This is a genomic window from Nonomuraea sp. NPDC046570, assembly GCF_040645915.1.
Taxonomy (GTDB): Bacteria; Actinomycetota; Actinomycetes; order Streptosporangiales; family Streptosporangiaceae; genus Nonomuraea.
This window is the reverse complement of sequence record NZ_JBEYZF010000013.1, coordinates 1-184712: the sequence shown is the minus strand read 5'-3', so window position 1 is coordinate 184712 and position 184712 is coordinate 1. Positions and strand designations below refer to the sequence as shown.

Sequence of the window (184712 nt, the reverse complement as noted above, 5' to 3'; positions counted from 1 at the left end):
ACACCCGGTTACATTCCGAACCCGGAAGTTAAGCTCTGCAGCGCCGATGGTACTGCACTCGGGAGGGTGTGGGAGAGTAGGTCGCCGCCGCACAATCTTTAAGAAAGGGCCACCCTTCTGGGGTGGCCCTTTCTCGTTTCCCTCCCGGTTTGTTTGGTATGTGAAGGGCCACCTCGGACGGGGGTGGCCCTTTCGTCGTTTGGGGCTATGTGACGCCGGCAGACGCCCTTCCGACGCCACTGCCCTTCCGACATCACCAGGTTCCCGACGGTAGAGCCGCTCATCAAGACACGCCCCCTGGCGGCCGGGGCAATGTCTGCCTGCCGAGGCTCGTCCTTCGGCGTTGGGGCGAGGCGATGACCGCCAGCCTGAGGGACGCGAGGTTCGGACAAGGTGAGGCGATCGCCCTCGCCCCAGCACTGAGGGATGCGTTGCTCGGGCGGTATAGGACACGTTGTTCGGGCGGTAGGGTCGACCGCACACCAGCACCTGGGGACGCGAGGGTCCAGTTCACCCTGTTGGGACCTCACCTCCCTTGGTGTCAGTGGAGATGCCTCGGCATGTCCGGCTCTTATCTCTCACGCCTTTTATCTCAGCTCTCCGTTGCCCTTCTATGAGCTCATTTCATCCTGAGTAGCGGCACTCTTCGACGAGTTGCAGAACGAGGATGGCCTGCACGAGTGCGGTCGCGCGTTGCGGGCAGCAGCGCAGCCTGGTCAGCACCCTCCAGGCCTTCGCGGTCGCGACGGAACGCTCACCGATGGCCCGGATGCGGGAGTGGGAGCGGTTGACGTCCATCTGCGCGCGTGACAGCCAGGGCGGTGGCGATGCCGCTTGAACTCCGTGTCGGCCGACCTCCGCGCCGTACGATGATCTATCCCGTACGCATGCCATGACCTCCGATGGGATAGGACGCTTTGAACGCGCACAAGACCAACTCCGCGCCCGTTCCGTAGCGCTCCGCTACAGGCACCGCCGGCGCCGTGGCGGCCGCTGGCGGTGCTGGCGGTCGGCGGCCTGACCGGGGGTCGGATTCGCTCTGAACCCGGACTCTGGTGAAGATCTGATCCTCGTGACGTCCCACCAGGGACGCGGTGTCGTCGACTGCGTCACCGGGGAGCGAGTGGCACGCGATCCCGACCCGGAACCGGCCTGGCCTGACGACTACGCTCTCACCTGCGCAGGAATAGGTCCTCTCGCAGGTATTGCCGTCCAGATTTCCGGGATCATGGGCGGTGGCCTGCACACGACCACCATGAACGGATGGACGCTCGATGTCGTCGCACCCGACTGGCCGAACGAAAGCATCTTGCTTTCCAAGGCCGGGGGACCCTACCGTGGCGAAGCCGGATCTACCTGGTGGCACATCCACCGAGAACTGAGCTGCGAGATCCGCGCAGCTGGCTTCTCGCCAACCGGTCGGACCCTGGAACATCCCGATGCGCCGCCCTGCCCGGCATGCGCCCTTCTCCCTCATGACCTCTGTGGAGAACGAACGCGGGAGGAGCCCACGTCCTCGAATTAGCGGGAGTTCCGCGGGCGGCCAAGCCCCCGAACGAACGCCGGAGTTTCGAGGCGCGAACCACATCCGGGGACGAACGCGCGAGCCGAGTGCACCTGAGCCGAGCGCACCCGTGCCAGGGTCAGCTAGATGTGGAGGTTGCCCGAGAGGATTGTGACCGCGTGCCCGGCCAGGTCGACTCTGTCGCCTCGGGTTGTGGTCTGGATGGTGCCGCCTCGGGCGGAGAGTTGGGTGCCAGTGAGGTGGGGGCGGCCGAGTCTGGCTGACCAGTAGGGGGCCAGGGCGCAGTGGGCGGAGCCGGTCACCGGGTCTTCGGGGACGCCGACTCTGGGAGCGAAGAAGCGGGAGACATAGTCGGCGTCGCGTTCCGCGTCGGCCTGGGCGGTGACGATGACGCCTCGTACGTCCACCTTCGACAAGGCTGGAATGTCAGGCGTGAGAGAGGCCACCGCGGCGTCGGATTCGAGCTCCAGCAGCAGGTCGAACTGGTTGCGGTGAGCGCTGAGGACCTTGGCGCCGAGTGCTTTTTCGAGGCCTTCGGGAACTGTGGCCGGGGTCACTTCTTTCGCCGGGAAATCCATGATGATCAGTCCGTCGGTGGCCTGATTCACGGTGAGGATTCCGCCCTTCGTCTCGAAATGGAGCGGGCCGGTCGCCGCGCCGGTCGAATAGAGGACGTGGGCGGTGGCCAGCGTCGCGTGCCCGCATAGGGATACTTCGACGGCGGGAGTGAACCAGCGCAGCGAATTGCCGATCAAGTACGCCGTCTCGGACAGACGCATCTCGGCCGCGACCGACTGCATCCACTCCTCCGGTGCGGCGGAGTCGAGGAGACACACCGCTGCGGGATTACCCTGGAATGCAGCGCCGGTGAAGGCATCGACAGTGAACAGACGCATGAGTCGATGCTATAGGGGCAGGTGATATCCAGTCGCAATCAGGATGCAAGCCGTACAAGATGAAATGAGTACTGGGCGTGTCGCATGGCGAACACCGAATCGTCGGTTACCGTCCAATGTGTAGGGACGTGCCGATTACGGTGAGTTCCTGAAGGAAAGGACATGCCGATGGGGGCAGTGCGCAAGGTGGCGAGCTACCTTGGCCTGGGCGGGATCGACCAGTACGACGACACTTACGACGACGAGCAGTACGACGAGGAGTACATGCCGGCGTCGGAGAGGGCGGCCAGGCGCTGGCGTTCGCCTCAGGAGTCGTCACGGATCGTGATGGTGCAGCCGTTGAAGTACAACGACGCACCGACGATCGGCCAGCATTTCCGTGAGGGCCAGACGGTCATCATGGACGTCACAGGCATGCCGATGCCCGAGGCCACCCGGATGGTGGACTTCGCGGCCGGTCTGGCCTATGGCTGTGAGGGTCGTATCGAGCGCATCGCGGATCGGGTCTTCCTGCTCGCGCCGTCACACGTGGAGATCGAGAACACCTGAGAGGTGCGCCTGCCACGTCTGCCAGGGTCTTCCCCAGAACCCTGGCGACGCCAGGCTGGGTCCGGGGGGGACCTGAATCCGGCGGGCGCGCCAGAATCTCAGGCCGCGCGTGGGCCTCTGCGCAGGAGCCGGGTCAGCTCGGCGGCGTCGATCGCCGCCGCTTCAGCGCGTCTGTCAGCCTCGCGGGCGTAGGCGTGCAGCGCCCAGACGGCGCCGTCGGCCAGTTCCTTGAGCTCGCTGAGCCGGGCCGCCACGTAGGTCGCGTCGGACTGCTCGGCCTGTCGCCGGCGCAGCAGCCGCCAGCCGCCGAAACCGGCCAGAGCCACCCCCGCCACGGCGAGCGGCCAGGCGAACAGCGCGCAGATCACGGCCACCACGCCGAGCGCGATCGGCAGGTAGGCATCCCATGGACGTCGCCGCGGCGGTACGCCGTCGGCGACGATCGCGCGTTCGGCCTCCGCCATGGAGTCGGGGTCGGGGCCTTCGGGCTGCAGGATCAGGGGATGGCCGAGCATGGGCACGGTCACCGAGTCGGGCGGCGTGAGCCGGGTCTCGGCGACGAGCTCGTCGGCGACCACGCGCAGGATCGGCGCGGCCACGTGCAGGGCGATGGCCGCCAGGTGGGGGTCGGCGCCCGGCCGCAGGTCGTCGAGCAGGTGGCCGGTGAGCGAGCCCAGGGGCCCGGAGTGGCCGCCGAGCCCGGAAAGCGCCCGGAGTACGGCGAGCGGCTCGTCCTCGGCCCAGGTGGTGGCCGGTGCGGCGGCGTTGTTGGTCAGCGGGGCCCGTGACTCCCGTTCGGCCTGCCGCGCCGAGGTGATCTCGGTGCAGCGGGCGCGCAGCCTGGCCAGCCGGGCGGCGGCCTGCGCGGGCCTGGCCAGCTCCGGGATCTCGGCCAGTTCGGGGAAGTCGACGAGCGAGGTCGGCACCACCACGGACGGCTCACCGGGCGCGAGGGCCTGCAGCCAGTCCGGTACCTCAGCCTGCTGGGGGACGGCGAGGGCGTCGAGCTTGCGGAGCACGAAGATCTTGCCCGCGGGGCCGTACGCGCCCCTGGCGGCGGCGAGCCACAGCGCACGCTGGCCGTGGGTGACGGGCCGTTCCAGGGACAGCTCGCCGAAGGCGGTACCGAGCCAGGAGGCGTGGATGCGGTCGCCCTGGCCGGCCACGGCCAGCGAGAGGCAGAGGAAGAGTGCGGTGTTCTGCTGGTCGCGTCCGGCCGCTCTGCTCAGCGGTTCGAGCGGGTCCTCGCCGGCGAGGATCGTGACCAGTGCTTCGACAGCCGCCGGCAGCCAGTGGCCGGGGATGTCCCGGAAGGCAGGCGGAGCAGGAGGTGCGGCGCCGCTCGCGGCCAGGTGGGACAGCAGCGCCTCGGTGTAGCGCTGCAGTTCCGCACCGGCCTGGGGGCTTGCCGTCAGGTCCGTGCTCAAGGCAGAGAACTCCCCCAATATCGGCCTGATTCATGACCGGGTAAAGCCTAGCCGGGGGGCGCGCCAACCATGTGGAGGCGCGCCCGTGCTTACATGCGGTCGGGGACGGGGACGCCCAGCAGCTCCAGGCCGGTCTCCAGCACTCGCAGGGTCAGCGCGCACAGCGCCAGCCTGGAGTCACGGGTGGCCGGGTCGACGCCTTCCTTGAGCACCGGGCACTCCTCGTAGAAGGTGCTGAAGAGGCTGGCGGTCTCGAACAGGTAGGCGCAGAGCCGGTGCGGCTCGGCCAGTGCGGCGACCTGCTCGACCAGCGCGCCGAAGCCGAGCAGTTGCAGGGCCAGGCCGCGCTCGGCGGACTCGCCCAGGGTGATCGGGCTGGAGGCCGTCTCGGGGTCGAAGCCGCCCTTGCGGAAGATCGAGCGGATGCGGGCCGTGGCGTACTGCATGTAGGGGCCGGTGTTGCCGGAGAAGCCCAGCATGCGGTCGAAGTCGAAGATGTACTCGCTGTCGTGGCTGATCGACAGGTCGGCGTACTTGACCGCGCCCATGCCGACGTCGTGGGCGATCTCGTCGCGGGTGGCCTCGTCGTAGCCTCGGTCGGCGATCGCGGTCTTCGCCCGGTCGACGGCCTCGGTGAGCAGATCCATGAGCTTGACCGACTCGCCGGAGCGGGTCTTGAAGCGCCGGCCGTCCTTGCCCAGCATCATGCCGATCTGGATGTGCTCGGCCGAGACGCTGTCGGGCAGCCAGCCCGCCTGCCTGGCCGCGGCGAAGACCATGCGGAAGTGCAGGGCCTGGTCGGCGCCCACGACGTAGAGGATGCGGTCGGCCTTGAGGTCTTCGACGCGGTGGCGGACGGCGGCCATGTCGGTGGTGCCGTAGCCGTACGCGCCGTCGGTCTTCCTGATGATCAGGGGGAGGGGCTTGTCGTCGGAGCCGGTGAAGCCGGGCGGGAACACGCAGAGCGCGCCCTCGCTGAGGACCGCCACGTCCATCGCCTGGAGGTCGTCGCAGGTCTTGTCGAGCATGTGGTTGTACATGCTCTCGCCGGCGATGTCGGCGTCGGTGAGGGTGACGCCGAGCATCGCGTAGATCTTGTCGAAGTAGCGGATGGTGGCGTCCATGAAGACGTGCCACAGCCGCATGGTCTCGGGGTCGCCGGACTGCAGCGTGGTCACCCGCTGGCGGGAGCGCTGCTTGAAGTCGGGGTCGCTGTCGAACTTGACGCGGGCGGCCTGGTAGTACTCCGTGCCCTGGCCGGCTTCGAGCTGGGCCACCGCGGCGTCCTCGCCGATGTCGAGCAGGTGCTCGATCAGCATGCCGAACGGGGTGCCCCAGTCGCCGAGGTGGTTCTGCCGGATGACGGTGTTGCCCAGGTGCTCCAGGGTGCGGGCCAGCGAGTCGCCGACGATCGTCGTGCGCAGGTGGCCGACGTGCATCTCCTTGGCGGCGTTCGGCGCCGAGTAGTCGATCACCACCCGCTGCGGGGGCGTGGTGGTGCCGACGCCGCTGCGCGGGTCCTGCAGCATCCGCGACGCCCCGGTGGCGATCCAGGAGTCGTCGAGCCTGATGTTGAGGAATCCGGGGCCGCTCACCTCCACGGTGCCGGGGAAGTCCTGGAGCTGCGCCGCGATGGCCTCTGCGACCTCCCGCGGCGCCCTTCGCAGTCGCTTGGCCAGGCTCATCGCGACGTTCGCCTGGAAGTCGGCGAACTGGGAGGGCCGGATCAGCGGGTCTGCGTCGGCGTGCTCGGGGCCGAACGCGGAGGCCAGCGCCTGCTGGACGCGCTCGGCGAGCACTATCTGCGGGTCGGTCATCTTCTAAGGGTACCGGTGAGCCTGATGGCCGCGCTGATCGCCACAGCGCCCACCACAGCGATCCCGACGGCGGTGAGATCGTTGCTGATGTCGCCCGCTTCCAGGGCGAAGAAGTCCCTGACGAACGGGAGGGCGATGGCCAGCGCGAACAGCGCCGCCATGGCGCCGACCAGGACGATCCGCCACATCGTCAGCGGCTTGGCGACCAGCACCAGCACCCACCAGGTGGTCAGGAACAGCGTGATCACCGCGGAGGTGCGGTCCTGGTTGAGGGTGGAGGTGCCCGTGTGCGCGGCCCAGAACGACAGGAAGACCGCCCCCGCGCAGACCAGCCCTGCGGGTACGGCGAAGCGCAGCACCCTGGGCACGAACCCTGGCTTCGAGCGTTCCAGGGTGGGCGCCAGCGCCAGGAAGAAGGCGGGGATGCCGATGGTCAGCGCGTTGACCAGCGTCGAGTGCCGGGGCGCGAACGGGAACATCAGCCCGAACACGCCGGTGAGCAGCGACAGCGCGATCGCGTAGAAGGTCTTGGTGAGGAACAGGGCGGACACGCGCTCGATGTTGGCCAGCACCCGGCGCCCCTCGCCGACCACCGACGGCAGCGACGCGAACTTGTTGTCGAGCAGTACGACCTGGGCGACGGCCTTGGTGGCGGGGCTGCCGGCGCCCATCGCGATGCCGAGGTCGGCGTCCTTGAGCGCGAGCACGTCGTTGACGCCGTCGCCGGTCATCGCCACGGTGTGGCCCCTGGACTGCAGCGCGCCGACGAACTCGCGCTTCTGCTGCGGGCTGACGCGGCCGAAGACGGTGTTGCCGTCGAGGATCTCGGCGAGCTTGGCGGGGTCGTCGGCGGGCAGGGTGCGCGCGTCCACGGCCCGCTCGGCGCCGGGGATGTCCAGGGAGACGGCGATCGCGGAGACCGCCTCCGGGTTGTCGCCGGAGATCACCTTGACGGTGACGCCCTGCTTGGCGAAGTACCGCAGGGTGTCGTGGGCGTCGGGTCTGATCCGCTGCTTGAGGGTGACGAGCGCGACGGGCGCGGGCTCGGCGCCGTTCCGGAGGTCCTCGGTACGGCAGAGCGCGAGCACCCGGGTGCCGGTGGAGGCGAGTTCGGCGGCTCTGCCGTACCCCTCGGTGCCGGGGGAGAGGAGGACGTCGGGGGCGCCGAGCAGCCATGCGCCGTGGCCGTCGAAGTCGGCGCCGCTCCACTTGCGGGCCGAGGAGAACGGCACGCTCTGGCGGCTGGTCCAGCCGTCGGGGGAGGCGGGGTAGCGGACCTGGATGGCTCTGGCGGTGGCGTTCGGGTGGGGGTCGACGTTGGCGAGGGCGGCGAGCGCGTCGTCGACGGGTTCGCCGTCGCGCAGGGCGAGCACCTGGTCCAGGTCCATGCCGCCCGCGGTGAGCGTGCCGGTCTTGTCCAGGCAGAGGACGTCGACCCGGGCCAGGCCCTCGATGGCGGGCAGCTCCTGGACCAGGGCGTTGCGCCGGCCCAGGCGGACCACGCCGACGGCGAAGGCGATGCTGGTCATCAGCACCAGACCTTCGGGGATCATGGTGACGATGCCGGCCACCGCGCCGGTGATGGCGGTGCCGAAGTCGGTGTCGTTGCGCACCTGGCTGTAGATGAGCAGGGCGCCGATCGGGATGACCAGCCAGGTGATGTACCTGATGAACCTGGCGACGCCGTCCCGCAGCTCGGAGTGGGCCAGGCCGAACTTGCTGGCCTCCTCGGCCAGGCGGGCGGCGTAGGCGTCGGCGCCGACCCTGGTCGCGGTGAACGCCCCGGACCCGGCGACCGCGAAGCTGCCGGACAGCACCTGGTCGCCGGGGTTCTTGTGCACCGGGTCGGCCTCGCCGGTGAGCAGCGACTCGTCGATCTCCAGGCAGTCGGAGGCGACCACCTCGCCGTCGACCAGCAGCCGGTCGCCCGGGCCGAGCAGGATCAGGTCGCCGAGCACGACCCGGCGGGGTGGGATCTCCCGCTCCTGGCCGTCCCTGCGCACCCTGACGGGGGCCTCGTTCACCACGGCGAGCCGGTCGAGGGTGCGTTTGGCGCGTAGCTCCTGGACGATGCCGATCAGCGCGTTGGCCACGATGACCAGGCCGAACAGGCCGTCCTGCCACTCCCCGAAGATCATGATCAGCACCCAGAGCACCGCGATCACCAGGTTGAACAGGGTGAAGACGTTGGCTCTGATGATGGTGCCGAGCGAACGGCTCGACCTGCGTGGGACGTCGTTGGTCTTGGCCACCGCCACTTGGGCGGATGTGAGTCCTTCCACGTGTTCCGAGATTAGGGGGTCACCAGAGCCGGTGTGGACGGTGTGTGGAGGCGACGCGTTCTCCGATCCTGGGCACGGTGCCGCGCCGCGACAGCGTGACGGCCAGTTCGCAGGCGGCGCTGACGGCGGGTGCCTTCGAGGCGCCGTGCGCGATGACGACGGTCCCGTTCAGCCCGAGGAGTACGGCGCCGCCGTACGCCTCGGAGTCGAGCCGCTGGGCGAGTTCGCGCAGCCTGGCCCGCTGCATGAGCGCGCCGAAGCGGGCCAGCCTGCTGTCGCTGACGGAGTCCTTGAGCTCGGCGAAGGCGTAGCGGACCGCGCCCTCCATGGTCTTCAGCGCGACGTTGCCGGTGAATCCGTCGGTCACGATGACGTCGGCCACGCCGGTGAGCAGGTCGTGGCCCTCGATGTTGCCGGTGAAGCGGATGCCGGGGGCGGCGACGAGCAGCTCGTGGGCGCGTTTGACGAGCTTGTTGCCCTTCTCTGCCTCCGACCCGATCGTGAGCAGGGCGACGCGGGGGGCCTCGATGCCGTGAGCGGTCTCGGCGTACGCGGTGCCGAGATGGGCGAACTGCACCATCATCTCGGGTTTGACCTCGGCGTTGGCGCCGGCGTCGAGGAGCACGGTGGGGGTGGGCAGGGTCGGGAGGGCGACCGCGATGGCGGGGCGCAGGACGCCGGGCAGGCCCTTGAGCCTGAGCCGTCCGGTGGTCACGATGGCGGCGGTGGAGCCGGCGGAGACGACGGCGGAGGCGTCGCCGCGCCGTACCAGGTGGCAGGCGACGGCGAGGCTGGAGCGGGGGCGGCGCAGGCTGGCCAGCGCGCCCTCGTCCATCGCGATGGCCTCCTCGGCCCGCACGATCGGGATCTCCTTGGCGGCGTCGTGGTCGGTGAGCGCCTCGTAGAGCACGCGCGGCGGGCCGACCAGGACGATCGGGATGCCCCGCTCCCTGACCGCGTGCACGGCTCCGGCCACGATCTCGTGGGGCGCGTGGTCTCCGCCCATGGCATCGAGCGCTATCGGCGGGTCGGAGTCAGGCAAGCGGTCACCTCGTGCGAGAACGTCTTCCCGCATCGTAGGCACGGTGAGGACCTGCCATGACCGGCGGGTGGTCCTTACTCGAGGTTCCAGTCGGTGACGCCGCGTGCCACGACGACCTTGCCGAAGGCGACCCGGCCGGTGACCCTGATCACGGGGCCGTCGCCGCCGTGGCCGCCGGAGACCTGGCGTTTGGCGAACAGGGCGCCGACCTCGTCGATCACCTGGGCGTTGTCGGGCACGCGGATGATCAGCTTCGCGGCGTAGGAGTTGACCGCCACAGTGATCTCCCGGCCGGGCAGGACCGCTTCGGAGAGGTCGACGATCAGGGCGGCGAAGGTCGCGCTCAGGTTGGTGTGCCGGGAGGCGACCCAGCGGCCCTTCCTGATGACCTTGCTGAAGACGGCGGTGACGGTCTGCTCGCCGATGGCGGCGGGGGCGGTGGCGCCCGTGGCCTGGGGGAGGTCGCGGGTGATGGGGGCGAGTTCGCCGACCGTCTTGGCCGAGTAGGCGGCCTCCAGGCGGTCGGCGTGCTCGAGGCTTGTGAGTCTGCCGGTGGCGAGTGCCTCGCCGAGCACCGCGGCGACGCGGTCGCGGTCGGCGTCTGAGGCCCGCAGAACGGGATCTTCGGTCACGATTGCCGAGTCTACGCCGAATCGCGATATGTCGCGAGTGGTGAACTGCGGCAGAAACTTTGGGCTCAGCGGAACCAGATGTAGGCCGGGGCGCGTCCGGGTATAAGAGCCCTAGACGCACGAGAGGGGCAACAGGTTTACCTCAGATCGAACAAAAAAGATGGGAAAGGCCTAGTGATCTTGAACCAGGCAGGAACGCGGCGCTTCAAGGCGTACACGTCCAAGCATCTCGACGAGTTGCTGCAGCGTGCGGGGCTGGACGACGCCGAGCGTCTGAAGGTGCGCGCTGTCGCGACGGTGTTGCCTTTTCGGACAAACGCCTACGTTGTGGACGAGCTCATCGACTGGTCTGCCGCGCCAGAGGATCCCATATACCGCCTTGTCTTCCCGCAGGCGGACATGCTGCCCGCTACGGATGTCGCCGGACTCGCCGACCTGCTGAAGGCCGAGGCGCCCAACGCCGAGGTGCAGGCCGCCGCCAACCAGGTGCGGAAGAAACTCAACCCGCACCCCGCCGGTCAGCTCGACCTGAACGTTCCGCGGATCGGCCAGGAGAGTGTGCCTGGCATGCAGCATAAATACCCGGAGACGGTGCTTTTCTTTCCCAAACAGGGGCAAACGTGTCATGCGTATTGCACCTACTGCTTCAGGTGGGCGCAGTTCGTCGGCGACGCCGACCTGAAGTTCGCCTCCGACGACGTCGAGCAGCTCATCACCTACGTACGCGCCCATCCCGAGGTCACCAGCGTGCTGCTGACCGGCGGCGACCCCATGATCATGGGGGAGACCGTGCTCAGGCGGTACGTGGAACCGCTGCTGGAGGTCGAGCAGCTCGAGTCCATCCGGATCGGCACCAAGTCGCTGGCCTACTGGCCGCAGCGCTTCACCACCGACCCCGACGCGGACGACACACTGCGCCTGTTCGAGCAGGTCAAGGCCGCGGGCAAGAACCTCGCGTTCATGGCCCACTTCTCGCACCCGCGCGAGCTGGAGTCTCCGCTGGTGGGTGAGGCGGTCGAGCGCATCATCGGGACGGGGGCGACCATCAGGACCCAGGCGCCGCTGATCAGGTCCATCAACGACGATTCCGCACTGTGGCGGGAGATGTGGCGGCGCCAGCACGCCATGGGGATGATCCCCTACTACATGTTCGTCGAACGCGACACCGGGCCGCAGGACTACTTCGCGGTACCGCTCGGTCGCGGGTACGAGATCTTCCGTGACGCCTACGCCGGGGTTTCCGGGCTGTGCCGTACCGTGCGTGGCCCGTCCATGTCCGCCACGCCCGGCAAGGTGTGCGTGGACGGCGTCACCGAGATCGCGGGGCAGAAGGTCTTCGTGCTCCACCTGATCCAGGCCCGCGACCCCGCACTGGTCGGCAAACCGTTCTTCGCCCGTTATGACGCGCGGGCCAGCTGGCTCACGGATCTGCGGCCCGCCTTCGCCGACAGATTCCCGTTCCAGCAGGCTGCGCAGGAGACTCGCCTGTCGGCCTGAGCGGTCAAGCGGATATCCAGCAAGCGGAAAATCTGCGTTCCCGGCCCGCGGCATTTGTTTCCCGGAGTGTTGTTATCGGGCCGGGTTCGCGTCGAGGAGACGTCTGCGGAATATCCGAAATAGACTCCGCTCTTCGTGTGGTTATTTCCGGATTTAGTGTTCGGCTCGCCGTACCGATGCTTGATCGTCATTAGTTGCGTCAGTTCCTTGACAGTCGCGGATCCCGCGCTTCGAGGAGTGATAGAACTGCGTCGGTAGCTGAGCCGGACGGCGCGCCAGGTGTGGTGCCCACAGCGTGTCCGCCGGCTTTCGGGGGAATGCGATTCGCGTTTCTGCAAGCGCGAATCGAAAACGAGCCGGAAGGCAAATCATGAATCGTGTGTTTCAGGTAGCGATAGCCGTGGCCACGCTGGGCCTGGCCGCGGTGACGGCCAGTCCCGCGCAGGCCGACAGCACCGACCTGCTGCGCGACGCGAACGTGGCGGGACTCGACCAGCTCTCCGTGGTGCGCGAGCTGGCCGCGCCCGTGACGGGCGCGCTGGGCGGCACCCTCGGACAGGTCTCCCGGGTCTCCGACGCCGGCGCGGTCGGCGGCAGGTCCGTCCAGGGCGCGAGCGGCACGCTGGCCCCGCTGTTCGAGGGAGAGGACGCGTTCGGCGGGCTGCTCGGCGCCGTCGACCTCCGCCAGGCCGAGGGCCTGACCAACTCACTGCCCAGCGGTTCGCCCGCCGAGATCGCCGGCAACCCGCTCGACGCGCTGGACGGACTGCTGTCCACCATCAAGGGCACCGGAGGCCCCTTCGGGAACCTCAGCGACCTCCTCGGGGCCACCGGCCTCACCGGCCTCACCGGTGCCGCCGGACTGGGCGGCCTGACCGAGTCGGCCGGCGTGTCCGGCCCCGCCAACAACGCGCCCGGACTGGTCGGCGTGACCGGCCTGCCCGGCATCTCCGACGTCACCGGGTCCGGGCGGGTCATCGGCGCGGTGGAGCGGGTCGCCATCATGGAGAGCGCGCCCGACCTGGTAAGCGACCTGGTGACCGCCCAGGTCAAGCCCGTGATGCCGGCGGCGCCGGCCGGTGCGGCCCAGAGCGCGCGCATCGACGAGATCGCCCCGCTCGTCGATTCCGCCGTCTCCACCGCGAAGGCGGGGACGTCGCGGGGGGCCATCACCGTCCACGAATCCCTTGACTCAGTCGCGGAAACGGCCGCGACCGTGACCGGCGCCATCGTGCGCTGACCACCCCACCTGAACCTCCCCCACAGACCCTCACGTCACCCCAAACCACCACCGATGGGCCCAGACCTTTCTGGGCCCATCGCGCGTTTCATCGCTGTTCTGTACGGATCCAGTGACACGTCCTCGGGTTGCGTATTCTGAGCACCCACCGGTCGAGATGATCAAGGACGTGAAGTAGGAATGGACCTGCCCGCGTACGTCTACGACCTGGCCGGACTTGAGTCGCACATCAAGTCCGTCCGGTCGGCCCTGGGCGAGACCGAGCTGTACTACGCCGTGAAGGCGAATCCCGACCCGCGCGTGCTACAGGTGCTCGCAGCTCATATCGACGGCTTCGAGGTCGCGTCCGGCGGTGAGCTCGCCCACGTCCGCCGCCACTTCCCCGACTTCCCGATCGCCCTCGGCGGGCCGGGCAAGACCGACGACGAGCTGTTCGCCGACGTCGCCCGCCTCCACATCGAAAGCCCCGGCGAGGTGCGCCGCCTTCTCGGCTCCGGCCGCTCCGCCGACGTGCTCCTCCGGGTCAACCTGGACATCCCCATCGAGGGCGCCTCCCTGGCGATGGGCGGTGGCGCGACCCCGTTCGGCATGGACCCCGCGGGTGTGGCCGAGGTCCTGGACATGCTGGCGGGCCAGGACGCCGTACGGCCGCGTGGCGTCCACGCGCACCTGGCCAGCGGACTCGGCGCCGACCAGATGCTGGAGGTCGCGGCCCAGGTGCTCTCCTTCGCGCGTGGGCTCGGCCTGGCGGAGATCAACCTCGGTGGCGGCATGGCGGTCTCCTACAGCGAGCCGGAGCTCCGGTTCGACTGGAAGACCTACGGTGACGGTCTGGCCGCGCTACGTCGGCCCGGCGAGACCCTCCGCGTCGAGCCCGGCCGCTCGCTGACCGTGTACTGCGGGCGGTACGTCACCCGGGTTATCGACGTCAAACGGGTCTACGGCGAGTTGTTCGCCGTCGTCGCGGGCGGCACCCACCACATGCGCACTCCGGCGACCAAGGGGCACGACCAGCCACTCGTCATCCGCGAGCAGGGCGAGCCCATCACCATCGTCGGACAACTGTGTACGCCGAAGGACATACTCGCTCGGCACGCACCGATCAGCCTCAAGCCGGGCGACATCGTGGAGTTCACCATGGCGGGCGCCTACGCCTGGAACATCTCCCACCACGACTTCCTGATGCACCCGAAGCCGAGCTTCCACTACTTGACGTGACGTCCTCCTCCGCTTGAAAGGGGACTCGCGCAGGCCCGGGAGGTCTGCGCGGAGTCTCGTCAGGGAAGGCGGACGCCGGTACGGCGGGCGATCTGGGCCTGGAGTCTGGCCATCTGCCAGTGGAGCTCGATGAGTTGTTCGGCGACCTTGGCCCGGGGGATCTCGGACGGGTCCTCGATGGCCAGGTGGTCAATCGCGGTCGACAGCTCAAGCATCGCGCGCCCCCACTCCATCACGTTCCTGGGATCGAATCTGCGTTCGAATCATAGCGGAACGCTCAGCGCGCTGTCAGGCGGTTACCCGGGGGTGTCGCTCACGTCTCGTACACGGGTGCGAGGTAGCCGCGGGCCAGCGTGTTCGCCGTGATGTTGAACCCCACCACGGCCGCGGGGCTGTCGCTGTCGACGCCGAGCGAGGCCACGCTCAGGGCGTGCACGGTGAACAGGTAGCGGTGCGGGTGGCCGGGCGGTGGAGCGGCGCCGCCGTACTGCTTGGTGCCGAAGTCGTTGCGGGCGTGGGTGCCGGTCTTGGTGTCGGGGGTGCCCGCGCCGGTGGGCAGTTCGGTGAGGTCGGCGGGGAGGTCGTAGAGCAGCCAGTGCCAGAAGCCGCTGCCGGTGGGGGCGTCGGGGTCGTAGCAGGTGACGGCGTAGCTTCTGGTGCCTTCGGGGGCGCCCGACCAGCGCAGGTGCGGGGAGAGGTTCCGGCCTTTCATGCCCCAGCCGTCGAAGACCTGGGCCTCGGACAGGCGTTCGCCGTCGCGGATGTCGTCGCTTTCGACGGTCAGCGCAGGGACCTGGGGCAGGAAGTCATACGGGATGGGCGGCCTTGCGGACAAGATGCACCTCCGGTGAATGCGTGGTGGCTTACGCCTCCATCATCCACCGAGGTGCTCAGCCCTTGTTGTAGGCGGCGATGACCGTTTGCGGGTCGCCGTCCATCTTGAGCTTGCCCTTGTGCAGCCAGATGACCCGGTTGCAGGTCTCCTCAATGATCTTGAGGTCGTGGGCGACGAGGAAGACGGTTCCGGCCGACTCCCTGATCTGCTTGATGCGGTCCTGGCTCTTGCGGCGGAACTCGCGGTCGCCGGTGGCCAGCGCCTCGTCGATCAGCAGGACGTCGTGCGTCTTGGCCGAGGAGATGGCGAAGCGCAGGCGGGCGCCCATGCCGGAGGAGTAGGTGGACATCGGCAGCTGGACGAACTCGTCGATGCCGGAGAAGTCGACGATCTCGTCGTACTTCGCCTTGACCTCGGCGGGGGTCATGCCCATCGCGTAGCAGCCGAGCACGATGTTGCGCTCGCCGGTGAGTTCGCGCATGAGCGCGGCGTTGACGCCCAGCAGGGAGGGCTGCCCGTCGGTGTAGACGGCGCCGGAGTGCGGGGGCAGCAGGCCGGCGATGGCGCGCAGCAGGGTGGACTTGCCCGACCCGTTGCGGCCCACGATGCCGATGGCGTCCCCGTGGTAGGCGACGAAGGTCACGCCCTTGACGGCGTGCACCTCCTTCATCTGCGGCCGTCCCTGGCGCTTGACGAGGCGCGTGAGGGCGTTGACCGCGTTGCCCTTCTCGTGGTCGGAGGCGGCCCCGTAGACGCGGTAGACGATGTGCAGGTCGTCGACGATGACGGTCGGGGTGCCCGTCGGGGCGTCCATGGGCTTCTTGCCCGCGGGCTCCGGGTTGGGGTGCACCCTGACGTCCGCCTTGGGGACGCCGGGCTCCTCGGCCTTCACTTTGGACAGCTCCTCGGTCAGCTCAGCCACGGCCGTACCTCTCCTCGGCTCGCCAGAAGTACCAGAAGCCGAAGATGAGGGCGAACACCGCCCAGAATACGCAGCTCCACACGATCCACCATCGCGGCGGGTGCGACTGGATCAGGATGTCGCGCATGAACTCGATGTAGGAGGCCGCGGGGTTGAGATACATGGCGTCCGCGACCCACTGGGGCAGTTCGGCGGCCTGGACGACCTTCTCCTGGATGGAGAAGAAGACGCCGGAGGCGTACAGCCAGGTGCGCATGATGAACGGCAGGAGCTGGTTCATGTCGCGCATGGTCGAGCCGACGCGGGCCATGACGAGGCTGGCGCCGATGTTGAACATCGTCTGCAGCAGCAGCACGACGGGGATCATCAGCCAGAGCAAAGTGATCGGCTCGCCGGTGACGAGCACGATGGCGAAGAGCACGCCCATGGAGATGGCGAGCTGCTGCAGCTCCTGGATCGTGTACGCCAGGGGGAGCGACGCGCGCGGGAAGTGCAGGGCCCGGATCATCGACAGATTGCCGGAGATCGACTTGGCGCCCGCAGTGACCGACCGCTGCGTGTAGGTGAAGACGAACATCCCGACGAGCAGGAAGGCCGGGTAGTTGTGGATGGTGCCCCTGCCGCCCAGGATGAGGCCGAACATCACGTAGTAGATGCCGGCGTTCAGCAGCGGGGTGAGCACCTGCCACAGTTGGCCCAGGGCTGAGTTGCTGTATTTGGAGACGTTTCGCGAGGTCGCGTACGTCATGATGAAGTGCCGACGTTCCCACAGCTGGCGCAGGTAGACGGGGAACCTCGGACGCGCGATGGCACGCCGAAGTCCGTAGCGCTGGGCGAGCTTGGCCAGCGGCTCTCCGCTTCGGCCGCCCGCCTGGGCGTCCGCGACGGCGGATTCCGGCTGGCTCATGGCATGGACTCTATTGGATCCAGGTAGGTGTGGTGCCTGACGCGACGGATCGCCGCAGGCACTTGGACGTGATCGGACCGGGAGTGGTTCCAAGGCCCCGGCAAGACTCGGTCAACCGTAGCCCAGCCGGGCGACGCGTGTCGGCAACGGCACGAGCACTATCGCTTCCGGGGTATTTTTCACTCGACTGTCCACGTCCTGCGTGTGCCCGTTTGAGTCGTATAGCCGTTGTTGGGTTGTTCAAGTTGTGTACGGATGGGCGTATGACGCCGGACATGCACACGTGTGACCGAACTGCAACGCGCCAGAGACTCGCTGGTGGCAAGTAGTGAGGGATAGTCGCGATCGACTGGCAGGGCGTCAGCTGGTTTGACCATGTCAGCCAAACCCGGGGGATTACAAGGACCCTCCGTCAGGCTGCTAAGGATCATTGCAGCTCAGCGCTTACGCCCACCTGTAGAGGGAGGAACTTCTCAACATGCGTGTTACTAAGGGCGCACAGATCGTCGCCGGTACCGCGCTTCTGGCCCTCGCGGTTGCCGCGTGTGGCGGGGGCGGCGGCGGAACGGAGCAGAAGGCAAGTGGTGGCGCCGCTGCCTCGCCGGTCCGCGTCTACATCGCCGAGCCGCAGCACGAGCTCAGCCCGATCAACACCAACGACACCAGCGGTGCCGAGGTGCTGAACGCCCTGTTCGTGGGTCTGGTCGACTACGACAAGGACAAGAACCCGATTCTCAAGGGTGCCGAGTCGATCGAGCCTGACGCCGAGTCCAAGGTGTGGACGATCAAGCTGAAGGACGGCTTCAAGTTCCACAACGGTGACCCCGTCACCGCGCAGAGCTACGTGGACGCCTGGAACGCCGCCGCCTATGGCCCCAACGCCTACGAGGGTGGCTACTTCTTCAGCTCGGTCGAGGGCTACGAAGACGTGGCGCCGGCGGACCCGGACGGTCCCGACGGACCGACGCCGGCCCCCGAGCCCAAGGCCAAGACCCTGTCGGGCCTGAAGGTCGTCGACGACAAGACGTTCGTCGTGACCCTGGCGCGCCCGTACTCCGGCTTCAAGACCATGCTGGGTTACACCACCTTCATGCCCATGCCCAAGGCGGCCTTCGGCCCCGACGGCAAGGTCACCAAGGAGTACGGCGAGAGCCCGATCGGCAACGGTCCCTTCAAGATGGCCAAGCCGTGGAAGCGTGGCAGCGAGCAGTCGATGTCGCTGGTCCGCTACGACGACTACGTCGAGAAGGCCAAGATCGACGCGGTTGAGTTCAAGATCTACACGGACGCCAACACCGCGTGGAACGACCTGCGGGCCGGCAACCTGGACATCATGGACCAGCTGCCGCCGGAGGCCATCGCCACCGCCAAGCAGGAGCTCGGCGACCGTTACATCGAGAAGCCCTCTTCGGGTATCGGCTTCCTGGGCTTCAACATCGTCTCCGGTGACAAGTACGCCACCAACCCTGAGCTTCGCAAGGCCATCGGCATGGCGATCGACAGGAAGACGATCACGGAGACCATCTTCTCCAACACCCGTGTCCCGGCCGACGACTTCATCAGCCCGGTCGTCGGTGGCTACCAGCAGGGTGGCTGTGGCGAGGCGTGCACCTACGACCCCGCCAAGGCCAAGGCCCTGTGGGAGAAGGCCGGCGGCGGCAAGGCGAACATCGAGATCGCCTACAACGCCGACGCCAGCCACAAGGAGTGGATCGAGGCCGTCGCCAACAACCTCCGCCAGAACCTTGGTGTCGAGGCGACGCCGAAGCCCTACGAGAAGTTCGCCCTCATCCAGGACGACCTGGACGTCGGCAAGGTCAAGGGCGCGTTCCGGATGGCGTGGATCATGGACTACCCGTCCATGGAGAACTACCTCCGCCCGATCTTCGGGACCGGCGGCAGCTCGAACTACGGCCGCTACTCCAACAAGGACTTCGACAAGGCGCTGACCGCGGGCGACTCGGCGAAGACCCAGGAAGAGGGCAACGCCGCGTACCGCAAGGGCGCGGACATGATCGCGAAGGACCTGCCGTACCTGCCGATCTACTTCTACCAGACGAACGGCGGCTACTCTCAGAACGTGAAGAGCGTCACGATCGACCCGTTCGAGCGTGTCGACCTGGCCAACGTCGAGCGGGCCTCCTGACAGTGATCCGCACCTTCGTGGCGGCGCCGTACCCCGGATGCCGCCGCGAAGGGCCCTGAACACCAAGAGGGCAGCCCGGTGGTTGCCGGGCTGCCCTTTTCAATGATCGGGAGACCGCATGGGCCGTTATGTGATCAGGCGCCTATTGCAGGCGATACCTGTTCTCCTGGGCTCTACATTCCTCATCTTCGCCATCGTCTACGCGCTCCCCGGCGATCCCGTGGCGGCGCTGGGCGGCGACAGAAAAATCGACCCCGTGATGGCCGCCGCGATCCGGGAGCAGTTCCACCTGAACGATCCGTTGATCGTTCAGTACGGCTACTACGTCCGTGACATCCTCACCGGCGACTTCGGCCAGACCTTCCGCGGCCTGCCCGTCTCGACCATCTTCGAGGGCAAGTTCCAGGTCACCTTCCAGCTCGCGATGACCGCGCTGACCATCGAGGCCGTCATCGGTCTCGGTCTCGGCCTGCTCGCCGCGCTGCGCAGGGGACGCTGGGAGGACCAGGGCATCCTCGCCATCACCCTGCTGCTGGTGTCGGTTCCGACGCTGGTCAGCGGATTCGTCCTGCAGCTCATCCTGGGCGTGAAGCTCAAGACCGGCGCGGGCATCGACTTCTTCCCGGTCGCCGGCATCGGTGACGGCTGGCGCAGCTACCTGGTGCCCGGCTTCGTGCTGGCCGGAACGTCGATCGCGTACCTCACCCGGTTGACCAGAACCAGCCTGATGGAAACACTCAGGGCCGACTACATCCGTACCGCGGTCGCCAAGGGCATGCCCAAGCGCCGGGTCCTCGGACGGCACGCCCTGCGCAACTCGCTGATCCCGCTGGTCACCTACCTGGGCGCCGACCTCGGTTCGCTCATGGGCGGCGCGGTCATCACCGAGACCATCTTCAACCTGCCGGGTATCGGTCAGCAGCTCTTCCAGTCGGTCTATCTCCGGGAGAACTCGGTGGTCGTCGGCATCGTCACGGTACTCGTGCTGATCTACTTGATCGCGAACCTCATCGTCGACCTGCTGTACGCCGTCTTGGACCCGAGGATCCGCTATGAGTGACCTGAACATGGCCCCGGGCCTTCCTGAGGCGCCGCAGAGCCCGCCGCAGAACCCGCCGAAGACCAGACGTCAGAAGGCCGGCAAGTCCAACAGCCTGTGGTCGGACGCCTGGTACGACCTGCGGCACAGCAAGGTGTTCATCGTCGGATCGGTGATCGCGGTCATCCTGATCCTCATGGCGATCGTGCCGGGTTTGTTCTCGCCCGTCAACGCCTTTGATTCGAGCACCTGCAACCTGGTGGACGCCCGCAAGGGCATCAGCTCCGCACACTGGTTCGGCACCGACAACCTGGGATGCGACACCTACTCCAGGGTCATCTACGGCGCCAGGGTCTCGATCATGGTGGGTATCCTCACCTCGGTCGTCACCGGTCTGGTGGGCGGCGTGCTGGGCCTGATCGCGGGCTTCTACGGCCGCTGGGTGGACGTCGTCCTGTCCAGGGCCGCGGAGATCTTCTTCGCGATCCCGTCGATCCTGGGCGCCCTGCTCATCCTCGCCGTGGTCGGCAGGTCGAACGCCGGTGTCGGGACCGTGGTCCTGGCCATGTCGGTGCTCGCCTGGCCGATGGTCCTGCGCATCATGCGCGCCTCGGTGATCAGCACGAAGAACCAGGACTACATCACCGCAGCCCGCGCGCTGGGCGCGAGCCCGATGCGGATCTCGATCAAGCACATCCTGCCGAACGCGATCGCGCCGGTCATCGTGGTCTGCACGATGAACCTGGGCGTGTTCATCGCCGGCGAGGCGGCGCTGTCGTTCCTGGGAGTCGGCATCCAGTCGCCGGGCATCTCCTGGGGTCTGATGATCGCCGACGCGCGCAACAGGTTCCTCATGGCCCCCGAGCCGCTGATCTTCCCGGCGGTCTTCCTGAGCATCACGGTCCTGTGCTTCGTCATGATCGGCGACGCCGTCCGCGACGCTCTCGACCCGAAGCTGCGATAGGAAGGGGGGAATCGTGAAGAAGACAGCGACGGAAGTGTTGCCGGCCGAGGGAGGGCTGGGCAACGAACCGCTGCTCGCGGTCGACAACCTGCACGTGGAATTCCACACCAGGGCCGGCGTCGTGCGCGCCGTCAACGGCGTCAGCTACTCGCTGGACGCCGGCGAGACGCTCGCCGTCCTCGGCGAGTCGGGGTCGGGCAAGTCCGTGACCGCTCAGGCGATCATGGGCATCCTCGACATGCCGCCCGCCAAGATCCCCCAGGGGGAGATCAGGTTCAAGGGCACCGACCTGCTGAAGTTGTCGGAGGAGGCTCGGACCCAGGTCCGCGGTGAGCGGATCGCGATGATCTTCCAGGACGCGCTCTCCGCGCTCAACCCGGTCTTCACCGTGGGCTGGCAGATCAGCGAGATGTTCCGCGTGCACCGCGGGATGGGCAAGCGCGAGGCCATGAAGAAGGCCGTCGAGCTGATGGACAAGGTCCGCATTCCCGCCGCCAAGCAGCGGGTCAACGACTACCCCCACCAGTTCTCCGGCGGTATGCGGCAGCGCATCATGATCGCGATGTCGATCGCGCTCGACCCCGAGGTGCTGATCGCCGACGAGCCGACCACCGCGCTCGACGTGACCGTGCAGGCCCAGATCATGGAGTTGCTCGCCGAACTCCAGCGGGAAAGCAACATGGGCCTGATCCTGATCACCCACGACCTCGGCGTGGTCGCCGACGTCGCGGACAAGATCGCGGTCATGTACGCGGGGCGGATCGTCGAGCACGCTCCGGTGTTCGACATCTACAAGAACCCGGCCCACCCCTACTCCAAGGGGCTGCTGGAGTCGATCCCCAGGGTCGACCACAAGGGCCAGGAGCTGTACGCCATCAAGGGCCTGCCGCCCAACCTGCTCGACATGCCCACCGGCTGCGCTTTCCACCCCCGGTGCCCGTACCGGCAGGACAACTGCGTGACCGAGGCCCCCCCGCTCTACGAGATCAGCGGTGTGCGCGGCAGCGCCTGCCACTACTGGAGGGAGGTCCTCGATGGCAGCCGTGGGTGAGCGCATCCTCGAGGTCCGTGACCTGGTCAAGCACTTCCCGCTGACCCAGGGCATCGTGCTGAGGCGGCAGGTCGGCGCGATCAAGGCCGTGGACGGCGTCTCCTTCGACCTGCACCGGGGCGAGACCCTGGGCATCGTGGGCGAGTCCGGCTGCGGCAAGTCCACGCTGGCCAAGGTGCTGATGGCGCTGGAGCGGCCGACCTCCGGCTCGGTGAAGATCAACGGCCGGGAGATCGCCCAGGCCAGGGGCGCCGAGCTCAAGCGGATGCGGCGCAACATCCAGATGGTGATGCAGGATCCGTACACCTCGCTGAACCCCCGGATGACCGTGGGCGACATCATCGGGGAGCCGTACGACATCCACACCGAGGTGGCGCCGAAGGGTGACCGGCGGCGCAAGGTGCAGGAGCTGCTGGAGGTCGTAGGTCTCAACCCCGACCATGTCAACCGCTACCCGCACCAGTTCTCCGGCGGTCAGCGGCAGCGCATCGGCATCGCCCGGGGGCTGGCGCTCCAGCCGGAGATCATCGTCTGTGACGAGCCGGTCTCGGCGCTGGACGTGTCGATCCAGGCGCAGGTCATCAACCTGCTGGAGCGGCTGCAGAACGAGTTCAACCTGGCCTACATCTTCATCGCCCACGACCTGTCGGTGGTCCGCCACATCTCCGACCGGGTCGGCGTGATGTACCTGGGCAAGATGGTCGAGCTCGGCAAGGACACCGAGATCTACGACAGGCCGGCGCATCCCTACACCCAGGCGCTGCTGTCGGCCGTACCGGTCCCGGACCCCGAAGGGCGCGAGCAGCGCGAGCGGATCATCCTGCAGGGAGACCCGCCCTCGCCGGCTAACCCGCCCTCCGGCTGCCGTTTCCGGACGCGCTGCTGGAAGGCGCAGGAGATCTGCGCCGAAGAGGAGCCCCTGCTGCAGATCAGGCCGGGTACGAGTCACGAGAGCGCGTGTCACTTCGCCGAGACGCACGACGTGGTGCACGCGGGCTGAACCCCCTCGAAGCCCTCCACAGGTCCGCTGTGGGGGGCTTCGTCATGTCAGCGGCGGTGCAGGACCACCACCCGGACGGCCATCGCGCCCGCCAGCAGGAGTAAGCCCGCGATGACCGCCAGCCGCGAGCCGGACGCGCCGTCTCCGGGCCCGTCGCCGAAGTACGGCGCGGGATGCCCGCTCGCCTTCAGCGGCGTGTTGCTGGCCAGCTTCCGGGCCGCCCGCAGCGCGAGTACGGCACTGGCCACGCCGTACCCGTAGGCCTTGCTGTGCCCGCCGGTGGGGCGGCGCCGGGTGCCGCGCTCGATCGCCCGGCGCACCTGGAGCGGGGTGAGCGCCGGATGCGCGCTCTTGACCAGCGCGGCGATGCCCGCCACCAGCGCGGCGGCCGAGCTGGTCCCGTCGCCGACCACGTAGGAGTCCTGGCCGTCGGCGCTGACGATCCCGCGGCCGGGGGCGAGGACGGACAGGTAGTCCTGCCGGTTGGAGAACTCGGTCACCTTGAGCTCCTCGTCGCACGCGCCGACCGCGATCACGCCGGGGTAGGCGGCGGGGAAGTTCTTCCGGTTCGGCCCGTCGCCGTCGTTGCCGGCGGAGGCGACGAGGACGGCACCGCTCTCCAGGGCGTACCGCACCGCCTCCTCCTCGGCCGCCGAGCCCTCCCAGGTGCCCGAACCGCCGCCGAGGGACATGCTGATGACGTCGGCGCCCTGGTCGGCCGCGTAGCGGATGCCCTTGGCCAGCGCGTCGTGGCCGCGGTCGCGGGCGCGCCGGTCGCCGCGGCGCGGATCGTCGTTCTCCAGCGTGACCCGGATCGACAGCACCCGCGCGGCGGGCGCGACGCCGACCACCCCGAGTGCGCGCCGCGGGCCGTGTCCGCGGCCGGCGATGAGGCTGGCCATGGCGGTGCCGTGCCGTCCCCAGCGGCCTTTGGCCCGTCGGGTGCCGGTCAGGTCGGGGCCTTCGACGAGCGCGCCGACCAGGTCGGGGTGCCGGGGGTCGGCGCCGGTGTCGAGGATCGCGACCAGCACCCCCTCGCCCCGGCTCACCTCCCAGGCCTCGGCCAGCCGCAGTGAGGCGAGCTGCCACTGCCGGGAGCGCGCGCCGGCCCCGACGCCGTCGTCCGCGGCCGGGGGCGTGGCCGAGCCCGCGGGCGGGGCGACGAGCAGCAGGACCGCCAGGCAGGCCGGAAGCAGGCCCGCCAGCACTTTCCTCATTGGGTGAGCTCGTGGTGCGGCGGGAGGAGGGCCAGGGAGAGTCGGATCACGTCGACCTCAGGGAAGTGGAGGGGTCGCTCTGGGTCGGTGCATTCTGGCATGCGGCCGATGGTTCAATCCGACGCTTCGGTAAACACGGCGATACGCGGAGTTACTGGCCTTCTGTAACTTCAGCCCCTTTTGTGGCTTTCAGCCGGTGGGCGCGAGCCGTACGTGCGCGCCCGGTGGGAGGCCGAGTCGCTGGGCGGCGTCACCCGAGTTGACGGCGATGGCGATCAGGCCCGCCGAGTCGGTGAAGGCGACCAGCTCCCCCGGCGGCACCGCGGCGAACGTCTCGCGGAACGGCATCGAGAGCTGCCTGCGGCCGAGCCAGACGCCCAGCGTGTCGCCCACCCGCACACCGAGCGCGGTCAGGTCGCCGAGGGCGATGGAGAGCTGGGTGTTGCCGAAGCGGTCGACGGAGACCACCTCGCCCTCCACCGAGCCCTCGCGCAGCAGCGAGGTCGGTGTCGGCAGCGAGACGAGCCGGTCGAGCGGCAGCTCGGGCCCCAGGTCGGCGGGCTTGCGGCCAGCGCACAGATGCGCGGCGACCGGGGCGAACACGTCGCGGCCGTGGAAGGTCGGCGCGACCGGCTTGAGGAACAGCTCGTCGTCGGTGATCTGGTAGGCAGCCCGCGCGCCCCCACAGGCGCGCACCGCCCAGGACAGCAGCCCGTTGTCGGGGCCGACGAACACCCGGCCGCCCGCCTCGACCGCGACCGCCCGCCGGGCCCCGCCCGCGCCCGGATCGACCACGCCCAGATGCACGCCCGCCGGAAGGTAGGGGATCGTCTGGGCGAGGATCGCCGCGCCCTTGCGCACGTCTCCGGCGGGCACCAGGTGGCACACGTCGATGATCCGGACGGCCGGGGCGATGCCCGCGATCACTCCGTGACAGGCCCCGACGTATCCGTCTTCCAGGCCGTAGTCCGTGAGAAGTGTGATGACTGGGGTCACACTTCGTGACTGTACGTCTCCGCAACCTTCGTGAACACCCGCCTATGGCACATTACGATGGCCACGGGCCGCGCGCCCGAGACGTGATCGTCCCGGGTCCCGACCAAGGAGGAGACCATGGACACCGCACCGACAGGCGGTGACAGTGCTGCCCAGGAACCGCCCGGCAAGCCCCTCTCCCCGCGCGAGATCGACCTGCTCGCCTTCGAGCGCCAGTGGTGGCGGCACGCCGGCGCGAAGGAGCAGGCCATCCGCGAGACGTTCGGCTTCTCCGCGACCCGCTACTACCAGTTGCTCGGCGAGCTGATCGACCGGGCGGAGGCGCTCGAACATGATCCGATGCTGGTCAAGCGCCTGCGCAGACTGCGCTCCACCCGCCAGCGTGAGCGCGCGGCCCGCCGCCTGGGCATGCGCCCCTGAATGCGTGGGTACGGCAGGCGCGTGATGAACAATCCAGGAATCCAAGCGATCGTACGGGACCCCGCGGGCGCCGTGATCGGGCTCGACTTCGACGGGACCCTGGCCCCGATCGTGCCCGACCCCGACGCCGCCCGCGCCCACCCCAGGGCTCCGGCCGTGCTGGCCAGGCTGGGGCGGTTGGTCAAGGCCGTGGTCGTGGTGACCGGCCGGCCCGCCGCCAAGGCCGTGGCCTACGGTCCCGGTCTGGCCGACGTGCCCGGACTGGTGGTGCTCGGCCACTACGGGTTCGAGCGCTGGGAGGCGGGCCGGGTGAGCGCGCCGCCGCCGCCGCCCGGCGTGCTGCAGGTCGAGGCCGAGCTGCCGCTGCTGCTGCGGGAGCTGGGCGTCGAGGGTGTCGTGGTGGAGGACAAACAGCGGGCGGTCGCCGTGCACACGCGGCGCAGCCCCGACCCGGAAGGCGCGCTCGCGGTCCTGCGCGAGCCGCTGGCCAGGCTGGCCAAGGCGCACGGGCTGGTCGTCGAGCCGGGCCGGATGGTGCTGGAGCTGCGCCCGCCGGGGATGGACAAGGGGCAGGCCCTCGCCCTGTTCCTGGCCGAGCGGGCCGCGAGGTCGGTGCTGTTCGCCGGGGACGACCTGGGCGACCTGCCGGCTTTCGCGGCGGTGCGGGCGTCGGGGCTGCCGGGGGCGACGGTGTGCAGCGGCTCGGCCGAGGTGTCCGAGCTGGCGGCACAGGCCGACCTCGTGGTCGACGGGCCCGAGGGGGTCGTCGCGCTGCTGGAGGAGCTGGCCGAGGCTGTCAGCCGATCGTGAGTCATCTGCAAGCGTGGCGTTCTACGGTCACGGCATGATCAAGAGAAGCCTGCTCCTCGCGGCCGTCGCGGCGGCCTCGGTGCTCCTCGCGCCGACGGCCGCCTCGGCCTCCGCCAGTGAGCCCCTGGTGCTGCGCAAGGGGCTGACGCTGTACCTGCCGAGCGCGTGGAAGGTGTACGGCTACGGCACCGACCGGGTGCACGTGGTGACGGGCAAGTGCGCCAACCCCCGAGGGGGGTACAACACGCCCAAGTGCGATGGTTTCTGGGTGTTCGGCCCGAAGGCGATCAAGACCGGCAACCAGCTCTTCCACCCGTACACCGCCGAGCAGCCGTACTATCCGGCGACCGACGTGCAGCAGTGCCCGTTCAACGGCAAGTGGGGTCAGGTTCTCGGCTCGGCGGCCGTGCGGGGGGTGCGCCAGGTCGGTCCCGGTCACAAGGCGCACTACCGCGAGTGGAAGGCCACCTGCATCAGCTATGGCAGCGGCGCGCAGCGGATGAGGTACACCCAGCGGGAGTGGTTCCTGCCCCAGACGAAGGTGCTCATCGTCGACCAGTGGAACACGCCGGGCCTGGGCTCCGTCGTCAAGAACGCGGTCTGGCGGTGAGCGCGCCCGCCACCGCGAACGCGATGATCACCGGGACCAGTAAGAACGCGGTGTGCGTGCCGAAGCCGTCGGCCAGGGCGCCCAGGACGAACGGCCCCGAGCCCATGGCGACGCCCGCCCAGACGGGCGCGGCGGCCGAGGCGCGGTCGGGGCGGTCGCCGGCCCGGTCGATCAGCCCGGCCAGCGCCATCGGGAAGTGCAGCGCGACGCCGAGACCGCTGATCGCCAGGCCCGCGTAGGAGAGCGCGGGCTGGGTGCTCTGCCAGAAGACCAGCCAGCCCGCGCCGGTCAGCGCGAGCGCCCCGACGAGCAGCGTGGTCGGCGGCAGGCGCAGCGCCAGCCACGTCCCGCCGAACCGGCCCGCGGTGACACCCGCCAGGAACGCGGTCAGGCCCGTGGCGGCCTGCGCCGCGCTCAGGCCGGTACGGGTGGCGAAGACCTCGGCCGCCCACAGGATGAAGCAGAACTCCAGCGCCACGCAGCAGCACAGCACGGCGCCCGCCAGATGGAAGCGCCAGGTGACGGGAACACGGGCGCGATCGGGGGCGCCGCCGGGCAGCGGCTCCCGCCAGGGGATCCACACCCGGCCCATCGTCGCCGCCAGCAGCGCGCTGGCGACGGGCGTGATCAGCAGCGCGGCGCGCCAGCCGAGCACGCTCTGGGCCGCCGCGCTGATCACGAAGGTGCAGACGACGCCGCTGGCCACGGCCACCGCGTTCGCCTCGTTGATGGACGCCGGTCCCGCCCGGCCGTGGTGGTCGCTGAGCGCGGCCATCGCGGCGTACAGCATGACCGAACCGAACAGGCCGGCCACGCCGTACCCGAGCAGGGTGGCGGGGAGGGCCGTGCCGGTGATCACCAGGGCCATGCCGGCGTTGACGCCCGCGAGGCCGATCCAGGTGACCGCGCGGCGGCCGAACCGGCGGGTGAGCATGGGGAGCGCGATCCCGGCCAGGATGGTGCCGGCGGCCATCGCGGTGCCGTGCAGGCCCGCGACGGCGTTCGGGACGCCCAGGTCCTGGCGGAGCAGCGGGAGCGCGGCGCTCAGGCCGTAGATGTAGGTGGAGAAGGTGGCGAGTTGCAGGTAGATCAGCAGGGTGGGGCGGTCACGGATCAACCGGATGGGCTCCGCGACCGATGTCACCCGGGTCCCCTGTCACAAGAGGTGGCCTATTACCCCAGATGCTAGTAGAGAGCGGCGAGTTGGTCTGCCAGCCATTTTTGCGGCGGAAGCGCTGTGGCGGCGGCCTTGAGGTTCGCGCCGCGCCGTACCCGCTCCTCGTGGGGCATCGTCAGGGCCTCGTGCAGGGCGTCGGCCGTCTCGGTGACGTCGTAGGGGTTGACCACCAGCGCGTCGGAGCCCAGTTCGGCCGCCGCGCCCGCCTCGCGGGAGAGCACCAGCGCGCAGGCCGGCGACAGGATCGGGCCCTCCTTGGCGACCAGGTTCATGCCGTCCCTGATCGGGTTGACCAGCAGCACGTCGGCCAGGCGGTAGGCGGCCAGCGAGCGCGGGTAGTCGTCGTTGACGTTGAGGATGAGCGGGTCCCAGTCCTCCGTGGCGTACTGGTTCTCGATCTCCTGGGCGCAGCGCTGCACCGCCGCGGTGTACTCGCGGTACTCCGGCAGGTCGTGCCTGCTCGGATAGGCGAACGCCAGGTGCGTCACCCGGCCGTGCCACTCCGGATGGGCGGCCAGGAACTCCTGGTACGCCATCAGGCCGCGGACGATGTTCTTCGACAGCTCGGTCCGGTCGATGCGGACGATCAGCCGCCGCTCGCCCACCTCCCGCCGGATCGCGGCCATGTGCGACTCCACGTCCGGCTCGCAGGCGCGCGCCCGCAACGCCTCGCCGTCCACCCCGAGCGCGTGCACCCCGACGCGCGTCGTCCGCCCCTCATAGGTGACGGTACGGCTCCCGCGGTCGACGTACGCCTTCAGCAGCGCCTCGCAGCAGTCCATGAACGCCTCGGCCCACCTCCAGGTCAGGAACCCCGCGTGGTCGGCGCCCAGAACGCCCTCCAGGACCTCGCGGGTCACCTCGTCGGGCAGCAGCGAGAAGTACTCGGGCGGCGCCCAGGGGGTATGGGAGAAGTGCGCCACGCGAAGGTCGGGGCGCTCCGCCCTGAGCATCGCGGGGGTCAGCGTCAGGTGGTAGTCCTGCACCAGCACCCGGGCCTGGTGCCCGGCCTCCTCGGCCAGCGCCCTCGCGAACGCGCCGTTGTAGTCGCGGTAGGACTCCCACTCGCGGCGGAACCTGGTGCCGAAGCAGGGCGCGTTCGGGATGTCGTAGAGCAGGTGGTTGACGAACCACAGGGTGGAGTTGGCCACGGCGTTGTAGGCGCGGTGGAAGGTGGCGGGCGCGATGTCGAGCATGCGCAGCGCGCCGGTGTCGTAGCCGGCCTGGTCGAGACGGCCGCCGGGGGCCAGCCGTACGGCGTCGCGGTCGGCGTCGGACAGGGCCGCGCAGACCCACAGCACGCCGTTGTCCTTGGCCACTCCGGACAGGCCGGAAACCAGGCCGCCGCCGCCTCTTTTCATCGTCAGCACACCGTCGTCGCTCACGGTGAAGGAGACTGGACCTCTGTTCGACGCCACAAGCACGCTGTTCATGGATTCACCCGCGCTCCGAGGAAGGTTAACCAAACATGCCCCCGACCATAGGATCCCGCTATGGCGCTTGATGAGCTAACCGAGGAACTGGCCCGCTCCGCCGCGTCCGGCGATCATCGCGCGCTGGGCGAGCTGCTGAAGCGGATCGAGCCGGACGTGCTGCGGCACTGCGGCCGGATCCTGCCCTACCACCAGGACGCCGAGGAGGCGTGCCAGGACACGCTGCTGGCGGTCGCGCGCAACATCGGGCGTTTCGAGGGCAGGGCCAGGTTCAGCACCTGGCTGCACATCGTGACCGCCAACTGCGCGCGCACCACCTACCGTACGTTGAAGCGCAGGTCGGCCGAGCAGACCTCCGATGAGTTGCCGATGCAGAAGCCGGACGCGCGGCGGGTCAGCGTCATCGCCGGATCGCGGCTCGACCTGCTCGACGCGATGGAGTCGCTGGAGGCCGACAAGCCGGATCTGGCGCAGGCTCTGGTGCTGCGCGACATCGTCCAGCTCGACTACAACGAGGTGGCCGAGCAGCTCGGAATCCCGCTCGGCACGGCGAAGTCGCGAATCCACCAGGCCCGTAAGTACGTCCAGGCGGCGCTGGGGGAGGACTATCGGTGAGACCCCTTGTCTCGCCCAATGAGACGCCTGGTCATCTCGCGCGGGACTCCGGGTAGAGTGCTGGGCAGTTCGACAACTTCATATTGCTCATCCAGAGGGGTGGAGGGACCGGCCCTGCGAAGCCCCGGCAACCCTCCCGGACTGTGCTCGTGACCTGACGAGGCCGACCGGGACGAGGTGCCAATTCCGGTCTGTGGCCAGGGTGGTCGCAGACGAAGATGAGGGAAGGCCTCGCTTCATGTCGCTCGACTTCGGTCCTGCCGTCGCACTCTCCTGCCGCGAGTGCGGTACCCGCTACGATCTGGGCCCCAGCTTCGCCTGCCTGGAGTGTTTCGGGCCACTAGAGGTGGCCTACTCCTTCGGCTCCGTCTCCCGCGCCGACATCGAGTCGGGGCCCACCAGCGTCTGGCGTTACCGCAAGCTCCTTCCCGTCCCCGCCGACGTGGCGTCCAAGCCGAACATCAACCCCGGCTGGACCAAGCTCGTCAAGGCCGAGAACCTCGGCCGCGCCCTGGGCGTCCGCTCCCTCCACGTGAAGGACGACTCGGGCAATCCCACCCACTCCTTCAAGGACCGGGTGGTCGCCATCGCCGTCGAGGCGGCCCGCAACTTCGGCTTCCACACGCTGTCCTGCTCCTCCACGGGCAACCTGGCCGGCGCCGTCACCGCCGCCGCGGCCCGCGCGGGCCTGGACGCCTGCGTGTTCATCCCCTCGGACCTCGAACAGGCCAAGATCGCGATGGCCCGGGTGTTCGGTGGCCGGCTGATCGGCATCGACGGCACCTACGACGAGGTGAACCGGTTCTGCTCCGAGCTGATCGGCGACTCGCTCGGGGACAAGTGGGGCTTCGTCAACGTGAACCTGCGGCCCTATTACGCCGAAGGGTCCAAGACGCTGGCCTACGAGATCGCCGAGCAGCTCGGCTGGCGCATTCCCGACCAGATCGTCATCCCGGTCGCCTCCGGCTCGCAGCTCACGAAGATCGACAAGGGTTTCAAGGAGCTGATCGCGCTGGGGCTGGTGGAGGATCGGCCCTACCGGATCTTCGCCGCGCAGGCCACGGGGTGCTCGCCGGTGTCGGCGGCCTACAAGGCGGGGCACGACGTGGTCCAGCCGGTGAAGCCGGACACCATCGCCAAGTCGCTGGCGATCGGGAACCCCGCCGACGGGCCGTACGTGCTGGACATCGCCCGCCGTACCGGGGGTGCGGTGGAGGATGTCAGTGACGCCGAGGTGGTCGCGGCCATCAAGCTGCTGGCGAGTACGGAGGGCATCTTCGCCGAGACCGCGGGCGGGGTCACGGTGGGCGTGTTGAAGAAACTCGTCGAGGCGGGCACGCTCGATCCTGACGCCGAGACGGTCGTGCTCAACACCGGCGACGGGCTCAAGACGCTCGACGCCGTGGCCGCCGACGCGCAGCCCACCGCCGTGATCAAGCCCTCCCTCGACGCGTTCCGCGCGACCCTCTAGAAAGGCTGAAAAATGAGTGTTTCGGTGCGGATTCCCACCATTCTGCGGACTTATACCGACGGTAACGCCGAAGTGAGTGGCGACGGCGCTACGCTGCGCGAGGTTCTGCAGAAGCTCGACGCCGACTACCCCGGCATCGGCGCGCGCATTCTGGATGAGTCCGGAAAGCTGCGGCGCTTCGTCAACGTCTATGTCGGCGATGAGGATGTGCGATTCGTCGGAGGGCTCGACTGCTCGACTCCGGCGGGCGCGCAGATCTCCATCATCCCGGCGGTCGCGGGCGGCTGAGCCGTCCCGTCACTCCAGGCGCTCCCTTCGGGGGGCGCCTTTGTGTGTTTATGCGCGTTGCTCATGTTCCGCGCGGAGCGAAAGTAGATTTATGTTTCGTTGTGTGGCGGAGGAAAAACGGCGAAGCGGATATTCGGCTGCGGATTGACTCTGTTGCCCACCGGCATGCCACAGGTATGGTCGAGGGCGATCGTGCGGCTGATTTCACTATAAGTCGTGATGATCTCGGATCTCGCGAGTGAATGGGCGGATCCGGAGCCCAGTAAGAGGAGTCGGAAAGTGGCGCAGGGCACCGTCAAATGGTTCAACGCGGACAAGGGCTACGGCTTCATCGCGGTAGACGGTGGTAAGGATGTCTTCGTCCATTACTCAGCGATCATGATGGACGGCTACCGTGCTCTTGAGCAGGGACAGCGCGTCGAGTTCGAGATCACCCAGGGCCAGAAGGGCCCGCAGGCGGAGTCCGTCAGGGCGGTCTGATCCATGTAGCGGGTATGCACCGGCAGCTCACACGGCAACGCAGTACGTGCGGATCTGCCACTCGCGTTTTCGTCGACTCGCGGCGCGCGGGCCCGTCCTCTGGCGGCCGGGCCCGCGCGCTCATGGCTGCTGACCTGGGCCAGGGAGCGTCTGGCTTGCACTCGACGGGGTAGAGTGCTAAACAGTTCGTTGGCACTCTCTCATCGAGAGTGCCAACTACCGGGGATCGAGGCGATGGGGTTCGCCGAATGGAGTCGGACCCTCATGCCGTCGCGGGCGTCGACTCGATCTGCTTGCAAGCCACCCTGCATCTGGGAGGTCTAGCCTTATGGCAGCCAAGATGATCGCGTTTAACGAGGACGCCCGGCGCGGTCTCGAGCGCGGCATGAACCAGCTCGCCGACGCGGTCAAGGTGACCCTCGGCCCCAAGGGCCGTAACGTCGTGCTGGAGAAGAAGTGGGGCGCTCCCACGATCACCAACGATGGTGTGTCCATCGCCAAGGAGATCGAGCTCGAGGACCCGTGGGAGAAGATCGGCGCCGAGCTGGTCAAGGAAGTCGCCAAGAAGACGGACGACGTCGCTGGTGACGGCACCACCACCGCCACCGTGCTCGCCCAGGCGCTGGTCCGCGAGGGCCTCCGCAACGTCGCCGCCGGCGCCAACCCGATGTCCCTGAAGAAGGGCATCGAGGCGGCCGTCGAGCGCGTCAGCGAGGAGCTCTCCAAGCTGGCCAAGGATGTGGAGACCAAGGAGCAGATCGCCTCCACCGCCTCCATCTCCGCCGGTGACGTCGAGATCGGCAACCTCATCGCCGAGGCGATGGACAAGGTTGGCAAGGAAGGTGTCATCACCGTCGAGGAGAGCAACACCTTCGGCCTCGAGCTTGAGCTCACCGAGGGCATGCGCTTCGACAAGGGCTACAACTCGGGCTACTTCGTCACCGACCCCGAGCGCATGGAAGCGGTCCTCGAGGACCCTTACATCCTCATGGTCAACTCGAAGATCTCGGCCAACAAGGACCTGCTGCCGCTGCTCGACAAGGTCGTGCAGGCCGGCAAGCCGCTCCTGATCATCGCTGAGGACGTCGAGGGCGAGGCCCTGGCGACCCTGGTGGTCAACAAGATCCGCGGCCTGTTCCGCTCCGTGGCCGTCAAGGCCCCGGGCTTCGGCGACCGCCGCAAGGCCATGCTCAACGACATCGCCATCCTCACCGGTGGTCAGGTCATCGCCGAGGAGGTCGGCCTCAAGCTCGAGACCGCCACCCTCGACCTGCTGGGCCGCGCGCGCAAGGTCGTCGTCACCAAGGACGAGACGACCATCGTCGACGGCGCCGGTGACGCCGAGCAGATCGCCGGCCGGGTCAACGAGATCCGCGCCGAGATCGACCGCACCGACTCCGACTACGACCGCGAGAAGCTCCAGGAGCGTCTCGCCAAGCTGGCCGGCGGCGTCGCCGTCATCAAGGCCGGCGCGGCGACCGAGGTCGAGCTCAAGGAGCGCAAGCACCGCATCGAGGACGCCGTTCGCAACGCGAAGGCGGCCGTCGAGGAGGGCATCGTCCCCGGCGGCGGCGTGGCGCTGCTGCAGGCCGGCACCAAGGCGTTCGACAAGCTCGAGCTCCAGGGTGACGAGGCCACGGGCGCGGCGATCGTTCGCAAGGCGCTCGAGGAGCCGCTGAAGCAGATCGCCGTCAACGCCGGCCTCGAGGGCGGCGTCGTGGTCGAGCGCGTGCGCAACCTCACCCCGGGTGAGGGCCTCAACGCGGCCACCGGCGAGTACGTCAACATGTTCGAGGCGGGCATTCTCGACCCGGCCAAGGTGACGCGCTCGGCGCTGCAGAACGCCGCTTCGATCGCGGCGCTCTTCCTCACCACCGAGGCCGTCATCGCCGAGAAGCCGGAGAAGGCTTCGGCCGCCCCTGCCGGGATGCCCGGCGGCGGCGACATGGACTTCTGAGTCCGACCGCACCACCGGAATCGCACTCCCCGGCACCGGGAACCCGCGACTCCACGCACCACCACCTAGGGCGGCTCCACGGAGCCGCCCTTCGTGTTCCCGGGATCTCTACGGTCTGCCTCAGGCTGTGAGCTGGGCGGGGAGGGGCTTGCGGTGGAGGACGGTCAGGGTGGTGACCGCTCGGGTCAGCACCACGTACAGCCTGGCCAGGCCCCTGGGTTCGGCTTCGACGATGTCCGTGGGTTCGAGGACGATCACGTGGTCGTACTCCAGGCCCTTCGCCAGCGTGGCCGGGACGATCAGCAGGCGGTGGTCGTCGGTGGAGTCGGGGTCCAGGACGGCGTGGGCGATGCCGGACAGGGACTGGGAGACCTCGTCCACCGTCGCGTCGGGGACGATCAGGCCGATCGAGCCCTCCCGGGCGAGTGCCTCGTGGACGGCCTCGGTGAGCGGGCCGTCCTGCCGTACCGACAGGGAGCCCGCGCCGGGGCGCAGGGAGCGGGGGGCCGCGAGGTCGGGGGCGATGGAGGGGAGGAGGCGGGCCGCGTAGTCGAGGACCTCGCGGGGGACGCGGAAGCCGAGGGTCAGCTCGGTGACCTCGCCGGCGTCCTGGCCGAGGTGTTCGAGCACGGTGGTCCACGAGCGGGTCGACCACGGCGTGGTGCCCTGGGCGAGGTCGCCGAGCACGGTCGCCGAGCCGTTGCGGCAGCGGCGGCCGAGCGCGCGCAGCTGCATCTCCGACAGGTCCTGCGCCTCGTCCACGACCAGATGGCCGATGGAGGGGGTGCGCTCGATCAGGTCGCCGAGCTCGTCCAGCAGCGCGGCGTCGGCGGCCGACCACTTCGCGGACTTCCACGACCGGTACGGCTTCCGCCACCTCAGCGTCTCCTGCTCGTCGGCCGAGAGATCGTACTTGGCGGCCCGCAGCAGGAACTCCTCGTCCGACAGCAGGCGGAACAGCACCTGCTCGGGCGTCAGCTTCGGCCACACCTGGTCGACGAGCTGCTTGACCGGCTTGGACCTGGCCACCGCGTCCTGGACCCGGTCGTCCGGCGAGTCGCCGCGCTGCTCCATCCGGACCAGCACCGCGTGGGCGAGCCGCTGCGCCAGCGCCGCGCGGCCCGGCCCGTAGCGGGTGGTGCCGCGCAGGGAGGCGACGATCTCGCGCACCTCGTAGTCGGGCACCCGGAACCGGTGGGCGCCCTTGGAGAACACCACGCCCTCCTCCGGCTTCACGATGTGCAGCCACAGCGCCCGCTTCAGCACCGCGGCCATCCGGGCGTCGCCCTTCAGCGCCGACACGTGCGGGTCCTCGGACGCGGCGTGCTCGCCCAGCAGCCCGGCCACGGTCGTCTGGTCGACCTTCACCTCGCCGAGCGCGGGAAGGACGGAGGAGATGTACGACAGGAAGGCGCGGTTCGGGCCGACGATCATCACGCCCGACCTGGCCAGCCGCTCGCGGTGGGTGAACAGCAGGTAGGCGGCGCGGTGCAGGCCCACGGCGGTCTTCCCGGTGCCGGGGGCGCCCTGCACGCACACGGTCTGGGACAGCGCCGAGCGGACGATCTCGTCCTGGTCGGGCTGGATGGTGGCGACGATGTCGCGCATGGGGCCGGTGCGGGGGCGCTCGATCTCCTCGGTGAGGATCTTCGAGGGGCCGATCTCACCGCCCTCGCCGAGCGGCTCGTCCTCGAACGCGGTCAGCGCGCCGCCGTGGTAACCGAACCTGCGCCGCCGCGCGACACCCATCGGGTCGGCGGGGCTGGCCTGGTAGAAGGCGCGGGAGACGGGGGCGCGCCAGTCGATCACGAGCGGCCTGCTGGTGCCGTCGTGGACATGGCGGCGGCCGACGTAGATGACGCCGGGCAGGTCGTCGTCGGCGGAGCGGTCGAGGCGGCCGAAGAAGAGCGGGGTGTCGGGGTGGTCGGCCAGGGCGGCCACCCGCTGGTCGAGCAGAGACTGCAGGATCTGCTGGGAGACCCAGTCGCCGGCGGCGTCGGCGGACAGCGACTGGGCGTGCTTGCGCATCGCCACGAGCGCGGCCCTGGACTGGGCCAGGTGGGCCTGTTCGGCGGACAGGACGTCGGTGGGTATGTCGGGGGCCGGCGGATGTGCGGGCACGCGAAAGCGCCTCCTTCTGGGAAAACGGAGGTGGTGGTCAAAGGCAGCGAATCAACCAGGCTACCGGCGCCGTCGCCAGGCTTCCAACGCATTTGGCCGGGGTAGAGGGGGAGCGTGACGCGTGCACCGTTGGGAATTTCCCCGCTGCTCCCAACTGTCGCCAGCCTGCTCCTGGCGGCGCTCTGGGGATTCTCCGTCTTCGCGGGCTGGGGCCTGGAGGCGTTCTGCGCCACCGGCGAAGTCACCGCCGCGTGCGCCGAACGCCTCGGCACGGTCTCAGCGGTTTCGGGCCTGTTCGCGGTGACAGCGGCCATCTGTACGGCGGGCGCCTGGATACTGCGGGCCCGATTCGGGCCGTTGATGAGTGCCGCGATCGCGTCATGGGTGGCCGCTGAGGCCGTCCTGTTCGTGGGAGGAATGCTCGTGGCGTAACGACGCGACCACTACTCGTCAATGTCACGAAAAACCGCGAAATGGGAGCGCATTTCCAGTGAATTGACGGATCATGAGGGGTATGTCGCCAGTGGCCACCAGCCAGGCTCGGTGCGACCGGAAACCGGAACCGGAGCGATGCGAAGGACACCGGGAGACGATTCTCACCGACTGGCGACAACGAGGCAGGAACGGCCAATCGGCCACCCGCGGCGCGACACGTCGCGGGATGTAGGTGAGGGGGGTGGTTCGATTGTCGACGGCCCGCGGAGTTTCGTGGACCTGACAGGGAACAGCCGGGTCCGGGTGACCTGACCCGGCGACCGAGAGGTCAGGTCCGGGTTCCACGGACTTGACGGCAGCACACCGGGAACGCGGGAAGGCGGGCCCGGTGGAGGCGAAGCCGGGCTCGCGCGATCGGGGAGGTCCTCTCGCGCGAGCAGGCCGTCAAACCCCGTCGTGCACGTCGTCCGCGTCGATGATCTGGTACGCGTAGCCCTGCTCGGCCAGGAAGCGCTGCCGGTGCGCCGCGAACTCCTGGTCCACCGTGTCCCGGCTGACCACCGTGTAGAACCGGGCGCCCCCGCCGTCGGCCTTGGGCCGCAGCACCCGGCCGAGCCGCTGCGCCTCCTCCTGCCGCGACCCGAACGTCCCCGACACCTGGATGGCGATCGCCGCCTCCGGCAGGTCGATGGAGAAGTTGGCGACCTTCGAGACCACCAGGACCTGCAACTCCTTGTCGCGGAACGCCTGGAACAGCCGCTCCCGCTCCTTGATCCGCGTCTCGCCCTTGATGACCGGCGCGTTCAGGTGCTCGCCCAGCTCGTCGAGCTGGTCGATGTACTGGCCGATGACCAGCACCTGCTCGCCCAGATGCCGCCGGACCAGCGCCTCGGTCACCCGGGTCTTCGACGGGGTGGTGGCGCAGAAGCGGTAGCGCTCCTCGGACTCGGCCATCGCGTAGGCGAGCCGCTCCTCGTTGGTCAGCGTGACGCGCACCTCGACGCAGTCGGCCGGCGCGATCCAGCCCTGGTTCTCCATCTCCTTCCAGGGCGCGTCATAGCGCTTGGGGCCGATCAGGGAGAACACGTCGCCCTCGCGGCCGTCCTCGCGCACCAGCGTCGCCGTCAGGCCGACCCGCCTGCGCGCCTGCAGGTCGGCGGTCATCCGGAAGATGGGCGCGGGCAGCAGGTGCACCTCGTCGTAGACGATCAGGCCCCAGTCGCGCGCGTCGAACAGCTCCAGATGGCTGTAGACGCCCTTCCGCCTGGTCGTCATCACCTGGTAGGTGGCGATGGTGACCGGGCGGATCTCCTTCTTGCTGCCGGAGTACTCGCCGATCTCGTCCTCGGTCAGCGAGGTGCGCTTGAGCAGCTCCTGCTTCCACTGGTGGGCGCTGACCGTGTTGGTGACCAGGATCAGCGTGGTGGCCTGGGCGTGCGCCATCGCGGCCGCGCCGACGATGGTCTTGCCCGCGCCGCAGGGCAGCACCACCACGCCGGAGCCGCCGTGCCAGAAGGCGTCGGCCGCGTCCTGCTGGTAGGGGCGCAGCGCCCAGCCGTCCTCGGCGAGGGAGATCGGGTGCCGCTCGCCGTCGACGTAGCCGGCCAGGTCCTCGGCGGGCCAGCCGAGCTTCAGCAGTGCCTGCTTGATGTTGCCGCGCTCGCTCGGGTGCACGGCCACCGCGTCGCCGCCGATGCGCTCGCCCAGCATGGGCACGATCTTCTTCGAGCGCAGCACCTCTTCGAGCACGGCCCGGTCGGTGCTGGCCAGGACGAGGCCGTGGGCGGGGTCCTTCTCCAGGCGGAGCCTGCCGTACCGGGACATGGTTTCGGCGATGTCGACCAGCAGGGCGTGCGGGACGGGGTAGCGGCTGAAGCCGATCAGCGCGTCGATGACCTGCTCGGCGTCGTGGCCCGCGGCGCGCGCGTTCCACAGCGCCAGCGGGGTGATCCGGTAGGTGTGCACGTGCTCGGGCGCGCGCTCGAGCTCGGCGAACGGCGCGATGGCCTTCCTGCACTCACCGGCCCGGTCGTGGTCGACCTCGAGCAGCAGTGTCTTGTCGGACTGGACGATCAGCGGTCCGTCACTCACTGGCATCTCTCCGTGGGGTTCGTACGGCCGTGCGCGCAACAGGACCATCGTCTCTCGTCCCGGGCTCGGCCGCTCCGAGAGTGCAACATCCAGGGCGCTCGGATTAGTCCGGGCGCCCTGGAGACCTCCCACCGGTCAGGAGCTGCGCGGCTCCCAGCGGAAGTGCTTGCGGGCGATCAGCACCCCCACCGCGATCCACGCCACGATCAGCAGCAGCCGAGGGCCCGCGGCCACCCACCCCTCGACGAAGCTCACCGCCGGGTGCGGCGCGCCCTGGGTGAAGTCCTGGCCGAAGTAGCCGATCCGGATGACGTCCACGACCGGCGACAGCGGCAGCGCGCCCGCGATGCGCTGGACGAGGTCCGGCATCCCGGCGAGGGGGAAGCTCGCCTGCGAGGTGGTGGCCAGGATCAGCATCGCCGGCAGGACGGTGATCTGCGCGGACTCGCCGCTCTTGGTGAAGCCGGACAGCGCCGCCGCCATCGGGACGAACATCACCGACCCCAGCACCACGCCGAGGAAGAGCAGCGGGATGTTGCGCGGCAGGTGCCCGCCTAAGGCCACGATGCCGAGCGTGACGATCACGGCCACCTGCAGCACGTAGATGATCGTGCAGGCCAGCCCGCTGCCGCCGAAGATGGCCGCCTCGGACAGCACGCTGCCGCGCATCCGCTTCAGCACCAGGTCCTCGCGGCGGACGGTGAAGACCGTGGTCAGGTGCATGAACGTGACGAAGAAGCCGATCAGCGCCAGCATCCCGGTCAGGATGTAGAGACCGGAGGAGACGCCGGAGATGAAGCCCTCCTTGAGCAGCAGCGCGACACAGCCGAGCAGCAGCGGGAAGGCGATCGTGGTGAAGAACGCCATACGGTTGCGCGTCAGCAGGGCCAGGTCGAGCCTGGCCAGCCGAAGCGTGTGGTTAAGCAGCATGTGCCACCTCCAGGAAGACGTCCTCCAGGGAGGCGCTGCGCACCTCGAGACGGTCGAGGACGAGACGGTTGTGCGTGGCCCACCCGATCAGCTGGGCCAGTGACTGCTGGGTGCTCTCGGGGTCGGCGCCCAGCTTGTACTCGGCCGTGACCTGGCCCTTGCGCAGCTCGGTGGTCGCGCGGACGCCGTCCAGCAGCGGGAGCCGGTCGGCGGGCAGCGCGTCGGGCACGCGGAAGCGGATGCGGTTGCCCTGCTGGGCGACGACCTCCGCGCTGGTGCCCGCGAGCTCGACGCGGCCCTCGTGCATGATGGCGAGCCGGTCGGCCAGACGCTCGGCCTCCTCCAGGTAGTGCGTGGTCAGCAGCACGGTGGTGCCGGCCGAGACCAGGTCCTGGATGAGGGTCCAGGTGTTGCGGCGGGCCTCGGGGTCCATTCCGGTGGTGGGCTCGTCGAGGAAGAGCACCTTGGGCTGGGCGAGGGTGGCGAGCGCCAGGTCCAGGCGGCGCTTCTGGCCGCCGGACAACTGGCGCACCTGCACCTCCGCCTTGTCCTCCAGCTCGACGCGGCCCAGGGTCTCGGCGACCGAGTACGGCTTGCGCGGCGACACGTCCCGCCAGAAGCGGACCGTCTCGGCCACGGTGAGGTCGGTGAAGAACCCGCCTTCCTGCAGCATGAGCCCGGTGTGCGGGCGGACCTTCGCGCGCTCGGTGAAGGGGTCGTGCCCGAGCACGCGCACCGATCCGCCGCTCGGCGCCCGGAACCCTTCGAGAATCTCGATGGTGGTGGTCTTGCCCGCGCCGTTGGTGCCCAGCAGCGCGAACAGTTCGCCGGGCCGGACCTCGAAGGAGATCCCCTTGACGGCTTCGAAGTCGCCGTACTTCTGGTGGAGCCCGCGGACCTCGATGACGGGTGCGTTCTCTGATGTGTCCACTTTTTGCCTGCGTTCCACAAGGGTTTGGGAGATCATCTTGTCCTCTTCCGCCGGTCGGCTGTCAGGTAGTCACGAACTGTTCGCTGAAGTCGCCGACGGCCACGCCGGCGAAGGCCCCGGGAACGATGAACGCGCGCGCCGCCGCCAGGACGTCGTCATGGCGCACGGCGGCGATCCTGCGGCTGTAGCCGAAGATCTCCTCGGGGGGCAGGCCGAGGTCGATCCGCCCGGCGACGGCGGCGGCCAGGCCGTCCTGGCCGCCGGTGCCGGCGAGCCACCGTCCGAGCAGGTACTGCCGGGCACTGTCGACCTCGTCCCGGCCGTACGGCTTCGCGGTCACATCGTGGACGACGCGGTGGAACTCCTCCAGCGCCGAGTCGACGGCCTCCTTTCTCACGTCGAAGCTCACGACGAGCTCCGAGTGGTCACGGTCGGGTTCGATGACGGCACGGGCGGAGTAGGTGAGCCGGTGGACGTCGCGGAGCGTGGTGGACAGCCGGGAGGAGGAGTAGCCGCCGAACGCCATGGCGGCGATCTCCACGGCAGGGAAGTCCGGATGGGAGGGGGCTGGGCAGGCGGCCCGGAACCGGATCTGCGCCTGTGCCGCGCCGGGCCGGTCGATCACCTCCCACTCGCCGCGCAACGCCCCGGTCGGGATGGCCGTGGAGTTCCGGGACGGCCGCGAGGCGGGAGCGGCGGCGGGGAGGTGGACGGTGGGTGGGCGCCAGGGGCGGAACGCGTCGGCGGCGGCGGCGACCGCCGCTTCCGGGTCTAGGTCGCCGACCAGCACCAGCGAGGCGGCGGCGGGCGACAGTCCCGAGGCGTGGAAGGTCTCCAGGTCGTGGCCGGTCACCGCCGAGACGGCCGCGGCGGGGGCGTACTCGGGCTCCTGGCCGGCGAGGCGGCGCAGGGCGGTGCGGGCGATGCCCGCCGGGTGGGCGGACAGGGCGCCGATCTGGTGGGCGATGAGCGTGCGCGTGGCGCGCACCTCGGCGGCGTCGTAGCCGGTGGGCCGGGTGAGGGCGGTGGCCAGCGTGGTCAGGGCGGTGGTCAGGCCGGTCGCCGGGCCGTTCCCGGAGAGGACGACCTGGCGGGTGTCGGCGAGCGGGACGATGGTCCAGCCGGAGCGCTCCAGCCGGGCGGCCTCGGGGCAGCGGCTCTCCCTGAGCAGCATCGCGCCGAGGACGGCGGCGGGCGCGGCGTCGGTGGCGGCGGGGAGGGTGACGCGGAGCCGTACCGAGACCAGGGGGACGGCGGGGGAGCGGACGGCGACGACGCGCAGGCCGTTGCCGAGGTGGACCTTGGCCATGGCGGGCGTGCGCACGGGCGGCGGCGGGCCCAGCGCCGGTAGTCCGCTGGGGACGGTCTCCCGGGGCGGTGTCGGCACCGCGCTCGCCTTCACGGTGGTGGGGGGCGAGGGGCGGGCGGGGGCGGCGGCCGGGGCGGGGCGGACGTGGACGAGGGCGCGGGGCTCCTGCCGGCAGCGGCGGGCCGCGGCGGAGAGCTGCTCGTGGGTGATCGCCCGCAGCAGGCGCGGGACGTCGTGGACCAGCTCCGGAGCGCCGAAGAGCGACTCCAGGCGGCCATGGGCGCGGGCCAGTTCGCCCGGCTGGGCGTGCGCCCGGCTCCACGCGGCGGACGCGCGGGCGGCGGCGCCGCTCAGCTCCTCGTGCGGGATGCCGGGCGAGGCCAGCCGCGCCAGCTCGGCGTCGATCGTGGCCACGACGCGGCCGGCGTCGGCCTGCTCGGGGTGGAAGGCGGTGATGGTGAAGGTGTCGGGGTCGCGGGCGCGCAGCGGGCCGCCCACCAGCCCGCAGTTCGAGGTGACCGTCACCGCCCCGAGGTCGCCGGTGACCAGCGCGCGGTGCAGCCTGCTGGTGACGCCGTCGGTGAGCAGGGCGGACAGCACCAGGTACGCCAGGTAGTCCGCCGGCGCGCCCGCCGGATCGGGCAGCCGGTAGCCGATCGCGAGCGCGGGCCCGGGAGCGCGGGCGTCCAACTGCGTCTGCCGGAACTCCGCGGATCCGCTCGGGCGGGGGGAGGCGGCGGGCACGGCCGGTACGGCCCCGGCCGGGACATCGCCGAAGTGGCGGGCCACCAGGTCGGCGGTCCGGTCCGGGTCGATGGCGCCGCTGATCGACAGCACGCAGTTGCCCGGCTGGTAGTAGGTGGCGAAGAAGTGCTCGCAGTCGGCGACCGACGCGCGCTCCAGGTCCTGGAAGTCCCCGTAGCCGTCGTGCGTGTCGGCGAAGCCCGTGTAGAGCGTCTGCGCCACCACCGGCCACGGAAAGCGCCCGTACGGCTTGCTCAGCACGTTCCGCCTGATCTCGTCCTGGACGACCGCGACCTGCTTGGTCAGCGCGGCCTCGGTGAGGCGGGGGGCGCGCAGCCGGTCCGCCTCCAGGAAGAGCACCCGCTCCAGCGCCGGCGCCGGCACGGTCTGGTAGAAGTTGGTCGCGTCGGGGCCGGTCGAGCCGTTGAAGGTCCCGCCGGCCGCCTGGACGAGGCGGCCGTGCAGGCCCGGCGCGACATTCCGGCTGCCCTCGAACATCAGGTGCTCGAAGAGGTGGGCGAACCCGGTCCTGCCCTCCGGCTCGGAGCGGAATCCGACGCCGTAGTGCAGGCTGACCCCCACCGTGGGGGCGCAGGGATCCGGTGCCATGACGAGCCGCAGCCCGTTGGGCAACGTGATCCGGCTGATTTCAGGCATGGTGATTCTCTCTCAGGCAGGTAGGTGTCATCCCCGTTGACGCGGTGTGCAGTGTTTAGCGAAATTAGAAACGCCACACCTGTCTTTATCGCACGGCAGCGGGGACGGGGTGGCGCCGAATAACGGGACGCGCAGGGGAGTGACGCGTATGACTATTTCGAGCCGCGAAAATCCGGGCGGATTTGAGTCCGGCCTGGAAACGGCTTCTCGCACCGAGCCGGTCCATCAACTCGGCCGTGACCCGGCGGACGGTGCGCAATGAGACGCCTAGGCTGCGGGCGACCGCTTCATCGGTACAGCCTTGGGCGAGCAACTGCAGCACCTGCCACTCACGCGGGGAGATGGGGCTGCCCGCGGACGGCTGCCCGTCCGCGCGTTCGCGGCGCTCCTCTCCGGCGGGCGACGACTCACTCGCCTGCGCCTCTGCTCGGGACAGCAGGATGGTCATGCCCGTTTCTGGACGGACCACCGTGAGGGCGCCCTCCTCCTCCACCCGCAGCAGGCAGAGGTCGCTGAGCAGCCGGACGCATCCTCTGACACTCGCCTGGTCGCCGCCGAGCCTTTCGGCGACCTCGTCGAGGCGGAGTTTCGGACAGGCCTGCAGAAGTGTGTAGACCTGGGCCGCGTCCACATCCTGAGTCATGTCAACCACCTGGCCAACGCGGCGTCGAGCGTGTCGGCGCACTCGTCGAGTTCGGCGATCTCGACGTACTCGTCGGGCCGCTTGGTCCTGGCCAGGTCGCCGGGACCGTAGAGCACGACGGGGATGCCGAGATCCTGGAACACCCTGGCATCGCTCGGGCACGGGTACTGGCACCACCGCAGCGCGGGGTTGACCGTCCTGAGCAGGTCGGAGAAGTTCTGGTGGCCCAGATGGGTGGCGGCGAAGCGCGGCTCCATCCGCTCCCAGTCCGGGAGTGGCAGGTCCGCCGCGGTGAAACGGCGGATGAGGCTGTCGTTGACGATGTCGAGCGCGGTCTCCTCGGGCAGCAGCGGCGGGAGCGCGATGGCGAGCTCCACCGCACCCGTGACGGCCGCCGTCGAGGCGCTGTCACCGGCGTGGATGGAACCCGGCAGGACGTACCTGATGTGCTGCTGGGTGGGGTAGAGGTCCTGGAGCATCCGGTTGGCGCTGTCCAGGGCGAGCAGCGCGGTCGCGGCGTGCGTGGCGGCGTTGTCCTCCTCGGCGGCGTAGGCCATCACGCCGCCGCCGGCCCGCGAGGTGAGCCGGTAGTGGGCGAAGCCGTACGCGGTGGTGCAGACGTGCCGGTCGGTCGGCTCGGCGAGGACGGCGAGGCTCGCGTGCGGCAGGTCGGCGTTCTGGAGGGCTCTGGTGCCGCCGCCCCCCAGGTGCCGGTCGATCGCGATCTGGACGGTGATCCGGCCGGTCAGACCGGTACGGCCGGCCAGCCTGCGCGCGGCGGCGATGAGCACGGCGATCCCGCCGAGCATGTCGCTGGAGCCCGCGCCGTACACGCGCCCGTCGCGGACCTCGCCGGCCCGCCACAGGCCGGGCGCGGACCAGCCGGACTCCTGCACGACGTCTTCGATGTCGATGTGGCCGTGCACGATGACGTGCGGGCCGTCGGTGGGGAAGGCGTGGGTGGCGGTGATCTGGCGGCCTCCGTCGTACGGGCGGACCTCGCAGTCGAAGCCGAGCGCCTTCAGGGTGTGCCCGGCGAGGTCGATCGCGTCGGACACCCCCGTACTCCGGTGGGTGGGGTGGCACCTGACCAGCTCGGATGTGAGCTCGGTAACGGAGAGACCCATCAATTCACCTCCTTTTCTTGGAAAGGTACAAAGGGTCGGCGGTAGTGGGGGAGGGAGAAGATGCCACCTGTCAGGCAGTGACCAGGTCGAGGGTGGCCGCGGTGGCGTGGTCGTGCAGGATGCACCGCGACAGCCCCTCGGTGAGCAGCGTCGTCGCCCGGAAGCCGAGCTCGGTGGCGGCCCGCTCGATGGACGGGATCTGGACGCTGATCGGCCGCTCACGCCCAGGCCGGCGCCTGGTGGCCGACGGGGCGGCGATGGCGCTGCCGCTGCCGACCAGCTTGATGGCCAGCTTGGCCGCGTCCCTGAGGCTGTAGGTCTCGCAGGAGGCGATGTTGTAGCAGGCGTACGGCGCGGCCTCGGTATTGGCCCGGCACAGCGCCGCGACGATGCCGGCGGCGACGTCCTCGCTGTAGGTGAAGTTGCGCAGCTGGGTGCCGCCGCCGGGCAGGACGACGGGGTGTCCGGTCAGCGCGGCGGCGAGGACCCGGCCGATGGTGGACTCGGCGGGCTGGCCGGGGCCGTACAGGCCGAACGGGCGGACGACCGTGGCGGCCCGGCCGGGGATCATGCTGAACTGCTCGACCAGCCGCTCGCCGATGACCTTGGCGCGGGCCAGCCGCGTCTGCGGGACGGGGGCGTCGGACTCGTCCAGGAGCCGCCCGGAGCCGTCGCCGTAGACGTCGGGCAGCGAGCAGAACAGCACGTGCGAGCAGCGCTGGCTGATCGCGGCCGAGGTGATCGCGGCCGTGCCGCCGACATTGGCCGTGTACGGCTCGCTGCCGCCGGTGCCCAGGTGGATCACCGAGTCGGCGCCGCTGATCGCGGTGTACAGCGCGTCGGGGTCGGTGAGGGGACCGCCGATGTGCTCGACGGTGATGCCCTCCACGGCCCGCGGCGGGGTGGGGCAGAGCACGCGGACGGTGGCGCCGGGGCGGGCGGCGGCGATCCTGCGCAGGATCGCGGCGCGGAGAAACCCGGTTCCGATTATCGCGACGGGATGGTCGAGTGCAGTTCTCATGGCGTTATTCCTACTTTTGCTTTCGGCGGTGGGACAGGGAAAAGCTGCCGGATGACACTGAATGCCATTCGATTACGTATCGCGTTCTCGCGGTTACCTGCCGTTATGTCATTGAAATGGCTGATCGTTTCGATATAGTTTTGCGGTCATGTAGCCGATTGACGATTCTGGGGATGATGTCGTTGTCAAAAGGCGGTGATGACGCGTCGGCGTCGCAAGTGGCGGAGCTCCTGGCGGATCTGCTGCCTGTGCACGTCGTCCAGGGGTACGCATTGCTCATGCAGCAGGGGGACTGCGGGGAGAACGAGGCGGCCCAGCTGATCGGTTCGCAGGAGTCGCTCGACGAGCTGATGAAACGCGGGCTCGCGCACCGGGCGCTGCACCCCGGTTCGGGGTCGGTGGTGATCCGCCCGACCGACCCGACGCTCGCCTTCCGCGACGTGCTGCACGACCTGCAGGCACGCCTGGCGGAGTCGAGCAGCCGGCTCATCGACGCGCACCAGCGGATCAACGACATCCAGCGGGTGTTCTCGCGCCGCATGTTCGAGCACGATCCCGAGGAGGCGGTCCGGGTACTCACCGACCGCGACGAGATCCACTCGCTGTCGATTTCCCTCATCAACGCCGCGCAGTCCGACTACCTCGGCCTGCACACCTGGCGGTTCGCCGTGCCACTGCGCAAGGAGGAGGCGCTGTCCGCGCCGGCCAGCGTGGTGGACCGGAAGGTGAGACGTCGCTCGGTCTATTCGACGGAGTATTTCGACAACGAGGTGGGTTACCACATCATCCAGAACGCGGTGACCGACGGTTACGAGGTCCGGATCTGCCGGGATCTGCCGATGAAGATGAAACTGGTGGACGAGGACGCCGCGATGCTTCCGCTCACACCGAGCGGGGCCACCGGAATCGTGCTCATCAAGGCGCCAGTCGTGGTCAAGGCCCTGCGGCAGTACTTCGAGCTGCTGTGGGCGAGGGCGACGCCCGTGCGGACCACGGAGGCGGTCGCCGGCCCGGTACCCGGACGAACGGGCGCACCGAGCGAATTACATCTGCAGTTACTCAAGATGATGGCGCTGGGACTGAAGGACGAGTCCATCGCCAACCGTACGGGGATGAGCCTTCGCACCGTTCGCCGGCACATCGCGTCCATCATGGAGGATCTCTCCGTGGAGACGCGGTTCGCGGCAGGGGTCGCCGCGGCCAAGCGGGGGTGGATCGACTGATCAGTGCCAGGGGTCGTCGCCGAGGGTGGTGGCGGCGGCGGGGCAGCCGATGTGCCACGGGTCGTCGGCGCAACTGACGAACTGCGCGGCGGCGGCAGGGGCCGGAGAAGCGGAAGAGGCCTGCGCGGCGGAAGCGGAGAAACCGATCGCGATAATGGCGGAGACGACACAGACGAGGGCGCGACGGAACGAGCTCATGGTAATTCCTCCGTTTTCATGATCGAGCCTTTTCGGTATTTCCTGATTGAGAAGATAGGCGTCGACCAAGCAGCGCAGGAGGGAGGAGATGCCACGTGGCACCAAGTGAACAGAAAGGCCCCGCGATCAATTGTCGCGGGGCCTTTCCTCAGCGCAGTCCGGTATGCGCGGCGCAGAACGCGAGCACGTCGGCCTCCAGGGCGATCGTGCTGGTCACGGCCCTGGCGCCGTGTCCCACCTCCCCTTCGGTGCGCAGGAGTACGGGGGCGGCCTGGCCGCGTTCGGCCCGTTCCCGTGAGGCCCACTGCAGGGCGGCGCACATCTTCCTGGCGTGGAAGGGGTCGACCCTGGTGTCCCCGTCCGCGACCGTGAACAGGACCGCCGGGTAGTCCAGGCCGGGCCGGACGTGGTGGTAGGGCGAGTAGCCGTACAGCCAGCCGAACTCCTCGGGGACGGCGGCCGAGCCGTACTCCGTGCTCCAGGCCGCGCCGAGGCCGGAGCGCTCGTAGCGGACCATGTCCAGCAGCGGGGCCGAGCAGGCGGCGGCGGCGTACAGTTCGGGTCGCTGGGTGAGCGCGGCGCCGACCAGCAGCCCGCCGTTCGAGCCGCCGGTGACGGCCAGGCGGTCGGCGCTGGTCCAGCCGCCCGCGACGAGCGCCTCGGCCGCGGCGTGGAAGTCGTCGAAGACGTTCTGCTTGGCGGCGCGCATCCCGGCCCGGTGCCACCGCTCGCCCTCCTCGCCGCCGCCGCGCAGCCGGGCGACGGCGTAGACGCCGCCCGCCTCCACCCAGGCCAGCGCCTGCGGGTTGAAGGCGGGCACCATGGAGACGCCGAAGCCGCCGTACCCGGCCAGCAGGCAGGGGCGCGGACCTGAGGTCTCCGGCGGGGCCAGGACCAGCATGCGCACGAGCGTGCCGTCCTTGGAGCGGAACTCCACCTCGCGGCTGTCCACCCGCGGCGGCCTGGCGGAGCCGGGCGGCGCGGCCCACAGCGTCGTCTCGCCGGTGCGGGCGTCGTAGCGCTGGACCGAGACGGGGGTCGTGGTGTCGGTGTAGGCGAACCACAGCTCGGAGCCGCCCTCCGGGCGCGTCGTCAGCGCGGCGGCCGTGCCGATCCCCGGCACCGGCACGGTCCCGGTCGGCGCGCCCGTCCGCGCGTCGTGCCGGGTGAGCTCGGTGACGGCGTGCCGGGTACGGCTGAGCACCAGCACCGGCCCGTCCGCCCCGTCGAGCAGCGCGAAGTCGGACAGCACGGCCTCGGGGTCCTCGGGAATCAGCTCCCGCCACGTCTCCACGCCCGGATCGGCGGGGTCGGTGACCACGATCCGGCCACGGGGGGCGTCACGGTCGGTCATCAGGTACGCCCGCCCGTCCCGGCCCACGCGCAGCGCGGTGTGGGCGTCCACGCCCTCCTGGACCGCGCGCGGCTCCCACGGACGGCTGGACAGCTCGGCGATCCACAGGTCGTTGCGCGGCGAGGTGCCCAGCGAGGCGGAGATGGTCAGCCAGCCGTGGGTGACGTTCACCCGGTAGTGGGTGGCCTTGTCGCGGCCCTCGCCGAAGACCAGCTCGTCCTCGGCCGGGTCGGTGCCGACGCGGTGCAGGTAGACGCGGCGGTGGTAGCGCTCCTCGCCCGGCGGCGCCTGCTCGGGCGGCAGCCTGCGGACATAGAGGAAGGAGTCACCGTCGGGCAGCCAGGCGACCAGGGTGGAGCGGCAGCGGTCGATCGGGCCGTCGACCACTTGCCCGGTGGCGACGTCGAGCACGGACAGCAGCGACTCCTCGCGCCCGCCGCTGGAGAGCTGGTAGGCCAGCAACGCGCCGTCGGGGGAGGGCTGCCAGGCGTCGATCACCGTGCTGCCCGCCGGGTCGAGCAGGACCCGTTCGGTGCCGTCCGGGTCGACGGTGTGCAGCGCTAGGTGCTCCTGTCCGGGGGCGCGCCTGACGAAGAAGTGCCGCTCGCCGTGCCAGGAGGGCGGGCCGACGAAGCCGGCGGACTGCAGCCGCGTCAGCCGCTCGTGGAAGCGGTCGCGGTGGTGCAGGTCCTGGGCGTGTTCGAGGTAGAGGTCATCCTGGGCGACCTGCCACTCCTTGGTGGCGGGATCGTCGGGGTCTTCCAGCCAGCGGTAGGGGTCGGCCACGGGGATCCCGTGGACCGGCTCGACGAGGTCCAGCCGTGGAGCGGGCGGATACATGCGCTTCTCCGCTTTCTCGAGAATCGTGGCGGCGATGTCCACATATGTCAGGAGTTGGTCGTCCCAGCCGACGTACGTGGCGTAGTCCCTGGCGTGGGTCAGCACGCGCAGGGCGCTCAGCGTGCGCAGGAGCTCAGGGGCCGGGGCGCGCCCGTACCCGTCGAGGAGGGCGGCGCGCAGCGCCGGGTAGTCGAAGGCCAGCGCCGGGGCGATGCCGGCCTCGACCGCGTGCTCCAGCTCGGTCAGCTCGGCGACCAGCCAGCCGAGGTCGAGCCACCACGGTCCGCGGCTCAGCGCCTCCCCGGTCAGCAGGACGGGCTCGGAACCGGGCACGATCAGCGCCAGACTCGCCGCGCCGTGCAGCAGCCGGTCGGGCCCGGCGTCGGCGAACTCACGGCAGAGACCGCCGATCTCCCCCAGCCGCCCCTCCCCGAGCCGCTCGACGGCATACGCCTTGAGCCGCACTGCGGCACCAGCGGGCAGGGGGGCGGAGGGCGGGGGTACGGCAGGCAGGGGTACGGCGGGTGAGGGTGAGGCGGGTGGAGGTTCAGTGGGTTGGGCGCCGATCCAGGTGGCGAGTCTGGTCAGGCCGGGATGGCGGCGGGTGATCGACGCCGGAGGCGCCTGGGTGTGCAGCGCGGCCAGGGCCTCGCCGGTGCTGTGCAGCGCCTGGCGCAGCAACGTCCCGGCCCGCTCCTCCTCGAACGCGAGCCAGCTCGCCGCGGGCATCGCGCCGCCGGTCCGGTAGTGGTGCGCCCGGCCGGTCCGAGCGGTCTGACCGGTCCGAGCGGCGGGGTCAGGCCGGGTGGGGCGAGCGGCCTGGGCGGCGCGGTAGGGGAAGCGGAGTGTGGGATGGAGGTGGTCGAGGTGGACGGCTGGGTGGGACAGGTCGTAGGCGGGACCGGGTTCGCGGATCCAGGTGAAGGCCGAGCCCTCCCGGTAGACGCGGGTCAGGACGTGTTCGGTTCCGAATTCATTGACTGATTTCATAGTTCCGGCGGCTTTCTAGCAGGCTCAGCAGGAGGGACATCGGCGCGGCCACGGAGGCGTCGAGCTTGCCCGTGGAGATGCTCAGGCCGGGTTTCGGCGGCGCGATGACGACGTTCGGCCGCCGCTCCAGCGCGTCCCGGTGGCTCAGGTAGGCGGGGCTGTTCAGCCCGTGCGGCGGCAGTGAGGGGGCCAGCGCCACCGGCGCCGGGGTGCACTGCAGCGCGAGCAGCGCGGGGGTGTCGCCGATGCCCAGTGCCAGGCGGGCCAGGAAGTTCAGGCACGCCGGGTAGACGAGGATCGAGTCCGGCCAGTTGCTCCACTCCACGTGCGGCGCGCTCGCGGCGACGTGCTCGGGCCACTCGTCGGACATGGCCTGGTGGCCGCAGATCGTGCTCAGCGCGTCCAGCGTGACGAAACGCTGCGCGCTGCGCGTGGCGACGGGCTTGATGACGAGGTCGGGGTAGCCGGTGCGCAGCCAGGTCAGCCAGCCCGGGATGAACGCCGCCGACAGGGCGCCGCTCACGACGAGCAGCAACCGACTGCCCGTGAAATGTGGATATGTGAGGTTATTTGAGGTCATGGTGCTCCTCCAAGGCGGTCAGGATCTCTTCGGCGTCACCGATCGCCGACCGGCTTCCCTCCGCGAGGAACACACCGGTGGTGTTGAGGACGATCTCGTCCACCCCGGCGAGGAAGTAGTCGTGCAGCCGCTCGGCGATCCGCTCCGCCGTACCGGTCAGGAAGAGGCCGCTGGCCACCAGGGCGCGCGGGCTCGCCTCCAGCCCGGCTCTGCGCAGCATGTCGGTGTAGTGCGCGGCCCGCAGATGGTGGCCGGCCGCGAGGAAGGCCAGCCGGGCGGCGTCTCGTCCGGGACTCGCCGTCGCGACGTGCACCACGGTCACGATCCGCGGCGGCTCCCGCTCGTCGCCGGCCCCCTGCCGCAGCGCGGGCGCCAGCACGTCCGCCAGGTACGCCGGCGGCGTCATCCAGGTGATCGCGGCGTCCGCGCACTCGCCCGCGACGCGCGCCATCCCGGGGCGCAGCACCCCGGCCCCGACCTCGACGGGCGGGCAGCGCAGCGGCGGCAGCTTGAACCCACGCAGGCCCTCCCCGCCGAGCAGGGCGCGGACCGTGGACAGATACTCCCGTGCCATGGCCGCGGGCTTCCGGTACGGCTCCCCGTTGAGCACGCTGACGAACTCGGGCGCCGACGCGCCGAAACCGGCCACCACGGGATGACCGGTCATCACAGCCATGGAACGCGCCTCCAGGGCCGCCTGCAGCGGGTGCCGGAGCGGCATCAGCGTGACCGAGGTGCCGGTGGGGACCCGGCGCCCGTTCCCCGCCAGGTGCGCGACGACCTGCTGCGTCTCCACGCGCAGGGACTGCCCCAGCCACAGCCGCGCGGCCGGGCCGGACTTCACCAGATCCGCGTACGGCTCCACCTCCGCGGCGGAGCCGGGCTGGCCAGGAAAGATCACTGACGCGCGCACCGACCTCACCCGTCCATCGGCAGGCGAGGCGAGAGGAGGTTCCGGTACGGCGCGACCGGGTCGACCCCGCCGCGCACCAGAGAGGCGAGCACGGCCTCGGCCGCAGGCACCTTCTCGACGGCACTCGCGATCAGGCCCTCGGCGAGGACCCTCGACCGGTGCTCGCCGAAGCTCAGCATCCGCATACCCGCCCTGTTGTCGACCGGATCCCAGGCCGTCGCGAGCCCGGGCCCCACCCGCCTGGCGTACGCGGAGACGTCGTCGACCAGCCCGGGAACCACGGAGAGCGCGGACACCAGCTCCTCCGCGACGAACCAGCCCGCCTCCTCCAGGTAGATCACGATGGAGTCCCGCCGCGGATACCCGGACAGCCGCGAGAAGGCCTTGGCCCGGTACGGCACCCGCCGCCCCTCCAGGACGCCCAGCGCCAGCCCCCACGCCTCGGGCGTGTAGGCGGAGTCGGCCAGGTGCACGTAGAGCCGCAGGATGGGGCCGCCGCCCAGCACCGACCCCGCCGAACCGTCACAGAGGAAGAACCCGGGGGACAGGGTGGGCCGGATGGCGTCCGCCTGGATCAGCGCCCGGCCGTCCCCCTCGGCGGCGACGACCCGCTCGGCCGGCACGCGTACCCGGACGTCGAGCAGGTCGACGACCCAGCCGTCGGCCCCGGAGGCGTGCACGGGCACCGAGACGGCCGTGTGCCGGTGCGGCACCACGGCGGTGAGGGCGCGCTCAAGGGGGAGGTCACGTTCGCCCGGGCGCGCGGCCGGGTCGTGGGCGTGACCGCTGTGGAAGGTCTCGTAAAGGGCCGCGCTCAGCGCCGGCAGGAGGGCGCGGGCGCCGTCGGCCTCGACGGTCCGCTCGCCCACCCGCGCGGAAAGGCCGTCGGCGGCGACCTCGACGGCCGTGAGCAGGGACGCCAGCCTGGCGTCCAACGCGATTTTGTCAATTGTTCTCACATTAACGGATGGTAAGAGCCGCCGGCGGCCCGGAAAAGGTAGATGGCATTCTGCTGTCCGCATTGACAGCACAGTGCCATTCCCTTGCCAGGCGGTCGTCCCGCAGGGCAATCTTGAGTTATCCGAGCAACACCGGACAACAAAAAACAAGAAATACATCTTCAGGGAGAATATAATGGCTGAGAAGGACCTGGCTGACGGTTACAAGGCCTACACCGACGCCGAGGAGCTCGCGTTCGACGAGGCGGGCGACGAGGAGTCCCCCAGCACCCCGTGGTGCATCGCCAGCATCGTCATCACCGCTTCGGCCGGCTGCTGATCCAGTCCCGCTGAAACCCTCCGTGTGCACGCACACCCCACCGGGTGTGCGTGCACACACGCGTTTGGGAAGGTAGGCCGGCAGTAGCTTCCCACCTGGGGGAACGGCCTCTCAGGCAACACGAACACGGCCCTTTCGGTGAACTCCGATCCCCTGGGGGACCGAACGTCACTGAAAGGGCCGCATCAATATGTGAACACGCCTGGCGCGTGCGAGGTGAAGGTTTCGGGGGTGGCCGGCCGGACCCCTGTGAGGTCCGGCCGGATCACCGGTCATAAGTCTTTCAGCAGCCGGCCGAAGCGGTGATGACGATGCTCGCGATGCACCACGGGGTGCTGGGGGACTCCTCGTCGCCCGCCTCGTCGAACGCGAGCTCCTCGGCGTCGGTGTAGGCCTTGTAACCGTCAGCCAGGTCCTTCTCAGCCATTATATTCTCCCTGAAGATGTATTTCTTGTTTTTTGTTGTCCGGTGTCGCTCGAACAATTCAAGAATGCCCCGCGGAACGACGGGAGCACAAGTGAATGGCAGGTTGGCGTCATCGGGCGCAGGTTGGTGTCAGCCGCATTGATAAGGCGGTCGCCGTTTCCTAGCGTGGTTGAGCATGCTGAGAAAAGAGAAGCTCGAGGCGTCCCCGCTGGGCGCGGCGCCTGAGGTCAACGCGCTGCTCGATCGGCTCGGCCTGGGAGCCCTGGACGGGGACGGGGTCAGCGCCTTCGCCGGCCGCAACAACAACTGGGCGGGCCGGACGAGCACCGGCGCGCGGGTCTTCGTGAAGCGGCTCGACGGGGATCGCGAGGAGTCGCTGATCCGGTTCCGGCGCGCCCTCGACCTGCAGGCCATACTCCGCGCCCGGCCGTCCGCCGACCTGCGCTGCCCGCCTCTGCTGGGCGCCGACCAGGAGGCCAGGCTGCTCGTCTTCGAGTGGCTGGAGCACGCGCGGGCCGGGAACGTCATGGCCACCGAGGGCGAGTTCGAGGCCCCCACGGCCTACCAGGCCGGCCGCGCCGTCGGCGCGCTCCACCAGCTTCCCGGGGCGGCCGACACGACCCCGCACCCGCTTCCGCCCGTCTGGGCGCTGCGCGCGATCCCGCTGACGATGTTCTCCGCCGCGCGCATCGCCGAACTGCGCTACTGGGCGCTGCTGCAGCAGGACCGGCCGCTGGTCGGGGCACTGGAGTCGCTGCGCGAGAGCGAGTCGCGGGTATCGCACCGGCCCTGCCACGGCGACCTGCGGCTCGACCAGTTCCTGCTGGACGAGGCCGGGCTGTACGTCCTGGACTGGGAGGAGTTCAGGATGGCCGACCCGGCCCGCGACGTCGGGGCGTTCGCCGGCGAGTGGCTGCACCACGCGATCCGCAAGGTCAACGCCGACGTGGACAAGGTCTACGGCCCGGGGACGAGGCTCTCGCACGAGCTGATCGTGGAGCGCGGCGGTGCGGAGATCGCCGGAGTGCGCCCGCTGATCGCCGAGTTCTGGCGCGGCTACCTCGACAGCGGCGCGCCCGCGGACGCGGACCTCGCCGAGCGGTCGACGTCGTACGCCGGCTGGCATCTGCTCGACCGGCTGCTGGCCACCGCGGGGACGCAGACCCGGCTGCGCGCCGTCGACCTGGCCGCCGCCGGCGTCGGGCGCACCGCCCTGCTGAACCCCGGCCACTTCACCGAGACCCTGGGGCTGGCCGCGCCCCTCCCGGCCTGACCGGGGTCGCTCAGTCCCAGCGGCCGGTGACGCCCATGAAGATGACGAAGGCGAACCAGAGCACCACCAGGGCGATGTTGGCGCCGATCGCGATCCAGCCCCACTTGAGCAGGCCGCGGGCCTTGTCCGGCTCGTAGTCAGCCTTGCTGAGCGCGATGCCCGACAGGACCGCGCCCGCGATGCCGCCCGGGGTGACGAAGCAGCTCGTCACGAAGAAGATGCTGAGCACGAGCTGGATGATGGCGTGCGTGCGGGGGCCGTCGCCGGGCGGGCGGTGCGGGGGGTAGCCGTAGTGCGGCGGAGGCTGCTGCCCGTACGGCGAGCCGTACGGCATGGGGCCGGAGTCGTACCCGTACCCGTAGCCGGGTTGCCCGGTGCCCGGGGGAGGGCCGTAGCCGGGCTGCGCGGCGCCCGGGGCGCCGTAGGCGTATGGATCGTGGGAGCCGTAGGCCCTGGTCCTGTCGTCCGGATTCTCAGGATGCTGACCGCTGCTCACTGTCCCACCTTCTCGTGTACCAGGACGTCCACACTTACCATGAAATCTCATGACGGTACGGACGAGTGAACTGCCCCGCCATGGATCAGGAGGGTAGCCGGGCTCGCAGGGCCTTGCGGTCCAGCTTGAGCACGCTGGTGAGCGGGATGGTGTCGGCGAAGTACACCTCGCGCGGATATTTCACCCGGCCGACCCGGTCGCGCGCCCAGGAGATCAGCTCGTCGGCGGTGGCCGTACCACCCGGGTGGAGCTGCACGAAGGCCACCACCTCCTCCCCGTGCACCGGATCGGGCCGGCCGACGACGCCGGACATGAGCACGTGCGGGTGCCGGTTCAGGGCGTCCTCCACGTCGCGCGGGAAGACGTTGAAGCCGCCTCGGATGATCAGGTCCTTCTTCCGGTCGACGACGTACAGGTAGCCGTCGTCGTCCACGCAGCCGATGTCCCCGGTGCGCAGTTCCCCGTTCACGATCGGGGACCGCAGGTCGCCCCGGTAGCCGACCATGAGCGTCTCGCCGGTCACGCAGATCTCGCCGATGTCCCCCGCCTCCACCTCCTCGCCCTCGCCGTCTCTGATGGTGATCGTGTAGCCGGGCAGCGGCAGGCCCACGCTGCCGGTCCGCCGCCGGCCCGGCGGGTTGAAGGTGGTGACGGCGCTGGTCTCGGTCAGGCCGTACCCCTCCAGGACCTGCACCCCCGGCAGCCGCCGCTCGAACTCGGTGAGCACGTCGCGGTCCAGCGGCGCGGCGCCGCAGGTGAGGTAGGCCAGCTCGGGCAGCGGCGTGTCCTCCAGCGGCTCGGCCAGCAACTGCCGCAGCATCGCGGGGACGACGGCGCCGTACTGCACGCGGTGCTCGGCCGTCAGGCGCAGGAACTCGGCGGGGTCGAACCAGCGCATGAGCACGGACTGCTGCGGCTCGGTGGCGTGCAGCCCGGCGATCGTGAGGATGAGCCCGTAGGCGTGCGAGAGCGGCACCGGCACGATCGACCTGGTCACGCCCACCTGCTGGGTGAACTCCCGCAGGCTCCTGGCCACCCGCCAGAGGCCCTGGTGGCTGAGCATCACGCCCTTGGCCCTGCCGGTGGTGCCGCCGGTGTACATGAGCGCGGCCAGGTCGGTCGCGTCCCTGGCCACGGGGCCGTGCTCGGCGGCCCGCTCCAACTCGGCGAAGGAGTCCTCGCCCACGACCACCACCCGCACGCCGCCGCCCGCGGCCTCGACGGTGGCCAGGAACTCGGGCGTGGTCACCACCGCCGTGGCGGCGCTGTCGCGCAGGATGTGCGCCAGCTCCTCGGGGGCGACCAGGAACACCACCGGCGTCACGACCGCCCCGGCGGCCCAGAGCGCCTGGTAGACGAGCGAGACCTCGGGGCAGGTCGCCATCATCACCACGACGGCGTCGCCGGGCCGTACCCCGGTCGCGACCAGGCCGCCGCAGATCCGCCGGGCCCGTTCGGCGAGGGCTTGGCCGCGTAACCACGTCCCCTCGAAGAACACCGCGTCGTAGTCCCCGAACCTGTCCCACGACTCCTCGGCCAACCGGCCCAGCGTCTGCTCGCTCACAGCGCCAACTTGATCAAGACGGACCCGTCCAGTCAAGCCTCGCATGGAGACCGAACCTTTCATGAAATGTCTAGTCATAGTGGAGGATGCACACCCGCCCGCTGAATAGGCATAAATCCACTTCAGTGGCTATCTGTGGAACTTGGTGGGCTAGATCGCGTATTGGTACGGGATCTAGCTTCGTGGAATCCCTGATACTCGTCATCCGGCCCCGCCCGTCTCGGGTGGAGTGCGAGAGAAACGGCAAGGGAGAACATGATCGAAATGGGCGGGTATGGGCGTGCGCTTCTCGTCTCCAGTCAGACCAAGGGATACGGAAGCGGGACCGGTAAGAGGCACGAAGCGGTCCAGGAGGCGTTCGTCCGCGTCCAGGAGGAGGCGGCGCGGATGGCCGGGTTGTGCAGGGACACCTGGTCCCGGCAGCCCCGGGGCGGCGGTGAGCTCGCACTGCTGCCCTTGGGGGAGCGCGAGCCGCTGGTCGTCGACGACTTCATCAGAAGCCTCAACAGCGCCCTCGACGCACACAACGCGACATTTGCCAAGGAAGACCATATAAGGCTCAAAGTCGCTATTCACTATGGCGTGGCATATCCGACGGCCCATGGCCTGGCGGGACAGGCCGTCGCCGAGGTAAGCCGGATGATCGACTGGAATCCACTCAAAGACCTACTCGAACTGAAGGAAACGGCGAACCTGATTCTGCTCCTTTCTGATCGCGTCTACACCGACGTGGTCACCCAGGGACATACCACCTACGACCCGAAGGAATTCGTGAAGGTCCACGTCCAGGAGAAGGAATTCTCCGGAGACGCCTGGGTCTGGGCTCCCGGAGAGAACCTCCACGGCCTGGACATCCTGGCGCGCCCCGAGCCCGCACCGCCCGTGGTGTCGCAGCAAGTGATCAACAATCTGTACGGCGCCGTGGACGCCCGCCGCGCGGTCTTCGGCGTGAGCGGTATCCGCCCATGAGCGAGATCACCGAGGACCCTCCGGAACAGGACACCAACGAGGAACCGCCGCCCCAGTCCCCGGAGGAGGACGAGCTCGACGACGGCGCGCTCCGACAGAACGCCACCGTCATCAACAACTTCCTCGGATTCGTCGACGCCTCCGAGGCGAGGTTCGGCTCGGCGGCCACACCCCGGTCAGAGCCGCCACCGGCGTGCTGCACGAGGCCGAGATCGACGCGGAACTGCGGTGGTACGCCGAGCCGGACACCTTCGCCCCCGCCGAGCGCCGCCTGCGGGAGAACCACATGGCCGTCCTCGTCGGCACGGAGGGGACCGGCAGGCGCCTGGGCGCCATCGCGCTGCTCTGGCGGATGCCGCTGACCGAGCGCCGGATCACCGTCTTCTCACCGGCCAAGACCGCCGCGGAGCTGGCCGCCAGAAGCGACTTCAAGCCGGGGCGCGCCTACCTGCTGCACGACTGGATCGCCGACGGCGCGGAGACCGAGGCCGTACGCCGCTTCGAACTCGTCCGCCTGGCCCGCAAACTCACCGAGGCCGGCGCGTACCTGGTGGTGACCAGGGCGGGGCGGGCCGTATCCACGGAACTGCCCTGGACGTCACCGGATCCGGGCGGGCTCTTCGACCGCTGCGCGGGCGCCATGGCGGGGGCCGCTCGCCGGAGCACCGAAGAGCTCGCCCCAGCCCGGCGGCGCGCCGTCGAGCTGCAGGGACCGGCCAGAGTCGTGGCACTGGCCAGGCAGCTCGCCCGGGACGCCCGCCCGGTGCAGGAGGTGCTCAGCGCCGAAGAGGGCGGGGAGGTCGCCGAGTGGTTCGACACCAAGCCGGGGCGGGACGCCGTGCACGTCGTCGCGGCGCTGGTGTTCGCCTACGGCCTGCCCGAGCGGGTCTTCGAACGGCAACTCGCCAGGCTCGCCGAGATCCGGCGGGCACACGAGACGGAGGCGGGCGCGAGGCAGGACGACGGGAGCGAACCGCAGACGCGCATGGAGTGGAGCCGCGACCACCCCCTGATCATGGTCTGCGCGGAGGGGACGGGCGGCTCCCGGGAACGCCGGGTGGTCTTCCGCGGCGCCAACCAGCGCACGCAGGTGCTCGCCGAGCTGGTCGCCCGCTACGGCTACACGCTCTGGGAACCGCTGCGGGAATGGGTCCGCTCGCTCGCCTGCGAGGACCTCGAACTCCAGATCCAGGCGGCCGCCGGGGTGGCCCAGCTGGCCAGGATCTCGCTGCGCGAGGTGGGCCAAGAGTTCCTCGACGTCTGGGCCAGCGGCCTCGTCATGGAACGGCTCGCGGCCGCCAACGTGCTGTCCCTGATGTGCGCCGACGACACCCTGGCCCCCGAGGCGCTCGCCCTCGCGCTCAGCTGGGTGCGCGACGCCGGCCAGGCCAGGGCGATGACCGCCGCCATCGCCTTGGGCGGCGGCCTGTCCATCCGCTACCCCGCCGACACGCTCAACTGGCTGTGGTTCCTCGCGCTGCGCGGTGTCCGGGTCAACGTGGTGGCGCGCCAGTCGCTGACCCTGCTCGTCCGGCAGGCCGCCGAGCGGGACGGCCAGGCGCTCACGGCGCTGCGCCTGCTGGAGGTGCTGGCCGCGAGCGAGGTACGAGGCAGCGGATCGCGGCGCACCCGCACCGCCCTGGACGCGGTGCTCGGCGTCCTGGCTGGCGACCGGCTGGACGGCGGCGACCCGCTGGGCGCCTTCCTGCTGGTGCGGGAGCCGGGCTGCGCCGCGCACCTGGGCCGGTTGTGGGCGTGGGTGCTGCGCAGCGCACATCACCGCGGCGAGGCCATCCGGGCGCTGCGCCGTACCCTGCGGTCGCTCGATGGCGAAGTGGACGCGCTGGAAGCCGTGACGCGGCTCGGCGAGGCCATCTGGACCGAGCTGCCCCCGGACGTGGCCGCCCTGGTGGTGGAGCGCGCCAGGTACGCCCTGCTCGACGACTCCGCACCGGAACGGGCCCGCCTGCACGTCCACGCCCTACTGTCAGCCATCGCGCGTTGAGGAGACGCCCATGCCATATCCGATCATCGAGGAGCGCCCGCTCCCGCCCGCGGAGCGGCGCTTCCTGCGCAGCCGCCGAGACCTGGGCCAGCTCCCCGACAAGCCCCCCGGCGCGGTCCTGGTCTTCGAGGTCGCGGGCGGCCACTACGCCTTCACCGAACGCCGGCACCTGAAGGGCTCCGAGGACGAGCTCGTCGAGGCCATCTCGGTCAGCGTGGTGGACGTCCGCACCTCCCCGGTCGTCGTCGGCCTGCGCCTCCCCTCCGCCGACCTCGCCCACGACTTCCCGCTCCAGGTCACCTTCACCTGTACGGTGACCGCCCCCGAGAAGATCGTGAAGCAGGGGCTCACCGACGTCGCCGCCGTGCTGGCCCGCCACCTCGCCGGCGACGCCGAACTCCTGTCCATGGGCATGAGGCGCCCGATCGAGGCCGTCCACGAGCTGCGCCCGCAGGTGGTGGCCCGGGTCAAGGCGTACCTGGACGTGCTCCCCGCGGAGATCGACGGGATGGAGGTACGGCTGTCGGCGGTCGACCTCCTCCTGCCCGACGACGTACGCGGCCACGCCAGGGACCTGAGGACCGTCCGGCGGCAGGGCGAAGTGGCCGAACTCCTGCACGCGCTGGAGAACAAGGACGTCGCGCGGATCGAGGAGATCCTCGGCCGGGGCACCTCGGCCGGGCTCGCCCTGGCGATCAGCCGCGGGCACATGCCCATCGGCGACGCGGTGACCATCCAGCACGAGTCGGACGACCAGCGCGCCGCCTACCTGCACGACATGATCAAGGCGATGCCCGAGGGCTCGCTGGACTTCCTCCCGCTCAACACCCGGGTGCTCATCGAGGAGCTGGCCCGCTCGGTCATCGGCCCGCAGGCCGCCGGAAGCATGTTCGGGCCCGCCGAGCGGTCCGCCGAACTGGAGAACGGCCAGACGCCGCGACCGCTGGGCCTGGAGGACCTGGATGGCTGAGCGGAGCCGGCCCGACCCGGGCAGGTGGCTCCGCGTGCTGGCGGGCGCCGACGAGCGGCTGCTCGCCCAGGTGCCGCTGGAGCGCACCCGCTACACCGGCCTCGGCGGGGTGGTGCTGAGCTCGGCCACCATCGCGGGCCTGTCGATGTGGTTCTTCCTCAGCCAGGTCCTCGACGGCGCGCACCTGTACGCCGTCGTGCCCGTCCTCATCTGGGCGTTCACCGTGCTCAACCTGGACAGGTGGCTGGTCAGCACGGTGACCGGTATGTGGCAGCGCAGGGTGCTCATGCTCGTCCCCCGGCTGCTGATGGCGGCGGTGCTGGGCCTGGTCATCGCCGAACCTCTGGTGCTCAGGTTCTTCCAGACCGCCCTGGAGCAGCGCGTGATCGACGACCGGGAAGAAGCGCGAAGCGTCCTGCGCGACACGCTCATCAGATGCAACCCCGCGCCGCCGAAGGAGCCCCCGGCGACAGGCTGCGCGGGCATGAGCCTGTCCGCCGTACGCCCCGAGGAGGCGAGCGTCGCGCTCAGCACCCTCATGGCCGAGCGGGACAGGCTGGCGACACGCCTCCGCCAGGACAAGGCCGAGTACAAGCGATTGAAGGACGACGCCACCGGCGAGTGCCGGGGCGATGACCGGCCCGGCCTCAGCGGCAGGATCGGCTACGGCCCGCGCTGCCTGCGGGCCTACGACGCTTTGGAGGCGTTCGCGCGGGACCAGCGGATCCAGGAGAACGCCCGCAGGCTGGACACGCTGGACCGGCGGGTCCTCGACGGCGGCGGCGAGGTGGCGACCACCGGCGGCGACTACAAGCGGACCGTCCAGGCCGCCGTGGACCGGCGCCTCGCGGCGATGCCCGGCGAGGATGACGCCATCGGCCTGCTGGAACGCAAGCGCGCCCTGGACGCCCTCACCGGCGAGGACGCCTTCCTCTGGTCGTTCACCTGGCTGCTCCGCCTGCTCATGCTCCTCGTCGACTGCCTGCCCGTCCTGGTCAAGCTGATGGGCGGCACCGCCGTGTACGACCGCCTGGTCGAAGCGGAGAACAGGAGCCGCGAACGGCTGCACCGCGAGCTGATCGAGACCCGGGAGCACGCCCAGGCGGGCGAACTGAAGCAGGAAAGGGAGGAGAAGAGCGAGGACCTGCGCAAACGGCGGGAGGAGCTGGAAGTCGGCAGGCGGCGCGCCGAGGCCGACGCCAAGTCGCGCATCGCCGACCTGATCAACAAGCGGACGCGCGACTTCCTCGCCCAGGACCCGCCGGAAAGCAGACTGAACGGCCGGCGGTTCTGATCTCAGAGACCGGCGACTCCGGTGATCCGGTGGAGGGCGAAGCGGTGGACCGCCGCGCGGGTCTCGTCGTAGGCGGTCAGGTAGCCGCCCTCCATCCGGGCCGGTTCCAGGATGCGGCTGGTCGCCTGGCCCTGCGAGTCGAGGTAGCCGATCCACACCCGCACACCCCGCCGGATGGCGTCCTGCAGGGTCGAGATCGTCGCGGTGGCCGGCCCGCGCGGCACCTGTCCAGCGGGCGCCGCCACGGGCTCCCTGCGCGCCCGGTGCGCGGAGTCACCCGCCCGCAGCGCGCGCACGGCCGCCGCCACGACCTCGCCGTCCAGCCCGTTGAAGGAGGAGTACGTCTTGGCCGGCGGCAGTCCCTCGGTACGCCTGGTGTCGAGCTGGGTGATGATGACGTCCCCGTCGAGCGACTCGGCCACGGGGGCGTAACCCATGGCGCGAAGCGAGTCGACGAGCGCCGCCCTGGAGGTACGCGAGGCGATCACCGTCGGCGCCAGGCGGCGCAGCCGGAGCTGCGCCGACCTGCGGTCGGCGGTGATCTGGTCGAGCATGGCGGGGTCGTCGCAGCGGATGTAGGCGCTGGCCGTGCCGACCCGGACGCGACCGTGCCGCCGGGCGATGTCGCCCACCAGGTACGCCAGCGGCTGCGGCACCGGCGTGGCCGAGTGGCGCTGCAGCATGGACAGCAGCTCGTCGGCCCCCTGGCCCGCGTCGAGGGCCCGGCGGACCGAGGACTCGCTGAAGCGGTAGACGGTCGCGCCGCCCTTGGACTCGATGTCGGCGGCCAGCGTCAGCCAGCGGCTCAGCTCGCTGGTCAGCGGGCCGGGCGCGACCGCGGTCAGGTCGGCCTGCAGCAGCACGTGGTCGACGGGTTCGGGCAGCAGCGGCGCGAGCACGGCCGCTGCGGCGCTCTGGTCGCCGCCGAGCAGCGTACGGCCGTGCTCGGACAGCGCGCCCAGACCGGTGAGGCCGACCTGTTCCGCCTCGCGCAGGGTGAACTCGGTGAGCTGGTCGCGCATCGGCCCGCGTCGCCGCGGCTGCTCCCAAGACAGCCGGTCGAGCACCGACTCGCGGGTGGGGGCGAGGCCCGGCGCGGCGGCCAGCACCTTGAGGGTGGCCACCCGGACCTCGGGCGCGGCGGCCCGGCGCAGGTCGGTGTGCAGGGCGTTGAGCAGGCGGTCGCGCTCGTCGCGCTCACCCACGATGCCGGGTACCCGGTCGGTGTGCAGCCAGGTGACGGCCAGGGTGACCCACCGGTCCTGGGTGCTCCTGATCCGCCAGGCGTCGTAGGCCGCGGTCGGCAGCCACTCGCCGTCGACCGAGCCGCCGGTGGCGACCAGCCCGGCCGCGTGGGCGGTCTCGATCACCAGGGCGGCGGCCCATTCGGGCAGGTCGAGCTGTCCGGCCGTACGTTTGAGGTCGCGTACGCCGAGACCGCCGGTGCGTAGGACGGCGGGCGGGTCGAGGCCCCAGCGCTCGCACAGCTCCTCCACCGACCGGACGAACGTGAACGCCTGCCCGGCCGCCGTACGGTCGGCGAGCGCCTGGTCGCGGGCCGCGCCGTCCAGGGGCGGCGGGAGCGCGGTGAGGTCGCGGTGCACGCGGCCGTCGCGCAGGTAGAGGCCGACCTCGCGGGGCAGCGCGACGCTCTCCTCGCCGGTGGCGCCGAGCAGCGCCCTGGCCAGCAGCTCCTCGATCGGGGAGCGCGCCGTGCCGATGCGCACCTCCCGCCGGGCGTTGGGCACCCGCCCGCTCGGCGGCCCCCAGGCCAGCTCCTCCAGCGCGGCCTTGGCCTGCGGGGACACCGCGTCGATGAGCTTGCCGGGGTCGGCGAGGGCGGCGACCAGGCGTTCCTTGCCGGTGCCGGTGGTGCCGGGGGCGATGTCGTCGGCCAGCTCGTCGAGCTGCTCGGGTGGGTGGTGCCGGAAGACGTCGGCGGCGGGCGGGCCGAGGCCCGCGGGGTCGTCGAGGACCTTGCGCACGCCCGGCGCCAGGCGCAGCTCCTCGTCGGGGCCGAAGACCAGGGCGAGCGTGCGCAGCCGGTCGAGGGCGGGTCCGAGGTCCGCCTCGCCCTCGGTGACCGCCCTGCCCACCAGGTCGCTCAGCCTGGTCAGGCTGAGCGGTTCGGGAAGCGCGGCGAGCGTCTCGACCAGGGCCAGTGTGAAGCGGTCGAGCCGGTCCAGGACACGGCCGATCGCCGAAGGACTGCCCGCTCGCGCGGCGAGGCCCTCCAGATGGGCCGGCACCGGCGTGACCAGCTCCGGCCGCGCCGCAACCAGCGCGCCCAGTTGCCGGTCGGTGCGCTCCCTGAGCCACTCGGTGAATTCCATCCCTGCAATGGTATGTCGCACAGCGATTTCCCTTGGATAGGGCGAATAATCCGCCCGGTTCGGGCAGCATGGCTGGTGTGATCGAGCGAGCCGACCAGCTGGTCCTGGAGTATGTGAGCAAGGCCGCCGACGCCGCTCACGGCGTGCTCCGCCAGGACCACAGGCTCGACTTCGTCAAGCGGCTGCGGGCCAGGATCGAGGCCGAGCGCGCGGGCAGCGAGAACCCCAGACAGGTCGCCAGGCTGCTGGCCAGGTACGGCGACCCGGCCGCGCTCGTCCAGCGGGAGGCCAGGCGGCTGTCGGCGGGCGAGACGCCCGAGATGAAGAGCACGGGCACGGCGACCTTCCCGAGAATCGTCGACGACCGCGCCCCCGGCGTACGGCCTGCTGGGGCCAGGGGGCTGCCCTTCGCCGGGCTGCGCCGGGCCGCGATGGCCAGGGCAAACCCGATGGCCACCGGCGGCCGGGACGCCAGGACCATCGTCGGCATGCATCCCCGTGAGACGGCCGCGATGGCCGTCCTGGTCGTCGCCGCACTGCTGGTTCCCTTCGACCTTCCGGCGCTCGCGATCTTCCAGGTGCCGGTGATCGTCTGGGCGATCGGCGCGGTGCTGATCCTGTTGAGCGACGACTGGTCGCTCCGGGACCGGCTGACCGGGCTCGGCGCCCCGCTGTTCGGTTACGTGGTGGGCGGTGTCATCTTCGGCGCCCTGCGGGTCGGTGATCGGCAGGGGTTCGCCCCGTTCGTGGAGCAGTTCTTCGCGGTCAGCGGGGTCATGTTCATGGTCGGCACCGGACTCGGCGTGGTCTGGCTGGCCTACCGCCTGTTCGACGTCAGCTGACCGGCGCCGGGCTCGGCACCAGCCCCACGGCCAGACGCACCCACGCGGCGACGAACTGGTCCTTCTCGGTGTGTCCCGGCGACTCGCCCACGGTCTCCTGGAACAGCCGGTAGTGCACGACCGCGCCGCCCAGGACCGCGCCGATGCCGTTCCAGTCGAGGTCGGCCCGTGCGTACTCGGGCTGGGCGCGGAACCAGGTGGTGATCGCGTCGAACATCGGCTGCAGCAGCCCCTCGCGCACCACCGCGACCAGTTCTGGGAACTGGCTGAGATCGCGGAAGAACACCCGGGTCAGCTCGCTCTCCTCGCGTACCTTCGCCAGGCCGGCCCGGCACAGGTGCGCGAGCCGGTCGTCGAGCGCGGTGGAGGCGGTCTCCATGGTGTCGAGCTGGGCGAGGCTCTCGGCCACCTGCGAGCGGGTGCGGGCGGCGTGTTCGTGCATCGCCGCGGCCAGCACCTCGTACTTCGACTTGAAGTGCCGATAGAGCCCGCCGGCGCCGGGCGAGAGCCCCGCTGCGGCCTCGATCTCGGCCACCGACGTGGCGGAGTAGCCCCGCTCGGCGAACAGCCGCAGAGCCTCGTCAATGATCCGCTCACGTGTGGATCTGGTCATGTCTTTCCTGATACCTCCGTAAGGACCTTAACCGCTGCTCACGGCCTCCTGGCGCGGCACGCCGGTGCGGACCGGTGGCGGGGGAGCCGCGACACCGGTGGATAAGTAATTCCTTTCTTCCCTGTCCGGGCGGGTCCCACAACTGCGGCCGGTACGCGGAACCCTTGGGACTTTGGCATGCTGCCTATGTGGGGAATTCGGTTGGTTTTGACCTGGACATGACATTGGCGGACACCCGCGCGGGCATCGCGGCCGTCTACGACGAACTGGCGCTGCGGCTCGGCATCGCCATCGACAGCGCCGCCATCATCACCAGGCTCGGGCCGCCGCTGGAACGCGAACTCGCCAATTGGCTGCCGGTGGAGGAGATCCCCGCGGCCATTGTTCTGTTCCGGGAGATCTACCCGGACGTCGGCGTGCCCGCGCACACCGCGATGGCCGGCGCGTACGCGGCCGTCGAGGCCGTGCGCGCCGCCGGAGGCCGGGTCATCGTGGTCACGGGCAAGAACGTCCGCGACGCCAGGAGCACCGTGGAACTGCTCGGATTCGACGTGGACGAGGTGGTCGGATCGGTGTTCGGCGCGGACAAGGGCTCGGCGCTCGCGCGCTTCGGCGCGGCGGCTTATGTTGGAGACCACGTCGCCGACATCGAGGCGGCGCGAGCGGGAGGCGCCGTCAGCGTGACGGTCGCGACAGGCCCCTACACGGTGGGAGAACTGCGTGATCACGGAGCCGATGTGGCGCTGACCGATCTGACCGAGTTCGCGGCTTGGTTCGACGACTGGAAGCCGCAAAGCGCTCTTGTGTGAAACACGACGGAATTACCCGGTCGCCCCCGGGGCTCAGTGGGCATAACCTACTTCCATTCATCCTTTCGACTGTCTGAACGAGGTCCCCCCTGTGCCGAGTGGCAAGGTCAAGTGGTACGACGCCGACAAGGGCTTCGGCTTCCTCACCCGCGACGACGGCGGTGAGGTCTTCGTGCATTCCTCCGCGCTTCCCACTGGCGCGGAACCTCTCAAGCCGGGCCAGAAGGTCGAGTTCGGCGTGGCGGAGGGCCGGCGCGGCCAGCAGGCCCTGTCGGTCAGGATCCTTGAGCAGCCGCCGACGCTCGCCAAGACCAAGCCCAAGGGCAAGCGGAAGAAGCCGGACGAGATGGTCGTCATCGTCGAGGACCTGATCAAGCTCCTCGACGGGGTCTCGACGTCCTACCAGCGGGGCAAGCACCCGGAAGCGGTGCACGCCAAGAAGATCGCCCAGGTGCTCCGGGCCGTCGCCGACGACCTCGACGCCTGACCGCGCGGCTCAGCCGTGCGGGTTGGTCAGGGGCTTGGTGGAGTCGATCTGGTCGGGCTGCCTCGGCGGGCGAGCCGGTCGCTCCTCCTCGCCGGCTGTCGCCCGCTCGCCCCTGACCCGGTCGTCGCGCGCCTTCATCCGGCCCCTGCGGCGGACCAGCAGCCAGCCCAGCCCCACGGCGAGCACCACGGCGGCGCCGGTGAGCGCGGCGGTGCCGTTCGGCGACAGCGACACCAGTAGCCCGACCAGCCCGCCGAACACCCAGGTGAGCTGGAGCAGCGCCTCGACCACACCGAACGTGGACGAGCGCACCTCCTCGCCGATCTCCCGCTGCACGATCGCGTCGAGGGCCAGCTTGCCCAGCTCCTGCGCGAAGGCCACCACCAGGGCGACGGCCACGGCCGCCCACAGGCCGAAGAAGAAGGCGGCGACCGCGGTGGTCAGCACCGTCAGCGCGAGCGTGGCCAGCACGATGAGCTGCGGTGAGTGGTTGCGCGCCCAGTTGGCCACGGCCGCGCCTACGAACCCGCCGAGGCCCGCCGCGATGGCCAGCAGCGCGATCGTGGGCGCCGCCGACAGTTCCTTGAACCGGCCCTCCTGGACCAGGAACAGCAGGTAGAACAGCAGGAAGCCGGAGAACAGGCGGATCGCGACATTGGCCCGCATCGCCTCGCCGACCGCCGGGCCCACGTTGAGCAGGGTGCGCCAGCGCGACCCGCGCTCCCCGTCCTCCTCCAGATCGGGGGCGTCGACGTGGCGCGGCAACCGGATGGCGTAGACGCCGAGCGCGAAGAAGACCACCATCGCGATGCGCAGCGCCCAGGCGACGCCGAGCCAGGCGATCAGCCCGGTCGCGACGGGCACCATGATGCCCGCGGCGACCAGGGAGAACAGCGCCACCCGGGCGTTGGCGCTGACCAGCGTGATGTCGGCGGGCAGCACACTCGGCATGATCGCCGCCCGGGAGACGCTGTACGCCTTGGACAGCACGAGCACCGCCAGCGCGGCCGGGAACAGGGTGAGCAGGTCGCCGGGCCCGACGGCCGCGGCCATCGCGAAGCAGAGCAGACCCCTGGCGAACAGCGTGCCGGCCATCACGTAGCGGCGGCCGGATCTGAAACGGTCGAGCACCGGCCCCACGAACGGCGCCACCACCGCGAACGGGATCATCGTGATCATCAGATAGAGGGCGACGGGGCCGCGCGCCTCGTTGACCGGCAGGCCGAAGAAGATGGTGCCGGCCAGTGCGATCGTGACCAGGGCGTCGCCGGCGCTGTTGGCCGCGGTCACCTCGATCAGCCGCCCGAGGCCGGTCCGGCCGGCGCCCTGCGCGTGCGTCAGCCGCCTGGTCGCCTGGCCGACGCGCTGCGCGCCGCTGGCCGTGGCCACGCCGAAACGCTTGGTGCCGTTGGCCGTCGAGCGCCCGGCGCGCGCGGTGGCTCGGCCCGCGCCCGCCAACGCCCGGCCGACACGGCGCGAGATCTGTCGAGCTTGCTCCCAAGCCTCCGCCACGCTTACCAGTCTTACCCGATTCTGGTCTCGACCGGACATGGGTACGCTCAGGTCCCGCCATAGGTGAGAATGAAGTGTGAGCGAACAGCACCTTGAGGCCGAGGCGTCCCGATGATCCGGACCAGGACGCGCGCCTCCGCGCCCGATCAGGCCTGTGTCGCCGCCGTCGAGCTGGCGCGGGCCGCCGCGCGGGAGCTCGCCCTGCCACTGGAGGCGGGCGACCATCTCGGCTACGAGGCCGAGGGCGACCGCATCGTCACCCACTTCTTCGCCTGCCTGGACCGCGCCTACCGCGGCTGGCGCTGGGCCGTCACCGTCACCAGAGCCTCGCGCGCCAAGAACGTCACGGTCAGCGAGGCGGTCCTGCTGCCGGGCTCCGGCGCGCTCATGGCGCCCGAGTGGCTGCCCTGGAGCGAGCGGCTGCGCCCCGGCGACCTCGGCGTGGGCGACCTGCTGCCGACCGCGGAGGACGACGACCGCCTCGTGCCCGGTTTCACCGAGGCGGACGAGGAGGTCGACCACCAGATGATCTTCGAGTACGGTCTCGGCCGTGCTCGCGTCCTCTCGGCCATCGGCCGGGACCGGGCGGCCAGACGCTGGCACTCGGGCGACCACGGCCCGCACACCCCGCTCGCGCACGCCGCGCCCGCGCAGTGCTCCACCTGCGGCTTCTACTGGCCGCTGGCCGGCGGGCTGCGGCAGAAGTTCGGCGTGTGCGCCAACGAGTACGCCCCCGACGACGGCAAGGTGGTCGCCGCCGACCACGGCTGCGGCGCGCACTCCGAGGCCGCCGTCATGCCGCCGTCGCCGGAACAGGCCACGCCGATCCTCGACGACCTGGGTTTCGACCTGATGGTCGACGAGGCGGGCTCGGTCGACGAATCCTCGTCGGAGGAGCTCGGTCACTCCTGACTCGCGTGTCGGTGGGGGCCGCTAACCTACGGCGAGCCCCTTCTCTCATTGGACTCAGACCATGACCGACACTTTCGACACAGACCGGATGCGGGCCGCCGTGCTCGCCGCGTGGACCGCCTCGCCCGCCCGTTTCCGGGAGGACGCCAACGCCGAAGAGGACTTCGCGCTCGGCGGCTACCGCGACCGGCTGATCGTCGAGCTCGCGCAGAACGCCGCCGACGCCGCGCTGCGGGCCGGCGTCCCCGGAGTGCTCCGGCTGTCGCTGGCCGAAGGCGTGCTGACCGCCGCCAACACCGGCGCCCCACTCGAAGCCGCCGGTGTGGAAGGGCTGTCCACCCTGCGCGTGTCGGCCAAGCGCGACCACGCGGGCGCGGCCGGGCGCTTCGGCGTGGGCTTCGCGGCCGTGGTGTCGGTCTGTGACGCGCCCGCGATCGGCTCGCGTGACTCGGGCGCGGTGCGCTGGTCCCGGGAGGAGACGGCGGCGCTGGTGGCCGCCGAGCCGGTGCTGGCGGGCGAGCTGGCCGACCGCGCGGGACATGTGCCGATGCTGCGCCTGCCGTTCCCGTCCGAGCCGCTGCCGGTGCCCGAGGGGTTCGACACCGTCGTACGGCTCCCGCTGCGCGACGCCGCGGCGGCCGGGGCGGTCCACCGGATGCTGGAGGAGACGAGTCCCGCCCTGCTGCTCGGCATGCCCGCCCTGACCGCCATCGAGATCGAGGTCGACGGCGAGACGCGCACCGTGCTGCCGAACGGCTGGCATGTGGTGTCGGCCGCGGGCGAGTTCACGCCCGAGCAGGTGGCGGAGCTGTTCGCGGACCGGCCCACCGAGGAGCGGGCCCGCCCCCACTGGTCGGTCCGCTGGGCGGTGCCGGTGACGGCGGACGGGCTGCCGAAGGCGCTGCCCGCGACGGTGCCCGCCGTGCTGCACGCGCCGACCCCCTCCGACGAGCCGATCGACCTGCCCGCCCTGCTCATCGCCTCCTTCCCGCTGGCCACCGACCGCCGCCACGTCGCCAAGGGGCCGCTCACCGACTTCCTGGTGGCGCGGGTGGCCGAGGTCTACGTCCGGTTGCTGCGGGAGCTGCCGCGTGCGCCGAAGCTGCTCGACCTGGTTCCGGCGCTGATGGGCAAGGGCGAGCTGGACGCCAGGGTCAGGCGGGAGATCCTGCGCCTGCTGCCCGGCACTCCGCTGCTGCCCGCGCTGTCGGCTCCGGCGCCCGCCGTACGGACGCCCTCGTTCGCCGACGCGGAGCTCTACGATCCTGACGCCGAGTGGACCGTCGAGCCGCCCGCCAGGGAGGCGGGCGAGGACGGGTGGGTCGTCGCGGGTGAGGAGGCGGCCGTGGTCGCCGGGCCCGGCGAGCTGCTCGACGTGATCGCGGGCATCGTGCCGGGGCTGCTGCCCGCCGGGTGGCCGGCCCGGCATCCCGCGATGGCCGCGCTCAAGGTGCGGCGGGTGGAGCTGGCCGACGTGGTCGACCTGCTGTCGGGCGACGCCATCGAGGGCACCGACCCGGCGTGGTGGCGCTCGCTGTACGCGGTGCTGCCCGCCGACGACCCCGAGGCGCTGGGCGCGCTGCCCGTCCCGCTGGCCGACGGCCGGCTGGTCCGCGGCCCGCGCGGCACGCTGATCCTGAGCGCGGCGACCCCGCTCGACCTGGCCCCGCTGGGCCTGCGCATCGTGCACCCGGACGCCGCGGATCCGCTGCTGCTGCGCCTGGGCGCCGCCGAGGCCACCCCGCGCACCGTGCTGGAGGACTCGCTCACCAAGGCCGCCGTCGCCGAGTCGCTGGACAGCCCCGAGCCCGACCCGGTGGCGCGCGCCGTGCTGTCGCTGGTCGACGCGGCGGGGCTGAGCGCGGGCGAGGCCCCGTGGCTGTCGGAGCTGGCGCTGCGCGGCGCCGACGGCGAGCTGTACCCGGCGGGCGAGTTGCTGCTGGCCGGTGGCACGCTGGCCGGGCTGATCGGCGACGACGCGAACTTCGGGGTGGCCGCACCCGAGCTGGTCGACACCTACGGCTCGCGGGTCCTGGCCGCGGCGGGCGTGCTCGACGGCTTCGCCGTGGTCAACGACTCCGACGTGCTGCTCGACCAGGACGACTGCGACCACGACCTCGACCGCGAGGACGAGTGGCTGGACGCCGTCCTCGACCTGCTGCCCGATCTCGACGTGCCGCCCGTGGTGCCGGAGTTCGCCGCGGTCCGCGACCTGGAGCTGATCTCCGACTGGCCCGCCGCGCTGGCGCTGCTCACCCGGCCGCCGCTGCGCGCCGCCCTGCACCCGCTGCGGGTGGTCGCGGGCGGCGAGACCGTCGAGGTGCCCTCCTACACCGCCTGGTGGCTGTCCCATCACCCGGTGCTCGGCGGGCGCAAGCCGATGGAGCTGCGGGTGCCCGGCGGCGACCCGCTGCTGTACGGCCTGTACGGCGACGCCCCGGCGGGCCTGGACGAGGCCGCGCAGGCGATGATCGGCGTACGCACCACCCTCGGCGACCTGCTCACCTCGCACGGCGGCCCCGAGGAACTGCTGGAACTGATGGCCGACGAGTCGACCGAGGTCGACCGCGCGCAGCTCAGGGCGCTGTGGATGGCCCTGGCGGCGGTGGAGCCGTCCCGGGTGGCCCCGCCGTCGTCGGTGCGCGCGGTGCTCGGCGGCGACATCGTCGTGGCCGAGGCCGAGGACGCCGTCGTGGTCGAGGCCCCCGACCTGCTTCAGCTCGTCGTGGACCGGCCGCTGGTGCTGGCCCCCTTCGACCTGGCCGAGGCGCTGTCGGAGCTGCTCGACCTGCCGCTGGCGGGCGAGATCGCACCCGGCGAGGTCACCTCGACCGGCGAGGTACGGCAGGTGCCCCGTGAGGTGAAGTCGCTGCTCCCAGCCGCCCCCGACACCTATGTGGCGCACGAGAAGCTGCTGGTCGACGGGGTGCCGGTGGCGTGGCGCTTCTTCGAGGGCGCGGTGCACTGCTCGGGCGTGGAGGGGCTGGCCCGAGGGCTGGCCTGGGCGTCGGGGCAGTGGGGCGACCGGCTCGCGGTGGCGGCGCTGCTGCGCGATCCCGGCGCGGTGCCGCTGCTGCTGGCCGAGGCCGACCTGTCCTAACCGGCGGGGGAGTCCTTGGTGGGAAGCTCGGAGGAGAGCGCGGGTGTCTCCTCCGGGCGGGATCGCCTGCGGTGCATGCGGCTGACGAACCAGTAGCCGAAGCCGCCGAAGGCGATGCCCGTCACGCACGTCCAGATCCACCAGGAGTGCTCGGGCGGTGGCCGCAGGATCAGCAGCACGACCAGCGCGACCGCCCACAGGCCCGTGCCGGCGAGGATCGCCGCGCGGTCGTTCGTCTTGAGCGGCTCCGGATCCGGACGCCATGGCTGCTTCACGTGATCCAGCGTAGTCGACATGCCGTTTCGCGCGATAAGGGAGCAAAAGGGTCTCGATCCGGTTACCGGATCTTTTCGCAGGTCGCGAGCCCTGTCACTCTTCGCGCGTGAGTGACACAACCCCCTCCAAGCTCGACCGTTTCTTTTCCATCACCCAACGTGGGTCGACCGTGTCCCGCGAGGTTCGCGGCGGCCTGGCCACGTTCTTCACGATGGCGTACATCGTGGTGCTCAACCCCATCATCATCGCCAACGGCAAGGACGTGGAGGGGCAGTTCATCGGTGACGGCCTGACCGCCAACGTCCCGCTGGTCGCGGCCGGTACCGCCTTCGTGGCGGGCCTCCTGTCCATCCTCATGGGGGTGGTCGGCAGGGTGCCCTTCGCGATGGCGGCGGGACTCGGCCTGAACGCCTTCGTCACCTTCAACATCGCCTCCCAGATGAGCTGGGAGGAGGCCATGGGCCTGGTGTTCCTCGAAGGTGTGATCATCGCGGTGCTGGTGCTGACCGGGTTCAGGGTGGCGGTGTTCAACGCCATCCCGGCCCAGCTCAAGACCGCCATCAGCGTCGGCATCGGCCTGTTCATCGCGCTGATCGGCTTCGTGGACGCGGGCTTCGTCCGCAAGGCCGCGGGCACCCCGCTGGAGCTCGGCATCTCGGGCAACCTCACCTCGTGGCCGGTCCTCGTCTTCGTCATCGGCCTGCTGACCACCGCCGTGCTCGTGGCCCGCAGGACCAAGGGCGCCATTCTCATCGGCATCGTCGGCACCACCGTCCTCGCCATGATCGTCGAAGCGATCACCAAGTCCGGCTCGGCGGCCGAGAAGGGCAACCCTGACGGCTGGATGCTGAACGTGCCCACGCTGCCCGAGCAGATCTTCGGCTTCCACAACCCGCTGACGCTGTTCACCGAGTTCGACCCGATCGGGGCGTTCAGCCGGATCTCGGTCGTGCTCGTCGTGCTGCTGGTGTTCACCCTGCTGGTCACCGACTTCTTCGACACGATGGGCACCATCGTCGGTGTCGGCCGCCAGGCGGATCTGGTCCAGCCCGACGGGCAGTTGCCGCGTACCCGCGAGATCCTGCTGGTCGACTCGATCGGCGCGGCCGTGGGCGGCGCCGGCTCGGTGTCGTCGAACACCACCTACATCGAGTCGGCCTCCGGTGTCGCCGAAGGCGCTCGCACCGGTCTGGCCAGCGTGGTCACCGGTGTGCTGTTCCTGGCGTCCATCGTCCTGGCGCCGCTCGTGGTGGTCGTGCCGTACGAGGCGGCGGCGCCCGCGCTGGTCGTGGTCGGGTTCATGATGATGACCTCGGTCAAGGACATCGACTTCAGCGATTACGAGATGGCCATCCCGGCCTTCCTGACCATCGTCATCATGCCGTTCTCCTACTCCATCTCGAACGGCATCGGCGCGGGCTTCATCAGCTACGTGCTGATCAAGGTGGCGAAGGGCAAGGCCAGGGAGGTCCACCCGCTGCTGTGGGTGGTCGCGGCCCTGTTCGCCGTCTACTTCGCCCTCGGCCCGATCAGGGTCCTGCTGGGCCTCGCCTAGCGGCCGTCGTCGCGCGGTAGCGCTCCTCACCAGGCGCTACCGCGCCTTCATGCATTTCGTGAATTGTGTAAACTCAGGCGGATGACACTCGACGCTCAGGGCTTCCTGGAGCGGTTCGCCATGATCATGTCCGAGTCCGGCTATCCCCGGATGGCGGCCAGGGTCTTCGCCGCGTTGCTCGTCTCGGACGACGGCAGGCTGACCGCGGCAGAGCTCGCCGAGCGGCTCCAGGTGGGGCCGCCGGCGATCTCCGGCGCGGTCAAATACCTGATGCACGTGGGAATGGTGGCCCGCGAGCGCGATCCGGGGGAGCGGCGGGACAGCTATCGCATCGATCACGTGGCGTGGTTCACGGCGGCACTGTCCAGCGACGCGATCTTCCGCCGTTTCGAGGAGGGCGCCAGGGAGGGGCTTGAGGTCTTCGACCTGGACACGCCCGTGGGGGCTCGGCTGGAGGAGACCCGGCGCTTCTTCGGCTTCCTGCGCCGGGAGGTCCCCCAACTGATGGTCAAGTGGCAGGAATTGGAGTCACGCGATGTCGCGGCGGCGCAGACCGGCGAGCCCGGCGACACCGAGGACGGCGGCGATCGCGGTCAGGAGGAGTAGCGGCGCCACCGCCGTCTGCCCGAGTACGACCCACGGCACGTGCACGAACGGGATGAGGTTCAGCACCGAAGCGTCGACCTGCCCCAGCATGCCGAACACGTCGAGCAGGATGAACACCACCCAGATCCCCCACGCGGCCACGGACAGGCGGGGCAGCAGCCCGGCCAGCAGGACCGCGATCCCCGTCATCACCCACACGGCGGGCAGGTAGGCCAGCGCGGCCCCCAGCACCACCGGGAACTTGCCCGGGTCGCCGCTGCTCGCGCTGTACGCGAGTCCGGTTCCCGCGCCCAGTGCCGCCAGTGCCGTCGCGGGCGCGACCACGGCCATGAACAGGTGGCTGAGCGCCCAGCGGACGCGGCTCGTCGGGGTCACCAGCACCAGGTCGGCGCGCCCGGCCGTCTCCTCGGTCCGCAGCCGGAGCGCGGACAGGATGCCGTACGCGGCGATGATCCAGGCGAGCATGGACAGCAGGTAGTTGACGAAGAAGTCGGCCGGTTCGGCGTTCTCGCCCCCCACTCTGGCGATCATCTCCATGATCTGCGGAGCGTTGAGCTGGGCTTCGATTCCGCCGGAGACGGCACCACCCAGCGCGAGACCGCCCGCGGCGAAGCCGGCGGTCCAGGCCGCAAGCTGACCGCGGTGCAGCCGCCAGGCCAGGGCCGGTGCGCTGTCGAGCGCAGGCGTCGCCGTCGCGGGTCCGAGCCGCGCGGGCAGGACGCCGGCGGCCAGGTCGCGGCGGGCCGACAACCGATAGGCGGCGCCCGCCAGCACGACGGCCAAGGCCACGAGCAGCGCCAAGATCCACCAGCGCTCGCCCGCGAACGCTCGTGCCCGCAGCGTCCAGCCCAGCGGCGACACCCACGACAGCCAGGCCGACCCGCTCGAGTCGCCGACCGCGCGGATCAGGAAACAGACGATGAACACGCCGAGACCTATCCCCCTGGCCACCGCCGCGCTCTCCGTCAACTGCGCGGCGACGGCGCCGACCGCGGCGAACGTCCATCCGGTGGCGGCCAGCGACAGGGCCAGCGCGAAGGACCCGGAGGCGGGCAGCCCCGCGCCGATGAGCGTGCCCGCCATGAGGACGGCGATCATCAGGTTGGCGGTGAACACCACGGCCAGCACCGCGGTCAACGGCGCGTGCCTGCCCACCACTCCCGCGCCGACGAGCTCACGGCGGCCGGACTCCTCCTCGACCCTGCTGTGCCGGATCACCAGGAGCATGCTCACCAGCCCGAGCAGTATGGCGCCGGACATGCCCACGGTGTGCGCGGTCAGGCCGCCCACGCTCGCCTCGAACACCGGACCGCGCATGGCCTGCTGCGAGGGGTTGGCCATCGCCGTACCGGCCACGCCGCGCAGTGCCTCGGCGGTCGGGTAGAGGTCGGCGGTGCTGCGGGCGATGGCCGACGGGTAGACCGCGGCCAGCAGGCCCCACAGGGGGAGGATGAGACGGTCACGGCGGACGACGAGCCGGACGAGCGTGCCGGTTCCGGTCAGGGCGCTCATCGGGCGTTCTCCGCCGGACGCTCGTGCGAGCTGTTCGACGCCGTCTTGTAGTGCCGCATGAACAGGTCCTCCAGCGTCGGTGGCGCCGCGGTGACGCCGCGCAGCCCCAGCGTGGTCAGCCGGCCGAACAGCTCGTCGAGATGGCGGGGCTCGACCTGGCAACTGACCCGCGTGCCCGAGATGTGGAGATCGTGCACTCCGGGCAGGTCCGCCAGGTCGTACGGTGAGCTCGCCACCTCCGCGACCACGGATGTTCGGGTCAGGTGGCGCAGCTCCGGCAGGGTGCCCGACTCGACGACGCGCCCGGCCCTGATGATGCTCACCCGGTCGCAGAGCGCCTCCACCTCCGACAGGATGTGGCTGGACAGCAGCACGGTACGGCCGCGCGCCTTCTCCTCGGCGACGCAGTCCCTGAAGACCGCCTCCATCAGCGGGTCCAGGCCAGAGGTCGGCTCGTCGAGGATGAGCAGCTCCACGTCGGAGGCCAGCGCGGCCACCAGCGCCACCTTCTGCCGGTTGCCCTTGGAGTAGGCCCGGCCCTTCTTACGCGGGTCCAGCTCGAACCGGTCGATCAGGCCGGTCTTGCGCCGCTCGTCGACCCCGCCGCGCAGCCGTCCCAGCAGGTCGATCACCTCGCCGCCGGAGAGGTTGGGCCACAGGGTGACGTCGCCGGGCACGTACGCCAGGCGGCGGTGCAGCTCGGTGGCGTCGGCCCAGGGGTCGCCGCCGAGTAGCTGCGCCTGGCCCGCGTCGGCGCGCATCAGGCCGAGCAGGATCCGGATGCTGGTGGACTTTCCCGCCCCGTTGGGGCCGAGGAAGCCGTGGACCTCGCCCTCGTGGACGTTCAGCTCGAGGCCGTCCAGCGCACGCGTCTGGCCGAACGATTTGACCAGGCCGGACACGGAGATCGCGTATGTCATACCTTGCACGCTACATTAAATTCACAAAATTCATGAATATTTGAAAGAGTTGGCGCCCCAGGAGTCCAGTTCCCGTTGCCAGGGCGGTTCGGCCCCCACCCGGGTGCAGGTGAGGGCAGCCACGCGCTGGGCTTGGGTGAGCGCCGCGGTCAGCGCGTCGGCGGGGATGGCGGCGAGCCGGTCCCTGGGCAGCCTGCCGTCCCGGTCGAGAGCGGCGAGCAGGCCGGACATGAACGCGTCGCCCGCGCCGACGGTGTCGGCGACCCGTACCCGTGGCGCGGGCAGGTCGACCGGCCCGCCGGGCCCGAGCGCGTGGACCCCCGCGGCTCCGCGCGTCACGACGACGAGGGCGGGCCCGCGCTCCCGCCAGCGGGCCGCGACGGCCTCCACAGGCTCGCCCGGCGAGACCCAGGCGAGGTCGTCGGAACTCACCTTGACCAGGTCGACCAGGGCGATCCAGCGATCGAGCCGCGCCCGCAGGCGGGCGGGATCGCGGGCCAGCCGCGGCCTCAGGTTCGGGTCGAAGGCGAGAGTGCGCCGGGATCGCTCCCGCAGGAGCAGCGACTCCAGGGTGTCGCCCATCGTCGGTACGGCCAGCGCGAGTGACCCGCTCACGTGCAGGCAGCCACCTGCCAGCTCCGACGGCAGCTGACCGGGCTCCCAGCCGCCGTCGGCGCTGCCCTCGACATAGAAGGAGTACTCGGCGGCCCCCTCCGGGTCGAGGGTGACGACGGCCAGCGTCGTCGGCTCGGCGGCGGGGAGGGCGATGCTCAGATCGACGTGCGAGCCAACCAGGTGCGCTCGCAGGAGCCGGCCGAACCCGTCGTCCGCGATCCTGGCGAGCAGCGCGACCTCGACGCCGAGCCGCCCGAGCCCGGCGGCGACGTTGGCCGGGCTGCCCCCCGGCCGGGCGGCGTACCCGTCGCCGTCCCGCCGCGGGACCAGGTCGACCAGCGCCTCACCGCAGGCCACGATCACGGCGGTCAGGTGGACAGCCGCCGGCCGGTGACCACGGAGAAGAGCCGTTCCTTGCCCGGCAGGATCCGCAGGCGGACCTGGGCGCCCTTGGCCGGCGGCGCGTTGGGGTCGACGCGCGCGATGACCGTCTGTTCGCGCAGTACCGGGTCGGTCGTGCCGGCGTACTGGCCGTACAGGAAGGCGTCCGAGCCGAGTTCCTCGACGACCGTGACGGTGATCGGGAAGGCCGGGTGGTCCGTGTCGGTGTCGCCGACCACCTCGACGGCCTCGGGCCGGAAGCCCAGGATGACGCGGTCGCCGCCCTCGTCCGCGATCGCCTTGATCGTCTCGCTGGACAGCCGCACCCGCATCTCGCCGAGGACCGCCTCATCCCCCTCGACCCGGTACTCGGCGAGGTTCATGGCGGGCGAGCCGATGAAGCCGGCGACGAAGACGTTGGCCGGGTGCTGGTAGAGCCGCAACGGCGTGTCGACCTGCTGCAGGACCCCGTCCTTGAGCACGGCCACCCTGTCGCCCATCGTCATGGCCTCGACCTGGTCGTGGGTCACGTAGACAGTCGTCACGCCGAGCCGGCGCTGCAGGGCGGCGATCTGGGTACGGGTCTGCACCCTCAGCTTGGCGTCCAGGTTGGACAGCGGCTCGTCCATGAGGAAGACCTTCGGCTCGCGCACGATCGCCCGGCCCATCGCCACGCGTTGCCGCTGCCCACCGGAGAGCGCCTTGGGCTTCCTGTCCAGGAACTCCTCCAGGTCCAGCAGGCGCGCGGCCTCCCGGACCCGGCGGTCGCGCTCCTCCTTGGGCGCCTTCATCACCCGCAGGGCGAATCCCATGTTGTCGGCCACCGACATGTGCGGGTACAGCGCGTAGTTCTGGAACACCATCGCGATGTCCCTGTCGCGCGGCGGCAGGTTGGTGACGTCCCGGTCCCCGATGCTGATGCGCCCGCCGTCGACCCTCTCCAGGCCCGCGAGCATGCGCAGGGAGGTGGACTTCCCGCAGCCGGACGGGCCGACGAGGACCAGGAACTCGCCGTCGGTGATGTCGAGATCGAGGGCGTCCACCGCGGGCAGTTCGGATCCGGGGTAGACGCGGGTCGCCTTGTCGTAGAGAACTGTGGCCATCGAAGTCTCCTCATGGGTTGGCTGGGAAAGGTTCGCCGACGGCGGTCGGCGCGTCGTGCCGGACGCTGACGAGTAGCAGGCGGGTGCCCAGCCTGCGGACGGTTCTCTCCTCGTCCTGCGGCACACCTCGATCGGTGATCACGGCGTCGTACGCGCTCACATCGCGGTGGCTGAAGGGGGCATGGCGCCCGAACTTGGACGAGTCCACCAGCAGCAGGCGCCGTTGGGCCGCGTCGAGCATCGCCTCCTTCACCACGGCGTAGCCCTGCACCGGGTGGTAGAGACGGCCGCCGGTGATCGCCACCGCCGACATGAGGGCGAGGTCGGCACGCACGCGTTGCAGGGCACGCGACACCTCGGGCCCGACGGTGGAGTCGAAGGCGCGCTGGTAGTCGCCGCCGAGCAGGATCGCGTCGCTGCGCTCGGTGGCGGCGACGATGCGCGCGATCCCCACGGAGTTCGTCATCACCGTGTAGCCTCCGCACTCGTCGAGGCGCCGGGCCAGTGGGAACAGCGTGGTCGAGTCGTCCATGAGGATCACTCCGCCGGGCGGCAGTTCCCGCAGGGCGGCCTCGGCTATCGCCTCCTTCTCCGGCAGCCGCGCCTGCCGGCGTACCTCCGAGGCGACCTCCATCGTGACGGCCGTGACGGGCGACGCCTGGCCGCGGGACTTGCGCAGCAGCGCGCGGCCGACCAGCGCGTCCAGGTCCCGATGCATGGTCATCAGGCTGACGCCGAACTCCTCCGCCAGCTCGGCGATGCCTATCTGTCCCGCTTGCGTGACCCGGGCGAGCACCGCCCGCCGTCTCTCTTCGAGACCGGCGATCGTGGTCCGAGCCCTCGCCATGCCCTCACTCCTGCGGTCGGACGACGGCCTTGACCAGTGCGGGGTCGCGGGCGCCCGCCGTGAGCGCCTGCTCGACCTCGGCCAGCCCGTAGTGGCCGGTGACCAGGGCGTCGAGCTGGACCCGTCCCGACGCGGCCAGCGCGATGGCCCGCGGCCAGGTGTTGGCGTAGCGGAACGTGCCCGTCACCTCGATCTCGCGCGTCTGCACGTGCGACAGCGGCAGCGGGATCTCGTCCCCGCCCATGCCGACGAGGACGACTCGCCCGGCCCGTCCCACCGCCCGGACGGCCTCGCCGATCGCGGCCGGATGACCCGAGCATTCGAGCAGCACCTCGGGATCGAACCCGGCCTCCGGCAGGCTGTCCTCGCGCACGTCCAGGGTCGCGCTCGCGCCCAGGTCTCGGGCCAGCCCGAGCCGGACCGGGTTGACGTCGGTGACCAGGACGTCGGTGGCGCCGAAGGCCAGCGCGGCCTGCAGACACAGCAGCCCGATCGGGCCCGCGCCGGTGACGAGCACGCGAGTGCCCGGCCCGACCCGCGCCTTCTGGCAGGCCCACACGCCCACCGACAGCGGCTCGATCAGGGCGGCGGCGTCAGCGGACAGGGCGTCCGGAACCGGGTGGGCGAACCGCTCGTGCACGACGACGTACTCGCAGAAGGCGCCGTCGATCGGCGGGGTGCCGAAGAAGCGCATCCGTGGGCAGAGGTTGTACCGGCCGGCCCGGCACTGCGCGCAGGTGAAGTCGGGCACCCCCGGCTCCAGCGAGACCCGCTGCCCCGGACGGTGCCGGTCGGCCCCGGGCCCGGCGGCCACCACCGTTCCCGACGGCTCGTGGCCGAGCACCAGCGGGGAGGTCACCACGAAGTCGCCGATCCGTCCGTGTTCGTAGTAGTGCACGTCGGAGCCGCACGTCCCCACCGACGCGACCTGCACGAGCACCTCCAGAGGACCGGGCTCGGGCCTGGGCCGCTCCTCCAGAAGGATCTTCCCAACGCCGTGCAGTACGGCGGCGCGCATGGCTTCCTCCTACTCTCCGGTGACGGCGCCGAGGGTGAGGCCGGTGACCAGCCAGCGGCGCACGGCGAGCCCGGCGAGCATCATCGGCACGACCACGATCGTGCCGATCGCGGTGAGCTGACCCCAGTCGACACCCGTCTGGGTGACCAGTTGGGAGGCGGCGATGGGCAGCGTCTGGGAGTTGGGCCCGGAGATGACCACCGCGAAGGCGTAGTCGTTCCACGCGAAGACGAGGCAGAGGACGAACGTGGTGACCAGTCCCGACTTCGTCAGCGGGAGGACGACCGTGCGGAAGGCCTGCCAGCGGGTGCAGCCGGCGACGAGCGCGGACTCTTCCAGTGACGGCGGCACCTCGGCGAAGAACGCGCTCATCAGCCAGATGGCGAACGGCAGGTTGAAGGTCAGGTAGGCCAGCACCAGCCCGGGAATGGAGTCGATCAGGCCGATCCCGCGGAAGATGATGAACAGCGGGACCACGATCGCCGCGATGGGCGCCATACGGGTGGAGATGATCCAGAAGGCCAGGTGTCTCTTTCCGCGCATCTGGGTCCTGGCCAGGCCGTACCCGGCCAGCGCTCCCAGGCTGACCGCGAGCACGGCGGAGATCCCGGCGGCGAGGACGCTGTGCCAGATGTAGGGCCAGAGGTTGTTCGAGCCGGTGAACAGGCCTCGGTAGTTGTCGAGCGTCGGCTCGAAGAGGAACTGCGGCGTGGCGGCGGTCACGTCCGTGCGGTTCTTGAACGACGACAGCAGCATCCACGCCAGCGGAATCAGCGTCCAGAGCAGGGCCACGACGAGGAGCAGCGCCACCACCCATCGGGTGCTCCTGCTGCTCTCCTCGAGCGGCGACTGCGGCACCCCGCGCGGCGCGGCGGTGACCGCGTGCGCGTTCTCCTGCGCGATCTGACCGGTGCTCATCGGGTCAACCCCCTCACATCCAGCAGCCGGACGAAGGTGCGGGCGATGAAGATCGAGAAGGCCAGCATCGCCAGGCCGATGGCGGCGGCGTAGCCGAGGTTGAAGAAGCGGAACGCCGTCTCGTACAGCAGGACAGGGACGATCTTGGTCGCGTCCGCGGGGCCGCCGTTGGTGGTGACCCAGATGATGTCGAAGTAGCGGATGGCGTCCATCGAGCGGATGAGGAGCGCGACGAGCAGCACATTGGAGATCGCGGGGAAGATGATGTAGCGCAGCGTCATCCACCCCGGCGCTCCGTCGACGGCCGCCGCCTCCCGCACCGACTGCGGCACGCTGGACAGACCGGCGAGGGTGATCAGCGCGATCAGCGGCGTCCACTCCCACACGTCCATCAGCACGACGGCGGCGAAGGCGCTGACGGGGCTGCCGAGGATGTCGCCGGTGTAGCCGAGGGAGCGCAGCACCCACGCGTACAGCCCGAAGGTCGAGTCGGTCAGGTAGCGGCCCAGCAGACCGACGATCGAGGGCGCGGCGAACATCGGCAGCAGCAGCAGGCTGAGCATGATGTTACGGCCGCGCAGCACCCGGTACAGGCACAGCGCGATGCCCACCCCCAGGGCCATCTCCAGCCCGACGGTGAGGACGAAGTACACGACCGTGCGGAGCCACGACATCCACATGTCGATGTCGGTGAAGAAGCGCACCCAGTTGGCGAAGCCCACCAGGTCGAGCTGTACCCCGCCCAGCAGCCGGACGCGGGAGAAGCTCATCGCGATCAGGGCGAAGAACGGCGCGATCGACAGCGCGGCGAGCAGGAGCAGGCCGGGCGACATCATCTTGCCCTCGAAGCCGAGGCGCGGCTCCCTGGGCGCGGTGGCCTTCTGTTTGGTCGATCGGTCGAGCGGCACGGCGTGCGTCATCTAGGCCACCCACCCTCGTGCCACGATCTGGTCCACCCGGGACTTGATCGAACGCATCGCCTCCTCCGGCGAGGCTCCGCCGGTGAGCATCCGGGAGAGCTGGGTGAAGATCGCGGTGTTGCACTCGTTCCACATCGGGATCTTGGGCCGCAGGCCGATCCGGTCGGCCTGCCAGGCCTCCTGGACGGCGGCGGTGGTGAGCATGTTGGGCATCGCCGAGGGCCGCTGCCCGGCCGCGCGCACCTCCGGCAGTTCGTACACGGAGGTACGCGTGGGGGTGCCTCCGCCCGCCTTGCTCTTCAGGTTGGCGAGCTGTGTCTCTGGCGAGGTGGCCCAGACGAGGAACAGCCAGGCCGCGCCGCGCTCGTGGGGCAGCGTGTTCGCGCTGATCGCCAGCCCGGTGCCGCCGTACATGTTGGCGGTGCTGACCGGGCCTCTGGGCAGCACCGAGTAGCCGACCTTGCCGGGCAGCACCTCTTCGTTGCTGGCCGCGAACTCGTGCCAGTTCGGGCACATCGCCAGGCGGCCCCCGCGGAAGGCGGCGCCCACGCCGTCCCAGTCCCACGTCGTGGAGGCGGGATCGGCGATGCCGAGCAGCCGCGCGTAGAACTCCGCGCCCGCGATCGCGGCGGCGGAGTCGAGCCGGCACGCGCCCGGGTCACGCGTGCCCAGGCGTCCCACCTGTTTGCCGTTGTCGAAATAGTCCCCGCCGTAGGACCACAGCACGTTGCTGAAGTCGTTCATCAGGGAGTCGTGCTGGCGGGCTTGGTGGCCGGTGCCGTACTTGACGTCGGAAGTGCCGTTCTTGTTGAACCACTGGGCGATCCGGTAATACTCCTCCCACGTCCGGTCGCCGCTCGGGGTGGGATCGAAGCCGAGGTCGTTCGCCATCCGGTCGTGGTACTTGTCGAAGAGGTCGCGCCGGTACTGCCAGATCATCGTCGGCGCGTCGTACGGCAGCGCGTAGACGGCCTGCGGATCGACGAAGCGCCCCGCGGCGTCCATCTGCGCCGGGATGAAGTCCGCGGTGCCGCCGCTCAGGTCCGGCACGCTCGGGTCCGCCTGCATCGTGCGCAGGTCCACCAGCCCCCGCTGGTACGGCGCGAGCACCTGGTAGGGGTCGGCGTAGATGACCTGGTACTGGGCGTGGCCCGAGGCCAGGTCCAGGGCCACTCGCTGGACCAGCGCGGTCAGTTCGAGCGTCACGATCCTGACGTCGATCCCCGTCAGATCGATGAATGGGCGGGTGTTGGCGGCGATGGCCGCGGTGGGAGCGGTGTTCTCCGAGATGAAGTTCAGCGTGGCGCCCTGGAACTGGCGCCATTGGTCGACGCCGGCGGTTCGCGGCGCGTCGGGTTGCGAGCCGCAGGCGCTCACGCTCCCGGGTATGGCGAGTGCCGCCCCTGCGGCCAATGCGCCGCGAAGGACAGCACGCCTGGTCGGCTCGGGCGGATAGCGATCCACTGTCCACTCACCCCCGTACTCCAGCAGGTAAGGGCAGGTTTACTCCACAAGAAAAGCCAATGTAAGCCAATGTGTGAGATTTTCTCACAAATAATATGATATTTTGACTTCATTGGCCGAGCGCATGGGGTTTGCTCGGCGAATGAGGCAGGAAATGACATTCGTCGCGGGCGTCGATTCGTCGACGCAGAACTGCAAAGTCGTGATCCGGGATGCGACTACCGGACAGCTCGTCCGCTCCGGCAGGGCGGGCCACCCGCACGGCACCGAGGTGGACCCCGCACGGTGGTGGGAAGCGCTGCGGGCGGCCATCGCCCAAGCCGGTGGGATCGACGACGTCGCGGCGATCGCGATCGCGGGCCAGCAGCACGGCCTCATCCCCCTCGACGCCGACGGCCAGGTCATCCGCCCGGCGCTGCTCTGGAACGACACCCGGTCGGCCGCCGCCGCACGCGACCTCGTCCGCGAAACAGGCGCCGAGACCTACGCCCTGCGGACCGGGTCCGTACCCGTGGCCTCCTTCACCGCCGCCAAACTGCGCTGGCTGCGCGATCACGAACCGGACCACGCCGCCAGGGTCGCCGCCGTCGCCCTGCCACACGACTGGCTGACCTGGCGGCTGCGCGGGTACGGCCCGGCCGGCGCCAGCCCGCTCGGGCCGGACCTCGGCGAACTCGTCACCGACCGGTCGGACGCGAGCGGCACGGCCTACTGGAACCCGTCCACCGGCCAGTACGACCTGGAGCTCTTCGAGCGGGCACTCGGACACCCGGCGGTCGTGCCGCGGGTCCTCGGGCCCGCCGAACGCGCGGGCACGGTCGCGGGAACCTCGATCGTCGTCGGCCCAGGCGCGGGAGACAACGCCGGAGCGGCGCTCGGCCTCGGCGCGGCGCACGGCGACGTCGTCGTGTCGATCGGGACGAGCGGCACCGTCTTCGCCGTGACCGACCACCCGACCCGCGACAGCACGGGCACCGTCGCCGGATTCGCGGACGCCGGCGGCTCGTTCCTGCCGCTGGTGGCGACGTTGAACGCGGCACGCGTCCTCGACGCCGTGGCGGGCCTGCTCGGCGTCGATCACGATGGGCTCGGGCGGCTCGCCCTGGAGGCTCCGCCCGGCGCGCACGGCCTCGTGCTCCAGCCGTACTTCGAAGGTGAACGCACCCCGAACCTGCCCGAGGCCACGGCGACGCTGTTCGGGCTGACGCTGGAGTCGACGGCCCGCCCCTGCCTGGCGCGTGCGGCGATCGAGGGCATGCTGTGCGGTCTCGCCGATGGTCTGGAAGCCGTCCGCGGGCAGGGGGTCAAGGTCGACCGCGTCCTGCTGATCGGCGGGGCGGCCCAGAACACCGCCGTGCAGGACATCGCCGCCCAGACGTTCGAGCCGCCGGTGGTCGTGCCGCGCCCCGGCGAGTACGTCGCGGACGGCGCGGCGATCCAGGCGGCGTGGGCGCTGACGGGGACGCGTCCGCGCTGGCCGCTGTCGATCGCGGCCGAACCGCCACCGGACCACCGCCCCGTCATCCGCCGGCAGTACGCCCGATACGCGCCCTGAACCGCGCGCTCACGCGGGCGTTCCGCGCTCCGCGAGCTCCCGCACCGTCGCGAGGGCGCCCCGCGTGTGCAGCGATTCGAGCGCGTGCAGGTACGGCTCCACGAACCGCCGGTCGTCGGCGAGGTCGCCGAAGAGCTCACGATTGTCGATGAAGGCCGTGGGCCGCCCGCGCTGCGTCCTGGCGATGGCCGACAGCCGGTCCTTCAGCCTGTCGACGATCGCGATCGGCGCCCCCGACTCGTCGACGCCCTCGGCGTAACGGGCCCAACTGGCCACCACGGCCGCCGCGCGGATGACCTCCCCGCCGCGGGCCAGCCGCTCGCGCACGACGGGAAGCACCCACTTCGGGATCCGGTCCGACGACTCGGCGCACAGCCTCGCCAGCGTGTCGCGCACCTCGGGGTTGGCGAATCGCTCGACGAGGGTCCGCTTGTAGAGGCCCAGGTCGACACCCGGCACCGGCCGGAGCGTCGGCGTGGCCTCGATGTCCATGTAGTCGAGCAGGAACGCCGCGATCGCGGGGTCGGTGGCGGCCTCGTGGACGTACCGGTAGCCGCCGAGATAGCCGAAGTAGCCCAGCGCCTGATGCCCGGCGTTGAGCAGACGCAACTTCATCAGCTCGTACGGCTCCACATCCGCCACGACCTGGACCCCGACATCCTCGAAGGGGGGACGCCCCTGGGGGAAGCGCTCCTCGAGCGCCCACTGCGCGAAGGGCTCGCAGGTGACCGGCCAGGCGTCGCCGACGCCGAACCGCCGCGCCACGGCCTCGCGGTCCTCGTCGGTGGTGACGGGAGTGATGCGGTCGACCATGGAGTTCGGGAACGCGACGGCGTCCTCCATCCAGGCCGCGAGCTCGGCGTCGGCGAGCCGGGCGAACGCGGTGAAGCAGCGGCGCGCGACGTCGCCGTTCCCCTGGATGTTGTCGCACGACATGACCGTGAACGGCGGGATCCCCCTGGCGCGCCGACGGCGCAGGGCCTCGGTGACGAGCCCGAACACCGTCCTCGGGATCGCCCCCGGCTCCAGATCCGCGCGGACCGCCGGGTTCTCCGCGGCGAACTCCCCGGTGACGGGGTGGATGTTGTACCCGCCTTCGGTGATCGTGAGGGACACGATGCGAACCGCGGCGTCGGCCATCTTCTCGACGACCGCCTCGGGGTCGTCCGGCGCGAGCAGGAACTCGGTGATGGAGCCGATGACACGGGCCCGACGGGTTCCGTCGGGGCACTTCAGCATGAGCGTGTAGAGGCCGTCCTGCGCGGTCAGGACGTCCCGCATCCGCGCGTCTCCAGGCAGGACCCCGACACCGCAGATCGCCCAGTCGTGCGCTTTGCCGTCGTTCATCAGCCGGTCCAGGTACATCGCCTGATGGGCGCGGTGGAACCCGCCCACCCCGATGTGCACGATGCCGACAGTGAGCTTCGACCGGTCATAGGAGGGAATCGCCACCCCTTCGGGAAGCGACGCCAGGGTCCGCTGCGTCAGTGCCGTGGCTGCCATCGACTCACCTCTTCGGCGATCTCCCGGCATGCGGGTCTTGCCGTACTTCCACGGTAGACCCTCCCCGCTGGCGCGGCTTTTTCGCGCCCGCTGGAAATGATGGGCCGGCCGCGCACATAGGCAGGGATGTCCGTTAAGTGAGTTGATGAGGAGGCTTGTCATGGGGACCGCCTGTGGATGACGAGCGGCCGGCCAGATTCGAGGCCGTCTACCACCATGCCTACGGCAAGATCACGGCATACGCCGTGCGCCGCTGCGACTCGCCGCAGGACGCCGCCGACGTGGTGGCGGAGACCTTCACCGTCGCCTGGCGCCGGGTGGACGAGCTGCCGGAGGGCGACGCGGCCACCCTCTGGCTGTACGGCGTGGCGCGCAAGGTACTGGCCAACCACTACCGAGGCGACAACCGGCGGCGGGCCCGCACCGCCGAACTCGACGCCGAGATGGCCGACCTGTACGGAGCCTCCCCGGACAGCGGGGTCGAGCTCGAAGCGATCGGCCAGGTGTTTCGGACCCTGTCCGACGACGACCGCGAGGTGCTGTCGCTGGTCGCCTGGGAGGGCCTGGACCGCGAGGAGATCGCGACGGCGCTCGGGGTGTCGCGCAACGCCGTACGCATCAGGCTGCACCGCGCCCGCAGGCGCTTCTCCCGAGCGCTCGCCGAGGCACGCGTCCACTTCACGTCAGAGAGCCGGTTCGTTCCGGCGGAAAGGCCGCTGTGAAGAACATCGACGAGATCGACGCGATGAAGCCGCTGGCCAGGATCGAGCCGGGCGGGCAGGGGGGCGACCCGGCCGGCGCGGGGGCGCGGGCGTTGCTGGCGGCGATCACCTCGGAGGAGCTGGGCGCGGTGACGAAGACCCGCAGGTACGCTCTCCGGCGGCCCGTACTGGGGCTGGCGGTCGCGGTCGTGCTGGCGGCGGGGGCGGTGGTGGGCCCGAGCCTGCTGGAGGGCGGTTCCGGCGTGCCGAGGTCCTACGCCGTCACCAAGGCCGCCAACGGCATGGTGACCATCCAGGTCCGCGACTTCCGTGATGCCGCGGGGCTGGAGAAGCGGCTGAAGGACCTCGACGTCCCCGCCATCGTCGACAACGTGCCTTACGGGCAGATGTGCCGCAAACCCCGTGGCACGCATGTGACAGACATTCCCCCCGGCCTGTATAGCCTGCCGGAGAGCATTCCCGGCGAGGTCAAGGGCTGGCAGATGCGGATCGACACCAGGCTGTTCAGACCGGGCCAGACCTTCGTCTGGACGATCAGCGCCCCGCCGAACGGGCAAGGCGGCAGCACCTCCACCTATCTCATGGAGGGTCCGGTGGCGTCCTGCGAACCCGTTCCCGCCCCCAAGCAGGTGTACAAGCCGGAGTTCCGTACGGCGACCGCCAAGGGGCGCTCGCTTGAGGGGTTGCGCGTGGACGAGAAGACCGTCGGCGAGGTCCTGCCGGAGCTCAGGAAGCGCGGAAGGAAGGTCATCTTCCTGATCATTTCCATCCCGCCGGGCAACCCTGGGGGTTTCGGCGAGGAGCGCACGCAGGAAGAGCCCGTCGGCGACGACTGGGTCGTCTGGGAGGCGGAGGAGAACGCCAAGGGAGTGATCCGCCTGCTCGTCACGGACAAGCGATACGACAGGAACCCCGTCTACGGGGACCCGCGAGACGCCCTCGAGACCGAGTAGCACGGCTGTCCCCCTTCGGACTGCGATCCGAAGGGGGACAGTCCCAGTCGCCGAACTTGGAGTCGTCCCGGGGGACCGCACCCACGGCCTGAGCCGCCCGGTGTGCAGCGCCTGGCTGCCCTGTTTCAATTGGTTGAAACGGACAGCCAGTGGAGGGAATGCCATGGGATCGCATATAGTTAGCAAAGGTAATGACTTATGCTAACGAACCCTCCCAAGATGGACCTGCGCAGCGACGCAGGCCTGGCCTCAGTCCTGCGCGTGTCGCTGGCGCGGCTGACCAGGCGACTACGACGACAGGCAGCGGCACACTCACTGACGCCCACCCAGTTCGCGACGCTCGCCGCGGTGGAACGGCATTCCGCGATAACCCCCGGCGAATTGGCCGAGCTAGAGAAGGTGCAGCCCCCGTCGATGACGCGGGTGATCGCCATGCTCGAGGAGCGCGGGTTGGTCGCGCGATCGCCGCATCCGACCGACCGGCGCCAGGTGAGCGTGAGTGTGACCGACTCCGGACTGGCGCTCCTGAAGGAGGAGCGGCGGTTGAAGGAGGCATGGCTGACCAAGCGGCTGAAGGAGCTGACACCCGAGGAGCGGGCGGTGCTCAGGCAGGCGGCCCCGATTCTGGAGAAGCTCAGCAAGATCTAGAACCTGAGGAACCCAAGACCGGGACAGGGGGGATGTTCCGGTCGCTCAGGATCCACAACTACCGGCTGTTCGCCGCCGGCGGCGCCGTGTCCAACCTGGGGGGTTGGATGCAGCGCACCGCGCAGGACTGGCTGGTGCTCGACCTGACCCACGGCAGTGCCGCGGCGCTGGGCACGACGACCGCGCTGCAGTTCCTGCCGATGTTGCTGTTCGGCATGTTCGGCGGCGTGCTCGCCGACCGCTACCCGAAGCGCCCCGTGCTGATCGTCGCGCAGTCGCTGATGGCGGTGCTCGCGCTCACCATGGGCGTGCTCACGGTCACCGGGTCCGCGCAGGTCTGGCACGTGTACGTGATGGCGTTCGCGCTCGGCATCATCTCCTGTGTGGAGGTGCCGACCAGGCAGGCGTTCGTGGTCGAGATGGTCGGCCGTGAGGACTTGGCCAACGCGATCGCGCTGAACAGCTCCAGCTTCCAGCTCGCCCGCGTGCTCGGCCCCGCCATCGGCGGTGTGCTCATCTACGTACTGGGCGGCACCGGACCGATCTTCCTGGTGAACGCGCTGTCGTTCGCCGGAGTGATCGCCGGACTGGTCTTCATGCGCAAATCCGAACTGACCCCGGCCGAGCTCGTCCCGAGGGCGAAGGGCCAGCTCCGCGAGGGCCTGCGGTACGTCATGGACCGGCCCGAACTGCTCATGCCGATCCTGCTGGTCGCCTTCGTGTCGATGTTCTCCCAGTCGTTCTCCATGTCGATAGCGCTGATGGCCCGCGAGGTGTTCAAGGCGGGAGCCTCCTCCTTCGGCCTGGCCTCCAGCGTGTTCGCGGTCGGCGCCTTGGGAGGGGCGCTGTTCGCGGCTCGCCGGACCCGGCCCAGCCGCAGGATGCTGATCGCGGGGGCGGTCAGCTTCGGGTTGTTCCAGGTGGCGACGGGCCTCGCCCCGTTCTACCCGGTGTACCTGCTGCTGCTCATCCCCACCGGCATCGCGCTGATCACCGTCAACACCGCGGCGAACGCCAGCGTGCAGTTGGCCACCTCGCCGGAGATGCGCGGCCGGGTGATGGGCATCTACGTGCTCGTCTTCACCGGCGGCGCGCCGCTCGGCGCACCGCTGATCGGCTGGATCTCCGAGCTGGGCGGCCCCCGGGTCGGCGTGATGATCGCCGGGGTGCTGTGCGTGCTGGGGACCGGCATGGCGCTGCTGCTGACCAAGGCGATCAGCGGGCGCGCCCGCCGGACGAGGCTTGCCACAGCGTAGACAATCGGCAGCATGAGGCTGTTCGCGGCGTTGATGCCGCCCCCCGAGGTGCTCGACGAGGTGGAGCGGGCGATCGCGCCGTACCGCGCGGTCGTCCCCGGCCTGCGCTGGCCCGACCGGGCGACCTGGCACGTCACGCTCGCCTTCTTCGGCGAGGTGCCCGACCGGGTGCTGCCCGAGCTGGAGGTACGGCTGGCCCGCGCCGCCGCCCGGCACGAGGTGAAGGGGCTGGCGCTCCAGGGCGTCGGCGCGTTCCCCTCGGTGCCGAGGGGGCGGGTGTTCTGGGTGGGCGTGTCCGGTGACCCGCTCACCCGCCTGGCCGACTCGGTGCGAGCCGGAGCCAGACGGGCGGGCGTCGAGTACACCGACGCCAAGCGCTTCCACGCGCACCTCACGCTGGCCCGCTCCCGGCAGGAGAGCGACCTGCGCCCGCTGGCCGAGCCGCTGGCCGATTTCAGCGGCTCGCCCTGGCGGGCCGAGGCCGTACACCTGGTGCGTAGCCATCTCGGGCCGCCGGTGAGGTATGAGTCACTGGCCCATTGGGCTCTCGCACCCGCTGGGCGCGGCTAGGCTCCAGGGCGTGGACCGTCCTCGTTCTTGGCTGCTGCCCGTGGTGCTCGGCCTGCTGCTGGCGATCGTCGTCGTCGGCGCCGTGCTGGCCTGACCTACCAGGAGTAGTCCTCGGGCGCGCTTCGGTGCCCGGGTGAGATCTCGTCCAGCCGGGCCAGCGCCTTGTCGTCGAGGTCGATCTCCAGGGTCCGCATCAGGCCGTCGAGCTGCTCGATCGTGCGCGGGCCGATGATCGGCGCGACCACCGCGGGCTGCTTGAGCAGCCAGGCCAGCGCCACGTTCGCCGGCTCCTCGCCCAGCTCGTCACAGAACGCCTCGTACCGCTCGACCTTGTCGCGCTGCTTGTCCAGCTCCTTGACCACATGGTCGGCGGCCGAACGACCCTTGTCGATCTTGCGTAGCACGCCGCCGAGCAGCCCGCCCGCCACCGGGCTCCACGGGATCACCCCGATGCCGTAGTCCTGGGCGGCGGGCAGCACCTCCAGTTCCACGGTGCGGTTGAGCAGGTTGTACAGCGGCTGCTCGCTCACCAGGCCGAGGGAGTTGCGGCGCCTGGCCGCCTCCTGCGCCTTGGCCAGGTGCCAGCCGGCGAAGTTCGACGAGCCCACGTAGAGGATCTTGCCCTGCTGCCGCAGGAGGTCCATCGCCTCCCAGAACTCCTCGAACGGGGTGTCCCGGTCGATGTGGTGCGCCTGGTAGAGGTCGATGTGGTCGGTCCCCATCCGCTTCAGGGAGGCGTCGCACGCCCTGCGGATGTGCAGGGCCGACAGCCGTCCCTCGTTCGGCCAGGTGCCGGTGTCGCCGTACACCTTGGTGGCGAGGACGGTCTTCTCCCTGCGCCCGCCGCCCTGGGCGAACCAGCGGCCGAGGATGTTCTCCGTGATGCCCTCGCCGAGCTTCCAACCGTAGACGTCGGCGGTGTCGAAGAAGTTGACGCCCAGCTCGTGCGCCCTGTCCATGATCGCGAAAGCGTCTTCTTCGGTGGTGTGCGGGCCGAAGTTCATGGTGCCGAGGCAGAGCGGGCTGACCTTGAGTCCCGTGCGTCCCAGGTTCACGTATTCCATGCGGCCAGCGTATGGACCTGGAGCGCACTCCAGGCTAGCGAGATTTTATGCTGATCATCATGGTTCTCTCTGGATCTTCCGGTCAGTGACCCTCTACCGCGCCATGCTCGGCGCCGCTGTGCCGATCTTCCTGTCGATGGTCACCGGGATGGTCGGCGCGCTCGTCGGCACCGCCGTGCTCGGCAGGCACGCCACGGCCACGCTGGCCGCCTTCGCGCTGGCCGCCGCCGTGCTCACCCCGGCCTCCGCCGCCGTGGCGGGCGCGCTGCGCGGCCTGATGCCGTTCGTCGCGCCGCACCGCGACGACCCCGCGGCGGCCGTCCCCATCCTGCGCGACGCCCGCTGGCTCTCCCTCTCGGTCGGTACGGCCGGCGCCGCCGCCGTGGCCTGCACCCCGCTGATCGCCGGGGTGAGCGGCGCCCCGCCCGAGGTGCTGGCCGAGTTCGGCGTGCTCCCCCTGCTGCTGGCCCTGTACGTGCTGATCACGGCGTCCAACGGCGGGGCCAACGCGGTGCTCATCGCGCTCGGGCGCAGCCGCCAGGTCCTGTGGTCGAGCCTGGCCGCCACCGCCACCGACGTCGTGCTGACCGTCGCGCTCGTGCCCGTCGCCGGGCTGACCGGCGCGGGGATCGCCTTCGTGGCCTCGGGAGTGGTCGGCGTCTCGGTGGCGAACCTGTGCCTGCGCCGTGTTCCCGGGCTGTCCGGCCTCGGCCTGTGGCCCGGACGTCCCCGGCCGCGCGAGATCCTGGCGCTGGCCAAGGTGGGGATTCCGCTGTCGGGGACGATCCTGGTCAAGTTCGCGGTGCTGGGCGTCGTGACGTACGCCGCCGCGCGGACTGGGGCGCAGGGCGCCGCCGCGCACGCGATCCTCACCACGCTGACCGGCTTCCTCATGCTCGCCTCGCTCGCCGTCGCCCACGCGTCCGTCCCGCACGTGGCCCGCGCCGCCACGCCCGGGGAGGTGCGGCGGGTCACCCGGACCGCCCTGCTGCTCGCCGTCGCGGGCGCGTCGGTCGGCGGCCTCGCGCTCGCGCTCGCCGCCGGGCCGCTGACCGGCCTGTTCACCCAGGACGCCGCCGTGCGCGGCCTGGTGGCCACGCTGATCCCGCTGATGCTCGCCTCCGCCATGGCCGACGCCGGGCAGGCGGTCCTGGGCTTCGGCCTCACCGGCCTGAAGAAGGCGGGCGCCAGCCTGACCTACTTCGCCCTCGGGTACGGCACGCTGGCGGCGGCGGCCGTCCCCGTGGTGTCGGCGTGGGGCCTCGCCGGGCTCTGGACCGCCTTGATCGTCACCAACGGGCTGCTCGTCGTCATGCAGGGGAGTGGATTTCTGCGGCACAGCGCTCGGGTGCGCGTGCCGGCGGTACCGGCTCGGGCATGATGGCGGGCATGGGGGATGTCCTGATTCGCGTGGTTGCCGGGTTCGCGCTGGCCGGTCTGCTACCTGTCTCTCCGGCCTTGGCCGCCGACGACGACGACAGGCCGCTCTTCACCTTCAAGGACCCGCGGATCACCGAGTCGAGCGGGCTGGCGCTCTCACCCACTCGGGACGACGTCTACTACACCCACAACGACAGCGACGCCGGGGCGACGTTCTTCGCCGTGGACGGCAAGGGGCAGACGCGGGCCACGTTCACGGTCGCCGGTGCGGAGGCGCGGGACTGGGAGGGGATGGCGGCGTCCAAGGACCCGAAGACCGGGCGGGGAGTGCTCTGGTTCGCGGACATCGGGGACAACTTCGACGGAGCCTGGCCGGACATCTCCATCTACAAGGTGATGGAGCCCACCTCGTTCAGGGACGCGACGCTGCCCGCCACGCGGTACCGGTTCACCTATGAGGACGGCGGGCACAACGCGGAGGGCATCATGGTCCATCCGCGTACCGGGCGGTTGTCGGTGGTGACCAAGCAGTTCTCCGGGGCGATCTACGAGGCGCCCAAGAGGTTGCGGACCGGGCGGGTCAACGTGCTGCGCAAGATCGGGCCCGCGCCGATCATGGCGACCGACGCGGCCTACGCGCCCGACGGGTCGAGTTTCGTGATCCGTACCTACTTCTCGGCCTCGGTGTTCCGCGCGCCGGGCGAGCTGATCGCCAAGGTGTCGATGCCGCAACTGGACCAGGCCGAGTCGATCGCCTACTCGCGGGACGGCAGGTCGCTGCTGGTGGGGAGCGAGGGGGTGAACAGTCCGGTGTACGAGGTGCCGTTGCCGGACACCGCCCTGCCCACTCCCACGCCCTCGGCGTCCGCCGAGCCCTCCGCTGAGGCTTCGCCTGAGGCGACTGTCGAAGGGGGCGCCGTGTCCGCTTCGCAGGGAGGCGGGCTGACGACGGGGGACATCCTGCTCTGGGTGGCCGCCGCGGTCGGAGCCACCGGAGTGATCACGGTCATCGCGCGGAAGGCCCGCTGACGCGCTGTTCTGAGTCGGGATGCTCAGGAGACTGAGTAGCCCGACTCAGGACGACTGCGGAGAAGTACGGCATTGTTTCCTTATATGCAGGCCGATCGTGTTCTCGGGGCGCCTTGTCCCGACTGTGGGGTTCCGCTCGTCGGGCAGGTTCCCGCGTGTCCGCGCTGTGGGTTGCCGTTGGCGGGGGCCGTCGCGGCGGACCTGTGGCGGGTGGACGGCGAACTGGCCGGGCTCAAGGCGCGCGAATCGGAACTTCTGCGACACAGGGGACACCTCATCGGGTTGCTGCGCGCCCAGCAAGCCCGCACCGCCGCGCCCATCGCCCCGGCTGCCTCGGCGCGTGCGGGATCCGGGGGGAGCGGCGGGCAGGAGGTGTCGCCGGGGGCGGCGCAGAATGTGCTGCTGGGACTCGGGGGGTTGTTGCTGGCGGCGGCGGCCGTGGTGTTCACGGTGGTGAGCTGGGGGCACCTCGGGGTCGGGGGGAGGGCCGCCGTGCTGGCGGGGGTCACGGGGGTGACGCTCGCCGTACCGGCGCTGCTGCTCAAGCGGGGGCTGACGGCGACGGCTGAGACCATCGGGCTGCTGGGGCTCGGGCTGCTGGTGCTCGATGGGTACGCGGCTCGGCAGGTGGGGGCGCTCGGCGGGCTGTCGGGGGCCGACTACGCGGCGGTGGTGTGCGCGCTGGTGGCGCTGGTGGCGGCGGGGTACTCCTGGGTCCTGCCGCTCAGGGGGCCGCTGCCGGTGGCCATCGTCGCGGCCCAGCTCCCCCTTCCCCTGCTGGCCCTGGGGGATGGCGTGAACTGGCTGGCCATCGCCCTGACCGTCACCGTCGCCGTCGACGCGGTCCTCCTGTTCCTGCTGTCCCGCCTCATGCCTGGGGAAGGGCGGGCGCTGGAGGCGCGGGTATACGTCGCGGTGCTGCTGGGAGTGGTGGGGTGCTGGGCGGTCCTGTTCGGCGGGTACGCGACCTTGGACGCGATGACCGTGGCCGGGGCGCTGCCCGCTTCGGCGGCGCTGCTGGTGCTCGCCGCCGTGGGACTGGGCGTCGCGCTGTGGGCGGAGGGGGTGGGCAGGTTACTGCCGCTCCTCCCGGTGATGCTGGCGTACACGCTGGGGCTGGCGGGGCCGGTGCGGCTGCTGCTGGAGGATGGGTGGAGCCAACTGCTGCCCTACGTCGCCGTCTCCCTGGTGGCGACCGTGCTGGTGCGGTGGCTGCCCGAGCGGGTGCGTACGGCTTCGCGGGCGTGCGCCTGGGGGGTCGCCCTGGCGGCCGGGCTGCCGTTCATGCTCAGTGGGCTGATCGTGCTCGTCATCTCCTACTTCCGGTGGGAGGAGGCCGGACTGGGAAAGCTTGAGGCCGCCGACGTGCGGGTCACCGTGATCGCGTTGGTGATGTACGCCGTGGCCTGCGTGATCGCCGGTGGGGTGTGGGGCCGGGCGGGGGCGCTGGTCTCGGTCGTCGTGGCGGTGCTGCTGGTGCCGATGGGCTACCACCTGCCGTACGCGCTCGTCGTCGCGGTGCCGTTGGCGCTCGCGGTGCTGCTCAGCGTGCTCGCCACCCGCTACCGGGTCGCCGCCTTCACCGCGGGGGTCGCCGCCGTGCAGGCGGTCGTGGAGTCGCTGCCGGTCGAGTACGCGCTCTACACGACGCTGTCCGTGCTCTTCGTCACCTGGGCCGCGCTCGTCCGCCGTCCCGCCGCCCTGGCCGGTGCCGCGTTGAGCGGGGGCGGGCTGGCGTGGGCGGTGCTGTGGAGAGCGGGCCTGCCGGTCGCTGATTCCTGCGCGGTGGGCTTGGGCGTGGCGGCCGTCCTGGCCGTGGCGGGCGGTCGTGTCTCGACCGCCCTGTCCGCGAGGAAAGCCTCGTCTGAGGCCACCCCGTCTGAGGCCGCTTCGCCTGAGGCTGCCTCGCCCCCGATCTCCGTCCGGCCTGCCGCGCCGGTCCAGGACGGGGCCGCGGGCGCGGTGAGGTTCGCTCAGGTGTTGGCGTGGGTGCTGGCGGGGGCCGCTCTCGTGCCGGTCGCCGACGCGCTGCTGTCGAGCCTCGGCGCCTACCGGTTCGTCTTCGCGGCGTGGGAAGGCGCTCCCGGCCTTCCTGAGAGTCGGCCGCTCGTCGTGGTCGCGCTGCTGCTGGCCGGTGCGGCGCTCGCGGGCTCCCTCCGGAGGCCGGGCGTGACCGGCCACCTGGCCGAGGGCAGGGACGACGCGGGCGGTCACCCGGCCGAGGGCAGGGACAAGCGGGTGGTCGATGTCGCCGTGCTCACGGGGGCGCTGGTGGTGGCGGTGCTGCCGGTGACCCTGCGGGTGCCGTACCCGGTGGTGCTCGGGGTGATGGTCGCGGGGGTGGCGGCGGCCACGGGGGTGGCCGTTCGGCGGGGGCGGGTCGCGGGGGTCGTGGCCGCAGTGTGGCTTGGGTCGTTGGTTGTCGGGTGGGGGTTGGCGACGCAGGTGGGGACGCTCACCGTGCTGCCCGCGCTGGCGGCCGTCGCGGGGGTGGCGGCGGTGTTCGGTACGGCGGGCAGGGTGCCGGCCGTGGTGCTGGCGGGGCTGCTCGCCGGGGGCGAAGTGGTCGCCGTGGCCGCGGCGGTGGGCGTGACGGCGGTGGAGGCATACACGCTGCCGTTCGCGCTGGAGCTGCTCGCTCTCGGGGTGTGGCGGGCCAAGGGGGCGTCGTGGCCGGCGTACGGGCCGGGGCTGGTGCTCGCGTTCGGGCCGAGCCTGCTGGCCGGCACCGATCCGGTGCGGTCGCTGGCGCTGGGGGTGGCCGCGCTCGGGGTGACGCTGGCGGGGGCGCGGGCCAGGCTGCAGGCGCCGGTCGTGCTCGGCGGGATCACCCTGCTGATCGTGGCGGGTCGCGAGCTGGCGCCATGGATCGCGCAACTGGCCGGGCTGGTCCCGAGGTGGGCGCCGATCGCGCTGGGCGGGCTGGTGCTGGTGCTGGTCGGCGCGACCTACGAGGCACGGCTGCGGGACGTGCGCAGGCTCAGGGACGCCGTCGCAAGGTTGCGGTGAACATCTCGCCGCGCAGCGCCCGCTCGACGACCTCGATCGAGCGGGCCAGCCGTACCAGCCGGGGACCCTCCTGGCGGTAGGTGTCGAGGACGGCCTCGATGGCGTGCGGCGGCAGGTGGCCCTTGAGGTCGACGGCCGCGCCCCGGTAGCCGACGCGGGCCGCCTCGATGGCCGAGCCGACATGGTGGACGGCCATTCTTGCCAGCGCGAGCGGGTGGCGGCGGAGCACCTCGTAGGCGCGGTAGTCGGGCGGCACGGCGTCGAGCAGCCACGCCACCGCCGACGTCTCCCAGTCGGGGATGTGCGGTGGGCGGACCTCGGACGGCCATTCCGGAGGCACGTACATGACCTCATCGTATATATGTTCGATTGAGGTGTGTGTCAGGGAAGAGTTAGCTTTCGCCACATGCGCGTAGTGAAGGAACGCATCGGGGTGATCGGGGCGGGGATCGTGGGGCTGGCCGTCGCCCGCGAGCTGGCCCGGACGAGGGACGCCGAGGTGACGGTCCTCGACAAGGAGAACCGGGTCGGCGCGCACCAGACGGGCCACAACAGCGGCGTGGTGCACGCGGGCATCTACTACCAGCCGGGCTCGCTCAAGGCGCGGCTCTGCCGGGAGGGGGTGGCGCTGCTCCGGGCGTACTGCGCCGAGCACCGCCTGCCGTACGAGGAGGTCGGCAAGCTGGTCGTCGCCTCGTCGGCGGCCGAGCGGGGGGCGCTGAAGGGGCTGGCGGAGCGGGCCAGGGCCAACGGCGTGCCGGACATCGCCGAGTTGGACGCGCTCGGGCTGCGCGAGGTGGAGCCGCACGCGGTGGGCGTGGCAGCCGTCCACTCGCCGCACACGGCCATCGCCGACTTCCCGGCGGTCGCCCGCCGGCTCGCCCTCGACATCGCCGACCTGGGCGGCTCGGTACGGCTGGCGCACCCGGTCCGAGCCCTGCGGGAGACCGTGAGCGGCGTCGACGTGCTGGCGGGACGGCGCAGGTTCACCTTCGACCGGGTCGTCGCCTGCGCCGGCCTGGGCACCGACGCGGTGGCGACGATGGCCGGGCACCCGGGCGAGGTGCGCATCGTGCCGTTCAGGGGCGAGTACTACTCGCTGGCCGGCTCGGCGAAGGACCTGGTGCGCGGCATGATCTACCCGGTTCCCGACCCCCGCTACCCCTTCCTGGGCGTCCACCTCACCCGGCACATCGACGGCGAGGTGCTGGTCGGCCCCAACGCGGTGCTCGCCCTCGCCTACGAGGGCTACCGATGGCGCGACGTGCGCGACCTGCCGAGGATCGCGCGCTGGGCGGGCGCCAGGCGGATGGCGCTCAAACACTGGCGCACCGGCCTGAAGGAGGTGTACGGCTCGCTGGTCAAGGGGTCGTTCCTGGCGGCCGCGCGCAGATACGTCCCCGAACTCACCTCCGCCGACCTGGTCCGCTCGCACGGCGGGGTACGCGCCCAGGCGGTGGCCAGGGACGGCTCGCTCGTCGACGACTTCGTGGTGGACGTGCACGGCAGAGTCGTGCTGGTCCGCAACGCCCCCTCACCCGCCGCCACGTCCAGCCTGGCGATCGCCCGTCATGTCGCGGGGATTGTCCCAGCACTGTCTCGTTAAGGGCATTCTTAGATGGGATGGCCACTATGAACGGCGTGGAAGCGCGCCTGCTGATCGTCGAGGACGAACCCAACATCCTCGAACTCCTCGCCGCGAGCCTGAGGTTCGCGGGTTTCGACGTGTCCACGGCCGGCAGCGGCCTGGACGCCGTCGCCGCCGTCCAGCGGCACCGGCCCGACCTCGTCGTGCTCGACGTCATGCTGCCCGACATGGATGGCTTCGAGGTGGTGCGCCGCCTGCGCGGCGGCGGGCAGGGCACGCCTGTGGTGTTCCTCACCGCGCGGGACGGGACCGAGGACAAGATCCGCGGGCTCACCATCGGCGGTGACGACTACGTGACCAAGCCGTTCAGCCTCGAAGAGGTGATCGCCCGCATCCGGGCCGTGCTGCGCCGGACGTCCGGGGACCAGAAGGCGCCGCCGCGGCTGACCTTCGCCGACATCGAGCTCGACGAGGAGAGCCACGAGGTGTGGCGGAGCGGGCGGCCGGTGCCGCTGTCGCCGACGGAGTTCAAGCTGCTGCGCTACTTCATGGCCAACTCGGGCCGGGTGCTGTCCAAGCCGCAGATCCTCGACCACGTCTGGGACTACGACTTCAGGGGCGAGGTGGGCATCGTCGAGTCGTACGTGTCGGTGCTCCGCCGCAAGATCGACAACCGGGAACCGCGGCTCATCCACACCCTGCGCGGTGTCGGCTACGTGCTTCGCTGCCCGCCGGACCCGTGATGCGGGGGCTGCCGCTCCGGGTCAAGCTGATCGCCGCGAGCCTGGCGCTGCTCTTCCTCGGGCTGCTGTTCATCGGGGTGGTCAGCGTCTCGGTGCTGCACGGCTACCTGATCGACCGGGTGGACAGCCAGATCGACCTGGTCTCCACCCGGGTGCACACCAAGCTGGAGAACATGTCCCGGCGGGAGGAGGCGGGCAGGTTCCCGCAGAACAAGCCGCTGCTCATCGAGTCGGACACGATCGTGCTGGTCAGGAAGTCAGACGGGCGGCTGTGGCCGCTGCTCAGCGGCCGGGACGTGGACCTGCTGCCGAGGCCCGTGGTGCCGGGCCGGCCGGGCACGGTCACCGCGAAGGCGCTGACCGGCGAGGGGGAGTGGCGGGTCCGGGTGACCTCCATCCCCGACGGCGTCTACGCGGTCGCCGTGGACCTGTCCGAGGTCAAGCAGATCACCCGGCAGCTCGCCCTGATCGAGGTGCTGGCCGGGGGCGGCATCCTGCTGATCCTGGCGGTGGTGGGCGTCACGACGGTACGCAGGAGCCTGCGCCCGCTCGCCGAGATCGAGCACACGGCCGAGGACATCGCCGCCGGCCAGCTCGGCCGCCGGGTGCCCGACGGCGACCGCCGTACCGAGGTGGGCCGGTTGGCGCAGGCGCTGAACGGGATGCTGGCGCAGATCGAGGCGGCTTTCGCGGCCCGTTCCGCCTCGGAGACCGCGGCCAGGAAGTCGGAGGAGCGGATGCGGCGCTTCGTCGCCGACGCCTCCCACGAGCTGCGCACCCCGCTGACCTCGATCCGCGGGTTCGCCGAGTACGCCAGGCAGAACCCCGACGCCGACCCCGAGACGCTGCTGCTGCGGGTGGAGCAGGCGGCGGGCCGGATGAGCCTGCTCGTCGACGACCTGCTGCTGCTGGCCAGAGTGGACCAGCAGCGTCCGCTGCAGATGCGGCCGGTGGACATGCTCGCGCTGGCCGCCGACGCCGTGCACGACGCCCGCATCCTGGCGCCCGAGCGGACCATCGCGCTGGAGGTGGCCGGGGGCGCCGCCCTGATCGTCCTGGGCGACGAGCTGCGGCTGCGCCAGGTGGTCGGCAACCTCATGTCCAACGCCCTCGTCCACACGCCCGGCGACACCCCCATCACGGTACGGGTGGGCGCCCACGACGGCACCGCCTTCCTCGACGTGGCCGACAAGGGGCCCGGCCTGACCGCCGAACAGGCCGAACGGGTCTTCGAGCGCTTCTACCGGGCCGACTCGGCCCGCTCCCGGCGCTCCGGCGAGGACCGGGGCAACGGGCTTGGCCTGGCCATCGTGGAGGCCCTCGTCACCGCGCACGGCGGCACCGTCGTGGTGGACAGCGAACCGGGCCGGGGGGCGACGTTCCGGATAGAACTCCCACTGGCTCCGGAGTGAGTGTTCAGGGAATCTGCAGGAACGCTGGGCAGGATTGACCAGGTGAACGCTCCTGAGGCGCTGATTCTGGTGGTCGACGACGAGCCGAGTATCAGGGACCTGCTCTCGGCCAGTCTGCGCTTCTCCGGGTTCGAGGTGCTGACCGCCTCCGACGGACTCGAAGCCGTGCAGATCGCCGAACGGGCCAGACCTGACCTGGTGATCCTCGACGTGATGCTGCCCGACCAGGACGGCTTCGAGGTCGCCAGGCGGCTGAACGTGCCCGTGCTGTTCCTCACCGCGCGCGACGCGGCCGAGGACAAGCTGCACGGGCTGGGCATCGGGGCCGACTACGTGACCAAGCCGTTCAGCCTGGAGGAGGTGCTGGCCAGGATGCGGGCGGTGCTCCGCCGTACCAGGGGGGAGAAGAACTGTCCCTCGGCTCGGCTGCAGGTCGCGGACCTGGTGCTGGACGAGGACGCCCGCGAGGTGTGGCGGAGCGGGCGGCAGGTGCACCTGTCGCCGACGGAGTACAAGCTGCTGCACTACTTCATGGCCAACGCCGGGCGGGTGCTGTCGAAGGCGCAGATCCTGGACCACGTGTGGAACTACGACTTCGGCGGCGACGCGGGCGTGGTCGAGTCCTACGTCTCCTACCTGCGCAGGAAGGTCGACGACGTCGAGCCCCGGCTCATCCACACGCTACGCAGCGTCGGGTACGTGCTCAGGGAGCCTCCGCAGGGCTAGCGTGGGGGGATGGATCTGCTCGGCGCGTTGCAGGAGCTACGGCGTCGGCTCGACCGCGACCTGTTCCCGCTGGCCATCGGCGAGGCGGCCGGGGACAGGCGGGCGCTCAGGGAGCTGAGGGGGCAGCTCGACGACTACCTGCTGCCCAGGCTGCGGGCGATCGACGCCCCGCTGCTCGCCGTCGTCGGCGGCTCCACCGGCGCGGGAAAGTCCACCCTGGTCAACTCGCTGGTCGGCGCCGACGTCACCGAACCGGGCGTGCTGCGGCCCACCACCCTGGTGCCGACGCTGGTGGTCAGCCCCGCCGACCAGGACTGGTTCATGGCGCAGAACGTGCTGCCCGGCCTGTCCAGGGCCACCGGCTCGGGCCCGGGAGCGCTGCGGGTGGTCGCGGTCCCCGACCTGGCGCAGGGGCTGGCCCTGCTGGACGCGCCCGACATCGACTCCGTGGTGACCACGAACCGGGAACTGGCCGCGCAACTGCTGGCCGCCGCCGACCTGTGGCTGTTCGTCACCACCGCCGCCCGCTACGCCGACGAGGTGCCGTGGAGCTTCCTCCGCTCGGCCCGCGAACGCAGCGCGGCGCTGGCCGTCATCCTCGACCGGGTCCCGGCCGAGGCCATGGAACCGGTCGCCGCCGACCTCAGACGGCTGCTCGAAGTCAACGACCTGGCGGGCACCCCGCTGTTCACCGTCCTCGAGGAGGCGCTGCCGTCCGAGACCGCACGGCTGCCCGGCGAGGCGATCCAGCCCATCGCCGCCTGGCTGGCCGACCTCGCCGCCGACGCCCAGTCCCGAGGCCGGGTGGTACGGCAGACGCTGTCCGGCGCCCTGGACAGCCTGGCCACCAGGGTGCCCGCGCTGGCCGACGCGGTCGAGCGCCAGCGTGACGGCGTCGAAGCGCTCAGATCGATCGTGACCGCCGCGTACGCGAGCGGGATGTCCGGCTTCGACGAGGGCATGCGGGACGGCTCGCTGCTGCGCGGCGAGGTGCTGGCGCGCTGGCAGGACTTCATCGGCACCGGGGACCTCATGCGCTCGCTGGAGAGCCGGGTGGGGTGGCTGCGCGACCGGCTCGCCTCGCTGCTCACCGGCCGGAAGGCGCCCGAGACGCAGTTGCGGGTGGCGCTGGAGACCGGCGTCGGCGCGCTGATCAAGGGCGCCGCCGACGGGTCCGCGGAACGGGCGCTGGAGGGCTGGTCGGCCGCGCCGGGCGGCCCCGACCTGCTCGACCGGCTCGGCGCCGTGGAGTCGGCCCGCCTCGGCCGCGCCTCGCCCGACCTCGGCGCGCGGGCCGAGGCCGCGGTGCGCGGCTGGCAGGAGTACGTGCTTCACCTGGTCGCCGAGGAAGGCGCGGGCAAGCGCACCACGGCCAGGGTGGCGTCGTTCGGCGTCAACGGGGCCGGGCTGCTGCTGATGCTGGCCGTCTTCGCCTCCACCGGCGGCCTCACCGGGATCGAGGTGGGCATCGCGGGCGGGACCAGCGTGTTGTCGCAGAAGCTGCTGGAGGCCGTCTTCGGCGACCAGGCGGTCCGCACCCTGACCACCCGGGCGCGCGAGGACCTGCGGGCGCGGGTCCAGGAGGTGCTGGAGGAGGAGGCGGCGCGGTTCACCGCGCTGCTGGACGCGGTCGAGGTGCCGCAGGAGACGGCGCCCGCCCTGCGCGACGCGGTCCTCCTGGTGCGCGCGCACGAGCTTCCGGAGGACGCGTGAAGGGCCCCTCTCTCGACGACCGGCTGGCCGCCCTGCTGGAGGCGGCCTCACTCGCCGAGGGGCGGCTCCCCGACGCGGCCGTCTCCGCCGCCCACGCGGTCGCCGACCGAGCCGGGGTACGGCGCGGCCTGTCCGTCGACCACACCGTGGCCGCGCTCGCCGGAGCCACCGGGAGCGGGAAGTCGTCCCTGTTCAACGCGCTCGCCCTGACGGACCTGGCCGTGGTCGGCGTCACCAGGCCGACCACCTCCACCGCGCAGGCGGCGCTGTGGGACGGCGAAGGGGCGGGAGCCCTGCTCGACTGGCTGGAGGTGCCCACCCGGCACGAGGCCGCCGGGGAGCTGCCCGGGCTGGTGCTGCTCGACCTGCCCGACCACGACTCGATCGAGCTGACGCACCGGCTGGAGGTGGACCGGCTGGTCGAGCTGGTGGACCTGCTGGTGTGGGTGCTGGATCCGCAGAAGTACGCCGACGCGGCCGTGCACGAGCGCTACCTGCGCCCGCTGGCCAGGCACGGCGAGGTGATGGTGGTGGTGCTCAACCAGATCGACCGGCTGCCGACCGCCGCCGTCCGGCGATGCCTGGACGACGTGCGGCGGCTGCTCGCCGAGGACGGGCTGGGCGGGGTGCCCGTGGTGGGGCTGTCGGCGCGGACCGGGGCCGGGGTCGAGGAACTACGGTCACTGCTGGCCGAGCGGGTGGCCAAGCGGAGGTCCTGGGCGGAACGGCTGGCGGCCGACGTGGGCACGGCGGCTGCGGACCTCGCCGCGGTGGGTGGGGGAGCCGGCCGGGCGACGGGTGGTGGGGACGGCTCCAGGGCGAGCCGCGAGGTCAGCCGGGAGGCGAGCCGCCAGGTCAGCCGCGATGTCGGGCATGGGGCGAACGTCGGCGAGCTCGCGAAGCCGTTGAACAAGGCGTTGGCCGAGGCGGCGGGGGTGCCGCTGGTGGTGGAGGCGGTGGGGAAGGCGCATCGGCATCGGGCCGTGGTGGCCACCGGGTGGCCGGTCACACGCTGGCTGCGGCGGTTCCGGCCCGACCCGTTGCGGCGCTTGCGGCTGGGCGGGGGCGGGGACGGCCGGGAGATCGTGGGGCGGACCTCGGTGCCGGGGGCTTCCGCCGTGGAGAGGTCGCAGGCCGAGAGCGCGGTCAGGGACGTCGCCGACGCGGCCGCACGCGGCCTGCCGGGCCCCTGGGCGGCAGCGGTACGGCACGCGGCCCGATCGCGGACCGGTGAGCTGCCCGACACCCTCGACAAGGCCGTGGCCACCACCTCGCTGGGCGCGACCAGGGCGCCGAGATGGTGGAAGGCCGTCGGGCTGGTGCAGTGGGCGCTGTTCGCCGTCATGGTGGCCGGGGCGCTGTGGCTGGGCGGGCTGTTCGTCATGGACTACCTGCGCCTGCCCGAGCCACCGACACCCACCGCGGGAGTGGGCGGCGCCGAGATGCCGTGGCCGACCCTGCTGCTCCTGGGGGGCGCGCTGGCCGGGGTGGTGATCGCCCTGCTGTCCAGGCTCGCCGCCGGGCTCGGCGGACGCCGCAGGGCCCGCAAGGCGGGCAGGGCGCTGCGGGCGAGCATCGCCCAGGTGGGGCGCGAGCAGGTGCTGGAGCCGGTGGAGGAGGAACTGGCCAGATACGACCGCTTCGAGAAGGCGATCGCCCAGGCGACCCGGGCCTGAGCGTGTGGGCTTCGTGTGATCAGCCGAGGGCGTGGGCGGTTCTGCGGAGTTCGTCCACGACCGGGCGGAGCAGCGGGTGCTCCTCGGTGCCGCGACGGAGGGCGGCGAAGACGCGGCGTTCGGGGCCCGGGGCCTGGCGGACGGCCACCCCGGAGCGGTCCAGGTCACGCATCGCCAGGCGGGGCACCAGCGCCACGCCAGCCCCGGCGCCGACCAGGGCGACGACCGCGCGGAAGTCGTCGGAGGAGTGCGCGAACGACGGCGTGAACCCCTGCTGCTCGCACGCGAACGCGATCACGTCGTGCACGGGATTGCCCGGATAGGGGCCGATCCACGTCTCACCCGCCAAAGCGTCCAGAGCGAGTGGCGGGGCGGTGGCCAGCGGGTGGTCGCGGGGGAGGACCAGGTCAAAGGGCTCGGCGTACAGGGCCAGACGGAACAGGCGCTGGTCGGCGGCGTCGGGCGCGCCGCGGTACTCGACCGCGATCGCCAGGTCGGCGGTGTGGTCGAGGAGCATGGTCAGGCTGTGGTCGCCCTCGGCGTCGAGAACCCGGATGGTGAGTTCGGGCAGCCGGACCCGCAGGGCGGCGATCGCGGGGGCTAGCACCACCCCGATGGCGGTGGCGAACGAGGCGACGACCACCTCTCCGGCCGCGCCGGTGGAGTAGGCGGCCACCTCCGCCTCGGCGCGTTCGAGCTGGGCGAGGACCTCGTTGGCGTGCTTGAGCATGATCTTGCCGACCGCGGTCAGCCGTACCCCTCGGCCGTCGCGGGTGAACAGGCGCTGGCCGACCTCGTGTTCCAGCGCCCCGAGCTGCTGGGAGACGGCGGAGGGGGTGAGGTGCAGCGCCGCGGCGGCTGCGGTGACCGTGCCGTGGTCGGCCACCGCGCGCAACGTCCGCAGGCGGCGCGTGTCTATCACGCTGCCATTGTCCAGGACGATTTCGCCCTACCGGACCTCAGGTGCGGGACTGGACGAAGGCGTCCACCGCGCGGTCGACGTCCTCGGTGCTGTGCGCCGCCGAGAGCTGGACCCGGATCCTGGCCTGGCCGTGCGGCACCACGGGGTAGGAGAAGCCGATCACGTAGACGCCGCGCTGGAGCAGGCGGTCGGCCATCGCGCCCGCCTCGGCCGCGTCGCCGATCATCACGGGCACGATCGGGTGGTCGCCGGGCAGGATGTCGAAGCCAGCCTCGGTCATCTTCGACCGGAACCGCGCGGTGTTGGCGCGCAGCCGCTCGCGGGCCTCGCTGGAGCTCTCCAGCAGGTCGAGGATGCGCAGCGAGGCCGAGGCGATCACCGGGGCGAGAGAGTTGGAGAACAGGTAGGGGCGCGAGCGCTGGCGCAGCAGTTCGCAGATCTCCTTGCGGGCCGAGACGTACCCGCCGCTGGCGCCGCCGAGGGCCTTGCCGAGGGTGCCGGTGATGATGTCGACCCGATCGGTGACCCCGTGCAGTTCGGGGGTGCCGCGACCGCCCGCTCCGACGAAGCCGACGGCGTGCGAGTCGTCGACCATGACCATCGCGTCGTACCGGTCGGCCAGATCGCAGATGTCGGCCAGCGGCGCGACGTACCCGTCCATGGAGAAGACGCCGTCGGTCACGATCAGGCGCCGCCTGGCGTCGCCCGCCTCCTTCAGCCTGGCCTCCAGCTCGCCCATGTCGCGGTTGGCGTAGCGCAGGCGGCGGGCCTTGGACAGGCGGATGCCGTCGATGATGCTGGCGTGGTTCAGCGCGTCGGAGATCACCGCGTCCTGGGCGTCGAGCAGCGTCTCGAACACCCCGCCGTTGGCGTCGAAGCACGAGCTGTACAGGACGGTGTCCTCCATGCCGAGGAAGTCCGACAGCCGCCGCTCCAGTTCCTTGTGCACCTCCTGGGTGCCGCAGATGAAGCGCACCGACGCCATGCCGAAGCCCCAGCGGTCGAGCGCCTTCTTGGCGGCCTCGACCACGGACGGCTCGTCGGCCAGGCCCAGGTAGTTGTTGGCGCAGAAGTTCAGCACCTCGGCGCCGCCGACGCCGACGGTGGCGTTCTGCGGGGTGGTGATGACCCGCTCGGGCTTCAGCAGCCCGGCCTCGGCGATCTCGTCGAGCGTGACCCGCAGCTCGTCACGGACGTTTCCGAACATCATGCGCTCCATTCGGGTACGGCAAGGGCTTCCATCACGACGTCCAATCCAGAATGATCTTGCCCGTCCGCCCGCTCGCGGCGGTGTCGAAGGCTTCGTCGAAGTCGCGGTAGGAGAAGCGGTCGGTGATCACCGGCGACAGGTCGAGCCCCTTCTCCAGCAGGACCGACATGTTGTACCAGGTCTCGAACATCTCCCTGCCGTAGATCCCCTTGATGGTGATCATCGAGGTGACGACGGTGGCCCAGTCGACGGCGAACTCCTCGGCGGGCAGGCCGAGCATGGCGATCTTCCCGCCGTGCGTCATGTTCGCGATCATGTCGCGCAGCGCCTGCGGGTGCCCGGACATCTCCAGGCCGACGTCGAAGCCCTCGCGCATGTCCAACCGGCGGACGCCTTCGGAGATCGGCGTCTGGGCGACGTTCAGCGCGAGGGTGACGCCGAGCTTGCCCGCCAGGTCGAGCCGTTCGGGGCTGACGTCGGTGATCATCACGTTGCGCGCGCCGACGTGGGTGGCGACGGCGGCGGCCATGAGCCCGATCGGCCCCGCGCCGGTGATCAGCACGTCCTCGCCGACCAGCGGGAAGGACAGGGCGGTGTGCACGGCGTTGCCGAACGGATCGAAGATCGCCGCGATGTCGGGGGCGACCGGGGTCCGGTGCACCCAGACGTTGGTGGCGGGCAGCGTGACGTACTCGGCGAACGCGCCGTCGCGGTTGACGCCGAGCCCGACGGTGTTGCGGCACAGGTGGCGGCGGCCCGCCTTGCAGTTGCGGCACTTGCCGCAGACCAGGTGGCCCTCGCCGCTGACCAGGTCGCCGACGGCGATGTCCTCGACGCCTGGGGCGACCTCGACCACCTCGCCGGAGAACTCGTGCCCGACGACCAGCGGGAGCTTCAGCGTGTTCCTCGCCCAGTCGTCATATTTCCGGATATGCAGGTCGGTGCCGCAGATTCCGGTGCGAAGCACCCTGATCAGCACCTCGCCCGGCCCCATCGTCGGCTCGGGCACGTCGACGAGCCAGAGCCCCGGCTCCGCTCTCTCTTTGACCAGCGCTTTCATGCTCACTCTCCCCCTGGTACAGAACGTAACGCACTGTGCCCGGCCCCCTCGCGAGGTGTCCATCGAAGGTTTCTTAACTCCCCCCACAGCTCCGCTTCACGCCCCAGGCGGTGGCACCATGCCCTCTGTGCTCCACGTCGAAAGGAAGCCTGTGGAAGACCTGCGCATCGGAGTCGTCGGCCTCGGCCTGCGCACCCCTCTCGCCTCGGCCGCGCACCGGCCGGGCCGGGGCTCGGTCGTCGCCGCGATCTGCGACTCCGACCCGGCCGTCCTCAGGGCCGCCGCCGCGGCCTTCGGCCACCCGCCCGCCACCGAGGACCACCGCGAACTGCTCCGCCGCGCCGACGTCGACGCGATCCTGCTGATGACCCCCGACGACACCCACGAGCGGTTGGCGATCGACTGCCTCCAGGCGGGCAAACCGGTCTACCTGGAAAAGCCGATGCACATCACCGTGGAGGGCTGCGACAACATCCTGCGCGCCGCGTACGAGACCGGCACCAGGCTGTTCGTAGGCCACAACATGCGGCACATGGGCGCGGTCCGGCTGATGCGCGACATCATCGGCAAAGGCGTGATCGGCGAGCCGAAGACCGTCTGGGTCCGCCACTTCGTCTCCTACGGCGGCGACTACTACTTCAAGGACTGGCACGCCGACCGCACCCGCACCACGGGCCTGCTGCTGCAGAAGGCCGCGCACGACCTCGACGTCATCCACTGGCTGGCCGGCGGGTACACCGAGCGGGTCAACGCCTTCGGCGACCTGATGGTCTACGGCGACCTGCCCCGCCGCGCCCCCGGCACCCCGAGGCCCGAGGGCTGGCTGACCGACTACGAGTGGCCGCCCGCCGAGCGCGGGAACCTCCACCACATCGTCGATGTCGAGGACGTCTCGGTGATGAACATGCGCCTGGACAACGGCGTGGTGGCCGCCTACCAGCAGTGCCACTTCACCCCCGACTACTGGCGCAACTACACGGTGATCGGCACCGAGGGCAGGCTGGAGAACTTCGGCGACCTGCCCGGCGACACGGTGAAGGTCTGGAACACCGGCCCCTCCGGCTACCGCGAGGACTGCGACATCGCCTACCGGGTGCCCGAGGCCCCCGGCGGCCACGGCGGCGCCGACCCGCAGATCATCGCCGAGTTCGTCAGATTCGTCCGCGAGGGCGGGACCACCGACACCTCGCCGGTCGCCGCGCGGATGAGCGTCGCGGCGGGCTACCTGGCCACCCGGTCACTGCGGGAGGGCGGCGTGCCGTACGACGTGCCGCCGCTGGACCCGGAGCTGGTCGCCTACTTCGACCGGCCGGTCCGCTAGCGCTCCGCTTCCTGGGGGTTCCGCTCCAGGTTCGGGAAGGGCTCAGGCTCGGGAGCCGAGGAGGTGAGCTCGCGGGGGGCGCCGGGCTTCTCGGCCTCCCTCGCGTCGGCCACCGCTTCGGCGGCGGCCTCGGCCGCGCGGGCGATCTCCTCCTCGGCGGCCGTCGAGGCGGAGGTGTCCGCGCGGGCCGCCTCCACCTTCGGCAGCGCCTCGGTGAACGCCTTGGACACGCCCTGCAGCGCCGAGGTCACCTCGCTCGGGATCACCCACATCGTGTTGCCGCCCTGCGCGAGCTGCGGCAGCACCTGGAGGTACTGGTAGGCCAGCAGCTTCGGGTCGGGGTCGTTGCGGTGCACCGCCTGGAAGACCTGGTCGATCGCCCGCGACTCGCCCTCGGCCTTCAGCACGGCGGCGGTGCGCTGGCCCTCGGCGCGCAGGATGGCGCTCTGCTTGTCGCCCTCGGCCATGAGGATCTGCGACTGCCGCTGGCCCTCGGCGTTCAGGATGGCGGCGCGCTTGTCCCGCTCGGCGCGCATCTGCTTCTCCATCGCGTCCTTGATGGTCTTCGGCGGGTCGATCGCCTTGACCTCGACGCGGTTGACCCGGATGCCCCACTTGCCGGTGGCCTCGTCCAGCACCCCGCGCAACTGGCTGTTGATGGTGTCACGGGAGGTGAGCGTCTTCTCCAGGTCCATGGAGCCGATGACGTTGCGCATCGTGGTGACGGTGAGCTGCTCTATCGCCTGGATGTAGTTGGCGATCTCGTAGGCCGCCGCGCGGGGGTCGGTGACCTGGAAGTACAGGACCGTGTCGATCTCGACGACCAGGTTGTCCTCGGTGATGACCGGCTGCGGCCGGAACGTCACGACCTGCTCACGCAGGTCGATCATCGGGTAGACGCGGTCGACGTAGGGGATGACGAAGTTCAGGCCCGGCTTCAGCGTACGGCTGTAGCGGCCGAGCCGTTCCACGTTGCGCGCCCTGGCCTGCGGCACGATGCGCACGGCCCGCAGCACGGTGAACACCGCGAACAAGGCCACGAGCAGTCCTGCGATGAGCAGTCCCATATGATCACTCCCGGGGATAGACGAGAGCGGTGGCGCCCTCGATCTCGATCACGTCGACGGTCGCCCCCGTGGGGATCACCAGTGTCTCGTCGTAGGCCCTCGCGGACCATTCCTCCCCGCCGATGCGCACCCTTCCCTCCCGGCCGGTGACCTCACTGATCACGTAGGCGGGCTTGCCGACGAGTGCTTCGACGCCGAAACGCTGGAGTTGGGGCTGGCGGATGTGTCTCATGGCGATCGGCCGGACGACCAGCAGGCCGGCGGCCGAGGACAGGGTGAAGAGAATGAACTGCAGAGGTATCGGGAGCCCCAGGGCCGCGCCGACCGCGGTGAGCAGGGCGGCGGAACCGAGAAGGCCGAGGGCGGTGGTCAGCGTGAAGATCTCGGCCACGCCCAGCACGACCGCGAGGACGATCCAGATGACCCATTCATCCATGCTCCGGCCCTCCTGTAAGGGAAACGGGCCTACTGGTGTAAGAGGTTCCCCCCTCTAAGGTATTCCCCCCGGCAGCGCTATGGCAGGGTTTGTTCGCCCGATCGGAGCGCGCTTCCCGTCACCCACTTCGCCCACGGCAGTTGCCAGAAGCCCCACCCGTTGTCCCATGCGAGGGTCCGGGCGGTGCCGGTGATGGTGACCGGGTCGCCACGCAGCGAGCTGGCGTAGAACCAGGCGGCCTGGTCGGGCCGGGCGTTGACGCAGCCGTGGCTGACGTTGGCCCGGCCCTGCGCCCAGAGGTTGTCCTTGGCGTGGACGTACTCGCCGCTGTTGGAGATGCGCACGGCGTGGTCGATCAGCAGGTCGTAGAAGCCGGGCTCGCCCTTGCGTCGTCCGGGCGAGACCATGCGCACCGGGTTGCCCTTCTCCATGGTCAGGTGCACGCCGCTGGTGGTGGTGTACTCCCGGGTGGTGGCCATGCCCGCGCTGATGGCCATCCGCTGCACGACGCGGCCGTCCCGGCGGACCAGCATCTGCTTGGTGGCGGTGTCGATGGTGCTGGTCTGCCTGCGGCCGATGGCGAAGGTCAGCCTGTGGTCGGCGGCGCCGTACACGCCGGTGGCGGCGCGCACGCCGGCCAGGTGCGCGGTGAGGGTCACGGTCTGCCGGGACGGCCAGTAGCGCCTGGTGCGGTAGACCACCTGGCTGTCGCTCATCCAGCGCCACGCGCCCTCGACCGGCTTGGCCGCGCGCACCTCCAGCGTCCGCTCGACGGCGGCCTTGTCGCTCACGGCGCCGTCGAAGGTGACGATGATCGGGGCGCCGACGCCGACGACCTCGCCGGGCAGCGGCGAGATCGAGGCGATGCCGACGGTCTGGGTGGCGGCGCGAGTGCGGAAGCGGCCCACCGCCATCGCCTCGGGGGCGCCCGGGCGGCGGGCGGTCGCGGTCACCGTGTACTCCGTGCCGGGGACGAGGGTCCAGGTGGAGCGCCAGGTCGTGCCGGTCGGGTCGAGGCGGCCCTCGACCGTGGTGCCCCGGCCGGTGGCCACGACCCGGGTGAGTGTGCCGCCGCCCGCCTTGACCACCAGGCCGTCCTCGGTCCTGGCGCGCACGGAGTCGAAGGCGGGTGAGACGGTGATCACCGGCGGCGGGGCCACGGGCGCCGTCGCCTTCACCGAGCTGCAGCCCGGCACCAGCAGAAGGGCGACGAGGGGACCTGCCGCGACGCGCCGCATCTCACTCCTGCTCTCCAGGCCGAATCAGAAGATCCAAGCCTAGCGAGGAGTGATGACACGAGCACGTCGAGTGATCTATTGGACGGTTCCGGTCACTTCCCCCAGAGAGATGTCCCCGGCCCGCGCGCTGATGGTCACGGTGTCGCCGTTCTCCAGGAACGTCCGGGTCTCGCCGCTGGAAAGCTTGATCGGTTCTGTGCCGTTCCAGGTGAGCTCGATGAGGGATCCGCGCTGGCCGGGCTGGGCGCCGGACACGGTGCCGCTGGCGAACAGGTCGCCGGTACGCAGCGACGCGCCGTTGACGGTCAGGTGCGCCAGCATCTGGTCGGGCGTCCAGTACATGCCCGAGTACGGCGGACGCGAGACCACATCACCGTTGAGCGTGACCTCGAACTCGATGTCGAGCCCCCAGTCGGCCGACCGCCGCAGGTAGTCGAGCGGCTCGGGGTCCTGCTCCCGGCCGGGCACCCGGGGCAGCGCAGCCAGCGGGGTGACCCACGGCGAGACCGACGTGGCGAACGACTTGCCGAGGAACGGCCCGAGCGGGACGTACTCCCACGCCTGGATGTCGCGCGCGCTCCAGTCGTTGACCAGCGTCACGCCGAACACATGGTCCTCGAAGGACCCCGCCCGCTCGCCGAGCGCGGTCGGCGTGCCGATCACGAAGCCCAGCTCGGCCTCGATGTCCAGCTTGGCCGAGGGCCCGAACACGCCCGCGCCGCGCTGGCCGTGCGGCCTGGTCACCGGGGTGCCGGAGACCACCACCGTGCCCGCTCTGCCGTGGTAGCCGACCGGCAGGTGCCGCCAGTTGGGCTTCAGCGGCTCCTCGTCGGGCCTGAACATCCGGCCCAGGTTGGAGGCGTGCTCCAGCGAGCAGTAGAAGTCGACGTAGTCGGCCACCTCGAAGGGCAGGTGCAGCCGGACCTGGTCGAGGGGGATCAGGTGCTCCTGGGTGACGGACCGGTCGTCGCGGAGCTTGGTCTGGATCAGCGCCCTGGTCTCCCGCCAGGCCGTGCTGCCGCGCGCCATGAACGGGTTCAGCGAGCCGGTGGCGAACACCTCGTCGTGCAGGGAGGCGGTCAGGTCGAGGATGTGCTCGCCGTACCTGACGCCCACTCTGGGGGGCTCGCCGCCGCGGGAGAAGACCCCGTAGGGCAGGTTGTCGAGTCCCCAGCTCATGCCTTCACCTCTTCGATCAGTCCGAGGACCCGCAGGTCTTCCAGGGGTGTGCCGGTGCTGCACGATCCGTAGCTCACGAACAGCCGCCTGGCCTGCCGCGCGGTGTCGTCGGGCACGGAGCGCGCCAGTTGTACCAGGCCGCCCACGTCCGTGGAGTTCAGCACGGGGATGGGGTCGCGGCCCTCCACAGCCTCGCAGACGGCGAGGAGCAGGTTGAGGAAGCCGTGCCGGTCCACCGCGAGCGAGGGGTCGAAGTGGCGTACGGCGTGGTGCAGGCCCGCCGTGGCCTTGAACGGCACGTCGTCGGCCACGCAGTGCTTGATGAAGGCGGCCAGGTCGTGGGAGTGCGGGAAGGCGGCGGCCTCGGTCCCGCCACAGCGCACCTTGAGCCCGACGTTCGGCGGCAGGTCGGTCGGGTGCCTGGTCGGCAGGACCTCGAGGAACACGCGCACGTGGGCGGGCAGCCCGTCGGGCGGGCGGGGGCCGCGGACCTCCACCAGGTCGACGGGCAGGTCGCCGAACGGCGGGATCTCGTCGTTGTCCACGATGAGGCCGATCCTGCGCGGCATGAAGCTCTGCCGCCGCAGCGTGTCGAGACGGCTGGTGGGGCAGAGGAAGCGGTGGGTCAGGACAGGGTTGTCCAGTTCCTCGTCGCGTTCGTGGCGCTCCAGCGCCTCGGTCATGTGCAGCGCCGTCGGCGGGAACAGCCCGGCGTCGTCGATGAGGGCGGCGAACAGTGTGCTCATCGGGCCCAGGTCCAGGCGTAGTCGGAGTCCTCGCAGGCCAGCGCGCTCTGGCCGAGGTCGAGCGGGCGGAAGGTGTCCACCATGACGGCCATCTCGCTGGTCGTGGTGACGCCGCGGGCGACGGCGTCGATGACGGCCTCGACGGAGCCGGGCTGCGGGCCGTGGGTGAATCCGGCGGGGTGCAGCGAGATCGAGCCGACGTCGATGCCCGAGCCCCGGCGCGCGGTGTAGTCGCCGCCGACGTAGAACATGAACTCGTCGGAGTCGACGTTGTGGTGGTTGTAGGGGATCGGCACCGCTTCGGGGTGGAAGTCGAGCGGGCGCGGGCAGAACGAGCAGATCACGAACCCGGGGCCTTCGAACGTCTGGTGCACCGGCGGCGGCGCGTGGGTGCGCTTCACGATCGGCTCGAAGTCGTTGATGTTGAAGGCGTACGGGTAGAGGTAGCCGTCCCAGCCGACCACGTCGAAGGGGTGGTGGCGGAAGGTGAGCCTGGTCAGGCCGCCGCGCGTGCGGACCAGCACGGGCACGTCCGAGCCCTCGGCGGTGAACGGCTCCTGCGGGGTGCGCAGGTCCCGCTCGCAGTAGGGGGCGTGCTCCAGGAACTGGCCGTACTTCGACAGGTAGCGCTTGGGCGGCCTGATGTGGCCCGACGCCTCGATCGTCAGGGCGTTGACCCGGCCGTCCGGCACCCAGCGGTGGATGGTGCCGGTCGGGATCACCACATAGTCGCCCTCGCCGGCCTCGATCACGCCGTAGGTCGACTCGAACCTGGCCCGGCCGCGCTGGATGTAGACGCACTCGTCGCCCATCGAGTTGCGGTACAGCTCGCTGGGCCGGTCGGTCGAGGTGTACGACATGCGGACGTCGCCGTTGCCCGCCAGCAACTGCCTGCCGGTCACCAGGTCGCCGCTCGGGGGCAGGTCTTGGGTGCGGAAGTGCCGGGGCGACAGCGGCAGGTTGGGCTCCAGTCGGGATTCGGCCGCCGGGGCGACCGCCTCGGCCTTGACGATCGCGGTCGGCAGGTGGCGGTGGTACAGGAGGGAGGAGTCGGAGGAGAAGCCCTCCTCGCCCATGAGCTCCTCGGCGTAGAGGCCGCCGTCGGGTCGCCGGAACTGCACGTGACGCTTGCGGGGCACCTCGCCCACGACGCGGTAGTACGGCATCTTCCCTCCGATGTTGTCCGCTTAACGGACACTCATGTCCTCTATTTGGTACTACGGTCGTTCAAAGCCCGGAGGTTGTCAACCGTTCAGGACTGGAAGGCCACCGCCAGCTCGGCCGCGGCCTCGACCACCCGCGCGCCCGCCGACTCCTCCAGCGGCCCGAACGTCACCACCCCCACCGACGCCTCCAGCCACGGCAACCCGGGCACCGGCGCGGCGATCCCGCGCGCCCCCTCCTGGAGCTGCCCCTCGGTCACCAGGTAGTCGGCGCGCCCGTCGCGCAGCCCGAGGATCGCCAGGCCCGCCGCGCCGCGCTCCAGCGGATGACGCGACCCCTCCCGGTAGGCGACGTGCATGTTCGTCCACGAGGGCTCGACCACCGCGACGGCCAGGCCGTCGTCACCCTCGGCCACGGTCAGGTGCGCGGTGGCGCCCACCTGCTCGGCCAGCCGCCGCAGCGTGGGCAGTGCCGCCGCCCTGAGCAGCGGCTGCACCGCCTGCGCCAGCACCAGCAGGCCGAACCCGAGATGGGCCCGCCCGGCGCGGTCGCGGCGGACGAACCCCTCGTTCTGCAGGGTCGTCAGCAGCCGGTAGACGACCGGGCGGCTGAGTGAGAGCTGCGCGGCCAGCTCGGTCGGGGTACGACCACCGTGCCCGTCGGCGAGCAGGCGGAGCAGGTGGAGCCCGCGCTCCAGCGTCTGGGCGGATTCTGCGGCCATCATGCTGTCGATTATCTATCCGTGAGAACGCGGTGACAGATTGCGGTGAAAGGGTAGGAAACCCACCAGTCGACCTGCGGGGGGAACGAATGCGGCGGATGTGGCTGGCCTTGCTCGCCGTACCGGCGCTGGGCGCGCTGATCCCCATGCTCCCGTCGGCCGGCACTCCCATGGTCCGCGACACCCCCTTGGTCGACGTCGCCACCGTGGACCGGGCGCCGCGCATGCTGGTCGAGAACACCTTCCACGTCACCGAGGGCATCGACGTGGACGTGCGGTTGATGCCGGTGGAGCAAGGCGTCGAGATCACGGAGACCGTCATCGCGCCCGGCGTCACGCTCGACGCCAGCGGCGCCATGCACGGCGCGCCCAAGCGGCCCGGCACCTACACCAAGCTGGTCAAGCTCTGCCAGGACAGCGGGTGCGTCCGCGAGCGCGTCGCCCTCGTCGTGCACCGGAACATCCCGTGGCAGCCGGGCACCCTCACCTTCCCCGGCAGGGTCGGCGTCCCGTTCGACAGCCAGATCACCGTCGTCGGCGGCCCCGAGGTGCCGCCCGCCTTCACCGTCCGCGACACCAGCGCCCTGCCGAAGAACGTCACCATCGGCCCCGACGGCCACGTGGGCGGCGTCCCCGTGCGGGCGGGCCTCTCGGAGGTGCCGGTGCGCGTCTGCCTGGCCGGCAACTGCGGCGGGGTGATCGTCACACTGATCGTCGTATGACCCTGTGGCACGGTGGGGGTATGAAATCGGTCATCGTGGTGGGGGCGGGCATCTGGGGATCGTCGCTGGCGTTGCGCCTGGCCGAGACGGGCTGGCGGGTACGGCTGGTCGAACAGCACGTCCCCGGCCATGTACGGCAGGCCAGCGCGGGCGAGACCCGGCTGCTGCGCTGCAGCCACGGCGCCGACGACTGGTACGCCAAACTGGCCTGGCGGGCCAGGGACGGCTGGCGCAGGCTGGGTGAACGCGCGGGCGAGGACCTCTACCTCGAAGCCGGGATGCTGTGGTTCGCCAAGGAGCCCGAAGGCTGGGAACACGCCAGCGCCCAGGTTCTCGGCGGTCTGGGCATCCCGTACGAGGTGCTCGGGCCGGACGAGGGCGCCAGGTTCTTCCCCGGCTTCCGCGGCGACGACCTGTCCTTCCTGCTCTGGGAGCCGAACGCGGGCGTGATCAGGGCCAGGCGCGCCACCCAGGTCACCGCCCGCCTGGCCCTGGCGGCCGGAGTCGAGCTCGTCAGGGGAGTCGCCGCCCCCGCCGAGGGCACGGCCGTCAGGGTGGGGGAGGAGGTGCTGCGCGCCGACCGCGTGGTGTGGGCCTGCGGCGCCTGGCTGCCCGCCCTCTTCGAGGTGCCGGTCAGCGTGACCAAGCAGGACACCCTGCACTTCGCCGCCCCCGCCGGGTGGACGACGCCCGGGGTGCCCGCGTGGGTGGACCACAGCTCCTCCAGGTACGGCCACGGCGACGTCGACGGGGTCGGCCTGAAGGCCACCTCGGACGTCGAGGGCGGGCCGTACGATCCGGAGTCGGGCACCCGCGAGGTCGACGCGATCAGCGAGGCGTGGGCGCGGGAGTACCTGGGCCGCCGCTTCCCCGCGCTGGCCGACGCGCCCGTGCTGTTCCGCCAGGTGTGCCAGTACGCCCTCACGCCGGACGCCGAATGGGTGATCGCCGAGGCGGGGCCGGGCGTGTGGCTGCTGGGCGGCGACTCGGGCCACGGTTTCAAGCACGGGCCCGCGCTGGCGGAGTACGTCGCCGGAGTCCTCGACGGCGACTTCGCGCCGGAACCCCGCTTCGGCCTGCACCGGCGGGCGTCCGCCAAGGGCCTGAGAACCAGCGGTCTGTCGTAGTGCCCTCCCTACCCCCTATTCGGGGGAGCGCTGGCATGATCCGGACGGCTCGGCGAGCGATTCTCAAGGAACAGAACCCTGAGCCTTGAGGAGCACGACATGCAGGCCGAGACCGAGATCCCCGCGGGCGTCCGCGCCGCGACCACCTTGTGGATCACCGCCGTGGCGATGGGCGCGTTCGAGACGATCCTCGCCGTCACCCAGCTCCCCGCCTTCGACGCCGGGACCGCCGTCGGCTTGGGCGTCCGGGTCGTGATCTACGCCGCCGCCGTCTTCCTCGCGCTGCTCCTGTGCCGCCGGCAGAACTGGGCCAGGGCGGTCCTCGCCGTCGGGCTCGGCGTGTTCGGCACGATCTCCCTGGTGATCGAGCCCGTCCAGTGGCTGCTCGCCGGGAACTCGCCCGGCCGGTTCCTGGCGGAGGCGAGCACGATGACGCTGGTCGCCGCCGGAAGCAGGCTGGTGCACCTCGCCGCCGTCCTCGGCGCCATGGTGCTGATGTTCGGCCCGCCGGCCAACGCCTTCTTCCGCGGGGCTCCGACAGGGGAAGTTGCTGGGCGTCGAGAGCGAGTGTGACGATCTCATTGAAGGGGGCTGATCGTCCCGATAGTGTGCTACTTGCCCCCTTGATCCTCCCGCGAAGTAGGCCTCATGCGACTGCGGAACATCTTCGTCATCGGCGCCACGCTCTCCCTCCTGGGAATCGGGGTACCGGCCTGGTCCGAGGACGACCCGAAGAGCTGTACCGAACTGCTGAGCGCGGACACCCCGGCCTATGTGGTGTGCCACTGGATGGCCACCGAGGAGGAGGCGCGCGACATCGCGCTCTTCTGGGGGGCCAACGACGGCGAGAACATGAAGGAGACCACCCCCCTGGACCGGGAGGTGGTCGACTGCAACGCGGCGGGCAACTCCTGCCCCGGCGACCTGGAGGGCGACGGCGCCATGCACGGCGACGGCGACCCCGAGCCCGACGGGTACGTCGACGACGGCGGCACCCCCGAGTGCGACCCCGGCACGGAGTGCGCGGTCAAGCCCGAAGCGCTCAAGGCGTCGGCCGAGGACATCAAAGGAGCCGCGCAGACTCCCCAGGGACAGGCCCTGAGCAAGGCCGCCGAGTCGGGCCTGCGGGTCTGGATCGACACCGACCTGACCGACGACTGGAAGGCGGGCAAGCTCGCCGAAGCCGTCAAGGCCGTCGGCGCGCTGGCCGCGCAGCCCGGCGTCGCCGGCATCAGGTTCGCCACGCAGCTCGGGTACGACCAGACCTTCACCACCGCCGAGGAGATCGACAAGTTCGTCGCCGAGACCTCGGCCGCGCTGCGGATCGCCGCGCCCGGCAAGAAGCTGGCCGCGCACACCCTGGTGCCGCTGTTCGGCTGCGGCGTCAACGACGCGTGCAAGGTCGAGATGACCAAGAAGTACCCGCTGCTCGACCCCGAGCGGATCGGCGCCTTCCTGACCAAGGGCCAGATCGACCAGCTCGCGCTCGACGCCGGCCTGCTGGCCACCGAGTACGCCACCTGGAAGATCGACGCCACCGAGGCGCAGCGCAACCAGTGGATCCAGGTCAGGGCCAAGGCGTGGGACGCCTACGCGCAGATCGCCGCCGAGGACGCCGTGCTCACCGCCCCCGGCTCCTCCCAGCTCACCGCCGTGCAGGCGCGCAAGACGCTCACCGAGCGGGTGGCCACGCCGCTGCAGAACGACGCCGCCGAGACCGTCACCCTGTGGACCCGCTGGCAGGACCCGAACGGCACGGTCAACCGGGTCCTCGGCGAGAAGCTCGCCACCAACGCCACCTGGCAGCAGCTCGACCGGCTCGACTCGGTGAAGCCCAGGCTCGCCACCGTCTACGACCCCGCCACCCCCGAGGTCGACACGGCCACCGATCTGCAGAAGCTCGCCGAGGTCTTCGGGCAGGTCTACCTCACGACCGCCTAGCAGGCCGGGTGAAGCCGGCCCGCGGGTGGCTCATCCTGGCCGATGAGGGGGATCCGCGGGCCGCCCGCCGCCGTGCTCCGGCGCGGTCGCCTGGCGGGCGCGCAGGACGATCTCCAGCTCGAAGCGGATGTCCGGGTCGGTGAGCTGCTCGCCGTACAGCTCTTCGAGCTGGCGTAGGCGGTAGCGGACCGTCTGTGGGTGCACGTGTAGCCGGGCGGCGACCTCTGCGGCGCCGCGGCCGTGCCGGAGCCAGGCCAGGAGGGTTTCGGCGAGGCGGTCCTGCTGGCCGGGGCGCAGGTGGGCGAGGGGCGCCAGCCGTACCTGGGACAGGGCGGTGACCAGGGCCTCGTCCTTGAACACGATCAGCGTCGCCATGTGGTCGGCGCAGCGCAGCGGGCCGGGGCGGGAGGGCAGGATGCCGCGCCGGGACAGCGCCAGCGCCTCGGCGGCCCACCGCAACGAGGTCGCCGCCGCCGCCAGGGGTACGGCGGGCCCGATCGCCGCCCGCCATCCGCGCAGCCCCGAGTCCAGCAGCCGCTCCTGCCCGGGGCCGCTGGGATCGGGTACGAGCAGGCACGGGCTGGGGCGGCTGAGGCCGTACAGGACATCGGGTGAGAGGGTGGGGCCGCGGGTGGGGTCGTCGGGCGCGCGGGTGTCCAGGGCCACGCCCGCGACGGTCTTCGGCAGCCGCCAGCTCGCCGCCTTGGCCAGCTCCGCGACCGCCTCGGGCTCGGCCGCGCCGCCGAGCAGCAGGTCGAGCAGCCGGTGGCGGCGGCGTTCGAGCTCGCCCGCGGCGTGCGCCCTGGCCTCGTGGAAGCCCTCGGCGGCGGCGTCGGCGAGCTGGTCGAGGAAGACGAAGATGGCCTCGCCGAGGTCGTAGAGGAGCCGCGGGGTCAGGCCGAGCGGCTCGGCTAGCTCGGTGAGCCGCCGCCAGCCGACCCTGGCGCCCAGCCGCATGGCGGCCTGCAGGGGTTCGAGGTCGCGGCCCTCCACCGCCTCGCCCCGGCCGATCGCCCGGAACGGCTCGGGGTCCCACGGCGCGTCCGGGGTCTCGACGCGGTCGAGGAAGCGGCCGATGGCCTCCTCGACCGCCGTCCGCACCGCCTTGACGTACACCTCGTCGGAGGGGCGCGAGTACTCGGGGACGCGGGTCCGGATCTCCTGGATCACCTCGTCGGAGACGCGCGCGACGCCGGGCCTGAAGGTGCGGACGAGGTCCCGGAGCTGCCGCGCGTCACCGTCGATGGTCATGTTCCCTCCTGCGGCCATTGTGGCGTGTCCGGCAGAAGATGGAGAAGGTCGCTCAGGGCTTGAGGAAGCCGCCGAACTCCTCCAGCGAGATGAGGCCGTCGCCGTCGGCGTCGAGCCGCCGCACGCCTGCCTCGGCGGCCTCCAGGGTGATGGGCTGGCCCAGCACCTCCATCAGCCGCATGAGCTCCCCGGCCGAGATGAGGCCGTCGTTGTTGGCGTCGACCAGCTTGAAGGTCACCGCGTAGTCGTTGGTCATGGGCGAGACCTTAGTCCGATGTGTCGGATTCCGGAGCCTTTTCTGGGTCAGTGGCCACCGGTGGCATGGGCGCCGGGACGCCCATGCCACCCTCCGCTCCCTACAGCACCGCGCCGCTGGGCGGGCGGGCGGCCTTGGGCTGCTTCGGCTGCGGCGGCGGCTGCTTGCTGCGGCGCTCGAACTCGATGGCCAGCGGCCCCGCCACGAACGACGACGACAGCGTGCCGACCACGATGCCGAGCAGCAGGGCGATCGCGAAGTCCCGCAGCGAGTCGCCGCCGAAGAACGCCAGCGCGGCCAGGATGAACAGCGCGCCCAGACCGGTGTTGACGGTCCGCGGGACGGTCTGCAGGATCGCGCTGTTGACGACGCCCGCGAACGGCGCCTTCGGTCGCGCCGTCCACAGCTCCCTGACCCGGTCGAAGACCACCACCTTGTCGTTGACCGAGTAGCCGACGATGGTGAGCATCGCCGCCAGGAACACGCCGTCGATGGGCTTGCCGAGCCAGGCGAAGACGCCGAGGACGATCGCCGCGTCCACGAACAGCGCCAGCACCGCCGCCAGCCCGAACGTCCACCTGAACCGGAAGGCCAGGTAGCCGAGCTGCGCGGCCAGCGCCAGACCGAGCGCGATCAGCGCGTTGCGCCGCAGTTCCTCGCCCAGGCTGGGGCCGATGAGCTCGTCACGGACCTTGGTGACGTCGCCGAGAGCCTGCTCGATGCGGGCGGCGTCGTCCCCGCTGATCTGCCCGGTGCGCACCGAGATCGCGTCGCCCGAGGTCTGTACGACCGCAGACGGGAAGCCCGCCCGGGAGACCGCCTCGCGGGCGACGTCGGCGCTCATCGGCTGGGCGGCGGTGTACTCGACCAGCCGCCCGCCGGTGAACTCCACGCCGAAGTTCAGGCCGCGCGCGGCCAGCCCGGCGACCGCCACCACGAGCACCCCGCCCGCCACGGCCAGCCACAGCCGCCCGCGCCGCATCACCTGCGGGTCGCGCCTGGTCAGCCAGGTCCGCAGGCGGCCGACCGAGCCCAGGCCGGAGAGCCTGGGCGACATCTTGGCGATGGTCGACTGGGTGAGCACCCTGGTGATGAGCATCGCCGAGATCAGCGAGGCGATCACACCGATGGACAGCGTCACGCCGAAGCCCTTGACCGGTCCGGACGCCAGCCAGAACAGCAGTCCGGCGGCCAGCAGGGTGGTGATGTTGGAGTCGGCGATCGCGCTCCAGGCGTTCTTGAAGCCCAGGTCGAGGGCGCGCCTCAGGCCGCGGCCCGGCGCCTTGGCGTACTCCTCCCTGGCCCTTTCGAAGACCAGCACGTTGGCGTCGACGGCCATGCCGATCGCCAGCACGAATCCGGCCAGGCCGGGCAGGGTGAGCGTCGCGCCGAGGGCGACGAGCGCGCCGTAGGAGATCGCGCCGTAGATGGCCAGCGCGATGGCGGCGAGTACGCCGACCAGCCGGTAGATCACGATGATGAACAGCGCGGTGAGCAGCACGCCGACGATGCCCGCCATGGCGCTGGCCTCGATGGCCTCGGCGCCGAGCGTGGGGCCGACGGTGCGCTGCTCGACCATCTGCAGCGGCACCGGCAGCGAGCCGCCCTTGATCAGGGCGGCCAGGTCCTGGGCCTCCTCGACGGTGAACGAGCCGGTGATCGAGGTGGAGCCGCCGGGCATGCCCCCGGTGCAGGGCACGGTCTCGTTCACCTGCGGGGAGGAAATGATCTTGTTGTCGAGGACGATCGCGACCCTGCGCTGAGGGTCGCCGACCGGCTGGCACGCCGCCGCGCCGGTCAACTTCTGCCACGGCCCCGCCTCGCGGAAGTCCACGGTGACGAACCAGCCGGGTCCCTGCTGCGGGTCGGTGCGCGCGGACGCGTCGGTGACGCCGTCGCCGCTGATCACCGCGGGGCCGATCAGCAGCGGCTGGCCGCCCTCGTCGGGCAGGGCCTTCTTGTCGCCCGGCTGGGCCTGGCCGGTCACCGCGTGGAAACTGAGCTGCGCGGTCTTGCCGATGACCTCCGCGGCCTTGCGCGAGTCGAGCACGCCGGGCAGCTCCACGATGATCCGCTTCTCGCCCGAGCGGACCAGGGTCGGGTCGACGACGCCGAGCGCGTCGGCGCGCCGGTGCAGCACCTCCAGGGTCCGGTCGGCGGCGGCGGAGTCCGCCTTGACGGTGGGCGAGTCCATGGTCTCGAAGACGAGCTGGGTGCCGCCGCGCAGGTCGAGGCCGAGGCGCGGCGTCATGGTGAAGACGAGGTACAACGAGGTCGCGATGACGGCCAGCGCCGCCACCGCACGCCACACGGGCGCACGTGACATGGAAGCCTCCACAGGCTTTCAGGGAAGAAGGGGTGTCAGAAGGCTGTGGAGGAGGGCGGCGCGCGCGCCGGAGCCGCCGCGCGACCCGCGGCCAGCGGCACGTCGTGCTGGCCCGCGCCCGCACGGGCCAGGAACGCGAGCGGACGCTGCCGAACCCCCGAGGGCAGTACGGCGGCGCCGCCGAAGGCACTGTGCGGCCCCACGTCGGCGTGCGCCCTGGGCAGGCGCGGGATCGGCAGCACCTGCCGGGACTCGGAGTGCTGGCCGGCGCCGGCCACCGCGCGCACCGACGCGGTGAGTGAGGCGGTCGACGACGCGCCGCCGACCAGGAAGATCGAGGACAGCAGAAGGAGCAGCGCGGCGGGCAGCCTGATGCGCATGTCTCCTCCCAGGGTCGTCGCGTTCACCGTATCCCGCTTCGGGTAGCCGGGGGGCATGACCGTCTACGGGATTCACGCCTCACACGAGCAGGTCCACCCGAGCGCCCTGCTCGACGCCGTCACCATGGCCGAGAGCGCGGGCTTCGCCGCGGCCATGTGCTCCGACCACTTCTCGCCGTGGAGCGCCAGGCAGGGCCAGTCGGCCTTCGCCTGGTCCTGGCTCGGCGCCGCGCTCGAACGCACCTCGCTGCCCTTCGGCGTGGTCAACGCCCCCGGCCAGCGCTACCACCCGGCGATCATCGCGCAGGCCGTCGGCACGCTGGCCGCCATGTACCCGGGCCGGTTCTGGGCCGCCCTCGGCACCGGCGAGGCCTCCAACGAGCACATCACCGGCGAGCCCTGGCCGCGCAAGTCCGTGCGCGCCGCCCGGCTGCGCGAGTGCGTGGGAGTGATCAGGGCCCTGCTGGCGGGCGAGGAGGTCTCGCACGACGGGCTGGTCAATGTGGATCGGGCCCGGCTGTGGACGCTGCCCGAACAGCCGCCCGCCCTGGTGGGCGCGGCCGTCAGCGAGGAGACGGCGCGCTGGTGCGCCGAGTGGGCGGACGGGCTGATCACCGTCAGCGGGCCGCAGGCCGCGGCGGTGGGCCGGGCCTACCGGGAGGCGGGCGGGCGCGGGCCGCTGCGCCTGCAGGTCCACCTGAGCTGGGCGCCCACCGAGCAGGAGGCGCGGCGGATCGCGCACGAGCAGTGGCGCTCGAACGTCTTCGCGCCTCCGGTCTGCTGGGATCTGGACACCGCCGAACTGTTCGACGCGGTCTCGGCCGACGTCTCACCCGCGCGGGTGGCCGAGGTCGTCCACGTCTCCGCCGACGTCCACCAGCACGCCGCCTGGCTGAACGGCTACGCCGAGCAGGGCTTCGACGAGATCTACCTGCACCATGTGGGGCAGGAGCAGCGGCCCTTCGTCGAAGCGTTCACGGAGGTGGTGAAGTAGGCCGTCAGCCCGGCCTCCTCTCCGTCGGCGAGATCACCGGGGTCTCAGCGCTCGTCGACGACCTGGCCGTCCAAGGCGGTGCCGTCCTTGGTGAGGGCCATGGTCAGTGGCGCCTCCGGGAAGGTGGGGAAGGCGGCGAGCGCGGCGCCCATCTGCTCGGCGGTCTCCCAGTGCCAGGTGTCGGTGTAGGTGCCGTCTTCGAGCTGGATCAGCACGGCGTGGGTGAGCCCGGGATGCCCCTCCCGGACGGTCGCGATCAGCGAGTTCCGGCGGGCCAGGAACTCCTCCAGGTCGGCGTCGGCGACGGAGTAGCGGTGCGAGCGGACGACGGACATGTCGGTGTCTCCTGTGCGTTCGGGCTTACCAGCTGCCGGCGATCTGCCGGACCGGGGCGTTCAGGCGGTTGAAGAGGTTGGTGACGGCGGTCATCAGCAGGATCGAGGCGAGCTGCTGCTCGTCGAAGTGGTCGGCGGCGTTGTTCCAGACCTCGTCGGAGACGGCATCGGTACGGTCGGCCAGCCGGGTCGAGGCCTCCGCCAGCTCCAGCGCGGCCCGCTCGGCGTCGGTGTAGTACGGAGCCTCGCGCCAGGCGGCGACCAGGCCGATGCGCTCGTCGCTCGCGCCGAGCTTGCGCAGGTTCTTCAGGCCGGCGTCGACGCAGAAGCTGCAGCCGTTGATCTGGCTGACCCGCAGGTGGATCATCTCCATCAGCTCCTGGGGGAGACCCTGCGACTGAGCGGCCTTCATCAGCTCCTGGATCGGCTGGATCGCGGCGGGGATGAGCGTGGCGGGGTTCTTCATCCGGGCTTCCATGGTGTTTCCTTTGTCTCGGTTCGTGTGAGATCAGAGTGGCTGTCCGGATTGATACATTCGCTATGCACACACGATGCGATGGTGATGGGGACGATGCTGCGCTTCACTCTTCTCGGCCCCGTCCAGATGATCGTCGACGGCGAGCCGCTGACAGGCGTCGCCCCGCGTCACCGGGCTGTGCTGGCCTACCTCCTGCTCAATGCCGGCCGGGTGATCAGCATCGACCGGCTGATCGACGCGATGTGGGGCTACGACCAGCCCGACACCGCCCGATCGCAGATCCATGCCTCGATCACCGCGATCCGCAAGGTGCTGCGTGGTGCGGGAGCCGTACGGCTCCTGGAGACGCGGGCCGGCGGGTATGTCGCGCAGCCGGAGCCCGGGCAGGTCGACGCGCAGGAGTTCACCGAGCTGGTAGCCGCCGGTGAGCTGAGCGAAGCCCTGGATCTGTGGAGCGGCGAGGCGCTGGAGGATGTGCACGCGCATTACGTCACCGGCGTCCGGGAGCTCTGGAACGACCGGCGGCTGTCGGCCTACGAGCGCCTGGTGGAGGGCGAACTCGCCGCCGGGCGGCACGGCGATCTGCTCGACGAGCTCGCCGCCCAGACGACCGCCCACCCACTCCGCGAGAAGCTCAACGGCCACCTCGTCCTGGCCCTGCACCGCGCGGGCCGGCAGGCCGACGCCCTATCCGCGGCGCGCTCCTACCGTACGGCTCTCGCCGACGAACAGGGCCTCGACCCGGGGCACGCCTTCACCGAGCTGGAGCGGGCGGTCCTGGCGGATGACCCGGCCCTGCGCCTGACGGACGCGACACCAGCGGCCCCGCCCCGCCGCTCCACCTTCCTGCCCTACGACATTCCCGATTTCTCCGGACGGACCGCCGAGCTGGAGCGGCTCGTGGGCGAGCACCACGGGTCGGCGGTCGTCACGATCGACGGCATGGCCGGGATCGGCAAGACCACGCTCGCCGTCCATGTGGCCCACCGGCTGGCCGCCCGCTATCCGGACGGCCGGCTCTTCATCGATCTGCAGGCCCACACCGCGGGCCGGGAGCCGATCGACGCCGCCGCCGCGCTGGAGGCCCTGCTCCGCCAGGTCGGGGTGCCCGCCGACCGCATCCCGGTCACAGTGGCCGAGCGGAGCGCCCTCTGGCGCGCCGAGCTGGCCGATCGCCGCGTGCTCGCCGTACTGGACAACGCCTTCGACGCCGAGCACGTGCGCCCCCTGCTGCCGGGGCACTCCGACACCCTCGTCCTGATCACCAGCAGGCGGCGGCTCGTCGACCTGGACGGCGCCCAGGCGCTGTCGGTCGACGTGCTGGGCGAACAGGACGCCGCCGAGCTGTTCGAGCGGATCGTGGGCGAACGCGCCCGCCACGAGCCGGACGCCGTACGCGAGGTGCTGCGGCTGTGCGGGCACCTCCCGCTCGCCATCCGGATCTCGGCCGCCCGCCTCCAGCACCGCCCGCGCTGGACCGTGTCCTACCTGGCGGGCCGGCTGCGGGACCACCGCCGACTCCTGGACGGGGTGTCGGCGGCCTTCGCCCTCTCCTACGAGCAACTCCACGAAGCCGAGCAGCGGATGTTCCGCCTGCTCGGGCTGGCGCCCGGCCGCGACATCGACCCGTACGGCGCGGCCGCACTGGCCGGGATCACCGAAGAGGAGGCCGAAGAACTCCTCGAAGGCCTCCTGGACGCTCACATGCTGCTGCAGCTCGAACCGGGCCGCTACACCTTCCACGACCTGCTCCGCGAGCACGCGCGCTCGATCGCCGAGGACGACGGCGCCGTCCCGGTCCTGCAACTGCTCACCTACTACCTGCACCGCTCCCGCGCCGCCGTGGACCGGCTCTTCCCCGACAGCCTCAGCCACCGCGAAGGCATCCCGCAGCCGGCCACCCCGATCCCGCCCATCCGCGACGCCGAACAGGCGATCACCTGGCTGGACGCCGAACGCGGCAACATCATCGCGACCGCCGTCCACGGACCCGAGATCTGCGTGGGCATGCTGGCCCTGGCGCTGCGCCCCTACCTCGACCGGCAGGCCCACCACGACGACGCGCTCACGCTGCAGACCCTGGCACTCCAGCGCGCACGCAAGCTCGGCCACGCCCACCGCGACTTCGAGGTGCAGGCGCTCAGCGACCTGGCGTGGACCTACTGGCGGCTCGGCGAATACGAGCGCGCGGAGGAGCACGCCCACCGGGCCCTCGACGCGTGCGAGGAGCCCTACGAACGGGCCCGGGCACTGCTCACCCTGGGGAACGTGGCCCTGCGCCAGCGGCAGGACACGCAGGCGGAGCAGTACCTCAAGCAGGCACTCGACCTCACCCGGATCGGCGCCGACACCTGGGGCGAGGCCCACGTGCTCGGCATCCTCGCCCTCGTCCTCGACCGGGCCGGCCGTCCGGAGGAGGCCCGGCGCCATCTGGACCTGGCGCTGGCGCTGCACCGCAAGGTCGGCAACCCGGCCGGAGAGGCGGTGATCCTCAACCACCTCGGCGTCGTCCTCCGGCACCAAGGCGAGCTCGCCCAGGCCCGCACCCGCCACGACCAGGCCGCGGCTCTCTACCGCAAGCTCGGCAACCCCACCGACGAGGCGGCCGCACTCAACGGGCTGGCCGAGGCGGCGGGCGACCCGGCTCGCGCGGTCGAAGAGCACACGGCCGCACTCGCGCTCGCCAACCTGACCCGCAACCGGCCTGAGCAGGCGCGCGCCCACGACGGACTGGCGCGCGCCCACCACGCCCTCGGGCACTCAAAGCAGGCTTGTGACCATGGACGATTGGCTCTCGGCCTGTACGGAGAGCTCGGCGTTCCAGAGGCCGAGGAGGTCCGCACCTTCCTGGAGCATGCCGGAGAGCCCGCTGGTCAGGAGCGTTCTGCCGCAGGACGGTGACCCTCCAATAGCTGGGCAATGGGGAAGCCCATAAGCGCGAGGCTTCGTGGCGATCAGATGTCGAACTCGCCCTTGCCAGCGCCGTCCAGGAACGCCGTCCATTCGCCGGGGGCGAAGGTGAGGACCGGCCCGTTCGGGTTCTTGCTGTCCCTGACCAGCACCTTTCCGGGAATGTTGGTGGACACTTCCACGCACTGACCTTCGGCCGCGCTCACAGTAGCCTTACGCCATTCCGGCTTCGGTTCCCTCATCGTGTTCTCTCCAACGCATCTGATATTGCGGCTAGTGAGAGCCCCTGCCCAAAGCGAGGGGCCTCATGGCGATCAGATGTCGAACTCGCCCTTGCCGGCGCCGTCCAGGAACGCCGTCCATTCGCCGGGGGTGAAGGTGAGGACTGGCCCGTTCGGGTTCTTGCTGTCCCTGACCAGCACCTTTCCGGGAATGTTGGTGGACACTTCCACACACTGGCCCGTGTCCGCACTCGCGCTGGCCTTACGCCACACAGCCTGATTCATACTTGCTCACCGCATTCTCTATCACCCGGCGGGATTCATCCTTGGAGTGGGCACTCGCCCTGATGGTCTCATATCGGGCCCGCAGCACCCCAACGGATTGCGGGTCCGCCGTGACTTGGCCGATGAGGAGAGAGTCGATTGTCACTGCCTCAGCGCCACTGGGCAGTCGCGCTAAGGCAAACGAGCTGACCATGCCGGATGCACAGCCGGCCGCGACCGGCACAATCTGAACCATGAGACGCGGGTGCTTCGCCAGCTCCAGCAGATAGCGGAGCTGGCCCGCGAGCACTTCAACACCTCCGATAGGCCGGTGCAGCACACCCTCGTCTATCAGCGCCCACACCAGGGGTGGGTCAGCCCGATCGAGAATATGGCGACGCTGCATACGGGCAACGACGCGCTCCTCGGCCTGATCCACAGGAATGACGCTTGTGCTGAAGATCGCGCGGGCATAGGAGTCGGTCTGTAGTAGGCCGGGGACCAGCAGCGGGTCCCATGTCCAGAGCATTGTCGCTCGCGGCTCCACCTCTTCCACCCACCGCGCGAACCAGCCGAGGGCGGGAGATTGGACGACGCGTGCGTATAGGTGGGCAAAGTGTCCTTCCAGCCCGAACGCGCGGTCTGCTGCCTCCGCGAAATCGCGCGTTGGCGGGCGCACGCCCCTTTCGACGTGACTGACCAGGCTTTGATGGACTTTCATATGTCCGCTCAGGGCGACTTGGGATAGCCCTCGGTCTTTGCGGAACTGTTGCAGGTCCGCTGCGAACTGCGCTCTTGGGGATATCTGATCAGGCTCGTTGTGCATGCATGGCCCCTCGGTCACCTGCCGTGACCATACAACGACACGGCTATTGCATTCAATGCATCATGAGCGTCATATTCTGTCGCGCAAGTTTCGCGAGGTAGGCACCCATGAGGGCTCCGGAGAGGGCAGTCTGGTTTGCACGGGCTGGCAATATGACAAGGGCTCGTCATGGCACACATCATGACTGGTGGGTCGAAATGGCATATACCGACATCAGGGGAAGTAGTCGGCTAAACAAACCTCTCACCGACAAAGAGATCAACGCGCATCACGCCGCACTCGCCACGATGCGCGATCTCCTGGCCGAGGAAGGCGCGAAGCACTCCTTCAGATTTCAACGCATCGCCCTCAAGCTGTACGGCGGAAAGCCCGCCACCCCCCAGCACCTGCCACCCGAGCTGGTGGTCCTCACTCCGCACGGGCGGCCGGTCGCCTCGATCTCCATTGGGCGAGCGGCCATGTGGATCGTGTCGTACAAGCATCCGGGCGTCGGCAATGCCACCGTCGTCGACAAGGAGTGTGTTGCTCCTTCGGACAGACCTGACCACATAGTCGAGTTCGTGCTGAGCCTGCTGGGCGCCGCCGCCGAGACCGAGGTCGCCTGATGCGCGCGTACGGACTCGCGTACGCGAAGGCCGGCGATGGGTAGACCCTCATGGTCAGTCCGGGCGAGCAACAACCGGACGAGGTGCCCGGCTGGCGCTTCTACCCGAGCTGTGTGGGTGGCTGGATAGCCGTCCGCAGCGACGACCTTTCCGAGGCCCTGATCCGGCGCGGTCTCAGCCAGGTCCTGTGCGACGAGAGCCTCTCCGCTCTGAAGATCCGTGTCGCACAGGAATATCGACGCCAGTATCCACGGGCTCACCAAGCTGGATGAGTCGTGACCCAGCGCCCGGCGAGTCCGCCTTGGCCGAACTCGCCGCCTGAGTCACGGGCCGCCTCTGTTCCGGGCGCGGGGGCGGCGGGGCCTCTGCCGCGAAGCGCAGCGCGACAGAGGCCCCAAAGGAAGCTGTGCGGTCACAGGTGGTCCCTATGATTCACAGTGAGTGCCCCTGCTAGCCGAGCCGAGGAATTCGCGACCATGACTGTGTGGCCCGAGCCGCAGCACATGCCCATCACCTGGGAGACGTTCCTCGACATCGACGAGGACATCCGCCGTGATCTTGAGATACTGGACGGCTATGTGGTCCCCCGCGAGCAGCGTGGTCGTGATCACCAGAAGGTTGGCACCCGGTTGTCGCTGGCTCTGGAGCGGGCCGCCGTCATCGAGATGCGCCGCACGGGGAACGCCTTGTGCTTGGAGACGAACACCGAAGTCGACGTCCTGTTGTGGGAAGTGCCGGCCACGGCCCGCAAGCCTGATGCCGTCCTGCATCGCTGTCTGCCCGAGTTCGAGCAGTTGGCCGCCGAGCACGTTCTCATCGTCGCCGAGGTCCTGTCCACCTGGTCCGAGCGTCGTGATCGGGTGCACAAGATGAGCGACTACGCCGACGCGGGGATTCCGCACTACTGGCTCGTCAGCTTCGACAAGATCGGCGCCCTTGTCATTGAACGCTACGCCCTGGTCGGCGGGGCCAAGCCGTACATGCACATCGGCACTACCCATCGCGACATGGGACCTGTCGCGGTCCACGTCACCGACCCGTTCCCGATCGAGGTGCTGTGGACGGATCTTGAAGTGGCGCCTTCTGTGTGACTCGTGGCCAGTTTTACCGTCCCTTTTCCGTTCGGATGCCTCTACTTGGGGTAGCGCTGCTCCCAACCCAAGCGACACGGATTGAGGGCTACATGAGTAGCGTCAGAACAAATGGGTGGTCGCGGTGAGGCTGACTCAGACCTCCGACCTGTGGTGGAAGAACGCGGTCGTGTACTGCCTGGACGTCGAGACGTACAAGGACGGTGACGGTGACGGGGTCGGTGACTTTCGTGGGCTCACGCAGCAGATCGACTACCTGCACAGCCTGGGCATCACCTGTCTGTGGCTGATGCCGTTCTTCCCCACGCCGAACCGGGACGACGGCTACGACATCACCGACTTCTACAGCGTGGATCCCCGCCTCGGCACGCTGGGCGACTTCGTGGAGTTCATCCGCACCGCCACCGACCGGGGTATCCGGGTGATCGCTGACCTGGTCGTCAACCACACCTCCGACCGGCACCCGTGGTTCAAGGACGCCAAGTCCAGCAGGGACGCGCGCCACCGGGACTGGTACGTGTGGAGCGACACCCCCGAGCCGGACCACCCCGAGGCGGTCGTCTTCCCGGACAAGGAGAAGTCCCTCTGGCAGTACGACAAGAAGACGCGGCAGTACTACCTGCACAGCTTCTACCGCCACCAGCCCGACCTGAACGTGGCCAACCCGGAGGTGCGTGACGAGATCGCCCGCATCCTGGGCTTCTGGATGGAGCTGGGGCTGTCCGGGTTCCGGGTCGACGCGGTCCCGTTCCTCATCGAGAACGTGGGCGACAAGCTGCCCGACCCGCACGCCTTCCTGGCCGACCTGCGCGCCTTCATGGGCCGCCGCAAGGGCGGCGCGGTGCTGCTGGGCGAGGTCAACCTCAGCTACCCCGAGCTGATGGGGTACTTCGGGGACGGCAACGGCGACCAGCTCACCATGTGCTTCGACTTCTTCGCCATGCAGCGGCTCTGGCTCTCGCTGGCCCGCGACGAGGCCGAGCCCATCGCCGCCGCGCTCAGGGAGCGCCCGAAACCGCCGAAGGACTGCCAGTGGGCGACCTTCCTCCGCAACCACGACGAGCTCACCCTCGACAAGCTCTCCGACGAGGAGCGGCAGGAGGTCTTCGACGCGTTCGGCCCCGACCAGAGCATGCAGATCTACGGCCGGGGCCTGCGCCGGCGGCTGCCCGCCATGCTCGGCGGCGACCTGCGCCGGATCAAGATGGCCTACAGCCTGATGTTCTCACTGCCGGGTACGCCGGTCATGTTCTACGGCGAGGAGATCGGCCTGGGGGAGGACCTCGACGCCGAGGGCCGGATGGCGGTCAGGGTGCCGATGCAGTGGTCGCGTGAGGGGGGATTCAGCTCCGGCACTCCCGAACGCGGCATGCCCGGCGGGGCCTACGCGCCCGAGCGGGTCAACGTGGCCGACCAGAAGCGCGACACCGACTCGCTGCTGCGCTGGTTCCAGCTCCTCATCGAGCGCTACCGCGAGTGCCCCGAGTTGGCCTGGGGGGAGAACACCGTGCTCGACTCCGGGCACCCGTCGGTGCTCGCGCACCGCTGCGACGCCGAGGGGGCGACGGTCGTGGCCGTGCACAACCTGTGCGACACGACCGCGGACGTCGAGCTGACGCTGGCCGGGCTGGAGTCGTGCGTGCTCACCGACCTGCTGGTCGACGGCACGCTGGAGGTCTCCGACAAGGGCCGCGTCCTGGTGCCGCTGGACCCGCACGGCTGCCGCTGGCTGCGGGTCAGCGCCCGCGAGGTCCCGCCGGACGACGCCTCGGTCAAGTCCCGGTAGCGCCTCACAAATAGGAGGGACCGCTCACCCGGTGCCGGAACGTCCACCACACCCACGCCTGAGAGAGCACCAGGAACGGGATCAGCACCAGGATCACCGGCACCAGCAGGGCGAGCGTTCCGGCGTCGGCGGCCGAGGCGGCCAGCGGCAGGCGGATCCCGGCCAGCACGCCGAGCGCCGCCAGCGCCGCCGCGGTCAGCGCGTAGGTGCCGCGCTCGTCCGCCGCGCCGGTCGGCCGTACGGCCCGCGCGCGTAGCTCGCCGCGCAGCCGCAGGCCCGCGAAGGACAGCCCGTGCGTGGCGAACAGCGCGGCGACCGCCACCGTGGCCAGCGCGGCGACCAGGCCGGTGAGCGGCTCGACCAGGATGCCCGACAGGATGGCGCCCCAGCTCAGCGCGAGCGTCCAGCTCCCGGCGACGATCGCGCCGTCCCAGCACAGCCGCCAGTGCGGCCCGTCCACCCGCCCGCGCAGCCACAGGCCCATGTCCCTGACCACCCAGCCGGCCAGCAGCGCCACGACCGCCAGGTAGTTGCCCGTGAGCAGGGTGCCCTCCAGTTCGGGGAAGAGCCCGGCCAGCACCCCGGCGGCGGCCACCAGCCACACCTCGTTGCCGAGGAAGAACGGCGCGATCGAGGTGATCACCTCGCGCCGTTCGTCGGCCGACCGGCCCAGGTACGGCAGCAGCATGCCCACCCCGATGTCCGCCCCGGCCAGCACCAGGTAGCCGATCGTGAAGAAGCCCAGGATGAAGATTTCCACGACGACTCCTCAGAAGGTGGGGACGAGTTCGAGCCGGTCGCCGAGGGCCACCTCGTCCGGCCCGCGCCTGGCCTGCCTGGCCAGCAGCCAGTAGTTGACGACGATCAGTACGCCGAACACCGCGCAGAACACGATCAGCGAGGTCAGCATCTGCCCCTCGCTGATCGGCGAGAGCGCGTCGGAGGTCTTCAGCAGGCCGTACACCGCCCAGGGCTGGCGGCCCATCTCGCGGAAGATCCAGCCGCTGATCATGGTCACGAACGGGACCGGGATCATCGCGGTGAGCAGCCAGTGCCAGAGCCGGAAGCCCCGGACCAGCGGCTTGAACAGCATGAGCAGGAAGCTCGCGGCGGAGAAGAACAGCATCAGCGCGAACAGCGTCATCATCGTCATCCCGCTGCCGCTCACCCAGCCGACCGGCGGGAGGTAGTCGCCGGGGCCGTACCTGGCCGCCATCTCCGCCTGCACCCGGGCGATCTCCGCGGCGTCGCCGGACCAGGCGGCCAGCTTGGCCGGTTGCATCGTCTCGAAGCCGAGGCCGCCGAAGGCGGCGGTGAGCAGCGTCGCCGGCAGTGCGACGCCGACCCCGACGCGCAGCGACTTGCGGAAGAACACCTGCTCGGCGGTGCGCCTGCGCAGGTGGTAGGCGCTCACTCCGGCCATGAAGAAGCCGCCGACGACCAGCCCGCCGCCCAGCACGTGCCCGAAGGCGACCAGCGCCGCCGGGTTGCCGACGATCGCCCCGAAGTCGACCAGCCGCAGCGTGTCCCCGGCCAGTTCGTAGCCGACCGGGTTCTGCAGGAAGCCGTTGGAGATCAGGATCCAGAACGCGGAGGCGTACGCCGTCAGGGTGACGACCCAGATGAGCGACAGGTGCGCCCACCGGTTCAGCCGGTCCCAGCCGAAGATCCACAGGCCGAGGAAGGTGGCCTCGACGAAGAACGCCACCAGCGTCTCCAGCGCCAGCGAGGCACCGAACACGTTGCCCGCGAAGTGCGTCAGCCCGCTCCACGACAGCCCGAACTGGAACTCCATCACCAGGCCGGTCACGATGCCCATGGCGTAGTTGATGATGTAGAGCTGGCCCCAGAACCTGGTCATCCGCAGGTGCTCCGGGCTGCGGCTCAGCGTCGCCCTGGTCTGGATCACCGCCACCAGCGTGGCCAGTCCCAGCGTCAGCGCGACGAACAGGAAATGCGCTCCCGCGGTCAGGGCGAACTGCAGGCGGGCGAGCTCAACGACGTTCATGCCCCCGAGCATCCGGGTACGGCTCCCGCCCCCGCGTCATGCTCCGGCGTGCTCCTGGTGTACCTCCCAGGTTGACGGCGGCGGGCCCGGCGTACATCCCCGGTTGTCCTAGGAGTTGAGCCAGCCCGGAGTGACCATGCCCGCCTCGTAGGCCAGGACCACGAGCTGGGCCCGGTCGCGGGCGCTCAGCTTGGTCATGATGCGGCTGACGTGGGTCTTGGCGGTGGCGGGGCTGAGCACCAGGGTCCGGGCGATCTCGTCGTTCGACAGGCCCTGCGCGAGCAGCCCCAGCACCTCGCGCTCGCGGTCGGTCAGGCTGTTGAGCTCGGGACCAGGGGCGGGGCGCTTGACCCGGCCGGCGAACTCCGCGATCAGCCGCCGGGTGATCGACGGCGCGATGAGCGCGTCGCCGCGCGCCACGACCCGTACCGCGTGGATGAGTTCGGCCGGTTCGGTGTCCTTGACCAGGAAGCCGCTCGCGCCCGTCTTCAGCGCGCCGTACACGTAGTCGTCGAGGTCGAACGTGGTCAGGATGATCACTCTGACGGTGTCCAGGCGGGGGTCGGTGACGATGCGGCGGGTCGCCTCCAGGCCGTCGAGCTCGGGCATCCGGATGTCCATCAGCACCACGTCGGGGCGCAGGTCGCGGGCCTTGGCGACTGCGTCGACGCCGTTGGCCGCCTCGCCGACCACGTCGAGGTCGTCCTCGTCGCTGAGAATCGAGCGGAAGCCGGCCCGCACCAGGGTCTGGTCGTCGGCGAGCAGCACGCGGATCATCGGGCTCCGTTCAGGGGGAGTTCGGCGGCGACCCGGAAGCCGCCCTCCGGTCGTGGCCCGGCTTCGAGGGTGCCGCCCAGGGCGGTGGCGCGCTCGCGCATGCCGCGCACACCGTAGCCGTTGCCTTCGGTGTAGGCGGCGCCGGGGCCGCGGTCCGCCACCTCGATCAGGATCTTCCCGGGGGCGTGGGCGACGGTCAGGGTGGCCTCGTCCGCGCCGGAGTGGCGGGCGACGTTGGTGAGCGCCTCCCGGATGATGCGCACCGCGGCCAGGTCCACCTCGGTCGGCAGCTCCGCCCGCTCGCCCTCGACGCGGGTCGTCACGCTCAGCCCGCTGGTCCTCACCAGCTCGTCCAGGCGGGCGAGGCCGGCCGCCGGCGCGGTGGGCGCGTCCTCGTCGACCTGGCGGAGCACGCCGAGCGTGGTACGCAGTTCGCGCAGCGTCTCCCGGCTGGTCTCCTTGATCGCCTTCAGCGCCGCCTCGGCGTCCTCCGGCCGCTTCCTGATCCCGTGCAGCGCGGCCCCGGCCTGTACGTTGATCATCGAGATGTTGTGGCCGAGCACGTCGTGCAGCTCCCTGGCGATGCGCAGCCGTTCCTCGGTCTCCCTGCGCTTGGCCTCCTCCTCCTTGGTGTGCTCGGCCTCCAGCACCCGTTGCTCGGCCTCGTGCAGGTAGGCGCGCCGGTTGCGGGTGACGCCGCCCGCCGCGATCATCGCCGCCATCCAGCCGACCAGGGTGATGAACAGGCTGTTGTCGATGTGCCTGACAGTGCCGATCTCGCCCAGGCCCATGGCCAGCAGGGAGGCGCAGGCCGTACTGATGGCGGCGACCAGGTGGCCGTGGTCGGCCGCGGTGTAGAGCGCGAGGATGGGGGCGACGATGAGCGGGCCGTCCAGGTGCGCGAACGGGTAGTAGGCGCCCACGACGACGGTCACGGTGAGCAGGACCGCCACCGGGTGGCGCTGCCGGAACAGCAGCGCGACGGCGGCGAGCAGCGGCAGCGCGAAGTCCCATAGGTTGGGGGTCCTGTCGGGGCGCGCGAGCCCGGTGATGACGCTGCCCAGAATGACGACGGCGACCACGGCAAGCGTCACCAGCGTGCTCGCCGACACCTTGCGCATGATCTGAGCCTACTGGTCCCGGTGAACGGGTACGTGGGATGAATGAGCACTGAGGACGAGCTTCGCCAGATCGAAGAGGATCTGGCCAGGTTGAAGGCGGCGGTGGCCGACCTGCGACGGCAGGTCGGCGACATGGGGGCGACCGACGCCGCGGAACGGGCTGCCATGCTCGCCTTGGCGGACGAGCAGGACGGTGTGATCACCGATCTGGAGGCCAGGAGAGACGAGCTGCGCAGGCGCGTGGCCGAAGGCTGACGAGGCGGGAGCGGGGAGGAGCCTTCGGTGGCCGCCTCCCCCTCCCGTCATCGGCTCTTGGCCCGCAGCGGCGCCCCGATCTCGTGCATGTGCCGCAGCGCCTGCGCGTAGGAGCTGATGATCCCCGACTCCAGGTAGTCGATGCCGAGTTCGTCGCAGTGCGCCTTGACGATCGGCTGCGCCTTGCGCAGGTTGGGTGTGGGCATGTTCGGGAACAGGTGGTGCTCGATCTGGTAGTTGAGCCCGCCCAGCGTGGTGGTCACCAGCCAGCCTCCCCGGACGTTGCGCGAGGTGAGCACCTGCTTGCGCAGGAAATCCAGCTTGTCCTCCCCGGTGAGTACGGGCATGCCCTTGTGGTTGGGCGCGAACGTACAGCCGAGATAGACGCCGAAGACCGCCTGGTGCAGCAGGACGAACAGCACGGCCTTGCCCACCGGCAACACCGCGAAGATCACCGCGAAGTAGGCCACGAAGTGCCCCACCAGCAGCGTGCCTTCCAGCCAGCGCCGCTTCAGGAACGGCTTGCCGAGCGCGCGGAAGCTGCCCACGTGCAGGTTCCAGCCTTCGAGCGTCAGCAGCGGGAAGAACAGGAACGCCTGCCGCCGGCCGATGAACTTCGGCAGTCCCTTCGCGCGCAGCGCCTGGTCGGCTGACCAGACCAGCGCGGCCGGGGACACGTCGGGGTCGTGATCCTCGTGGTTGGGGTTGGCGTGGTGCCGGGTGTGCTTGTCCGTCCACCAGCCGTAGCCCATGCCGATCATCACGTTGCCCGCCAGCCGGCCGGTGATCTCACTCGGCTTCCTGTTGCGGAAGACCTGACGGTGTGCCAGGTCGTGGGCCGCCAGCGCGACCTGCGAGAACGCGATCGCCAGGAAGACCGCGATGAGCATCTGCCACCAGGTGTCGCCCATCAGGACGAAGGCGGCCCAGCCACCGACGTAGGCCAGGCCCACCAGCCCCAGCCGGATCGTGTAGTAGACAGGTCTGCGGTCGAGAAGCCCTGCCTCAGTGATCTTGCGTGATAACCGGGCGAAGTCACTGCCTCGTGCCTCGATCGCGCCTGGACGTGTCACTGGTCTCCTCACATAGCGGCACAGCAGGGGTACATAACGAGTCTCGGTCGTACCGGGACACCGGATAAGCCAGCAGCCACCCCAGGACGGGGTAGTGCTGCCCCCACCATTGCGTGCCACACCATAAGGGACAAGCAGGAGGTCTTAGGGTTCGCTAAGTTTTTGTCGAGGGAAAAGGATTCCCTCAGGTGGACACGCGCCTGACCAGCACAGTGTCCCAGACGGCGACACCTGCGACGACCAATGTCGCGATCACGCCGAGGGCGAGGGGCGGCACCGGCACGACGAGCGCCAGTACCGCGGCGGCGGCCAGCACCGCGACCGCGACGACCCGGTTGGCCGGTACGTAGCCGAACACCGCCCGCTTGAACATGGCGTGCCCGGCCAGGAACAGCGCGGGCCCGCCCAGCACGGCCAGCGTGGTGCCGAGCGCCGCCTGCCCGCCCGGATGGGCGATCACCAGTTCGTCGCCCACGGCGGCGACGATGACGCCGGCCACCATCGGGATGTGCGTGTAGGTGTAGGCCGAGCGGCCGATCCGGCCCGGGTCGTCGGAGGCGGCGATGGCCTCGGCCGCCGCCTCGGCGGTCCGGTCGAAGTAGACCCACCACATCGCGACGCTGCCCAGGAAGGCCACCCCGAAGGCGGCGAGGGTGGCCACCGTCACGTGCGTGTTGTTCGCCAGCGTCAGGCCGGTCACCAGGACCGACTCGCCCAGCGCGATGATCACGAAGAGCTGGCACCGCTCGGCCATGTGGCCGCCGTCGATGGTCCAGTCGGTGGTGGTGGACCTGCCGAGGAACGGGGTGCGGTAGCCGTGCAGCGGCGCGGCGTACTCCACCAGCAGCGCCGCGACCCACAACGCGATCTGCGCGCCGCCGCCGGCCAGCGCGCCGCCGATCCACAGCGCGCCCGACAGGGTGTGCCAGACCAGCACCAGCCGGAAGGTGTGGCTGAGCGGGTGGCCGCGGGTGGCCAGCCAGACCACCGTCGTCCGGCCGACCTGGATGGCCACATAGGCGCCCGCGAACCACAGGGCTCGCTCGCCGAAGGCCTGCGGGACGGCCGCCGACATGACCAGCCCGGCGAGCATCACGCCGGTCAGCGTCAGCCGCAGCACCGGATGGTCGGGGTCGCAGTAGTTGGTGGTCCACGCGGTGTACATCCACGCCCACCAGATCGCCAGCGTGAGCAGCAGCGTCTGCGCGGCCCCGGCCGGGGTCTGGTGCTCCAGCAGCAGGTGGGAGAGCTGCGTGATCGCGAAGACGTACACGAGGTCGAAGAAGAGCTCGATGGGCGCGACGCTCGCGCCCTGTCCGCGGGGGCGGAGGACCTGGGCTGGAACTCGGGCTCCCTGGGGGGTGGCGGCGTTCACGCCGCCGATCATCGCACGCCCGGCGAGGACGCCGGGTTCTCAGGCGGCGAACGAGACGGGGCCGTCGGGTGTGCGCGCGGTGACGACGCCGTCGGCGCAGGTGACGGCGCGCGGGTCGCCGGTGCCGGGGACGATCACGGTCAGCACCGAGCGCGCCGGGCGGGAGACGACCGTCGCCGAGGGGACGCGCTTCAGGTAGCCGGGGGAGATCTCGCCGCGCCGTACGCTCTGGCCGCCCAGTGGACGGCAGGAGGGCAGGGCGAACTGCGTGAGCGTCACCCGCCAGGCGCCGTCCGCGAGCACCACCGTGCCGCCCCGGTTCGCGGTGACGCGCAGGCCGGGGGCGAAGTGCCACAGGGTGCGCAGCCGCGCGCCGTCCTTCACCGCATCGCGTACCGCCATCAGGTCGGCACCGTGGTTGACCAGCACCTTCCTGGTACGGCTCACGCCGTACGCGGTGTCCTCCAGGTCGAAGAACTGGCGCTTGACGCCGATGGCGGTGCGGGTCAGGCGGGTCGCCGTACCCTCGCGGAAGGCCCGGCCGTCGACCACGGGCACGTTGTGCGCCTCGGGGGTCACCGTCCACTTGGGGTAGGCGCTCTTCTCGTAGGAGTGGAAGCCCGCCTCCACCAGGATGTCGCGCCGGTCGGCGTGGTAGGTGACGCCCAGGTGGTCCTCGTGCCCGTGCATCTTCCGGCCGGGCCCGAACCGGATCGAGTAGTAGGCGGAGCCGGGGTCGTCCCACGCGGTCCGGCCGTAGACGTATCCGGCGTCGAAGACCTTCACCCGGTCCGCGCTGTGCGGGTAGCCGCGCGGGCGCAGGTCGGCGGGGCTGTCGCCGATCGGGGCGAGCCGCCCGTCGGGCTGGGTGGACTGGGCGATGTACTCGGCCAGCGAGGCGCGCCGTTCGGCCAGCCGCGCGGGCACCGCCGAGCCGCACGTCCGCATGGTGTCGAAGGCCAGGCCGAGCCGCTCGTGCACGTAGATCGCGTAGCGTGGCGCCTGCTCCTGCAGCACGCCCTGCCGGTCGATGGCCAGTTCGGCCGACTCGGCCATCCTGCGGGCGGCGAGGTCCCGCCAGCGGGTGTTGGACAGCCGGCAGCCCGCCGCGGCCAGCGCGAGGTCCTGGTCGAGGCCGTGGTTGTGGCCCTTCTTGTACAGGCGCGGGTCGGCGAGGTAGTCGGCGTGCTCGGCCAGGCTGTCGGCCAGCCACCGGTCGCCGACGTGCCTGCTGAGGCAGACCAGCGCGGGCGTGCGCAGCGCGACGGGGTGGTCGGCCCAGGCCCACTCGCTGACGCCGCGCCCGCCGCGCGGGTTGTCCCGCACCCAGTCCCGGGCGATCTCGGTGGCACGCTCCAGATACGCCTCGCGCCCGGTGGTCTCGTAGTCGACGACCAGCCTGCCCATCCACCGCAGCGAGTGGAAGGTGAGCGCCCACGACCTGTTGCGGTGCGGGTCCATCCGCCAGTCCACGTCCTTGCCGACCGGTACGGCGGGCAGCCCCACGAAGCTCACCCGCCCGGCCATGATCTCCGCCGAGGAGGCCGTGGCGAACTGGGACGCCACGCAGGGGGCCGGGCCCTTGCTCTCCGCGTGGGAGCCCGTGCAGCTCAGTACCGCGGCCAGGAGGACGGCGGCGGCCAGGATTCGTCCAAGCAAGCGATGGCCCCCTCGAATGGCTCCCGGAAGCTCGGGGAGTTCAGCTTGTTGGATGCCTAGAAAGCCGGATTTGTTCGCGGCTAGGGTCCAGACATGAACAATGCTCGCGTTAATTTCCTCTGGGGTGTGGCCGCCTCCGCGTTCCAGATCGAGGGCGCCGCCGGGCGCGGCCCCTCCGGCTGGGACGCGTTCGCCGCCCAGCCGGGGCGGATCAAGGACGGCACGGACGCGTCCGTCGCCACCGGCCACGTCGACCGCTACCGCGAGGACGTGGCGCTGATGAAGGAGCTGGGCGTCGGCGCCTACCGCTTCTCCATCTCCTGGCCGCGCGTCCAGCCGTCCGGCACCGGCCCCGCGAACCTGGACTTCTACGACCGGCTGGTGGACGAGCTGTGCGCGGCCGGGATCGCGCCCGCGCCCACCCTCTACCACTGGGACACGCCGCTCCCGCTGGAGGAGGCGGGCGGCTGGACCAACCGGGACACCGCCTACAAGCTGGCCGACTACGCCTCGGCCGTGGCCGAACGGCTGGCCGACCGGGTGCCGATGTGGATCACCATCAACGAGCCCGCCGAGGTGACCCTGCTCGGCTACGGCCTCGGCCAGCACGCCCCCGGCCGGAACCTGCTGTTCGACGCGCTACCCGTGGCCCACCACCAGCTCCTCGGGCACGGCCTGGCCGTACAGGCGCTGCGGGCGGCCGGGGCGGACAACATCGGCCTCGCCGCCTCGCACAGCCCCGTGTGGACGGCGGGCGACACCGACCAGGACCGGCAGTCCGCCGGGCTGTACGACACCCTGATGAACTGGCTGTTCGCCGACCCCATCCTGCTCGGCCGCTACCCCGAGGGCTTCGAGCAGGGCGCGGACGGCGACCTGGAGATCATCTCCGCCCCCCTCGACTGGTACGGCGTCAACTACTACAGCCCCACCCTGGTCGGCGCCCCCGGCGCCGCGCTGGACTCCTACTCCGGCTTCGACCTGCCCCCCGACCTGCCGTTCGGCATCCACGACCTCCAGGGCTACCCGCGCACCGGCTTCGGCTGGCCGGTCGTCCCCGACGGCCTGCGCGAGATCCTCACCACGCTGCGCGACCGGTACGGCGACCGCCTGCCCCCCGTCCACATCACCGAGAACGGCTGCTCCTACCCCGACGAGGTGGCCGACACCCGCAGGATCGACTACCTGGACGGCCACCTGCGCGCCCTCGCCCAGGCCATGGCCGAAGGCGTGGACGTGCGCGGCTACTTCGTCTGGTCCATCCTGGACAACTTCGAGTGGATCGAGGGCTACACCCAGCGCTTCGGCCTCGTCCACGTCGACTTCGACACCCTGCGGCGCACCCCCAAGGACTCCTACCGCTGGTACCAGGAGTTCATCAGCCGAGCACCGGATAGTTGGCCCGGAACACACCGCGCGGGTCCCGGTCCCGCTTGACCTCCCGCAGCCTGTCCAGCACCCGCCCGGAGAAGGCCGCCGCCGCCCGCTCCCCCCGCGTCAGGAAGGTGTACGGCTTGCGCCCGCTCGTGTACGGCACCAGCGACCGCGTGATCTCCTCCTGCCGCTCCCCGACCTCGCCCATCCCCGGAATCCCGAGCAGGTGCAGCAGGTACGGCTCCTCCACCACCCCCGAGGCGCCCCCGTCGCCGGGCCGGGCCAGCGCCCCGCCCAGCTGCCTGAGCTGAACGCTGAGCAGCGGCGCGATCGGCCGCTCCAGCAGGGCCTTGGCGACCACGTCGTCGAGGCCCGTCAGCAGCTCCCCCCTGGACAGGGCCGGCCCGGGGTCCGTCGGCTCGGCGTTGATCGAGCCGAGCTCGGTGAGCGGCAGCGGGCCCCGGCTGTCCGAGATCAGCCCGGCTACGCCGTCCAGCGGGCTCAGCAGCGCCCGCGCCTCCGCGCCGCCGCCCAGGAAGGTGGAGTCCACCGCGACCATCGCCGGGGCGCCGGGGAACTGCAGCAGGTCCAGCCAGACGGTCAACTCGTCGGGGGCGTCCGCGGTGATCTCCCGGAAGGCGGCGAGCACCTCGGGGGCGCGTTCGGCGGGCCACAGGAGCCTGCCGCCGTACAGGGCGGGGATGGGGTGCAGGTCGAACTCCATGGCGGTGACCAGCGCGTAGTCGCCGCCGCCGCCGCGCAGCGCCCAGAACAGCTCGGCGTCCGACTCGGCGGTCACCGTGGACCGTACGCCGTCGGCGTCGACCACGTCGAAGGAGCGCACCGCGTCGGCGGCGAAGCCGTACTTGCGGCTGAACCAGCCCAGGCCGCCGCCCAGCGTGTAGCCGACCACCGGGACCACGGGGGAGCTGCCGGGCACGCCCGTCAGGCCGTACTCGCTCGCCGCCGCCTGCAGCTCGCCCCACAGGACGCCCGCGCCCACCCGCGCGGTCCGCTCGCCGGGGCGGATCTCGATCTCGCCGAGGCGGCCGGTGCGCAGCAGGATCACGCCGTCCACATCACCGCTCGCGCCGTGGCCGCTCGCCTGGGCGGTGACCGTCAGCCCGTGGAGGCGGGCGTGGCGGACGACGGCCGCCACGTCGTCGGTGTCCTCGGCCGCCACCACGGCGCGGACCGGCTGGCGCACCGCCAGGTTCCACGGCCGCGTCGCCTCCTCGAAACCCTCGTCGCCGGGGAGGAGGACCTGTCCTTTGATCGTGTTCTTCATGTGTTTCAGCATGGTGGGCGGCACTTGGAGTCGGTTTGAGGTCTGCTTGAGGTCCTACGCTGGGCTTATGGACTCGGGCCTGACGATTCGGCTGTTCGGCCCGCTGGAGGTCGACGACGCGGCGGGGCGGCGCCTCGACCTCGGGACCCGCAAGCAGCGGGCGGTGTTCGCCATGCTCGCCCTCGAACCCGGCCGGGTCGTGCCGCTCGACCGGCTCATCGAGGAGCTGTGGGCCGGGGAGGCGCCAGCCAGGGCCACGCTCGGCCTGCAGGCCTATGTCTCCCACCTGCGCCGGGTGCTCGAACCCGCGCGCCCGCCGCGCACTCCCGCGCGCGTCATCCTCACCCGTGAGCCCGGGTACGTCCTCGACGTCGCCCCCGGCCAGGTCGATCTGGCGCTGTTCGCCTCCTGGGCCGAGGACGGGCGGGCCGCGCTGGCCCGGGGCGCGGCGGCCGACGCCCGCGCGGTCCTGGACCGGGCGCTGGACCTGTGGCGGGGGGAGCCGCTCGCGGAGTTCGCCGGGCTCGGGTTCGCGCAGCCGGTGCTGGGGCGGCTGGGCGAACTGCGGGCCACCGCCCTGGAGGATCGGCTGTCGGCGCGGCTGGAACTGGGGGAGGGCGCGGCCTGCGTCCCCGACCTGGAGGCGCTGGTCGAGGAGCATCCGTACCGGGAACGGTCCTGGGGGCTGCTGGTCCTGGCGCTGTACCGGTCGGGGCGGCAGGCCGACGCGCTGGGAGCCCTGCGCAAGGCGCGCGAGCGTCTCTCGACCGACCTGGGGATCGAACCGGGCCCCGACCTCCGCCGCCTGGAAGACGCGGTCTTCGCCCAGGACCCCACCCTCACGCCCCCCTCCGCCCCGCCCGCCGTGTCCGCACCGGCGTCTCAGGCGCCTTCCACGGCTCTGGTCGCGCGGGACGCGCAACTGCGGCTCGCCGAGGAACGGCTGGCCGAGGCGCGGCGCGGGCGCGGCGGCGTGCTGCTGGTCACGGGCGAGGCGGGCATCGGCAAGACCAGGCTCGCGCAGGCCGCCGCCGCCGAGGCCGCCGCGCGCGGCTTCACCGTCGCCTGGGGCCGCTGCCTCGACGGTACGGCTCCCGCCTTCTGGCCCTGGACCCAGATCCTGCGCCCCGCCCTCTTCACCGCCCCGCGACCGGACGGCGACCCCGACACCGCCCTCTTCGACCTGTACGCCCGAGCCCGCGCCGAACTCACCGGCACCGGCGCCCCGCTCCTCGCCGTCATCGACGACCTGCACTGGGCCGATGTCTCCTCGCTGAACCTGCTGGCGTTCCTCGCCGGAGAACTCGCCCGCCACCCCGTCCTGCTGCTGGTCACCCTCCGCCCCGAACCCGGCGACCACCCGGACCGGCTCCGCGACACGCTCGGCGCCCTCGCCAGGGAACCCTCGACCGAGCGCCTGGACCTGACCCCCTTCGACGCCGCCGACATCGCCGCCTACCTCCGCGCACGCCGCCTCCACGAGGACCCCTCCCTGGTCGGCCAGCTCCTGGAACGAACCGGCGGCAACCCCTTCTACCTGGGCGAACTGCTGCGCCTGCGCGACAGCGAGGGCGGCCTGCCCGCCACGGTCCCGCCCGGCGCCCGCGACGTCATCGACCGCCGGGTCGCCCGCCTCCCCGAACCGACCCGGCAACTCCTCGGCACCGCCGCCGTCGCCGGCCGCGACGTGGACCCCGACCTCCTCGAAGCCGTCACGGGCACCCCCGCCGAACAGGTGATGTCGCTCCTCGAACCAGCCGTCGCCACCGGCCTGCTGATCGAACAGCCCGACGGCTTCGACTACCGCTTCTCCCACGCCCTGGTCCGCGACGCCCTGTACGCGGGCCTCGGCCGCCTGGCCAGAGCCAGACTCCACCTGCGCACCGGCGAGAGCCTGGCCGCCCTGCCCGGCACCGACCCGGTACGGCTCGCGCACCACTTCGCCAGGGCCGCCAAGGTCGGCGGCGCCGCCCGGGCCGTGACCCACGCCTCCGAGGCGGCCAGGCAGGCCGGTGCGCGGCTCGCCTACGCCGAGGCGGTCGAGCTGTGGGAACTGGCGCTCGGCGCGCTGGCGGCCGACGATGTGGCCGGGCGCTGTGCCGTACTCACCCGGCTCGGGCAGGCGCGGCGCACGGCCGGGGACGCCGAAGGCGCGTTCCGGGACCTGGACGAGGCCATCGGGCTGGCCAGGCGGGCGGGCGACCGGGCCGCGCTGGTGGACGCGATCACCGTGCTGGGCGGGCTCGCGGTGTGGCACTGGCGGCCGTACGGCGTGGTCGACGACGAGATGGTGGCGGTGCTGGAGGACCTGCTCGCCGGGCCCCTCGACGACCGCGACCGGGCCGCCCTGCTCGGCACCCTCGGCATGGAGCTGTACTACGGCCCGCGCCGCGCCGACGGCGAACGGCACGCGACCGAGGCGGTGCGGATCGCCAGACGGCTCGGCGACCCCCGGCTGCTGGCCCGCACCCTGAACAACTGCCTGCTCGCCGCCTGGATCCCCGGCCGCAACGCCGAACGGCTGCGGCTGGCGGAGGAGATGCTGGCCCTGCCGGGGCTGCCCGTGGCCGACCAGCTCATCGCGCGGGTGTTCCGCATGTCATGCCTGCTGCGCGCCGGAGAGCTGGCCGAATGGGACCGCGACCTGTTCCGCTGCCGGCAACTCCTCGGCGACAACCCCCGGCCGGAACTGGAGGCGATGATCCGCATCTCCGAGACCGCCCGGCGCACCGTCGAAGGCGACTGGGACCAGGCCGAGGCCCTGCTCGAGTACGGCAGGGTGCGGTACGGGGCCAGCCTCTGGGGCGCCGACTACCGCCGCCTGCTCACGCTGTACACCGTCAGACGCGGCCAAGGGCGGGTCGGGGAGATCCTCGACGAGCTCGTCACCATGGCCGACCGCCCGCTGCTGGAGCCGGTACGGCCGATCGCCGTGCTGGCCGCCCTGGACACCGGCGACGAGGACCTCGCCCGCGCGCTGATCGGCCGCTGGGGCACCGAGATCCGGGACGACTGGATCGCCGACTTCCTCGTCCCCGTCTGGGGGCTGGTGGCGGCCCGGCTGGGGGTCCCCGACCCCGAGGAGGTGTACGGCAGGCTGGCGCCGTACGCGGGGCAGCTCATCGTGGCGGGCATCGGGAGCGCCGGGTGGGGGTCGGCGCATCACGTGCTGGCGTCGCTCGCGAAGCGGATGGGGCGCGGCGACCTGGCCGAGGAGCACTTGCGGGAGGCTTTGAGCACGCACGAACGCCTGGGGCTGACCTACTGGGCCGAGCAGAGCCGCACCCTCATCCACACCTGAGCCACATCCTTGGGCCCGGGGTCGTCCACAGGCCCGGTCTGGGCCTCCTGTTTATCCACAGGCGCATTTCCGACCGCCCGCATCGCTACCGCCACCCTCGTACCATGGCCGAATGATGACTCCCTCCAGCGATCTCGAGGTCAGCGACGCGTCGCGGGTGCTGCAGCGCGTCTTCGGCTACGACTTCTTCCGGGAGGGCCAACAAGAGATCATCGAGCACGTGGTCGGCGGCGGCGACGCGCTCGTGCTGATGCCGACCGGCGGCGGCAAATCGCTCTGCTACCAGATCCCCGCCCTGGTCAGAGCCGGAGTCGGCGTGGTGATCTCGCCGCTCATCGCCCTCATGCAGGACCAGGTCGACGCACTCCTGGCGCTCGGCGTGCGCGCCGGATTCCTCAACTCCACCCAGGGCGCCGACGAGCGGCGCGCGGTGGAGGAGGCGTTCGTCGCTGGCGAGATCGACCTGCTCTACCTCGCCCCCGAACGCCTGCGCGTCGACGCCACGCTGCGCCTGCTCGACCGGGGCAAGATCTCCCTGTTCGCCATCGACGAGGCGCACTGCGTCGCCCAGTGGGGGCACGACTTCCGGCCCGACTACCTGGCGCTGTCCACCCTGCACGAGCGCTGGCCCGAGGTCCCCCGCATCGCGCTCACCGCCACCGCCACCCGTGCCACCCACGCCGAGATCGCCTCCCGGCTGGCCCTGGAGGACGCCCGGCACTTCGTCGCCAGCTTCGACCGCCCCAACATCCAGTACCGCATCGAGTCGAAGAACGAGCCCAAGCGCCAGCTCCTGCGCCTGCTGAAGGGGGAGCACGAGGGCGACGCGGGCATCGTCTACTGCCTGTCCAGGGCGTCGGTGGAGAAGATCGCCGCGTTCCTGGTGGACAACGGCATCGACGCGCTGCCGTACCACGCGGGCCTCGACGCCCGTACCCGCGCCACCAACCAGTCCCGCTTCCTGCGGGAGGACGGCCTGGTGATGGTCGCCACCATCGCCTTCGGCATGGGCATCGACAAACCGGACGTGCGCTTCGTCGCCCACCTCGACCTCCCCAAGTCCGTCGAGGGCTACTACCAGGAGACCGGCCGCGCCGGCCGCGACGGACTGCCGTCCACGGCCTGGCTGGCGTACGGCCTGCAGGACGTCGTCCAGCAACGCCGCATGATCGACACCTCCGAGGGCGACGACGCCCACCGCCGCCGCCTGGCCGCCCACCTGGAGGCCATGCTCGCGCTCTGCGAGACGGTCGACTGCCGTCGCGTGCGCATCCTCGCCTACTTCGGCCAGGAGGGCGCCCCCTGCGGCAACTGCGACACCTGCCTGACCCCGCCCCAGTCCTGGGACGGCACGGTCCCCGCCCAGAAACTCCTGTCCACCGTGCTCCGCCTGCGCCGCGAACGCCGGCAGAGCTTCGGCGCCGGCCAGCTCATCGACATCCTCCTCGGCAAACAGACCGAGAAGGTCCTGCAGCACGACCACGCGTCCCTGACGGTCTTCGGCATCGGCACCGAACTCACCGAAACCGAATGGCGCGGCGTCGTCCGCCAGCTCCTCGCCCAGGGCCTGCTCTCCGTCGAAGGCGACTACGGCACCCTCGCCCTCACCGACGCCAGCGCCGACGTCCTACGCGGCCAACGCCAGGTCCCCTTCCGCCGCGAACCAGAACGCACCCGCCCCCCCAAGCCCGCCAAGACCACCAAATCCGGCAAGCCCGCCCCCACCGACCTCACTCCCGAAGCGCTCCCCGTCTTCGAGGCCCTGCGCGCCTGGCGCGGCGCCACCGCCAAGGAACAGGGCGTCCCCGCCTACGTCATCTTCCACGACGCCACCCTGCGCGAAATCGCCGCCACCCTCCCCACCACCTTGGACGCCCTCTCCACCATCAGCGGCGTCGGCGAAAACAAACTCACCAAATACGGCCAACAGGTCCTCGACACCCTCCAGCAACTCAACGAACCGACCTGATTCACCGCCTCGGCGACACTCCCGCTCTCCGGTGTGACAACTGGCCACAAGCGTATGCCCAGAGTGAGATATCGGTCACAGTCCGTAGGGTTGATTGATAGCGTGTCCGAGTGGCTGAGTCCTTCCCGGTGGTCGACGTGACGGAGTGGGAAGTCCACCTGTACGAGGTGGACGGTTTGGAAGAGAAGATCTGGCTGGCCGAACCAGGCACGGACCGTAAGGCGCTGTTCAAGCCGAATCTCCGACACGACAATGCGCAGCAGGCGGATCACTGGCCGGAGAAGCTCGCTTCTGAGATCGCCGGGTTGCTCGGCGTTCCCGCGGCATTCATCGATCTTGCGGTTCGGGAGGGGCGGCGGGGGTGCCTGTCCTACGACGTGAAGCCTGACGGCTGGCAGTTACAGCCGGGGTGGCTGCTGCTGGCCCAACTGCTCGGAGAGCACGATCCGATGGACAGAGAGCATCGCGGACACACGTTGTCCAACATTTTCAAGGTCCTAGAGGGCTATGCCCCGCCTCCAGGATTCACGGGGCCGGCGAGTTTCACCGCGTTCGGCGTGTTCATCGGCTATGTGGCCTTCGACGCGTTGATCGCGAACCGTGACCGGCACCCTGCGAACTGGTCGGTGCTACTTGGCCCGGGAGAGGACGACCAGAGGTTGGCGCCGTCGTACGATCACGCGACCAGCCTGGGGTTCAGCCTTACGGACGTCGTCCGCTTACGGAAGCTCGGTAATGAGAGGGAGTGGGAGGCCTTTCTCCGAAAAGGCACCGCCCACCGCTTTGAAGGGGGCCGGAAGCTGCCCCTTACGGACTTCGCAAGAGAGGCCCTCGAGGTAGCCGATGCCGAAGTTCGCGGATACTGGCTTGACCGGGTGGATGCCTGCACGAAAGATCAAATAGTCGACCTGGCCGGATCCGTTTCGGAAATGTCTGATGTGGCACGTACGTTCGCGATGGAACTGGTGGACGCGAACAGGAGGAGGCTGCTCGATGGCTAGTTCAGCTCAGACCTCGCCCTTGCGTGCGCGCGAAACCGCGGGGCCGCCTCGGCTGCTGGTCGCGTGGCAGGATTCGGGTTCCCGCAGAATCGTCCCCGTCGGTTTTCTGGAGAAGGTGGACGGTGGGTTCGCGTTTGCCTACCTGCGTCGGGTGATGGACATGCCGGGCTTCCGGCCGTTGCTCGGCTTCCCGGATCTTGAGCGCCGTTATGTGTCGCCCATGCTGTTCCCGCTCTTCAGGCAGCGCTTGATGGACTCGCGACGGCCCGACTACCACCGTTATCTGATGGTTCTAGGGCTCCCAGACGACGCGCCTGCGCTGGTGGTGCTGGGCCGGTCGGGTGGGCGCAGGGCCGGTGACTCGATTCTTCTGCTGCCCGAGCCGCGGATCGACGCCGACGGCCGGACGACCTCGGTTTTCTTCGTTCACGGAGTCAGGCACAAGTCGGGAGCCGAGTCCCGGATCTCGTCCCTGCGCGAAGGGGACGTGCTCGACGTACGCGATGACTCGTCGAATCCCGTCAATCATCGTGCGCTGCTGGTCACCAGCGACGGTGCCGAGCTCGGCTGGGTTCCCGACCTCCTCCTCGACTACGTCCATCATGTCCGCGAGGGCGGTGACATGGTCGTACAAGTCGCTCAGGTGAATGGGCCCGAAGTGCCGCCCAACCTGCGGCTCAGGGTCCGGCTGGAAGGTTTGGTGCCGCCGGGCTACCTGCCTTTTCGCGGTGCCGACTGGGCATCCTTGGCCTGACGGGAGGTGTTCTCGTCGGTCAAGCCCGCGGCGGCGGTGATTCGCTGGCGCATGGGGCGGTGGTGGAGGGCCGTGAGGGCTTCGTCGATGAGTGTGCTCAAGGGGTAGGAGAGTTCGGCCTCGAACTCGGCGGCCGCGGTGGCGGTGGCCGTCCATTCGAGGTCCAGGGTGGGGAGCAGGCGTTCGGCGGTGGGGGTGAGGGTGACGATGCGCTGGCGGGCGTCGTCGCCGGGGGTGAGGGAGACGAGGTTCTCCCTGGCCAGGTGGGCCACGGTCTGGCTGGCCGCGGAGTGGGTGACGCCGATGGCACGGGCCAGGTCGCGGATGGAGGCCGGGCCTGAGGCGGCCAGCGCTCGGATGATCGGGGTGAAGCGGGGGCGGAAGCCGTCCAGGCCGAGGTCGGTGTAGATCGAGGCGACGTCGCCGTCCAGCAGGTCGAGCAGGTGCCGCAGGCGGGTGCCGAGGAGTTCTGGTCCTTGAGAGGGTGCAGCCATGCCCATAATGTAACAGCGCTGTTGGATTTTTCGGGAAAGGACGCCTGGACATGGCTGAGTTCTATCCGCTCGTCGAGCCGTACGACCGCGGGATGCTGGACACCGGTGACGGCAACCTCGTCTACTGGGAGGTCGGCGGGAATCCGGAGGGGAAGCCCGCCGTCGTCGTCCACGGAGGGCCGGGGTCGGGGTGTTCGCAGCGTAATCGGCGCTACTTCGACCCCGAGCGGTACAAGGTCATCCTGTTCGACCAGCGCGGGTGTGGCCGGAGTACGCCGCACGCCGGTGACCCCGCGACGGACATGAGCCTCAACACCACCCACCACCTGATCGCGGACATGGAGCGGTTGCGCGAGCACCTCGGCGTCGAGCGGTGGCTGCTCTTCGGCGGCTCGTGGGGTTCCACACTGATCCTCGCGTACGCCGAGCGGCATCCCGAACGCGTGTCGGAGATCGTCATCTGCGGCGTCACCAACAGCCGGCGAGCAGAGATCGACTGGCTCTACCACGGCGTCGGCCGCTTCTTCCCGGAACAGTGGGCCCGCTTCCAGGCCAACGCCTCACCGGCCGGCCAAGGCGGTGGACCCACCTGGGAGGAGGCCGGTGGCCGAGGCGGGGCCGGGGGGCGGCTGGCGGCGGCCTACGCGCGGTTGATGGCGGACGCCGATCCCGCCGTGCGGAACAAGGCCGCCGTGGACTGGTGTACCTGGGAGGACGCGGTGGTCTCGATGGAGCCCAACGCCGCGCCGACCCCGTACGGGAACACCCCGCCCAGGGAGATGCTGGCGTTCGTCAGGATCGCCGCGCACTACTTCGCGCACGGCGCCTGGCTGGAGGAGGGCGCGCTGCTGCGCGACGCCGGGCGTCTCGCGGGCATCCCCGGCATCCTGATCCACGGCCGTCTCGACCTGAGCAGTCCACTCGAAACCGCCTGGCGCCTCATCCACGCCTGGCCCGACGCGCGCCTGCACGTGGTCGACGACTCGGGCCACATGGGCAGCGACGGCATGCGCGACCTGATCCGCACCTCCCTGGACGAGTTCGCCCAGAAATGACCCCTGTGGATCTACAACATCGAGCCCGACGTGCGCAGGTGGGGCCTGTTCCAGTTTCACCGACCTGGAGGTCTACCGCGCCAACGCCACCCAGGCGATGGCCCTCGACCCGAAGTCGGTCCTGAAAGGGTGAATCCTTTCGCGGTGTGGGGGCCTCTTATGGAGTGGACGGTTATGCGGGTGAGGAGATGCGGATGAGTGACGCCACGATGCCGACTGTGCGGCAGGCACTCTTCAGGACTTCGCGACGGCAAGGGCACGGACGTGGCTGACCCCGGCTGGGCGAGCACGCAGCTCATCGAGGCCGCACAGGCTGGTGATCGCGAGTCGATCGCTGCGGTGGTCGACGGTGCCCACCCTCACGTGCGACGCTTCGCGGCTCATCTTTGTGCGTCCCCACAGGATGCCGAGGACGCCGCGCAGGAAGCGCTGATCATCCTCTATCGGAAGATCGGCTCACTGCGCGCCACCGGGGCGCTGGCATCGTGGATGTTCCGAATCGTCCGGAACGAATGCCTGCGCCGTGCCCGGCTGCTTGTCGACCGCTATGACGAGGCCGGTACCGGCCTGGCGACGTCGGCCGAGGACGAGGTCATCCGGCGTCTGGAAGCCGAGCTCGTCGCACAAGCGATCAGGGAGCTGCCGGACGTTCAGCGCAGAGTACTGATCATGCGGGATGTCTTGGGCTATCCGGGGCGGAGGGTCGCAGAGTCGCTCGGCCTGAGCAACGCCGCGATGAAGTCCCAGCTACACCGGGCCCGTGGCAGGGTCCGGCTCAGCCTGGACGGCAAGACCGACGCCCCAGGCGGCCCGCCCGAACGCGGAGCCGCCAGCGCCTGACCTGAGCAGACCGTATTTCGACAGCCCGAGTTCGAAGGAGAGTTCCGCCATGCTTGAAACCGGATCGCCCGCGCCCGACGTGGTGCTGGAAGACACCGACGGCAAGACCGTCCGCGTGTCCGACTACCAAGGCCATCATGCCGTGCTGATCTATTTCATGCGTGCGACGTCATGCCCGGTCTGCTACATGCACGTCCAGGACCTCATCCGGCGCCGCGACGAGTTCGCGGCCGGCAAAGTCCAGGTGCTTGTCGCGGTTCCCGAGGACCGCCAAGCGGCGGCCGCGTGGAAGGCCAAGCGCCAGGTCCCGTTCCCCGTCCTCGTCGGCCGCCACGCCACCCCGCACGAAGTGATCGGCCTGAGCAGAAAGGTCTTCGGCTCGCTGCAGCAGTCGGGCAGCATCCTCATTGATTCCCAGGGCATCGTCCGCCACGCCCACGGCGCCACCATGCCCACCAGCGGCTACCAAAAGAAGGCGATCACCGCCGCCGTCCAGGCCCTCCGCACCTGATTGAAGGGCGATCTTTCGAGGGAACGGAGTCGTCGAGCGTGGTGAGCGCGACGGCCTAGAGGCGCGCAGGTTGATGACGGCTTGGACGATACGCCCGGCCGGCAAACGGGGTGCGGGGTTGAGGAGATTAGCCGGGTTCGGGGAGGTGGGTCGCGCGGGTCTCCAGGTAGTGGCGTTCGGGGAGGCTGGTGGTGAGGCGGGCGGCCGTACGGTAGCCCTCGCGGGCGGCGGCGAGGTCGCCGGACATCTCCAGCAGGTGCGCCCTGACCGCTTCGAGCCGATGATGCCCCGCCAGCCGCTCGTCCCCGGCCAGCGCGTCGAGAGCGTCCAGCCCGGCCTCAGGGCCCTTGGCCATCGCGATCGCCACCGCGTGGTTGAGCGTCACCATGGGGTTGGGCGCGATGTGCTCCAGCAGCTGGTACAGCGCGACGATCTGCGGCCAGTCGGTGTCGGCGGCCTCCCGCGCCTCCGCGTGCACGGCCGCGATCGCCGCCTGAAGCTGGTACGGCCCCAGCGACGCCCCGGTCAGCGCCTCGGTGACCAGCGACAGGCCCTCCCGGATGGACTCCCGATCCCACAGCCGCCGGTCCTGCTCGGCCAGCGGTACCAGGGTGCCGTCGGCCCCGGTGCGCGCCGGCCGCCGCGCGTCGGTGAGCAGCATGAGCGCGAGCAGCCCGCCCACCTCCCCGTCGTCGGGCAGCAGCCGCCGTACCATGCGGGTCAGCCGGATCGCCTCGGCGGTCAGCTCGGCGCTGTGCAGGTCGGGCCCCGAGGTCGAGGTGTATCCCTCGTTGAAGATCAGGTACAGCGTGTGCAGGACGACCGCGAGCCGTTCGGCCCGCTCGGACTCCTCCGGCAGCGCGAACGGGATGCCGGTGGTCTTGATGCGCTGCTTGGCCCTGCTGATCCGCTGCCCCATGGTCGTCTCGGGCACGAGGAAGGCGCGGGCGATCTGCGCGGTGCTCAGCCCGCCGACGGCGCGCAGGGTGAGCGCGACCTGGGAGGGCGCCGACAGCGCGGGGTGGCAGCACAGGAAGAGCAGGGTGAGGGTGTCGTCGTGGTCGCGCGCATCCGTCTCGTCGGCGGGCGGCGCGTGCGGCTCCTCCATGGACGCGGCGGTGACCTCCCGGCGCGCCCGGGCCTGCTCGCTGCGCCACTGGTCGGTCATCCGGCGCCCGGCCACGGTGATCAGCCACCCGGCGGGACTGTCCGGCACGCCCTGCGCGGGCCACTGTACGGCAGCCGCCAGCAGCGCCTCCTGCACCGCGTCCTCGCACGCGTCGAAATGCCCGTAACGCCGCGCGAGCGCGCCCAGCACCTGAGGTGTCAGCTCCCGCAAAAGCTCGTCGATCCGCACGCCCCATGCCTACCACAAGCCATCTCACAGCACCCTGAACTGGAGAAACCACCTATCCCAGCACCTGGACGAGCCGGGCCGCCTCCCGCACCATCCGGCTGGACCCCTTGCGCGCCGCGAGCCCCGCCAGCCCGGGAATCGGCGCGGCGGCACCGGGCGGAACGGTGGCGACCCCGAGCGCGAGGAGATCCGCCAGCCCGCTCCTCGCCCGCTCGCCCTCGGCGGGCACCAGATGCGGGATCGCCGCGGCGACGACCTCCCACACCTGCCGCCCCGCCCCCAGCCGCGCCGCCTCCGTGAGCGAGGGCAGCACCCGGCTGAGCGTGACCATCTCCTGGCGCACCAGCCGGCCAAGCTGCTCGCCGAGCTCCGTGCCCGGCAGCGCCCCGCCCGCGGCCAGCGCGAGCAGCACCTCCAGGGCGGCGGTACGGCCTGCCGGGTCCTCGTCGTTCAGATGGAAGGCCAGCATGACCGCCGACGCGGCCCCCAGCGGCCCCTCCGCCCCGGCCAGCCGGACCAGGTGTTCGCGGTTGGGGCTGCGCTCGGGCCAGTCCCAGCTGTAGTGCTGCAGCAGGTACCCGGCGGCGACCTCGCGATGCGACGGCAGCACCCCCGGCCACCAGTCCAGGCACCCGCCGCCCGCCCTGAGGTACTTCCGCGGGTCGCTGAAGAGCAGGTCGATGAGGTCGAGACCGGTCGGCGGCGCCGACACGAACGGCACGAACCGGGGATCACCGCAGGAGTAGCGCGGCGGCCCGTCGTCGAACCAGCGCTCCGCCGCCCCGTCGTTGTACTTGTCCCTGACCGTCACGACCGGGACCACCTCCTCCCCGCCCAGCCATCGCGCCACCAGCCGCCCCGCCGGAGAGGTCAGCCGTGCGTCCACCGGCGGCATGGCCGTGCGCGGGATCCGGAGCAGCGCCTGCTGCAGGTCGGCGTCCAGCGGGGTACCGCCCGCCGCCTCCACGCGGTGCAGGCGGTCGACCAGCACGGCGGGGTCGACGTGGCCGCTCGCGCTGGTCGGCGTGGCCAGCAGCACCGGCGGCAGCGTGTCCGACAGGGCCGCGTCCAGCACCTCCGCCATCCGCCGCAGCACCATCACATGCGGCGCCGAGACCGAGTCCGGCCCCGGGAGGGCGGGCGGCGAGGGCCGATCGCCGAGGACCGCCCGCAAGGTCATCCACAGCCAGGTCATCGGGTTGGTCGGATAGACGGATGCGTCCTGGGGCGGCGGGATCAGCGCCGCGCGCACCGCCTCACGGTCGCGGTGGGCCAGCTCGACCAGCCCCGCCAGCAATCTCTCGACCGGCAACCAGCCGGGGTTGCCGAACGGGGCGGCGGCCCGCCCGAACTCGGCGGCCAACTCGTCGACTGTGTGGATCGGCGGCAGCAGTTCGGCCTGCGGGAGAACAGGGGCGACCAGCACGACCGCGTCCTCGGCCGCAGGTTCGCCGCCGGGGCCGAGGTGCGGGGAGGCCAGGCCGTCGAGGCGGGCGCGGAGGTCCCGGGGGAGGTGGGGGATCGCTTCGAGGATCGGGGCGAGGTCCAGCCGGGTGGAGTGCTTGAGCGTGAGCCGTACCGCTCGGTCCTGGAGGTCGGAGCTCTCGTGGCCGAAGGCCAGGGCCAGCGCGGCGGACGTCTCGGCGAGACGGTCCGGGGCCAGGCGGGCCAGCTGGTCGATCCAGGAGAGCCCGGCGCGGACCAGCTTCTTCTCCGGCCGCATCATCAGCGCCTCCACCGCCTCTGCGAGCTCGGTGGGTACGGGCAGCTCGCGGACGTGGCCGAGGGCGAGCTCGGCGACCGTGCCGGGTGCGGCGGGCAGCAGGCGCAGGTAGTCGACGGCGTGCCGGTCCAGCTCGGCGGGATCGGGGGCGAGGGCCTGGTGGAGCCGTACGAAGAAGCGCAGCTCCAGCGCGGTGCCGCCGCGCAGGAAACGGCCCACACAGCCGTCGAGCAGCATGCTCCGGTCGACGCGTCCCCGCTCGCACAGCGTACGCAGAGCGCCGAGCCAGCCATCGGGGTCGGCGGGATCGCTCTCCCACTGCAGCACCTCGCCGACACCCTGCGCGTGAAAGAGCCGCGGCAGCAACGCGTCGAACAGCGGATCGGCGCTCAGCACCTCAGCCAGGCCTCGCCTCTCGGCCGTCTCGGCTGCCGCCGCGACCCAAGCCGTGATGAAGCCGTCGTCGGTCGGCGGGGTGATGCCGGTCTCGCGGACGAGGATGGCGGTGAGCTGGTAACTGGGGCCCCGCCCGCGCAGCCGGGCGGCCAGGGCGGCGGCCAACTTGGCCTGCCAGGCGGGCGGCCGGGCACGGACCAGCCCGAGCAGCCGGACGGTGTCGTCGACCGCCTCATCGGCACCGACCAGGCCCCGCCGGGTGAGCCAGGCGGCGAGCGTGGACGCACTCGCCATCGTCGCGGCCCCCGCCGCGCGTAACGCCTCCGCGCTGTCCCCCGCCCCACGCCAGGAGTCGTAACGCATCCTGACCTCCCGAAGATGCCCGGGAAGCCGTTTGGCGACCTCCCGCTTGGCAACCTCGTCAAGAGCACCCACCACCCCGGCCACCCCGTCGGCGTCACCCTTGTCGATCAGCTCACGAACGTCATCCCAAGAAATCATGCTCGGGACGGTATCCACTCCCACCGACAGTCAGGCGGTCGTGCCCACCCCAGACGCTCCAGGCCGCCACCCACAGGCTGAGCCGATCGCCGTCAAGGGGTTGGGTGTCGTTCCAGGTGGTCGTCGATCGGGCGGCGGTGGCGGGATCTTCGGGGGGCGGGTGGGGTGTTCCGGGTGCTGGTCAGGGCGGCGAGGGCGGTGGTGATGGGGACGGCGGCGATGAGGCCGAGGGTGCCGACGACGCTGCGGACGATCTCCTGGGCCAGTACGGGAGTGCCCAGGATCTCGCCGAGTCCCTGGTCGCCCACGCTGATCAGCAGCAGCAGGGGAAGCGAGGCCCCGGCGTACGCGAGGATGATCGTGTTGATCACCGAGGCGATGTGCGCCCGCCCGACCCGCGCCGCCGCCCGGTAGAGCTGCCTGAAGGTGTACCCGGGGTTGGCGTGCGCGAGTTCGGCCACGGTCACCGACTGGGTGACGGTCACGTCGTCGAGCACGCCGAGTGTCCCGATGAGGATGCTGGCCAGTAGCAGCCCCTGGGTGTTGATCCGGTAGCTGGTGTCCAGGTAGAAGGAGCTCTCGTCGGTGATCCCGTTGAGCTGTACGAGGTCGATGGCCAGGTAGGACAGCAGCCCGGTGAGCGCGAGGCTGGTCAGTGTCCCGATGATGGCCACGGAGGTGGTCACGGTGAACCCGTGGGTCAGGTACAGCACCGAGAGCATGATCCCGGCCGCCCCCACGATGGCCACCAGCAGCGGCGGCTGCCCGGCCAGGATCGCGGGGATGACGAACATCAGCAGCAGCACGAACGTGATGGCCAGCCCGACCAGCGCGGTCAGCCCCCGCCAGCGGCCGAACGCGATCACCGCCAGCGCGAACGCCGCCCCGGCCAGCCAGAGCGGCGAGGTCCGGTCGTGGTCGGAGATCCGGTACGGCGGCGCGTCGAGCGTCTCCTCCTCGGCGTAGATCAGCAGCACGTCGTCCCCGTCGGCGAACTTCTGCGCGCCGGGCCCGCTCGGCAGCCCGGTGACCACATGCCGTCCGGTGTGCGGGCCGCTGGTCAGCTGGACTTTGGCGTCGCCGCAGGTCTCAGGGTCGGGAGGGGGCTGCTCCCCGGCCGCGACCCCGTCCTCGGGCGGCGGGGTGGGGCACGGTTTCAGGGTGATGTGGGCGATCGTCCCGGTCAGCCGCTGTAGCCCGCCGGAGGGCTGGGGCGCGGGTTCGGGACTGGCGGGCCACATCCAGATCAGCGCCACGAGGGTGGCCACCGCGAGGGGGACGATCACCCCCAGGGTGGCCAGGACCGTGCGGCGCGGGCTGGGGGCGGCGGGGCCGTGCGTGTGTCCGGCTCCCATGTCAGCGGGGTCTCCTCATGGCATGCCGGATCTTACGCGCCCTCGCGGCTACCGGTAGCAGGTCGTCGAGCTGGTCCGCCTGTCTCCCGCATCCTGCATGATGGGAGGCACAGGCCACAGAGAGGACCGAGGTGCAGCACGAGAAGCCGACCGTCGTGGAGGTGACCTCCGCGCAGGCGGGCGGGGTGCGCGGGGCGATCGCCGGCAACCTGCGCGGTACCCGCCTGGCTCGTGGGCTGAGCGTGCGCGAGCTGGCCGAGCTGACCGGCGTGAGCAAGGCGCTCATCTCGCAGATCGAGCGCGGCGTGGCCAACCCGACGGTCGAGGTGCTGTCGCGGTTGTCGGCCTCGCTCGACCTGACCTTCGCCGACCTGACCCGCGTCCAGCCGTCGGGGCCCGAGGTGATCCGCAGGGGGGACGGGGTGCCGATGGTGGTGGGCGACACCACCGTGCGCACCCTGTTCGACGCCCCCGACCGGCGGCGCTTCGAGCTGACCGAGGGCGTGCTGCCGCCCGGCACCCGCAGCGCCAAGACCGCGCACGGCCGGGGCTCGGTCGAGCACGCCTACGTCGTCTCCGGTGAGGTCACCGTCGAGACGGGGAAGTGGTCGGTGACGCTGGCCGAGGGCGACGCGCTGCGTTTCGCGGCCGAGTGCGACCACGTCTACTCCACCGGCTCGGCCCCTTGCAGGGTGCTGACGCTGATCTCCTTCTCCGACGGCTGAGCCAGCCAGGCGTTCGAGCCGTCGGGCACGCTGGCCAGCAGCGCCCGCGTGTAGCCGTCGGCGGGCGCGTCGAGCACGCCGTCCACCGGGCCGCTCTCCACGCACTCGCCCGACCTGAGCACGTACACCCGGTCGGCGACCTGCCGGACCACGGCCAGGTCGTGGGTGATGAACAGCATCGCCATCGACAGCCGCTCCTTCAGCTCGGCGAGCAGGCCGAGCACCTGGGCCTGGACCGAGACGTCCAGCGCGGCCACCGGCTCGTCGCAGATCAGCAGCCTGGGCTCGCCGGTCACCGCGCGGGCGATCGCCACCCGCTGCCGCTCGCCGCCGGACAGGCCGGAGGGCCGCATGCCCGCCAGGCCGGCGTCCAGCCCGACCGACTCCAGCAGCCTGGCCACGTCCGCCTTGCCCGCCGGACGGCCATCGGCGCGCAGCGCCTCCTTGAGGGTGGCGCCGATGGTCCGGACCGGGCTGAGCGTCGAGTACGGATCCTGGAAGATCATCTGGGCGGTCTGCCGGGCCTGCCGTACAGCCTGGCGGGACATTCGCGTGTAGTCCGAGCAGTCGGCGCCGCCGAGCAGGATCGTCCCCGAGTCGGGCCGCTCCAGCCCCGCCACGCACCTGGCCAGCGTCGTCTTGCCCGACCCGGACTCGCCCACCACGGCCACCGCCTCACCCGGCGCGATGCTCAGGCTCACCCCCGCCAGCGCGGGCCGCCCGGCCCCGCCGAAGGACTTGCGCAGCTCCCGAACCTCCAGCACCGGCGCGGCCGACGCGGGCGCGGGCACCACGATCCCAGGCTCGGGCGCGGGCGGCGGCGGCAACTCCGCCGCCCGCAGACACGCCGAAAACCGCCCATCCTGTACGGCTAGCGCCAAACCAGAAGAATCGGCACCCAGCTCACGCGAGCCACCCGGGAACATGGCGCGCAACTCCGGCACACTCTCCCGACAGCCAGGCAGCACCAGCGCACACCGGTCGGCGAAGGCGCACCGGCCGGTGACCGCGTCGTGCGCCGGAACCGAGCCGGGCACGGCCGGAATCGACGCCAGCCGCCGATCGGCGGGAGGCTCCGCCGCCAGCAGCGCCCGCGTGTACGGATGGAACTGCTCCCGCCGCAGCTCGGCCGCCCGCCCGGTCTCCACGATCCGCCCCGCGTACATCACCACGATCCGGTCGCACATCGAGAACGCCAGCCGCAGATCATGCGTGATCAGCACGAACGCCATGTCCCGCTCGTGCTGGATCCGCCGGATGAGCGCCAGCACCTCCCGCTGCGTGGTGGCGTCCAGCGCGGTCGTCGGCTCGTCGGCCACCAGCACCTGCGGCCCGCCAGCCAGCGCGGCGGCCAACCCGACCCGCTGCCGCATGCCCCCGGAGAGCTGGAACGGGTAGCGTCCCGCCGTGTCCGCGGGCAGCCCCACCTCGGCCAGCAGCCTGGCCACCTCGCTCTTGGCATCCGCTCCGGACGGCAGCCCGTCGGCGATCTGCCTGCCCGCCTTGCGCAACGGGTTGAGCAGCGTGAACGGGTCCTGCATGAGCAGCGACACCACCCCGCCGCGCTGCCGCCGCCGGGCCGCCGGGTCGTCGTCCACCCGCGTACCCGCCACGCGCACCCGCCCGGACGCCTCCAGCCCCGGGGGCAGCAGCCCGAGCATCGCGCGCACGGTCAGCGACTTGCCGGACCCGGACTCGCCCACGATCGCCACCGACTCGCCCGGCGCGACCTCGAAACCCACCTCCGACAGCAGGGTGCGTCCGCTCGACGGCTGCCGTACCGCGAGATCTTCGACGAGGAGCATGTCAGCGTGCCCTTCCGCGTCTGTCGACGCTCTGCTGCAGCCAGTCGCCCACGAGGTTCAGCGCGGCCGCGGTGGCGATGATGGCGAGGCCGGGCGCGATGACGGCCCAGGGATTGGTCAGCAACTGGGTGCGATTGTCGGCCAGTGTCCGGCCCCAGTCGGGCGAGCCCACGGGCACGCCCAGGCCGAGGAACGACAGCGACGACAGCGAGACCAGCGCGAACGCGAAGTTGAGGAAGGCGCTGGCCAGCGCGACGGGGGCGATGTTCGGCCAGATGATCCCGGTCATGATCCGCCAGGCGGGCAGGTTCTTCAGCAGCGCCGCCTCGACGTAGGGGCGGTGGCGCTGCTCCAGTACGGCGCCGCGCACCACCCTGGCGTCGGTGGGCGCGAACAGCACCACGAGCACCGCGATGGCCAGGCCGTAGCCGCCGCCGAGGACGCCCGCGACCACGATGGCGACGAGCAGGGCGGGCAGCGAGAACATCAGGTCGGCCCAGCGCATGGCCAGCGAGTCCACCCAGCCGCCGAGGTACCCGGCAGGCAGGCCGACGAGGTTGCCGATCAGCATCGAGCCGGCGGCGACCGCGAGCGCGCCGGGCACCGCCGTACGGGCGCCTGCGACCAGCAGTTGCAGCACGTCGCGGCCCAGGTCGTCGGTGCCGAGCGGATGGCCGGGACCCGGTCCGGTGATGCCGGTCATCAGGTCCTGGTCGGTGGCGCCGGGCACCAGCCAAGGGGCGAACGCGGCGGCGACCGTCACCAGGGCGAGCACCGCGAGGGCGAGCGTGACCGTGAGCGGGGGTGTCTTCACGAGGTCCTCCCGCCGAGTCGTACCCGGGGGTCGACGGCCGAGTAGCCGAGGTCGACGAGCAGGTTGACGGCGGCGATGAGCAGGGTGAGCAGCAACGCGAGCGCCTGCACGACCGGCACGTCCTTGAAGGTGACCGAGTCGACCAGCAGCGACCCCAGGCCGGGCAGCGCGAACGTCACCTCGACCAGGACGGTCCCGACCAGCATGCCGGTCACGATCAGCCCGGTCGCGGTGAGGATCGGCACCAGCGAGTTGCGCATGGCGTACCAGAGGACGAGCGGGGCGCCCAGGCCGCGGGCCCTGGCGAACACGACGTAGTCCTGGTCGAGTTCGCGCACCAGCGCGGCCCTGGTGAACCTGATCAGCAGGCCCACCGCTCCGGCCGCGAGCGCGACCGCGGGCAGGGTGAGGTGCCAGAGGGTGTCGGCGAATCCCTCGCCCGCGCCGTAGCCGGGGAACCAGCCGAGGTCGCCGGTGAACACCACGAGCAGGAGCAGCCCGGCGGCGAACGGCGGGGCGCTGAGCCCCACCACACCGGCGGTCACCACCAGGCGGTCGGCGGTCCTGCCCTGGCGCAGCGCGCCGACGATGCCGAGCGGGATGCCGACCAGGGCGGCGAGCAGCGTGCCGTACCCGGTCAGGGCCAGGGTGAGGGACAGGCGGCCGCCGAGCATGCCGGAGACGGGCATCCCGGTCCTGATGGACACGCCGAGGTCGCCGCTGACGGCCCCGCCGAGCCACCGCAGGTACTGCACGGCCACCGGGTCGTTGAGGTGGTACCTGGCCTGGATCGCGGCGATGGTCTCCGGGGTGGCGGGGCGGGTGCCGAGCAGGGTCTGCTGGATCGAGCCCGGCGCGAGGTAGAGCAGGCCGAACACGCCGACGGACAGCAGGACCACGACGACGAAGGTGCCAGTGAGCCGGCGCAGCAGGAACGACGCCCATCCCCACCGCGCCATCAGAGCACCCCGTTCCGGACCAGCCAGGTGATCACGCGCTCGGCGGCGTCCCTGCGGTGCGCGTCCTCCATCAGTTCGTGTCCCTCACGAGGGTAGACGACCAGTTGGGTGTCCACTCCGGCCGTTGACCAGGCACGATAGAGCTGTTCGGCCTGTCCGGCCGGGGTCGTCCGGTCGAGTTCGCCGTGCAGGATCAGCGTCGGCGTCCCGGCGTCTGCGGCGTGGTAGACCGGCGATCTGGCGGCCAGGAACTCGCGTCCCTCGGCCGTGGCCGGGTCGGCGCCCGCGTGGTAGAGGGGGTCGAAGCCGCCGCCGAGGTTGCTGGCGGTGCAGAAGCTCAGCCAGTCGCTCACCCCCGACATCACCACGGCCGCCCTGAACCGGTCGGTCCTGGTCGTCGCCCACGCGGTCAGGTAGCCGCCGTAGCTCAGCCCCATGATCGCGAGCCGTCCCGGGTCGGCGATCCCGGCCTCGACGAGGTGCTCCACCCCGGCCAGCACGTCCCCGAGGTCGGCCTCGCCGACCTGGCCGATGACGCCTCTGGCGTACTCCTGGCCGCGCCCGCTGCTGCCGCGCGGGTTCGGCAGCAGCACGGCCGCGCCCGCGTGCACCAGCGGCAGCGCCACCTGGTCGGACTCGGCGGGCGCGAACGCGCTCGACCACAACCAGGTCGGCCCGCCATGCGCGATCACGACCAGCGGCTGCGGGCACACGTCCCCGTCACGATGCAGCAGCAGCCCACGCACTTCGAGCCCGCCGGGCCCAGTCCAGGAAACCTCCTCCTGCCGTACGGCCAGCGCCGCCAGTTCCGTGTTGAGCGCGCTGACCTGCCGCCAGCCGCCCTCGGCCAGCACCGCGACCGCCACCTCGGGCGGATGATCGGCCGTCTCCCACGAGGAGGCGGCCAGCGTGCCGGTCCGGTCGAGCGACAGCGAGGGCTGCGCACCCGGCCCGCCCAGCGCGCCCTGCCCGCTCCAGCGGTGCAGGACCCGGCCGTCGGCGTCCACGACGCCGCCGTGCACGCCGGTACCCGACCAGCCGGTGAACCACAGCGTCCGCTCGTCGAGCCAGCCGAGGTCGGTGACGTCGTCCAGCTCGCCCAGCCGTCTCACCTCGCCGGTGACCAGATCGGCGTACAGGATCACGCCCGAGACGATCGACAGCCCTTCGAGCACGACCGCGGCCCGCCCGCCTGGGGCCAGTTTGGGCCGGTTGAGCTGCCACCGCGTGGTGTACAGGGTCCTGATCTCGCCGGTGAGCGGGTCGACCAGGTCGAGGCGGGGGTGGTAGAAACCGGCCGCGGTCTCGTCGGCCGAGGTCACCGCCAGCACCCGCTTGTCGCGCCAGTCGGCGTCCCAGGCGGTCAGCCCGTCGAGCGGGATGGCCCGGGGCCGGGCGTCGCCGATCCTGGCCCAGGCCAGGCGCCGCAGCCGCCCGCCAGGGGTGCGGACGAACGGGTCGCTCGGGTCGTTGACCCGCAGCGCCAGGTGGCTGCCGTCGCGTTCGCTGCCGGGGTCGGCCAGCCGCAGCAGCACCGTCCCGTCCGCGTCGGGGACGAGGTCCTCGATCTCGCCGCCCGCGTGCGTCCGCCAGACGACGTCGAGGCCGTCGCGCAGCTCGACGTGATCCAGGTCGGACCCGCTGCCCGAGGCGAGCAGCAGCCGCCCGTCGGGCAGCCACCGGGTCAGCGCGTGCCACTCCCCGGGCCCGGCGGCGAGCGGTTCCGCCCGCCCATCGGCGAGGTCGAGCACGTGCGCGCGGGGTCCCGCACCCGCGAGAGGAAGGACGCAGGCGACCCGGTCCCCGTCAGGATGCAGGGACACCCACTCCGGTACCCGCATCCCCGCCAGCGCGTCGTGAACGTCGAGCGGCCTCATGAGCGGACGGTCACCTTCGCCGCCCACGGACCGACGAAGAAGTAGGGGCCGAAGTCGCCGGTGGTCACGCCGGGCCCGAAGGCGGTCGCCGCCTCACCCCACCACAGCGGCTGGTACGGCACGTCCGCCGCCGACCTGACCAGCGCCTCGCCGAGCAGCTTGCCCCGTGCCGCGTCGTCGGTGCCCGCCTTGGCGTCGTCCAGCAGCTTGGTCACCTCGGCGTTGTCGTACTCGGCGATGTTGGTGCCGTTCTTGCCGGCCGCGCCGCCGTGCAGGAGCTGCTGGATGTACTCCGACGGGTCGCCGGTCGTGGCGAAGTACCAGCCCACGGCGATGCCCCCGGAGTGGTTGCCGAGTTCGGCGATCCACTGCTCCAGCGGCACCTCCTTGACCTCCAGGTTGATCCCGATGGTCTTGAGGTTCTGCGCCAGGGTGAGTGCGGCGCGGCCGATCTGCGGGCCGCTGCTCGGGTAGGTGAGCACGTCGCTGAAGCCCTGCGGGGTGGCCGACTGGGCCAGCTCGGCCTTGGCCTTGGCGAGGTCGAAGCCGTACTGCGGGATGCTCGTGTACAGGCTCTGCACCTCGGCCTCGCCGAGCACCCCGCCCCACTGGACCGGATCGGGGATGCTGACGGCGACCTGGCCGTGGCCGCGCAGCACGCTCTTGACGATGCCTTCGCGGTCGATCGCGTGCGCGACCGCCTTGCGGACGTGGATGTCGTTCCAGGGCTTCTTCGAGGTGTTGAAGGCGAGTGTGACCAGCGAGCGGTCGGCGGCGGCGCGCACGTCCACGCCGCTGACGCCCTTCCACTGGTCGATCTGCTCGGCGGGCACGTTCAGCGCGACGTCGATCGATCCGCTCCGCATGGCCAGCAGCCGCGTCGACTCCTCCGGGATGAAGTCGAACTTGATCTGCCGGAACGGCGCCTTGCCGCCCCACCAGGCGTCGTTGCGCTCCAACGTCACGTGCGAGTCGGGGGCGAAGTCGACCACCTTGTACGGCCCGGTGCCGAGGATCTTGCCCGCCGGGGTGCCGATGTTCTCGCCGGTGCTCTCGATGAACTTCTTGCTCATCACCAGCAGCGTCCCGGGGGACGGCGTCCACGAGAAGGAGGCGTCCGGCTGCTTGAGCTTGATGGTGACCTCGTCGGCGCCGGTCGCCTCGACGCTGTCGACGTTGGCGTAGGCGTAGGCGAACGCGGTGGCGGAGCCCTTCTTCGCGTGCAGGTCGAGGCTGGCGACCACGTCCTCGGCGGTCAGCGCGCTGCCGTCGGAGAACGTCACGCCCGCGCGCAGCTTGTAGACGTAGGTCGTGTTGTCCTTCCTGGTCCAGGACTCGGCCAGGGACGGCTGGAGGCTGCCGTCCTGGCCCACGCCGACCAGCGCCTCCTGGCAGAGCAGGGCGACGACGTAGTTCATGATGCCCGCCTCCTTGCTCGCATCCAGCGAGCTGATGGAGGAGGGCAGCGCGACCCTGAGCACGTCGGCGGTCCTGGTCGCGCCCGGCTTGGGCGCCTCGTCGGAGGAGCAGGCGGACAGGGTGCCGGAGAAGGCGATCAGCGCTCCGGCGACGGCCGTGGAGCGTAGGAAGGAACGCCGGGCAATAGGGGCATCGGCCACCGTGGGACCTACTTTCTTGCGACCGGTTAGCCCGCCCCACCTGCAACGTCTACCGGTAATATCCAAGTGGCACATGAGAGTATTCGCTGGGTTGGGCGACGGTCAAACCCACCTTTCGGATGGGAAACACATGATTACTGTCTATAGCGCCCCCTGGTGCGGCCACTGCCAGCGCCTCAAAGGCCAGCTCAGCAGGGCCGACATCCCCTACACCGAGATCGACGTGGACCAGACCCCCGGCGCGGTCGAACTCATCAGCGAACTGAACGGCGGCTCCTGGCTCATCCCCACGGTCGTCTTTCCGGACGGCGGGGCACTGGTGAACCCCAGCGTGCAGGAGGTTCAGGCGCGTCTAGGGTGTTGATATCCCTAAAGGGGGGATTTTTGACATGACGAAACAGGATTCAGGGGGCGTCATGATCGTGGTCGGAGTCGATGGTTCGCGCACGGGGCTGGAAGCCGCAGGCTGGGCGGCCCGGGAGGCGCACCTGCGGGGCAGCACGCTGCGCGTGGTCCATGCCATGGCGGCCTGGGCCAGCGAGCCCGTCGAATCCGGCCGCCTGGCCGAGGTGGGCCGCTGGATGCGCGAAGGCGGCACCACCGTCCTGGCCGCCGGCGTCGACCGGGCCCGCCACGAGGCGCCCGACCTCGCCGTCGACTCCGCCCTACTGCCCGGCGACCCGCGCGAGGCGCTGATCGTCGCCGCGCGGGAGGCGGAACTCCTGGTCGTCGGCAACCACGGGCTCGGCGGATTCCGCGGCCTGCTGCTGGGCTCCGTGGCGTACGGCGTCGCGAGCCACGCCCCCTCGCACGTCGCCGTCGTACGCGAACAACCGGCCCTGCTCAAGGGCGAGGTGGTGGTCGGGGTGGATGGCTCCCCCGCGAGCGCCGGAGTCATTGAACTCGCCGTCGCCGAGGCCGAACTGCGCGGAGCCGCCCTGCGCGTCGTCCACGCCTGGACGCTCCTCCCGCCCGGCGGCCCCGCCTCCGACGTGGGCGTGGTCCTCAAGGAGGCGGTGGCGGTCGTACGGGAACGCCACCCCGGGCTCAAGGTCGTGGAGGAAGCCGTACAGGGGCATCCGGTCGAGGTGCTCAGGCAGGCCTCTGAGGGGGCCGACCTGCTGGTCGTCGGCTCGCGGGGGAGAGGCGGCCTGACCGGGATGCTCCTCGGCTCGGTCAGCCACGCCATGCTCCAGTACGCGACCTGCCCCCTGATCGTCGCCCGCACCTGAGCCTTGCCGCCTGCCCGGGGACGCCATCGAAACCCCCTACCTCGCACCCCGTGATTCCAGGCTGGTCAAGACACGTCTTGACTGGATTCCAGGCCGGTCAGGAGTCTGTCGAGACCGGCCTTGATGCGATCGGGCCCCAGCTCTTCCAGCCGGTAAGCCACCAGGTTGGCGGCCAGCGGAGCGAGCAGCGCATCGGCCAGGAAGACGGCGTCCCCCTCCTGTCCCCGTGCCTGGGTGATCAAGGTCGTCAGGTGGTGATGATAGGCGTCGTAGGCACCGCCGAAGCGGGCGAACGGAGTCGCGGTCTCGGCCATCAGCAACAGGTCGAGCTGGGCGACGGTACGGTCGGCCAACGCGTGCAGAAACGCCCGGACGCGGGCCGCCGGTGGCGCTCCGGGGCCGAGAGGGGCCGGCCCGTCGATGAACGCCGCCTGAAACTCCCGCTCCCGCTGGTCGATCAACGCATAGGCGAGACCGGAACGGTCACCGAACCGCCTGTACAGCGTGCCGACGCCTACCCCAGAGGCAGCGGCCACCTCAGCCATCGTGAGGGCGTCAATACCTCGACTCGCGATGATCTCCGCAGCGGCAGCCAGAATCTTCGCCCGGTTCCGCGCGGCATCAGCCCGCTCCCCCCGCCCCTGACCAGCTCGAACCAGCGACTCCCGCCCCTCCATCACCCACCAACCCTATCCAAGCAACCCTCCCTTCCCCTTCCGTCCCGCACCTCCCTCCGTCCGGCCCCTCCGAGCTTCACGCCACACCTCCGCGCTTCGCGCCACACCCTTGCGCCCCACACCCCCGCACCCACGCCCCCGCACCTTCTGCGCCTCCGAGGCTCCCATCTTGCGAAGCGGAGCGCATTCCGTTTAGATTAACCGGAACGCATTCCGTTAATGGAGGTCGACATGGGACAGCTCACCGGCAAAGTCGCGCTGGTCACCGGCGGCAGTCGCGGCATCGGGGCCGCGATCGCCAGGGAACTCGCGGGCGCGGGCGCCGACGTGGCGATCACGTACGCCACCGCGAAGGACCACGCGCAGTCAGTGGTCGAGGCGATCGAAGCGGCAGGCGGTCGCGCGCTCGCCGTACAGGCGGAGGCCACGGACGCGGACGCGCTCCGGGCTGTAGTGGAAGGCACGGTCTCGGCGCTCAGCCGGATCGACATCCTGGTCAACAACGCGGGCATCGCCGTGTACGGCCCCCTGGAGGAGGTCACGCTGGAGGAGGTCGATCGCACGCTCGCCATCCACGCCCGCGCGTCCTTCCTCCTGGCCCAGGCCGCCGTCCGGCACATGACGGAAGGGGGCAGAATCATCAACATCGGGAGCAGCCTGGCCGAGCGCGTGCCGTACCCGGGCTGGACCCTCTACGCGATGAGCAAGTCGGCCCTGATCGGCCTCACCAAGGGCCTGGCCCGAGACCTCGGCCCACTCGGCATCACCGCCAACCTGGTCCACCCGGGCTCCACCGACACCGACATGAACCCGGCCGCCGCCCCCGAAGCCGACGAGGAACGCCGCTACACGGCCCTGAACCGCTACTGCGCCCCTGCGGACATCGCCGCCACCGTCCTCCACTTGGCCGGCCCGACCGGGCGCAACATCACTGGGGCGGCCATCACGGTGGACGCCGGTACCACCGCCTAGGGACAAGGCAGGCTAAGTGCTTTCAGAAGATCAGCACATCAGGCAATTTTCAATCGATACAGAAATGACTCTTGGTGAGCGATGGAATGCCGCATTGTCGACAAAAGACTTTAATTGGCCATATGGCTTGTTCTGTGGACATTGAAGCGATAATGCCGAGTCGCGTGGGCGGGGCGAGTGGCACTCCTGGCGTTCTGCCTGCTTGAGATGGATCAGTGGTCGCCTGCGTCTGTGCGGTGCCAGGGCAGGACGATCGGTTCGCGTGGGATGCCGTCGCTCAGCAGGCGCCTCACGAGTGTGGCCAGGTGGAGAGGGATGACGCGTTCGTTGGTGGTGTCGAGGTCGGGGAGGGGCCACCAGTGGTGGGTGTCCAGGAGGGAGAGTTCGAAGTCCTCCATGCCGGAGATGTCGATGTCGAAGGCGGGTACGCGGAGGAGGAAGAACGAGTCGTCGGCGCGGAACAGGGTGCCGTCGCTGTGGCGCCACAGGCCGGAGCTGAAGGCGACGACCGGTCCGAAGGCGTCCGGGGCGGCCTCGTACCCGGTCTCCTCGCGTAGTTCCCGGGAAGCGGCGACGCTCAGCGCCTCGCCGTTCTGGACGCCGCCGCCCGGGGTGAACCAGGCGTAGTCGGGGTTCTTCGTCGGGCTGAGGCCGCGATACAGCAAGATCCGCTCTTGATCGTCGACGAGCAGGACGCGAGCGGAGGGACGAGGAGTGGCATCGGGCATAGCGGCGAGCATAGATCGCATTCCCCCAAGCTTGCCGATCAAGGAAGTAACCGTCGGAGGCGCCCGATGGTTCGGATCAAGGGGGTGCTCGATGGCTCGGATCATGGGAGTATCCGTCGGAGGTGCTCGATGGCGTGGAGGATGTCGCCGCGGTGGTGGGCGGACTGTATCCAGGCCGGGAGGCGTTCGGCCATGCTGCTCGGGGTGCCGGGTGGGCGGTCTCGTTCTCTGAGGCGGGCGCGGACGAAGTCGTCGAGGAGGTCCAGGTGGCGCTCGCCGTACGCCCAGAGCAGATGGCCGGCGCAGGGTCTCCGCAACCACAGCGGTAGCCCGAAGTACGGGTCGCGGCCGTCGTCGTGGCGGGTGATCCGATCCGAAGCCCAGTCCCGCGTGTGGCCGCAGGCCGGGCAGATCAGTCGGTGCGCGACGAAGGGCCCGGGGCGCGGTTCGCCGGGAGTGACGACGACCTTGGCGAGGCGGTCGCAGACCGGGCAGCGGACCAGGACATCATCGTTCAGCAGGTCGAGCCAGGTGGTGCCCGGATCGCGAAAGCGGCTGCTCATCCCGCAGTGTGACATCATCCGGGGCTTCCAGGGCGTACGGCTCGGCAAGCACAGCGTCGCCTGCATGACCAAGCACTACCCGGCGGCGGCCCGCAGAAGGACGGCGAGGACCCGCACTTCCCGTTCGGGTACGGGCTGAGCTACTAATCGATCCAGCCGTCGAGGCCGGTCAGGAAGTCCTCGAACAGGTGGCGGTGGATGGTGTGCTCGGCGCCCTTGACGACGCGTACCTCGAAGCCCTTGGCCGCGAGCTCCTCGGCGTACTCGGGGGAGACGAGGAAGCTCGGGTCGGCGAGCTGGACCAGCGAGGGCACGACCGGTTCGGGGGTGTGGTCGGAGCCGACGATCTCGCTCAGGGACAGCGCGGTGCGCGGGTCCCATAGTTCGAGCATCTCGACCTCGACCGCGTTCTCCTCCGCGGACCAGCCCGGGTGCATCGCCGCCACCTGCTCGACCGTCGCCTCCTTGAACTGCGCCATCAGGTCGGTCATCGGCGTGCCGCCCTCCAGGCGCGGCAGCCGGAAGGCCGGATCCGAGTAGATCGCCCGCCCCGGCCTCAGCCGCTCGACCGCCACGGCCAGCGTCAGCCCGCCGAGCGAGTGGCCGATGGCCAGCTCGGGTGCGGCGGGCACGGACTCCAGCACCGAGGCGGCGAAGAGCTCCGGCGAGTACGCCTCGGCGCGCGCCGACCGCCCATGCCCCGGAAGATCCACGGCGACGACGCGGTACCCCAGCGAGGCGAGGTGCGGCCCGACCCGCCACCAGCACCGGGAGTCGGCCATGATGCCGTGGATCAGCACGGCGACCTTGCCCGTCTGCGGACCCCACTCGCGGATGTGCAACTGCATGCGACTCACTCCACTGATCGATTATACGTATAAGCAGTTGATAACATGCGACGACAGGTCCAGACAAGAGAGCGGGAATCAATGTGAAGCCGCCGACCAGTGTCGATGTCGCGCGCGCGGCAGGGGTCTCCCAGGCGACGGTCTCCTACGTGCTCAACGACAGCCCCGGTGCGCGAGTCGGCGACGAGACCCGCGAACGCGTCAAGGAGGCCGCCGCCCGCCTCGGCTACGTCCCGCACGCCAGCGCCCGAGCCCTGCGCACCGGCCACAGCGGCCTGGTCCTGCTCCCGCTCTCCCAGGCCAGAACCGGCAGACTGGCCCAGAACCTGCTCGACGCGATGGAAGAAGCCCTGCGCGAGCGCGGCTACACCCTCGTCCAGTACGGCGAACGCCGCCTGAAGGGCGCCGCCGCCGCCAGGTCCTGGGCCGAACTCCGGCCGGTCGCCGTGCTCGCCGAAGTGGACAGGCTCACCAGACCGGCCGTCGACCTGCTCAAATCCTCCGGCGTGAAGGCCGTCATCGGGCTCAGCGCCGAACGCCCTTCGCCCCTCGTCCCGGTCCTGATGTACGACCACGAGGCCCTCGGCGCGTGCGCGGCCGAGCACCTGGTGTCGCGGGGCCGTACCCGGCTGGCCGCCGTCGTGCCGCGCGAGCGGGGCATCGACCGGATGGGCGTCGGCCGGTGGCGCGGCGTGTGCCGGGTGGCGCCCGGCGCGGAGCGGATCGACCTGGCCTTCTCCGAGGAGGAGGCGGCGCGCTTCGCCAGTCGCACCGACCTGCCCGACGGCCTGTTCGCCTACAACGACGAGTACGCGATGCTCGTCATCAGCGCGCTGCATGACGCCGGGGTACGGGTGCCCGAGGACATCGCCGTCGTCGGGGCCGACGACCTGGTCATCGCCGGGCTGATGCGGCCCAGGCTGACCAGCGTGCGCGCCGACTCGACCACGACGCCCGGCGAGCTGATCGCCATGATCGACGAGATCGTCCGGGGGGAGCGCGCGGCCGGGCCCGGGGTCGTGCTGAGCGGCTACGTACCGCGCGTGGTGGTCAGGGAGACCGCGTAGATCACAAATTGGACATGGTCCCTTGCCGGTTTCCGGAGGGGCGCATAGCCTCCAGATCAATCGATGGTGATACGTATCATCAGATTGTTTCGGAGGTCTCTCATGGCCCAAACCCCCGCGGTCGCCGTCGGACCCAGACTCGGCCCCCTCTACCTGACGCTGCCGCTCGCCAACGTCGCCGTCATGTTCCTGTGGATGACCGTGGGCGCCTTCGTCCTGCCCGTCCACGTACAGCGGATCACCGGCACCAACGACGTAGCCGCGCTCGGCCTGGCCAACTCCATCGGCCCGCTCATGGCCACCCTCGCCAACCCGATCTTCGGCCAGATCTCCGACCGGACCCGCTCCCGGTACGGGCGGCGGTCACCGTGGATCCTCGGATGCGTACTGATCGGGGCGGTCGCACTTCTGGCGCAGGCCGGGGTGGGCAGTGTGCTCATGCTGGGCATCAGCTGGGCCGTCGTACAGACCATCATGAACGGCTACCAGGCGGCGATGACAGCCATCCTGCCCGACCGGGTACCAGCCGACAGGTACGGCACCTTCTCCGGACTCTTCGGCCTGGGCACACCGCTCGCGATCATCACCTCGTCGATCATGTTCATCGTCTTTCCGCAGCTCGCGCAGGGGGGTGCGTACTACGTCGTCATCGCGGTACTGCTGGTCGCCGCGCTGCTCCTCGTGTTCGCCTCGCCGGACCGGTCGTCGGTGGATCTGCCGCGGCAGCCGTTCCACCTGGGGGAGTTCCTCGCCGGGTTCTGGCGTCCGCTGAAGACCCACGACTTCCGGTGGGCCTTCGTCTCGCGCTTCGGCGTGATGCTCGGCTACTTCGTCATCTTCACGTTCAACCTGTTCCTGCTTGAGGACTTCATCAAGATCCCGAAGGATCAGGTGATCGCGAAGATGGGCCTGCTGATGCTCGTCGGGCAGGTGGCGACCTTACTCGCGGTGCTGGTCGTGGGGCCGCTTTCGGATCGGATCGGCAGGTTCAAGCTGTTCGTGCTGATCGCCGGGCTCGCGTCCGCGGTCAGCCTGGGCATACCGCTGCTCATGCCGACCTTCGGCGGCATGGTGATCTACAACGTGGTGCACGGGATCGCGTTCGGCATCTTCATGGCGGTGGACATGGCACTGGTGACCAAGGTGCTGCCGAACCCCGAGGAGGTCGGCAAGGACATGGGCGTCATCAACATCGCCAACGCCGGCCCCCAGATCGTCGCCCCCTCGATCGCGGCCCTGGTGGTCACCCTGGGCGGCTACCCGACACTGTTCGCGGTAGGCATCGCGATCTCCCTACTCGGAGTAACCGGAGTCCTCAAAATCAGAGGCGTCCGCTAACCACCCCACCGCGCACGCAACTCCTCAATGATCCGCCGCGCAGCTTCCTCAAGCTCGTCCTCGTACTTCCCGCGACCATTCGGCCTGTTGTTCGGCAAATGCCCGTAGCTCTTCGCGCATCAGCCGTTACAATCGGAGTCCCCGTTTGCCGGAAGATACTGAGGCCATGACCGGCACCCGTTTCACCGTTGACGACGCGATCGCCCTTGCGGCCGAGGCTCACCAGGGGCAGGTGGACAAGGCCGGCCGGCCGTACATCGAGCACCCGCTTCGTGTGATGGGCAGGGTCTCGGGCGAGTACGCGCGGATGGCGGCGGTCCTCCATGACGTACTCGAGGACACCGATCTCACGGTGGCCGAGCTCAGGGCGGCCGGTTGTCCTGAGCGGGTGATCGCGGCCGTTCAGGCACTGACGAAACACTCTGGAGAACCGCTGGCGGCGAGTATGGCCCGCGCGGCCGGCAACCCCATCGCTATGGTCGTCAAGCGTGCCGACATCGCCGACAACAGTGACCCGGCCCGCCTCGGAATGCTGGACGAACCGACGGCCGCCCGGCTGCGAAGGAAGTACGGCGACAGCCTCCGCCTCCTGGACGAGTACCAGCCTGAACGTCCGACTTCGTGACAGTCGCGGGCTCTGGCACGCTGGAACACCCGTACAGCGTCTGGTGCGAAGAGATAGTTTTCTGACGGAACCGACCCCGCGTCGACTGGAGAGGAGCGGCACACTCCTCGCCGACCTGAGGAGCACACGATGAGGACCCACTTCGACCCGGAAGAGGCCGAAGAGTTCGAAGCGGCCAAGGACCTGCTGATTCGCCGCTGCCTGACCTGGGCCGACGAGCAGGGCGTACGAGCCGAAGAGGTGATGCTCTCGGCGGCACTGGACTCGCGGCACCGCAGCCTTGACGGGCGGCTGGCGTACTGGGATCGCACACAGGTGCGACGCTTCCTCCTGGAATGGGCTCCCCGGTACGTCGTGGCCAACCAGGACATCCTCCGCGCCGCGCCCGAAACCCTGCGGACGCTGCTGCGCTACCTGGCCGCCTCAGGACTGCGCGACCCTCGCGGCGCCACCCTCGCGGAACTCGAAAAGGCCGTGGCGGAGGCGGAGACGGACTACCCCGCCGCGCTGGCGGACCCGCTCCGGCAGGGCCTCGGAAAGTTCTGGGCGCAGACCGCGCTCGGCCAGGGCGTCGACCTCACCAGCCCCAAAGCGCTGGCCAAGTTCCAGCGAGACGTCGACGCCGGGCGGATCCCGTACGACGCCGAGCTGGTCAACCAACTGGTGATGGCCCAGTTCACCGCCCCCGGACCCGACGAGGAACGAGCCTTCTCACAACCTCCGCTGATCCTTCCGCCCCCGGCGGAGCTCGCCGAGGCGGCGTCCAGAAGCGAGACGGTCCGGCGACTCGCCGTACTCGCCGACTGGGTCGGAGCCGACGGCCGCCCGCTCACCACAGCCGGAAACCTGCGACTGGCCGACGCCCGTGAACTGGCCGCACTGCTCGGCACCGGCGAACAGGAACTCAAGGCACGCAGCTCGACCGAACTACGCCAGGTACACCTCCTGCTCACCTGGGCGAAAAAGGCACGTCTAATACGGCTGAGCAAGGGACGCCTGTTCCGCACCGCCAAGGCCGTACCACTGCTGCGGGACCCCGAGGCCCTGTGGCGCCGCGCCTTCGAGACGTACTTCGACCTGGGCTTGACGATCGGCGCGCCCGCCTCGTCGTGGATCGAAGTCTCGATGCTCGCCGAAATGTTCGAGGAAGTGCTGCCCGACGCGCTGAACAGCGTGTACGGCATGCCGAGCCCCATGCCCATGGCCCGCCTGCAGGAGAGCGTATGGCTGGCCTGCCTCGAGTACTTCCCGTTCGACCTCGACGAGGACGACCTCCAGCAGCAGCACTGGCGGCAGGAAGTCGACCAGGACCTGGTCACGGCGTTCGAGATCCTGGCCGACCTCGGCGCCGTGGAGCTGAGCCACGGCCTGGCGGACGAGCTGTACTCCAGCGACCTCGACGACGAGGAACAGCCGCTGCCCCCCGAAGCCTGCGCCCGCCTCCTCCCACTCCTGGCCGAACCGGGCCAGCTGGTACACCTGACTCCCCTGGGCCTGCGCGCCGTACGGGAACGGATGCTCGCTGAGGGCCGAGACGTCCCCCTGGTCGGCGAACTGGCCGACGCCCAACCAGCCGAACTGCTCGGCGTACTCGCCCAGCACTACACCCCCGAGACCGGCACCGCCGAACTCGAAGGCTGGCTGGCAACCCATGGGGAGGACTTCGGGATGCTGCTGGACGCGGTACGGGCCAGCCCGTTCCGGACGCGAGCGGCGGCCATGCTCAACATCCTGGCGCAGTCGCGCGCCGACGGCGGCCAGGCGATGCTCCTCGGACTCCGTCACGATCCGGCACTGGGCCCCCTCGCCGTGACCGCCCTTCTCGACGACGGAACGCTGGCCCCCCGCGACCTCACCGCCGACGAACAACTGCTCCTGATGGCCGAAGGACTCCTGGCCCTCCTGGAACTCGGCGGCCCGGAGGACGTCATCGAGCAGGTCACCGCGATGACCGGCAAGGACGCCCTCCACCTGATCGAACAGGTCCTGAACTCCGGCCATCCCGCCGAGGTGCCCATGGCGGAACTGCGCACCCTGGTAGCCGAACCACTGCGATCCCGCACCCACCGCCTTCGCCGCGTACCCACCCCGGCACCCGGCTCCCGAGGCCGCCGCAACAAGAGACGCAAGCCCTGAAGCCGGTGACCAGCTGATCCAACCGTGGCCCACCGCTCTCGATGGTCGTGGGCCACGGTTCTGGATTCCGCGATCGGCGAGTCCGCTATGCCGTCCGATCAGGGCTTCCACTGCATGATCCGCTGAAAGAGTTCAGCCTGCTCGATGGCGTCGTCCAGGGCATTGTGAGTGTGCGGCCGCGCGGACAGCAGATGGCGCGGCATCCTCCGCTTCGTTGCCCCGGTGATGGGCGCCCCCGCCTTCGCGGCGTACAGCGTCTTCACATCTAGACACCGCGAATGCCCAAACGGCGAACCCTTCTCCGCGTATCGCACGAAATACCAGTACATCCACATCCAGTCGAACCCCAGCGGATAGGCCACGAACACCGGCGAAGCCCCTTGGGCCTGACCCGTGATCCACTTGACCGCCGCATTCATCGCCCGCTCAGGCTCCTGACCTTCGCGCGCCAGCCGCCCCCGATCCAGCCCACTCACCGCAAGCGCCTCAGGCACGAACTCCTCACTGATCGGCCGTAACTCCGCATAGAACGTATTCTCCGCAGGATCAACCGCCGTGAACGCACTCCCGTCATGCCCCCCAGCAACCGCCAACCCAAAACTCAACATCGAGTACGGCCCCGGCACAGGCCCATCGGCCTCCACATCAACCGAAAAGTACAGATCCTTCATGCGACAGGCCTCCCGCCGACCGGCCGAGGCGCCTGATCGGTGATCATGTATCCAACCTCCTCCGCCGCCCGCAGAACCTGCCGCCGCAACTCCTCCACCTGATCAACGGACAGCAGCTCCCCTTCACAGGTCAGCCTGATCATCCAGTCGTCATCCGCCCACCGCTACAGAGTGAAGGGCGAGGAACGGGCCGAGACTGGGCTGGTCCAGCCCGTTCCTGTCCTACACCGCACTGCGGAATCGTTCGTAGCGCTCTTCAAGAAGGTCGTGGTCTGGGCGATCAGCGCGCCGTCGAGGAAGCGTGAGGGAGAGGTCGTGCATCGCTTGGAGCCCGTGCTTGAGCATCGGCCCGTCGACCTCCTCCAAGATGTCCTCACGTACCTCGATGACGTAGTCAGGGCGGATGCCGAGGATGTTCTGATCGTACGCCGCGTGATGGATCTTGCAGAGAGCCAAGCCGTTGGAGATGGCCGGAACACCGCGAGCGTCGCGGTCAGGGATGATGTGGGCAGCGTCCAGTAGAGCACGGTGCCGCAGGTGACACATTGCGCAACTACTCTCATACGCCTGGATCACTCGTTGACGGAATACCGGCTGATGCAGGCGCTGTCGGGTGATCCGCTCGGAGTAGCGGCGTTCGATCAGGCTTACGGGGCCCTCCGTCAGAAGATGCCGCTGGGCCTCGTCGAGTGCGACGGCCACCTGGGACTGTTCTGCCTCGATGGCAACGATCCATACCGGGAAGAATGGTAGATATAGGCCCTGCTTGATGCCGAAGAACCACATCAGCGGAACTTTGTGCTCGAAGGCGACCCTCAATCCGACATTGGTGTAATGCTGGGGATTGCCCTGGAACTTGTACCGTAGTAGGCCGTCATCGCCTACGGCGTCCTCGTAGGGCGCGCGGGCACCGTCAGAGGTGTAGGTCGTCAGGATCGACAGGGCGGCAGTCATCCCCTGCGGTTTCCTGATTCCGAGCTGGTTATCGATCAACGGGAATGCCCGACCCTCGAACTTGAAGTCGAGCAACTCGCCACGTCGGATAACGGGATTCTCGGGCGTGCAACGTTGTCGAAGCCAGGCCATGCCCGCTGTTCGTATGCGGCTGTCCAGGTCGCCACCCAGCGGCATGATCATAACCCGTGGTTCTACACCCGCCGCTGGTGGTTCCGCTAGTGGTCGGTGGTGGGGTTCATCCCGAACTCGTGGGTGGGAGGGCCCTCACCGGCGGATACTCGGTGAGGGCCTTCGCGTCAGGGCGTCGGATGTCCAAATGGATAGGAGTCCCGCCAGAACGGCATTTCGATTTCCCAGATCCGCCTGAACGCCTCCCCGCCGTTCAGGATCAGCGACGGCTGGTCGGACACCGCCCAGTAGTCGTCCTCGATCCGGACGGCGACTACAGACGACTTGTCGCTGTAGACGTAGCTCGATGTGATCGTGAGCACGATGTCTCCAGATAGCAGTGGGAAGCCGGGTTCAGAGGGCGGTGAGTGCCTGGATAGCGATAACAGTCAGGGCGATCACCGTGATCACGGCGAGGACGGTCAGTAGGCGCGTGACGAACTGCTCGCGCGCCTGGTCGTGGCGGTGCATGGCTACTCCATTCGTTGCCTGGCAGGGTGACGGAACGATCCGCTCGCCGGAGTGGCCCGGATGGCTTAGGTGGCCCTGCCCGTCCGGGCAGGGCCAGGGCTGGCCGGCGGGCTGGACGAGGTGGACCCGCGTGCCCCGAGGTACGGTCCGGGGCCACCGCCTGGGCCCGGCCGACGCTGCGCTGCTACAGCGGCCAGGCTGATCACGGGGTTGGCCAGTGGTCGGCCGCGTTGGAGTGGATCAAAATGACCTGCTCGGCCAGAGCGTCCGCGAGGAACTGCCCGGAGTCCTTTTCGACGTGCTGAAGGATCCCCGCTCGCTGTGATTGCTCGGTGTCCTTGGCCCGACGGGCGGCGTTCCACTGTTCCGCGCCCCGGAGGCCGGTGGTGTGGCAGTAGATCTGCCACCCGGAGTAGGTGGTGCGGAGCATGTCGAGGAGGTCGAGTGGCTGAGCACTGGGGGACCAGTTGCTCATGCCGTTGCTGCTCTCGGCTGTGGCACGCGCAGCTCTGCCCACTGGATGTGCCCGCCGGGCCCACAGCTGCTGCCGAAGCTGAGGGTGATGGAAGACACCTCGGCCAGTTCGACCCCATCGAACTGGCCCAGGCCCGCGGGGTCGCGCACCTCGATGAGTAGGCCAAATTCGCTGATTTCGATGCGGACGTTGATATGCCCGCCAGCGGGGGTGCGGCTCACTGCGCAGGAGACAAGGTTTCGGGCGAGCGTCTCTGCCTGGTCGGCCACCTCGGGTCGCTCAGCCAGTGCTATGCCGCGTGCCCACACGGCCGCTGCCGCGGGGCTGTCCCTTCTCGGAGACAAGGACTGTTCGTACATGGGGCCGCCTAAGTTGTAGGCACAGGTGGCAGGTGATAGCGCTAGCTTGCAAGCTGCCGGTACAGCCTGTCAAGCTATCTGGCGTGACCGATGACCGCCCGCTCTATCTCCGTATCGTTGATGATCTCCGCCGGAAGATCGCGAGAGGCGAGTTGCCTCCTGGCGCCCGACTTCCATCACGGCCGGAGATCATGCGGGACTACGGGGTCTCCAACACGGTGGCGCTCCGGGTTGGGCAGGTGCTCGTCGCTGAGGGACTCGCCGAGGCCCGCTCAGGATCCGGTACGTACGTCCGCAAGCATCCGCAGTCGCGCACCTTGACTCGGTTGTTCGCGCTCAGGCTCGACTCTCCGGGGTCGCCCTTCGGCGCTGAGATGGAAAATCAGGGACGCCGTGCCGCCTGGTCGTACGAGTCGCGCACGGCCGTGGCGCCCGAGCATATCCGCGAGCGCCTGCAACTTGGTGAGGCCGGGCAGGAGGAGGACGTTGTCCGCACCGACTATGTGTTCACTGCGGATGACGAGCCCACCGAGCTATCGGCTTCCTGGGAGCCCTTGGCTATCACCCGCGGCACGCCCGTCGTCCTGCCGGAGGACGGGCCGAGGGTCGGCGTAATTGACCGCATGATGTCCATCGGCATCGTGGTTGACGGATGCACAGAGAAGGTCAGAGCGCGGCTCGGCACCAGCGAGGAATGTGCAGCGTTGCGAGTGGGCCCGGGCAGCATCATGCTGGCGATCGCCCGCACCTACTACTCGGCGGGCCGTCCGGTCGAGACCGCCGACATTGTGCTCACTGCGGAACGCCATGAGCTTTTGTACGGCGAACGAGTACGCGAGCGGATCGCTAACGCCGAGTAGGCATAGTGGTAGGTGAGGGCCTGGAAGTCGAGGCCGCTGAGCGGGCCCTTGACATCTTCGAGCAGGCAGGGGGCCATATGTCCGCCCCTTGCCGCAGCAGCCCGGCCTTGGCCGAGGCCAGCCTCTTCTCTCCGAGCGCGCAAAAGCACAGGTGCGTGCCGTCAGCCTTGAGCGGGAGTACACCGCCGCCGCCCTCACCGAGTGAGGGCACTTGCCGAACAGGTCGTCGGTCTGCAAACCGCTCTGGAGGCCAGCCATGCTCAAGCAGACCTCGATGGAGCTGTTCGCCCAGGCGGAGGCGACGCTTGGCGCGGTCAGCAAGCAGGTCTAGGAGCAGCTCGCCCTGATAGTCCAGCAGCTACGGGAAGTTCGCCACCACCGTTGAGCAGCGGGATGTGCACGGCGCTTCTGCCCGCCCCACACCACCTGTCCGTCAGGCCCTTGTGCAGCTTGCCTGGTCATCGGATATGGAGACGGTCGTGGATCGACCTTCCCTTCGTGTTCTTGTGTGTGCACGATTGACGGTGGGGTGAATGTTGGTGGCAAGAGGGTCGCGCGAGGTGCCCGTTTTCCCTGCGTTTGCACGCCCATGTGAGGTGGGTGGCGGTAGCATCCGCAAAGCGGATTCATAGCGGGATTGGTGGGATTGTGATGTCTGAAACGGTCAACCTTCGCATGAGTGGAGATTTTGCCGAACAGGAGATCCGGTCGCTCTACGACTGGCTGATGAGGGACCTCGACGCTCTTGACTATATGGACGTGCGCTTGCAGTGAGCCTTTTCCATCCCTGGTGGCGGATGGCTGGTCACAACATGATCGCGGGTCCGGCTTTCCCCTCATGACGTAGCAGAGCTCCTGGTAGACGG

General features: G+C 70.5%; 168 protein-coding genes, 1 rRNA gene, 1 pseudogene and 1 riboswitch. Of the genes and pseudogenes, 78 read left to right on the top strand and 92 right to left on the bottom strand.

The window, feature by feature from the left end; translation table 11 throughout:
* A 5S ribosomal RNA gene (gene rrf, locus ABZ911_RS22420) occupies nucleotides 1-93 on the top strand; the annotation flags it as partial.
* A gap of 531 nt (nucleotides 94-624) precedes the next feature.
* Here rrf and ABZ911_RS22415 read toward each other — a convergent pair.
* Both ABZ911_RS22415 and ABZ911_RS22410 read right to left on the bottom strand, forming a co-directional pair.
* A pseudogene (locus tag ABZ911_RS22415) lies at nucleotides 625-845 on the bottom strand (IS5/IS1182 family transposase); the annotation flags it as partial.
* Nucleotides 846-1647: 802 nt separating this feature from the next.
* Nucleotides 1648-2421 (bottom strand): PhzF family phenazine biosynthesis isomerase, encoded by a 774-nt coding sequence (locus ABZ911_RS22410; RefSeq protein ID WP_358058844.1) that lies wholly within the window; start codon nucleotides 2419-2421, stop codon nucleotides 1648-1650.
* Between the two features lie 168 nt (nucleotides 2422-2589).
* On the opposite strand from ABZ911_RS22410, the gene ABZ911_RS22405 reads away from it, so the two are divergent.
* Nucleotides 2590-2970, top strand: a complete 381-nt coding sequence (locus ABZ911_RS22405) for a cell division protein SepF (protein ID WP_358058853.1) — start codon at nucleotides 2590-2592, stop codon at nucleotides 2968-2970.
* Between the two features lie 98 nt (nucleotides 2971-3068).
* Here the strand turns inward: ABZ911_RS22405 and ABZ911_RS22400 are convergent, their stop codons facing one another.
* The 5 genes from ABZ911_RS22400 to ABZ911_RS22380 all read right to left on the bottom strand — a co-directional run bounded on the left by ABZ911_RS22400 (nucleotide 3069) and on the right by ABZ911_RS22380 (nucleotide 10170).
* Entirely contained in the window at nucleotides 3069-4397 is a 1329-nt protein-coding gene (locus ABZ911_RS22400; protein ID WP_358058841.1) for a hypothetical protein, read from the bottom strand.
* Between the two features lie 89 nt (nucleotides 4398-4486).
* Nucleotides 4487-6214, bottom strand: coding sequence for an arginine--tRNA ligase (argS, locus tag ABZ911_RS22395; protein WP_358058838.1), 1728 nt, complete (start codon nucleotides 6212-6214; stop codon nucleotides 4487-4489).
* Nucleotides 6211-8496: an HAD-IC family P-type ATPase gene (locus tag ABZ911_RS22390; protein ID WP_358058836.1), complete on the bottom strand. Its 2286-nt coding sequence runs from the start codon at nucleotides 8494-8496 to the stop codon at nucleotides 6211-6213. Before ABZ911_RS22390 ends, argS begins: the two co-directional genes overlap by 4 nt.
* A 19-nt stretch (nucleotides 8497-8515) precedes the next feature.
* Nucleotides 8516-9571, bottom strand: a complete 1056-nt coding sequence (gene plsX, locus ABZ911_RS22385) for a phosphate acyltransferase PlsX (RefSeq protein WP_358058833.1) — start codon at nucleotides 9569-9571, stop codon at nucleotides 8516-8518.
* Nucleotides 9572-9612: 41 nt separating this feature from the next.
* Nucleotides 9613-10170, bottom strand: a complete 558-nt coding sequence (locus tag ABZ911_RS22380) for a DUF1707 domain-containing protein (protein ID WP_358058830.1) — start codon at nucleotides 10168-10170, stop codon at nucleotides 9613-9615.
* Between the two features lie 174 nt (nucleotides 10171-10344).
* On the opposite strand from ABZ911_RS22380, the gene ABZ911_RS22375 reads away from it, so the two are divergent.
* The 3 genes from ABZ911_RS22375 to ABZ911_RS22365 all read left to right on the top strand — a co-directional run bounded on the left by ABZ911_RS22375 (nucleotide 10345) and on the right by ABZ911_RS22365 (nucleotide 14125).
* Nucleotides 10345-11667: a lysine 2,3-aminomutase gene (locus ABZ911_RS22375; protein ID WP_358058827.1), complete on the top strand. Its 1323-nt coding sequence runs from the start codon at nucleotides 10345-10347 to the stop codon at nucleotides 11665-11667.
* 370 nt (nucleotides 11668-12037) lie between these two features.
* Entirely contained in the window at nucleotides 12038-12907 is an 870-nt protein-coding gene (locus ABZ911_RS22370) for a hypothetical protein (RefSeq protein ID WP_358058824.1), read from the top strand.
* 180 nt (nucleotides 12908-13087) lie between these two features.
* Nucleotides 13088-14125: an alanine racemase gene (locus ABZ911_RS22365; RefSeq protein WP_358058821.1), complete on the top strand. Its 1038-nt coding sequence runs from the start codon at nucleotides 13088-13090 to the stop codon at nucleotides 14123-14125.
* Between the two features lie 59 nt (nucleotides 14126-14184).
* Here the strand turns inward: ABZ911_RS22365 and ABZ911_RS22360 are convergent, their stop codons facing one another.
* The 4 genes from ABZ911_RS22360 to ABZ911_RS22345 form a co-directional block, all read right to left on the bottom strand.
* The gene (locus tag ABZ911_RS22360) at nucleotides 14185-14340 is read right to left on the bottom strand and encodes a hypothetical protein (protein ID WP_358058818.1); all 156 of its coding nucleotides are present in this window, start codon (nucleotides 14338-14340) and stop codon (nucleotides 14185-14187) included.
* Between the two features lie 98 nt (nucleotides 14341-14438).
* Entirely contained in the window at nucleotides 14439-14960 is a 522-nt protein-coding gene (locus tag ABZ911_RS22355) for a YbhB/YbcL family Raf kinase inhibitor-like protein (RefSeq protein WP_358058815.1), read from the bottom strand.
* Nucleotides 14961-15015: 55 nt separating this feature from the next.
* The gene (locus ABZ911_RS22350; protein ID WP_358058812.1) at nucleotides 15016-15882 is read right to left on the bottom strand and encodes an ABC transporter ATP-binding protein; all 867 of its coding nucleotides are present in this window, start codon (nucleotides 15880-15882) and stop codon (nucleotides 15016-15018) included.
* A complete protein-coding gene (locus ABZ911_RS22345; protein ID WP_358058810.1) occupies nucleotides 15875-16789 on the bottom strand; it encodes an ABC transporter permease in 915 nt (304 codons plus the stop codon). Before ABZ911_RS22345 ends, ABZ911_RS22350 begins: the two co-directional genes overlap by 8 nt.
* A gap of 478 nt (nucleotides 16790-17267) precedes the next feature.
* Here ABZ911_RS22345 and ABZ911_RS22340 point away from each other — a divergent pair, with 478 nt between their 5' ends.
* The 5 genes from ABZ911_RS22340 (at nucleotide 17268) to ABZ911_RS22320 (ending at nucleotide 22989) form a co-directional block, all read left to right on the top strand.
* Entirely contained in the window at nucleotides 17268-18935 is a 1668-nt protein-coding gene (locus ABZ911_RS22340) for an ABC transporter substrate-binding protein (RefSeq protein WP_358058805.1), read from the top strand.
* A 118-nt stretch (nucleotides 18936-19053) separates the two neighbouring features.
* Entirely contained in the window at nucleotides 19054-19995 is a 942-nt protein-coding gene (locus tag ABZ911_RS22335; RefSeq protein ID WP_358058802.1) for an ABC transporter permease, read from the top strand.
* Complete coding sequence (locus ABZ911_RS22330) at nucleotides 19988-20938, top strand: ABC transporter permease (protein ID WP_358058799.1); 951 nt, start codon at nucleotides 19988-19990, stop codon at nucleotides 20936-20938. The genes ABZ911_RS22335 and ABZ911_RS22330 overlap by 8 nt, the downstream gene beginning before the upstream one ends.
* A 13-nt stretch (nucleotides 20939-20951) precedes the next feature.
* Nucleotides 20952-21989, top strand: a complete 1038-nt coding sequence (locus ABZ911_RS22325) for an ABC transporter ATP-binding protein (RefSeq protein ID WP_358058796.1) — start codon at nucleotides 20952-20954, stop codon at nucleotides 21987-21989.
* Entirely contained in the window at nucleotides 21973-22989 is a 1017-nt protein-coding gene (locus ABZ911_RS22320) for a dipeptide ABC transporter ATP-binding protein (RefSeq protein WP_358058793.1), read from the top strand. Before ABZ911_RS22325 ends, ABZ911_RS22320 begins: the two co-directional genes overlap by 17 nt.
* A 47-nt stretch (nucleotides 22990-23036) precedes the next feature.
* On the opposite strand, the gene ABZ911_RS22315 is transcribed toward ABZ911_RS22320, so the two are convergent.
* Together ABZ911_RS22315 and ABZ911_RS22310 are read right to left on the bottom strand one after the other, a co-directional pair.
* On the bottom strand, nucleotides 23037-24206 hold the full coding sequence (locus ABZ911_RS22315) for a S8 family serine peptidase (protein WP_358058790.1): 1170 nt from the start codon (nucleotides 24204-24206) through the stop codon (nucleotides 23037-23039).
* A gap of 189 nt (nucleotides 24207-24395) precedes the next feature.
* Entirely contained in the window at nucleotides 24396-25202 is an 807-nt protein-coding gene (locus ABZ911_RS22310; protein WP_358058787.1) for an SAM-dependent chlorinase/fluorinase, read from the bottom strand.
* A gap of 117 nt (nucleotides 25203-25319) precedes the next feature.
* On the opposite strand from ABZ911_RS22310, the gene ABZ911_RS22305 reads away from it, so the two are divergent.
* The 3 genes from ABZ911_RS22305 to ABZ911_RS22295 are packed head-to-tail and all read left to right on the top strand — an operon-like array spanning nucleotide 25320 to nucleotide 27042.
* On the top strand, nucleotides 25320-25622 hold the full coding sequence (locus ABZ911_RS22305; protein WP_358058784.1) for a DUF3263 domain-containing protein: 303 nt from the start codon (nucleotides 25320-25322) through the stop codon (nucleotides 25620-25622).
* A gap of 24 nt (nucleotides 25623-25646) precedes the next feature.
* Nucleotides 25647-26432, top strand: a complete 786-nt coding sequence (gene otsB, locus ABZ911_RS22300) for a trehalose-phosphatase (RefSeq protein WP_358058781.1) — start codon at nucleotides 25647-25649, stop codon at nucleotides 26430-26432.
* 34 nt (nucleotides 26433-26466) lie between these two features.
* Nucleotides 26467-27042 carry a hypothetical protein gene (locus tag ABZ911_RS22295; protein WP_358058778.1) on the top strand — a complete coding sequence of 192 codons (576 nt, stop codon included), beginning with the start codon at nucleotides 26467-26469 and terminating at the stop codon, nucleotides 27040-27042.
* Here the strand turns inward: ABZ911_RS22295 and ABZ911_RS22290 are convergent.
* Nucleotides 27020-28186 (bottom strand): MFS transporter, encoded by a 1167-nt coding sequence (locus tag ABZ911_RS22290; protein ID WP_358058775.1) that lies wholly within the window; start codon nucleotides 28184-28186, stop codon nucleotides 27020-27022. The two genes, ABZ911_RS22295 and ABZ911_RS22290, sit on opposite strands and share 23 nt — an antisense overlap.
* Before the next feature lie 41 nt (nucleotides 28187-28227).
* Nucleotides 28228-29652, bottom strand: a complete 1425-nt coding sequence (locus ABZ911_RS22285) for a trehalose-6-phosphate synthase (protein ID WP_358058772.1) — start codon at nucleotides 29650-29652, stop codon at nucleotides 28228-28230.
* Between the two features lie 60 nt (nucleotides 29653-29712).
* Between ABZ911_RS22285 and ABZ911_RS22280 the strand changes: the two genes are divergently transcribed.
* From ABZ911_RS22280 to groL, 5 genes are all read left to right on the top strand, one after another.
* Entirely contained in the window at nucleotides 29713-30267 is a 555-nt protein-coding gene (locus ABZ911_RS22280; protein WP_358058769.1) for an RNA polymerase sigma factor, read from the top strand.
* A gap of 84 nt (nucleotides 30268-30351) precedes the next feature.
* Nucleotides 30352-30492: riboswitch (SAM riboswitch) on the top strand.
* Between the two features lie 13 nt (nucleotides 30493-30505).
* The gene (gene thrC, locus ABZ911_RS22275; RefSeq protein ID WP_358058767.1) at nucleotides 30506-31738 is read left to right on the top strand and encodes a threonine synthase; all 1233 of its coding nucleotides are present in this window, start codon (nucleotides 30506-30508) and stop codon (nucleotides 31736-31738) included.
* A 12-nt stretch (nucleotides 31739-31750) separates the two neighbouring features.
* On the top strand, nucleotides 31751-32026 hold the full coding sequence (locus tag ABZ911_RS22270; protein ID WP_358058764.1) for a MoaD/ThiS family protein: 276 nt from the start codon (nucleotides 31751-31753) through the stop codon (nucleotides 32024-32026).
* 279 nt (nucleotides 32027-32305) lie between these two features.
* Entirely contained in the window at nucleotides 32306-32506 is a 201-nt protein-coding gene (locus ABZ911_RS22265) for a cold-shock protein (RefSeq protein ID WP_012895270.1), read from the top strand.
* Nucleotides 32507-32834: 328 nt separating this feature from the next.
* Complete coding sequence (groL, locus tag ABZ911_RS22260) at nucleotides 32835-34463, top strand: chaperonin GroEL (RefSeq protein WP_358058761.1); 1629 nt, start codon at nucleotides 32835-32837, stop codon at nucleotides 34461-34463.
* Between the two features lie 120 nt (nucleotides 34464-34583).
* On the opposite strand, the gene ABZ911_RS22255 is transcribed toward groL, so the two are convergent.
* Entirely contained in the window at nucleotides 34584-36584 is a 2001-nt protein-coding gene (locus ABZ911_RS22255) for an AAA family ATPase (protein WP_358058758.1), read from the bottom strand.
* A gap of 114 nt (nucleotides 36585-36698) precedes the next feature.
* Here ABZ911_RS22255 and ABZ911_RS22250 point away from each other — a divergent pair, with 114 nt between their 5' ends.
* Nucleotides 36699-37016 carry a hypothetical protein gene (locus ABZ911_RS22250; RefSeq protein WP_358058755.1) on the top strand — a complete coding sequence of 106 codons (318 nt, stop codon included), beginning with the start codon at nucleotides 36699-36701 and terminating at the stop codon, nucleotides 37014-37016.
* A 447-nt stretch (nucleotides 37017-37463) separates the two neighbouring features.
* Here the strand turns inward: ABZ911_RS22250 and ABZ911_RS22245 are convergent, their stop codons facing one another.
* From ABZ911_RS22245 to ABZ911_RS22215, 7 genes are all read right to left on the bottom strand, one after another.
* A complete protein-coding gene (locus ABZ911_RS22245) occupies nucleotides 37464-39116 on the bottom strand; it encodes a DNA repair helicase XPB (RefSeq protein ID WP_358058752.1) in 1653 nt (550 codons plus the stop codon).
* A gap of 129 nt (nucleotides 39117-39245) precedes the next feature.
* The gene (locus ABZ911_RS22240) at nucleotides 39246-40040 is read right to left on the bottom strand and encodes an ABC transporter permease (protein WP_358058749.1); all 795 of its coding nucleotides are present in this window, start codon (nucleotides 40038-40040) and stop codon (nucleotides 39246-39248) included.
* Nucleotides 40030-40971 (bottom strand): ABC transporter ATP-binding protein, encoded by a 942-nt coding sequence (locus tag ABZ911_RS22235; protein WP_358058746.1) that lies wholly within the window; start codon nucleotides 40969-40971, stop codon nucleotides 40030-40032. The genes ABZ911_RS22240 and ABZ911_RS22235 overlap by 11 nt, the downstream gene beginning before the upstream one ends.
* Before the next feature lie 61 nt (nucleotides 40972-41032).
* Nucleotides 41033-43681, bottom strand: coding sequence for an insulinase family protein (locus ABZ911_RS22230; RefSeq protein ID WP_358058743.1), 2649 nt, complete (start codon nucleotides 43679-43681; stop codon nucleotides 41033-41035).
* Between the two features lie 85 nt (nucleotides 43682-43766).
* A complete protein-coding gene (locus tag ABZ911_RS22225; protein WP_358058740.1) occupies nucleotides 43767-44324 on the bottom strand; it encodes a helix-turn-helix transcriptional regulator in 558 nt (185 codons plus the stop codon).
* Nucleotides 44321-45451: a M20/M25/M40 family metallo-hydrolase gene (locus tag ABZ911_RS22220; protein WP_358058737.1), complete on the bottom strand. Its 1131-nt coding sequence runs from the start codon at nucleotides 45449-45451 to the stop codon at nucleotides 44321-44323. Before ABZ911_RS22220 ends, ABZ911_RS22225 begins: the two co-directional genes overlap by 4 nt.
* Nucleotides 45452-45521: 70 nt before the next feature.
* The gene (locus ABZ911_RS22215; RefSeq protein ID WP_358058734.1) at nucleotides 45522-46472 is read right to left on the bottom strand and encodes an NAD(P)-dependent oxidoreductase; all 951 of its coding nucleotides are present in this window, start codon (nucleotides 46470-46472) and stop codon (nucleotides 45522-45524) included.
* Here ABZ911_RS22215 and ABZ911_RS22210 point away from each other — a divergent pair.
* A complete protein-coding gene (locus ABZ911_RS22210; RefSeq protein WP_358058731.1) occupies nucleotides 46460-47695 on the top strand; it encodes a helix-turn-helix transcriptional regulator in 1236 nt (411 codons plus the stop codon). The genes ABZ911_RS22215 and ABZ911_RS22210 overlap by 13 nt on opposite strands.
* Here the strand turns inward: ABZ911_RS22210 and ABZ911_RS22205 are convergent, their stop codons facing one another.
* From ABZ911_RS22205 to ABZ911_RS22185, 5 genes are all read right to left on the bottom strand, one after another.
* Nucleotides 47696-47962 (bottom strand): hypothetical protein, encoded by a 267-nt coding sequence (locus ABZ911_RS22205; RefSeq protein ID WP_358058728.1) that lies wholly within the window; start codon nucleotides 47960-47962, stop codon nucleotides 47696-47698.
* A 79-nt stretch (nucleotides 47963-48041) separates the two neighbouring features.
* Entirely contained in the window at nucleotides 48042-50087 is a 2046-nt protein-coding gene (locus ABZ911_RS22200; RefSeq protein WP_358058850.1) for a prolyl oligopeptidase family serine peptidase, read from the bottom strand.
* A 973-nt stretch (nucleotides 50088-51060) separates the two neighbouring features.
* Nucleotides 51061-51612 (bottom strand): flavoprotein, encoded by a 552-nt coding sequence (locus ABZ911_RS22195; RefSeq protein ID WP_358058725.1) that lies wholly within the window; start codon nucleotides 51610-51612, stop codon nucleotides 51061-51063.
* Nucleotides 51613-51643: 31 nt separating this feature from the next.
* The gene (locus ABZ911_RS22190; protein WP_358058722.1) at nucleotides 51644-52570 is read right to left on the bottom strand and encodes an LLM class flavin-dependent oxidoreductase; all 927 of its coding nucleotides are present in this window, start codon (nucleotides 52568-52570) and stop codon (nucleotides 51644-51646) included.
* Nucleotides 52571-52575: 5 nt separating this feature from the next.
* Nucleotides 52576-53529, bottom strand: coding sequence for a T3SS effector HopA1 family protein (locus ABZ911_RS22185; protein ID WP_358058719.1), 954 nt, complete (start codon nucleotides 53527-53529; stop codon nucleotides 52576-52578).
* A 175-nt stretch (nucleotides 53530-53704) separates the two neighbouring features.
* Between ABZ911_RS22185 and ABZ911_RS22180 the strand changes: the two genes are divergently transcribed.
* The gene (locus tag ABZ911_RS22180) at nucleotides 53705-53848 is read left to right on the top strand and encodes an LxmA leader domain family RiPP (RefSeq protein ID WP_358058716.1); all 144 of its coding nucleotides are present in this window, start codon (nucleotides 53705-53707) and stop codon (nucleotides 53846-53848) included.
* Between the two features lie 283 nt (nucleotides 53849-54131).
* On the opposite strand, the gene ABZ911_RS22175 is transcribed toward ABZ911_RS22180, so the two are convergent.
* Nucleotides 54132-54275 carry an LxmA leader domain family RiPP gene (locus ABZ911_RS22175; RefSeq protein ID WP_358058716.1) on the bottom strand — a complete coding sequence of 48 codons (144 nt, stop codon included), beginning with the start codon at nucleotides 54273-54275 and terminating at the stop codon, nucleotides 54132-54134.
* A gap of 175 nt (nucleotides 54276-54450) precedes the next feature.
* On the opposite strand from ABZ911_RS22175, the gene lxmK reads away from it, so the two are divergent.
* Nucleotides 54451-55548 carry a class V lanthionine synthetase subunit LxmK gene (gene lxmK, locus ABZ911_RS22170; protein WP_358058713.1) on the top strand — a complete coding sequence of 366 codons (1098 nt, stop codon included), beginning with the start codon at nucleotides 54451-54453 and terminating at the stop codon, nucleotides 55546-55548.
* Between the two features lie 10 nt (nucleotides 55549-55558).
* Here the strand turns inward: lxmK and ABZ911_RS22165 are convergent, their stop codons facing one another.
* Nucleotides 55559-56044, bottom strand: a complete 486-nt coding sequence (locus ABZ911_RS22165; RefSeq protein WP_358058710.1) for a hypothetical protein — start codon at nucleotides 56042-56044, stop codon at nucleotides 55559-55561.
* A gap of 85 nt (nucleotides 56045-56129) precedes the next feature.
* Nucleotides 56130-57608: an AMP-binding protein gene (locus ABZ911_RS22160; protein WP_358058707.1), complete on the bottom strand. Its 1479-nt coding sequence runs from the start codon at nucleotides 57606-57608 to the stop codon at nucleotides 56130-56132.
* Between the two features lie 255 nt (nucleotides 57609-57863).
* Here ABZ911_RS22160 and ABZ911_RS22155 point away from each other — a divergent pair, with 255 nt between their 5' ends.
* The 4 genes from ABZ911_RS22155 to ABZ911_RS22140 all read left to right on the top strand — a co-directional run bounded on the left by ABZ911_RS22155 (nucleotide 57864) and on the right by ABZ911_RS22140 (nucleotide 62846).
* Nucleotides 57864-58577: a hypothetical protein gene (locus tag ABZ911_RS22155; protein WP_358058704.1), complete on the top strand. Its 714-nt coding sequence runs from the start codon at nucleotides 57864-57866 to the stop codon at nucleotides 58575-58577.
* A 193-nt stretch (nucleotides 58578-58770) separates the two neighbouring features.
* Nucleotides 58771-60582, top strand: coding sequence for a hypothetical protein (locus ABZ911_RS22150; RefSeq protein ID WP_358058701.1), 1812 nt, complete (start codon nucleotides 58771-58773; stop codon nucleotides 60580-60582).
* 10 nt (nucleotides 60583-60592) lie between these two features.
* Nucleotides 60593-61552 carry a hypothetical protein gene (locus ABZ911_RS22145; protein WP_358058698.1) on the top strand — a complete coding sequence of 320 codons (960 nt, stop codon included), beginning with the start codon at nucleotides 60593-60595 and terminating at the stop codon, nucleotides 61550-61552.
* Nucleotides 61545-62846, top strand: a complete 1302-nt coding sequence (locus ABZ911_RS22140) for a DUF4407 domain-containing protein (RefSeq protein ID WP_358058695.1) — start codon at nucleotides 61545-61547, stop codon at nucleotides 62844-62846. The genes ABZ911_RS22145 and ABZ911_RS22140 overlap by 8 nt, the downstream gene beginning before the upstream one ends.
* 2 nt (nucleotides 62847-62848) lie before the next feature.
* Here the strand turns inward: ABZ911_RS22140 and ABZ911_RS22135 are convergent, their stop codons facing one another.
* Complete coding sequence (locus ABZ911_RS22135; protein ID WP_358058692.1) at nucleotides 62849-65179, bottom strand: helicase C-terminal domain-containing protein; 2331 nt, start codon at nucleotides 65177-65179, stop codon at nucleotides 62849-62851.
* A gap of 77 nt (nucleotides 65180-65256) precedes the next feature.
* Here ABZ911_RS22135 and ABZ911_RS22130 point away from each other — a divergent pair, with 77 nt between their 5' ends.
* Nucleotides 65257-66021 (top strand): hypothetical protein, encoded by a 765-nt coding sequence (locus tag ABZ911_RS22130; protein ID WP_358058689.1) that lies wholly within the window; start codon nucleotides 65257-65259, stop codon nucleotides 66019-66021.
* On the opposite strand, the gene ABZ911_RS22125 is transcribed toward ABZ911_RS22130, so the two are convergent.
* Nucleotides 66014-66634, bottom strand: a complete 621-nt coding sequence (locus ABZ911_RS22125; RefSeq protein ID WP_358058686.1) for a helix-turn-helix domain-containing protein — start codon at nucleotides 66632-66634, stop codon at nucleotides 66014-66016. The two genes, ABZ911_RS22130 and ABZ911_RS22125, sit on opposite strands and share 8 nt — an antisense overlap.
* 188 nt (nucleotides 66635-66822) lie before the next feature.
* On the opposite strand from ABZ911_RS22125, the gene ABZ911_RS22120 reads away from it, so the two are divergent.
* Both ABZ911_RS22120 and ABZ911_RS22115 read left to right on the top strand, forming a co-directional pair.
* Nucleotides 66823-67443, top strand: a complete 621-nt coding sequence (locus ABZ911_RS22120) for an HAD hydrolase-like protein (RefSeq protein WP_358058683.1) — start codon at nucleotides 66823-66825, stop codon at nucleotides 67441-67443.
* Between the two features lie 91 nt (nucleotides 67444-67534).
* Entirely contained in the window at nucleotides 67535-67930 is a 396-nt protein-coding gene (locus ABZ911_RS22115; RefSeq protein ID WP_358058680.1) for a cold-shock protein, read from the top strand.
* 9 nt (nucleotides 67931-67939) lie between these two features.
* Here ABZ911_RS22115 and ABZ911_RS22110 read toward each other — a convergent pair whose 3' ends face one another.
* A complete protein-coding gene (locus ABZ911_RS22110) occupies nucleotides 67940-69442 on the bottom strand; it encodes an MFS transporter (protein WP_358058677.1) in 1503 nt (500 codons plus the stop codon).
* A gap of 111 nt (nucleotides 69443-69553) precedes the next feature.
* Between ABZ911_RS22110 and ABZ911_RS22105 the strand changes: the two genes are divergently transcribed.
* Together ABZ911_RS22105 and ABZ911_RS22100 are read left to right on the top strand one after the other, a co-directional pair.
* Nucleotides 69554-70354: a DUF3027 domain-containing protein gene (locus ABZ911_RS22105; protein WP_358058674.1), complete on the top strand. Its 801-nt coding sequence runs from the start codon at nucleotides 69554-69556 to the stop codon at nucleotides 70352-70354.
* A 61-nt stretch (nucleotides 70355-70415) separates the two neighbouring features.
* Complete coding sequence (locus tag ABZ911_RS22100) at nucleotides 70416-73454, top strand: hypothetical protein (RefSeq protein WP_358058671.1); 3039 nt, start codon at nucleotides 70416-70418, stop codon at nucleotides 73452-73454.
* Here ABZ911_RS22100 and ABZ911_RS22095 read toward each other — a convergent pair.
* Nucleotides 73451-73729, bottom strand: a complete 279-nt coding sequence (locus ABZ911_RS22095) for a DUF2530 domain-containing protein (protein WP_358058668.1) — start codon at nucleotides 73727-73729, stop codon at nucleotides 73451-73453. The genes ABZ911_RS22100 and ABZ911_RS22095 overlap by 4 nt on opposite strands.
* Before the next feature lie 170 nt (nucleotides 73730-73899).
* Between ABZ911_RS22095 and ABZ911_RS22090 the strand changes: the two genes are divergently transcribed.
* Nucleotides 73900-75285: an NCS2 family permease gene (locus tag ABZ911_RS22090; RefSeq protein WP_358058665.1), complete on the top strand. Its 1386-nt coding sequence runs from the start codon at nucleotides 73900-73902 to the stop codon at nucleotides 75283-75285.
* Nucleotides 75286-75366: 81 nt separating this feature from the next.
* On the top strand, nucleotides 75367-75891 hold the full coding sequence (locus tag ABZ911_RS22085) for a MarR family transcriptional regulator (RefSeq protein ID WP_358058662.1): 525 nt from the start codon (nucleotides 75367-75369) through the stop codon (nucleotides 75889-75891).
* Here the strand turns inward: ABZ911_RS22085 and ABZ911_RS22080 are convergent.
* Genes ABZ911_RS22080 through ABZ911_RS22040 form a run of 9 tightly spaced genes read right to left on the bottom strand, consistent with a single transcriptional unit; the run spans nucleotide 75814 to nucleotide 85502 of the window.
* Nucleotides 75814-77403, bottom strand: a complete 1590-nt coding sequence (locus tag ABZ911_RS22080) for an ABC transporter permease (RefSeq protein WP_358058659.1) — start codon at nucleotides 77401-77403, stop codon at nucleotides 75814-75816. The two genes, ABZ911_RS22085 and ABZ911_RS22080, sit on opposite strands and share 78 nt — an antisense overlap.
* Complete coding sequence (locus tag ABZ911_RS22075; RefSeq protein ID WP_358058656.1) at nucleotides 77400-78323, bottom strand: ABC transporter ATP-binding protein; 924 nt, start codon at nucleotides 78321-78323, stop codon at nucleotides 77400-77402. Before ABZ911_RS22075 ends, ABZ911_RS22080 begins: the two co-directional genes overlap by 4 nt.
* 30 nt (nucleotides 78324-78353) lie before the next feature.
* On the bottom strand, nucleotides 78354-79301 hold the full coding sequence (locus ABZ911_RS22070) for a carbohydrate kinase (RefSeq protein ID WP_358058653.1): 948 nt from the start codon (nucleotides 79299-79301) through the stop codon (nucleotides 78354-78356).
* Between the two features lie 5 nt (nucleotides 79302-79306).
* Nucleotides 79307-80422, bottom strand: a complete 1116-nt coding sequence (gene ugpC, locus ABZ911_RS22065) for a sn-glycerol-3-phosphate ABC transporter ATP-binding protein UgpC (protein WP_358058650.1) — start codon at nucleotides 80420-80422, stop codon at nucleotides 79307-79309.
* 10 nt (nucleotides 80423-80432) lie between these two features.
* A complete protein-coding gene (locus ABZ911_RS22060; RefSeq protein ID WP_358058647.1) occupies nucleotides 80433-81269 on the bottom strand; it encodes a DeoR/GlpR family DNA-binding transcription regulator in 837 nt (278 codons plus the stop codon).
* Nucleotides 81270-81273: 4 nt separating this feature from the next.
* A complete protein-coding gene (locus ABZ911_RS22055; RefSeq protein ID WP_358058644.1) occupies nucleotides 81274-82287 on the bottom strand; it encodes an NAD(P)-dependent alcohol dehydrogenase in 1014 nt (337 codons plus the stop codon).
* Nucleotides 82288-82296: 9 nt separating this feature from the next.
* A complete protein-coding gene (locus ABZ911_RS22050; RefSeq protein ID WP_358058641.1) occupies nucleotides 82297-83205 on the bottom strand; it encodes a carbohydrate ABC transporter permease in 909 nt (302 codons plus the stop codon).
* Nucleotides 83202-84125 carry a sugar ABC transporter permease gene (locus ABZ911_RS22045; RefSeq protein ID WP_358058638.1) on the bottom strand — a complete coding sequence of 308 codons (924 nt, stop codon included), beginning with the start codon at nucleotides 84123-84125 and terminating at the stop codon, nucleotides 83202-83204. Before ABZ911_RS22045 ends, ABZ911_RS22050 begins: the two co-directional genes overlap by 4 nt.
* Nucleotides 84126-85502, bottom strand: a complete 1377-nt coding sequence (locus ABZ911_RS22040; RefSeq protein ID WP_358058635.1) for an extracellular solute-binding protein — start codon at nucleotides 85500-85502, stop codon at nucleotides 84126-84128.
* A 241-nt stretch (nucleotides 85503-85743) separates the two neighbouring features.
* Here ABZ911_RS22040 and xylB point away from each other — a divergent pair, with 241 nt between their 5' ends.
* Complete coding sequence (xylB, locus tag ABZ911_RS22035) at nucleotides 85744-87144, top strand: xylulokinase (protein WP_358058632.1); 1401 nt, start codon at nucleotides 85744-85746, stop codon at nucleotides 87142-87144.
* Nucleotides 87145-87153: 9 nt separating this feature from the next.
* Here xylB and ABZ911_RS22030 read toward each other — a convergent pair whose 3' ends face one another.
* Complete coding sequence (locus tag ABZ911_RS22030) at nucleotides 87154-88647, bottom strand: mannitol dehydrogenase family protein (protein ID WP_358058629.1); 1494 nt, start codon at nucleotides 88645-88647, stop codon at nucleotides 87154-87156.
* A gap of 173 nt (nucleotides 88648-88820) precedes the next feature.
* Here ABZ911_RS22030 and ABZ911_RS22025 point away from each other — a divergent pair, with 173 nt between their 5' ends.
* The 6 genes from ABZ911_RS22025 to ABZ911_RS22000 all read left to right on the top strand — a co-directional run bounded on the left by ABZ911_RS22025 (nucleotide 88821) and on the right by ABZ911_RS22000 (nucleotide 92890).
* A complete protein-coding gene (locus ABZ911_RS22025; protein WP_358058626.1) occupies nucleotides 88821-89369 on the top strand; it encodes an RNA polymerase sigma factor in 549 nt (182 codons plus the stop codon).
* Nucleotides 89366-90322 (top strand): hypothetical protein, encoded by a 957-nt coding sequence (locus ABZ911_RS22020; protein ID WP_358058623.1) that lies wholly within the window; start codon nucleotides 89366-89368, stop codon nucleotides 90320-90322. Before ABZ911_RS22025 ends, ABZ911_RS22020 begins: the two co-directional genes overlap by 4 nt.
* Before the next feature lie 198 nt (nucleotides 90323-90520).
* Nucleotides 90521-90970, top strand: coding sequence for a MarR family transcriptional regulator (locus tag ABZ911_RS22015; protein ID WP_358058620.1), 450 nt, complete (start codon nucleotides 90521-90523; stop codon nucleotides 90968-90970).
* Nucleotides 90971-91002: 32 nt separating this feature from the next.
* On the top strand, nucleotides 91003-92226 hold the full coding sequence (locus ABZ911_RS22010; RefSeq protein ID WP_358058617.1) for an MFS transporter: 1224 nt from the start codon (nucleotides 91003-91005) through the stop codon (nucleotides 92224-92226).
* 12 nt (nucleotides 92227-92238) lie between these two features.
* Nucleotides 92239-92796, top strand: a complete 558-nt coding sequence (gene thpR, locus ABZ911_RS22005; protein WP_358058614.1) for an RNA 2',3'-cyclic phosphodiesterase — start codon at nucleotides 92239-92241, stop codon at nucleotides 92794-92796.
* Nucleotides 92750-92890, top strand: a complete 141-nt coding sequence (locus ABZ911_RS22000; protein ID WP_358058611.1) for a hypothetical protein — start codon at nucleotides 92750-92752, stop codon at nucleotides 92888-92890. Before thpR ends, ABZ911_RS22000 begins: the two co-directional genes overlap by 47 nt.
* Before the next feature lies 1 nt (nucleotide 92891).
* Here the strand turns inward: ABZ911_RS22000 and ABZ911_RS21995 are convergent, their stop codons facing one another.
* Entirely contained in the window at nucleotides 92892-93860 is a 969-nt protein-coding gene (locus ABZ911_RS21995) for an aldo/keto reductase (protein ID WP_358058608.1), read from the bottom strand.
* Between the two features lie 85 nt (nucleotides 93861-93945).
* Between ABZ911_RS21995 and ABZ911_RS21990 the strand changes: the two genes are divergently transcribed.
* The 3 genes from ABZ911_RS21990 to ABZ911_RS21980 all read left to right on the top strand — a co-directional run bounded on the left by ABZ911_RS21990 (nucleotide 93946) and on the right by ABZ911_RS21980 (nucleotide 99278).
* A complete protein-coding gene (locus tag ABZ911_RS21990) occupies nucleotides 93946-95241 on the top strand; it encodes an MATE family efflux transporter (RefSeq protein WP_358058605.1) in 1296 nt (431 codons plus the stop codon).
* Nucleotides 95242-95249: 8 nt separating this feature from the next.
* Nucleotides 95250-96269: a hypothetical protein gene (locus tag ABZ911_RS21985; RefSeq protein WP_358058602.1), complete on the top strand. Its 1020-nt coding sequence runs from the start codon at nucleotides 95250-95252 to the stop codon at nucleotides 96267-96269.
* Nucleotides 96270-96446: 177 nt separating this feature from the next.
* The gene (locus ABZ911_RS21980; RefSeq protein ID WP_358058599.1) at nucleotides 96447-99278 is read left to right on the top strand and encodes a hypothetical protein; all 2832 of its coding nucleotides are present in this window, start codon (nucleotides 96447-96449) and stop codon (nucleotides 99276-99278) included.
* Here the strand turns inward: ABZ911_RS21980 and ABZ911_RS21975 are convergent.
* Nucleotides 99250-99624, bottom strand: coding sequence for a hypothetical protein (locus ABZ911_RS21975; protein WP_358058596.1), 375 nt, complete (start codon nucleotides 99622-99624; stop codon nucleotides 99250-99252). The genes ABZ911_RS21980 and ABZ911_RS21975 overlap by 29 nt on opposite strands.
* A 60-nt stretch (nucleotides 99625-99684) precedes the next feature.
* Here ABZ911_RS21975 and lhgO point away from each other — a divergent pair, with 60 nt between their 5' ends.
* The 6 genes from lhgO to ABZ911_RS21945 are packed head-to-tail and all read left to right on the top strand — an operon-like array spanning nucleotide 99685 to nucleotide 107136.
* A complete protein-coding gene (gene lhgO / locus ABZ911_RS21970) occupies nucleotides 99685-100884 on the top strand; it encodes an L-2-hydroxyglutarate oxidase (RefSeq protein WP_358058593.1) in 1200 nt (399 codons plus the stop codon).
* A gap of 26 nt (nucleotides 100885-100910) precedes the next feature.
* On the top strand, nucleotides 100911-101609 hold the full coding sequence (locus ABZ911_RS21965) for a response regulator transcription factor (RefSeq protein WP_358058590.1): 699 nt from the start codon (nucleotides 100911-100913) through the stop codon (nucleotides 101607-101609).
* Nucleotides 101609-103021 (top strand): HAMP domain-containing sensor histidine kinase, encoded by a 1413-nt coding sequence (locus ABZ911_RS21960; protein WP_358058587.1) that lies wholly within the window; start codon nucleotides 101609-101611, stop codon nucleotides 103019-103021. The genes ABZ911_RS21965 and ABZ911_RS21960 overlap by 1 nt, the downstream gene beginning before the upstream one ends.
* 42 nt (nucleotides 103022-103063) lie before the next feature.
* Complete coding sequence (locus ABZ911_RS21955) at nucleotides 103064-103747, top strand: response regulator transcription factor (protein ID WP_358058585.1); 684 nt, start codon at nucleotides 103064-103066, stop codon at nucleotides 103745-103747.
* A 9-nt stretch (nucleotides 103748-103756) separates the two neighbouring features.
* The gene (locus ABZ911_RS21950) at nucleotides 103757-105460 is read left to right on the top strand and encodes an ABC transporter (RefSeq protein WP_358058582.1); all 1704 of its coding nucleotides are present in this window, start codon (nucleotides 103757-103759) and stop codon (nucleotides 105458-105460) included.
* Nucleotides 105457-107136, top strand: coding sequence for a YfjP family GTPase (locus ABZ911_RS21945; protein WP_358058579.1), 1680 nt, complete (start codon nucleotides 105457-105459; stop codon nucleotides 107134-107136). Before ABZ911_RS21950 ends, ABZ911_RS21945 begins: the two co-directional genes overlap by 4 nt.
* A gap of 19 nt (nucleotides 107137-107155) precedes the next feature.
* Here the strand turns inward: ABZ911_RS21945 and ABZ911_RS21940 are convergent, their stop codons facing one another.
* From ABZ911_RS21940 to tdh, 3 genes are read right to left on the bottom strand one after another with little or no spacing between them, the layout of a single operon-like run.
* Nucleotides 107156-108058 carry a LysR family transcriptional regulator gene (locus ABZ911_RS21940; RefSeq protein ID WP_358058576.1) on the bottom strand — a complete coding sequence of 301 codons (903 nt, stop codon included), beginning with the start codon at nucleotides 108056-108058 and terminating at the stop codon, nucleotides 107156-107158.
* A gap of 37 nt (nucleotides 108059-108095) precedes the next feature.
* On the bottom strand, nucleotides 108096-109265 hold the full coding sequence (locus ABZ911_RS21935; RefSeq protein WP_358058573.1) for a glycine C-acetyltransferase: 1170 nt from the start codon (nucleotides 109263-109265) through the stop codon (nucleotides 108096-108098).
* A gap of 34 nt (nucleotides 109266-109299) precedes the next feature.
* Nucleotides 109300-110328, bottom strand: coding sequence for an L-threonine 3-dehydrogenase (gene tdh, locus ABZ911_RS21930; RefSeq protein ID WP_358058570.1), 1029 nt, complete (start codon nucleotides 110326-110328; stop codon nucleotides 109300-109302).
* 127 nt (nucleotides 110329-110455) lie between these two features.
* Between tdh and ABZ911_RS21925 the strand changes: the two genes are divergently transcribed.
* Nucleotides 110456-111649, top strand: a complete 1194-nt coding sequence (locus ABZ911_RS21925) for a Gfo/Idh/MocA family oxidoreductase (RefSeq protein WP_358058567.1) — start codon at nucleotides 110456-110458, stop codon at nucleotides 111647-111649.
* On the opposite strand, the gene ABZ911_RS21920 is transcribed toward ABZ911_RS21925, so the two are convergent.
* From ABZ911_RS21920 to ABZ911_RS21890, 7 genes are all read right to left on the bottom strand, one after another.
* Nucleotides 111646-112716 carry an SPFH domain-containing protein gene (locus tag ABZ911_RS21920; RefSeq protein WP_358058564.1) on the bottom strand — a complete coding sequence of 357 codons (1071 nt, stop codon included), beginning with the start codon at nucleotides 112714-112716 and terminating at the stop codon, nucleotides 111646-111648. The genes ABZ911_RS21925 and ABZ911_RS21920 overlap by 4 nt on opposite strands.
* Nucleotides 112717-112720: 4 nt before the next feature.
* Nucleotides 112721-113152: an NfeD family protein gene (locus ABZ911_RS21915; RefSeq protein ID WP_358058561.1), complete on the bottom strand. Its 432-nt coding sequence runs from the start codon at nucleotides 113150-113152 to the stop codon at nucleotides 112721-112723.
* A gap of 77 nt (nucleotides 113153-113229) precedes the next feature.
* Nucleotides 113230-114390 carry an Ig-like domain-containing protein gene (locus ABZ911_RS21910; RefSeq protein ID WP_358058558.1) on the bottom strand — a complete coding sequence of 387 codons (1161 nt, stop codon included), beginning with the start codon at nucleotides 114388-114390 and terminating at the stop codon, nucleotides 113230-113232.
* A 75-nt stretch (nucleotides 114391-114465) separates the two neighbouring features.
* A complete protein-coding gene (gene fahA / locus ABZ911_RS21905; protein WP_358058555.1) occupies nucleotides 114466-115569 on the bottom strand; it encodes a fumarylacetoacetase in 1104 nt (367 codons plus the stop codon).
* Nucleotides 115566-116315, bottom strand: a complete 750-nt coding sequence (locus ABZ911_RS21900; RefSeq protein ID WP_358058552.1) for a hypothetical protein — start codon at nucleotides 116313-116315, stop codon at nucleotides 115566-115568. The genes fahA and ABZ911_RS21900 overlap by 4 nt, the downstream gene beginning before the upstream one ends.
* The gene (locus ABZ911_RS21895) at nucleotides 116312-117481 is read right to left on the bottom strand and encodes a homogentisate 1,2-dioxygenase domain-containing protein (RefSeq protein WP_358058549.1); all 1170 of its coding nucleotides are present in this window, start codon (nucleotides 117479-117481) and stop codon (nucleotides 116312-116314) included. Before ABZ911_RS21895 ends, ABZ911_RS21900 begins: the two co-directional genes overlap by 4 nt.
* A gap of 86 nt (nucleotides 117482-117567) precedes the next feature.
* Complete coding sequence (locus ABZ911_RS21890; RefSeq protein ID WP_358058546.1) at nucleotides 117568-118203, bottom strand: helix-turn-helix domain-containing protein; 636 nt, start codon at nucleotides 118201-118203, stop codon at nucleotides 117568-117570.
* An 86-nt stretch (nucleotides 118204-118289) separates the two neighbouring features.
* Between ABZ911_RS21890 and ABZ911_RS21885 the strand changes: the two genes are divergently transcribed.
* The 4 genes from ABZ911_RS21885 (at nucleotide 118290) to ABZ911_RS21870 (ending at nucleotide 121990) form a co-directional block, all read left to right on the top strand.
* The gene (locus tag ABZ911_RS21885) at nucleotides 118290-118922 is read left to right on the top strand and encodes a hypothetical protein (RefSeq protein ID WP_358058543.1); all 633 of its coding nucleotides are present in this window, start codon (nucleotides 118290-118292) and stop codon (nucleotides 118920-118922) included.
* Nucleotides 118923-118942: 20 nt separating this feature from the next.
* Nucleotides 118943-120049 (top strand): FAD-dependent oxidoreductase, encoded by a 1107-nt coding sequence (locus ABZ911_RS21880; protein WP_358058540.1) that lies wholly within the window; start codon nucleotides 118943-118945, stop codon nucleotides 120047-120049.
* Between the two features lie 99 nt (nucleotides 120050-120148).
* Nucleotides 120149-120622, top strand: coding sequence for a hypothetical protein (locus tag ABZ911_RS21875; RefSeq protein ID WP_358058537.1), 474 nt, complete (start codon nucleotides 120149-120151; stop codon nucleotides 120620-120622).
* Between the two features lie 75 nt (nucleotides 120623-120697).
* Nucleotides 120698-121990 carry a hypothetical protein gene (locus ABZ911_RS21870; RefSeq protein WP_358058535.1) on the top strand — a complete coding sequence of 431 codons (1293 nt, stop codon included), beginning with the start codon at nucleotides 120698-120700 and terminating at the stop codon, nucleotides 121988-121990.
* Nucleotides 121991-122020: 30 nt separating this feature from the next.
* Here the strand turns inward: ABZ911_RS21870 and ABZ911_RS21865 are convergent, their stop codons facing one another.
* From ABZ911_RS21865 to ABZ911_RS21850, 4 genes are all read right to left on the bottom strand, one after another.
* On the bottom strand, nucleotides 122021-123241 hold the full coding sequence (locus tag ABZ911_RS21865; RefSeq protein WP_358058532.1) for a helix-turn-helix domain-containing protein: 1221 nt from the start codon (nucleotides 123239-123241) through the stop codon (nucleotides 122021-122023).
* Nucleotides 123242-123293: 52 nt separating this feature from the next.
* On the bottom strand, nucleotides 123294-123497 hold the full coding sequence (locus ABZ911_RS21860; RefSeq protein WP_358058529.1) for an EF-hand domain-containing protein: 204 nt from the start codon (nucleotides 123495-123497) through the stop codon (nucleotides 123294-123296).
* A 100-nt stretch (nucleotides 123498-123597) separates the two neighbouring features.
* On the bottom strand, nucleotides 123598-125823 hold the full coding sequence (gene secD / locus ABZ911_RS21855) for a protein translocase subunit SecD (protein ID WP_358058526.1): 2226 nt from the start codon (nucleotides 125821-125823) through the stop codon (nucleotides 123598-123600).
* 35 nt (nucleotides 125824-125858) lie between these two features.
* Nucleotides 125859-126203: a hypothetical protein gene (locus ABZ911_RS21850; RefSeq protein WP_358058523.1), complete on the bottom strand. Its 345-nt coding sequence runs from the start codon at nucleotides 126201-126203 to the stop codon at nucleotides 125859-125861.
* Nucleotides 126204-126258: 55 nt separating this feature from the next.
* On the opposite strand from ABZ911_RS21850, the gene ABZ911_RS21845 reads away from it, so the two are divergent.
* Nucleotides 126259-127197: a TIGR03885 family FMN-dependent LLM class oxidoreductase gene (locus tag ABZ911_RS21845; RefSeq protein WP_358058520.1), complete on the top strand. Its 939-nt coding sequence runs from the start codon at nucleotides 126259-126261 to the stop codon at nucleotides 127195-127197.
* Between the two features lie 44 nt (nucleotides 127198-127241).
* Here the strand turns inward: ABZ911_RS21845 and ABZ911_RS21840 are convergent, their stop codons facing one another.
* Both ABZ911_RS21840 and ABZ911_RS21835 read right to left on the bottom strand, forming a co-directional pair.
* On the bottom strand, nucleotides 127242-127532 hold the full coding sequence (locus ABZ911_RS21840) for a hypothetical protein (RefSeq protein WP_358058517.1): 291 nt from the start codon (nucleotides 127530-127532) through the stop codon (nucleotides 127242-127244).
* Nucleotides 127533-127557: 25 nt separating this feature from the next.
* A complete protein-coding gene (locus tag ABZ911_RS21835; RefSeq protein WP_358058514.1) occupies nucleotides 127558-128010 on the bottom strand; it encodes a carboxymuconolactone decarboxylase family protein in 453 nt (150 codons plus the stop codon).
* Nucleotides 128011-128094: 84 nt separating this feature from the next.
* Between ABZ911_RS21835 and ABZ911_RS21830 the strand changes: the two genes are divergently transcribed.
* Nucleotides 128095-130911 (top strand): BTAD domain-containing putative transcriptional regulator, encoded by a 2817-nt coding sequence (locus ABZ911_RS21830; protein WP_358058511.1) that lies wholly within the window; start codon nucleotides 128095-128097, stop codon nucleotides 130909-130911.
* A gap of 53 nt (nucleotides 130912-130964) precedes the next feature.
* On the opposite strand, the gene ABZ911_RS21825 is transcribed toward ABZ911_RS21830, so the two are convergent.
* From ABZ911_RS21825 to ABZ911_RS21815, 3 genes are all read right to left on the bottom strand, one after another.
* Nucleotides 130965-131162, bottom strand: coding sequence for a DUF397 domain-containing protein (locus ABZ911_RS21825; protein WP_358058508.1), 198 nt, complete (start codon nucleotides 131160-131162; stop codon nucleotides 130965-130967).
* A gap of 72 nt (nucleotides 131163-131234) precedes the next feature.
* Nucleotides 131235-131366, bottom strand: a complete 132-nt coding sequence (locus tag ABZ911_RS21820) for a DUF397 domain-containing protein (RefSeq protein WP_358058505.1) — start codon at nucleotides 131364-131366, stop codon at nucleotides 131235-131237.
* A gap of 37 nt (nucleotides 131367-131403) precedes the next feature.
* Complete coding sequence (locus tag ABZ911_RS21815) at nucleotides 131404-132231, bottom strand: helix-turn-helix transcriptional regulator (RefSeq protein ID WP_358058502.1); 828 nt, start codon at nucleotides 132229-132231, stop codon at nucleotides 131404-131406.
* Nucleotides 132232-132518: 287 nt separating this feature from the next.
* On the opposite strand from ABZ911_RS21815, the gene ABZ911_RS21810 reads away from it, so the two are divergent.
* The 3 genes from ABZ911_RS21810 (at nucleotide 132519) to ABZ911_RS21800 (ending at nucleotide 135713) form a co-directional block, all read left to right on the top strand.
* Entirely contained in the window at nucleotides 132519-132836 is a 318-nt protein-coding gene (locus ABZ911_RS21810; protein WP_358058499.1) for a hypothetical protein, read from the top strand.
* Between the two features lie 503 nt (nucleotides 132837-133339).
* Complete coding sequence (locus tag ABZ911_RS21805) at nucleotides 133340-133927, top strand: Uma2 family endonuclease (protein WP_358058496.1); 588 nt, start codon at nucleotides 133340-133342, stop codon at nucleotides 133925-133927.
* Nucleotides 133928-134051: 124 nt separating this feature from the next.
* Nucleotides 134052-135713: an alpha-amylase family protein gene (locus ABZ911_RS21800; protein ID WP_358058493.1), complete on the top strand. Its 1662-nt coding sequence runs from the start codon at nucleotides 134052-134054 to the stop codon at nucleotides 135711-135713.
* A gap of 4 nt (nucleotides 135714-135717) precedes the next feature.
* Here ABZ911_RS21800 and ABZ911_RS21795 read toward each other — a convergent pair whose 3' ends face one another.
* The 4 genes from ABZ911_RS21795 to ABZ911_RS21780 form a co-directional block, all read right to left on the bottom strand.
* Nucleotides 135718-136473: a cytochrome d ubiquinol oxidase subunit II gene (locus ABZ911_RS21795; protein ID WP_358058490.1), complete on the bottom strand. Its 756-nt coding sequence runs from the start codon at nucleotides 136471-136473 to the stop codon at nucleotides 135718-135720.
* A gap of 9 nt (nucleotides 136474-136482) precedes the next feature.
* Complete coding sequence (locus tag ABZ911_RS21790; RefSeq protein ID WP_358058487.1) at nucleotides 136483-137721, bottom strand: cytochrome ubiquinol oxidase subunit I; 1239 nt, start codon at nucleotides 137719-137721, stop codon at nucleotides 136483-136485.
* A gap of 108 nt (nucleotides 137722-137829) precedes the next feature.
* Nucleotides 137830-138498 carry a response regulator transcription factor gene (locus ABZ911_RS21785; RefSeq protein WP_358058484.1) on the bottom strand — a complete coding sequence of 223 codons (669 nt, stop codon included), beginning with the start codon at nucleotides 138496-138498 and terminating at the stop codon, nucleotides 137830-137832.
* Nucleotides 138495-139619 (bottom strand): sensor histidine kinase, encoded by a 1125-nt coding sequence (locus ABZ911_RS21780; RefSeq protein ID WP_358058481.1) that lies wholly within the window; start codon nucleotides 139617-139619, stop codon nucleotides 138495-138497. The genes ABZ911_RS21785 and ABZ911_RS21780 overlap by 4 nt, the downstream gene beginning before the upstream one ends.
* 42 nt (nucleotides 139620-139661) lie before the next feature.
* On the opposite strand from ABZ911_RS21780, the gene ABZ911_RS21775 reads away from it, so the two are divergent.
* The gene (locus ABZ911_RS21775; RefSeq protein WP_358058478.1) at nucleotides 139662-139874 is read left to right on the top strand and encodes a hypothetical protein; all 213 of its coding nucleotides are present in this window, start codon (nucleotides 139662-139664) and stop codon (nucleotides 139872-139874) included.
* A 47-nt stretch (nucleotides 139875-139921) separates the two neighbouring features.
* Here ABZ911_RS21775 and ABZ911_RS21770 read toward each other — a convergent pair whose 3' ends face one another.
* The 3 genes from ABZ911_RS21770 to ABZ911_RS21760 form a co-directional block, all read right to left on the bottom strand.
* On the bottom strand, nucleotides 139922-140947 hold the full coding sequence (locus ABZ911_RS21770) for an acyl-CoA desaturase (protein ID WP_358058475.1): 1026 nt from the start codon (nucleotides 140945-140947) through the stop codon (nucleotides 139922-139924).
* Nucleotides 140948-141131: 184 nt separating this feature from the next.
* On the bottom strand, nucleotides 141132-142322 hold the full coding sequence (locus tag ABZ911_RS21765; protein WP_358058472.1) for a low temperature requirement protein A: 1191 nt from the start codon (nucleotides 142320-142322) through the stop codon (nucleotides 141132-141134).
* Nucleotides 142323-142361: 39 nt separating this feature from the next.
* Nucleotides 142362-143981: a heparinase II/III family protein gene (locus tag ABZ911_RS21760; protein WP_358058469.1), complete on the bottom strand. Its 1620-nt coding sequence runs from the start codon at nucleotides 143979-143981 to the stop codon at nucleotides 142362-142364.
* Between the two features lie 93 nt (nucleotides 143982-144074).
* Between ABZ911_RS21760 and ABZ911_RS21755 the strand changes: the two genes are divergently transcribed.
* A complete protein-coding gene (locus tag ABZ911_RS21755; protein WP_358058466.1) occupies nucleotides 144075-145418 on the top strand; it encodes a GH1 family beta-glucosidase in 1344 nt (447 codons plus the stop codon).
* Here the strand turns inward: ABZ911_RS21755 and ABZ911_RS21750 are convergent.
* Nucleotides 145360-146643, bottom strand: a complete 1284-nt coding sequence (locus ABZ911_RS21750; RefSeq protein ID WP_358058463.1) for an FAD-binding oxidoreductase — start codon at nucleotides 146641-146643, stop codon at nucleotides 145360-145362. The genes ABZ911_RS21755 and ABZ911_RS21750 overlap by 59 nt on opposite strands.
* Before the next feature lie 67 nt (nucleotides 146644-146710).
* Here ABZ911_RS21750 and ABZ911_RS21745 point away from each other — a divergent pair, with 67 nt between their 5' ends.
* The 4 genes from ABZ911_RS21745 (at nucleotide 146711) to ABZ911_RS21730 (ending at nucleotide 153668) form a co-directional block, all read left to right on the top strand.
* Nucleotides 146711-149944 carry a BTAD domain-containing putative transcriptional regulator gene (locus ABZ911_RS21745; protein WP_358058460.1) on the top strand — a complete coding sequence of 1078 codons (3234 nt, stop codon included), beginning with the start codon at nucleotides 146711-146713 and terminating at the stop codon, nucleotides 149942-149944.
* A 112-nt stretch (nucleotides 149945-150056) separates the two neighbouring features.
* A complete protein-coding gene (gene recQ, locus ABZ911_RS21740; protein ID WP_358058457.1) occupies nucleotides 150057-151913 on the top strand; it encodes a DNA helicase RecQ in 1857 nt (618 codons plus the stop codon).
* Nucleotides 151914-152023: 110 nt separating this feature from the next.
* Nucleotides 152024-152914: a HipA domain-containing protein gene (locus tag ABZ911_RS21735; RefSeq protein ID WP_358058454.1), complete on the top strand. Its 891-nt coding sequence runs from the start codon at nucleotides 152024-152026 to the stop codon at nucleotides 152912-152914.
* Complete coding sequence (locus ABZ911_RS21730) at nucleotides 152907-153668, top strand: hypothetical protein (protein ID WP_358058451.1); 762 nt, start codon at nucleotides 152907-152909, stop codon at nucleotides 153666-153668. The genes ABZ911_RS21735 and ABZ911_RS21730 overlap by 8 nt, the downstream gene beginning before the upstream one ends.
* Here ABZ911_RS21730 and ABZ911_RS21725 read toward each other — a convergent pair.
* Nucleotides 153626-154162, bottom strand: a complete 537-nt coding sequence (locus ABZ911_RS21725) for a helix-turn-helix domain-containing protein (protein WP_358058448.1) — start codon at nucleotides 154160-154162, stop codon at nucleotides 153626-153628. The genes ABZ911_RS21730 and ABZ911_RS21725 overlap by 43 nt on opposite strands.
* A 50-nt stretch (nucleotides 154163-154212) precedes the next feature.
* Between ABZ911_RS21725 and pip the strand changes: the two genes are divergently transcribed.
* The 3 genes from pip to ABZ911_RS21710 all read left to right on the top strand — a co-directional run bounded on the left by pip (nucleotide 154213) and on the right by ABZ911_RS21710 (nucleotide 156568).
* Nucleotides 154213-155217, top strand: coding sequence for a prolyl aminopeptidase (gene pip, locus ABZ911_RS21720; protein WP_358058445.1), 1005 nt, complete (start codon nucleotides 154213-154215; stop codon nucleotides 155215-155217).
* Between the two features lie 264 nt (nucleotides 155218-155481).
* A complete protein-coding gene (locus ABZ911_RS21715; protein WP_358058442.1) occupies nucleotides 155482-156057 on the top strand; it encodes an RNA polymerase sigma factor in 576 nt (191 codons plus the stop codon).
* Nucleotides 156058-156106: 49 nt separating this feature from the next.
* Complete coding sequence (locus ABZ911_RS21710) at nucleotides 156107-156568, top strand: peroxiredoxin family protein (protein WP_358058439.1); 462 nt, start codon at nucleotides 156107-156109, stop codon at nucleotides 156566-156568.
* Between the two features lie 127 nt (nucleotides 156569-156695).
* Here ABZ911_RS21710 and ABZ911_RS21705 read toward each other — a convergent pair whose 3' ends face one another.
* The 3 genes from ABZ911_RS21705 to ABZ911_RS21695 all read right to left on the bottom strand — a co-directional run bounded on the left by ABZ911_RS21705 (nucleotide 156696) and on the right by ABZ911_RS21695 (nucleotide 161900).
* Nucleotides 156696-157925, bottom strand: a complete 1230-nt coding sequence (locus tag ABZ911_RS21705) for a sigma-70 family RNA polymerase sigma factor (RefSeq protein ID WP_358058436.1) — start codon at nucleotides 157923-157925, stop codon at nucleotides 156696-156698.
* Nucleotides 157926-157977: 52 nt separating this feature from the next.
* A complete protein-coding gene (locus ABZ911_RS21700; RefSeq protein WP_358058433.1) occupies nucleotides 157978-160545 on the bottom strand; it encodes a DUF6493 family protein in 2568 nt (855 codons plus the stop codon).
* A 92-nt stretch (nucleotides 160546-160637) separates the two neighbouring features.
* Nucleotides 160638-161900: a YibE/F family protein gene (locus ABZ911_RS21695; RefSeq protein WP_358058430.1), complete on the bottom strand. Its 1263-nt coding sequence runs from the start codon at nucleotides 161898-161900 to the stop codon at nucleotides 160638-160640.
* A 131-nt stretch (nucleotides 161901-162031) separates the two neighbouring features.
* Between ABZ911_RS21695 and ABZ911_RS21690 the strand changes: the two genes are divergently transcribed.
* Nucleotides 162032-162625, top strand: coding sequence for an XRE family transcriptional regulator (locus ABZ911_RS21690; protein WP_358058427.1), 594 nt, complete (start codon nucleotides 162032-162034; stop codon nucleotides 162623-162625).
* On the opposite strand, the gene ABZ911_RS21685 is transcribed toward ABZ911_RS21690, so the two are convergent.
* The 5 genes from ABZ911_RS21685 to ABZ911_RS21665 are packed head-to-tail and all read right to left on the bottom strand — an operon-like array spanning nucleotide 162565 to nucleotide 169699.
* Nucleotides 162565-164430, bottom strand: coding sequence for an ABC transporter ATP-binding protein (locus tag ABZ911_RS21685; RefSeq protein WP_358058424.1), 1866 nt, complete (start codon nucleotides 164428-164430; stop codon nucleotides 162565-162567). The two genes, ABZ911_RS21690 and ABZ911_RS21685, sit on opposite strands and share 61 nt — an antisense overlap.
* 1 nt (nucleotide 164431) lies before the next feature.
* A complete protein-coding gene (locus ABZ911_RS21680; protein ID WP_358058421.1) occupies nucleotides 164432-165244 on the bottom strand; it encodes an ABC transporter permease in 813 nt (270 codons plus the stop codon).
* Entirely contained in the window at nucleotides 165241-166203 is a 963-nt protein-coding gene (locus ABZ911_RS21675; protein WP_358058418.1) for an ABC transporter permease, read from the bottom strand. Before ABZ911_RS21675 ends, ABZ911_RS21680 begins: the two co-directional genes overlap by 4 nt.
* Nucleotides 166203-168080, bottom strand: coding sequence for a S9 family peptidase (locus ABZ911_RS21670; protein ID WP_358058415.1), 1878 nt, complete (start codon nucleotides 168078-168080; stop codon nucleotides 166203-166205). The genes ABZ911_RS21675 and ABZ911_RS21670 overlap by 1 nt, the downstream gene beginning before the upstream one ends.
* On the bottom strand, nucleotides 168077-169699 hold the full coding sequence (locus ABZ911_RS21665) for an ABC transporter substrate-binding protein (protein ID WP_358058412.1): 1623 nt from the start codon (nucleotides 169697-169699) through the stop codon (nucleotides 168077-168079). Before ABZ911_RS21665 ends, ABZ911_RS21670 begins: the two co-directional genes overlap by 4 nt.
* Before the next feature lie 130 nt (nucleotides 169700-169829).
* On the opposite strand from ABZ911_RS21665, the gene ABZ911_RS21660 reads away from it, so the two are divergent.
* Together ABZ911_RS21660 and ABZ911_RS21655 are read left to right on the top strand one after the other, a co-directional pair.
* Nucleotides 169830-170063 (top strand): glutaredoxin domain-containing protein, encoded by a 234-nt coding sequence (locus tag ABZ911_RS21660; protein ID WP_358058409.1) that lies wholly within the window; start codon nucleotides 169830-169832, stop codon nucleotides 170061-170063.
* Between the two features lie 25 nt (nucleotides 170064-170088).
* Complete coding sequence (locus tag ABZ911_RS21655) at nucleotides 170089-170931, top strand: universal stress protein (RefSeq protein ID WP_358058406.1); 843 nt, start codon at nucleotides 170089-170091, stop codon at nucleotides 170929-170931.
* 65 nt (nucleotides 170932-170996) lie between these two features.
* On the opposite strand, the gene ABZ911_RS21650 is transcribed toward ABZ911_RS21655, so the two are convergent.
* Complete coding sequence (locus ABZ911_RS21650) at nucleotides 170997-171608, bottom strand: helix-turn-helix domain-containing protein (RefSeq protein WP_358058847.1); 612 nt, start codon at nucleotides 171606-171608, stop codon at nucleotides 170997-170999.
* Between the two features lie 231 nt (nucleotides 171609-171839).
* Between ABZ911_RS21650 and ABZ911_RS21645 the strand changes: the two genes are divergently transcribed.
* The gene (locus ABZ911_RS21645; protein WP_358058403.1) at nucleotides 171840-172580 is read left to right on the top strand and encodes an SDR family oxidoreductase; all 741 of its coding nucleotides are present in this window, start codon (nucleotides 171840-171842) and stop codon (nucleotides 172578-172580) included.
* Between the two features lie 212 nt (nucleotides 172581-172792).
* Here ABZ911_RS21645 and ABZ911_RS21640 read toward each other — a convergent pair whose 3' ends face one another.
* The 3 genes from ABZ911_RS21640 to ABZ911_RS21630 form a co-directional block, all read right to left on the bottom strand.
* Complete coding sequence (locus tag ABZ911_RS21640; RefSeq protein ID WP_358058400.1) at nucleotides 172793-173308, bottom strand: NUDIX domain-containing protein; 516 nt, start codon at nucleotides 173306-173308, stop codon at nucleotides 172793-172795.
* A 101-nt stretch (nucleotides 173309-173409) separates the two neighbouring features.
* Nucleotides 173410-173871 (bottom strand): hypothetical protein, encoded by a 462-nt coding sequence (locus ABZ911_RS21635; RefSeq protein WP_358058397.1) that lies wholly within the window; start codon nucleotides 173869-173871, stop codon nucleotides 173410-173412.
* 143 nt (nucleotides 173872-174014) lie between these two features.
* Nucleotides 174015-174719 (bottom strand): alpha/beta fold hydrolase, encoded by a 705-nt coding sequence (locus tag ABZ911_RS21630; protein WP_358058395.1) that lies wholly within the window; start codon nucleotides 174717-174719, stop codon nucleotides 174015-174017.
* 83 nt (nucleotides 174720-174802) lie between these two features.
* Between ABZ911_RS21630 and ABZ911_RS21625 the strand changes: the two genes are divergently transcribed.
* The 4 genes from ABZ911_RS21625 (at nucleotide 174803) to ABZ911_RS21610 (ending at nucleotide 179885) form a co-directional block, all read left to right on the top strand.
* A complete protein-coding gene (locus ABZ911_RS21625; protein WP_358058392.1) occupies nucleotides 174803-175786 on the top strand; it encodes a LacI family DNA-binding transcriptional regulator in 984 nt (327 codons plus the stop codon).
* Nucleotides 175787-175888: 102 nt separating this feature from the next.
* Nucleotides 175889-177124 (top strand): MFS transporter, encoded by a 1236-nt coding sequence (locus tag ABZ911_RS21620; RefSeq protein WP_358058389.1) that lies wholly within the window; start codon nucleotides 175889-175891, stop codon nucleotides 177122-177124.
* 166 nt (nucleotides 177125-177290) lie between these two features.
* On the top strand, nucleotides 177291-177749 hold the full coding sequence (locus ABZ911_RS21615) for an HD domain-containing protein (RefSeq protein WP_358058386.1): 459 nt from the start codon (nucleotides 177291-177293) through the stop codon (nucleotides 177747-177749).
* Nucleotides 177750-177878: 129 nt separating this feature from the next.
* Nucleotides 177879-179885 (top strand): hypothetical protein, encoded by a 2007-nt coding sequence (locus ABZ911_RS21610; RefSeq protein WP_358058383.1) that lies wholly within the window; start codon nucleotides 177879-177881, stop codon nucleotides 179883-179885.
* Nucleotides 179886-179983: 98 nt separating this feature from the next.
* On the opposite strand, the gene ABZ911_RS21605 is transcribed toward ABZ911_RS21610, so the two are convergent.
* The 5 genes from ABZ911_RS21605 to ABZ911_RS21585 form a co-directional block, all read right to left on the bottom strand.
* The gene (locus ABZ911_RS21605) at nucleotides 179984-180556 is read right to left on the bottom strand and encodes an exonuclease (RefSeq protein WP_358058380.1); all 573 of its coding nucleotides are present in this window, start codon (nucleotides 180554-180556) and stop codon (nucleotides 179984-179986) included.
* A 222-nt stretch (nucleotides 180557-180778) separates the two neighbouring features.
* On the bottom strand, nucleotides 180779-181693 hold the full coding sequence (locus tag ABZ911_RS21600; protein ID WP_358058377.1) for an HNH endonuclease: 915 nt from the start codon (nucleotides 181691-181693) through the stop codon (nucleotides 180779-180781).
* Between the two features lie 116 nt (nucleotides 181694-181809).
* Nucleotides 181810-182004 carry a hypothetical protein gene (locus ABZ911_RS21595; protein ID WP_358058374.1) on the bottom strand — a complete coding sequence of 65 codons (195 nt, stop codon included), beginning with the start codon at nucleotides 182002-182004 and terminating at the stop codon, nucleotides 181810-181812.
* Between the two features lie 350 nt (nucleotides 182005-182354).
* Nucleotides 182355-182627 carry a hypothetical protein gene (locus tag ABZ911_RS21590; protein WP_358058371.1) on the bottom strand — a complete coding sequence of 91 codons (273 nt, stop codon included), beginning with the start codon at nucleotides 182625-182627 and terminating at the stop codon, nucleotides 182355-182357.
* Nucleotides 182624-182896, bottom strand: coding sequence for an ATP-binding protein (locus tag ABZ911_RS21585; RefSeq protein WP_358058369.1), 273 nt, complete (start codon nucleotides 182894-182896; stop codon nucleotides 182624-182626). The genes ABZ911_RS21590 and ABZ911_RS21585 overlap by 4 nt, the downstream gene beginning before the upstream one ends.
* A gap of 173 nt (nucleotides 182897-183069) precedes the next feature.
* On the opposite strand from ABZ911_RS21585, the gene ABZ911_RS21580 reads away from it, so the two are divergent.
* Both ABZ911_RS21580 and ABZ911_RS21575 read left to right on the top strand, forming a co-directional pair.
* Complete coding sequence (locus ABZ911_RS21580; RefSeq protein ID WP_358058367.1) at nucleotides 183070-183846, top strand: GntR family transcriptional regulator; 777 nt, start codon at nucleotides 183070-183072, stop codon at nucleotides 183844-183846.
* Nucleotides 183847-184497: 651 nt separating this feature from the next.
* Nucleotides 184498-184620, top strand: coding sequence for a hypothetical protein (locus ABZ911_RS21575; RefSeq protein ID WP_358058364.1), 123 nt, complete (start codon nucleotides 184498-184500; stop codon nucleotides 184618-184620).
* Nucleotides 184621-184712 lie beyond the last annotated feature (92 nt).

Coding starts and splice junctions, on each gene's coding strand:
- ABZ911_RS22410 (WP_358058844.1), bottom strand. CDS start 2,421: ATGCGTCTGTTCACTGTCGATGCCTTCACCGGCGCTGCATTCCAGGGT.
- ABZ911_RS22405 (WP_358058853.1), top strand. CDS start 2,590: ATGGGGGCAGTGCGCAAGGTGGCGAGCTACCTTGGCCTGGGCGGGATC.
- argS (WP_358058838.1), bottom strand. CDS start 6,214: ATGACCGACCCGCAGATAGTGCTCGCCGAGCGCGTCCAGCAGGCGCTG.
- plsX (WP_358058833.1), bottom strand. CDS start 9,571: ATGCGGGAAGACGTTCTCGCACGAGGTGACCGCTTGCCTGACTCCGAC.
- ABZ911_RS22370 (WP_358058824.1), top strand. CDS start 12,038: ATGAATCGTGTGTTTCAGGTAGCGATAGCCGTGGCCACGCTGGGCCTG.
- ABZ911_RS22365 (WP_358058821.1), top strand. CDS start 13,088: ATGGACCTGCCCGCGTACGTCTACGACCTGGCCGGACTTGAGTCGCAC.
- ABZ911_RS22360 (WP_358058818.1), bottom strand. CDS start 14,340: ATGCTTGAGCTGTCGACCGCGATTGACCACCTGGCCATCGAGGACCCG.
- ABZ911_RS22345 (WP_358058810.1), bottom strand. CDS start 16,789: ATGAGCCAGCCGGAATCCGCCGTCGCGGACGCCCAGGCGGGCGGCCGA.
- ABZ911_RS22340 (WP_358058805.1), top strand. CDS start 17,268: ATGCGTGTTACTAAGGGCGCACAGATCGTCGCCGGTACCGCGCTTCTG.
- ABZ911_RS22335 (WP_358058802.1), top strand. CDS start 19,054: ATGGGCCGTTATGTGATCAGGCGCCTATTGCAGGCGATACCTGTTCTC.
- ABZ911_RS22330 (WP_358058799.1), top strand. CDS start 19,988: ATGAGTGACCTGAACATGGCCCCGGGCCTTCCTGAGGCGCCGCAGAGC.
- ABZ911_RS22320 (WP_358058793.1), top strand. CDS start 21,973: ATGGCAGCCGTGGGTGAGCGCATCCTCGAGGTCCGTGACCTGGTCAAG.
- ABZ911_RS22315 (WP_358058790.1), bottom strand. CDS start 24,206: ATGAGGAAAGTGCTGGCGGGCCTGCTTCCGGCCTGCCTGGCGGTCCTG.
- ABZ911_RS22305 (WP_358058784.1), top strand. CDS start 25,320: ATGGACACCGCACCGACAGGCGGTGACAGTGCTGCCCAGGAACCGCCC.
- otsB (WP_358058781.1), top strand. CDS start 25,647: ATGAACAATCCAGGAATCCAAGCGATCGTACGGGACCCCGCGGGCGCC.
- ABZ911_RS22295 (WP_358058778.1), top strand. CDS start 26,467: ATGATCAAGAGAAGCCTGCTCCTCGCGGCCGTCGCGGCGGCCTCGGTG.
- ABZ911_RS22285 (WP_358058772.1), bottom strand. CDS start 29,652: ATGAACAGCGTGCTTGTGGCGTCGAACAGAGGTCCAGTCTCCTTCACC.
- ABZ911_RS22280 (WP_358058769.1), top strand. CDS start 29,713: ATGGCGCTTGATGAGCTAACCGAGGAACTGGCCCGCTCCGCCGCGTCC.
- thrC (WP_358058767.1), top strand. CDS start 30,506: ATGTCGCTCGACTTCGGTCCTGCCGTCGCACTCTCCTGCCGCGAGTGC.
- ABZ911_RS22270 (WP_358058764.1), top strand. CDS start 31,751: ATGAGTGTTTCGGTGCGGATTCCCACCATTCTGCGGACTTATACCGAC.
- groL (WP_358058761.1), top strand. CDS start 32,835: ATGGCAGCCAAGATGATCGCGTTTAACGAGGACGCCCGGCGCGGTCTC.
- ABZ911_RS22245 (WP_358058752.1), bottom strand. CDS start 39,116: ATGCCAGTGAGTGACGGACCGCTGATCGTCCAGTCCGACAAGACACTG.
- ABZ911_RS22240 (WP_358058749.1), bottom strand. CDS start 40,040: ATGCTGCTTAACCACACGCTTCGGCTGGCCAGGCTCGACCTGGCCCTG.
- ABZ911_RS22230 (WP_358058743.1), bottom strand. CDS start 43,681: ATGCCTGAAATCAGCCGGATCACGTTGCCCAACGGGCTGCGGCTCGTC.
- ABZ911_RS22225 (WP_358058740.1), bottom strand. CDS start 44,324: ATGACTCAGGATGTGGACGCGGCCCAGGTCTACACACTTCTGCAGGCC.
- ABZ911_RS22220 (WP_358058737.1), bottom strand. CDS start 45,451: ATGGGTCTCTCCGTTACCGAGCTCACATCCGAGCTGGTCAGGTGCCAC.
- ABZ911_RS22215 (WP_358058734.1), bottom strand. CDS start 46,472: ATGAGAACTGCACTCGACCATCCCGTCGCGATAATCGGAACCGGGTTT.
- ABZ911_RS22200 (WP_358058850.1), bottom strand. CDS start 50,087: ATGTATCCGCCCGCTCCACGGCTGGACCTCGTCGAGCCGGTCCACGGG.
- ABZ911_RS22180 (WP_358058716.1), top strand. CDS start 53,705: ATGGCTGAGAAGGACCTGGCTGACGGTTACAAGGCCTACACCGACGCC.
- ABZ911_RS22175 (WP_358058716.1), bottom strand. CDS start 54,275: ATGGCTGAGAAGGACCTGGCTGACGGTTACAAGGCCTACACCGACGCC.
- lxmK (WP_358058713.1), top strand. CDS start 54,451: ATGCTGAGAAAAGAGAAGCTCGAGGCGTCCCCGCTGGGCGCGGCGCCT.
- ABZ911_RS22155 (WP_358058704.1), top strand. CDS start 57,864: ATGATCGAAATGGGCGGGTATGGGCGTGCGCTTCTCGTCTCCAGTCAG.
- ABZ911_RS22145 (WP_358058698.1), top strand. CDS start 60,593: ATGCCATATCCGATCATCGAGGAGCGCCCGCTCCCGCCCGCGGAGCGG.
- ABZ911_RS22140 (WP_358058695.1), top strand. CDS start 61,545: ATGGCTGAGCGGAGCCGGCCCGACCCGGGCAGGTGGCTCCGCGTGCTG.
- ABZ911_RS22135 (WP_358058692.1), bottom strand. CDS start 65,179: ATGGAATTCACCGAGTGGCTCAGGGAGCGCACCGACCGGCAACTGGGC.
- ABZ911_RS22125 (WP_358058686.1), bottom strand. CDS start 66,634: ATGACCAGATCCACACGTGAGCGGATCATTGACGAGGCTCTGCGGCTG.
- ABZ911_RS22105 (WP_358058674.1), top strand. CDS start 69,554: ATGATCCGGACCAGGACGCGCGCCTCCGCGCCCGATCAGGCCTGTGTC.
- ABZ911_RS22100 (WP_358058671.1), top strand. CDS start 70,416: ATGACCGACACTTTCGACACAGACCGGATGCGGGCCGCCGTGCTCGCC.
- ABZ911_RS22085 (WP_358058662.1), top strand. CDS start 75,367: ATGACACTCGACGCTCAGGGCTTCCTGGAGCGGTTCGCCATGATCATG.
- ABZ911_RS22080 (WP_358058659.1), bottom strand. CDS start 77,403: ATGAGCGCCCTGACCGGAACCGGCACGCTCGTCCGGCTCGTCGTCCGC.
- ABZ911_RS22075 (WP_358058656.1), bottom strand. CDS start 78,323: ATGACATACGCGATCTCCGTGTCCGGCCTGGTCAAATCGTTCGGCCAG.
- ugpC (WP_358058650.1), bottom strand. CDS start 80,422: ATGGCCACAGTTCTCTACGACAAGGCGACCCGCGTCTACCCCGGATCC.
- ABZ911_RS22060 (WP_358058647.1), bottom strand. CDS start 81,269: ATGGCGAGGGCTCGGACCACGATCGCCGGTCTCGAAGAGAGACGGCGG.
- ABZ911_RS22055 (WP_358058644.1), bottom strand. CDS start 82,287: ATGCGCGCCGCCGTACTGCACGGCGTTGGGAAGATCCTTCTGGAGGAG.
- ABZ911_RS22050 (WP_358058641.1), bottom strand. CDS start 83,205: ATGAGCACCGGTCAGATCGCGCAGGAGAACGCGCACGCGGTCACCGCC.
- ABZ911_RS22045 (WP_358058638.1), bottom strand. CDS start 84,125: ATGACGCACGCCGTGCCGCTCGACCGATCGACCAAACAGAAGGCCACC.
- xylB (WP_358058632.1), top strand. CDS start 85,744: ATGACATTCGTCGCGGGCGTCGATTCGTCGACGCAGAACTGCAAAGTC.
- ABZ911_RS22030 (WP_358058629.1), bottom strand. CDS start 88,647: ATGGCAGCCACGGCACTGACGCAGCGGACCCTGGCGTCGCTTCCCGAA.
- ABZ911_RS22015 (WP_358058620.1), top strand. CDS start 90,521: ATGCTAACGAACCCTCCCAAGATGGACCTGCGCAGCGACGCAGGCCTG.
- ABZ911_RS22010 (WP_358058617.1), top strand. CDS start 91,003: ATGTTCCGGTCGCTCAGGATCCACAACTACCGGCTGTTCGCCGCCGGC.
- thpR (WP_358058614.1), top strand. CDS start 92,239: ATGAGGCTGTTCGCGGCGTTGATGCCGCCCCCCGAGGTGCTCGACGAG.
- ABZ911_RS22000 (WP_358058611.1), top strand. CDS start 92,750: ATGAGTCACTGGCCCATTGGGCTCTCGCACCCGCTGGGCGCGGCTAGG.
- ABZ911_RS21995 (WP_358058608.1), bottom strand. CDS start 93,860: ATGGAATACGTGAACCTGGGACGCACGGGACTCAAGGTCAGCCCGCTC.
- ABZ911_RS21985 (WP_358058602.1), top strand. CDS start 95,250: ATGGGGGATGTCCTGATTCGCGTGGTTGCCGGGTTCGCGCTGGCCGGT.
- ABZ911_RS21975 (WP_358058596.1), bottom strand. CDS start 99,624: ATGTACGTGCCTCCGGAATGGCCGTCCGAGGTCCGCCCACCGCACATC.
- lhgO (WP_358058593.1), top strand. CDS start 99,685: ATGCGCGTAGTGAAGGAACGCATCGGGGTGATCGGGGCGGGGATCGTG.
- ABZ911_RS21965 (WP_358058590.1), top strand. CDS start 100,911: ATGAACGGCGTGGAAGCGCGCCTGCTGATCGTCGAGGACGAACCCAAC.
- ABZ911_RS21960 (WP_358058587.1), top strand. CDS start 101,609: ATGCGGGGGCTGCCGCTCCGGGTCAAGCTGATCGCCGCGAGCCTGGCG.
- ABZ911_RS21950 (WP_358058582.1), top strand. CDS start 103,757: ATGGATCTGCTCGGCGCGTTGCAGGAGCTACGGCGTCGGCTCGACCGC.
- ABZ911_RS21935 (WP_358058573.1), bottom strand. CDS start 109,265: ATGTTCGGAAACGTCCGTGACGAGCTGCGGGTCACGCTCGACGAGATC.
- tdh (WP_358058570.1), bottom strand. CDS start 110,328: ATGAAAGCGCTGGTCAAAGAGAGAGCGGAGCCGGGGCTCTGGCTCGTC.
- ABZ911_RS21920 (WP_358058564.1), bottom strand. CDS start 112,716: ATGGGACTGCTCATCGCAGGACTGCTCGTGGCCTTGTTCGCGGTGTTC.
- ABZ911_RS21915 (WP_358058561.1), bottom strand. CDS start 113,152: ATGGATGAATGGGTCATCTGGATCGTCCTCGCGGTCGTGCTGGGCGTG.
- ABZ911_RS21910 (WP_358058558.1), bottom strand. CDS start 114,390: ATGCGGCGCGTCGCGGCAGGTCCCCTCGTCGCCCTTCTGCTGGTGCCG.
- fahA (WP_358058555.1), bottom strand. CDS start 115,569: ATGAGCTGGGGACTCGACAACCTGCCCTACGGGGTCTTCTCCCGCGGC.
- ABZ911_RS21900 (WP_358058552.1), bottom strand. CDS start 116,315: ATGAGCACACTGTTCGCCGCCCTCATCGACGACGCCGGGCTGTTCCCG.
- ABZ911_RS21895 (WP_358058549.1), bottom strand. CDS start 117,481: ATGCCGTACTACCGCGTCGTGGGCGAGGTGCCCCGCAAGCGTCACGTG.
- ABZ911_RS21890 (WP_358058546.1), bottom strand. CDS start 118,203: ATGATGGCCGCAGAATCCGCCCAGACGCTGGAGCGCGGGCTCCACCTG.
- ABZ911_RS21885 (WP_358058543.1), top strand. CDS start 118,290: ATGCGGCGGATGTGGCTGGCCTTGCTCGCCGTACCGGCGCTGGGCGCG.
- ABZ911_RS21880 (WP_358058540.1), top strand. CDS start 118,943: ATGAAATCGGTCATCGTGGTGGGGGCGGGCATCTGGGGATCGTCGCTG.
- ABZ911_RS21875 (WP_358058537.1), top strand. CDS start 120,149: ATGCAGGCCGAGACCGAGATCCCCGCGGGCGTCCGCGCCGCGACCACC.
- ABZ911_RS21870 (WP_358058535.1), top strand. CDS start 120,698: ATGCGACTGCGGAACATCTTCGTCATCGGCGCCACGCTCTCCCTCCTG.
- ABZ911_RS21865 (WP_358058532.1), bottom strand. CDS start 123,241: ATGACCATCGACGGTGACGCGCGGCAGCTCCGGGACCTCGTCCGCACC.
- ABZ911_RS21860 (WP_358058529.1), bottom strand. CDS start 123,497: ATGACCAACGACTACGCGGTGACCTTCAAGCTGGTCGACGCCAACAAC.
- secD (WP_358058526.1), bottom strand. CDS start 125,823: ATGTCACGTGCGCCCGTGTGGCGTGCGGTGGCGGCGCTGGCCGTCATC.
- ABZ911_RS21850 (WP_358058523.1), bottom strand. CDS start 126,203: ATGCGCATCAGGCTGCCCGCCGCGCTGCTCCTTCTGCTGTCCTCGATC.
- ABZ911_RS21845 (WP_358058520.1), top strand. CDS start 126,259: ATGACCGTCTACGGGATTCACGCCTCACACGAGCAGGTCCACCCGAGC.
- ABZ911_RS21840 (WP_358058517.1), bottom strand. CDS start 127,532: ATGTCCGTCGTCCGCTCGCACCGCTACTCCGTCGCCGACGCCGACCTG.
- ABZ911_RS21835 (WP_358058514.1), bottom strand. CDS start 128,010: ATGGAAGCCCGGATGAAGAACCCCGCCACGCTCATCCCCGCCGCGATC.
- ABZ911_RS21830 (WP_358058511.1), top strand. CDS start 128,095: ATGGGGACGATGCTGCGCTTCACTCTTCTCGGCCCCGTCCAGATGATC.
- ABZ911_RS21825 (WP_358058508.1), bottom strand. CDS start 131,162: ATGAGGGAACCGAAGCCGGAATGGCGTAAGGCTACTGTGAGCGCGGCC.
- ABZ911_RS21815 (WP_358058502.1), bottom strand. CDS start 132,231: ATGCACAACGAGCCTGATCAGATATCCCCAAGAGCGCAGTTCGCAGCG.
- ABZ911_RS21810 (WP_358058499.1), top strand. CDS start 132,519: ATGCGCGATCTCCTGGCCGAGGAAGGCGCGAAGCACTCCTTCAGATTT.
- ABZ911_RS21805 (WP_358058496.1), top strand. CDS start 133,340: ATGCCCATCACCTGGGAGACGTTCCTCGACATCGACGAGGACATCCGC.
- ABZ911_RS21790 (WP_358058487.1), bottom strand. CDS start 137,721: ATGAACGTCGTTGAGCTCGCCCGCCTGCAGTTCGCCCTGACCGCGGGA.
- ABZ911_RS21785 (WP_358058484.1), bottom strand. CDS start 138,498: ATGATCCGCGTGCTGCTCGCCGACGACCAGACCCTGGTGCGGGCCGGC.
- ABZ911_RS21780 (WP_358058481.1), bottom strand. CDS start 139,619: ATGCGCAAGGTGTCGGCGAGCACGCTGGTGACGCTTGCCGTGGTCGCC.
- ABZ911_RS21775 (WP_358058478.1), top strand. CDS start 139,662: ATGAGCACTGAGGACGAGCTTCGCCAGATCGAAGAGGATCTGGCCAGG.
- ABZ911_RS21755 (WP_358058466.1), top strand. CDS start 144,075: ATGAACAATGCTCGCGTTAATTTCCTCTGGGGTGTGGCCGCCTCCGCG.
- ABZ911_RS21750 (WP_358058463.1), bottom strand. CDS start 146,643: ATGAAGAACACGATCAAAGGACAGGTCCTCCTCCCCGGCGACGAGGGT.
- ABZ911_RS21745 (WP_358058460.1), top strand. CDS start 146,711: ATGGACTCGGGCCTGACGATTCGGCTGTTCGGCCCGCTGGAGGTCGAC.
- recQ (WP_358058457.1), top strand. CDS start 150,057: ATGATGACTCCCTCCAGCGATCTCGAGGTCAGCGACGCGTCGCGGGTG.
- ABZ911_RS21730 (WP_358058451.1), top strand. CDS start 152,907: ATGGCTAGTTCAGCTCAGACCTCGCCCTTGCGTGCGCGCGAAACCGCG.
- ABZ911_RS21725 (WP_358058448.1), bottom strand. CDS start 154,162: ATGGCTGCACCCTCTCAAGGACCAGAACTCCTCGGCACCCGCCTGCGG.
- pip (WP_358058445.1), top strand. CDS start 154,213: ATGGCTGAGTTCTATCCGCTCGTCGAGCCGTACGACCGCGGGATGCTG.
- ABZ911_RS21710 (WP_358058439.1), top strand. CDS start 156,107: ATGCTTGAAACCGGATCGCCCGCGCCCGACGTGGTGCTGGAAGACACC.
- ABZ911_RS21700 (WP_358058433.1), bottom strand. CDS start 160,545: ATGATTTCTTGGGATGACGTTCGTGAGCTGATCGACAAGGGTGACGCC.
- ABZ911_RS21695 (WP_358058430.1), bottom strand. CDS start 161,900: ATGGGAGCCGGACACACGCACGGCCCCGCCGCCCCCAGCCCGCGCCGC.
- ABZ911_RS21685 (WP_358058424.1), bottom strand. CDS start 164,430: ATGCTCCTCGTCGAAGATCTCGCGGTACGGCAGCCGTCGAGCGGACGC.
- ABZ911_RS21675 (WP_358058418.1), bottom strand. CDS start 166,203: ATGGCGCGGTGGGGATGGGCGTCGTTCCTGCTGCGCCGGCTCACTGGC.
- ABZ911_RS21670 (WP_358058415.1), bottom strand. CDS start 168,080: ATGAGGCCGCTCGACGTTCACGACGCGCTGGCGGGGATGCGGGTACCG.
- ABZ911_RS21660 (WP_358058409.1), top strand. CDS start 169,830: ATGATTACTGTCTATAGCGCCCCCTGGTGCGGCCACTGCCAGCGCCTC.
- ABZ911_RS21655 (WP_358058406.1), top strand. CDS start 170,089: ATGACGAAACAGGATTCAGGGGGCGTCATGATCGTGGTCGGAGTCGAT.
- ABZ911_RS21650 (WP_358058847.1), bottom strand. CDS start 171,608: ATGGAGGGGCGGGAGTCGCTGGTTCGAGCTGGTCAGGGGCGGGGGGAG.
- ABZ911_RS21645 (WP_358058403.1), top strand. CDS start 171,840: ATGGGACAGCTCACCGGCAAAGTCGCGCTGGTCACCGGCGGCAGTCGC.
- ABZ911_RS21640 (WP_358058400.1), bottom strand. CDS start 173,308: ATGCCCGATGCCACTCCTCGTCCCTCCGCTCGCGTCCTGCTCGTCGAC.
- ABZ911_RS21635 (WP_358058397.1), bottom strand. CDS start 173,871: ATGAGCAGCCGCTTTCGCGATCCGGGCACCACCTGGCTCGACCTGCTG.
- ABZ911_RS21630 (WP_358058395.1), bottom strand. CDS start 174,719: ATGCAGTTGCACATCCGCGAGTGGGGTCCGCAGACGGGCAAGGTCGCC.
- ABZ911_RS21620 (WP_358058389.1), top strand. CDS start 175,889: ATGGCCCAAACCCCCGCGGTCGCCGTCGGACCCAGACTCGGCCCCCTC.
- ABZ911_RS21615 (WP_358058386.1), top strand. CDS start 177,291: ATGACCGGCACCCGTTTCACCGTTGACGACGCGATCGCCCTTGCGGCC.
- ABZ911_RS21610 (WP_358058383.1), top strand. CDS start 177,879: ATGAGGACCCACTTCGACCCGGAAGAGGCCGAAGAGTTCGAAGCGGCC.
- ABZ911_RS21605 (WP_358058380.1), bottom strand. CDS start 180,556: ATGAAGGATCTGTACTTTTCGGTTGATGTGGAGGCCGATGGGCCTGTG.
- ABZ911_RS21600 (WP_358058377.1), bottom strand. CDS start 181,693: ATGATCATGCCGCTGGGTGGCGACCTGGACAGCCGCATACGAACAGCG.
- ABZ911_RS21590 (WP_358058371.1), bottom strand. CDS start 182,627: ATGAGCAACTGGTCCCCCAGTGCTCAGCCACTCGACCTCCTCGACATG.
- ABZ911_RS21575 (WP_358058364.1), top strand. CDS start 184,498: ATGTCTGAAACGGTCAACCTTCGCATGAGTGGAGATTTTGCCGAACAG.